The organism is Halomonas denitrificans (assembly GCF_003056305.1).
GTDB classification, from domain to species: domain Bacteria; phylum Pseudomonadota; class Gammaproteobacteria; order Pseudomonadales; family Halomonadaceae; genus Halomonas; species Halomonas denitrificans.
This window is the reverse complement of sequence record NZ_PYVX01000004.1, coordinates 169,099-342,045: the sequence shown is the minus strand read 5'-3', so window position 1 is coordinate 342,045 and position 172,947 is coordinate 169,099. Positions and strand designations below refer to the sequence as shown.

The window sequence follows — 172,947 nt, the reverse complement described above, 5'->3', positions numbered from 1 at the left end:
GAAGACCACGTCGCCCAGCGCCTCCTGGGCATGGTCGGTGATGCCGATGGTCACGCTGCCATCGCCGTTGTCCAGGACCCATTCGTGGCTTTCGGCATAGCGCAGGTTGGCGGGGATAGAGCTCATCTGTGTTTCCTATAAGAAATTTGTTTTTGACCAGGGAATCCTAGGACAACCACGGCGGGCCGCCAACCTTTTTGGCAAGGAGTTTTGGGAACAAGGTTAGTCGATAATCGAATAACTGACGAGGGACGATGCGGCCGATGAAATTTTTATCTCGATAATTCATGGGGCTAGAGAAATGGCGATGGCCGTGCGGTGCGCCGGGTTCGCGGTCAGGGAGCGAGGAACGAGGCGTGTTTCCCGCATGCGATGCTTGTTTCCTTTAAGAAACTTCGTCTAGTCTTGGGGCACGCGAGGGCGGTCGCCCGTCGATGGCGGCCGTATCGAAACCTCTCTTTTAATCGTCAACCCGAGGCGGTCCATGAGCGAGATGAAGCACACCCCCCTGTATGCCCTGCATGTCGAGCTGGGGGCCAAGATGGTGCCCTTTGCCGGCTACGAGATGCCCGTCCAGTACTCGCTGGGCGTCAAGAAGGAGCATGAGCACACGCGCGGCGCCAGCGGCCTGTTCGATGTCTCCCACATGGGGCAGGTGCTGCTGCGCGGTCCCCATCCCGCCGAGGCGCTGGAGACCCTGGTGCCCGCCGACCTTCTCGGCCTGCCGGCCGGCATGCAGCGCTATGCGCTGTTCACCTCCGAGGAGGGCGGCATCCTCGACGACCTGATGGTGGTCAACAACGGGGATCACCTCTACCTGGTGGTCAATGCCGCCTGCAAGGCGGAGGACATCGCCCACCTGCGCCAGCACCTGCCCGAGGGCTATTCGGTGGAGGAGCTCGATCGCGGCCTGCTGGCTCTGCAGGGCCCGAAGACCGCCGAGGTGATGGCCCGCCTCTGCCCCGAGGCCTGCGAGATGGTCTTCATGCAGCACGGCCACTTCGAGATCGACGGCATCCCGGTGTGGATCAGCCGCAGCGGCTACACCGGCGAGGACGGCTTCGAGATCTCGGTGCCGGCCGACCAGAGCGAGGCCCTGGCCCGCCGCCTGCTGGCGGAACCGGAGGTCGAGGCCATCGGCCTGGGGGCCCGCGACTCCCTGCGCCTGGAGGCCGGGCTCTGCCTCTACGGCCACGATATCGACACCGGCACCACGCCGGTCGAGGGCGGGCTGATCTGGGCCATCGGCAAGCCGCGCCGGAACGGCGGGGAGCGCCCGGGCGGCTTCCCCGGCGCCGACCGGATCCTCCACCAGGTCGAGGCCAAGGACCACGCCCGCAAGCGGGTCGGTCTGCTCGGCGAGGGCCGCGCGCCGGTGCGTGAGGGCACCGAGCTCTTCGACGGCGAGGGTAACGCCCTGGGCCGGGTCACCTCCGGCGGCTTCGGCCCCACGGTGGGCAAGCCGGTGGCCATGGGCTACGTGCCCGTCGCCCTGGCCGAGCCCGGCACTACCGTCTATGCCGAGGTGCGGGGCAAGCGCCTGCCCATGGTGGTGACCAAGACCCCCTTCGTCACCCCGGGCTACTACCGCGGCAAGTGAGGCCGCGGGCCACGATCCGCCCGCCGGGAGGCCCCGAGGCCAGCTCGGCGGGCATGCAGAGGCACCACCCCTAACAATCAAGAGGATGTCGTCATGTCGTTCACCCATCTGCAGGATGCCGATCGCGATCTGCTGCGGGCGATTCGCGAAGAGGAGGGGCGCCAGGAGGCGCACATCGAGCTGATCGCCTCCGAGAACTACGCCAGCCGCGCGGTCATGGAGGCCCAGGGCAGCCAGCTGACCAACAAGTACGCCGAGGGCTATCCCGGCAAGCGCTACTACGGCGGCTGCGAGTTCGTGGACAAGGTGGAGGCGCTGGCCATCCAGCGGGCCTGCGACCTGTTCGGCGCGGACTACGCCAACGTCCAGCCCCACTCCGGGGCCCAGGCCAATGCCGCGGCCTTCATGGCGCTGGTCAAGCCGGGCGACACCATCCTGGGGATGAGTCTCGACCACGGCGGCCACCTGACCCACGGCGCGGCCCCCAACTTCTCCGGCAAGCACTATCATGCCCTCCAGTACGGCCTGAACGTCGAGACCGGCGAGATCGACTACGACGAGGTCGAGCGCCTCGCTCGTGAGCACCGGCCCAAGCTGATCATCGCCGGCTTCTCCGCCTATGCCCGGGTGGTCGACTGGCGGCGCTTCCGCGCCATCGCCGACGAGGTGGGGGCCTGGCTGCTGGTCGACATGGCCCATGTGGCGGGCCTGGTGGCGGCCGGGCACTATCCGAGCCCGCTGCCCCACGCCCACGTGGTGACCACCACGACGCACAAGACCCTGCGCGGCCCCCGCGGCGGCCTGATCCTCTCTTCGCACGCGGATGAAGCGCTCCACAAGAAGCTCAACAGTGCGGTCTTCCCGGGCCAGCAGGGCGGCCCGCTGATGCACGTGATCGCCGCCAAGGCGGTGGCCTTCAAGGAGGCGATGAGCCAGGAGTTCGTCCAGTACCAGCAGCGGGTGATCGACAACGCCCGGGCCATGGCCGGGGTGTTCATGGCGCGCGGCTACGACGTGGTCTCCGGCGGCACCGACGACCACCTCTTCCTGGTCTCGCTGATCAGGCAGGGCGTGACCGGCAAGGACGCCGATGCGGCGCTGGGCCGGGCGCATATCACCGTCAACAAGAACGCCGTGCCCAACGACCCGCAGAGCCCGTTCGTCACCTCCGGCCTGCGCCTCGGCACCCCGGCGGTGACCACCCGCGGCTTCGGCGTCGAGGAGTGCGAGAGCCTGGCGGGCTGGATCTGCGACGTGCTGGATGTCCTGGCCGCCGGCGATGACACGACCGCCATCGAGCAGACCGTGCGCGACAAGGCCGCAGCGCTCTGCCGGGCCCATCCCGTGTATGCCTAGGCGTGATCTCGGTGTGAGGTGACGACAAGAGGAGGGGCGGCATCCAGGGATGCCGCCCCTCCTTCGTTTCTCCAGGGCCAAGGTCTCCTGCGGTGACTAGCCCAGGTAGGCGAGGGCTCCGGCGGCCATGGCCTCGATGCCGGTGCGCAGCGTGACCTCGTTGCCCGGGAAGTAGTAGGGCGAGTGGGGCATCTCCAGGTGGCGCATCTTCTCCGCCACGCTCTCGCCCGGCGTCTCGGCCCAGCGCTCGGCGGGGGTGGCACCGATGAACCAGTAGACGTAGGGGATATCCTCGCCGCCGAAGCCGCCCTCCGTGGCGTTGCCGAAGAAGGGAAAGTCCTCGCTGCCGTTGAGACGCGGCATGGCATAGAGATGCGTTTCACCGAAGTGCACGGCGTGGGCCTGGCGCACCCGCTCGACGGCCGTGGGATCGTTGTGCAGGGCGAGGGTCTCGTTGAGCACGCGGAATTCCGGCGGCGTCGGCGAGCGCCCCGCCTCGCACTCGGCGCGGATGATGCGCTCGATCGCGTCCACGACCTGGCGGTGCAGGGCGTTGTCGAAGCTGCGGACATTGATCTCCAGCTCGGCGGAGTGGGGGATGATGTTGGCCTGGGTGCCGGCGGCAAGCTTGCCGACGGTGACCACCACGGTCTCCTCCGGGGGCACCTCGCGGGAGACGATGGTCTGCAGGCGGGTGACCACATGGGCGGCGATCACCACCGGGTCCACCGTCTGGGCGGGCATGGAGCCGTGACCGCCGGTGCCGTGGATCGTCACCGCCAGGTTGGTGCAGGCGGCCATGGTGCTGCCGGCACGGTGGCCGATGGTGCCGGCCAGGGCCGGCATGTTGTGCTGGCCGAGGATGACATCCGGCCGGGCGAAGCGCGTGTAGAGGCCGTCATCGAGCATCGCCCTGGCCCCGCCGAAGATCTCCTCGGCGGGCTGGCAGATCAGCATCAGGGTGCCGGACCAGTGTGCCTTGAGCCCGGCCATCACCGCGGCGGCGCCCACCACGCAGCTGCTGTGCAGGTCGTGGCCGCAGGCGTGCATCAGCGGCACCGTGCCGCTCTCGGTCTCGGCCGTGCGCGTGCTGGCGAACGCCAGGCCGGTGGCCTCCTGGATCGGCAGGGCGTCCATGTCGCCGCGCAGCATCACCGTGGGACCCTCGCCGTTGTGGAACAGGGCCACCACGCCGGTGCCACCCACGCCGCGGGTCACCTCATAGCCCAGTGTCTCCAGCGCCTCGGCGAGTCGCTCGCTGGTCTCGTGCTCCTCGAAGGGCAGCTCGGGGTGCTGGTGGATCTGGCGGTACAGCGCCTGAACCCTCTCGAGGGTCGCCTCCACCTGGGCGTCGATGGCGCCCTTGAGCGCCGGCATATCGGTTTGTGTCGTCATCGGGGTCTCCCTGGCAGGTCAGTGGCTGGAGGGGGTGGCCACGGGGTGGCCGTTGCGCGAGGCGTGATCGAGACGCTGCCAGGCGGCGACCACCGCCACGTTGAGCAGCATCGCCCAGACGCCGGCGTGCCAGCCCAGCGGCGAGCTCCAGACGAACTCCATCAGCAGGAAGGCCAGGCTGCCGGCGAGCGCCCCCGCCATCACGCTGGCCCGACGCAGTTGCGGCATGAACAGCGCCCCGATCACCATCGGGAACAGCTGGATGATCACCCCGTAGGCGGTGAGCAGGATCATCACCAGGGAGCCGGGATTGAGCAGCGCGATCAGATACGCCGCCAGCGACAGCCCCAGTACGCTCCAGCGCGTCACGCCGACCGTGGTCTGCTCGCTGGCGTGCTTCATCACGGTGGGTCCCAGCACGTCGCGCACCAGCACGATGGCCGCGGTATGGGCCAGGTTGGCGCCGGTGGACATGGCCGCCGCCAGGGCGCCGGAGAGCATCAGGCCGATCACCCAGGGCGAGAAGTCGGCCACCTCCATCACCATCTTGAGCAGCACGGTGTCGGCACGCTCCAGCGGCGCGTCGGCAAAGGCCAGGATGCCGGCGAAGCCGATGAAGAGCAGGGGAACCAGCAGGTAGGCATAGAGCGGGTAGAAGACGCTGACCTTGCGCAGGGTCTTGCCGCTGTCGGCCGAGTAGAACTTCATGAACAGGTGCGGCCACATGGCGCCACCGAAGGCGCTGACCAGCACCGCGGTGCTGAAGTAGCCCCAGCCCATGCCGGTGGCCCCGGGCATGGTCAGGTATTCCGGCGCCTGCTGCTGGAGTTGGGTGAACATCTCGCCCACGCCGCCATAGAGGCGCTCGGAGATGGCGAGCCCCAGGAACCAGGCGATGGCGATCATCATCACGCCCTGCACCAGGTTGGTCCAGCCGATGCCGCTCAGGCCACTGCAGAACACGTAGGCCGCCACCACCACGAAGGCCAGCAGGCCGCCCAGCCAGAAGGGCACCATGCCGTCGGTCGCGGCCTGGAACAGCAGGCCGGCGCCGGCGATCTGGATGGTCAGGTAGGGCACCAGGGCCACCACGCCGATGAGGCCGGCCAGCATGCCGAGCGGCCGGCTGCGGTAGTGATCGGCGATCATGTCGCCCTGGGTCAGGTAGCCCCGCTCGCGGCCGAGCTTCGCCACCCGCGGACCCAGCGCCCAGATGGTGATCGGCACCAGCGAGAGATACGCCAGGATATAGAAGGCCGGCGCGCCATGCTGATAGGCCCAGCCGGGGGTGCCGAGGAAGGCGAAGGCCGAGAAGATCTCGGCGCCGAGGATGAAGAACAGGATCACCACGCCCACGTGGCGGCCACCGGCCACGTAACCCTCCAGGCTCGAGCTCGACTGGCCGCGGGCGCGCAGTCCCACCGCCAGCACCATCGCCAGGTAGACGAGCGTGATGCCGATGATGATGACGGAATCACTCATGGCGGCCCCCTCCGTGACGGACGACGAAGGCGACCCACATGCCGGCGAAGAGCACCAGCATCCACAGCACGTACCAGAAGAACAGGAAGGGCAGGCCCAGCACGGTGGGCGCGATGCGGTTGGCGATCAGGGCGCCGGGCCAGATCATGGCCAGGGTGCACAGCGCGAAGTGCAGCCCCGTCAGCAGGTGATAGCTCTTGTTCATGGGAGGGTCCAGCTCGCCGAGGCGAGTCTTGTTATGGGTTGTACCGACACTATGGGAGGCATTCAGCGATAGAAAAAATATAGGTTTGGTATCGGTGAGATGCTTTTATGGTATGGGTAGAGGCCGATGTTCCCCTGTCCCCTTGCGAGGAGAACCATGGAGTTCCGCCAGCTCAGCTACTTCATCGCCGTCGTCGAGACCGGCTCCATCTCCGCGGCCAGCCGTCAGGTGCATGTTGCCCAGCCGGCGCTGACGCGCCAGATTCGGCTGCTGGAGGAGGATCTCGAGACGCGGCTGTTCGACCGTCATGCCCGGGGCGTGCGTCTCACTGTGGCGGGTCAGGCACTGTACGAGGAGGCTCAGGCGTTGCTCGACCGACGCGCCCGGCTCCGGGCACGCCTCGTCTCGCTGGGGCAGGGAGTGACCGGCAGGGTCTGCCTGGGGGTGACGGTGACCCACCTCTGGGTGCCGGAGGTGGCGCGGCTGCTGGGGAGCTATCGTGATCGCTACCCCCGGGTGGCCTTCGAGGTCTTCCCGCTGCTCTCCGGGCCCCAGCTGGAGCGACTGCGGGAGGGCAGCCTGGATGCCGGCATCCTCTACCTGGACGGCGCCGAGCAGCCCGGCCTCGAGACCCGCCTGCTGCAGCACGACCACCTGGTGCTCGCCGTGCCGGAAGCCTCGTCCTGGTCGGCGGCGCCACCGGCAACGCTCGACGACCTGCAGGAAGCCGACTTCGTCTGGGGGTTCCGCAGTGCCTCGCCGCTCTACTACGACCGCATGCTGGCCCACTTCCAGCGCCTGGGGTTCTCGCCCCGGGTGGTCCAGTACGGGGCCGACAACATCACCATCCTGAGCATGGTGGCGGCGGGGCTGGGGGTGGCCATCGTGCCCTCGGCCTCCAGCGCGCATCCCATGCCCGGCATCCGCTTCGTCCACCTGCCGGAACTCGCGACCTGCGACATGCCGCTGTGGCTGGCCTGGCGGTCGGGCAACGACTCGCCGGCCCTCCACAACCTGCTGGAACAGGTCGAGGGGGTCTTCGGGGGAGGGGATGACCCGACGGCCGCCGACGTCACGGGGCCCTGACGGCCGGCCGCTCGACGCGACCGATGAGCCTCGGCGGCGCCCTCAGGGATAGCGCCCGCTGCGGCGATTCTCCACCAGCACCTCGAGGATGGCAGTGGCCTCCTGCATCACCGGGGAGGGGGCTTCCCCCCGGCGTCGGCTGCAGATGACGGGGGTGGTGATGCTGCGGTCGGCGAGATAGACATAGCTGATGCCGTCGCGCTGCACGCGCATGACCTGCTCCGGGACCAGGCTGATGCCGATATCCGAGGCCACCAGCCCCAGCGCCGTCTGCAGCTCGTTGGCCTCCTGCACCACGTCGACCTTCAGCCCCTGGCGGCGGAACAGTCCGAGCATCGTGTCGGCCATGCTGGGGCGTGGCTTGGCCGGAAACAGGACCAGCGGATAGCGGGCGAGCTGCTCGAGGGTCGGGGTCGTGCCTTCCAGCGGGTGGCCCGCCGGCAGGGCGGCCAGCACCGGCTCGTCGAACAGCACCTCCTGCTCCACGTCGGGGTCGTCGATCTTCAGTCGGCCGAAGCCCAGGTCGATGCGCCCCGCCTTCAGGGCCTGGATCTGCTGCACCGTGGTCAGCTCTGCCAGGCTCAGCTCGACATTATCCTTTTGTCGTAAGTCGCGCACCAGCAGCGGCAACTGGCCGTAGAACACCGACGGCACGAAGCCGATGCCGAACATGACGCGCTTGCTGCGGGCCATGCGCCGGGTGGCCTCCAGGGTGGCGTCGACCTTCTCCAGGATCTGGATGGCGTGCTGTCGGAAGAACTGGCCGGTGGTGGTCAGGCGCAGACCACGGGATCCCCTCTCGAACAGCTCGGCCCCGACTTCCTTCTCCAACTGCTTGATCTGCCTTGATAAAGGGGGCTGTGACATGTGCAGCCGCTCGGCGGCACAGGTCAGGTTCAGCTCCTCGGCGACCACGCAGAAGTACCTGAGATGGCGCAGTTCCATGATACCTCCTGGGTATGGCAGGGCACCCAAACAATATTGGTTCGGTCTTCTCGCTGCAATCAGACTGCCATCCCATCACCCGATTCCCGGACCTCGGAGCCCCCATGTCATCCGTGATCGAACGTATCGAGACGCTGCTGGTCGACCTGCCGACCATCCGCCCGCACAAGCTCTCCATGACCACCATGGCCTGCCAGACCATGGTCATCGTGCGCATGCTCCACAGCGATGGCATCGAGGGGCTCGGCGAGGCGACCACCATCGGCGGCCTGGCCTATGGCCCCGAGAGTCCCGAGAGCATCAAGACCAACATCGATACCTACCTGGCGCCGCTGCTGATCGGCCAGCCGTCGGGCAACGTCCATGGGCTGCGTGCCCGGCTCAACCGCCAGGCCCGCGGCAACACCATCGCCAAGTCGGCGCTGGAGACCGCGCTCCTCGACGCCCAGGGCAAGCGGCTCGGCCTCTCGGTGGCCGAGCTGCTGGGCGGCGCCCGCCAGACCCACCTGCCGGTGCTCTGGACCCTGGCCAGCGGCGATACCCGGAAGGACATCGACGAGGCCCTGCTGCGACTCGAGCAGCGTCGCCACGGCGACTTCAAGCTGAAGATCGGCGCCAATCCGGTGGATCAGGACGTGCGTCACGTGGCCGCCATCAAGGAGGCCCTGGGCGACCGGGCCAGCGTGCGTGTCGACGTCAACCAGGCCTGGGACGAACCCACCGCGGTCCGCGGCATCCAGGCGCTGCAGGACGCCGGCATCGAGCTGATCGAGCAGGCCATTCCCGCCCGCGAACATGCCGGCCTGACCCGCCTGGCCAACCGCTTCAATGTCCCGATGCTGGCCGACGAGGCGGTGCAGGATGCCCACGACGGCCTGGCGCTGGCCGCCGGCGGCTTCAGCGGCGCCTTCGCCCTGAAGATCGCCAAGTCCGGCGGGCTGCACGGGGTGCTGGAGCTGGCCCATGTGGCCAAGGCCGCGGGCATCGGCCTCTACGGCGGCACCCTGCTCGAGGGCACCATCGGAACGGCCGCCGCCCTGCACGCCTGGGCGACGCTGCCCGAGATGGCCTGGGGCACCGAGATGTTCGGCCCGCTGCTGCTCACCGACGACATCGTCGCCGAGCCGCTCACCTACCGCGACTTCGGCGTCGAGCTGCCGGGGGGGCCGGGCCTCGGCATCACCCTGGATGAAGACAAGCTCGCGCACTACGCGCGCAAGCATTGAGGAAGGAGAACGTCATGCTGTTTCAGGTGGAAATGACCGTCAAGCTGCCGCCGTCCATGCCGGCCGAGCAGGCCGCCGAGATCAAGGCGACCGAGAAGGCCTACGCCCAGGAGCTGCAGCGCGCCGGCAAGTGGCGCCACCTGTGGCGCGTGGCCGGCAGCTATTCGAACGTCAGCATCTTCGACGTCGAGGATAACGCCGAGCTGCAGGAATTGGTAAGCAACCTGCCCCTGTTCCCCTACATGGAGATCAGCGTCAAGCCGCTGTGTCGCCATCCGTCCTCCATCCGCGAGGACGACACCTGAGTCACGGATGAGCACGCCAACTCCCGCCTGCGGGAGTGCTCCAGATAACAATCGAGGATAACCGACCATGACCGTGAAGATTTTCGACACCCCCGAAGTCCAGGACTTCCTCAACACCATCGCCGGTTTCGACCAGGAGGGCGGCAGCGAGCGGGCCAAGCAGATCATGCACCGCCTGCTCTCCGACCAGTTCAAGCTGATCGATGACTTCGACGTCAGCGAGGAGGAGTACTGGTCCGCCGTCAACCTGCTCAACGCCCTGGGCAGCCAGACCCAGTTCGGCCTGCTCTCGCCGGGCCTGGGCTTCGACCACTTCCTGGACATGCGCCAGGACGCCAAGGATGCCGAGGCAGAGCGCACCGGCGGCACCCCGCGCACCATCGAGGGTCCGCTCTACGTGGCCGGCGCCCCGGAGGCCGAGGGCTTCGCGCGCATGGACGATGGCCGGGACCAGGACGGCGAGACGATGTGGCTGACTGGCCAGGTGCGCGACATCGACGGCAATCCCGTCGCCGGCGCCAAGGTCGAGGTGTGGCACGCCAACTCCAAGGGCGGCTACTCCTTCTTCGACAAGACCCAGAGCGAGTACAACCTGCGCCGCACCATCTACACCGACGGCGAGGGCCGCTACACCGCGCGCAGCATCATCCCGTCCGGCTACGGGGTGCCGGAGGGGGCCCCCACCGACGTGGTGCTCAAGTCCCTGGGCCGCCATGGCGAGCGTCCGGCGCACATCCACTACTTCGTCTCCGCCCCGGGGCACCAGCACCTGACCACCCAGATCAACCTGGCCGGCGATCCCTACACCTATGACGACTTCGCCTTCGCGACGCGCGAGGAGCTGGTGGTGCCGGCCCACCGCATCGAGGCGGCGGACGAGATCGCCCGGCGCGAGCTGGACGGTCCCTTCTCCGAGGTGGTGTTCGATGTCGTGCTGACGAAGACCGACGTGGCCGAGCTGCAGACCCGTCATGCGCGCCCGCGGGCCAAGGAAGACGAGCAGGACCAGGCTAGCCAGCTGGCCGGCACTGCCAAGGTCTAAGTCGATCATCGCGCCTTACCCCCTGAGAAAGGAGGCGTCGCCTCACGGCGGCGACTCCCCCGATAACAATCGAGGAGATGGATCATGACCATCCAGCTTGACCAACTCGAACAGCGCGTTCGCGGCGCCGTCGTCGACGACGCCGAGAAGGGCATCTTCCGCTGCCACCGCAGCATGTTCACCGACCCGGCCTTCTTCGATCTCGAGATGAAGCACATCTTCGAGGGCAACTGGCTGTTCCTGGCCCACGAGAGCCAGATCAGCGAGCCGGGCGACTACTTCACGGTGACCATGGGCCGTCAGCCGGTGGTCATCACCCGCGACAAGCAAGGCGAGCTGCACGGCCTGATCAACGCCTGTGCCCACCGCGGCGCGACCCTGTGTCGCCGCAAGCAGGGCAACAAGGGCACCTTCACCTGCCCCTTCCACGGCTGGACCTTCAAGAACGACGGCAAGCTGCTCAAGGCCAAGAACGAGAAGAACGGCGCCTACCCGGAGGGCTTCAAGCAGGAGGGCTCCCACGACCTCAAGCGCCTGCCGCGCTTCGAGAACTACAAGGGCTTCCTGTTCGGCAGCCTGAGCGATGACGTCCAGCCGCTCGAGGAGTACCTGGGCGAGACCACCAAGATCATCGACAACATCGTCGACCAGGCGCCGGAAGGCCTGGAGATCCTGCGCGGCACCTCGTCGTACACCTACAACGGCAACTGGAAGCTGCAGGCCGAGAACGGCGCCGACGGCTACCACGTGAGCTCGGTGCACTGGAACTACGCCTCGACCATGGAGCGTCGCAACTACGACGCCGGCGGCACCAAGGCGGTGGACGCCGACGGCTGGTCGAAGAGCCAGGGCGGCTTCTACTCCTACGAGAACGGCCACATGATGCTGTGGACCCGGCTGCTCAACCCCGAGGTGCGCCCGGTCTACCAGCAGAAGGACGAGCTCGAGGAGGCGCTGGGCGCGGCGCGGGCCGACTCCATCGTCAACCAGACGCGTAACCTCTGCCTCTATCCCAACGTCTACCTGATGGACCAGTTCTCCACGCAGATCCGCGTGCTGCGTCCGCTCTCCGTCGACAAGACCGAGGTCACCATCTACTGCTTCGCGCCCAAGGGCGAGTCGGCAGAGAACCGTCGCGTGCGCATCCGCCAGTACGAGGACTTCTTCAACGTCTCGGGCATGGGCACGCCGGACGACCTCGAGGAGTTCCGCGCCTGTCAGGACGGCTACCACGGCCAGCTGGCCGAGTGGAACGACCTCTCCCGCGGCGCCAAGCAGTGGATCGAGGGGGCCGACGAGAACGCCCAGGCGATCGACATGAAGCCGCTGCTCAGCGGTGCCTCCCCGGAAGACGAAGGGCTCTACGTGCTGCATCACCAGCACTGGGTCGAGGAGATGCTGCGCGCCATCGACAAGGAACGCAGCCAGTTCATCGCCACCGCGTCAGCCTGAGGAGAGAGACCATGAGCATCAGCTACCACGACATCCAGGCCTTCCTCTACCGCGAGGCGCGCCTGCTCGACGACCGCCAGTGGGACGAGTGGCTTCAGTGCTACCGCCAGGACGCCGAGTTCTGGATGCCGGCCTGGGACGACGACGACCAGTTGACCGGTGACCCGCACAGCGAGATCTCGCTGATCTACTACCCGAACCGCGAGGGCCTCGAGGATCGGGTCTACCGGATCAAGACCGAGCGCAGCGGGGCGAGCACCCCGGAGCCGCGCACCACCCACCAGATCAGCAACCTCGAGGTGCTGAGGGAGGAGGGCGGCTCGGTGGAGGTGCGCTTCAACTGGCACACCCTGAGCCACCGCTACAAGAAGACCGACAGCTATTTCGGCAGCGCCTTCTACACCCTGGACGTGTCGGGGGAGGCGCCGCTGATCACCAGAAAAGTCGTTCAACTCAACAACGACTACATCCACCAGGTCATCGATATCTATCACATCTGACCCGGTGCGGGAGGAGATTCGACCATGAGCTACACCATTGCCCTCAACTTCGAGGATGGCGTCACCCGCTTCATCGGCTGCAAGGAGGGAGAAACGGTCCTCGACGCCGCCTATCGCCAGAAGGTCAACCTGCCGATGGACTGCTCCGATGGCGTCTGCGGCACCTGCAAGGGCCACTGCGAGCAGGGCGAGTTCGACATGGGGGACGAGTATCTGGAGGAGGCGCTCACCGAGGAGGAGGCCGCCGAGGGTCAGGTGCTGACCTGCCAGATGGTGCCGTCCTCGGACTGCGTCGTCCAGGTGCCGGTGGCCTCCAGCCTGTGCAAGACCCAGGTCGGCAAGATCGAGGGCACCCTGGCCGTGGTCGAGTCACTCTCCGAGGATAGCATCGAGCTTGCGGTCGACCTGGACGACGAGGCCTCGCTGGCCTTCCTGCCCGGCCAGTACCTCCATATCGACGTGCCGGGCAGCGATCAGCATCGCTCCTACTCCTTCAGCTCGAAGCCGGGGGAGCGGCGGGCGACCTTCCTGATCCGCAACATCCCGGGCGGGGTGATGAGCGGCTACCTGACCGAGCGGGCCCGGGTCGGCGATCGGCTGGCCCTGACCGGGCCGATGGGCAGCTTCTACCTGCGCGAGATCACGCGTCCGGTGCTGATGCTGGCCGGCGGCACGGGCCTCGCGCCCTTCCTCTCCATGCTCGAGCTGCTGGTGCAGAAGCGGGCGGAAGGGGCGGCCAGCGATCAGCCGATCCACCTGATCTACGGCGTCAACAAGGACGACCACCTGGTCAAGGTCGATGCCCTGGAGCACTTCGCCAAGGAGCTGCCGACCTTCAGCTACGCCACCGTGGTGGTGGACGAGGCCAGCGAGCACCCGCGCAAGGGCTACGTGACCCATCACATGGACGCCGAGGTGCTCCACGACGGCGACATCGACGTCTACCTGTGCGGGCCGCCGCCGATGGTCGATGCCGTGCTCAGACACTTCGATAGCGAGGGCATCACGCCGCAGAGCTTCCACTATGAGAAGTTCACGCCGAACCAGGCCCCCAAGGAGGCGTCATGAGCACGGCACGCTTCCCCGGCTCACGCTTTCAGGATCGGGTCATGGTGATCACCGGCGCGGCCCAGGGCATCGGGCAGCGGGTCGCCGAACGCGCCGCCGCCGAGGGCGCCCGCCTGGCGCTGGTGGATCGGGCCGATCTCGTCCATGAGGTGGTGGCGGGGCTGGTCGAGCAGGGCGTCGACGCCATCGCCGTGCAGGCCGACCTGGAGACCTGGGAGGGCGCCGAGAGCGTCATGGCCCGCAGCGTCGAGCACTTCGGGCGCATCGATATCCTGATCAACAACGTGGGCGGGGCGATCAACTTCAAGCCGTTCACCGAGTTCACCCCCGAGGAGATCTCCGCCGAGATCACCCGCTCGCTGATGCCCACCCTGTGGTGCTGTCGGGCGGCGCTGCCGACCCTGAAGGCGCAAGCCAGCGGGGTGATCGTCAACGTCTCCTCGGCGGCGACCCGCGGGATCCACCGGATTCCCTACTCGGCGGCCAAGGGCGGCATCAATGCCCTGACCGCCTCGCTGGCCTTCGAGGTGGCCGAGCACGGCATCCGCGTGGTGGCCACCGCGCCCGGCGGCACCGAGGCGCCCCCGCGGCGGATCTCGCGCGGCACGCCGGCGCCGCGCAACCAGACGGAGCAGGCCTGGTTCCAGGCCCATATCGACCAGACCAAGCGGAGCGGCTACTTCGGTCGCTACGGCACCCTGGACGAGATGGCCGCGCCGATCCTGTTCATGGCGTCCGAGGAGGCCGGCTATATCACCGGCAGCGTCCTCCCCGTGGCCGGCGGCGATCAGGGCTAGCCCGCGCTCACCCGGCGGCCCGATCAGGGCCGCCTGTCGTTGCTCACCTTCCTCCCGGTACCAATCACAACAACTTCCCTGGAGCACTCCATGAAACATCTCGAGAAGGGCGTCGGGCTCTTGTCGGCGCCCCGCGCGTTTGCCCGCGACCTCAATGCCGATAATCTCAGCGCCGGCCTGGTGGCGGGGATCTTCGGCCTCAGCGCCGGCATCATCCATATCAGTGCCGGCACGGCCGCGGGCCTTCCCAAGGAGTTCACCCTGCTGTGGGTGATCAGCTACCTGATGATCAACGGCCTGTTCGGCCTGTTCGTGCCGGCCTACTATCGGCTGCCCCTGCCGATGGCCAACTCCATCCCCGGCGCCCTGCTGTTCGCCGCGATCATTCCCATCGTGGGGCTCAACGAGGCACTCGGCGCGACGCTGATGGCCGGGGCGATCGCCCTGGTCGTCGGCCTGTCCGGCTGGATGAGCCTGGTCATGCGGCTGATCCCGATGCCGATCGTCATGGGCATGGTCGCGGGGATCCTGCTCAAGTTCGGCATCAACATGGTGGCGCCGCTGGAGAGCGCCATGCTGCCCGCCGCGGTGATGATCCTGTCGTTCTTCTTCGCGGCCCGCTTCCTGCGACCGGTGCCGCCGCTGGTCGTCACCCTGGTGGTGGGCATTGCCTACATGGCGATCTCCGGCGCCGATTTCTCGAGCGTGGCGTTCTCGGTCAGGTTCCCGGAGTTCATCCTGCCGGCGTTCACCCTGGAGGCCTTCCTCGCCTACGGGCTGCCCCTGGCGCTGATCCTGGTGGGCATGGAGACGCCGGCCGGCGTGGGCCTGGTCAAGGGCATGGGCTTCAAGAGTGCCCCGGCCAATGCCATCACCGCCGTCGGCGGGATCGGCACCATGGTGTCGGCCTTCTTCAATCTGCACAGCACCTGCATCGCGGCGCCGATGACCGGTATCTGTTCCGGACCGGAAGCCGGCAGCCACGACAAGCGCTGGGTGGCCGCGGTCATCGTCGGCATCATCTTCATCGTCGCGGCCCCGTTCTACGGCTTCGTGTTCAGCCTCATCGAGGCGATGCCGAGCTACTTCATCTCCATCGTCGCCGGCCTCGCGCTGCTGCGGGTGATCGGCTCGGCGATGCACATCACCTTCTCCGGCAAGCATGAGGTCGGGGCGATGTTCTCCTTCCTGATCGCCGTGTCGGGCCTGCAGGTCCTGGGGATCGGTTCCTCCTTCTGGGCGCTGGTGCTGGGGGCCACGCTCTCGATGCTCGTCGAGTTCAGGGACTTCGATTTCGCGCGTACGAAGGCCACCGTCTAGCGGCGAGCGCTCCTTGGCTGTTTGACGATCCTCCCTTGGTCCGCGACTGCCTGGCAGCGCGGGCTTTTTTTGCTTTCGTCGGCGCCGTCGGCGGTGGGTGTCCCGTTTCACCAATGAGGCGAGCGCCATGCGGCGACAGCGGCGCCACGCCTGCTCCCGTCATCGCCGGCGCGTTTCACCCCCGAGCGCCTGTGTGAGGTGTGTGGCGGCGCCCGCCCCGGTAAGATCACGGCATCTCGCGAAGAATCAGGAGCAGCGGTGGTTTCACGGCAGGGGTTCATCCTCACCCGGCACTGGCGGGAGACGCCCGGGGGCGTGGAGGTCGCGTTCTGGCTGGCCACCGACGAGGGGCCGCTCGAGGTGCGCCTGGCGCCCCGGCCCTCGGTGGCCTTCCTGCCGGCCGAGCAGCGCGAGCGTGTCGCGGCGGTGCTTGCCGGCGAGCCGGGCGTCACCCTGCGCGAGCTTGCGCTGCGCGACTTCCAGCGCCGCCCGGTGCTGGGCCTCTACTGCCGGGAGCAGCGCCGGCTGGGGCAGCTCGAGCGCCGCCTCCGGGAGGCCGGCGTGACGCTCTACGAGGCCGATATCCGCCCGCCGGAGCGCTACCTGATGGAGCGCTTCATCACCGCGCCGGTGGCGGTCACCGGCACGCCCGACGGGGCGGGCCGCCTGGTCGCGGCGCGGCTTAAGCCCGCGCCGGACTACCGCCCCCGGCTGCGCCCGGTGTCGCTGGACATCGAGACCAGCGCCCGGGGCGAGCTCTACTCGATCGCGCTGGAGGGCTGCGGGCAGCGCCAGGTGTTCATGCTGGGCCCGCCCAACGGCGAGGCCGGCGGGCTCGACTTCCGCCTCGACTACTGCGAGAGCCGCGCGGCGCTGATCGAGGCGCTGAACGCCTGGATCGCGACCCATGACCCGGACGCCATCATCGGCTGGAACCTGGTGCAGTTCGACCTGCGCCTGCTCCACGAGCACGCCCGCCGGCTCGGCGTACCGCTGCGGCTGGGCCGCGGCGGGGCCGAGATGGAGTGGCGGGCCCACGGTCGAGAGGCCAACCACTACTTCGCCTCGGCGGCGGGTCGGCTGATCATCGACGGCATCGAGGCGCTGCGCTCGGCCACCTGGCACTTTCCCTCCTTCAGCCTGGAGCATGTGGCGCAGACGCTGCTCGGCGAGGGCAAGGCGATCGAGACGCCCTATCAGCGCCTCGACGAGATCCTGCGCCGGTTCGCCGAGGACAAGCCGGCGCTGGCGCGCTACAACCTCAAGGACTGCGAGCTGGTGACGCGGATCTTCGCGCACACCGAGCTCTTCGCCTTCCTGCTGGAGCGGGCCAGCGTCACGGGGCTGGCCGCCGATCGCAGCGGCGGCTCGGTGGCGGCCTTCACCCACCTCTACCTGCCGCGGCTGCACCGGCTGGGCCTGGTGGCGCCCAACCTCGGCGAGGGCGAGCCCGCCGAGAGTCCCGGCGGCTTCGTCATGGACTCCCGCCCAGGCCTCTACGACTCGGTGCTGGTGCTCGACTTCAAGAGCCTCTATCCCTCGATCATCCAGAGTTTTTTGATCGACCCGGCGGGGCTCGTGGAGGGGCTCGCCGAGCCCACCGACGCCGCCTCGGTGCCGGGCTACCTGGGCGCGCGCTTCTCGCGCACGCGCCACGCCCTGCCGGGCATCGTGTCGCGGGTCGGGGAGGGGCGCGAGGCCGCCAAGCGGGCCGGCAACGCGCCGCTCGCCCAGGCGCTCAAGATCATCATGAACAGCTTCTACGGCGTGCTGGGCTCGAAGGGCTGTCGCTTCTTCGATGCGCGCCTGGCCTCGTCGATCACCATGCGCGGCCACGCCATCATGCATCGCACCCGCGAGCTGATCGAGGCCGAGGGGTATACCGTTATCTACGGCGACACCGACTCCACCTTCGTCTGGCTCGGCCGCGCGCATCCGGAGGCCGAGGCGGCGGCGATCGGCCGGCGCCTGGTGGCGCGCGTCAACGCCTGGTGGCGCGAGCACCTTGCCGAGGAATATGGCCTGGAGAGCGCCCTGGAGCTGCAGTTCGAGACCCACTACCGGCGCTTCCTGATGCCCACCATCCGCGGCGCCGAGGCGGGCAGCAAGAAACGCTACGCCGGGCTCGTGCGCGACGCGGCGGGGGAGGAGCGGCTGGTCTTCAAGGGCCTGGAGACGGTGCGCAGCGACTGGACGGAGCTCGCCAAGGAGTTCCAGCAGGAACTCTACCGGCGCGTCTTCGCCGGCGAGCCGTGGCGGGAGTACGTGCGGGACTTCGTCGGCGACTTCCTGACGCGCATCCGCGCCGGCGAGGAGGACGCGCGGCTGATCTACCGCAAGCGGCTGCGCCGGCGCCTCGATGACTACCGGCGCAACGTGCCGCCCCACGTGCGCGCCGCCCGGCTCGCCGACGAGCACAACGACCGGCTGGGCCGGCCGCGCCAGTATCAGCAGGGGGGCTGGATCCGCTACGTGATGACGATGGCCGGGCCGGAGCCCCTGGAGCGGCGGCAGGCGGCGATCGACGCCGACCACTACCTGACCCGCCAGCTCCAGCCGGTGGCCGATGCCATCCTGCCCTTCGTGGGCGACGACTTCTCGGCGCTGATCGACCGCCAGCTGGGGCTGTTCTGAGCCGCCGAGCGGCACGCGGCGGCGAGCATCGGTGGGCAGGGAACTCAGCGCTCCTCAGTGGCCGGGGGCAAGGCGTGGCGGCCGAACTGCAGCTCGGCGAGGTGACGATAGAGCGGGCTTCGCTCGAGCAGCTCGGCGTGACGGCCGGCCGCCACCAGGCGCCCCTCGTCCATCACCAGCAGCCGGTCGGCGGCGACCACCGTGGCCAGCCGGTGGGCGATGACGAGGCTCGTGCGCTCGGCCATCAGCCGGTCCAGGGCCTGCTGCACCAGCCGTTCGCTCTCGGCGTCCAGGGCGCTGGTGGCCTCGTCGAGCAGCAGCACCCGGGGATCCTTGAGCAGCGCCCGGGCGATCGCCAGGCGCTGGCGCTGCCCGCCGGAGAGCTGCACGCCGCCGGGGCCGAGGGGCGTGTCGAGGCCCTGGGGCAGCGCCTCGATGAAGGCCAGGGCGTTGGCGTCCCGCGCTGCCCGGCGCAGCGCCTCGCGGTCGGCATCGCCCCGGCCGACGCGCAGGTTGTCGGCCACGCTGCCGCTGAACAGCACCGGCTCCTGGGCCACCAGGCCGAGGCATGAACGCAGTTCGCGGGGATCGAGCTTACGCAGGTCGATGCCGTCGAGCCGCAGGGTGCCCCGGTCGGGATCGTGGAAGCGCAGCAGCAGCGCGAGCAGGGTGCTCTTGCCGGCCCCGGAGGGGCCCACCAGCGCGACCCGCTCGCCGGGCGCGATGGTCAGGTCGAACGCCGCAAGCGCCGGCGTCTGCCGGCCGGGGTAGGTGAAGCTCACCCCCTCGAGGCGGATCTCGCCGCGCAGAGGGGCGGGCAGGGGCGTGGGGCGCGCCGGAGAATGGATCGCGGGGTGTGTCGCCAGCAGTTCCAGCAGCCGCTCGGCGGCGCCCGCGGCGCGCTGCACGTCGCCGGCCACCTCGGCCAGGGTCGCCACCGCGCCGGCCGCCAGGACCGCGTAGAAGACGAAGGCCGAGAGCTCGCCGGCGGTCATGTTGCCGGCCAGCACCGCCTGGCCCCCCTGCCAGAGCATCACGCCCACCGCGGCGAAGACCGCCAGCAGCGCGCCGCCGGTCAGCCAGGCGCGCTGGCGGGTGCGCGCCACGGCGGTGGCGAAGGCCTCCTCGACCCGCGCGCCGTAGGCCCGGCGATCGCTCGGCTCGTGGGTGAAGGCCTGGACGGTGCGGATGCCCGCCAGGGCCTCGCCGGCGTAGCGCCCGAGTTCGGCCACCCGGTCCTGGCTGGTGCGCGAGAGGCGCCGTACCCGTCGGCCGAACCACAGGATCGGCAGCAGCGTGGCCGGAATGCCCAGCAGCACGATGGCCGAGAGCCACGGCTGGGTCACCACCATCAGCGCCACGGCGCCGGCGAGCATCAGCAGGTTGCGCAGCGCCAGCGAGATCGAGGAGCCGAACAGGCTCTGCAGCACGCTGGTGTCCGCCGTCAGCCGCGAGGCGATCTCCCCGGCGCCGCCGCCGTCCCCGCGGCTGCTCTCGAAGAAGCCGGGCTCCAGGTCGAGCAGGTGATCGAAGACGCGCCGGCGCAGGTCGGCGGCCAGCCGCTCGCCGATCCAGGTGACCAGGTAGTAGCGCAGCGCCGAGGCGATCGCGAGCACCGCCACCACGGCCAGCATGCCGGCAAGAACCCGGTTGAGCTCGCCGGGATCCCGGGCCAGGAAGCCCTGGTCGATCACCAGCCGCAGCCCCTGGCCGAGCAGCAGCACGCTGCCCGCCGCGGCGAGCAGCGCCAGGGCGGCCAGCGCCACGCGCCCGCGGTAGGGGGCGAGCAGCGACAGCAGGCGCAGCAGCACGCGGGGATCGGGACGGTCGGTCATGGGAGTCTCGCGGGGACGCCTTCAGGCATTGCCGCGACGATAACAGCCCGCGCGGCGCACTGCATGACGCTCCGGCCACGCGGCGGGCATCACGGCGCCTGATAGGCATCGCGGGCCACTGCCGTTCATGGGTATAGTGCGGGGAAAATCCCCTCGATCCGGAGTGCGCCATGACCGAATCCCTGAAGCTCGGCTGCCCCCACTGCCACGCCGTCAATCGCGTCGCGCGATCGCGCCTCACCGACGGCCCGACCTGCGGCAAGTGCCGCGGGGCGCTGTTCACCGGCGAGCCGGTGGCGCTGAGCGACGCCAACTTCTCCGCCCTGGTCGAGCGCAGCGAGCTGCCGGTGGTGGTGGACTTCTGGGCCAGCTGGTGCGGGCCCTGCAAGGCGATGGCGCCGATCTTCGCCGAGGCCGCCCGTGAGCTCGAGCCGCGGCTGCGCTTCGCCAAGCTGAACACCGAGGAGCAGCAGGCGCTGGCGGCGCGCTTCGGCATCCGCAGCATCCCCACGCTGATCGTCTTCCAGGGCGGCGCTGAGGTCGCCCGCCAGCCGGGGCTGCTGCAGGGGCCGCAGCTGCGCCAGTGGCTGCGGCCCTACCTGGCGGCTTAGCGCGCCCGGGTCCTGCCGGCGCTTACCGCGCCTCGCGGCCCAGCCTCTCCAGGCGCGTGAACCACTTCCGGCAGTCGGCCTCGTCGAGGTTCTCCACCGAGCCGATCAGCGTCTCGCGCACCGGCGCGAAGCCGACGAAGCCGAGGATGTTGCGCTCCAGCGACTTGACGCTGTGGGCGCGGTAGACGTGGCGATAGATCGCCGCCGGCATGCCCATGGTCACCACCACCCGCGCCGAGCGGCCCGTCAGCCCCTTGCGCCCCAGCGGGTTGCCCTCCACGTACTCGAAGGCGAAGTGGGGGCGCAGCACCTGCTCGAGAAAGCCCTTCACCAGCGCCGGCATGTCACCGAGCCACAGCGGAAAGCAGAGCACCAGGTGCTCGCACCAGGCGATGGCGTCCCGCGCCGGCTCGAGGGCGGCGGGCATCGGCTCCTCGGTCCAGGCCCGCTGGCTCTGCAGCAGGGGAAAGTCGTGCTCGGCGATGGTCAGGGTGCGCACCGCGTGGCCGGACTGCTCGGCGCCCCGGCGGTAGTGGTCGGCCAGGGCGTGCAGCAGGTGCGGGGCGGCGGTGTCGGGGTGGCCCTGAAGGATCAGGATGCGGCGCATGGCGAGGCTCTCTCCGGTGGCGGGTCGACGCGGCTCAGCATAGCCCGCTTCGCGCCCTTCGCCGACGCTGGTGCCTCGGGAGAGGCGACGCCTCGGGAAGGGCGCGCCGTCAGTCCTGGCGCTTGAGCTGCTCGCGCAGCTGCTTGGGCACCTGCTTGATGATCAGCCGATCCTGCTCCTCGTCGTACTCGACGCTGGAGCCCAGCAGGTGGGAGTCGAAGCTGACCGACACGCCCCCCGAACGCCCGGCGAAGCGCCGGAACTGGTTGAGGGTGCGCTTGTCGGGCGGGATCTCCGGGGAGAGGCCGTAGTCGGCGTTGCGGATATGCTCATAGAAGGCCTTCGGCTGCTGCTCGTCGAGCACCTCGGAGAGCTCCTCCAGGGTGATCGGCTCGCCGCGGCTCGCCTGGTCGCTGGCGTAGTCGATCAGTGCATCGGTCTTCTCTCGGCTGGCCTCCTCGGGCAGGTCCTCCTGCTCCACGTAGTCGCTGAAGGCCTTGAGCAGGGTGCGGGTCTCGCCCGTGGCGTCCACCCCCTCCGTGGCGCCGAGCAGGGCGGCGAAGCCCTCGGCGAGCTTCTTGCCGCCGCGGTCCTTGGTCCAGGCGAGGTACTGCTTCGAGGGCGCCTCGCCCTGCCACTGGCGGATGTCGAGGCGCGCGGCGAGGCTCATCTGCGTCAGATTGAGCTGGCGCACCGGGACCACGGCGAGATCGTCGTCGACGCCGAACCCGCTGCGGTGGTGCAGCAGCGCCAGGAAGAGGTAGCGGGCGTCGCCGACGCGCTGATCGACCATCAAGAGATCGCCGGAGAGCGTCAGGTGGTCGCCGATCAGCTCGGCGAGGCGCTTCGCCACGTCGCGGCTGAAGGTGGCGAAGTCGCGGCCGCCGTCGAGGAAGTCGGCGAGCTCGGTGGCGAACGGCGAGCTCACCTCGCCCTCGGGCGTGGCGTCGAGGAAGTGGCCCCAGGCCTTGGGCTTGGCGTTGAAGGCGTCGTTGACGCCGGCCAGCAGGTCGTCCAGCGCCGCCGAGGGGGCGAGCTCCTCGGCGGCGGGCGTCAGCGTCGGCGTCTCGCCGGAGGCCGTGTCGATGCGATGGATGATGCTGTGCAGGATCGGCATGGGAGCTCCGCGGTGAAGGGCGAGGGTGGGGATGATACCCGCCGGCGGCGTCGCTCGATAGCCGCTCGGCGACTCGTCACCGCCGGCCACGACCCGCGCGGACTATGCTGAGGGAAAGGCCGAGGGCCCGGGGCGACGCCGCCTCGCGCCGGATTCCGGTGGCTCGAGGCGAGCCCCGACAGCGACCCCGGAGGCGGATCCGCATGCGTATCGTGGTGGCCCTTGGCGGCAGTGCCCTGTTGCGGCCGGGCGAGCCCATGACCATCGACAACCAGCGCCACAACGTGCGCCGCGCCGCGCGGGGCCTGGCCGAACTGGCCGGCCGGCACCAGCTGGTGGTGACCCACGGCAACGGCCCCCAGGTGGGGCTGCTCAGCCTCCAGGCCCAGGCCTACCAGCCGCGGGAGGCCTATCCGCTGGACGTGCTGGACGCCCAGACCGAGGGCATGATCGGCTACCTGATCGAGACGGAGCTGATGAACGAGATGCCACCCGGCGCGCGCTGCGCGACCCTGCTGACCCGGGTCGAGGTAGATGCCGACGATCCTGCCTTCCTGCTGCCGAGCAAGCCCATCGGCCCGGAGTATGGCCTCGCCGACATGCATCGCTGGAAGGCCGAGCGGGGCTGGGCCTTCGTCGTCTCCTCCCCCGGACGCTGGCGGCGGGTCGTCGCCTCGCCGCTGCCGCGGCGCATCCTGCCCATCGACGTCATCGGCCGGCTGGTGGACGCCGGGGTGGTGGTGATCTGCGTCGGGGGCGGCGGCATTCCCACCGTGCGCGGCGCCGGCGGGCGGCTGGAAGGGATCGAGGCGGTGATCGACAAGGACCACGCCTCCGGCCTGCTGGCGACCCGGCTGGATGCCGATGCCCTGCTGCTGCTGACCGACGTGGCGGCGGTGTACCAGGGCTGGGGCGGGCCCGCGCCGAGCCCGCTGCATCGCGTGACGCCCGAGGCGCTTGCCGAGCTCGCCTTCGAGCCGGGCTCCATGGGCCCCAAGGTGGCGGCCGCCTGCGAGTTCGTCACCGCCCGGGGCGGGGTCGCCGGCATCGGCGCGCTGGAGGATGCCGGACGGATCCTCGAGGGCCAGGCCGGCACCCTGATCCGGGCATGATCAGGGCTTGAGGCGGTAGCCGCTCCTGAAGATCCAGCCCACCATGGCGAGCGCCACCGAGAGGAACAGCAGGATCATCCCGAGGCTGACCAGCGGGCTCACGTCGCTGATGCCGTAGAAGCTCCAGCGAAAGCCGCTGACCAGGTAGACCACCGGGTTGGCCAGGGTCACCGCCTGCCAGAAGGGCGGCAGCATGTCGATGGAGTAGAAGGTGCCGCCGAGGAAGGTCAGCGGGGTGATCACCAGCAGCGGCACCAGCTGCAGCTTCTCGAAGCCGTCGGCCCAGATGCCGATTATGAAGCCGAGCAGGCTGAAGGTCACCGCGGTGAGCACCAGGAAGACCGCCATCATCAGCGGGTGATCGATGGAGTAGGGCACGAAGAGCCGCGCCGTGACCAGCACGATCAGCCCGAGGAGCAGCGACTTGGTGGCCGCCGCCCCGACGTAGCCCACCACCACCTCGACGTAGGACATCGGCGCCGAGAGGATCTCGTAGATCGAACCCGAGAAGCGCGGGAAGAAGATCCCGAAGGAGGCGTTGGAGACGCTCTGGGTCAGCAGCATCAGCATGATCAGGCCCGGCACGATGAAGGCGCCGTAGCTCACCCCGTCCACCTCGCTGATCCGGGTGCCGATGGCCGCGCCGAACACCACGAAGTAGAGCGAGGTGGAGATCACCGGCGAGACGATGCTCTGCAGCATGGTGCGCAGGCTGCGCGCCATCTCGGCGCAGTAGAGGGTCTTGACGGACTGAAGGTTGATGCGATTCATGATCACTGGCGCTCCTGGACCAGGCTGACGAAGATGTCCTCCAGCGAGCTCTGGCGAGTGTGCAGGTCGCGCACCCGCACGCCCACCGCCTCGAGGTCGGCGAGCAGCCCGGAGATGGTCGAGCCGTCCTCCGGACGGGCCGCGTCGTAGCTGTAGACCAGCGCGTGCCCCTCGTCGCCGAGCACCAGGCCGTGGCCGGCCAGCGACTCCGGCACCGCCGTGAGCGGCTCCTGAAGGTGCAGGGTCAGCTCCTTGCTGCCGAGCTTGTGCATCAGCGCATGGGTGTTCTCCACCAACACGATCTCCCCGCGGCGGATCACCCCGATGCGGTCGGCCATCTCCTCGGCCTCCTCGATGTAGTGGGTGGTGAGGATGATCGTCACCCCCTGATCGCGAAGGCCGCGCACCACCTCCCACATCTCGCGGCGCAGCTCCACGTCGACCCCGGCGGTGGGCTCGTCGAGGAACAGCACCTGGGGCGCGTGGGAGAGCGCCTTGGCGATCAGCACGCGGCGCTTCATGCCGCCGGAGAGCTCCAGCAGCCGGCTGTGGCGCTTCTCCCACAGGGTCAGCGAACGCAGTACCTTCTCGATGTGCGCCGGGTCCTTGGGCTTGCCGAAGAGCCCGCGGCTGAAGCTGACCGTGTCCCACACCGTGGTGAAGGCCTCGTTGGTCAGTTCCTGGGGCACCAGGCCGATCAGCGAGCGGGCGGCGCGGTAGTCGGCGACGTTGTCGTGGCCATCCACCAGCACTCGGCCCTGGCTTGCGTTGACCAGCCCGCAGATCACGCTGATCAGCGTCGTCTTGCCGGCGCCGTTGGGGCCGAGCAGGGCGAAGATCTCGCCGCGCTGGATCGTCAGGTCGACATCGACCAGCGCCTGGAAGCCGTCGGCGAAGGTCTTTGACAGCCCCTCGACGCGGATCATCGGCGTGTCACTCAAGGGTGATGTCTCCCGTGAACTCGAGATCCAGCTCGAGGCCCGCCACCTCGACCTTCACGGTCGCCGGCAGGGTCTCGTCACCCCTCAGGCGCCCGTCGGCCAGCGCCTGGCGCACGGCCCGCTCGATCTCCTGCTGGCTGTTCACGCCCACGTTCTTGAGCAGCTTTCTGATGCTGTGGTGGAAGGTGTCGTCGTTCATCGAAGGGCTCCTCTGGCGTCGGTGACCTGCCATTATCCTCTACGTCATACAGGTACTGTACAAGAAAAAGCCGCGCATGGGCTCCATGCGCGGCTCCTGACAGCGGACCCGGGGGCTCAGCTGCGGCTGGTGATCTCCAGCAGGTGGTAGCCGAACTGGGTCTTCACCGGGCCGTGGACCTTGCCCACCTCGCCCTCGAATACCACCTTGTCGAACTCCGGCACCATCTGGCCCGGGCCGAAGGTGCCGAGCTCGCCGCCCTGGCGGCCGGAGGGGCAGTTGGAGTGCTCGCGAGCGACCTCGGCGAAGTCGCGACCGCCCTCGATCTCGGCCTTGAGTTCGTTACACTTCGCTTCGCTGTCCACCAGGATATGACGTGCGCTTGCCTGAGCCATGTTGCTCTCCTCGACGATCGGCTGGGATGCCGGTTGATGATGCGGCGAGCATATCACGCCACCCCTAATGGGTGCCCCCGAGAACTGGTTCCCGTTTACCGTGGGTGACATTCGGGCAGCGGTCTCGTGGGCTGTCTGCCTTCGTCCTGAACGAGCGGGAAAGGGCGATGGGCGCTTGCCCCTCCAGTCGTTTCGCCGCCTCCATGCCGGCTGGCGTGTCAGGCCGTCGAGCGTTTCGTCACCGGGCGTAATTGCAGCAGGTACGCAAGCTCGTGCTCGAACGCCCATTCGATGTCATGGGGTCCACTCCCGAACGCGTCCTCGCACCGGGAAACCAGACCATGCAGCGCCGCCAGTTTCTCTGCATCCAGGCAGGGATGCTCGACTAGGTGCTCGGCGACGGCCTCCTTGCGGGTCAGGCCCCCGGACATCCGCTGGATACGGATGTCCTTGACGCCTGCGCGGCATTCGATCAGGCGTCCGGCACGATCCATGCGATAGCAGTCGGGGATGACAAGCCCCTGGACAACCGCTTCACCCAGCCCCCACACGGCCTCGATGACACGCTCGTCCTGTCCGGTCACCGGGTGGCAGGTGAACAGCACGCCGGCCACCTCCGCGTCGACAAGACGCTGAATGATCACGCCCATGCGGATGTCCGTATCCACTCCCACGCGGTCGCGATACGCCCGGGCAGACGCCGTCCACGCCGATTCCCGGACCGCCCGAACGGCGTCCGTCACGGCCTCGACCCCCATGACGTTGAGGACGGTGGCATGCTGTCCGGCGAAGCTCGCATCATCCGAGTCCTCGCCGATGGCCGAGGATCTGACCGCCACCGGACCGGGAAACTGCGCGCAGATACCCGCAAGCTCGACCAGCGCGCCGGGGGCACCCGAGGCGATCGCATCGACGAACGCGGTATCGAGGGCGCAACCGTCGGGCACCGGCAGTCCTGCGCGGATCGCCGCACCGAGTTGGGTTGCCTTTCCGCCGAAGTGCCGCGCATCGCGGGCCGATGACAATGGCCTCGGCGTCATGGGGCGTCGATCCGGACGTCGCCGGTGGTGCCGTCCACCGTCACCCGTGTACCGTCTGCGATCCGCTCGGTGGCGTTGCGGGTCCCCACGACCGAGGGGATGCCATATTCGCGCCCCACGATGGCGGCATGGGAGAGCAGGCCGCCGGCATTCGTGACGATGGCGCCCAGCAGGGGAAGGACGATATTGAAGGAATCCGTGGTCGCCGCCGTGATCAGTACATCACCCTGCTCGAGGCGACCGAGGTCTGCGATCGTGTCGATGACCCGGGCGCGTCCGCTGTAGGTGCCGGGGCTCGCCCCGATGCCCTTGATGACGGGACTGTCGCGCTGGTCTCGAGGCCCCGCCCCGAGGGATTGAATGGCCGTCACCAGGGCGGTCATCACGCGTATCACCTCTGGCGGCAGGCCGTCCATCGGGGGCGGCGGAGAGGCGGGATCGCCGAGTTCCGCGGGCGCATTCTCGGCCCGTTGCTCCTCGCGATACCTGGCGCGTTCCGCCAGTTCCGCGGCGCCAGGGCCACCCGCGCGGCGCAGAAGGGCCTGGATCTCCTCGTAGCTTGCCTCGATGAGATGTGCCGCTGCGTCGATCCTGCCCTCCGCGGCAAGCCTCTCGCCGGCGGCAAGCAGGGCGCGGCGCATGACGCCCCCCGCCCAGACGTCGCTGTAGAAGCCACGCTCGTCACGCAGCCGCGACATGAGACGCACCTCGTCGAGAAGCTCATCGAACTGGACGCGGTGTTCCAAGGGAATCTTGTCTCGCAGCCTGGCCACTTCCCCTTCGGTGACGGCCCCGTCCCGATGCGCAGGCTGCGCGACGGCCAGCCTGATCCGGGCGACGAGGGCGTCGGGCACTTCGATGGCCCTGGGCTCGGCGGTATCCAGGCTGTTGAGCAGTCGGTCGCCCACCACGTCAAGATAGGCTCTCGTCGCTTCGCCCAGTGAACCCGACTCGTGGCGGAGCTGCTCGAGGATCTCCGCACTCGCCTGCCCGGACTCCAGGAGCTCGCGGGCATCCGGGCGGTGGCGTATCTCCTCGGCCAGGCGATCCATCTCCGGAAAGGAGCCGGCGGATTCCGGTGCCGATCCACGCGTCAGCGCGAGAAACTCGCCCATCGGCAGGCTGGTCCAGGCGCCGACATGGGCCATGAAATCCCCCACCGGAAGAATCGCCGCCAGATTGAAACTGTGATGTTGATGAATCATGCGTTGCAGGTTGTCGCGGCAACGATCGACATAGGTCATCAGTTCGTCGTCGGACAGTGTGGCGGGGTCTACGGCCAGCAGCGCCTGATGCGTCTTGATGGAGGCGGGTTTCACGTCGCGGTCCCAGCGTTCGAGATCCTCTCTCCAGATCTTGGTCCGGAACACCTCCTCGGCGGCCGTGAAACGCGCCGGAATGTCCGCCTCGGCCGCGGGGACGGGGCTCGAGTAGGCGAAACCGTTCACGAACCGGAAGTCCAGGGTGTCGATCAGCAACCCATAGCGGCGTGCGCACTCCAGAAACCCGCTGGTGATGCCTGGTGGATGGATCTCGGCCTGAAAATGCGAGACCGGGCGCGGGAAATGCGCCGCGTCAACGGACCAGGTTCCCGGTCCGGGGGCTTCAAAGGCGGTCGGGGCGGACGGAGTGGGACGGTTCATGGTGTCATGTCCTGCCGTGAGTGCAGCTCGGGGGGAAGGTCGGGCACTAGATTGATGCTAGCAGACTTCACATCCCTGACAGGGGGGCTTTATCTCCCCCTCAGGAAGGGGCGGGCAGGCACGACGGGCACGGCCGGAGGCATCGGCGAAAGGCAGCCGAGGAAGCGACGTCAGGGGGATCCTGCCGCCGTATTCCCCGCGCCCAGCAGGCGCTGGCTCATGAGGGCGGACAGCACGATGGCCACGGTAAACAGCCAGATCATGACCTCATGGCGCGTCACGCTGACGATCGTGTCGCCTCCCAGGACCGCGCCGAGAACCAGGATGCTCAGGATTCCTCCGAGATAGCGCATCGTGGAACTGACCCCGGCGGCCATTCCCGCCTGCCCCGACTCTACGGCGCTCATCAAGGAGGCCTGGGCGGACGCGTTGCACAGGCCAAGGCCCAGCCCGAAGATCAGCAGGGCCAGCATGGCGTCCTGCGGAGACTCGAACGACGCCAGGTGCCAGAGCTGCACCATGCCCGACAGCAGCAGCGCACACCCCAGGAGCGCCGCACACCGTGCGCTGATCCGGTCGGTCAGGTGTCCACCCACCGGTGCGGCCACCACCATGCCGATCATCATCACGAACAGCAGGTAGCCGATGTCGCGCGGCGCTGCCTCGCGGAACACGGAAAAGAACTGCGGCAACTGGTATAGCAATCCGTACATCGCGAAGTTCTGCAAGGCGATCATCAGCGTTCCCGCGGCAAAGGCAGGCAGAGAAAACAGGTGCGGATCGAAGACGGGGGCTGCGGCCTTCATCTCCCAGCTGACAAAGGCGATGCCGACGAGCGTCCCCGCCAGAATCGTGGCGATAAAACCCGGGCCATCGAGTCTGCTCGCCACGATCAAAAGCGCCAGGGACAGCGCCAGCAGGCCGATGCCGACACCATCCAGCGACTGGGTCAGTGCCCTCAGGGAACGCCGTGCCGGGATGTGGCTTGCAGGCAAGGGATACCGGTGCAACAGAAGGGCCGAAAGCGCCAGGAATGGCAAATTGGCGATGAACACGGCGCGCCAGCCGAACAGGCTCACGATCTCACCCCCCAGGGCGGGTCCCCCTGCCGCGGCAATGCCCATGGTCGCGCCAAACAGGCCAAAGATACGGCCACGCCTTGCTGTGGGTACATGCAGGCGCATCAGGGCGAGGGTTGCGGGGACCACCAGCGCACCGGCAGCCGCCATCGTGCAGCGTGACACGAACAGGAGGCCGACACCCTGTGCCAGGAGCCCGACCCCCGCGCCGATGACGTAAAGCCCGATCCCCGTCCACAGGATGCGCGAATGCCCGATGAGATCGCTGATCTTTCCCGCCGGCCCCTGGCAGACCACGTTGACGACCAGATAGCCGGTGACTAGCAGACCCGTGATCAGGACGAGATCCGCCCCGATTCCGATGCCGATGGAAGGGAGCGCCACGGCGATCAGCGTCGACCCCAGCGGTGCCTGCGCTGAGGCGATCAGCAGGGCCGCCGTGCTTGCGGCGTGCATTCGGGTGTCAGCGTCGCTGGCGTTCAAGGGGGCGCCCCGTCAGTGTCGCCATGCGCATGGCGCAGGCTCTGCGCTCAACGGCGACTTTCTGGCGCCCCCCGTCGACGAGGTGTTCTCCGACATGCCGCTCGGTATGGGCCACCGGCATGCGACAGGCACAAGCCCGACGGTGGAGGTGATCAGAATACGGCATCCCTGCACGACTCTCCGGCATGTCGGGACCGCATCACGCGGACGACGGCGGTCGATGGCTGTCACAGCGGGGCCGAGCCGGGGCCGTCTCACGGCCCGGGTTCACTCGCCCGCCCCGATGCTGAGGCGGAAGGCCTGCAGGCTGTCGAGTTCGAGACGATACTCCTCGGAGAACACCGGATGGCCGATCACGCGGATGTCGAGGCTCGCCTCGGCGCTGCGGTAGGCGACCTCGGCGGTGATATGGGTGTCGGTGACCAGCGGCGCCATGGGGGCGAAGTCGATCCCTTTCACCTCCACCGCGGTGAGGCCGAGGCGGTCGAGGTGATCGCCGACGGCGCGCTTCAGGCTGACGTCGTAGTAGAAGTAGATGCCGCCGTAGGCCAGGCCGGCCAGCGCGGCGAGGGTGATAACGAAGCGAACCATGACCGTCTCCTTGGTGGTGTCGCACAGGGGGATATCGCGAAGGCGCCGCCTTCGAGAGCGCGTTTATAGCATAGGCGCGGCGCTAGCGGGGCAGCCAGGGGCCTTCGCGGATCACTGGATAACCGGCGACCGGGCGGTTGTAGAGATAGAGCCAGGCGGGGCCGAACGCGGTCGCCTGGACGAGGCGGTCGTAGTCGCCCTCGCGCGGGGTGCGCACCCGGTAGTCCTCCAGCCGGTCGAGGCCGGCCAGCAGCCGGGCATCGACCCGAAACACCTCCACCGCGATGCCCCGGGAGGGCTCGAGCTTGGCGGCGGGGTAGGGCCCCAGGTCGTAGAGCGTGGCGTCGCTGAGGCGGTCTTCACCCAGGAAGGCGGCGCCGTCGAGCCAGTGATGGTTGCGCAGGCCGCGCTTCAGGGTGCCGTAGACGGCGACCAGCGGTGTGCGGGTCACGGCCAGGGTCGGGGTGTGCATGGCCGTTGCCTCCTTGTACGTTGGATCTCGATGCGGGCATGAGGGCGCGAGCGCCGGCCATGAGCTTACCGCGCGCCGCCGGGCCGCGCCAAAGGAGGAGCCCATGCACATCACGATCCTCACCCTGACGTTCGCCCTGCCGGGCTGTCGCTCCCTCAAGGAGAAGCGGCAGCGCATGGGGGGGCTTCACGAACGCTTCGGACGCCAGCCGGCGGTCGCCGTCTGCGAGAGCGGTGATCACGATCGTCACGATGCCAGCGAGTGGACCTTCGTGGTGGTGGGGCGCACGGCGCGGGCCGTGGAGGCGCTGTGCAGCGAGATCGAGGAGAAGTGTCAGCGTACGGTCGATGGCCGGGTGATGAATGTCCGCCGAGAACCGTTGTGAGGCGTTCCCCTCCGACCTTGGGTCGATGCCGACGTTGCCGAGCTTTAGACCAAGCCGCTCCCGGGGTTTCTCGGACGCCACGCAGATTCGTCCGTGCCACGAGGTCGCCCTGTCGTGGGAGGGAACCTTGTTGTCAGCCAGAAGTCATTACGGGCTGGGACGTCGCCGAGTGGCCGGGGGTGTTTGCCGTGCCGCTCGATGGATTCGTGAACGCCGCGACAGGCGGCTTGATAGCCAAGGAGAGGTATTCCATATGAAGACCCTGCATAACACGACACATCGATGGCCCCGCGTCGCGGTTGCGGCGTTGCTGGCGCTTGGCCTCACCGCCTGTTCCGGCATGTCGACCCAGGACCGGAATACCGTCCTCGGGGCCGGCGCGGGTGCCGTGGGGGGCTCCATCCTCACCGGCGGCAGCACGACCGGTACCCTCGGCGGTGCGGCCATCGGCGGCATCATTGGCCACGAGGTCGACGGCGACGACTGAGGTCGTCGCGCGGCACGGGGCATCCTGCCCCGGCCCCTTTGCTGCAATCCGGCTCGCCCCTTCGTCCTGAGCGAAGGGGCGGTGCGTTTCGAGGCCGTGGAACCGCGAGCGAGATGGGCCGCCGGTCGGAGCGCCGGACGAATCCCCGGCTCATGGAGATGGAACCTGCACGCATGGCCGTTTACGGAGTGTCTGACATGATGCACGCCGACTGCCTGGGCATCCTGCTGCCCGACGACGGGCCGGATGACTACGAGTGGCTCACCCTGGGGAAGCGAGGCCACGAGCTGCCGCGGCTCGCCCTGGGCCGGGTGCCAAGCGATGGCCACCACGCCCCGGCGGCGCTGCTCGCCCTGGGCGCCGTGGAGCGGTTGGCCCCGCCGGGCGAGTGGCTGGTCGAGGAGGCCGGGGCACGTGCCGTGGTGTGGGCCTGCACCAGCGCCAGTTTCATCGGCGGGCTCGGCTGGGCCCGGGAGCAGCGCGCCGCCCTCGAGGCGCGGCTTGGGGTACCGGTGACCAGCACGGCGCTGGCATTTCTCGATGCCCTCGATGCCCTCGGGCACGAGCGGGTCGACCTGCTGAGCCCCTATCCGGACGACGTCACCCTGAGGCTGGTGAGTTTCCTGCGCGAGGGCGGGGTCGGCGTGATCCACGACAAGGCGCTGGACTGCCCCTATGCCGCGGACTCGCACCGCGCCGACATTTGCGAGGAGGTGCGCCGCTTCGCCGCCCGCCATCCCGACACCGCGCGGCCGCTGCTGATCCCCGATACCGCCATCGACACCCTGGCGGTGCGCGAGGCACTGGTCCGGGAGGCCGGCCGCGAGGTGCTGACCGCCAACCAGGTGACCCTCTGGGCCGGCCTAAGGCGGCTCGGGGGAGCGTGGCGGCCACCGGCGCTGCTCGGGCCGCTGGCCGAGCGCTGAGCCGGCGGGCGGATCAGAGCTCGGGCGCGTCGAAGTCGGTGGGCTCGTCGGTGTAGACGCAGACGTTGGCGTCCTCGATGTCGCCGTCCGGGTCCTCGAGGTGGGTGGCGAAGAACGCGCGGATCTCGCGGCGCTGGCAGTGCGCCTCGAAGGCCTCGCGGTTGGCCCAGATCTCGTGGAAGACGATGGGGTAGCTCTCGCCCTGGGCGAAGGGGTTGTCGATGCGACGGGTGACGGTGTAGTGCAGGCAGGCGTCCTCGCGGTGGGCGTTCGGCTCCAGGGCCTGGAGGGCGCGGAAGACGGCGTCTTCCCGGCCGGGCTTGGGCTTGAAGCTCGCGGTGCAGTAGATCTTCTGTGACATGGTGACTCCTGATGGGGGGATGGCGCGGCGACGATACCAACAAGCGCGAAGCGCCACCAGCTGCGGGACGCTGGGTCGGCGGGTCGAGCGTCTGCGCCGCGGGCTGGCAGCTCGGCGCGGCTATGCGACAATGAGGCGGCCCCGGGGGAATTCCGGGGCGCTGGCGCAGGGTCGGCTCAGGCGAGCCAGAGGCAAGATGAGGAGAGCGGCAATGACGGAGCAGTCGGCAAGCAGGGAACGGATTCCTGTCGGCATCAGCGCCTGCCTGACGGGCGAGCAGGTGCGCTACAACGGCGGGCACAAGCGCTCCCGCTACTGCCTGGAGGTGCTCCAGGAGCGCTTCGCCTTCGAGCCTTTCTGCCCCGAGCTCGCCGCCGGGCTCGGCGTGCCGCGCGAGCCCATCCGCCTGGTCGGCCTGCACGACGAGACGCCCCGGGTGCTGGGCACCCAGGACCCGAGCCTCGACGTCACCGAGCGCCTGGAGGAGGTCAGCCAGGCGTTCGTCGACGGCCACCGCCACCTGCGCGGCTTCATCCTGATGAAGGGCTCACCGAGCTGCGGGCTCGAGCGGGTCAAGGTCTACCACCCCAACGGCATGCCCAGCCACTCGGACTCGGGCGCCTTCGTGCGCGCCCTGCGTCGCCACTTCCCGGAGCTGCCACTGGAGGAGGAGGCGCGGCTCAACGATGCCGTGCTGCGCGAGAACTTCATCACCCGGGTCTACGCCTTCGACGACTGGAAGCGCCAGGTGGAGGCCGCGCCCAGCTATCACGCCCTGCTGCAGTTTCACAGCCGGCAGAAGTACCTGCTGATGGCCCACCACGTGGAGACCTATCGCGAGCTGGGCCGCTACCTGGCCGACGCCAGCAAGCGGCCGCTCGACGAGGCCATGGCCCACTACCTGCAGCGCTTCATGGCGGCGCTCGGCCGGCCGGCGACCCGCAAGGGCCACACTAACGCCCTGCTGCACGTGCTGGGCTACCTCAAGCAGGCCGTCGACGGCGAGGCCCGCCAGGACCTGCTGACGGCCATCGAGGACTACCGCCAGGGCCACGTGCACCTGGTGGTGCCGATCCGCCTGCTCACCCACTACGTGAAGCGCTACGGCTCGGACTACATCCGCGCCCAGACCTACCTCGACCCGCACCCCTTTGAGCTGGGCCTGCGCAACACCATCTGACGCACCTCGCGCGCCGCTAGAGCCGGCGCTCGTCACGGGTGGAGCGCAGCAGCAGCCGATCAAGCAGCCGGGTGCCGAGCAGCCGCCTCAGGGTGCCGAACAGGTGGGTCGGCAGGGTCACGTAGTAGCGCGCCCTGGGGCGCCGGCTCTCCAGGGCATGCACCAGCTTCTCGACCACCGCCTCGGGCCCCAGGGTGAAGCGCCCGCCGCCGTCGTCGCCGGCCAGTCGCGCCTCCACGGCGCGGTAGGTCTCGGCGTGGGCGCTTGCCGCGGTGTCGATATGCGCCTTGAAGGCGCGGTAGGCGCTCTCGCGAAAGCGGCTGGTGATCGGCCCCGGCTCGATCAGGCTGACGTGGATGCCGCTGCCGTGAAGCTCCAGGCGCAGGGTGTCGGTCAGCCCTTCGAGGGCGAACTTGGAGCAGACGTAGGCGCCGCGGTAGGGCAGGGCGGCCAGCCCCAGCACCGAGCTGTTCTGCACGATGCGCCCGCCGCCCTGGCGGCGCATCGCCGGCAGCACCCGGCAGGTGAGCTCGTGGGTGCCGAGCAGGTTGGTCTCCAGCTGGGCGCGCAGCACCGCCCGGGAGAGATCCTCCACCGCGCCGGGCTGGCCGTAGGCGGCGTTGTTGAAGAGCGCCTCGAGCCGCCCGCCGGTCGCCGCCAGCACCGTCTCGACGCAGGCGGCGATCGATTCGCTCTCATTGAGATCGAGGTAGACCGCCGTCAGGCCCGCCTCGCGCAGCCGCGCCAGGTCCGCGTCGCGACGCGCGGTGGCGAACACCCGCCAGCCGCGCTCGGCCAGGGCCAGGGCGGCGGCTCGGCCGATGCCGCTGGAGGCCCCGGTGACCAGCACGCTTCGGGTGGGAGTATCGGGGGAGGCGGACATCGATCGGGCTCCTGGCGGTCGGGGAAGAGGGTAAGGCAACCCCGCACTCTGTCGCCTGGCGCCCGACCATGCAAGCCGCGCTCGAAGCCCCTACAATGCGGGCCACTTCCGAGGTCGAGCGTCCATGTCCCCGTCTGTTGCCCCCTCCCTGTCCCATGCCGAGCGCTTCGCGCGGCTGACCGTGCTGCTCGCCGAGTCGCAGCCGCTGTGGCGTCCGCTGCCGTTCCAGCACCGGGCCTCGCCCTGGGGCGAGGCATCCTCGGCACTGGACGCGGCGCTGCTGGCGCTCACCGACGACGAGGCGGCGCGCCTTCAGGACGCGCCCTTCACCGACTCGCCCCTCGCCGAGTGGTTGCCGGTGGCAAAGCTCGAGGCGCTTTCGGCGCTGCCTGAACTCGACGGCGACGGCGACGCGCTGCCGGCGGCCTGGGCGGCCCACGTCGGCGGACGCAAGTGGTCGCAGATCGAGGCCTTCCTGCCTCGGGTAGCGGCCGCGCCCGACGAGCGGCTGGTGGAGTGGTGCGCCGGCAAGGGGCACCTGGCCCGGGCGCTCTCGCGCCGCGGCGAGACCGAGGTGACGGCGCTGGAGTGGCAGGCGGCGCTCTGCCAGGACGGGCAGCGACTGGCCGACCGCCAGGGCGCGGCGGTACGCATGGCCGAGCAGGACGTGCTGGCGCCCGAGGCGGGGCGCTGGCTTTCGTCCGAGACGCACGTGGCGGCGCTGCACGCCTGCGGCGACCTGCACGCGCGGCTGATCGAGCTCTGTGCCGCCCAGGGCAGCGCCGTGACCCTGGCGCCCTGCTGCTATCAGCGCACCGCCGCGGCGCACTATCGGCCCCTGTCGCAGCAGGGGCGGGAGCGGGCGGCGGCGCTGGGGCTCACGCTCAGTCGCGAGGAGCTCGCCATGGCGGTGCAGGAGACGGTGACCGCGCCGCGGCACGTGCGCCGTCGGCGCGAGCAGGCCGGCGCCTGGCGGCTTGGCTTCGACCTGCTGCAGCGCGAGGTGCGCGGCGTCGACGCCTACCTGCCGGTGCCGAGCCTGGCCTACGGCCGGCTGCCGGCGGACTTCGCGGGCTTCTGCCGCTGGGCGGCCGAACAGAAGGGCCTGGCCATGCCGGCGGACATCGACTGGGCGGCCTTCGAGGCCGCCGGCGAGCGGCGCCGGGGCGAGGTGGTGCGCCGCGAGCTGGTGCGCCACCTGTTCCGTCGTCCGCTGGAGGTGTGGCTGGTGCTGGATCGTGCCCTGCGCCTGGAGGAGGCGGGCTTCGCGGTGGAGCTTGGTACCTTCTGCGCCCGCGAGCTGACCCCGCGCAACCTGCTGCTGCGCGCCGCGCGGCGCTAGTCTTGCGCCGGCCTCGCGTCGCGTTCGGCGCGCCAGGCCGCGAAGAGCGCCTGGATCCGCGAGCGGGTGCGGGCGTACCAGGTCTCGTCCTTGGTCACCGCCCGCTCAGCGTTCAGCGGGTGGGTCGGGATGTGCAGGCGCATGTCCACGCCGCTCTCGGGGTGAGTGGTGACCCGCACGGCCGCGGAGCGCCGGGCCGGGCCGTAGGGGATGCGACGGGCCAGCTCGGCGAGGCGCTCGGTGGCGGTGGCGAAGCGCAGGAAGTCGCGCGCCGCCTCGGGGTGGGGCGCGCCGCGCGGGATCGCCCAGGACTCGTGCTCCTGGACCTGGCCGTCCCAGAGGATCTCGATGGGTGCACCGCGATGGACCATGGCCTCGAAGAAGCGGCCGTTGTAGCCCGAGGCCATCACCACCTCGCCCTCGGCCAGCAGGCGCGGCGGGGTATCGCCGGCCTGCCACCAGCGGATCTCGTCGAGGCTGTCCAGGCGCGCCCAGGCCAGCGCCAGGCCGCGGCGCGTGCTGAGCAGCCGATAGAGCTCCTCCCGGGGCACCCGATAGGAGAGCAGCGCCCACTCCAGGTTGACCGCCGGGGTGTCCTGCAGGGCGCGCGGGCCGGGGAAGCGTTGTTGGTCGAAGAGATCGCCGATCCGGGTGGGTCGACGGCCGGGGAAGGCGTCGGTGCGGTAGGCGATGACGGTGGCGAAGATGCTGTGGGTGACGGCGCAGCGCCCGAGGGCTCCCGGCAGGAAGTCCGCCTGGGCCGGGGTGCCGTCCGGTGCCGGTGCCAGCAGCGCGGGGGAGAGCGGCTCGAGGAGCCCCTCGTCGCAGGCGGCCATCGCCTCGCTGCGGGTCATGTCGATCAGGTCCCAGGGCACCTCGCCCGCGGCCACGGCGCGCCTGAGCCCCGCGATCCCGCCGTCGTACTGCCGCACGCTCACCTGACGGCCGGTGGCGGCGGTGTAGGGCGCGAACAGCGCCGCCTGCTGGGCGCGCTCGTAGGCCCCGCCCCAGCTCAGCACGACCAGGGCGTGGTCCTCGGCCGTGACCGGCGCGGTGACCAGAACGAGGGCCAGCCCCAGCCGGCGCGCCGCCCGGCGGGCTCGCCCTTGCGTCGGCGTTTTCTCTGACGAGTGCCTATCCGGTGCCATGCTCCTCCCGTCTCAGCTCGTCGCCGCGGGCCAGGTAGGCGCGGGCGATGCTCGATTCGAAGACCACCCCCAGGAAGGCGCCCTCGGCGTCGACCACCGGCAGGGCCTCGCCGGTGACGTCCTCGAGCGCGGCCATGGCGTCCCACAGCGTGGCGTCGGGGGCCAGCACGGGGCGTGCCAGCGGGACGACCCGCTCCACCCGCGGCGATGGCTCGGGGCCATCCGGCATCGCCTCCCGCGCCGCCTCCAGGTCGGCCAGGCTCACGCAGCCCCGGTAGCGCCCCGCCTCGTCGACCAGGTAGCCCTCGCCGTGGCGGGCCCGACACAGCGCGGTGACCGCCTCGGCCACCGGCGTCCGGGGGTGCAGGATCACGCCCTCTTGGGACAGGTGCTCTACCACCGGGGTCGCGCGCAGCATGGCGCGGCCGCGGCCGGCGGAGAGATCCAGGCCGCGCTCGGCGAGCTGGATATCGAACAGCGAGCGGCCAAAGAGCTGGGCGGCGATGGGGCTCGCGAGGGTCACGCTCGCCAGTGCCGCGGTGGTCAGCGCGTAGCTGCCGGTGAGCTCGAAGACGATGAGCAGGCTGGTCAGGGGGGCGCCGATCACCGGCGCGGTGACCGCCACCATGCCGCAGACGGCATAGAAGACGAAGGTCTCCTGGGTCGCCCCGCCGAGTGCGCCGACGAGGCCGGCGCACAGCGCCCCGAATAGGGTGCCGATGACCAGCGCCGGGCTGAACACCCCGCCGCCGAAGCCCATGCCCAGGCAGAGCCCGGTGGCGGCGATCTTGAGCACCAGGACCAGCAGCAGCTCGCCGCCGCCGAAGGCGCCGGCGATGGTGGCGAAGCGCAGCGTCTCCTGGCCCATGCCAAGGATATCGGGGACCCAGAGGGCGGCGAGGCCGAGCAGGGCGCCGGCGAGGGCCGGGCGTAGCGGCGCGGCCAGCGGCAGGCGCCGCGCCAGGCGGCCGATGCCGAGCAGGGTGCCCATGTAGGCACCGGCGACCAGAGCGCCGAGGCCGCCGATGGCGAGGAAGGCGATGAACTCCCAGGGGCGCGGCACGGCGGTGTCGGCGACGTGGAAGAACGCGCCGCGCTGGAGCAGGGTGGCGGCGATCACGTGGCCGACCAGGGCCGCCGCGGCCACCGGGGCGAAGGCGCGCAGGGCGTAGTGGCGCAGCACCACCTCGTGGGCGAAGACGATGCCGGCCAGCGGCGCGTTGAAGGCCGTGGCGATGGCGGCGGCCACCCCGCAGGCGATGGTGACGTTGTCCTCGGAGCGCCCCAGGCGCAGTAGCCGGGCGCCGAGGGAGCCCAGGGTGGCGCCGAGGTGCACCAGGGGGCCGTACTGGCCGACCGAGGCCCCGCAGCCGAGCGAGAGCAGGGCGCCGAGCGCCGAGAGGCCGCCGGCCCGCGCCGGCAGGCGGCCGCGACGGGTCTGCACGGCGGCGATCGCGTCGGCCGGGGTATGCGGGCGCCGCTCGGGAATGGCGAGGTGCACGAGGCCGACCGCCAGCCCGCCGAGGGTCGGCACGGCGATGGTGAGGACGACCAGCGGACCCGGGTGCTCGAACATCATGCGGCTGCGCGGCGAGATCAGCAGCAGGTCGTTGAGCCAGAGCACGGCGGCGACGAAGCCCTCCGCGACGAGCGCGGCGATGGCGCCGATGACGGCGCCGAGCAGCACCAGCCCCAGGAAGCGGACGACGGCCAGCGGCGCGCGGCCGGCGTGGGTGGCGGCGAAAAGCGATCTCATCACCAAGGTGTAGGCGGGGGGCTCGCCCCAGGCAAGGCGAGGAACAGGCCGGCCGCGCCCCTGGGGCAGGGGCGCGGCCGGAAGGGGCGCGGTGACGGCGGCTCAGTGGTGCCGGCTGAAGTGGCCGTGCGGGCTGTCGGTCATCAGGCGATCGAACTCGCGGCCGCTCATGTGCACCAGGGTCCGGTGGTCGCCGGCCTCGAAGTAGATATCGGGCTGGTGGCGCAGCATGTCGTCGATGTAGACCTTCAGGCCGTAGGCCTGGCCCACCGGGGTGGTGGCGCCGGGGTCGCAGTCGGTGAAGGTCTCGGCGATCTGCGGCTCCGAGGCCAGCTCGACCCGCTCGTGGAAGAGCGCCGTGAGGCGGTCGAGATCGGCGTCGCAGGTGCTCGGCAGCACGGCCAGGCGGTAGCCGTCGTCGCCCTTCAGCATGACCGCCTTGGCCATCTGGTCGCCGGCGACGTGGGCGCGTTCGGCGATGCGGCTACTGCTCACTTCGCGGGGGTGGGGGACTTCCTCGAAATCGATGTCACAGGCGCGGAGATACTCTCGGATCGTCATGGGCATGCTCATGACACTTCCTCCTTCGGCCGCTCGGGCCGGGGTCGACAGTGGTGGCCTCCCTGTGGGTGGATGGTGCGTTCCATCCCTTCAGCATAGTCCGTTGTCGACACCGCCGCTTCGACCCGCGGGCCCGCTCAGGTCGCGGGGGTAAAGCGCGCCAGCCGCTCTTGGACGACGCCGTCGCGCTTTACCCCCAGCGGCAGCAGGGTGCCCGGTGCCTGGCGGCGCAGGATGGCGCTGAGGTCGGTGGGTTGCGCAACGGCGACCCCGGCGGCGGAGACGATCACGTCGCCCGCCGCGAGGCCCGCCTGCTCGGCCACGCTCGCCTCGCCGACGCTCACCACGCGCACGCCCTCCGGGTGGGGCTCGAGCAGCACGCCGAGGCGCAGCGGGGCGGCGGGCTGGAAGGCGGACTCGTCGCCCAGCACGTAGCGCGCGTCGGCGTGCTCCGTCGGCGTGGCGCAGTCGTCGCCCGGCGTCCAGGGCAGCAGGCTTCGGTGATCGGTGAGGCCCAGGTCGTCGAGCTGGGCGGGTACCCCATCGCCGCCGGCGAGGTGCCCCTGGCCCATCAAGCCCACCACCAGGGTGTCGGGACGCGAGGCCTTCGCCAGTGCGGCGGCCATGGCACGGTCCCAGACCAGCTGGGCGGCGATGAAGCGCTCGAGAGCGGCGGGATCGTCGTTGCGCTCGACGTGCTGCTCGAAGATCGCCGTGAGGCGCTCGCGATAGGCCGGCGCGGCCGGCGCCGGCGGGGTGATGCCGAAGCGCGCCTCCGCCGGCACGGCCTCCCAGCCCTCCGCGGCCAGGCGTCCGCGCAGGGCGGGGGCGACGTTGAGGGCCACCAGCGGGATCCGCTGCATCCGCGCGAAGTGCAGGATCGGCAGGTAGAGCAAGGGATCGAAGCCCCAGGCCTGCTGCCAGTCGCTCTCTGCGAGAAAGGCCGCCTCGTCGAGCTCGCCGGCGATCCAGGCGTCCAGCGCCGGCTGGGCCTCCCGGGGCAGCATCTCCAGGCCGATCACCATCGATGGGCGATGGGCATGCAGGGCGGCCAGGGTATGGAGCTGCCAGCGGTGGTGATCAAGCCGGTCATGCTGCTCGCCGAGCAGCAGCACCCGGCGCTCGGCGAGCTCGGGCATCAGCGCCGCGGTGGAGCGCCGCGCGCCGTCGTCGGTCACCCACTGGCCGGGCGCGGGGCATGCCTGGACGTCACGGGACGCCTCGGGTGGGGCGGCGAGGGCGGCGGCACAGGGCACGGCCAGGGCGACGGCGAGCCCGGCCGGCCGGACGAGGCGAGCGAGGCGGCGGTGGCGCAGGAGTCGGATTGGCGACATCGGGGGTCTCGGATTATCGTGGCGGATCACGCCCGGCAGCGCTGCGGGCTGGTCTCACCCTACCCCGTGGTCCGGTGGCGGGAAAGAGGACGAAAACCTATACGGTTGAGGCACGACCACCGGGAAAGGAGGCCTATGAAGACGCTGCTTGCCGGGCTCCTGGCGATGCTGTTGCTGGCCGTCTCCTGTCTGGGCCTGGCCCAGGAGGAGGCGGAGAATCCGCGCTGGCTCAGCATCGAGTCGCTGAATGCCGGCCTCGGGGAGCCGCCCGACGAGGTCGAACGCCGGACGCCGCGGGACGCGGTACGCAGCTTTCTGGAACTGACCCAGGAGGAGGACTATGCGGCCGCGGCCCACCTCCTCAACCTGCTCGATCTGCCCCCCGACGAGCAGGCCGAGCGTGGCGCCGTGCTGGCCAGGCAGCTCGCCGCCGTGCTGCAGCGGGGAGAGTGGATCAACGTCTCGAGTCTCTCCTCGCGCCAGGATGCCATGGTCGTGGACACCTCGGGGAAGAGCGCCCGCGCCGGTCAGCCGCGGCGCAACCTCGAGCTTGCCAGTCTCGAGCTCGATGGGCGGAGCTACGAGGTGCGGATCGCCCGCTATCGGGTGGGGGAGCAGGACCCCGTCTGGCTGATCGCCCCGGAGACGATCTCCGCGATTCCCCGGCTGTATGAGAAATATGGCCCCTCCTGGCTGGAGGATCACATCCCCGAGCGCCTCCAGGTATCGTTCGGCGCCCTGAAGCTCTGGGAGTGGTTCGCCATCCCGATCTTCCTATGCCTCATCGGCGCGGTGGGCGGGGTCACCCATGCCTTGATGGGGCTGCTAGCCAGCCGCCTGCCGGCGGGGCTTTCCAGCGTCTTCGCGCAGATGATCCGGCTGCCCATGGCCTTCATCAGCATGTCGCTGCTGGCGCAGTGGCTGCTGGACTATGTGGTGTCCTTCTCGGGGGCGGTCACCGCCGTCTTCCGGGGGCTGCTGGTCATCATCCTGGCCTGGGGCGTGGGCCTGATCGCGGTGCGGCTCGTGGATACCCTGCTGATCCGCATGACGCGTCGGCTGGTGGGCGAGATCGACGACTCCAAGAGCCGCGACGACCGGCAGCTGCTGACCACCCTCCATGCGCTGCGTCGCGCGGTGATCCTGACCACCGTGCTTGCCGTGGCGATCTACGTGATCGCCCAGGTCAGCCTGTTCGAGACCCTCGGCGTGACGCTGCTGGCCTCGGCCAGCGTGGTCACGGTGCTGGTGGGCATCGCCGGCCAAGCCGTGCTGGGCAACATCCTGGCCTCCTTCCAGCTCTCGCTGACCAAGCCGATTCGCATCGGCGACCTGCTGATCTTCGAGGAGCAGTGGTGTCATGTGGAGGGGATCTATTACACCTTCATCCGCCTGCGGACCTGGGACGAGCGGCGACTGGTCGTGCCGGTGAAGTACTTCGTCTCGCAGCCCTACCAGAACCTCTCCTCGAAGAACGCGAAGCTCTATCGCACCATCGCGCTGACCCTGCATCTCAGCGCCGACGTCGCGACCCTGCGCGAGAAGTTCAAGGAGTTCGCGATGGCCGAGGAGTCGGTCATCGACCACCATGCGCTGGCCTGCCACGTGACGGGCCAGCACGCGGCCACCCAGGAGGTCTCCTTCTACCTGATGGGCGCCGAGCCCATGGGCGCCTGGGCGGCCGAGGCGAAGGTGCGCGAGAAGCTGCTGGCCTTCATCCGCGACCATCACCCCGAGTGGTGGCCCCGGTCGGTGGTGGTGCTCAGCGACCACGACATCGCCCTGGGCGACACCCCGGCCAAGCGGCACCTCCGGCGGCCGGCCAGGGTGGAAGCCCTCGACCCGGGCAAGGCGAATGACGCCGATTCGTCGTCTCGATAGCTCGGCACATACAGAGGGAGGAATGCCATGACACCCTGCACGAGGCCCGCGGGCCTGCTCGTCGCCGGCCTGGTCGCCGTGCTGCTGGCCGGCTGCGGCAAGCAGGACAGCGTCGCCGAGGTGCCGCTGCCGGTGCTGGCGACCCGGCCCGCGGCCCACGACGACACCCGCGTGGCGACACAGGGCGTGGTGCGCCGCTTCGAGGACCCGCTGCACTACTGGATCGAGGACGAGGACCTGCACCGGGTCGAGATCTTCCCCCACGAGCGCATCGCCCCCTACCTCGGCGAGGCCGTGCGGGTGGAGGGACGCTTTCGCTTCTCGCGGGCGGAGGGGCGGCGCTTGACGCTGGAGCGTGTCGAGCGGCTCTCCGGGGAGTGATCGGCCGCTGGGCGCGCCGGCCCTTAAACGCCTGAGCTGCCGGGCGTCAGCCGCCGACGCCGTCCAGGCTGCCCTGAAGCGTGGCGATCAGCCGGCGGGCGCCGCCCCGGTCGCGATGCTCGCCGAGCCAGATGCCCTGCCAGGTGCCCAGCGCCAGGCTGCCCTCGCGCACGGCCACGGTCAGCTGGGTGCCGAACAGGCTGGCCGCCACGTGGGCGGGCATGTCGTCATCGCCCTCGAGGGTGTGACGGAAGTAGGGCAGGTCGCCGGGCACCAGGTCGCGCAGGAAGGCGTCCATGTCGTGGCGCACGTCCGGGTCGGCGCTCTCGTTGAGGGTCAGCGAGGCCGAGGTGTGCAAGAGCTGCAGGTGCAGGAGGCCTACCCGCACCTCGGCCAGCCGCGGCAGGCCGCTGACGATCTCCTCGGTGACCCGGTGAAAGCCCCGCGCCCGAGGCGACAGGGTGATCTCGCGCTGGTCCCACATGGTCTCGATGTCTCCCGTCTTGGTTCAGGCGCCCAGCATAGGGGAGACCCTGGCGACCTGCATCCCGGGCGCCCTCGGCCACGCTCGACCACCCCGCGCCTCGAGCAGGGTGTCGTCCGTTCAGGTGACGCGCCCCAGCTCCCTGGCCACGTCCGCCATGCTCTCGTAAGTGTGCTCGCCGAACGCCTCCAGCGTTCGCAGCTCCTCCTCGCTGGCCCGCCCGCGGGCGTGGGCCTTGAGCTCGTCGCGGCTGGCCGGGAACCGCAGGCCGGCAAAGAGGCTGGCGAAGCGGGCGGCCGAGGGGGCCTGCAGGGCACGCTCGCCGCCGGTCTTGCTGGGCTGGTCGTCGGGGAGCGTCTCATGGGAGCGCAGCTCGCCGAAGGCGCGCGCCACCTCGGCGGCATCGCGATACTTCCTGGCCGGTAGCCGCGCGACGATGCGGCGCACCTCGGGGTCTTCGTCGTCGATGGCCTCGCACAGCGCGTCGCGCCGCTGGGGAAAGGTCACCCCCTTGAGCGCCTTCTCGATATCCGCGGAAGACACCGCCTGGCGGGGATGGGAGGTCTGCCGGTGCTTTTCGTAGCGAGACCGCTGCTCGAATTCGTCACCGCAGATGTCACAAATGAAGCGTGCCATCAGTGCACCTCCCCGAAGGCCCGTTGGATGTCGGCCATCGTCTCGTATCGCTGGTCGGGCAGGGCGGTCAGCGCCTCGATGATCTCCTCGGCGGCCCCGTTGGCCTCGGCCTGCCGGACCAGCTCGGCCCGACGGCACGGCAGGTCGACGCCCTTGAGCGCATGGGCGATGCCGGAGGCCGAGGCCGTCTGGCGAGCCGCCCGGCCACCGCGCCGGCCGCCCTTGCTCGGGTCGCCTTCCGGCTCGCGAGCGTCGGGTCGCAGGGAGGGTTCCGTGAGCCGGCCGGCCTGCAGCGCCTCGGTGGGCCACTCCCGCCGCTTCAGTCCCAGGGTCTCGAACAGCGCCGCCTTGCCGGTGATCGAGACCGCTTCCTCGCTCAGGTCGTCGTGGGCGCCGATGAGCAGCAGCTGAGCATTGGTGTAGTCGAGCAGGCGGGCATCGTCGACGGCGATCCAGCGCTCGTCGGCGAACTTCTCGCGCAGCGTCTCGGGATAGTCCGGCCGGTCCTCGGGGAAGCCGGGGACTTCGAGGTCCGGGTTGCGCACCGAGATCACGTAGCTCGCCTCGGCCAGGATGCCGAGCTCCGCCTGCGCCCGGCCCGGCTGCGACGGGCTGTCCAGGCGATAGGCCAGGCGCGAGTCGCCGTCGTCGGCAACGATGGCATAGCGCCCCTCGCCGACGGGGATGGCCTCCCCCTGCTCGCGCTCGCCGCGGGTCTTCGTCTCGTACTCCAGCGGCGCCAGCGCCTCGCCGACAGCCTCGGGCGGGCCCGTCATGTCGACCATCGCCCACTTCCGCGCGGTAGACGCCTGCGTGCCCTCGAGGATCTCCGGCATGCGCTTCTTGCCCACCAGCAGCAGCCGAGCGCTCTCGGCAGCGTCCGGCACCAGGATCAGGTAAAAGCGCTGGACGTCATCGAGGCCCTGGACCCGATCGACATCGATCCGGGGCCGATAGAAGAAGTAGATATCGCCTTTCTCCACGTCGTCTGCCATCTGGCACCTCCTTCACCGCATCGGGCGTCGAGGGTGGCACCTGCCGCCTTCGCCTCGTGCGGTGCAAACCATGACGTTCATGGTTGAGGGTAGCCGCCCACAGGTGGGTCTTGCCTGCCCCTCGCGCTGGGCGAGGAGAGACGACCGTGTGTCCGCAGACGAAAAAGGCCCCGAGTCATCGTCGACTCGGGGCCTTGTCATCGCGACTCGCCCGGGGAGGGCGGCCGGCTCGGTCGCCGGGGGCGAGGTGGTGCCTCAGTGCTTGGCGGCGGACACCCTGGCGGTGCGCTCGGCCACCAGGCCCTGCTCGCGGGCCATGGCGTAGGCGGCCCGCGGGCCGGTCCACAGCGAGGGCAGCAGCACCAGCGAGACCGGGATCGCGGTGATCACGATGAACTGCTGCAGGGCGCTGATCTGGCCGGACCCCATGTAGAGCAGGATGCCCGCCATGATCGCCATGGCGATGCCCCAGAAGGCGCGCACCAGGCGGTTCGGGTCGTCATGGCCGGTGCAGACCACGGCGATGGCGTAGCTCATGGAGTCGCCGGTGGTGGCGACGAAGATGCTGGTCAGCACCAGGATCGCCATCGCCATCAGGCCGCCGCCGGGCAGCGCCTGGGCCACCGTCAGGGTCGCCACGTCGAACTGGAAGTTGTTGAGCGCCTCGGTGAGGTCGATCACGCCGGTCAGCTGGTAGTGGATGCCCGAGCCGCCGAGCAGGGTGAACCACATGGCGGTGGCGATCGGCGCCATCACGGCCACGGCCAGGATCATCTGGCGGATCGAGCGGCCCCGCGAGATGCGTGCCACGAAGATCGCCATCAGCGGCCCGTAGCCGATGAACCAGGCGAAGAAGAACACCGTCCACCACTGCATCCACCAGGCGGGCGCGGTCTCGGAGGTCATGGTCGCCATGGCGAAGAACGAGGTGAGGTACTCGCCGAAGCCCTGGGTGAAGGCGTTGGTCAGGAACAGCGTCGGACCGAAGACGAAGATCACCGCGGCGATGGCCAGCGCCAGGAAGACGTTGAAGCGGCTGAGGATCTGGATGCCCTTGTGGATGCCGGTCATCGCCGAGGTGACGTAGACCACGGCCAGGGCGAGGAGGATCATCAGCTGGGTGCCGAAGCCTTCGGAGGCGCCGAACAGCTCATGCAGGCCGAAGCTCACCTGGGTGGCCAGGAAGCCGATGGGGCCCACGGTGCCTGCGACCACGGCGATCACGCAGCAGGCGTCGACCACGCTGCCGAACCAGCCCTTCATGATCCGCTCGCCGAGCACCGGGGAGAGCAGGGTGCGCGGCTGCAGCGGCTGGCCCTTGACGTAGTGGGCGTGGGCCAGGACGACGGCGGTGAGGGTGCCGAGCACGGCCCAGGCCAGGAATCCCCAGTGCATGAACGACTGGGCGAGGGCGCCGGCGATCGCTTCCGGGGTGCCGGCCTCTGTGTCGAAGGCGGGCGGGGTGACCACGAAGTGGTAGATCGGCTCACCCGCGGCGAAGAAGACGCCGCCGCCGGCCAGCAGGGTGCACATGATCATCGACAGCCACTTGAAGGTGCTGATCTGTGGCGAGTCGAGGTTGCCCACCCGGGCCTGGCCGGCGGGGGAGATGGCCACGCCGATGCCGACCAGGAAGGTCAACAGCAGCAGCAGCTGGAAATAGGTGCCCATCGTGGCGGCCGTCCAGGCAAAACCGCTGGCGATGCCGTCGGCCACGCCCTGGATGTCGTACAGCGAGAGGCCGACGAAGGCGATGATGAAGCCGATGGTCAGCAACAGCACGAGAGGATCGCCGAGCCGCGACATGAGTCCCGTCCGAGCCGTAGCGGCGGTTTGATCATTCTGGGGCATGGGGGAGATGCTCTAGTTTGGAAGGATTTTCGGCGTTTCCAAGACGCAACGCCGACTAGAGCGCCGGTATCCTACCACAGACCCACCTGCGGGCTAAAGGATGGCCTCGGGATGCCCGGCACCGCTCGTGGGATGGGAGGGGCCTCGCGGCGATCCGCCCCGCTCTCGACTAGAATCTGAGCGTCGGCGGCAGGTCCGCCACGAGACCAACAACCGAGAGCCGCGTCATGATCCGATGGATGGCGATGCTGGTGCTCGCGGCGGCGCCTGTGCAGGCCAGCGAGACAGGGCCTTCGTACGCCTGCGAGCGAGTCGCGGCGGGCAGCATCGAGGCGCTGATCTGCCAGGACCCGGCGCTGTCGAGGCTGGATCGACGGCTGGCCGACGCCCATGCGGCTGCCCGTCGTGTGGCGGCGAACGAGCACCCGCCGCGGCTGGTCGCCGAGCAGCGCGGCTGGCTGAAGGGGCGCGACGAGTGCTGGAAGCGTGTCGATCGACGAGCGTGCGTTCACGAGGCCTACGTGCGCCGCATCGCGGCGCTTCAGGCCCACTATCGCCTGGTGGCCTCGCTTGGGCCGGTGGCCTATCACTGCGACGGCAACCCCGCCAACGAGGTCGTCGTCACCTTCTTCGAGACCGAACCGTCGACCCTGATCGCCGAACGCGGGGACAGCGTCTCGCTGATGTATCGCCTATCGGAGGGCGACTACCGCGGGCGCAACGAGGCGTTCGAGACAGCGCCGTGGGGCGCTCGGATCATCTGGGGCCATGAGGCGCCAGCGATGAGGTGTCGGGAGGCCGCGATTACGCCTGTCGGCACATCCGGGAATGGAGCCGCGGCGCCGTGAGCCTGCTCGCCCACCTGCCCAATGGCCTGCTGGTCGTGGTGATCGTGCTGGTCGCCAGCGCCCTGGCCCTGGTGCCGTATCTCCTGGCGCGCCGGGTGATGCTGGCCCGCGCCGATCAGCACTCCAAGGACCTGGCCGGCTCCGTGCTGTTTCGCATCGGCGCCCTGCATAGCCTCATCCTGGCGCTGATCTTTGCCCAGGAGCTGCTCAACTTCAGTGAGGCGCGCCACGCGATGACTCGCGAGGCCACCCTGGTGGGCGACATCTACTACGATCTCGAGCGCTACGATGGAGAGGCCACCGCGTCGATCCGGGCCCATCTCGTCGGCTACACGGGCATCGTGCTGGAGCGCGAGTGGCAAGGCCTGGCCCGGGAGGGACGGCTAGACGAAGAGGCCTGGGCCGAGTGGGGCCACGTCTACGAGGCCATCCTCGACCTGGTGCCGGAGAGCCTGCGTCAGGAGGCCCTGCGCGACATCATGGTGGCGCAGGCGCGGGAGCTGTCGGAGCTGCGCATCAACCGCGAGACCGCGGCCCTGATCGGCACCAACGAGCTCTTCTTCTTCGCGGCGATCACCGGCATCGTGGTGATGTCGATCGGCTACTTCCCCTTCCCGCCGACCCCGGTGAACCTGACCCTGCTGCTGCTGTTCGGCGTCTACACGGGGCTGGTGCTCTACTTCATCGTTGCCTTCTCCAACCCCTTCAGCGCGCCGGGCTTCGTCGAGCCGCTGCGCTTCGAGCGGCTCCTTGAGGCGATGCGCGGCGCCGGCTGATCGGGGCGCCAGCGGCATGAGGCCCGAACCGGATCACCGGCTCGGGCCTCGTTCATGATGCCGGGCTTGGCTCGACAGCAGGTTAGTAGGCGCCTTCGCTGTAGGTCAGCTCGTAGCTGTGGCTGTAGATCTCGAGGATGTTCCCGAACGGGTCCTCCATGTAGATCATGCGGTAGGGTTTCTCGCCGGGGTAGTAGTAGCGCGGCTTCGCCATGCGCTTCTTGCCGCCCGCGGCGACGATGCGTTTGGCCAGCCCCTCGACGTCGGGGTCCTGCACGCAGAAATGGAAGACGCCGGTCTTCCAGTACTCGAAGTTGTTCTCCGGGTCTTCGGCGTTCTTGAACTCGAACAGCTCGACGCCGATCCGGTCGCCGGTCGAGAGGTGCGCGATGCGAAAGCGGTCCCAGCCGCTGCCGAACACGTCGGTGCACATCTCGCCGATGGCGCTGTCATCCTCGACGACCTCGGACGGCGCCATGATCAGGTACCAGCCCATCACCTCGGTGTAGAAGGCCACGGCCCGGTCCAGGTCCGGCACCGAGATGCCGATGTGGGAGAAGTTTCTCGGGTAGGCGTTGCTCATGATGTCCGCTCCGTTCATGTGGTGGATGGCGGCAGTGTACGAAGTCTGGGTGATCACTTAAAATTATCATTCATCATCTTTATGAGTCCGGTGTGTAATGATCAACCTGAACTGGCTGCAGACCTTCTGCACCCTGGTGGAGGTGGGGCACTTCACCCGCAGCGCCGAGCGGCTGCACATGACCCAGTCCGGGGTCAGCCAGCAGGTGCGCAAGCTCGAGGAGCAGCTGGGCTGCGCGCTGCTGGTGCGCCAGGGCAAGCGGTTCACGCTCACCGACGCCGGGGAGCGCCTCTATCGGGAGGGGCGCCAGCTCGTGCTGGCGCTCGGCAACCTCGAGCAGCGGGTGGCGGCGGATCCCGCCTGGGAGGGGCTCGTGCGGGTGATGTCCCCCGGCAGTGTAGGCCTCAAGCTCTATCGCCGCCTGCTGGCCCTGCAGCGCCGTCACCCCGCCCTGGTGATCGACTACCGCTTCGCCCCCAATGGCGATGTGGAGCGCGCCATGGCCGCCGGCGACGTCGATGTCGGCCTCATGACGGCGCGCTCGACCCTCGACGACGTCAGCGTCCGGCCGGTGGCCGAGGAGCCCCTGCGGCTGGTCACGCCCGCCGCGGTGACCGAGCCCGACTGGGCGACGCTGTGCGAGCTGGGCTTCATCGACCATCCCGATGGCGCCCACCACGCCGGCCTGCTGCTGGGCGCCAACTATCCCGAGTTCGAGCACGTCCAGCAGCTCGCCAAGGCGGGGTTCTCCAATCAGATCGGCCTGATTCTCGAGCCGGTGAGCCTCGGCCTCGGCTTCACCGTGCTGCCGGCCCACGCGGTCGAGGCCTTCGATCGGCCCGCCCGGGTCAGGGTCCATCCGCTGGCGCACCCGGTCAGCGAGACCCTCTATCTGGCCGCGCATCGTCGCAAGGCGATGCCGAATCGCGTGGCGACGGTGGTGGACGAGGCCCTGCAGCATCTCTAGCACGGGGGCTCGCGCGCTTGTCACCCGCGTGCGGGCATGCCAGTCTTCGCGGCGACACGATCGGGCTCGCGGGAGAGCCCTCACAGGAGAACGGTGTGAAAAGGCCAGGGAAACCGGTGGATGACGAGATGCGCCTCGAGGCGCTTCGCTCTCTCGACATTCTTGATACGCCGGCCGAGGAGCGGTTCGACCGTCTGACCCGCCTGGCCAGGCGGCTGTTCGACGTGCCGATCGCCCTGGTCAGCCTGGTCGACCAGGATCGCCAGTGGTTCAAGTCCGCGGCGGGGCTCGACGTCAGGGAGACCGATCGCGATCTCGCCTTCTGCGCCCATGCGATCCACGGCGACGACGTCTTCATCGTCTCCGACGCGCGCCATGACGAGCGCTTCGCGGACAACCCGCTGGTCGTGGGCCCGCCCCATATCGGCTTCTACGCCGGCTGTCCCATCACCGACATGGAACAGCGGAAGATGGGGACCTTCTGCATCATCGACCGCCGGCCCCGCGAGTTCTCGAAAGGCGATATCGAGGCCCTCAAGGACCTGGCGGCCATCGCCGAGCGCGAGCTCGCCATGGTCAAGCTGGCCACCCTGGACGAGCTGACCAACCTGGCCAACCGCCGCGGCTTCATGACGCTGGCCCAGAACAGCCTCGACCTCTGCAGCCGCCACGACATGCCGGCCGCGCTGGTCTTCATCGATCTCTACCGCTTCAAGGAGATCAACGACTCGCATGGGCACATGGAGGGCGATCGCGCCCTGGTCGCCTTCGCGGACACCCTGATCGACACCTGTCGCAGCGCCGACATCGTCGCCCGACTGGGCGGCGACGAGTTCGTCGCCTTCCTGCCCAACGCCAACCAGCGCGCGGCCGAGGGCTACATCGCCCGGCTCGACGAGGCGCTGGCGGAGCACAATCGCGCCGCCGATCGAGGCTACGAGATCCAGTTCTCGTCGGGCATCGTGGAGTTCCACCCCGAGCGCCACCGCGGCATCGAGGACCTGCTGCAGGCGGGCGACGCGCTGATGTACGAGAGCAAGGAGCAGGAAGAGGCCAGCCGGGCGTAGGGCCTGCTCGGCCCCCGCCCGGGGGGCGTCAGCTCCAGCGCGGGTCAGCGGTGAACGAGACGGTGAACCAGCGCCGCTCGGGCGGGATGCTGAGCCCCGCGGCGATCGCCGCGCGGATCTCGTCGAGCTCGACCATGCCGCGCCCGGCGGCGAAGTCCGGCCGGGTGACCACATGGATCTCGATGAAGTGGCCGCGCCCCACCTTGGCGACGTGGCTGTTGTAGTCCAGGAGCCCCTCGCGTCGCATCACCGGCGCCATGGCGGCGTGCACCTCGCGGTCGATGTCGCGCGGCGCGATCAGGAACACCTCCTTCATCGCCCGGCGCACGATGCCGAGCGGCACCGGCAGGAAGCCCAGGGTGAGCAGCGCCAGCAGCAGCGAATCGACGTAGGGCGTGAGGTGGGCATAGGCGGTGCGCTCGAGGAGCAGCGCGATCACGAAGGCCACCAGCAGGGCGCCGGTGATCAACGCCGCCATCAGCCAGCCGTGCATGTCGATGCGCACGAACTCCGAGCCCACCCGGCGGTTGAGCCGCCGCTGGTGCAGCGTCATCGCCGTGCAGATCACGGTGACCACCGCGGCGTAGACGATGGCCGTGCCGAAGGCCAGGTCGTGGCCGCCGGCCATCAGCCCCTGCACGGCGTTCAGGAAGGCGTAGAAGCAGAGCAGCAGCAGGATGGCGCCGTTGAGCGCCGCGACCAGCGGCTCCAGGTGCCAGTAGCCGTGCTGGAAGCGCTGGCTGACCTCCCGGGCGATCAGTCGCGTCACGGCGAGCGCCAGTGCCGACATGGCCGCGTCGATGGTCGAGAAGACGCCGTCGAAGAGGATCGAGCGCGAGCCGGCGAGCAGCCCCAGGGCCACCCCGAGGCTCGCGACGATCAGGGTCATCGCGATGGAGAGCGTGAGGGCGCGCTGTTCGAGGGCGGCGGGCATGGCATCGTCCTTGATGGGCAAAACCCCGAGTCTAGCCGAGCCCCGCCGTCCTGGGGAGCCGGCGGGACCGCCCCTGGCCACGGGCGCCGTCAACGGCAATACTGGCGCCTCATTCACCCGTCGCTCGGCTCGACACCCGAGCCCACGCCCCGACAAGGACAGCCCGCCATGGACCCCGGCCTTCGCCTCGCCCGCATCGCACCTTCCTCGCCCCATGTCGCCACCCTGGCTGGCTGGGCCCACGCCGAGTGGGGACACCTGCATCCCGGCCGCGGCCTGGCGGCCGCCGTCGAGGCCTTCCGCGACGAGTGCGGACCGGCCGGCGTGCCCTCGGTGTTCGCCGCCCTGGCCGGCGAGCGTCCGGTCGGCATGGCGAGTCTGGTGGTCGACGACATGAGCGACCGTCCCGAGCTCACGCCCTGGCTGGCCTCGGTCTACGTGCTGCCCGAGAGGCGGGGCAGGGGACTCGCCTCCACGCTGGTGCGCCGGGTGGAGGAGGAGGCCCGGGCCCACGGTATCGCGCGCTGCTTCCTCTACACCCCTGACCAGCAGGCGCTCTATCGGCGGCTTGGGTGGCGGGAGCGCGAGGCCCGCGACTACGGCGGCGAGGCGGTGACCATCATGCAGCGCGACCTCGGGGCCTCGGCCTGACCCGGGCGGTGACGCCTGCCTGCCGGTGGGCACCACGGGGGACGCGGGCGTCATGCGGTACGAGTCTGGGCATACCTCCTGGCTTTGCTGATATGAGAATCGTTACTTAGGCTGATTAAGCGCTTCGACTGAGACGGCCCCTCACACGGCCCTCGAGTCGACGCCTGAAAGCCGGTCGCCACCGGGCGCCGGCACTGCAACGAGGATGGCACCATGGAACCCTTTATCGGCCAGATTCAGCTGTTTCCCTACACCTTCGCCCCGAGAGGCTGGGCCTTCTGCGAGGGCCAGGAGCTGCAGATCGAGCAGAATACGGCGCTGTTCTCCCTGATCGGCGCTACCTATGGAGGCGACGGCAGGACGACCTTCGCGTTGCCCGACCTGAAGACCAAGAACCTGGATGGCAACCTGCACTACTGCATCGCCCTGCAGGGGATCTACCCCTCCCGGGACTGAATACGTTGAGGCGCTGACGGCCTTCCCTCGGGAGGTCTCGCAGGCCCCGAGCCGAACCGGCGGCTCGGGGCCTCCTTCGTTCCGGACTGGGCTATGGTCATATCAGGGAAGTCGCCCGCTTGGCTCCGATATCGCCGCCGTGGCAGGGCGTGTCTCTCATTGTCGGCTGGGGGTCCGAGGTACCGATGCTGCCCGTCACGGATCGTTCTCGCCAGTTAGCGTATCTCGGCCTCCTGCCGATGTTCGTCGGCTGCCTGCTCGTTCCCGGCCAAAGCCTCTCCGACGACCCGACGCTCCAGAGCCTCAGCCTGCGCGCGCGAGTGTCCGAAAAGACCCTGCTTGGCGACGACGCGCCGGAGAATTTCGAGGAGTATGACCTCTCGGCCAACCTCGCCCTGCCCTGGGAGCACTATTCCGCGTCGGGATGGGGGATGGGCACCCGCCTGATGGCGAGTGCCGGCCTCCTGCGGGGAGCCGGAGAAGAGGCGCTCGTCGTGTCGCTCATCCCCGAAGTCACGCTGGGAAGCGATGACGGGCGCTTTCTCCTGGATCTGGGCGCGGGAGCTGCCCTGTTCAGTCGGCATCGCTTCGGCTCGCAGGATTATGGCGGGCCGTTCCAGTTCGCCCTGACCGCAGGGCTCGGCATTCCGCTCTACCAGCAGCTGGGGGTCGGCTATCGGTTTCTTCACTACTCCGATGCCGCCGTGAATGGGTCTGACACGACCGGGGCGGACTTCCACATGATCGAGTTTCGCTATCGATTCGAATAGCGGGGTGGCCGCCCCACTCCCGGAAAGGGGGCGTCTCGAGCGGAACCGAGACGAGCCGCCCGTGGCGAGGCGGTCGCCAGCGGGCCGCATCGACCCTGCACCAAGGAGCAAAGAGCATGAAGACCCCCGCCGTGGCCCTGGGCCTGCTGCTGGCCCTCTCCGTCCCCGCGCAGGGGGCGGAGCCCACGATCATGACGCTGTCCCTGCCGGCGGGCCAGACCGTCGTCGTCGCCGAGGGTGCTCGCGAGGCACGCTCGCTGGGCAGCGTCAGCGTGCGCGTCTACGCGGCCGCCCCGCCCGAGGAGGCCACGACCTTCTTCCTCTCAGGGCTGATTCGCCCCCGCGACGGCGTGCTCGAGGCGCCGCGCCTGGCCGATCTCGATGGCGATCAGCGGCCCGAGATCATCGTCGTCGCGCGCTCCGTGGGCACGGGCGGCTACCTGTCGGCACGGGCCTTCGCGCTGGTCGGGGAGCGACTGGTGGAGCGGGGGGCCGTGGCCGGGCTAGCCCCGAAGGCCGATCCCGTCGCCACCCTGCGCCGTGCCCTCGCCAAGGGGGAGTGACGCCGGGCGGGGCCTCACCCGAGCGACGGATTTTCGCCCGGGGTCGAGACGAGGGGCGGCTAAAGCTGGATAATGGCGGGTTGCGCTTACGCCCCTGACTCTAACCCCGGTGTTTCGTCCATGGAAATCAAGGTCAACTATCTCGACAACCTCCGCCTGGAGGCCAAGTTCGACGACTTCACGGTCATCTCCGACCAGCCCATCCGCTACAAGGGCGACGGCTCGGCACCGGGGCCCTTCGACTACTTCCTGGCCTCCTCGGCGATGTGCGCGGCCTACTTCGTCAAGGTCTACTGCAACGCCCGGGACATCCCCACCGAGAACATCCGGCTGTCGCAGAACAACATCGTCGACCCGGAGAACCGCTACCAGCAGATCTTCAAGATCCAGGTGGAGCTGCCCGAGGACATCTCCGAGAAGGATCGCCAGGGCATCCTGCGCTCTATCGACCGCTGCACGGTCAAGAAGGTGGTGCAGACCGGCCCCGAGTTCCAGATCGAGGTGGTGGAGAACATCGACGAGGACGCCCAGGCGCTGCTGATGGGCAAGGCCACCGGCGAGGCGAACGGCGAGGGCACCTGGATCGAGGGCAAGGACCTGCCTCTGGAGCAGACCATCGCCAACCTCTCGGGCCTGCTCGCCGATCTCGGCATGAAGATCGAGATCGCCTCCTGGCGCAACATCGTGCCCCACGTCTGGTCGCTACACATCCGCGACGCCGCCTCGCCGATGTGCTTCACCAACGGCAAGGGCGCCACCAAGGAGAGTGCGCTCTGCTCTGCGTTAGGGGAGTTCATCGAGCGGCTGAGCTGCAACTTCTTCTACAACGACCAGTTCTTCGGCGAGGAGATCGCGGCCAGCCGCTTCGTCCACTATCCCAACGAGGAGTGGTTCCAGCCGGGACCCGACGACGCCTTGCCGGCCGGCATCCTCGACGAGTACACCCGGGACATCTACGACCCGGAGGGCGAGCTTCGCGGCTCGAACCTGATCGACACCAACTCCGGCCGGACCGATCGCGGCATCGTCTCGCTGCCCTTCGTGCGCCAGTCCGACGGCGAGACGGTCTACTTCCCCTCGAACCTGATCGAGAACCTCTACCTGAGCAACGGCATGAGCGCCGGCAACACGCTCGTCGAGGCCCAGGTGCAGTGCCTCTCGGAGATCTTCGAGCGCGCGGTGAAGAAGCAGATCATCGAGGAGGAGATCACCCTGCCGGACGTGCCCATGGCGGTACTGCAGCGCTACCCCGACATCCTCGAGGGCGTCGAGGCACTGGAGGCCCAGGGCTTCCCGGTGCTGGTCAAGGACGCCTCGCTCGGCGGCCAGTTCCCGGTGATGTGCGTGGCGCTGATGAACCCCAAGACCGGCGGCGTCTTCGCCTCCTTCGGCGCCCACCCGAGCTTCCACGTGGCGCTGGAGCGCAGCCTCACCGAGCTCCTGCAGGGGCGCAGCTTCGAGGGCCTGAACGACTTCCTGCCGCCGACCTTCAACTCACTGGCGGTGGCGGAGCCCAACAACTTCGTCGAGCACTTCATCGACTCCTCCGGCGTGGTCTCCTGGCGCTTCTTCAGTGCGAAGGCCGACGTCGAGTTCGTCGAGTGGGACTTCTCGGGCAGCAACGTCGAGGAGGCCGCCGGCCTGTTCGGCATCCTCGAGGAGCTGGGGCTGGAGGCCTACCAGGCCGTGCACGAGGACCTGGGGGCGCCGGTGTGCCGCATCCTGGTGCCGGGCTACTCCGAGGTCTACCCGGTCGAGGACCTGGTCTGGGACAACACCAACAAGGCGCTGCTGTTCCGCGAGGACATCCTCAACCTCCACGCCCTCGACGACGAGCAGCTGGCCGCGCTGCTGGAGCGCCTGGAGGAGAGCCAGATCGATGACCACGAGGACATCATCACCCTGATCGGCATCGAGTTCGACGAGAACACCGTCTGGGGCCAGCTGACCATCCTCGAGCTCAAGCTGCTGATCAACCTGGCGCTCGGCCAGCACGAGGAGGCACTGGAACGGGTCGAGATGTTCCAGCAGTTCAACGACAACACCGTCGAGCGCGGGCTCTTCTACCAGGCCATGCACGCGGTGCTGGAGATCACCCTCGACGACGAGCTCGAGCTCGACGACTACCTCTACAATTTCCGCCGCATGTTCGGCGAGGCGACCATGGACGCCGTGGTCGGCTCGGTGGACGGCAGCGTGCGCTTCCACGGCCTGACGCCGACCAGCATGGCGCTGGAGGGCCTCGAGAAGCACCAGCGGCTGATCGAGAGCTACAAGAAGCTGCACGCCGCCCGGGCACGCAGGCACGGTGTGGCGTGACGCCGGCGGGCGAGGGCGCCCGCCGGGGCCTTCGCTCAAGCCTGCGTCTGGCCCTTGCAGGGCTGATCGGCACCGGGCTCGCCGGCGATGCCGCCGTCACGGCGTGGTGCGCGACGCCCTGAACCTCGGCTACCCTTGCCGGTGGCATGAGGCGGAGGCCCTGCGGCTCGCCTCCCGATCATGCTGGTCGAACGATCCCGCCCTGTCGGGGCCCCGCGCGAGGTGAAAAGACCCATGACGGACTCGGCTGCTCCCCGCTTCTGGCGCGATGCGCGCCTGCCCCACCTGGAGCTTCGCCAGATCGAGGATGGTCACCGCGTCTGCTACGCGCCGCACAGCCACGAGCAGTGGTCGCTGGGGGCGATCACCGCCGGCGAGAGCACCTTCCACTACCGCGAGGCGCGCCATCACGTGCGCGAGGGGCAGCTCGTGCTGATGAACCCCGGCTGGGTGCACGCCTGCAACCCCATCGATGACAGGCCCTGGGCCTACCGCATGCTCTACGTGGAGACCGCGTGGCTGACCCGGATTCGACAGGCGGCAGGGCTGATCGACACGCCCCGCTGGCAGGACATCCCCACCGCGGTGATCGCTGCGCCCGAGTGGTACGCCGGCTATTGCCGGATGACCGACCGGCTGCTCGACCCGCACGTGCCTGTCTCGGAGAAGCAGGCGGGCGCGGAGGCGTACCTCGCGGCGCTGATGCACCACCTGGCGGGCCAGCCGGCGGCGGCCCCCGCGATCCCCTCGGCCACGCTGGTCGAGCTCGCCGCCTTCCTCGACGCGCACGCCGCCCAGGAGGTCTCCCTGGCAGAGCTCTGCGCGCGTTCCGGCTACAGCGCCGGCCACCTCATCCGCGCCTTCAAGCGCCACTTCGGCCTCACCCCCCGCGCCTATCTGATCAACCGGCGGGTACAGCTCGGTCAGCAGGCGCTGAAACAGGGTGCGCCCATCGCCGAGGCGGCGCTGCACGCCGGCTTCAGCGACCAGCCGCACTTCCAGCGCACCTTCAAGCGGCTGGTGGCCGCCACCCCGAACCAGTACCGCCGCCCGCTAGCCAAATAGCAGGTAGAGACAGCTGGCCGCGAGCAGCAGCGCCAGGCTGCGATTGACCGCCACCAGCACGCCGGGGCGCTGCACGTGGCGGCGCAGGAAGGCGCCCGCGACGACCCAGCCGGAGAGCGACAGCCAGCAGATGGGCAGGTAGAGCGCGGCGAAGAGGGTGAGCAGCCCGACATCCCCCGCGGTATAGGCGCCGATCCCCGAGGCCGAGGCGAGCCACGCCTTGGGGTTGAGCCACTGCATCAGCACCCCGGTGCGAAAGCCTGGCGCCGGCCTGGCCTCGTGATCGGGTAGGCGCCCATCGTCGCGAAACAGCCGCACGCTCAAGTAAAGCAGGAAGGCCACCCCGGCCCAGCGCAGCGCGGTCTCAAGCCCTGGCAGCGCCGTCAGCAGCGAGGTGAGGCCGAGGCCCACGGCGATGAACAGCGCGATGAACCCGAGGCTCGCGCCGGTCACGAAGACCAGCCCCCGGGCCAGGGGGTAGCGGGTGCCGCTGCTCAGGCACACCAGGTTCACCGGGCCGGGCGAGATCGAGGCGGCGAGGGCGAAGGCCGACATCGGCCACAGCAGGGACAGGCTCATGGGCATCCTCCAGGGGTGATGAGCGCCGAGTCTGCGCCGCCGGCCGCCCGGCGTATTGAAGGAAATTGCCCTGCGGGCTCGCCCCTGTCTTTGGCCCCTGTCGTTTCCTCCCTCTTTTTTGCCCTTATGTCAGCTCCCGCAGCGGGCGGGCCAACAGTTCCGAGACCACGGCCGGCATGAACTCCCGGGGCAGGGTGATGGCGTAGAAGTTCTCGAAGACGTTGGGCAGCCGCTCGAAGGAAGTGAGCCGGCCCTGGCGCAGCTCGTCCTTCACCACCACCTCCGGCAGCACGCTCAGCGCCCCGCTGTCCCGGGCCAGCAGTCGCAGCATGGCCATGTCGTCGGCCTCGGCGAGGATCTCCGGCCGGTACTGGTGCAGGCTGCAGTGGCCGTCGAAGGCGCGGCGCAGCTCGTGGTGCTCGCCGGGCAGCACCCAGCGCAGCCCCTCGTAGCCCTCGGGGAAGGGCGTGCAGGGGTTGGCGTCGGGCGGGCCGATGATGGAGAGCGGCTGGCGGGCCAGCAGCTGGCTCTGCCAGGCGGCCTGGGGCGAGCCCGAGGGCGGCAGCTGGGTGTTGGCCAGCACCAGGTCGAACTCGTGGCGGGCCAGGCCGTCGAGCAGGTCGGCCATGCCCCGGGCATAGAGGCTGAAGCGCACCTTGGGCCCCTCGCCCTGCAGCAGCGGGGCGATGAAGCCCTCGATGAAGTTGCGCGACATGCTGGAGAGGGTGCCGATGCGGATGTGCTGGTACTCGGGCTCGATGCCGTGGTTGATCAGCGACTCCAGCTCCTCCCCCTTGGTGAAGATCACCTCGGCATAGTTGAAGACCTGCCGGCCCGCCTCGGTCAGCACCAGGGTGCGGTTGCGCCGCTCGAACAGCGGCTTGCCCATCCGCTCCTCCAGCTTGCGGATCTGCGCCGAGAGCGCGCTCTGGGAGAGGTGCAGCGACTCGGCCACCCGCGTCAGCTTGCCCTCGGCCGCCACGCGCCAGAAGTAGTAGAGGTGGTGATAGTTCAGTCGGCTCATGTCGTTCTCTTTTATAGAACGGAAATTCAATTTATATATATTTTAATTAAAGCATGGCCCGCCCGATACTGCCCGCACCTGAACAAGCGGAGTCATGTCATGAAGTGGATCGAGACGCTGTCCCCCTGGCTGCTGGCCCTGGTGCCCATCCTGCTGGCGCTGGGGGCCGCGGGGAGCGCCCGCCAGCCCCGCGAGCGCGCCTGGCGCACGGCCCAGGTCACCACGCTCGGCGGCCTCGGCGTCTCGGCGCTGCTGCTGGCGCTCGGTGCGGCAGGGTGGCTGCCGGCGGGCGAGGGCGGCTGGCAGACCGCGCCGCTGCAGCTGATCATGCTGCTGCTCGCCAACTTCATCGCCTTCGTGGTGGTGCGCTACAGCGCCACCTACCTGCAGGGCGAGCCTCGCCAGACGCGCTTCGTCGCGCTCGTCCAGGCGGTGTTCGCGGCGGTCAGCGTGGCGGTGCTGAGCGATCACCTGGCGCTCTTCCTGCTCGCCTGGTTCGCCATCAGCCTGGCCATGCACCAGCTGCTGATGTTCTATCCCGACCGGCCCCGCGCCGCCCTGGCGGCCCACAAGAAGTTCCTCTTCGCCCGCGCCGCCGAGCTCTGCGCCCTGACCGCCTTCGTGCTGCTCTACCTGCACCACGACAGCGCGCGGATCAGCGTCATCGTCGGCGCCTATAGTGACATTCAGGCCTCGGATGACGTCGCCCTGTCCTTCACCGAACAGGCGGCGGCCTGCCTGCTCGCCCTGGCGGCGCTGATCAAGTGTGCCCAGCTGCCGCTGCACGGCTGGCTGATCCAGGTGGTCGAGGCGCCCACGCCGGTCTCGGCGACGCTGCACGGCGGGGTGATCAACCTTGGCGGGTATCTGCTGCTGCTCTTCTCGCCGCTGCTGCTGCAGTCGGCGCCCGCCCAGGCGCTGGTGCTCGTCGTGGCCGGTCTCGGCAGCGTGCTGTCGGCGCTGGTCATGATGACCCGCATCAGCATCAAGGTGCGCCTGGCCTGGTCGACCAGCGCGCAGATGGGGCTGATGCTGGTCGAGATCGCCCTGGGGCTGGTGGAGCTGGCGCTGCTGCACCTGCTCGCCCACTCCTGCTACAAGGCCTACGCCTTCCTCGGCTCCGGCGAGGCGGTCGAGCAGGACCTGCTGCGCCGCCGCGCCCCCGGCCGCAGCCCCTCGTGGGGTCAGTGGCTCTCGGCGGGCCTGCTCAGTACCGCGCTGGTGGTGGGGCTCGTCATGCTTACGCGCGGCGTCACCGAGGCCCCGGCCCTCGCGGCGATCAGCCCCTGGGTGCTGCTGACGCTGGCCCTCACCGTGCTGCTGGCCGAGCGCGGGGGTGAGCGCACGAGGGGCGGCCTCGTCGGCTTTCTCGGCCTGGCCGCGCTGGTGGTGCTCGCCTATGTCGGCCTCAAGTCGCTGTTCGCCGCGCTGCTGCCCGCGACCGGGCACACGGTCTCGCCCTGGGCGGACCTGTGGGTGAGCGCGCTCTTCCTGCTGCTCTTCGCGGGCTACTGGCTCAAGCGCCACGGCCTGCACTACCCCGCGTCGCAGACGCTCAACCGCTACTGCTACGCCGGCTTCTACCTCGACGAGTGGGTCACCCGTAACACCCTGAAGCTCTGGCCCCACGAGCTGCCCGGGCGCATCAAGGCCAAGCAGCTCCACACCGCCTTCCGCGGGAGTTCCCTATGACGCATCTCGACAACACCCAGGCCGCCTGGACGGCCAACGCCCCCGAGCAGGCGCACACGCCGCTGACCGAGGCCCAGCAAACGGCGCTGGACCGGGCCTGCGCGCGCATCGCTCCGAGCTGGCCGCTGGATCGCCTGATCGCGGTGAGCCCGTACTGGACCCAGCGCGGGGAGGACGCCGCCACGGTGGCGGCGCGGCTCTCGGCGCTCGGCAACGTCCACTGCCTGATGCCGCCGAGCCACTACCTGGGCGCTTGGCAGCGCGGCGAGATCACCGAACGCCACCTCGCCGCGGCGGCGGAGCGGCTCGACTACCCGGGCGGCTACAAGAACCTGCTGGTGGTCGTCGACGAGCTCGCCCGGCTGCCCCACTGGCACAACGTCAGCGACCTGATCGACGCCCGCCGCGACCGCCAGCACAAGATGGCCTGGCGCGACGAGATCACCCAGCAGATCAGCCAGTTCTGCGCCGCCTACTACCAGGAGGACGGGCCGCTCAACGCCCAGCGCCTGAACGCCCCGAGCGGCAAGCGGCTCTACCAGCACTGGCGGGAGATCACCCTCAAGGATCGCGGCATCGCCATCCTGATGGGCGAGCGGCGGCTGCGGCGCTACTTCGCGACCCTGCCGGAGACCGAGGCCGGCCTCTTCGAGGCGGCCATCGCCGAACTGGAAGTCGAGGCCGACCGGCTCGAGCACTACGCCCAGGCGCTGCTGCTCGACATCAACGGCTGGGCCGCGTGGGTCGCCTACCTGGAGTGGCAGCGGGCGCTGGGCACCCCCGAAGGCGAGGTCGAAGGCGAGCGCGAGGCGCCAGCGTCAGACATGCGCAGCCTGCTGGCGATCCGCCTGGCCTGGGAGCTGGTGCTGTGGCGCTACGTCCGCGCCGAGCAGCCCGACCAGGCCGAGCGCCTGACCCGGCTGTGGCACGCCGAGCTCGTGGAGCTGCCGGAGCGGGTCGAGCGCCACCTGCACGCCCAGCAGCCCCTCTGGGTGTGGCAGCTCGCCAGCGAGCTCGCCTATCAGGATCCGCTGCAGCGGGCCCTGGGCGAGGCGGCGCGCGCGCCGGCCCCGGCGAGCGAGGCGGTGCGGCTGCAGGCGGTGTTCTGCATCGACGTGCGCTCCGAGCCGCTGCGTCGAGCGCTGGAGCGCCAGAGCCCGGCGATCCAGACCCTGGGCTTCGCCGGCTTCTTCGGCCTGCCCCTGGAGCACCGGCAGGACGGCGCCGCGCTTTCCCAGCCGCACCTGCCGGGCCTGCTGGCGCCCCGGGTGACGCTCAAGAGCGGCACGGGCGAGGGCGAGGCCCGCTCGGCGAAGCGGCTCAACTGGCAGGCCCGCCTGCAGGAGTGGAGCCGTACGGCGAGCGCGAGCTTCACCGCCGTGGAGGCGGGCGGTCTGCTCTATGCCGGCAAGCTGCTGCGCCGCTCGCTGGCGCCGAAGGCCGGGCGCGTGCCCCTTGCCATGGACGAGTTGAGCTGGCACTGGCGCGACAGCGGCGAGGCGCTGAGCCTCGCCGACAAGGTCGCGCTCGCCCGCACCGTGCTCGGCGCCATGGGGCTCACCGAGCGCCTCGCGCCCCGGGTGCTGCTGGTGGGCCACGGCAGCCACAGCAGCAACAACCCCCACGCCGCGGGGCTCGAGTGCGGCGCCTGCGGCGGCCAGTCCGGCGAGGTCTCGGTGCGCGCCCTGGCGCGGCTGCTCAACGACCCCGCGCTGCGCGAGGCGCTGGCCGAGCAGGGCCTCGTCATTCCCGAGCAGACCCGCTTCGTGCCGGCGCTGCACCACACCATCACCGACCGCATCGAGCTGCCGGAGGGCGCGGAGGATGCCTTCGCCTTGAGCGAGGAGGAGCGCGCCTGGCTCGCCGGGGCCGGCGACCAGGCCCGGCGCGAGCGCGCCCCGCGGCTCGGCCTCGCGGCCAACGAGCCCGAGCTCGAGAAGGTGCTCGAGCGCCGCGGCGCCGACTGGTCCCAGACCCGCCCGGAGTGGGGGCTGGCCAACAACGCCAGCTTCATCGCCGCGCCGCGTCGGCTCACCGCGCCCCTCGATCTCGCCGGGCGCAGCTTCCTGCACGACTACGACTGGCGCACTGATCCCGACGCCTCGCGCCTCGAGCTGATCATGACCGCGCCGATGGTCGTCGCCCACTGGATCAACATGCAGTACAACGCCTCCGTCACCGACAACCGCAAGTTCGGCAGCGGCAACAAGGTGCTGCACAACGTGGTCGGCGGGCATATCGGGGTCTTCGAGGGCAACGGCGGCGACCTGCGCATAGGCCTGCCGATGCAGTCGCTTCACGACGGCGAGCGCTGGCGCCACGAGCCCCTGCGCCTGAGCGCCTACCTGGCGGCGCCCACGGCGGCGATCGACGCGATCATCGCCCGCCACGAGGTGCTGCAGTCCCTGGTGGGCAACGGCTGGCTGCACCTCTTTGCCCTGGACGACGAGACCGGCGAGATCCTCGCGCGCCGGGAGGGTCGCTGGGTCGCGCCCTAGCGCTCACCCCATCACGCGAGCACAATGAGTCGCCCCCGCGCCGATCCTTCGGCCGGGGGCTTTTTTCTGTGGGGCTGAGGGGCGTGCTGCCCCTCGACGCGCCGCTGCGTCATCCCCCATCAAGCGTTCAACCAGGGAGTGGCAGGGTGAAAGTCATCGACACCGAACGACTGACGATTCGGCATTTCGAGCACCGGGACGCCGACTTTATCGTCCGGCTCTTGAACGACCCTTCGTTCATTCGCCACATCGCCGACAAGGGGGTTCGCACCCGCGAGGAGGCCGTTCGCTATCTCGAACACGGCCCGATGGCGAGCTATCGGGCCCATGGCTTCGGCCTGAACCTGGTGCAGCTGAAAGGGGAGGGCACGCCGATCGGCATGTGCGGCCTGGTGAAGCGGGACGAGCTGGCGGGCCCCGATCTCGGCTATGCGTTCCTGCCCGCGTTCTGCGGTCGCGGCTACGCCTTCGAGGCCGCGGCCGCCGTGCTCGATCAGGGCATGGCAGCGCACGCGCTCGAGGCGGTGCTGGCGGTGACACTGCCGGACAACTCGCGCTCCCACCGATTGCTGAACCGGCTGGGCTTCAGTGCGACGGGGACGGTGGAGCGCTATGGGGCACGCAACACCTTCTTTGAGTATCGCCACTAGCGCCGGCGTCACCGGAACGGGGGCGCGTGGGCCCGGCTTTCCTCCTCCGGGGCGCTGTGACACCATCGCCGCTTTCGCCGTTCGGAGTCGTTGTCTCGTGATCGTCCGTGAACGCCCCGGTGCGCTCAGGCTTATTCTGGCCTGGAAGGGCTCGGTGTTGCCCCATATCTTCCCTCACATCCTGCTGGCCGGGCTCTTCGCCACGGCCGTCACCTGGGTCTCTCGCCATCACTACCTGGATGGCATCGTCGAATACACGCTACTGCCGTTCACCCTCATGGGGATCGCGCTGTCGATCCTGTTGAGCGTGCGCAACACGGCGACCTACAACCGCTGGTGGGAGGCGCGCCAGCAGTGGGGGCACATGGTCTATGAGATGCGCAGCCTGGCGCGGACCGGCGGCATCTACCTGAGCCCGGAGCGACGCCGGGCGCTGATGATGCGCGCACTGGCCCATGCCCACCTGCTGCGTGGGCAGCTTCGCGAGGAGGACGTGCGCGCGGACCTGCCGGGCGGGCTCTCCGCGGCCCTGGTCGATCAGGCGCTGGCCACCCGCAACCCGGCGGCCTTCATGCTCCAGCAGACCGGCGAGGTTGTGGCCGAGGCCCGCCGGGCCGGGGAGATCGACTCGGTGGGGGCGGCGGCGCTCGACCGGCACCTGCACGGCATGGCCGGCATCCAGGCCGCCTCGGAGCGCATCGCCCAGACGCCGCTGCCGTTCGCCTACACGCTGCTCGCGCATCGCACCGCCTACGTCTACTGCTACCTGCTGCCGTTCGGACTGGCGCCGGGCGCCGGCTGGTTCACCCCGGTGTTCACCGCCATCGTCGCCTACACCTTCTTCGGGCTCGACCGCCTCTCGGAGCAGCTGGAATTCCCCTTCGGTCGCGAGACCAACGACCTGCCGCTGGACGCCATCTGCCGGGTGCACGAGATCAGCGTGGCCGAGGCGCTGGGCGACCCGGCACCCGAGCCGCTGCGGCCGGCGGAGTTCGAGCTGCAGTAGGCGGCGCTACCCGCGGCTGCTGCGCCCCAACGACACGCCCCCGAGCCGGGACACCGGCTCGGGGGCATTTGTGTAGTGGCCTTGAGGTGGGCTATCAGCTCGAGTGCTCTGGTGGGCGAAAATTCTGTAGAAGAAACCGAGCTTTTCTTGGGTTTCTGTTGCCGTCGGTGGCCTTGGTGAAATAGCCCGCAAGATACTACTGTTGATCATGATGGCGCCTTCCAGTCAATAAGCGAACACGCGATCTAGTCAGTTTGGCCATGAACTTCCGTTGCACCCATAAATAAAAAATGCCCTCGCCGGAGGTCCGTAATGAAGCACCTTCATCGAATGTGTATCGCATTAGCCATGGCGTTAGTTATATCCTCGCAAGCTTTTGCCGCAAAGCAGGTGACCGTAGATAACTATATTCGTGCAGAGACCGACGCAACGCTCGGTAGATATGTAAATCAAGGTGCATTAGGTAAGTTTCTTCACATCAGGCAGCCCACTCCGATCGATAAGCAAGACGTTATTCGAATGAATAGAGATACTATCTATTCAGCAGGCGTCTTTGACTTGAACACGCCTGTCACTATCACTAAGCCTGATAGCGACGACAGGTTTCAGTCTATGCAGATTATTAATCAGGACCACTCGACCTTGGCAGTCAACTATCATCCTGGCGACTACACGCTCACGGAATCAAATATCGGTACCCGATATGTGCTCGTGTTATTCAGAACCTTTGTCGATGCGAGCAGCAATGAAGACATTCAAGAAGCCAATGCCCTTCAGGACCAGATCACCGTTCAGCAGGCAGACAGCGGCAGTTTCGATGTTCCAGAGTGGGATGAGGAATCACTGAGCAGAATCAGGGATGCCGTCAATGTTCTTGCCGCTACCCGCCCCAGTGCAAAGGGGATGTTTGGCGATGCGTCAAAACTCAATCCCATCTCACACCTGCTTGGCACGGCCTATGGATGGGGGGGGAACCCGGACTATGCCGCGATCTACGTCAATGTCGTTCCAGAGCTCAACGACGGGGAAACCCCGTATACGCTGACCGTCACAGAGAAGGTCCCCGTTGATGGTTTTGTCTCCGTGACCGTCTATGGAGAAGATGGCTTCATGCAAGAGAACGACCTCGACGCTTATTCGGTGAACAATGTGACGGCTGAAAAGAACGACGACGGGTCAGTTACGGTGCATTTCGGCGGTGACCCGGAGGCATCGAACTATCTCCCCATTACCCCTGGCTGGAACTATATTGTCCGAATGTATCAGCCGCAGAGCAAGATCGTCGAAGGGCTCTGGACCTTTCCGCAACCACAACCCGTTGAATGACCATGGGGGACGGGTTGGAAAGTCCACTAACTGAACGTTCAATGAGCCAGTCGAGCTGACGCGTGCCGTTTGGCTTCGACATGAAACACCGACACAAGTATGTGATTGTGAAATGACAGGCCTCTGAGCCGAAACCCGGCTCGGGGACCTTGCGTTACTGCGCTGCCGTTATGCCGCGGAGAGGGCCACACCCGCCCTGGGGTGCATCGCCCAGACGCCGCTCGCCTTCACGCTGTTGGCGCATCGCACCGCCTACCTCTACAGCTACCGGCTGCCGTTCGGGCTGGTGCCCGGCGCCCGAGCCGCTGTGGCCGGCGGAGTTCCAGCTCCAGTAGGCGGCGCCGGCCTGGAACGCTCCATCGCCCGGCAGTTCCGCGAAGGGTCGTTTGGCATCCCAGGGTGCAGGTCGGGTCCTCGCTTGGTTATCCTCCACGAGGCTCGAGAACGTCGAGCTCACTCCCTGCAACCGGATTGCTGCCATGTATCGCGCCCTCTTTCGCTATTTCGAGACCCTGGTGAACCCCTACCCGGAGGACAATCGGGGCACGCCACCCAGGGGGTTATTCGCCTTTATCCTGCACTTCTCGCGGCCGGTGCTGCCGCTGCTGGTCGTGATGTCGCTGCTGACGGCGCTGGTCTCGGCGGCGGCGGTGTTCTTCTTCCACACCATGGGCGAACTGGTGGACTGGCTGTCCGGCGCCGAGCGTGAGGGCTTCTTCGCCGAGCATGGCTGGCGCCTGGCCGGTATGGCGGCGCTGGTGGTGATTGGCCTGCCGCTGCTGACCCTGCTGCAGGCGCTGGTGACCCAGCAAGGCATCTTCGGCAACTACCCGATGATCGGTCGCTGGCTGGCGCATCGCCATATGCTCGGCCAGAGCCTGGCCTTCTATCAGGACGAGTTCGCCGGGCGGGTTTCCCAGAAGGTGATGCAGACGGCCCTGGCGATCCGCGAGACGGTGATGAAGCTGATGGACCTGATGGTCTATGTGCTCGTCTACTTCACCGGCGCCATGCTGCTGATGGGCCGCGCCCAGCCCTGGCTGATGCTGCCGCTGGTGCTCTGGCTCGCCGGCTATATCGCCATCATGTGGATCTTCGTGCCGCGCCTGCGGGCGGTCTCCATGGCGCAGGCCGATGCCCGAGCGGTGATGACCGGGCGCATCGTCGATAGCTACAGCAATATCCAGACCATCAAGCTGTTCGCCGATACCCGTCGCGAGCAGGAATACGCCCGCGATGCCATGGAGGGGTTCATGGGGACCGTCTATCGGCAGATGCGCCTGGCCACCGGCCTGACCGTGAGCCTGACGGTGCTCAACTCCTTGTTGCTGGCCGGGGTGGCCGCCATGGCCATCGGCGCCTGGTACCTGGAAGCGGTGTCGCTGGGGATCATCGCCGTGGCGATCGCCCTGGTGATGCGCATTCGCTTCATGTCCGACTGGATTCTCTGGGAGGTGGCCGGGCTGTTCGAGAACATCGGTACCGTGCAGGATGGCCTCAATACCATCGCCCAGGAGCCGGCGGTGCAGGACGCGCCCGATGCCAGCACGCTGACGGTACCGCGTGGCGAGATACGCTTCGAGGCGCTGCACTTCGGCTACGAGCGGCCCGACGGCCAGGGCCGGCGGGTCTTCGACGGCCTCGACCTGACCATTGCCCCCGGTGAGAAGGTGGGGCTGATCGGTCGCTCCGGGGCCGGCAAGTCGACCCTGGCCAACCTGCTGCTGCGCTTCTTCGACCTGGAGGGCGGACGCATCCTGATCGATGGCCAGGACATCGCCGGGGTGACCCAGGAATCGCTGCGCCGGCATATCGGCATGGTCACTCAGGACACCTCGTTGCTGCACCGCTCGGTGCGCGACAACATCCGCTACGGCAGCCCCGAGGCCAGCGAAGCGCAGATCCAGGAGGCGGTGCGTCGCGCCCATGCCGATACCTTCATCGATGACCTGGTGGATCTCCAGGGCCGCCGCGGCCTGGATGCCCAGGTGGGGGAGCGCGGGGTCAAGCTCTCCGGCGGCCAGCGTCAGCGCATCGCCATCGCCCGGGTGCTGCTCAAGAATGCGCCCATCCTGGTGCTGGATGAAGCCACCTCGGCGCTGGACTCCGAGGTGGAGGCGGCGATTCAGGAGCAGCTCTATACGCTGATGGAGGGCAAGACGGTGATCGCCATCGCCCACCGGCTCTCGACCATTGCCATGCTCGACCGCCTGGTGGTGATCGATGAGGGACAGATCGTCGAGAGCGGCACCCACGGGGAACTGCTGGCCAAGGACGGCCTCTACGCTGCCCTGTGGCGGCGCCAGTCCGGCGGCTTTATCGGCGAGGATATCGATGATGAGGCCAAGCCGGTGCAGGCCGAACCGGCCTCCGGGCGCGAGGGGCACGACTGAGGGGGCGAAGTCAGACCAGGGCGGCGTCGGCGCGAGGTTCATCCCGCCGCCTTGCAACGAGCGCCCGCTCGTCCAGCTGCCCGGTATCGATCCTATTTTTTGGAGACGTCATGCCTGTTATTGACCATCAGGGTGTCGCGATCGCCTACGAGGAGGCCGGCGCGGGGCTGCCCATCGTGCTCGTCCACAGTTTTCTTGGCTCGGGCGAGATATGGCGCGCCCAGGTGCCGGTGCTGGCCAAACAGCATCGCGTCATCAACGTCGATCTGCGCGGCCACGGCCGCTCCGGTCATCTCACCGAGCCATTCACGCTCTACGATGCCGTCGACGACGTCATCGCCGTTCTGGATGCCCTGGGCATCGAGCGGGCGGTGTGGTGCGGTCTTTCCATGGGCGGCATGGTGGCGCTGCGCGCGGCGATCCGGCATCCGCAGAGGATCGCCGGCCTGATCCTGATGGATACGGATGCCGGCGCGGAAATCGCCTGGCACCGGGTGAAGTATCGCGCCATGGGAATCGCGGTGAGCGTCTTCGGGTTCCGCCCGCTGCTTCCATACGTGACCCGCCTGATGTTCGGCGCCACCACGCGGCGCGACAACCCCGCGCTGGTCACCGAAACCCGGGCGATGATCGCCCGAAGCGACGTGCCCTCGGCGCTCAAGTGCCTGGCGGCGCTGATGCGACGGGATTCGGTGGTGGAGCGCCTTCACGAGATCGGCGTGCCGGCACTGGTGGTGGTGGGCGAGGAGGACCGCATGCTGCCGCCGTCGCTCTCCCGTCGGATTCAGGAGGGATTGCCGGATGCCCGCCTCACCACGATTCCAGACTCCGGGCACATGACACCTCTCGAGCAGCCGGAGAGGGTCAACGCGGCCGTGCTGGCGTTTCTGAGGTCATTGGCGTACCCCCGCCACCGGGAATAGCTGCTGCCATGTGCTGTATGCGGCTTATTCCGCCAAGCCCGAGCCATCCAATCCACCAGGCGCTGCCGGAGCGAAGCGGCCTCTGCGCCGCACTGTGGCCTCGCCAGTTTGGTGGCTTCATTGGGGGGAGGGGACTGTCGCGACCGATGGCTACTGGTTGTCCGAGGCGAGTCAGCGCGACGCCGGGTCGTGTCGTTCGCGGCTGTCGGCCGGCGCCCGCTCGCGGTCATGCATGCCGTATTCGCGGAGCACTCCGGCCACGCGCGGGCGGTGGAAGCGCCCCTTGCGACCAAACTCGACTTTGCAACCCCGCACAGGCTCACATAGGCTCTGCTAATGTATCTCGCAGGGAGCCAGGAAGGCATAAAGCGTCACCCAAGGACTACCGCATGGATGGCTGCAGGTCGTGAACATGCCTAGGTAGGGGCGGTAGCGTACCTCTAGCCGAGTGTCGCTGTTATCCGAGTGGACTCCGGATGCCGGCAGCAATAATTGGGGGCTGACCCCGATTACCCTTCGCTCCCTTTCAGCTGTCGGTTATTGAGGCGTTATGCAATGTAGAGGATGATCATGAGACCATTTTTTGATCCAAAAGAACGTGGCTGGAAGCAGCTCCAGGCTATCGAGAATCAGACTTATGTTTGTGGTTACTGTGATCACCGAGTTTCTTCTGATCGGGGATATAAACTAGGTGTCCATCCAGACGCAAGCGGTAGCCAAGTCGGCGGCATTTATATATGTCCAAATTGCCAAGGACCTACTTTCGTTTCCGAGCGTAGTGGCCGCTTTCCTACTCCATCTCTTGGCAATTCGGTTCGTAATGTTCCTGATGGACTGGATTCGCTGTATGAAGAAGCTAGAAAATGCACTAGCCAAAGCTGTTTCACTGGTGCTGTACTGCTTTGTAGGAAAATGCTCATGAATATAGCTGTAGAGCAGGGCGCAAGCGAAGGTTTGCGATTTATCGAATATGTCAATTATCTTTCAGATAAAGGCTATACTCCGCCAAACGGTAAGCACTGGGTTGATCACATTCGTAAAAAAGGCAATGAGGCAACACACGAAATCGCGGTAATGCAGAAAAACGATGCATTGGAATTGCTTGCTTTCACAGAAATGCTTCTCAGGTTTATCTACGAGTTTCCAAGTATGGTACCAAATCCTGATGTTGCGATATAAATGCATAGCAAGCAGCTTCACCGGAAAAATACACGCTACGCTCCCATTTTTCCGGTGAGCTGAACATTAGGTTTCAAAACTATGAAAGATCCGTGGGAATACAGGACTAAACCAAGCATAGAGCACATAATCTCTTTGTTTGAAAATGAAGTGCTGGGAGCGTTCTTGGCCGGTCATCTGGTTCTTGAGTCAGTGTTGGTGTTAATGCTCGAAACGACCCCTAATGATTCCGATAAAGGTGGGTATTTTGATTGGAGCTTTTACAGAAAAATTAATGCTGCTGAATCGAGAGGCCTAATCCATAACGGAATGGCGTGTTTTCTCCATGAGGTAAATGGAATAAGAAACCGGTTGGCACACAAATTAGATACACCAATTTCATTTGATGAAGCCTTTTTTCTTGCTCAGAAGGCAGCCGCCGGCGGTGTAGATTTTTCTGATGACACGATTCATTCTGATCGTGTGAAGTCAGAAGAATGGTATGGGATTCATGGAATAGTCCAAGAAGTTTTCCAAAATGCCTCTCAGGATTTGCTCTTCTCGCTAGAAGATGATGATCATATAAAAAGCTTTGTTTCTGCCAATTAAACTCAACAAATCAATCAGCTGCGCGCCTGCGGCGCCGGACAGCTTGCACTGCTCTTCGCTCCCTTTCAGCTTCCGGTTATTGCGGCGTTAAACTGCTAAAAAACAAAGCCCCGAGTCAGTTTCCTGACTCGGGGCTTTTCGTTTCTGCTCTACCGTTACTTCGCGGACAGCGCCACGCTTGCCTTGGAACGGTTGGGTCGGCCGATGGCCTGGGTGATCCAGCTGCCGGTGGCGGCCAGGTCGTCGAGGTCGATGCCGCTCTCGATGCCGAGGCCGTCGAGCAGGTAGACCACGTCTTCGCTTGCCACGTTGCCGGAGGCGCCCTTGGCGTAGGGGCAGCCGCCAAGGCCGGCCACGGAGCTGTCGATCACCGCCACGCCTTCCTCGAGCACGGCGTAGAGGTTGGCGAGCGCCTGGCCGTAGGTGTCGTGGAAGTGGGCGGCGAGCTTGTCCATGGGCACGTCTCGCGCCACCGCCTCGAGCATGCGCTTGGCCTTGAGCGGGGTGCCCACGCCGATGGTGTCGCCGAGCGAGACCTCGTAGCAGCCCATCTCATAGAGCGCCTTGGAGACCTCGGCCACCTTGGCCGGGGCGATCTCGCCCTCGTAGGGGCAGCCCAGCACGCAGGAGACATAGCCGCGCACGCGCACCTTGGCCTCGCGGGCGCGCTCCAGCACCGGGGCGAAGCGTTCGAGCGATTCCGCCACCGAGCAGTTGATGTTCTTCTGCGAGAAGGCCTCGGAGGCGGCACCGAACACCGCGACCTCATCCACGCCGCACTCTAGCGCGGCCTCGAGCCCCTTGAGGTTGGGGGTGAGGGCCGAGTAGGAGATGCCTTGGCGGCGCGTTAGGCCCTGCATCACCTCGCGGTGGTCGGCCATCTGTGGCACCCACTTGGGCGAGACGAAGCTCGCCGCCTCGATGTGGGTGAGGCCCGCGGCGCCGAGCCGGTCGATCAGCGCGAGCTTGGTCTCGGTGCCGATCGGCTCGGGCTCGTTCTGCAGGCCGTCCCGGGGGCCGACCTCGACCAGGCGCACGGTTTGGGGAAATGCCATTTCTTCACTCCTGTCGTGTTGGCGACTTTTCCGGCGACAGGCCCCGAAGTGTCGGACCATCGCGGAGGCGCTGTGGACCCATCCTTGGGCGCTACCTCTGCCATCCCTGGCAGAGGACCTCCGCTTCGACCTGTCCCCGGCGTCGCCTGCCTGAGCGCGTTGTCTTACTCGTCGGCGGCGAAGTCGAGCAGCACGTCGCCCTGGCCCACGGTGTCGCCGGCGGCGAAGTGGAAGCTCGCCACGTGGCCGTCGGCGGGGGCGGCCATGGTGTGCTCCATCTTCATCGCCTCCATCACCATCAGCGGCATGCCCTGCTCGACGCGGGCGCCGGGCTCGACCAGCAGCGCCACCACGGTGCCGTGCATGGGCGCGGTGAGGGTCGATTCGGCCTCCTGGCGGCCGTGGTCGATGGCGTCGATGCGCCGCCAGAAGAGCCGGGTCTCGCCGCGCGGGTCGACGATCACCACCACGTTGCCGTCGCGGCGCGCCTGCAGGCGGCGGCGGTGGCCGTCCAGGGTGATGGCCACGGCGTCGCCCTCGAGCGGGTCGAGGCGCGCGGTGAGGGTCTCGCTGCCGATGGTCAGGTGCCAGGCGGCGTCCTCGCGCTCGCGGGTGCCCTCGACCACCACCACGGCCTCGGAGTCGTCGTCATCCTGGGCATGGGCGGGGTCGCAGAGGGCGATGCGGATGGTGTGCGGCGCATTGAGGCGGAAGCCGTCGTGGCGGTCCCAGGGCGAGTCGCTCTCGCACTCGCGGGCCAGCTGGTGCAGGCCCACCAGGGCGGCCCCGGCGTACTCCTCGGTGGTGTAGCGGCGCGGCGCGAAGAGGGTCTCCTCGTGCTTCTCGATGAAGCGGGTATCGAGCTCGCAGGCCTGGAAGGCGGGGTGGGTGGCCAGGCGCTGCAGGAAGGCGCGGTTGGTGACCACGCCCTGCACGTCCAGCGCCGCGAGTGCGCGGTTGAGGGTGGCGAGCGCCTGGGCGCGGTCGTTGCCATGCACGATCAGCTTGGCGAGCATCGGGTCGTAGTGCATGGAGACGGCATCGCCGGTCGCCACGCCGCTGTCCAGGCGCACGCGAGCCGGGTCGAGCTCGGCGCCCTCGAGGTCCATGGCGAAGCGGGTGAGGGTGCCGGTGGCGGGCAGGAAGTCCTGTTCCGGGTCCTCGGCGTAGAGGCGCGCCTCGAAGCTGTGGCCGGTGATGGTCAATTCATTCTGCGCGAGAGGGAGTGCCTCGCCCATGGCTACGCGCAGCTGCCACTCGACCAGGTCCTGGCCGGTGATCATCTCGGTGACCGGGTGCTCCACCTGCAGGCGGGTGTTCATCTCCATGAAGTAGAACGAGCCGTCGGCATCGAGCAGGAACTCGACGGTGCCGGCGCCCACGTAGCCGATCTCCTTGGCGGCGCGCACCGCGGCCTCGCCCATCTCGCGGCGCAGGCCCTCGCTCATGCCCGGGGCCGGGGCCTCCTCGAGCACCTTCTGGTGGCGGCGCTGCACGGAGCAGTCGCGCTCGAAGAGATAGACGCCCGCGCCGTGGCTGTCGCAGAACACCTGCACCTCGACGTGGCGGGGCTGGGTCAGGTACTTCTCGATCAGCATGCGCTGATCGCCGAAGGCGGCCTGGGACTCGCGGCGACAGCCGTCGAGTGCGGCCTGGAAGCCCTCGCCGGACTCCACCACGCGCATGCCCTTGCCGCCGCCGCCGGCGCTCGCCTTGAGCAGCACCGGGTAGCCGATCTTGTCGGCCTCGGCCCGGAGCAGGGCGTCGTCCTGGTCGTCGCCGTGGTAGCCCGGCACCAGCGGCACGCCGGCGTTGGCCATGCGCGCCTTGGCGGCGGACTTGTCGCCCATGGCGGCGATGGCCGAGGCGGGCGGGCCGACGAAGACGATGCCGGCCGCATCCAGCGCCTCGACGAAGGCGCCGTTCTCGGAGAGGAAGCCGTAGCCGGGGTGGATGGCCCCGGCGCCGCTGCGCTTGGCGGCCTCGACCACGGCCTCGACCTTGAGGTAGCTCTCGCGGGCCGCGGCGGGGCCGAGGCGGATCGCCTCGTCGGCCTCGCGCACGTGGCGGGCATTGGCGTCGGCATCGGAGTAGACGGCGACGGTGCGCAGGCCCATGGCACGCGCCGTGCGCATCACCCGGCAGGCGATCTCGCCGCGGTTGGCGACCAGCAGGGTGTCGAAGGGGGTCGAACGGCTCATGAGCGGCGCTCCGTGGCGGTCGTGTCGGAATTCTGGGAGGCGTCGGCGGTCCAGGCGGGGCGGCGTTTCTCGAAGAAGCTGGCGAGCCCCTCCTGGCCCTCGGCGCTGACGCGAAGCTCACTGATCACGCGGCAGGTGTGCTCGCGGGTGGCCTTGCTGTCGGGCTCGCGGGCGACCTCGGCGAGCAGCGCCTTGGTGGCGCGCTGGGCCTGTGGCGAGCCCGCGAGCAGCGTCTCGAGCATGGCGTCGACGGCAGCGTCGAGGTCCTCGGGGGCGACCACCCGGTGCACCAGATCGAGGCCCTGGGCGGTGGCGGCGTCCATCACCTCGGCGGTCAATGCGTAGCGGCGCGCCTGGCGCTCGCCCAGCGCACGCTGCACGTAGGGGCTGATCACCGCCGGCGAGAGGCCGATCTTGACCTCGGAGAGGCAGAACTTGGCCTTCTCGGAGGCGACCACCACGTCGCAGCAGGCGGCGAGGCCCACCGCACCGCCGAAGGCCGCGCCCTGCACCCGGCACAGGGTGGGGCAGGGCAGGGTGTCCAGGCGGTGCATCAGGGTGGCGAGCTTGCGCGAGTCGGCGAGGTTGCCGTCGAAGTCGTACTCGACCATGCGCTTCATCCAGCCCAGGTCCGCCCCGGCGGAGAAGCTCTTGCCCTCGGAGCCCAGCACCACCACGCGCACCTCGCCGTGGCGGGCGGCGTCATGCAGGCGCTCGAGGTGAGCATTGAGCTCGGCGATGAGGTGGTCGTCGAAGGCGTTGTGGACGTCCGGGCGGTCCAGCGTCAGCCGGGCCACGCCGCGGTCGTCGATCGTCAGTCGGGAGTATGTCGGCGTCATCTCGACCTCACATCCGGAACACGCCGAAGCGCGTCTCTTCCACTTCGGCATTCATGGCGGCGGCGAGCGACAGGCCGAGGACCTCGCGGGTCTGCAGCGGGTCGATCACGCCGTCGTCCCACAGCCGCGCGCTGGCGTAGTTGGGGTGGCCCTGGCGCTCGTACTGCTCTCGGGTGGGCGCCTTGAAGGCCTCTTCCTCCTCCTGGGTCCACTCGCGGCCCTCGCGCTCGATCTGCTCGCGCTTGACCTGGGAGAGCACGCCGGCGGCCTGCTCGCCGCCCATCACCGAGATGCGGGCGTTGGGCCACATGAACAGCAGGTTGGGCTCGAAGGCGCGGCCGCACATGCCGTAGTTGCCGGCGCCGAAGCTGCCGCCGATCAGCACGGTGAACTTGGGCACCCGGGCGCAGGCCACGGCGGTGACGAGCTTGGCGCCGTGCTTGGCGATGCCCTCGTGCTCGTACTTGGAGCCGACCATGAAGCCGGTGATGTTCTGCAGGAACACCAGCGGGATCTTGCGCTGGGCGCACAGCTCGATGAAGTGCGCGCCCTTCACGGCGCTCTCGGAGAAGAGCACGCCGTTGTTGGCGACGATGCCCACCGGGTGGCCGTGGATGTGGGCGAAGCCGGTGACCAAGGTGTCGCCGTAGGTGCGCTTGAACTCGTCGAAGTCGGAGTCGTCGACGATGCGCCCGATCACCTCGCGCACGTCGTATGGCTTCTTGAGGTCGGTGCCGACGATGCCGTAGAGCTCGGTGGGATCGAGGCGCGGCGGCTTGGAGGGCTGCATCTTCAACTCGCCGCGCTTCTGCCAGTTGAGCCGCGACACGCAGGCGCGGGCCAGCTGCAGGGCGTGGGCGTCGTTCTCGGCGTAGTGGTCGGCCACGCCGCTCACCTTGGCGTGCACGTCGGCGCCGCCCAGGTCCTCGGCGCTGATGCTCTCGCCGGTGGCGGCCTTCACCAGGGGCGGGCCGCCGAGGAAGATGGTGCCCTGCTCGCGGACGATGATCGACTCGTCGGCCATGGCCGGCACGTAGGCGCCACCGGCGGTGCAGGAGCCCATCACCACGGCGATCTGCGGGATGCCCTCGGCGGAGAGGGTGGCCTGGTTGTAGAAGATGCGCCCGAAGTGGTCGCGATCCGGGAAGACCTCGTCCTGGCGGGGCAGGAAGGCGCCGCCGGAGTCGACTAGGTAGATGCACGGCAGGCGATGCTTGCGGGCGATCTCCTGGGCGCGCAGGTGCTTCTTCACGGTGAGCGGGAAGTAGGTGCCGCCCTTGACCGTGGCGTCGTTGGCGACGATCACGCACTCCACTCCGGAGACGCGGCCGATGCCGGTGACCACGCCGGCGGCGGGCACCGGGCTGTCGTAGACCTCATGGGCGGCCAGCGCCGAGAACTCGAGGAAGGGCGAGCCCTCGTCGATCAGGTGGTCGATGCGGTCGCGCACGAACAGCTTGCCGCGGGACTCGTGGCGGGCGCGGGCCTTCTCGCCGCCGCCGCGGTGGATGGCGGCGGTCAGCTCGCGCAACTGGCCGACCTCGCGGCGCATGGCGACGTCGTTGGCCTGGAAGACGTCGCTGCGCGGATTGATCTGGGTCTGGAGGATGCTCATGGAACGCCGCCCTTACTTGGATTCGTTGAACAGCTCGCGGCCGATCAGCATGCGCCGGATCTCGCTGGTGCCGGCGCCGATCTCGTAGAGCTTGGCGTCACGCAGAAGGCGTCCGGTGGGGTACTCGTTGATGTAGCCGTTGCCGCCGAGCAGCTGGATGGCGTCCAGCGCCACCTGGGTGGCCTTCTCGGCGCAGTAGAGGATCACGCCGGCGGCGTCCTTGCGCGAGGTGCGGCCGCGGTCACAGCCCGCCGCCACGGCGTAGAGGTAGGCGCGGCAGGCGTTCAGGGTGGTGTACATGTCGGCGATCTTGCCCTGCACCAGCTGGAACTCGCCGATCGACTGGTTGAACTGCTTCCGCTCGTGGACGTAGGGCACCACGATGTCCATGGCCGCCTGCATGATGCCGATGGGGCCGGCGGCGAGCACGGTGCGCTCATAGTCCAGGCCGCTCATCAGCACCTTCACGCCCTTGCCCACCTCGCCGAGCACGTTGGCTTCCGGCACCTCGCAGTCCTCGAACACCAGCTCGCAGGTGTTGGAGCCGCGCATGCCGAGCTTGTCGAGCTTCTGGGCGGTGGAGAAGCCGGTCATGCCCTTCTCGATGATGAAGGCGGTGATGCCCTTGGAACCGGCCTCGGGGTCGGTCTTGGCGTAGACCACCAGCACGTCGGCATCGGGACCGTTGGTGATCCACATCTTGTTGCCGTTGAGGATGTACTTGTCACCCTCCTTGCGGGCGCGCAGCTTCATGGAGACCACGTCGGAGCCGGCGCCCGGCTCGGACATGGCCAGCGCCCCGACGTGCTCGCCGCTGATCAGCTTGGGCAGGTACTTGGCCTTCTGCTCCGCGCTGGCGTTGATCTTGAGCTGGTTCACGCAGAGGTTGGAGTGGGCGCCGTAGGAGAGGCCCACCGAGGCGCTGGCCCGGGAGATCTCCTCCATGGCGATGCAGTGGGCGAGGTAGCCCATGCCGCTGCCGCCGTCCTCGTCCGGCACGGTGATGCCGAGCAGGCCCATGTCGCCGAACTTCTGCCAGAGGTCGTTGGGGAACTCGTTCTTTTCGTCGATCTCGGCGGCGCGCGGGGCGATCTCGTCGCGGGCGAAGGCGTTGACGTGATCGCGCAGCATGTTCAGCTCGTCGTCGAGGCCGAAGTCGAGGGGTTGGTAGGGCGTGTGCATGGCAGGGCTCCGGTCGTGTCGGGTGGCGCGCCTGGCGCTCAGCGCGGGCGCGACGGTCAAACGGGTGCCAACGAAGTGGCGGATGGCACAAGACTAGGTGAGGTTGACGTTAACGTAAAGTGCAGCTGATGAACGCTACGACGAATGTCGAAAGGCGGGGCGGGATGTCGGGGGAAGGGCGGCGCCCCTGGAGAGAGGATAGCCCCGCGCGGCGCTCGCCGCGTGGGCGTCCAGGGAGACTACCAAGTAGGAATCGACGGGTGACGGCGCTCGTCACGTGCCGGGGGGGATGCCTGCCCTCGGGTGGCGGAGGAGCTGACGTCTCAAGGCGAGGCGGAGATCGGCCCCGGGCGTCCGGGGCCGATTCGGGGGATCACTTCGCGGCGTTGGGGAAGAAGAGCTGCTGGCCCTTCACCTCGAAGTCGGCGATGGCGGCCTGGCCTTGCTCGGAGAGCAGCCAGTCGTGCCACTGCTCGGCGAGGTCATGCTTCAGGTGCGGGTGGCGCTCCGGGTCGATCAGCAGGCTGCCGTACTGGTTGAACAGCGCCTCGTCGCCGGCAAACAGCAGCGCGAGGTTCTGGCGGTTGTCGAAGGCGACCCAGGTGGCGCGGTCGCTCATCGCGTAGGCGTCCATGCCGGCGGCGGTGTTCAGCGTCGGGCCCATGCCGCTGCCGAGCTCGCGGTACCACTCGCCGCCGGGCTCGACGCCGGCGGCCTCCCACAGGCGCAGCTCGGCGCGGTTCGTGCCGCTGTCGTCGCCGCGGGAGGCGAAGGGCGCCTCGGCCTCGGCGATGTCGGACAGCGCCTCTTCGATGCTCTGGGCGTCACTGATGCCGGCCGGGTCGTCGCTCGGGCCGACGATCACGAAGTCGTTGTACATGACGTCGGCGCGCTCGGTGGCGTAGCCCTCGGCGACGAAACGCTCTTCGCCTTCGGTGTCATGGACCAGCAGGCTGTCGGCATCGCCGCGGCGGGCGATCTCGAAGGCCTGGCCGGTGCCCACGGCGACCACGCGGACCTCGATGTCGCTCGCCTCGCGGAACCGGGGAAGGATGGCGTCGAAGAGCCCGGAGTTCTGGGTGGAGGTGGTCGAGGCGAGGGTGATGAACCGCGCCTCGTCCTGGGCGCTGGCGTCAAGCGAGGCGCCCATCAGGCCGAGGGCGACGAGGGTGAGGCCGGGGCGAGTGAGGCGGAGTTTGCGTTCCATGCTGAGGTTCCTTCTTGTGGCGGTGTGGGTTGCTGCGTGTTGCGCGGGGCGAGCCGTCACCAGATCAGCTCGCCCCGGATGAAGGCCCGCGCTTCGGCGGAGGCGGGTGCTGCGAAGAAGGTCTCGGCCGGGCCGTGCTCGACGAGCCGCCCGTCCACCATCAAGACAATGTCGTCGGCCAGGCGGCGGGCCTGGTTCAGGTCGTGGCTGGTCATGACGATCCGGGTGCCTCGACGGTGGAAGTCGTTGACCGCGTCCTCCACCGCCTTGATGGCGGCGGGGTCCAGCGCCGAGGTGGGCTCGTCGAGAAACAGCACCTCGGGCGCCACCAGCCAGGCCCGGGCCAGGGCCAGGCGCTGCTGCTCGCCGCCGGAGAGCACCCGGGCCGGACGCGCCTCCAGGGCGGCCAGGCCGAAGCGCGACAGCGCCTCGCGGGCCAGCAGCTTGCGCCGGCGGCGGGGCGTGCCGGCGACCGCCAGGGCATAGGTGAGGTTGGCCAGGGCCGAGCGGCGCAGCAGCACCGGGCGCTGGAAGACCATGGCCTGGCGCGGCGGGCGCCCCTCCCAGCGTACCCGGCCCTCGGTGGGGGCGAGCAGGCCGTGGGCGAGGCGCATCAGCAGGCTCTTGCCGGCGCCGTTGGGGCCCATCACCAGGGTGCGCCGGCAGCCGGTGAGGCGCAGGTCGACGGGATGCAGCAGCGGCTGGCCGCGGTGGCGAAAGCCGACGCCCTCGAGGGAAAGCGCGGGAATGGCCGTGACGTCCAGGCGGGTCCACTCGTTCATCCCACCCGCCTCCGCGCCGTCTCGCCGACCAGGTGGGCGGCGGCGTTGACCAGCGCCACCAGGGCGAGCAGCACGATGCCGAGCCCCAGCGCCAGGGGCAGGTCGCCCTTGCTGGTCTCCAGCACGATGGCGGTGGTCATCACCCGGGTTACGCCGTCGATGTTGCCGCCGACGATCATCACCGCGCCGACCTCGGCGCTGGCGCGGCCGAAGCCGGCGAGCAGCACGGTGGCCAGGCCGAAGCGGGCGTCCCACAGCAGGGTGGGGATGCGCCGGGCCCGGGAGACGCCCATCGAGGTGAGCTGCTCACGGTAGTCGCCGTGGAGCTCCTCGACCTGCTGGCGGGTCAGGGCGGCGATGATCGGCAGCACCAGGATCACCTGGGCGATCACCATGGCGCCGGGGGTGAACAGCAGGCCGAGCTCGCCCAGCGGGCCGGCGCGGGAGAGCAGCAGGTAGACCGCGAGCCCCGCGACCACCGGCGGCAGCCCCATCAGGGCGTTGAGCGCCACGATCAGCACCCCGCGGCCGGGGAAGCGCCACAGCGCGATCGCCGCGCCCAGCGGCAGGGCGATCAGCGCGGCGATCAGCACGGCGGTGAACGAGACCTTGAGCGACAGCGTGACGATCCCGATCAGGTCGGGATCGAGCCCCAGGATCAGGGCGAGGGCGGTCTGGAAGGCGTTGGCGTCGTCGGGCATCGGGCTCTCCTGCACTCTCCTGGCATCTTGTGCGTTAAACGCCGCCAATGCACCCGGTACGGGAATTCATGCAGTAAGATGCAGGAAAACGACTAGCCCAGCCTGTACCTGGACAAGGGGAACCCATGACACTCGGCCCGCACCACGCCTATCTGACCACTGCCGAGGTGGCCGACTACCTGCGCCTCAAGGAGCGCAAGGTCTACGACCTGGTGCGCCAGGGCGGTATCCCCTGCATGCGGGTGACCGGCAAGCTGCTCTTCCCGCGCCAGGCCATCGACCTGTGGCTGATGAGCCACCTGGAGGGTGATCGGGCGAGCAGCCGCCCCGTGCCCCTGGTGCTCGCCGGCAGCCAGGACCCGCTGCTGGAGTGGGCGGTGCGCGAGAGCGGCGCGGGCCTGGCGCTGCTCTGCCACGGCAGCGGCGATGGCGTGCGCCGTCTGCTCTCGGGCGAGGCGATGGTGGCGGGGCTGCACCTGCTGGACGAGCACCGCGGCGACTACAACCGACCCGAGGCGCTGGGGCTCGCCGGCATGCGCGACCTGGTGACGGTGCGCTGGGCGACGCGTCGCCAGGGGCTCTTGCTGGCGCCGGACAACCCGCTGGGCATCGCGGGCCTCGGCGACCTGGCGGACCAGCGGGTGCGGGTCGCCCATCGCCAGCCGGATGCCGGCGCCCATCGGCTGCTGACCTGGCTGCTGGGGCGGGCGGGCATCGAGCCGGGCGCGCTGTGCTTCGCCGACCATCCGTCGCTCTCCGAGGACGACCTGGCGCTGGCAATCCGCCAGGGCGAGGCGGATGCGGGGCTGGGGGTGGAGGCCGCGGCCCGCCGCCAGGGCCTCGCCTTCGTTCCGCTCCACGAGGAGGCGTTCGACCTGGCCCTGCGCCGGCGCAGCTACTTCGAGGCGCCGATCCAGCGCCTGCTCGCCTTCGCCCGGGAACCCCGCTTCGCCGAGCGGGCCGCCGCCCTCGGCGGCTACGACATCACGGCACTCGGGCGGGTGGTGCACAACGCCTGAGCAGGCGGGCAGGCGCCGCCCTCACCATCCCAGCCAGCGGCGCAGCCGCTGCCCCGTCGTCGGCGCGCGGTGCTCGGAGGCCGGGCTCGCCTTCCCCGAGAGCCGCGCCGCGGCCTCCTTCAGCGGCGCGATGATGGCCTCCAGATGGTGCTGGCAGAGCGGACGGTTGAGGGCGCCGGGACACTGGGCCATCAGCAGGCCGCAGTGGTAGAAGGCGGTGTCCAGGCAGGGGGAGACGTCCTTCATGGGGCCGGCCTGCCGACGGCAGCGCTGGAGCTCGCCAAGCAGCAGGCTCATGGTCTGCGCGTCCAGCCAGCAGGGCGTGTCGTCCTGCCGGGTGGAGCAGGTCACCGAGTGCTGGATCGCCTGGAAGGAGACCTGCAGGAAGACGCAGGCGTAGTAGAGCTGGGAGCGTTCCGCGGTCATAGCGCACCATGAGGCTCAAATGAGAGTGAATATCATTCTGGCCATTGGGGCGGAGAAGTCAACCAGAGGCGGCCTACAGGAGGCGAGCTAGCGGTTGGGCGGGTTGCGGGTGCCCGGCATGCCCCCGAGGCGGCGGCGCAGGGCGGCCTTGCCCATCATGTGGGCGCTGACCGGGGCGGTGGCGAACAGGAAGATCGTCACCAGCGCCTCCTGCACCGAGACGCCGTCCTGCTGGTGGCTGAAGTAGAGCAGCGAGCCGATCAGGGTGCAGCCAACGCCCAGGGTGCTGGCCTTGGTGGGGCCGTGCAGCCGGGTGTAGAAGTCCGGCAGCTTGGCCAGTCCCCAGGAGCCGATCAGCGCCACCAGGGCCCCGATCAGCAGGAAGGCAGCGATGACGAGCTGCAGCATCACCGGCATGTCGAGGGCGCTCATTCGATCACGTCCCCCCGCACCAGGTACTTGCTCATGGCCACGGTGCCGATGAAGCCCATCAGCGCGATCAGCAGCGCCAGCTCGAAGAGCACGCCGAGTCCCATGCGCAGGTCGGCCAGCACGATCAGCGCGATGCTGTTGATCATCAGGGTGTCCAGCGCCAGGATCCGGTCGACGATGTCCGGGCCGATGGCCAGCCGGTAGAGGTTCAAAAGGGCGGCGACGGCGAAGAGCGTCATGGCGATGGGGATGACGATGGCGATCATCGGAAGATCTCCTCCAGGGGCTGCTCGTAGCGCGTGCGAATGGTGGCGATGGCCTCGGCCTCGTCCTCGAGATGCAGGGCGTGGATCAGCAGGGTGTTGGCCTCGGCGTCGTGGTGGAGCGAGACGGTGCCCGGGGTCAGCGAGATGGTGCTCGCCAGCAGGGTGATGGCGAAGTCGTCGTCCAGCGCCAGTGGGTAGGTGAAAAAGCCCGGCCGCAGCTGCCGGGTGGGACGCAGGATGCGCAGCGCCACCACCAGGTTGGAGCGCAGGATGTCGACCAGCAGCACCCCCAGGTAGCGCAGCAGCGGCAGCGGGCGGCGGATCTTCGCCTCCTCGGGCCAGAAGGCGTGGGTCACGATGGGGATCGCCACCCCCAGGGCCAGCCCCAGCAGGGCATGGGCGACGCTTAGGTCGTTGACCATCAGCAGCCAGAGCAGGGCCAGGAACAGCGAGAAGAGCGGGTGCGGCAGCCAGAACTGCCGGGAGCGGACGTTCGGCGTCATGGCGAGACCTCCGGGGCGAGGGCCAGCGTCTCCGGCAGCATGGCGGCGATGTAGGCCTCGGGCGTCAGCAGCTGCTCGGCGGTCAGCGCCAGATACCCCATCACCGGCTCGCCCAGCGCCGCGAGCACGCCGTTGAGGGCGACCAGGGCACAGACGACGGCCAGGCAGCCGCGATCCAGCGGGCGCGGCGCCGTGGCGGGCCCGGGGCGCCAGAACCAGCGGCTGCCGGTGCGGCTGACGGCGATCAGGGTCAACAGCGCCGCGGCCAGCAGCAGGGCCCACAGCCAGAGCCCGCGCGGCTCGTCGGCGCTCGCCTGGAGGATCCACACCTTGCTGACGAAGCCACCGAACGGCGGCAGGCCTACCGCGGCGATGGCGGCGAGGAAGAACAGGCCGCCGAGCAGGGCGCGATGGCCCATGGGCGCCTCCACCGAGAAGCGGTCGTAGCCCTCCTCGCGCTGCTGGCCCAGCAGGTCGGCGAGCAGGAAGAAGGCGGCTGCCATGCCGGTGCTGTGGATCAGGTAGAAGAGCGCGGCGCCCAGCGTCGCCGGGGTGACGAGGCTCAGGGTGGCGAGCAGGGTGCCCACCGAGATGATCACCAGGTAGGCGGTCAGGGTGCGCAGGCTGTCCGAACCGAGCACCCCGACGCCGCCCAGCGCCAGGGTCAGCAGGGCCAGCGGCCAGAGCCACTGCCAGGCGGCGGCGTTGACCGGCGCCTCGCCGAGCCCGAAGACCAGCAGGAAGACCCGCAGGATGGCGTAGATGCCGACCTTGGTCATGATGGCGAAGAGCGCGGCGACCGGGGCGCTCGAGGCCGAGTAGGCGCGGGGCAGCCAGAAGAGCAGCGGCAGGATGGCGGCCTTGATGCCGAACACCACCAGCAGCACCATGCTGGCCGCCGCCAGCAGCGGCGCGTCGCCCGGCGGGGCGGCGGCCACCTCGAGCGCCAGGTCGGCCATGTTGAGGGTGCCGGTGAGCCCGTAGAGGGTGCCCAGGGCGATCAGGAACAGCGCCGAGCCCACCAGGTTGATGATCACGTAGTGCAGCCCGGCGCGGCTTCGGGCCCGCCCGCCGCCGTGGAGCAGCAGCGCGTAGGAGGCGATCAGCAGGATCTCGAAGAACACGAAGAGGTTGAACAGGTCGCCGGTGAGGAAGGCGCCGTTGAGGCCGGCCAGCTGGAACTGGAAGAGGGCGTGGAAGTGCGCCCCTCGGCGGTCGATGCCGCGGCTGGCGTAGAGCAGGCAGGCGAGCCCCAGCAGGGCGGTCAGCGCCAGCATCAGGGCGCTGAGGCGGTCGAGGATCAGAACGATGCCGAAGGGCGCCGGCCAGTCGCCGGCATGGTAGAGCCGATACTCCCCGCCGCCCGCCGCGACCAGGGCCCAGGCGCCCAGCCCCACCAGGCCCAGGGTGCTGGCGAGGCCGACCAGGCGCTGCACGCCGAACGGCAGCCGATAGAGCAGCAGCAGGCTCGCCCCGGTGATCAGCGGCAGCAGGATCGGCAGGATCAGCGCGTGGTTCATAGGCGATCCTCGTCGGGGTTCTCGCCGTCGACGTGGTCGTTGCGCAGCTCCACCGCGGCCTTGAGGGCCAGCACCACCACGAAGGCGGTCATGGCGAAGCCGATGACGATGGCGGTCAGCACCAGGGCTTGGGGCAGCGGGTCCGCCGAACGGTCGGTGAGGCCGACGATGGCCGGCGCCCCGGCAACCAGCCGCCCCGAGGCGAACAGGTAGAGGTTCACGGCGTGGGAGAGCAGGGTCAGGCCCAGGATCACCGTGAAGGTCCGCGCCCGCAGCAGCAGGTAGACCCCGCAGGTGGTCAGCACGCCCAGCGTCATCGCGTAGAGCAGTTCCATCAGCCGATCTCCTTGCCGGGGCCGGCCACCGTCATCAGCTTGCCGAGGTTGGCCAGCACCAGCAGCGTCGCCCCGACCACGGTGGCATAGACGCCGAGGTCGAAGAGCATGGCGGTGGCCAGCTCGAACTCGCCGACCAGCGGCAGGTGAAAGTGCCCGTGGGCCGAGGTGAGGAATGGATGGTCGAACAGCCAGCTGCCGAGCCCCGTGGCCACGGCGATCAGCAGGCCGGCCCCGATCAGCGGCCGGAAGGCGGTCAGCATGCGCGCCTGGGCCCAGACCAGCCCACCCGCCATGTACTGCAGCGTGAAGGCCACGGCGGTGATCAGCCCGGCGATGAAGCCGCCGCCGGGCAGGTTGTGGCCGCGCAGGAAGATGTAGGCCGAGACCAGCAGGGCGATCGGCAGCACCAGCCGGGCCACGGTGCTAAGCATGATCGGGTGCGGCTCGGCCACCCAGTGCCCGGGCTGGGTGTCCACGACCCGTTCCTTGAGGTGCAGGTCGCGGGTGAAGGCGAAGACCGCCACCGCCGCGATGCCGAGCACGGTGATCTCGCCCAGGGTATCGAAGCCGCGGAAGTCCACCAGGATCACGTTGACCACGTTGGTGCCGCCCCCGCCGGGCACGCTGTTGGCGAGGAAGAAGTCGGAGATGGTGTGCTGCGGGCGGGTCAGGATGGCGAAGCTGAAGGCCGCCACCCCGCCGCCCACCAGGCCGGCGATGGCGAGGTCCCGGCCCATCCTTGCGCGCGTCGACTCCCGGGGCGACTGCTGGGGCAGGAAGGAGAGCGCCAGCATCATGATCACCACCGCCATCACCTCCACCATCAGCTGGGTCAGGGCCAGGTCCGGCGCCGAGAAGCGCGCGAAGGCGACGGTCACGAAGAGCCCGGTCACCCCGAGCAGCAGCAGGGCCGGCAGCCGGTAGTGGTGGAAGACCACCACGCCGATGGCCGCCAGGCAGAGCAGGGCGGCGGCGAGCACGGTCAGCGGGTCGAGCGGCCCCAGCGGCACCCCGCCGCTCCAGCGCGCCACGGCGAGCAGCTCCACGCCGACCAGCACCACCACGGTGACCATGATGAAGGTCAGGTAGCGCTGCAGCGAGCCGTTCTCGAGCTGGAAGACGCGGCGCTGGGAGCGTTCGGTGGCGCGGCGCATGACCCAGTCGAAGATCTCCTTGGCATCCACCTCGGGCAGGCGGGCGTGGAGGCAAAACAGCGGACCGCGGATCGCGTAGAAGAGGGCGCCCCCGGCCAGGGCGACGAGGCTCATCAGCCCCGTCCGGGAGCCGCCGAGCGCCCCGAAGTCGAAGGCGGCAAGCTCGGCCTGGCGCGCGGCCTCGAAGGCCGGGTGGACGAGCGTCGCGTAGAGCCCCTGGGGCGCGAGGCCGACCACCAGCGTGGCCAGGACCGGCAGCGCGATGGGTACGAGGGCCGCCCGGCGGGGCTCGCGGGGCGGCCAGACCGGCAGGTCGATGGGCTTCCCGTTGAAGTAGACGTTATGGAAGATGCGAATCGAGTAGGCCACCGAGAAGAGCCCGGCCAGGGTGACCCAGACGGGGATCACCAGCGCTGCCCACTCCGGCGTGACCACCCTCAGGCTCTCGCCGAACAGCATCTTCTTGCTCACGTAGCCGCTCATCAGCGGCAGGCCGGCCATGGCGGCGGCGGGAATCGCCGAGAGCACCATCAGCGACGGCATGAAGCGCCACATGCCGTTGATGCGGCGCATGTCGCGGGTGCCGGTGGCGCGATCCACGTAGCCCGCCATCATGAACAGCGGCGCCTTGAACAGCGCATGGCAGACCAGGTGGAAGAGCGCCGCCGCCAAGGCCATGGGGGTGCCCAGGCCCAGCAGCAGCATGATCAGCCCCAGGTGGGAGACCGTGGAGTAGGCCAAGAGCCCCTTCATGTCGTGCATGAACATGGCCACGAAGGCGCCCACCATCAGCGTCACCATGCCGGTCAGGGTGACCAGGTGGAACCACAGCTCGGTGTCGGCCAGGGCCGGGTGCAGCCGGGCGAGCAGGAACAGCCCCGCCTTGACCATGGTCGCGCTGTGCAGGTAGGCGGAGACCGGAGTCGGCGCCGTCATGGCGTGGGGCAGCCAGAGGTGGAAGGGGAACTGCGCCGACTTGGTGAAGGCGCCGAGCAGGATCAGGTTGAGCATCAGCCCATAGTGCTCGTGGCCGCGGATCCGCTCGCCGGCCTCTAGCACCACCGAGAGCTCGTAGCTGCCGGCGGCCTGGCCCAGCAGCACGATGCCGGCGAGCAGCGCCAGGCCGCCGCCGCCGGTGATCACCAGCGACATCCGCGCGCCCAGCCGTGCCGCCTGGCGGTCGCTGTGAAAGCCGATCAGCAGGAAGGACACCAGGCTGGTCAGCTCCCAGAACACCAGCATGAACAGCAGGTTCTCGGCCAGCACGATGCCGAGCATCACCGCCATGAACGCAAGCACCAGGGTGAAGAAGCGGGCGGCCGAGGCGCTGCCCTCGAAGTAGTAGCGCGCGAAGAGCAGGATCGCGGCGCCGATGCCGGTGATCAGCAGGGCGAACAGCAGGCCCAGGGCATCGAGGCGCAGCGCCAGGTTCAGCCCCAGCGAGGGCAGCCAGGCCAGCTCGGCAATGAGCGTCTCGCCGCCCGTGACCCGCGGCAGCAGGCTCAGCAGCAGCGCAAGGCTCGAGAGGGCGGGCAGGGCGGCCAGGCCGGCGAGCCGTCGGCAGGAGGCGCGACGGCAAAGCGCCGGCAGCAGGGCGCCGAGCAGCGGCAGCAGGAGGATCAGGGCCAGTATCATGCGGGCGTGTCCGGCTATCGGCCGGCGGCGTGCTCGGGGGCGTGAGGCTGCGTCTCTCCGCGGCCTGGCGCGGGCTTATTGAGGAGGGCGGCTCGAGGTTCGGCGATCGTCCCTGTCATGGTGCAGGCTCCCTGAAGCGCGCGGGTCCGGCGCTGTCGCGACCGGCCTCTTCACTATAGCGGGCGGGCCTGTCACTGCCCGTGTCGGGCGTCAACGCTTGGCGCCTCGCGAGGCAGGAGGGCCGCATCACCACAATGCATGTCTCTTTCTGGCGACATCGGCGTCGCGACTGCGCCACATGGGGGAGATGGTTCTCGTCCGTTAGAATGGCGATTCTTCATTCTCCATCCATCGAGAGAGCCTATGACCCGTCGAGTCCTCCTGCTGTCCCTCCTGCTGATCGCCATGACCGCGATGGCGGGCTGTAGCTACACGCCGGCGCGGATCACCTCCGAGCCGTTGATCGAGTTCGGCGACCACCACGACGGCCACGACCACGATCGCTATCGTCACGGCGGCGGCTTCTGCCCGCCCGGCCAGGCGAAGAAAGGGCGCTGCTGATCCGGCAGGCCCGTTCGTGACCAGACGGGAGTGAGCGTCATGAACCGTTCCAGAACGGCGGGGTGTGTGGTGCTGCTGGCCGGCGCCCTGCTCCTGGCGGGGTGCAGCTATACGCCACCCCGCATTCTCTCCGAGCCGCTGATCGAGATCGATGGCGATCATCGCGGCCACCCCCATCGTCATGAGCGCCACGCTCACCGCGATGACTATCGGCACTATTCGCGGCACGACGCCTGGCACGACGACCACCATGATCGCGACCGCTACCACGATGGCCGGCGCTACCGTGACCACCATCGACGCTCGCGTTTCTGCCCGCCCGGCCTGGCGATGCAGGGGCGCTGCTGAGCGGGCGCTATCCGTTCCTACCCAGTTCTCCCCCTCATTTCATCAGATCTCACAGGGCCTCTAGGGGTGGGGCTGCGAGGCGTGATATCGCCGAGTGGTCGACATCCCGCTTCAGCGGGTGTCACGGCGCCCTCTGCGGCGGAAGGGGCGAGGGCGAACCCAGATCCAGCTGAGGATAACGAGGCTGGCAAATAACGTATAGGCGACGGTGAAGACCCAGGCGGGGGCCTGATAGTACAGCAGCTCGTGCAGCCAGTAGGCGATGAAGGAGCCGGTATACACGATATCTCCTGCCTTCTCCCGCAGCGCCATCTCCCAAGCGGTAAGAGGGCAGAGCGCGCCCAGCCAGGCCTGCAGCACCACGATGCCGATCGCCACCAGATGCGCAAGGCGGAACCCGGGATGACGCACCCAGTGCCAGGCGCGCCCCTTGCCGACCAGCGTCAGCGCCAGTCCCAGCACCACGAACAGCACGAAGGCCGCGTGAACCACCAGGATGGCGTCCGCCGCCAGGGAATAGAGCAGGCGAGGTTCCATGGTGTCACGCCTCTCACGGGGTCGTTACGCTTAGAGAGCTAGCAGCCAGGCCTGGCGCAGGGCCTCCTCGAGTATCGAAAGCCGGCCCGGCACCAGGGCGTCTTCCACGGCGGTGAGAAACAGCGCTGGCCGCGGTCGATGGGAAGGCCCCGGTATTACAGGCTGTCCTGCTGGTGAGGGGGCGTGATCCCGAGGCGTTTCATGCGCCGGTAGATGGTCGGTCGTGACAGGCCGAGCTCGCGGGCCACGGCGCTGATGTTCCACTGCTTGCGTCGCAGGGCCTCGTGGAGTGGATCCATGGCGCGTGACACCGCTGATCGATCGGAGATGCGCCCATCGGGCGTCTCGGTGGGGCGTGCCGCCGGATGCGCTAAGTGTCCGCTGATGCATTCCTCCGGCAGATCGCCGACCACGACCTCATTTCCCTCGCAGGTGGCCAGGGCATAACGCAGGGCGTTGTGCAGCTCGCGAATGTTGCCCGGCCAAGGGTAGGCGAGCAGGGCGCTCATGGCATCACCGCGCAACCTTATTCGTGAGTCGCCGCGCTCGGTCTTCAGGTCCTCGAAGAGCCGTCGGATCAGGTAGCCCTGGTCTGCTCGGTCACGTAGCGGTGGCAGACGCAGGCTGGCGCCGTTCAGCCGATAGAAGAGGTCCTCTCGGAAGCGGCCGGCGTCGATCAGGGTGCGCAGATCGCGGTGGGTAGCCGCCACGACGCGCAGATCGACCTTGATCGGCTGGCTGGCGCCGATGGGCAGCACCTCCTGCTCGGCCAGCACGCGCAGCAGCCGGGTCTGCAGCTGTAACGGCATGTCGCCGATCTCGTCGAGGAACAGGGTGCCGCCGCTGGCCTGGGCAATCAGCCCCTTCATGCCCTTGCTGTTGGCGCCGGTGAAACTGCCGGGCTCGTAGCCGAACAGCTCGCTCTCGATCAGCGACTCGGGCATGGCGGCGCAGTTGATCGCCACGAAAGGCTGGTTGCGGCGCCGGCTGGAGTCGTGCAGCGCCCTGGCCATGCGTTCCTTGCCGGTACCGGTCTCGCCGATCACCAGCAGGTTGATCGGCTCGTTGCGCAGCCTGGCGGCGCGGGTCAGTGTGTCGCGCATCGCCGGGTCATCGTCGGCCAGGGCCTCCAGAGGGGCCAGGCTGCTGTCGCCTGGGCGCGGTTGGCCGCTGGGGGCGCGGCGGCGCTGAGGTTCAAGCAGGGTGGCGAAGTGCAGCTCGTGATGGCGGTGGGTGCGGAAGGCCCGCACGCGGTCGTCGCCATAGCGGTGAAGGTCGAGCACGTCGTCGATCTCGGCGTCGATAAGGTCCTGAATGTGCCAGGCCTTGAACGGCCTCGCCTCACCCGCGCCGGCCAGTGGCAACTCGTGATGGCGCAGAAGCTTGCGGCCGGCGGTGTTGGCGGCCAGCAGGGTGCCGTCCTCCTCGATGGCGATCAGGTAGCGCCGGTTGATCTGGACGAACTCCCGAGAGCGGTCCAGGCAGACGATGTGGTAGCCGCTGTAGCGCTGCAGGAAGTAGGCGTCCTCGATCATCCGCGCATAGTGCTTGACCACTTGCAGGGCGAAGGTCTGGGAGGTCTTGGATTCCGGAGAACGATAGGCGGAGATGTCCAGCACCGCCAACAGCTGGCCGTCGGGGTCGAAGATTGGTGCTGCCGTGCAGGTCAGGCGGATATGGTGGGCACTGAAGTGATCGCTGTGGTGACAGGTCAGCGGCACCTTCTCCTGGATGCAGGTGCCTACCGCGCAGGTGCCGGCGTGCTCCTCGCTCCAATCGGCACCCAGATAGAGACCGGTGCGCTGGTGCTCGAACTGGGCGCTTCTCGCGCCAAGGAACTGCACGGCGATGCCTCTGGCATCGGTGAGCAGCACCACATAATCCAGCGGCATCACCTGGCGATAGAGTTGCTCCACCCCGGCCCGGGCCACCTGGATCAGGGCGTCGGCCTGGTCCTGGTGCTCGCGCAGGGTGCGGTCGGGGACATAGCGCGGAGGGCTGGGTGCTGCCGGATCGAGGCCGTAGCGGTCGATGCAGCGACGCCAGGAACGCTCGATGACTGCGTTCTCGTCGGCGCCTGGATGCTCGCGTGCCTGCAGGATGGTCTGCACGTGTTGTCGTTGTGCCTGGGCGGTGCTCATGGTCATGGCCTGTGGCCGGCAAGCCGGCGTGTCAGGGTATTGTCGTTGTCCTGTCATTCAAGGTACGCCCCGGAGAAGCCAACGGTGATTCGACCTTGGTCTCCCCCATTACACCTGTAACACCTCCTGTAAACGGGATTGTCACGCCGAGTGTAATAGTCGCCGTTCACCACGGCCTGGGAGACGTTTGTCTCCGTGCTTTTCTGCTAGTTTTCTCTTTTATAAACAATAACTTGATATTTTCCGGCTCGTTTTGGCATGGAATCTGCGAGGGGAGAGGTGTGCGGCCCAATGGCCGCTCTGGCTGACCACCGGCGCGACGATCGCGCCGCACAATAAACAGGAGCCACGCCATGACCTCTTCTCCCAAGGCGATGCCGCTGAGCCGGCGTCGCTTCCTCAGCCTCACCGGCCAAGGCGCGTTGCTTGCCGGCGCGGCGCTCGGCGCCGGCGGCCTCTGGCCACGCTGGGCCCTGGCCGAACCCGACCTCGCCGCCGGCCTGCTGCGCATGGGCCGTGACATCTATCCCCACGATGCCATTCCCGACACCTACTACCTCACCCCCCTCGAGCCGCTGCTGGAGAATCACCGGGCATTGATCGCCGACGGCCTGGCCGAGCTCAACCGGCGGGCGCGTGACGCCCATGGGAAGGACTACGGCGACATCGGCGAGGAAGCCGACCGGGCGACGCTGCTGCGCGAGATCGAGGACAGCGACTTCTTTCAGACGGTGCGGGGCACCCTGGTGGTGGGGCTCTACGACAACCCCGCGCTCTGGGAGACGCACTTCGGTTACGAGGGGTCGTCGTGGCAGCAGGGGGGATACCTCCATCGCGGCTTCGATGACCTGAAGATCGACTGGCTGTGACGCCCGATATCCCGGTGTGACCCGATAACAACAACCGATTCGAGAGGAAACACGCCATGGCAACACGTTTCGACTATGACGATGACAGCGTGGTGGTGATCATCGGCTCAGGGGCCGGCGGCGGCACCTTGGCCCATGCCCTGGCCAAGAAGGGCATCGACAGCGTGGTGCTGGAGGCCGGCAAGCGCTACCAGATGAACGACATCGAGAATGACGAATGGGAGATGTTCAAGAAGATCTCCTGGCTCGACGAGCGCATCACCGCCGGCCCCCGCCAGCTCACCGAGACCTTCCCCGGCCTGCCGGCCTGGATCGTCAAGGGGGTGGGCGGCAGCACCATCCACTGGGCCGGCGTCTCGCTGCGCTTCCAGCCCCATGAATTCAAGCTGCACAGCGAGATCGGCGATCTCGAGGGTGCCAACCTGCTGGACTGGCCGATCTCCTACGAGGACCTCGAGCCCTACTACGTGAAGGCCGAGCGCCACATGGGGGTCACTGGGGACTCCACCGGCATGCCCTATCACCAGTGGAACAACAACTTCAAGGTGCTGGCCGCCGGCGCCGAGCGTATCGGCTATACCCAGCTGCGCGCAGGCCCCATGGCCATCAACACCGAGGAATACGACGAACGCGGCCGCTGCATGCAAGCCGGTTTCTGCATGCAAGGCTGCCGCTTCGGTGCCAAGTGGTCGACCATGTACACCGACATTCCCCGCGCTGAGGCCAGCGGGCACTGCGAGGTGCGGCCGCGCTCCATGGCCCTGAAGATCGAGCACGACAACCAAGGCAGAGCCTCGGCGGTGGTCTATGCCGATGGCAACGGCAACCAGCATCGCCAGCGGGCCAGGGCGGTGTGCGTCGCCGGCAACTCCATCGAGTCGCCGCGACTATTGCTTAACTCCCACTCCTCGATGTTCCCGGATGGTCTGGCCAACTCCTCCGGCCAGGTGGGGCGCAACTACATGACCCACGCCACCAGCTGCATCTTCGGCGTGATGCCCAAGCCCGTGCACATGCATCGTGGCACCACCTTCGCCGGCATCATCTCCGACGAGGCTCGCCTCGATCAGTCCCGGGGCTTCGTCGGCGGCTACACCCTGGAGGTGATGTCGCTGGGCGTGCCCTTCTTCGCCAAGTTCATGGACCCCACCAATGCCGGCTGGGGACGGGATATCACCTCCGCACTGGACAAGTACGACCATCTCTCCGGGGTATGGATCTGCGGTGAGGATCTGCCGATGGAGGGCAACGGGATCACCCTGCACGACACCAAGAAGGATCAGTACGGCCTGCCGGTCCCCGTCGTCTACAAGGGCGATCATCCCAACGACGCGAAGCTGCGCAGCCATGGCGAGCAGCAGGCGCGACGCTGCTACGAGGCCGCCGGCGCCGAGCGCATCTTCAAGGTGCCGGACTTCCCCACCAGCCATAACGTCGGTACCAACCGCATGAGTGCCCGGCCCGAGGACGGGGTCGTCAACCAGTGGGGCCAGACCCACGACATCGACAACCTCTTCATCTCCGACGGCAGCCAGTTCACCTCGAGTGGGGCCGAGAACCCGACCCTGACCATCGTCGCCTTGGCGCTGCGTCAGGCCGATCACATCGCCGAGCGCATGCAGCGCCAAGAACTCTGAGCGGAGGATTTCCCATGCAACCGACCAACGACCAGCGGCTCTGGATGTACCGTCAGATGGTGACCAGCCGTTATCTCGAGGAATGCATCGAGACGATCTACATGGAAGGCAAGACGCCGGTCTTCAACATGGCCAAGGGGCCGATTCCTGGCGAGATGCACCTCTCCAACGGCCAGGAACCCTGTGCGGTGGGGGTCTGCGCCCACCTCGACGCCGAGGACGTCGTCATCGCCACCCACCGGCCGCACCATATCGCCGTGGCCAAGGGCGTCGACCTCAATGCCATGGTCGCCGAAATCTTCGGCAAGGCCGGCGGTCTCTCCGGTGGCCGTGGTGGCCACATGCACATCTTCGATGCCGACGTGAACTTTTCCTGCTCGGGAATCATCGGCGAGAGCCTGGGGCCGGCGGCCGGCGCCGCCCTGTCCCGGAAGCTGCAGGGCAAGCCCGGCGTGGCGGTGGCCTTTCTGGGCGAGGGGGCAGCCAACCAGGGCGCTTTCCACGAGGCCCTGAACCTGGCGGCGGTCTGGCAGCTGCCCGTGGTGTTTGTGATCGAGGACAACGCCTGGGGCATCTCGGTGGCCAAGCAGGCCTCCACCGCGGTGCCGCGCAACGACCTGCGCGCCAGCGGCTACAACATGCCCGGGATGCATGTCGCCGATAACGACGTCGAAGGCGTGTTCGCCGCTGCCGGCGAGGCCATTGCCCGGGCCCGTGACGGCCAAGGACCGACCCTGATCGAGATCGAGACCTCACGGCTGGCCGGTCACTTCATGGGGGACAGTGAGGACTATCGGCCCAAAGGGGAGAAGGCCGGGCTTCAGAGTCATGATCCCATCCCACGGTACCGCAGGATGCTTCTGGAAGACGGTGTGCTTGACGAGGCCGCCGACAGCCGCCTGGTCGACGAAGCGCACGAACGTGTCGAGGCGGCCATCCGCTTCGCTCGGGAGAGCGATTTTCTTCCCGCCGAGGCGGCCCTCGAGACCGTCTTTGTCTGATTGCCACGATGAATCGAAAACGACAATCAGGAGAAAAGTCATGAATATGATGCAAGCGGCAGTCTGGTACCGCGCCAAGGACCTCCGCGTCGAAATGGTCGAGGTTCCGACCCTCCAGGAGCCGCACCAGGTCAAGGTGAAGATCGCGGCCTGCGGCATTTGCGGCAGCGACCTTCACGAGTACAGCGCCGGCCCCATCTTTATCCCGGTCGATGCCCCGCATCCTCTTAGCCAGCAGCAGGCCCCCATCATCATGGGCCACGAGTTCGCCGGTGAGGTCGTGGAAGTGGGCAAGTGTGTCACCCGAGTCAAGCCGGGAGACCGAGTCGCCATCGAGCCCATCCTTTCGCCCAATCGAGATGGCCAATATCTCATGGAGCGCTACAACCTGACGCCGTTGCTGGGTTTCCATGGGCTCTCGGGCGGCGGCGGCGGATTCTCAGAATATACGGTCGTCGGCGAGCACATGGTTCACCCCCTGCCGGATGACCTCTCCTATGAACAGGGGGCACTGATCGAGCCGGCTGCCGTCGGCCTGCATGCAGTGCGTCAGAGCGCGCTGAAAGCCGGTGACAGTGCCGTGGTATTCGGTGCGGGCCCAATCGGTTTGATGATCATCGAGGCGCTCAAGGCCGCCGGGGCTGCCAGGATCGTGGCCGTGGAGCCCTCGGACTCGCGCCGGCGTAAGGCGAGCGAGCTGGGTGCCCAGGTAGTGGACCCCCGAGAGCAGGACGCGGTAGAGCGGGTGCATGCCTTGACGCAGGGTGGCGCCGACTTCGCCTTCGAGGTGACCGGCATTTCCGCCGTGCTGGACCAGGCAATCAACGCCACCCATGCCGGCGGCGAGACAGTGATCGTCAGCATCTGGGAAACCGAGGCGGCCTTCCAACCCAACGACCTGGTGATCAAGGAGCGCACCCTGAAGGGCATCATCGCCTACCGGCATATCTATCCCGCCGTGATGGCCCTGATGCAGCAGGGCTATTTTCGCGCCGATGACCTGATCACCGCACGTATTGTGCTGGACGAGGTGGTCGAGCAGGGGTTCGAGGCCCTGCTCAATGACAAGTCGCACATCAAGATCATCGTACGTCCCGGCCAGCGGCCGGGCGAAGGAGTCATGTCATGAATACTGCCACCGGCTCTCGCAAGCTGACCATCGCCCGGGCCATGGCCGAGGCCACGGCCCAGGAAATGCGCCAGGACCCATCGGTCTTCGTAATGGGCGAGGACGTGGGCCCACTCGGCGGTGTTTTCGGTAACACTCGGGGCCTGCATGAGGAGTTTGGATCCGAGCGTGTGCGCGATACCCCGATCTCCGAGACCGCCTTCATCGGCGCTGCCGTGGGCGCCGCCTCCGATGGCATGCGCCCCATCGTCGAGCTGATGTTCGTCGACTTCTTCGGCGTGTGCATGGACGCCATCTACAACATGATGGCCAAGAACACCTACTTCTCCGGCGGCAAGGTCAAGGTGCCGATGGTGCTGATGACCTCCACCGGCGGTGGCTATTCCGATGGTGGCCAGCACTCCCAGTGCCTCTACGGCACCTTCGCCCACTTGCCGGGCATGAAGGTGGTGGTGCCGAGCAACGCCTATGACGCCAAGGGTCTGATGACCGCGGCGATCCGTGACGACAACCCGGTGGTCTTCATGTACCACAAGTCGCTGCAGGGCATGGGCTGGCTGGGCACCGAGAAGGGCGCCACCGTGGCGACGCCTGAGGAGCCCTACACCGTCGAGATCGGCAAGGCCTCTGTGGTCAGGCAAGGCAGCGACCTGACCCTGGTCAGCCTCGGCGCCGGCGTCCACCATTGCCTGCGCGCCGCCAGGGCTCTCGAGACGGAGGGCTTCGACGCCGAGGTCGTCGACCTGAGAAGCCTTGTGCCGCTGGACCGCGAGACGGTGCGCGCCTCGGTGGCCAAGACCGGGCGTCTCATCGTGGTCGATGAGGACTACCACAGCTTCGGCGTCAGCGGCGAGATCATCGCCAGCGTGGTCGAACACGACCATCGCCTCAAGGCCGCCCCGGCCCGGGTTGCCTACCCGGATATCCCGATCCCCTTCGCGCCGACGATGGAGCAGTGGGCCCTGCCCAATGCCGACAAGATCGTCGCCGCCTTCCATCAAATGCTGCGAAACCACTGATCGAGGAGAGACCCATGAACACTGCGATTACCGTACCCGAGGACCTCTGGGAAGGCGACGGTGAAGGCGTGATCACCGCCTGGCTGGTCGACGATGGCAGCGAGGTCGCCCAGGGTGACCTGGTGGCCGAGGTCATGGTCGAGAAGGCCCAGTACGAGATCGAGGCCCCGGCCTCTGGAGTGCTGACCATCGCCAAGCAGGAAGACGAGGTGATCGCCAAGGGCACCTCTATCGCCAGCCTGGAAGCCTGAGGAGATTCACCATGCCACTCGACACCCACAAGACCGCCGCCCCCGAGGGGGCGGTTCACTTGCCCGCGGGCGGCAGTCGTGCCCCCCGCGAGATTCCGCTGCGCGGCATGCGCGGCATGATCGCCACCAAGATGCGCGAGAGCCTGCAGGCGTCGGCCCAGCTGACCCACCATGCCAGCGCCGAACTTGGTGCCCTTCAGGCCCTGCGTCGCCATTGCCGGGGCGCCGGACTGCCGCCGCCCTCAGTACAGGACCTGCTGCTGCGCCTGGTGGTGCAGACGCTTGCCGAGTTCCCGGCGCTGAACGCGACCCTTGAGGACAACCGCATCACCGAGCACCCCGGGGTGCACCTGGGAATCGCCGTGCCGCTGCCTGACGACCTGCTGGTGGCCCCGGCGTTGTTCGATGCCCAATCGGTCGAACTGGGGGCACTGCCCGGTGCACGACGCGACCTGGTGGAGCAGGCCCGCGCCGGGAAACTATCGGTCCGTGAGCTGACCGGGGCCACCTTCACGATCTCCAACTTGGGGCGCTCCCGGGTGCACCATTTCACGCCGATCCTCAACCTGCCCCAGGTGGCGATTCTTGGCATCGGTGGCATCGAGGCGCGGGTGGTGCCCGACGCCGAGGGCGGCGTTCGGTCGGCCGAAGTGATCGGCCTGTCACTGACCTTCGATCATCGCGCGGTCAATGGCGCCCCGGCGGCTGCCTTTCTCGATAGTCTGATCGAGCGCATCGAGAGCCTCGCGCCCGATGCCTTTGATCATGAACTGTGCTGCTGACCCGGGGGAAACATGGCCGTTCCGCTAGAGCTCTCCAGCATGACGCTGCAACGCCCCACGGTGGAGGAGGGCCTCATCGCAGAGGAGGCCCTCCTCGATATGGTCTGCCATGGGGAGATATCACTTGGCTGGTTGGCCTGGTCGCCCCGAGACCGGGGCCTAGTGATGCCACGACGTCACGAGCGCCTGGCGCGCTTCCCCGAGGCTCGGGCACAGCTGGCCTCGATGGGTTGGCCGGTGCTGTTCCGGAACACCGGTGGCACTCCGGTGCCCCAGAGTCCTGCGGTGGTCAACCTGGCGCTGGTGATACGTTGCCGGGTAGGCAGCTCGGCGGCGCACCTCGAGTGGGGCTATCATCGCCTGGGCGATCCCTGGTGCGATTGGCTCGGTGTTCTGGGCGTGGCAGACGCTGATCTCGGCCCGGCGCCCGGTGCCTACTGCGATGGGCGCTACAACGTGCGCATCGGCGGACGCAAGCTTGTCGGCACCGCCCAGCGCTGGCGGCGAGTGCGGGGCTGTGGCGACATGGCGCTGCTGGTCCATGGTGCCATGCAGGTCGACGACACTCCCGAGGCCTTGGTAGCGGTGGTCAACGCCTTCCAGGCGGCCATCGACGACCCCCAGCGCTTCCGAGCAGCGAGCCATGTCGCCCTGCGCGACGTCCTCCCTGATCTGGCGCTCGAGGCCGCCATGCCGCGGCTCTTGGAAGGCCTGGTGGCGGGGCACGCCTTGCCCAAGGCTGCTCATGGATGCGGTTGAATGGTCCGCTTCGGCGAGGCCATCGCATGCGTTCCTTATAGCCAGCTGCCGATGCAGGCCGCGGCAACGACTTCAGTCCCCGTCACCGCCAGATATCAGGAAGAACGTGCGACATACCCGCGCCTCGACGTGTGACCTCATGCGGCTACAGGCGACTTTGTAGACCACAGCGATCGTCAGGAATGAGGCGGCTATGTGAGGCCCCATGCCAGGGTGGTGAGGCTGAATCTCCAGCCGTCCATGGAGATGCTATCTGCCGAGAGATCACTCCCGGCGAAGGCATCGGCTGGATGTCGAAACGTCCCGAGCAGCGTGACTCGCCGACCAGAAGTGGAAGCGGCACCGACTGGTGCCGCCAGGTGAGCAGTGGTGTCCGTCAGTGTCGCGGATCCCAGAGTCGACCGGGATTCTCTTCTTCGTAACTCATGCTGCCAAAGGGCACGCTGACCAGCTCAAGCTGCATGCCCCAAGGGGCCATGAAATAGACCCAGGTCAGGCCTTCCATCGGGCCTTCGGCAAAGGTGTGGGGTTCACCGAGCACCTTGACGCCCTGCTCCTTCAAATAGCCCACGGCCTGATCCATATCGTCGACATAGAAGGCGATATGGTGTCCGCCAATGTCACTGTTGCGAGGCTGCTCGGTGCGCTGGTCCGGCGCAGTGTACTCGAAGATCTCGAGGTTTGTTCCATCGCCGCAGCGCACCAGGTGGGCGGCGGGGATGGTGGCCTCGGGGTGAACGTTCAGGTTTACCTCCATCCAGTCGTCTTCGAAGGGGCCGAATGGCCCAATGGTGAAAAAGGCCTCGCAGCCGATCACCTCGACGAAAAAGTCCACGGCGGCCTGGCGGTCAGGGACAGTGAAGCCGAAGTGTTGGGGACCTTGCATGCCGGGCAGTTCGGCGACGGCTGCCTGGGTGGTGGCCGTCAGCAGCAGAGCTGCGAGGGTCCGCTTGGCGAGTGGTGCCATGGTGAGTCTCCTTTGTTGGTGGTGTTGGCGATGATCCGGATCACCACCCTGGAGATAGCAAGCCCCGTGCCAGCCGCCATCGGTCGCAGAAAGTGTGTTCAACGATCTGTTTTTGAAGGAGGAATTGACATGTGTGCCGGGGAAGGCCGTCTGGCTCGATGTCGCTGCAGTTGTCACGTGACAGGTGTCATGTGACAGGTGTTGCAGAGTGTCACGTAAACAGCCGAATGGCGTCTGTTGTAGTCGACATCGTTGTCGCCGCCGTGACACTTGGGGGGGATGGGCATCGGTTGGTTAGAATGTCGGCGGATCCACCTCTATCGGGAGCCCCTATGACTTTTCGCATGATCCTGTTCTCGACGCTGCTGATCCGGTCGACCCGCTCGTGCCAGACGGGGGCGTCATGAAGGCTCCTGGGATGGCGTTGTATATGGTACTGCTGGCCTTGTTCCTCGCCGTGACGGGCTGCAGCTATACGCCGGCGCAACTCCGCACCGAGCCGTTGATCGTGATCGACGGCGCTCATGGTGGCGACGCTCGGGGCCACCGCGCCCAGGACGATCAGGGCGAGAACGACAACGCGCAGTGAGCAGGCGGGATGGCCCGACGCTGTCTGCGCATTGCGCGTTGAGGGCGGCCGGCCGTGACGGGATCGCCACGGCCCGCTCGCTTTCGCGCCGGGCCTAGGCCTGGCGCAGCGCCTCCTCGAGTATCGACAGCCGGCCCGGCACCAGGGCATCCTCCACGGCGGTGATGCGCAGCACGTGACCGAGGCCCGGATGGGCGGGGCGGGCGATCAGCCGTCCCGCCTCGAGCAGCTCCCGGTTGACCCGCTCGGCGAGCTCGGCGCTGGGCATCTGCACGCCGATGAAGTTGGTGGCGCTGGGCAGGATCTGGGCCCCGAGATCGCTGAGCCGCTCGGCGAGGCGGGCCCGACGCTCGCGGACGGCGGCGATGTGCGCGCGGGTCTCCTCGGGGTGGTCGAGCACCACCTCGGCGGCGGCCAGGGTCAGGGTCGAGACCGCGTAGTGGATGCGCACCTTCATCATCATCGCCAGGGTCTCGGGCTCGGCGATGGCATAGCCGATGCGCAGCCCCGCCAGGCCGTGCGCCTTGGAGAGGGTGCGCAGCCGGATCACGCCGGGCAGCACCTCGCGGGAAAAGGGGCTGTCGGCGTCCTCGCGGAAGTCGTGATAGGCCTCGTCGAGCAGCAGCCAGCAGTCGTCGGGCAGCGCCTCGCGCAGTCGGCGCACGGCCGCGTCGTCGTGGAGATGGCCGCTGGGGTTGTCGGGGTTGGCCAGATAGACCAGCCGCGCCCGGTGCTCCCGGGCGGCGCTTACCAGGGCCTCGAGGTCCGGAGCCAGGCGCCCGGGCGATTCGTCGTAGGCGACCTCGACCAGTCGGCAGCCCTGGCCCCTCGCGAAGTAGCCGAAGGTGGGGTAGGTGCCGGCGGTGGCGATGACCGTGGTGCCGGGTTCGGCCACGGTGCGCAGGGCGAGGGCGATCAGGCTGTCGGCGCCGGCATCGACCAGCAGCGCCTCCACCGGCAGCTCCTGCTGCGCGGCGAGGCGCTGGCGCACGCCCAGCGCCTCCGAGTCGCCGTAGCAGTAGACGTGCTCGACCATGGCGTCGCCAAAGTGGGCGCGCAGGGCCCGGTGGGGCATGTCCAGCCCCTCGTTGGAGCCCAGGCGGTGGGGGATCTCCCGGCCGAGGCGCCGCTCCAGCACGCGGATGCCGGGGAAGGGGTTGGTCGGGCCGTCGCCGGTCAGGTGGTCGGGGAAACGGGGCATCGGGAACTCCCAGTCGGTGGTGGTGGAGGGGAGCCGCCGGACCTTGCCGGTGCCGAGGGGAGAGGGACTCGGCAGGCACAGGAGCAAGTCCTCGGCGGCGGCGATGGATCTGGCGACACCATAGCATCTGTATCGTGCCGGGCGACTCCCGCCCCGGCGGGGATCGGGCGTAGCTTGCGTTCCACGCTCCGCCTCGGCATGTTGAAGTCGTCGATGGTGACCGCGAGCCGACGATTCCCATGACCTTTCTCGATCTGCGTACCGCCACCTTGGGCCAGGAGCACGTGGCGCACGACCATGGCCATCACCAGCTGATCCTGGCCACCCAGGGCGCCACGGAGCTCTCCATCGAGGGGCAGGGGGGGCGCATCACCGGCAGCCGAGGCTGTTTGATCCCCAGCGGCCGCCATCACGACTACCGGGGAGACGGCCGCAACCGCACCTTCGTGCTCGATATCCCCGCGGACAGCCTCTCCGCGCTGCGCGATGGCGACGCGATCGAGCGGCTCTTCGATCACCCCCGTTTCTTCGGCGTGCCGCCGCGTCTCAATCGCCTGGCCGCGAGCCTGATGCGTCAGCTCGAGCTCTGCCCGGCCCTGCACAGCGAGATCGCCGCGCTGCTGCTGCGCGCCCTCTACCTGCATCTCGAGGCCGAACCCCTGTCGGCCCACCTCGAGGGCCTCGCCGCGCCGGGGATCAGCGAGCGTCTCGACCTGGCGCGGCTGGACGCCTGGATCGACCGTCACCTCGCCGACGAGATCCGCGTCGAGCGGCTGGCCGCGCTCTGCGCCCTGAGCGCCGGGCATTTCCATGCCTGCTTCCGGGAGCTGACCGGCATGACGCCTCTCGCCTACGTGCAGCGGCGACGGCTCGACCATGCCCGCACCCTGGTCATGCACAGCGACCTGAGTCTCGGCCATATCGCCTCCCTGGTGGGCTTTCGCGACCAGGGGAGTTTCTCCCGCGCCTACCGCCGTCGCTTCGCCGTCTCGCCCTCCGAGGGGCGCCGCGGCCGCTGAGCATTCCCGAGTCCCGGGCAAGCAGAGCGCAGTCCCGGGCAAGCATCCCCGCCGATGGCCTCCTAGTCTGGGGCCAGAGCCCTGGCCGGGCTTGCACCGCCGAGGTGTCCCCGGCGCCGTGACAAGGGGCCGACCGCGACAACGACAATGACAACACGATGCGAGGATGACCCATGATGCGTAAGGCACTCCCCCGAGTGGCCGCGCTGGCCTCACTGCCGCTGGCCATCGCCAGCACCCAGGCGCAGGCGCAGTCCTACGAGATGGCGATCGCCACCCTGATTCCCGAGAACCTCACCAACAACAGCATCTATCCCGGCCTGGTCCACTTCAAGGAACTGGTCGAGTCGCGCACCGACGGCGACGTCGCGGTGACGATCTTCGGCGGCGGCCAGATGGGTTCCGAGGTGGAGACCGGCTCCCAGGTCCAGGCGGGTGGACGTGCCCTGCAGTCGAGCATCCTGACCTCCGGCGCCATGTCCTCGTTCTACCCTGACTACCAGGTCGTTACCGCCCCCTTCCTGTTCGACGACTGGCGCCAGGCCTGGGCCTTCTTCGACGGCGAGTGGTTCGCCGACTTCATGTCCGGCACCGTCGAGGCCGCCGACATGCGCTACCTTGGCACCTTCGACGACGGCGGGGGCTTCGTGGCCTTCACCAACAACGAGCGGCTGATCAAGACCGTCGAGGACCTCGAGGGGCTGAACATCCGCACCGAGGAGAATCCGGCCCACGTGGCGACGATGAAGGCGCTGGGCGCCTCGGCCACGCCGCTGCCCTGGGGCGAGCTGATCACCGCGCTGGAGACGGGGCTCGCCGACGGCCAGTTCAACGCCCCGGTGATCAACACCACCTACGGGCTCGACGAGGTGACCGACTACACCACCCTGACCGGGCACGTGTACAACAGCGCCTCCTGGGTGGTCAGCGAGACCTGGTTTCAGGAGCTGCCGGAGGAGTACCAGCGGGTCATCACCAACGCCGCGCGGGAGGCGGTGACGCTGAGCCACGGGGCGTCGGCGATGCTGGCGACGGCCAGCTGGCAGAAGTCCTGCGAGCTGTTCGAGGAGTGCTACCTCATGCCGACCGACGAGCGCCAGCGCATGGCGGACATCGCCCGGCCGGCCTGGAAGAGCTGGATCGTCGATGACTTCGGTGCCGACCCGGAGCTGGTCGAGGCCATGCTCGACGAGGTGGCGTCGCTGCGCGAGTCGCTGCCGGAAGAGGCCTACCAGCGCTACGGTCAGTGATCCTTCCGCCCTCCGAGGTCGGGGCAGCCCTGGTCGGGCTGCCCTGGCCGTGTGACTGGCGTCGCCCCCGACGGGGCTCCGTTTCCCGAGCCGGATATTGCCCATGAGCCTACTCCACCAGGCCCGTCGACTCAGCGATGTCGTGAATCAACTCGTGATCGTGTTCTGCGTGAGTTGCATCCTCGGCATGCTGGCGATCTCGTTCACGGGCTTTCTCTACACGCTCTTCACCGGCGATGCCCTGAGCTGGACCTACTCCCTGGCGCGACTCTTCCTGCCCTGGATCGGCCTGCTCTCGTCCACCATCGCGCTGCACGCCGGTGAGCACGTGGCCATGACGCTGCTGGTGAAGCTGCTGCCCGACGCCCTCGTCAAGGTGGCCGCCGTGCTGACCCTTTCGGTGATGGCGATCTTCGCCCTGCTGATGATCTGGTACGGCTGGGGCTTCTTCCAGAATGCCACCCAGGTCTACATGGTCTCCGACAACATCCAGATCTCGCGCCAATGGACGGCCGCGGCCGTGCCGCTCTCCGGGGCCATCTTCCTGCTGCACCTGGTGCAGGGCTTCGGCCTGCTGGAGCACTTCATCGACGAATCGACGGTCATCGAGGAGGTGATCGGGGGCCACGAAGAGGAGCGCCGCTCATGACGCCTGCCATCCTTGCCTTCATCGTCGTGCTGCTGATCGGCGCCCCGGTGGCCGTGGTCATGGCCATCTCCGGCGTGGCCGGCGTCTACTCCCTGGGCGGGGAGCGGCTGGTGGGCATCATCGCCGATCGCATGTTCTCCGGCGTGTCGGGCTACATGCTGATCGCGGTGCCATATTTCATCTTCACCGCCGAGCTCATGAACCAGGGCGGCCTGACCCAGAAGCTGATCGCCTTCAACAATGCCCTGTTCGGCCGCGTCCGCGGGGCGCTCTCCCACGTCAACGTCACGGTCTCCCTGTTCTTCGCCGGCCTCACCGGGGCGGCGATCACCGATACCGTGGCCATCGGCAAGATCATGATCCCGGAGATGAAGAAGCAGGGCTACGATGCCGAGTATGCGGCGGCCATCACCGCCTGCTCCTCGATCATCGGGCCGATCATCCCCCCCAGCGTGGTGATGGTGGTCTATGCCACCCTGCTGCGGGACATCTCGGTGATCGACCTGTTCGCCGGCGGCATCCTGCCCGGCGTGCTGATGACCCTGGCGCTGCTTGTGACCAGCATCGTGCTGGCCTGGCTGCGCGGCTACCCCAAGCAGGGCGCCACGCCGATCCGCGTGGCGATCCTCGCCTTCCTGTCGGCCCTGCCGGCGATGCTGGTGCCGTTGATCATCCTCGGCGGCATCCTCTCGGGGATGACCACCATCACCGAGGCCTCGGGCTTCGCCGCCGTCTACGCTATCTTCATCGGCATGGTGTTCTACCGCAATCTCACCCTGCACAAGATCTGGCAGGCCCTGGTCACCACCGTGAAGTTTTCCGGCGTGGTGTTCTTCCTGCTGGCCACCTCGGCGGTGCTGGGCTGGTTCGTGACCCGCTCGGGCATCGCCCGGGAGGCGGCGGAGCTGATCACGACCCTCAGCGACGTGCCCTTCGTCCAGATCATGCTGGTGTGCCTGCTGCTGATCGTGATCGGCACCGTGATGGACGTGCTGCCGGCGCTGGTGGTGATCGGTCCGGTGGTGGTGCCGGCGATGGTGTCGCTGGGCTTCGATCCCCTGCACTTCGCGATCGTGATGATCGTCACCCTGAACATCGCCAACGTGACGCCCCCGGTGGGGATGACCCTGATGACCGCGGCCCGGATCGCCCAGGTGCCCTATGAACGGGCGATCGTCGCCTCGCTGCCGTTCTACTGCGCCTTCATTGCCGTGGTGGTGATGCTCGCGGCCTTCCCGGCGCTTTCCACCTGGATCCCGTCGCTCCTGGACTGAGGACTGCCATCGATGAAGCTCTTCTACCACCCCGACCAGCAACGCCACGCGCCGCCGACCTTCCTGCTGCGCGGCCGGGCGGTGGACTCGCCGGAGGGGCCGGTGCGCGCCGAGCTCCTGACCCGGGGCCTGGCGTCCATGGGGCTGGCGATGACACCGCCCACCCTGGTCGACGGCCCGCGGCTGCGCGAGCGCCTGGCGGCCATCCATGCCCCGCGCTATCTCGACTTCCTCGAGACCATCCATGCCCGCTGGCAGGCGCTGCCCGACGCCGCCGAGATCGTGGCGCCCAATGTCCACCCCTGCGGCGGCGGGCACCACTATCCCCGCCACCCGGTGGGGCTGGTGGGCTGGCACATGCACGACATGGCCTGCCCGATGACCGCCGACAGCTTCGCCGGCATCCTGGCCAGCGCCGCCAGCGCCGAGGCTGCCGCCGATGCGGTGATCGCCGGGGAGGACGCGGCCTATGCGCTGTGTCGTCCGCCCGGCCATCATGCCGGCCCGGAGCGTGCCGGCGGCTTCTGCTTCCTCAACAACGCGGCGCTGGCCGCCACGGTGCTGCGCGAGCGGCACGAGCGGGTGGCGATCCTCGACGTCGACCTGCACCACGGCAACGGCACCCAGGACATCTTCTACGCTCGCGGCGACGTCTGGACCGGCTCGCTGCACGCCGACCCCGCCGACTTCTACCCCTTCTTCTGGGGCGGCGCCGACGAGACCGGCGAGGGTGAAGGGGAGGGTGCCAACGTCAACCTGCCGCTGCCCCTGGGCAGCGACGGCGCGGCCTTCCTGGCCGCCCTGGATCGCCTGATCGCGCGGCTCGACGCCTTCCGGCCCGAGTCCGTGGTGGTCGCGCTGGGGCTCGATGCCCACAAGGACGACCCGCTGGCCGGCCTGGTGCTCGAGACCGAGGACTTCTTCGCCGTGGGGCGGCGCATCGCCGCCCTCGGCCTGCCCACCGTGCTGGTGCAGGAGGGGGGCTACCCCACCGAGCACCTGGGCGACAACCTGGCCGCCTTCCTTGGCGGCTTCACCGCAGCCTGACTGCCATCACGACGAGAGGCCACGCCATGACCGTCACCCATCACGACAGCAACGCCCGCATGAGCCAGATCACCGTGCACAACGGCACCGTCTACCTGGCCGGCCAGGTGCCGAGCGACCCGAGCGCCGACATGCGCGGCCAGACCGAACAGGTGCTGGCGCGCATCGACGACCTGCTGGCCCGCGCGGGGACCTCCAAGGAGCAGCTGATCGCCGCCCAGATCTGGGTGACCAGCATGGCCGAGTTCGACCAGATGAACGCTGCCTGGGACAGCTGGGTGGTGCCGGGTCGCCCGCCGGTGCGGGCCGCCGTCGAGGCCAAGCTCGCCAAGCCTGAGTGGAAGGTCGAGATCATGGTCACCGCGGCGCTTCCGGAGGGCTGAGATGCGCATCATCACCGACAGGGAAGTGGCGGCGTCGCTCGACTGGACGGCGCTGGTCGAGCGGCTGGCCACGACCTTCCGCGAGGGCGTGGAGTCGCCGCCGCGCCACCACCATGCCATGCACCGGCCGGACGGCGAGGCCACCATGCTGCTGATGCCGGCCTGGGAGCGGGCCGGCTACATCGGCATGAAGATGGTCAACGTCTTTCCGCAGAATGCCGAGCACGGCCTGCCGGCCATCTCCGGCGTCTACCTGCTCAGCGAGGGCGATCACGGGCGTCCCCTGGCCTGTCTCGACGGCGGCGAGCTGACCCGACGACGGACCGCCGCCGCCTCGGCGCTGGCCGCCCGGGAACTGGCCCGAGACGATGCCGCGACCCTGCTGGTGGTGGGCACCGGCCGGCTGGCGCCGATGGTGATCGAGGCCCACGCCGCGGTGCGTCCCATCGCGAGGGTGCGGATCTGGGGGCGCCATCCCGACAAGGCCGAGCGGCTGGCGGCCGAGTATGCGGACCGCTTCGACACGGCCGCCGTCACCGACCTCGAGGCGGCGACCCGGGAGGCGGACATCGTCAGCTGCGTGACCCTCTCCACCGAACCGCTGATCCGCGGCGACTGGCTCTCGCCCGGCACGCACCTCGACCTGATCGGCGCCTTCCGGCCGAGCATGCGTGAGACCGATGCCGAGTGCCTGGCGCGCAGCGAGGTGTTCGTCGACACCTACCCCGGCGCCCGGGGCGAGGCGGGCGACATCCTGCAGGCGATCGACGAGGGGCGCTTCGCCTTCGAGGAGATCCGCGGCGAGCTCGTCGAGCTGCTGCGCGGCGAGCGCCCGGGGCGCACCTCGCCGGAGGCCATCACCCTGTTCAAGTCGGTGGGCGCCTCGCTCGAGGACCTGGCCGCGGCCATCGAGGTGTGGGAACGGCTGGAGGGCGAGGCATGACCGCGGGTGACGCGACGAGCAGAACGCCGGCCGCAGGAACCTCTGCCGCAGGAACCTCTGCCGCAGGAACCTCTGCCGCAGGAACGCCTGGCGTCGGTTTCTTCTGGCACGAGCGCTGCTTCTGGCACGACCCGGGCGCCATCGGCGTCTTCTCGGCGCCGGGCGAGTTCCTGCAGCCCCAGCCCGCCTCGGAGAGCGCGGAGAGCAAGCGGCGCCTGAAGAACCTGCTGGAGGTCTCGGGGCTGATCGATGAGCTTAGCGTGCGCAAGCCGGCACCGGCGGGCCGCGAGGACCTCGCGCGCTTCCATACGCCGCGCTACCTCGAGGCCCTCGAGGCCGGCGACCGCGGCCTCGGCGGCAACGGCGGCGACTGCGCGCCCTATACGCCGGGCAGCCTCGCCGCCGCGCGCCAGTCGGCGGGGCTCGCCATCGCCGCGGTCGAGGCCGTGGCCACCGGGGAGCTCGCGCGCGCCTACGCGCTCTGCCGGCCCCCCGGTCACCACGCCGAGGCCGATCAGGGCCGCGGCTTCTGCCTGCTGGGCAACATTCCGGTCGCGGTGATGCGCGCCCGCGCCCTGGGGCAGGTGGGGCGGGTGGCGATCCTCGACTGGGACGTGCACCACGGCAACGGCCAGCAGGCCGCCTTCTACGATGACCCCGAGGTGTTCACGGTCTCGATCCACCAGGCGGGCAACTACCCGCTGGACACCGGCACCTTCGAGGAGCAAGGGGAGGGAGCCGGCGAGGGCGCCTGCCTCAACCTGCCGCTGCCGCCCGGTTGCGGCCTCGGCGCCTACGCCCACGCCATGCGCGAGCTGGTGTTGCCGGCCCTCGAGGCCTTCCGGCCCGAGCTGATCGTGGTGGCCTGCGGCTATGATGCCTGCGCCAAGGACCCGCTGGGCAAGATGCTGCTCAACAGCGCGGCCTTCGGCGACATGACCCGCCAGCTGATGGCGCTCGCCGAGCGGGTCTGCGACGGCCGGCTGGTGATGGTCCACGAGGGCGGCTACTCGGAGGGCTACGTGCCGCTCTGCGGCCACGCGGTGCTCGAGGCGCTGGCCGAGAGCGAGACCGTCGTGCCCGATCCCCAGAACGCGGAGATCGCCGCCTGGGCCTATCAGGCGCTGCAGCCCCACCAGCGCGAGCTGATCGACGGCTGGCAAGCGGCCTGGCGCGCCGCCGGCCGGCTCTGACGGCCGTTCTCGATACCCCGTTGACGACAAGGAAGGCTCCCATGACACCGCTTTGCGATCGCGACGGCTGGCTCTGGCACGACGGCGAATGGCTGCCGTGGCGCGACGCCCGCACCCACCTGCTGACCCACAGCCTGCACTACGGCATGGGCTGCTTCGAGGGCGTGCGCGCCTATCACGGCCCCGGCGGCACGCACCTCTTCCGGGTGGCGGAACATACCCGCCGCCTGGCCGACAGCGCCCACGCCCTGGACATGCCGCTGCCCGTGGGCGAGGCCGAGCTGATCGAGGCCCAGCGCCAGTGCCTGACGCGCAACGGCCTGACCAACGCCTACCTCAAGCCGACGGTCTTCTTCGGCGCCGAGGGGCTGGGGCTGCGCGCCAGGGGGCTCTCGACCCACGTGATGATCCCCGCCTGGGACCTCGGCGACTACGTCTCGCCCGAGGCCGCGGCGATCGGCCTGCGCGCCCTGACCTCCTCCTGGGCGCGCCACCACGTCAACATCAGCCTGTGCCGCGCCAAGACCAACGGCCACTACGTCAACGCCATGCTGGCGCTGAACACCGCCATCAAGGCGGGCTTCGACGAGACGATCATGCTCGACCCGGAGGGCTACGTGGCCGAGGCCTCGGCGGCCAACGTCTTCCTGCTGCGCGACGGCGTGCTGCACACCCCCGAGGTCACCTCCTGCCTGCAGGGCATCACCCGGGACAGCGTGATCCGTCTGGCCCGCGAGGTGCTGGGGATCGAGGTGCGCGAGCGGCGCATCACCCGCGACGAGCTCTATATCGCCGACGAGGCCTTCGTCACCGGGACCGCCGCCGAGCTGCTGCCCCTGCGCGAACTCGACGGGCGCCACATCGGCGCCCGGGCCGGGGCGCCGCCGCCGGACCGGCCCATCCCCGAGGACTCGCTGACCGCCCGGCTGCAGCGGCTCTACCATCGGGTCACCCGGGGCGAGCTCGGCGAGGACCTCCAGGGCTTCGCCGGCTGGCTGACCGCCGTCTGAGCGCCTTGTCCCCTGGCAGCGCGGTCGTGGTAGCCTCGCGCCATCATGCCGGCGAGGACGACGATGATCATGGCACTGCTGGAGGGCCTGCTGGGGCTGGGGATCGTGCTCGCCACGCTGTGGGGAGCGCTGGCCCTGGGCCATCGCCTGCCGCTGCCGCGCCCCTGGCGATGGGGCGGGGTGGGGCTATGGCTGGCGGCGGGGGCGGGCTGGCTGTGGCTCGCCTGGTGGGGGGCGTCGCTCGCGGCGCTCGTCGGCATGGGCGTGCAGATGGCCGCGCTGCTGGCCTGGTGGCGGCGGCTCGTGCCGCAGACGGAACGCGACTGGGCCGAGGACGTGGCCCACCTCGCCACCGGCCGGGTCGTGGGGGAGCGGCTGACCCTCGACCATGTGCGCCACTTCGACTGGCAGACGCGGGACACCGGCCGGGGCGGCTGGGAGCGGCGCGTCTATGACCTCCAACACCTGAGCAGCGTGGACCTGATCGTCTCCAGCTGGGGGCGGCCGGGCATCGCCCACGTGCTGGTCTCCTTCGGCTTTGCCGGGGATGACGGCCAGGTCGATGACTTCGTCGCCTTCTCGGTGGAGGTGCGCCGGGCGCGCGACGAGCGCTTCTCGGAGATCGGCGGCTTCTTCAAGCAGTACGAGCTGGCGATCATCGCCGCCGACGAACGCGACGCGGTGCGGCTGCGCAGCAACGTGCGCGGTGAGCGGGTGACCCTCTACCACAGCACCCTCTCGGCCGGGACGCGGCGCCGGCTGTTGCTGGCACTGGTGGCCGCGGCCAACGACCTCGCCCGCGAGCCGCGCTTCTACCACACCGTCACCGCCAACTGCACGACCCTAGTGTTCGCCATGATGCGCCGGATCATCGAGGGGTTGCCGGTGGATCATCGCCTGCTGCTCAGCGGCCTGCTGCCGGGGTACGTCCATGAGCAGGGCGGGCTGGTCGAGGGCTACCGCCTCAGTGAGCTGCGCCGCTTGGGCGACATCACCGAGCGTGCCCGGCAGGCCCATGACGCCGCCGATTTCTCGCGGCGGATCCGCCGGGGCGTGCCGGGATGGTGTGAGTAATCTGAACGTTGAAGCATGACAAAACCGCTTGGTGGAGTTTGACGGATCTGATGACCTGAACTTAGCTTCAGGGCGTGATTAGCTGATTCGGCGCCCCGCCTCGCCGATGACCGTCAGCGGCCATGTGCACCCCAGGAGGCGCCCAATCTCCAGGTCCACGATGCCCTCGTGGAAGGAGGACCGGGGTGACCAGTCGCACCGCCAGCTCCCCGCCGCGCCATCAGGTGATCGTCACCTCGCCCGGTGACGTGACGCCCGCCGCCCTTCGCGCCGTCGCCGAGGGACTCGCGCGCCCCGTCGCCGAGGTGGCGGACGCCATCTTCCGCGCCCCGACCGTCCTCGTCGACGACCTCGATGCCGATACCGCCACGGCCCTCGACCGGCTGCTGGCCTCGCTCGGCCTGGAGTCCCGCGTCTCCCCCCACGGCGAGGCCCTGGCGGATGACGCCTCCCTCGACGTGGCCGTCCAGGTCCTGGACGTCACCCATATCGCTACGGTGACCGAGTCGCTCGCCGCCTTCCTCGGCGTCTCGACCCAGCGCGCCTTCGGGCTGCTGGCCACACCCCCCGGCGTGGTGCTCGGCGGCGTCGGGGCGGCGGCGGTGGAGAGCCTCGCCCGGCGGCTCGGCGAGGGCGCCCGGGTCACCCGGGCCCAGAGCGACGCCGGGCCCTTCGATCTGCATCTCGCCCCGGGCGCCAGCGTGCCGGCCTGGCTGCAGTCGCGGCTCCGCGATAAGCGGCTGACGGTCCAGCCGGGCTGGTGTCCGCTGGACCTCTCCTATGCCGAGGCCCGCTCGCTCTGGTCCGCCCTAGGCCGGGAGGGCGGCATCCGGCTGGTGAATCGTGCCCTGATGCGCTGGGACCTGGTGCTGACCGCCGAGGCGCCCCCGACCCGCGAGGCGCTGGCCTGGCTGGAGGCGCGCTTCACCATTCCGCCCGAGGTGGCGCCCCGTGTCCTCGCCCATCCCCCCCTGGCCCTGGCCGAGGCCTGTGACGCGGCCGAGGCCCGGCGATGCCTCGAGGAGGCCCGCGCCCTGGGGCTTTCGGTGGAGCGCGAGCCGAGCGGCTTCGGGCGGGCCGGCATCGAGCTGATGGCCGTAACGGACACGGCAAGGCTGAGGGCAGTGCTGGCCCGCTTCGACCTGAGCGAGCCGGTCCGGCTCCCCTCGCGCATCGTCGATGACCTGTCGGACCTCGAGGCCCGGGTACTGGCCCACGAGCTCGCCGCGGTCGGCGCCCGGACCCGCTTCGTCGAGGCGGCGCCCACCTCCGGAGACCACACATGACGGCAACGAATCTCGATCACGGCTCGGTGCACATGCGCCACCTGGCCATCGCGGAGAAAGGCAAGCTGGCCGCCCTGGCCGGCGATCACGGCCGCGCCCTCGAGCTCTATCGAACGGCGCTGCGCCTGGCCGGTGAGATGGCGGCCCCGACGCCCTTCGCGCGCCACTATACCGACTGCATCCTCGAGAGCCTCGAGCGCGAGGGCCGGCATGCCGATGCCCTGGCGCTCACCGTGGCCGCCTGCGAGGAGCTGGAGCGGCGCGAGGCGGTGTCGCCGCTGCAGCGGCGCGACCACGCGACCCTGACGCTGCGCCGCGCGATCCTGCTGCTCTTCCTCGGCCGGGAGGCCGAGGCCGACCGGCAGCTGGAGCGGGCGGTGGCCATCGCCCATCCCGACCGGCTGGCCCTGGCCGCCGAGCTCCAGGCCTGGCGGCGGCGGGCGCTGACCATCACCGCCCAGACACTGGCCGAGGCGCTCTCCCGCCACGGCTACTACACCGTTCGCCGCGCCAGGGTGCGGCCCGATCTGGCGCGCAGGGCCGCCCTGCCGCCCGACCTCTCCCGACAGGAGGTGACATGACATGGCCAACTACGACGGCTTGACGCCCGGCCAGGTGCTGGCGGACGCCAGTGTGGCCGAATTCATCAAGGAACTCGGGCTGGGCATCGCCAAGGCGCAGAAGGAGCTGGACGACAACTCGGTGCGCCAGATGCAGGCCTTCACCGAGATCCAGGACGGGCTCGGCGAGCGCTCGCTGCTGGAGCTGGGCCTGATGCCCGCCTTCTACCACTATCAGCACGCCGACGTCTCGGTCTCCCTGCAGCTGCGCCTCGAGGTGGGCAAGCGCGACGAGTTCGGCTTCTCGGCCAGCGCCCGCCTGGGGGACACCCGCCAGCGGAGTTCCTCCTCGTCGTCGTCCGAGTCGCAGAGCGAGAGCGGCACGAGCGTCGAGACCCGCCAGGCCCGGCTCGAGTACCGCGCCGATGCCACCGGCACGCTGTCGGTGAACGGGACACAGGTGGTGCCCGCCGGCCAGGCGCCACGGGTCCGACTCGGCAGCCTGCGCGACCAGCTGGTCGGCGGGCAGGGGGTCGAGGCGCTGGTCTATTCACCGCCGGACACGGTGCTCAGTATCTCCAGCGATGCCCCCGGCCACCAGGTCGTGACGACGTCCCGCTCGGTGGCCTTCACCTTCACCGCCGCGGCCAATGGCCTGATCGCCATCCGCGATAACGTCGCCACCGACTATGTCCTCAATAGCGGCACGACGGTCTCGACCAGCGCCCAGGGCGACCTGGCCGCCTACGCCGAGCACGTCAAGAGCCGGGTCGACGCGGCCGGCGGCTTCACCACCTCCCTGCATCCCCCGCATCGGCCGGACGAGCCGAGGTTCGGGGTCTATTTCGACACCGGCGAGGCGGAGTTTCGCAACGAGGACGACCGACGCTCCCTGACCGAGCTGGCCCGCGCCTTCGCCGCGACGGGCACGCGGGTCCGACTGGAGGGGATGACCGACCGCCAGGGCTCGGCGCAGAAGAACCTGGCGCTGGGTGAGGCGAGGGGACGCTTCGTGCGCGACTTCCTGATCGCCAACGGCGTGCCCGAGGGGCAGATCGAGCTGGTGGAGAGCCAGGGCGAGCAGCGGGCGGCGCGCGCCAACGACGACGACGGCACGCCGAACCAGCAGTGGCGGGCCACCTCCATCGCCACGCCCGAGCGCGACTATTACTGGCTGTCGCTGCGTAGCGAAGGCAGTGCGCTGCTGGATGGTATCGCGCCCGACCTGCAGGGCGGCGGCACCGGCAACGGCTTCGTCTTCCTCTGGCAGCCGGCCTCGCCCGACCTGTCGGCCTTCTCGGTCACCGTCGAGGGCGAGGCGTTTCCCCTCGACGGCACGGCGGTGGCGGGGCATGCGGCGAATGCCGCCGAGGCCTACGCCCATCACCTGGCGGCCGCCCTCAACGCCACCGCCACCCTGCGCGCCAACCAGCTCGGCCACGTCGTCGAGGTGATGCGTGCCAGCGATACCTATGAGGTCGAGCTGTTCAGCGCCACCAGCGAGCAGATCGAGCTGACCGGCAGCGAGGGGCTCACTGTGACCCGGCAGTTCTCCCGCTCGCGGTCGCGCGAGGTCGAGAGCCGCGAGGGCACGAGCACCGCCGTGGCCGTCGGCGTCAGCGTGGACAAGCGGGAGTCGCGGCAGTTCAACATGGCGGTGACCGGCAATAGCCAGATCTCCGCCCGGCTGGCCTCCGTGCCGCCGCCCGAGCTCTTCGTCGAGGCGATTCAGGCCCTGCAGCGGGAGCGTCGCTCATGAGTGCCGGCACCCAGACGACCCGCGCCCTGGTCACGGCGCCGCTGCCGCAGATCGTCGAGCGGCTCGGCATGGCGATCGCCGAGGGGCAGTTCGCCCTCGACCGCAACGCCGTGGAGATGGCCAAGGTGATGGGCGAGACCGAGGTCGAGGTCGGCGGCGAGACCTACAGCCTGCTGGCGCTGGGCTTCACGCCGAGCTTCTACGCCTACACCGAGGCGACCGTGGAGGCGCGGCTCAGCTTCACGGTGAGCGAGTCCACCGACACCTCCGTCGGCGCCTCCGTCACCGGCGGCGTCAACACCGGGGTCTACATGGCGGCCGCCACCGTGTCGGTCAGCTACGCCAGGAAGTACGCCATGGAGGCGTCCGGCATGTCATCCATCGCGGCTCGGCTGGTGTCGCTGCCCCCGCCCGAGCAGTTCATGGCGCTCCTGCGCCAGCAGCGCAACGCCGACAGCGAGTGAGCCGGCCAGGCCGGCCAACCGGAGGAGAACGACCATGAGCATTGGACAGGACCTTCTCGATGTCCCCATGGGGGACATGATCCGCGACATGGCCTTCGCCATCGCGGACAGCCAGTACCAGCTCGACCAGAGCTCGATGCGTACCGCCGAGATGATGGGTGGCCTGCAGTCGGTGATCGACAGCCGGGGCAACCAGACCTTCGACGACAGCCGGGTGTTCTTCGGCTACGAGTACATGACCGTCGAGCAGGCGCTCTACTACGCCATCTTCGACGACTCCCTCACCGGGGCGCTGGACGAGGACTCCATACGACTGAAAGAGGTGGTACTGGAGATCATTCGTGAGATGGTGCAGACGGAGACCGGCAGCGAGAGCAGCGCCACTTCCGCCATTCAGCCCCTGAGGGCGATCACCGGGAGCTCTTCGCGTAACGATGTCACCTCGGCACTCAACACCGAGGTCGGTGGGGAAACGCTGGCCGAAAAGGTGATTCGGGTGCCCACCCGGATGTCGATGATGGAGCTGGGCTTCACGCCGACCTTCTACCAGTTCGTCGACACCATCATCGAGGTGAAGATCGCCATCCGCATGACCCGCGAGCGGGCCTACGAACGCACCACTTCCAACGCCACCAGCGACCGCCAGCGCAGCGCCGGCCGCAGCACCCGGGTCGGGTTGACCTGGCCGCCGGGGGTGCGGAAGTCGAAGAGCTATCGCAGCAATACCTCCGTGCAGACCACCCAGGTGGACGCCACCTACTCCCAGAAGTACAGCTACAGCGCCGAGGGGGCGAGCCTCTTGCGGACCAAGATGGTGCCCGTGCCCCCGCCCGCCGTGCTGACCGAGCGCATCCGCGGCTACATGGAGGTCGAGGAGGAGGCCCGGCGGCGGCGCATGGAGGCCCTCTATCCGGACGCCGATGACGGCGAAGGAGGTCCGTGATGGCCGTTGGACAGGATCTGCTCAACGTCCCCTTCCCGGAGATGGTCAAGTCGATGGGGGTGGGGATCGCCGAGGCGCAGTACGAGCTCGACCTCACGTCGCTGAAGATCGCGCGGCTGATGGCCGGCTATGCGCCGGAAGAGGAGGAGGAGGGCACGGCCTCCAGCGCGCGTCCCAACCTGGTGCGAATCGGAGACGACAGTCCGGACGGCTACTCGCTGCTGGAGCTCGGGTTCACGCCGACCTTCTACCAGTTCGTGGACACGCTCATCGAGGTCAAGATGTCGATCTCCATGGCTACCGAGAGCGAGCGCAAGCGCAGCAGCACCACGGTCAACGCCTCGGTGAGCGGGAAGGTGGGCTTCCTGTCGGCGAGCGCCAAGATGAAGGTCTCCACCGTCTCGGCCAGCTTCTCGAGCAAGTACCAGTACTCCGCCGAGGGGAGCTCGCTGATGCGCACCAAGCTGGTGACCGTGCCGGCACCGGCGATCCTCGAGGAGCGCATCCGCGCCATGCTGTCCACCGAGCCGCAACCGGAGTAGCCTCATGCCGCGAAACAGCTGGGCGTCCCTGCAGGACGAGACGGCGTCGGACTCACCCTTTGCCGGCGAGGCGTCACGGCCCGCGTCTGCCCCTCTGCCCGAGTCGCTGCTGGCGCTGCAGCGCGAGCGCGCCGAGCTCGAGGCGAAGATGCGCCGGCTCGCCTCCGGCGGTGCCGAGCCGGCCGGGGAGGGCGATGCCCGCTATCCCGTCACCCCCCTCTCGCAGCGCCGCCGGGCCGACGCGGCCTGGGCGTCGCGGCGCGACGCCCTGAGTGCTCGCCCCCCGGCGCGCGAGCTCACGCCGGCCGAGCCAGGCGTGCCCGAGCGCGCCGCCGATGATCCCACGCTGCCTCTGCGCACCGGCCAGCGTCTGCTGGGCGATCCCCCGCCACGCAGCGGCATGCGCGAGCTCTGGCGGTCGTGGTCCGACCTCGAGGCGCTCGACGCCGGGGCGCGTCGCGTCACGGCGGGGCTCGAGGCGTGGGAGCGTCGCGGTCGCGAGGCGCTGGAGGCGCCGCCGGTGAACCCGTCCACGCCCACCCGAGCCTACGAGGCGCGGCGTGAACGGCTGCTCTCGGTGGTGGACGGAGGCTCTGGCGATCTGGACGGGCGGGCCGAGCAGGCCCGGGAACGCGCGCTCGAACGCCGGCGAGAGCAGCGGCGCGAGCAGCAGGCCGACGATCAGCGCCTCGCCCGGGCGAGGCGGCAACGACAAGCCCAGGAGGAGGAGTCATGAGCCAGGGAGGAGAGATCGCGGCCGATGCGGTGCGCGACATGCTGGTGGGGCTCGCGGACGCCCTTCAGGACGCCCAGGAGACGCTGACGGAGGCGGCGCGCACCGGCGAGGCCGGGCAGGGCTACGAGATCCCCTATCTCGATTTCGCCTTCGAGGTGGAGTTCAGCGAGGAGACCGAGGCGAACCAGCCGATCCGGCTCAGGCTGCTCCCCAAGGCGCGCCGCGACCACCGGGAGACCGAGCGGGAGACGCGCATCACCTCGTCGATCTCCGGTCGGCTGGCCACGGTGCCGGCCCACGGCGGGCGGCCCGAGACGCTGCTGGATCTGGCGGTGTCCGCCGAGGAGGGACGCCCCAGGCGAGAGCGGCTCGACATCCAGGTCTCGAGCATGGCCGGCGAGCGCCTGGGCGGCGTGCCCGTCTCCCTGCAGGTGGATGTCGAGATGACCGAGCGTCTGCTCGGCTATCGGCCCTCGGCCGAGCAGCGCCTGTCGCTGTTGCCGTCGCAGCGGCTGACCACCCGTGAGGACGGCAGCGCCCAGCTGGTCGTCGAGCTCGCCTCGCTGCGTGGCAAGCAGGTCGTCGTGCAGGTGGAGTCGCGCGGGGCGATCGGCCGGGTGCTGCTGCCGGGAGATCGCTCATGACCCTCAAGCTTCGCGTGACCGCCAGCCTGCTGGATGCCGCCCGCAAGCCCGCCGCCCACCAGGTGGTGGAGCTCCAGGTCTATCGGCTCGGCCGGGGATGGCAGGGGCTCAACCGGTCCACGACCAACGACGAGGGCCGGCTGGCCATCGCCAGCGGGCTACAGGGAGAGGGCCAGCTGGCGCCGGTGCTGCGGCTGGTCAAGGCGAATACCGACCCGGCCGAGGTCCTCGCCCAGCAGGGCAGCTACCACATGGCGCGCACGGTGCTGAACGTCTCGTTCGGCGAGGTGGTGATGCTGCCGGGCGCCGGCGTCTCGGCGCCCACCGTCTCGCGCCGCCGTCCCGAACGGCTCTCCGGAATGAACGTCAACATGGCGGACCTGGTGCTGGAGAGGCCGATTCACACCCTGTCGCCCGAGAGCCTACGGCCGGGGAGCGGCGCGACGATCGACGCGGTCAGGCCGGAGAGCGGCGGCGTGACCCCGGCCGGCCTGGAGTCCCGCAAGACCGCGGTGGTCATGGAGATGCTCAGCGCCGAGACCGCCAAGCGGGAGCAGCTGCAGGTCCAGGTCGACCTGCGCCAGGCGCGCATCCAGGAACTCGACCAGGCGCTGCAGCAGAGCGAAGCGCAGAGTGAACGGCTGGGGCATCAGCTCGAGCAGCTGCGCAAGACGGTGGCGACCTCGCCGCCCATGGAGCGGCTGACCTCGACCATCTCCGGCGCCCTGGACCTGGCCCGGGCCGAGCAGGGCATGGAGCTCGCCTCCGCCGAGCTGCGCATCCGCGGCCTGGTGGTGGAGGGCGGCAAGCGGTTCCATCCCCTCGACAGCGCCGAGGCCAGGGAGGTGCTGGCGGACAACGTCTCCGAGCTGGTGCTGCGGCTCCATCCGCCACGCACGGCCGCTGCGTCGGCCGCTGCCGAGGTGCCCGACCTGATCGGCCAGACCCTCGAGTCGGCCCGGCGCCAGGCCCTGGCCGCCGGGATGCGGCTGGACGTGATCGAGCGACACAGCCGGCGTCACCCCTCCGGCGCCATCGTCGAGCAGCGCCCGGCCCCCGGGGCGGCGCTTGCAGAGGCCAACGGGCGACTCGGGGTCGTGGTCGCCGTGGGACCCGAGACCGAGGAGACCGGCCATGAGTGACATCAAGCGCTTGATCCACGACACGGCGGCCGCGCCCCTCGGCCAGATCATCGCCTCGGTGGGCGAGGGGGTGGCACAGGCCCAGCGCGCCCTGGACGAGCAGGCACTGGCCCAGCTGGAGGCGCTCTATCGCGACAACGACGAGGCCATGGCGCTGCTGCGTCGCAGCGGCTGGCAGCCGACCTTCTATACCCTGCCCGAGACCGAGGGGGAGGTGAAGGTGGCGCTCTCGCTCTCCGGGGCACAGGGCGGTTCAGGCAAGGCGGCTCGGCCGACCGGCGTCCCTTCTGGGCGGTCGCTCACGCCGCGCCTCGCCCTCTACGCGGCCCCCGTGGATGCGGGATACCAGAATCGCTTCGGCTACCAGGCGACGGTCGGGGCATCGCTGCGCTTTCGCATTGTCCCGGTGCCGCCGCCCGCGGGCGTCGAGGAGCTGCCGATCGTGGCGGTGCCGCAGCTGATCGGGATGGCCAGTGCGGCGGCCCAGGAGCTGCTCGCCGAGTTCCGCCTCGAGGCGACCGTTGCGCCCTCCGGTGCCCCGTCGGGGATAGTGGCCGCACAGGACCCGGCGCCGGGGGAGGTGCTGCGGCGGGGGGACGTCGTCACCCTCACCCTGGAGGCGCCGCCCGATCCCTGAAAAAAAACGCCACGACGCGGGCGTCGTGGCGGTATCGCTCCCTCCTGGGCATCGTCCCGATGCCGCTCTCCCTTTGGGGCCTCCTGCCCCTGGCGTCCCTGTCACCGAAGTCGGCAGTCTCCCTTGCCGGGCCCCTCCGTTATCGCCGATGGCCGTGACAGCGCTGTGAGGATTCGATGACCAGACGATGACATTCCCGAGGTGGGCAGCCGGCAGGGCCGGTCGCCATCTGGTAAAATCCCGCGCCGTCTCGTCTGAATCCAACTCCATTTTCGGGAATCTCTCATGAATGCGGTAATAGTTGCGGTGCTTGTGATGGTGGGGCTATCACTGGCGCGGGTCTCGGTGGTCTTCGCCCTGGTGGTCGGGGCGCTGGCCGGCGGGCTGGTCGGGGGGCTCTCCGTCACGGAGACGCTGGCGGCGTTCAACGACGGGGTCGGCGGCGGCGCCAAGGTGGCCCTGGCCTATGCGACCCTGGGCGCCTTCGCGGTGGCGATCTCGCGCTCGGGGCTGCCGGACCTGCTGGCCCGCCGGCTGATCGCGCTGCTCGGCCAGGAGGCCTCGGCCAGCCGCCAGGCCACGGTGAAGTACCTGCTGGTCGGCTCGGTGCTGCTGGTGGCGATCTCCTCGCAGAACCTGATCCCGGTGCACATCGCCTTCATCCCGATCCTGATCCCGCCGCTGCTCAAGGTGATGAACCAGCTGCGCCTGGATCGTCGCGCGGTGGCCTGTGCGCTGACCTTCGGCCTGACCGCGCCCTACATGCTGCTGCCGGTGGGCTTCGGGGCGATCTTTCTCAACGACATCCTGCTGGCCAACATCAACCAGGCCGGCGAGGCGCTGGGCCTCGAGATCACCCGCGGCATGGTGCCCGTGGCCATGGGCGTGCCGGTGGGCGGCATGGCGCTGGGTCTGCTCGTGGCGCTGTTCGTGAGCTACCGCAAGCCGCGCGACTACGAGGCGGCGGAGGTCGCCACCACCAACGTGCCGCACCACCACCCCGAGGCCCAGGAGCCCCATGCGCTGGGCGTGGCGATGTCGATCGTCGCCATCGTCGCGGCGCTGGGCATCCAGCTCTACACCGGCTCGATGGTGCTGGGCGGCCTCGTCGGCTTCGCGCTGCTCTCGCTGGGCGGCATCTTCAAGTGGCGGGAGGCCGATGACCTCTTCACCAGCGGCATGCGCATGATGGCGCTGATCGGCTTCATCATGATCTCGGCCTCCGGCTTCGCCGCGGTGATGACCGCCACCGGTGAGGTCGAGACCCTGGTGACCGCCAGCGCCGAGATGATCGGCGACAACCGCGGCCTGGCCGCGCTGCTGATGCTGCTGGTGGGCCTGTTCATCACCCTGGGGATCGGCTCCTCCTTCTCGACCATCCCGATCATCGCCGCGATCTTCGTGCCGCTGGCGGTCCAGTTCGGCTTCTCGCCGCTGGCCACCGTGGCGCTGGTGGGCACCGCTGCGGCGCTGGGCGATGCCGGCTCGCCGGCCTCGGACTCGACCCTCGGGCCGACCTCGGGGCTCAACGTCGACCGCCAGCACGACCATATCTGGGATAGCGTGGTGCCGACCTTCCTGCACTACAACATTCCGCTGATCGCCTTCGGCTGGCTGGCGGCGATGACCCTGTGATCGCACCCTGAGCCTGGATGGTGCTTATGACGACGGCGGCCCGCGGGCCGCCGTCGTCGTGTCTGCCGATCACTCGTTGGCGCGTCAGTCGTCGCCGGGTTCCCGGTCGGGGAGTCGTTCATCGGGGAGATGCTGCTCCAGAGAGGCGAGCAGGCCGCGCAGTAGCGAGAGCTCCTTGCGGGACGGCTCGGCGCGGGCAAACAGCGCCTGGAGCTGCGCCTCGGTGCGCGCGTGGGGCTGGGTGATGAAGCCGCTGCGCTGCATGACCCGTGTCAGGTGGTCGTGGAAGTGGCCCAGCTGCTCCCGGGACGGCCGGCGCTCCTTGGCCGGCCGCGCCAGGCGAAAGTCGCTCTGAGGCTGCCGTCGCCAGGCGGTGAACACCTCGTGGGCGAGCACCTGCACGGCCTGGGCGAGGTTGAGGATGCCGTAGTCCGGGTTGGCCGGGATGCTCACCTGGTGGCTGCAGCAGCGGATCTCGTCGTTGGTCAGCCCGAAGCGCTCGCGGCCGAAGACCAGCGCCACCGGGTCGTCGGCGGCCTGCGCGACGACGTCGCGGGCCATCTCGGCCGGCTCGTCGAAATGCGGCAGCGGCAGGCTGCGCAGCCGGGCGCTGGCGCCCACCACCTGCACGCAGTCGCTCACCGCCTCGGTGAGCGAGTCCACCACGCGGGCCTGGTCGATGAGGTCCTCGGCCCCGGCGGCCAGCTGCGAGGCCTCCGGGTCGGGGAAGCGGCGCGGATTGACCAGCACCAGGTCGCTGAGACCCATGGTCTTCATGGCGCGGGCCGCGGCCCCGATATTGCCGGGATGGTAGGTCTGGACGAGGACGATACGGATATTGGGCAGCATGGCGAGCCGGTCTGGATGAAGTCGGAAGGAGGGGCGAAACGGGGGAGTGTACCCAGCTGGGCGGGTGCGAGTAAGGTCTTCGGCAGAGTCAGGCCTCCACAAATGAAAGCCCCCCGCCGGTCTCCCGGCGGGGGGCTCGATCAGGCGAGGCCTGGGGTGGGGCGATTACATCATGCCGCCCATGCCACCCATGCCGCCCATGCCGCCCATGTCGGCGCCACCGGCGTCCTTCTCGTCCGGATCGTCGGCGATCATGCACTCGGTGGTGATCATGAGGCCGGCGACGGAGCCAGCGGACTGCAGCGCGGAGCGGGTGACCTTGGCCGGGTCCAGCACGCCCATCTCGAACAGGTCGCCGAACTCGCCGGTCTGGGCATTGTAGCCGAAGTTGCCCTCACCGTCCTTGACGCGGTTCAGGATGACGGAGGCCTCCTGGCCGGCGTTGGTGACGATCTGGCGCAGCGGGGCTTCCATGGCGCGCACGGCGATGGCGATGCCGTGGGTCTGGTCCTCGTTATCGCCCTTGAGGCCGGCGACCTTGGTCAGCACGCGTACCAGGGCGGTACCGCCCCCGGGCACCACGCCTTCCTCGACGGCGGCGCGGGTGGAGTGCAGGGCGTCCTCGACGCGGGCCTTCTTCTCCTTCATCTCGACTTCGGTGGCCGCACCGACGCGGATGACGGCGACACCGCCGGCCAGCTTGGCGACGCGCTCCTGGAGCTTCTCGCGATCGTAGTCGGAGGAGGTCTCCTCGATCTGGGCGCGGATCTGGCTGACGCGGGCCTCGATGTCGTTATCGTTGCCGGCGCCATCGATAAGGGTGGTGTTCTCCTTGGACATGGTCACGCGCTTGGCGGTGCCCAGGTGGTCCAGGGTGGCCTGCTCGAGGTCCAGACCCACTTCCTCGGAGATCACGGTGCCACCGGTGAGGATGGCGATGTCCTGCAGCATGGCCTTGCGACGGTCACCGAAGCCCGGCGCCTTGGCGGCCGCGACCTTGACGATACCGCGCATGGTGTTGACCACCAGGGTGGCCAGCGCCTCGCCTTCGATGTCCTCGGCGATGATCACCAGCGGCTTGCCGGCCTTGGCCACGGCCTCGAGGGTCGGCAGCAGCTCGCGGATGTTGGAGATCTTCTTGTCCACCAGCAGGATGTACGGATCTTCCAGCTCGACCGCCATGGTGTCCTGGTTGGTCACGAAGTACGGCGACAGGTAGCCGCGGTCGAACTGCATGCCTTCCACGACGTCCAGCTCGTCCTCGAAGCCACGACCTTCGTCGACGGTGATGACGCCTTCCTTGCCGACCTTCTCCATCGCCTCGGCGATGATCTCACCGATACGCTTGTCGCCGTTGGCGGAGATGGTGCCGACCTGGGCGATGGCGTTGGAGTCGGTGCAGGGCACGGACAGGGCCTCAACTTCCTTGACCGCAGCGATGACGGCCTGGTCGATGCCGCGCTTGAGGTCCATCGGGTTCATGCCGGCGATCACGCCCTTCAGGCCCTCGGTCACGATGGACTGAGCCAGCACGGTGGCGGTGGTGGTGCCGTCACCGGCGACGTCGGAGGTCTTGGACGCGACTTCCTTGACCATCTGCGCGCCCATGTTCTCGAACTTGTCCTTGAGCTCGATCTCCTTGGCCACGGAGACGCCGTCCTTGGTCACGGTCGGCGCGCCGAAGGACTTCTCGATCACCACGTTGCGGCCCTTCGGCCCCAGGGTGACCTTGACCGCATTGGCCAGGGTGTCGACGCCTTTCGCCATGCGAGTGCGGGCATCACTGGAGAACTTGACTTGTTTCGCTGCCATTTTCGTATGCTTCCTGTGAGTTCTTGAACGTCAGTATCGAGCGATTGCTAGCGGGTCGCGGCTCAGCCTTCGACGACGGCCAGGATGTCGGACTCGCTCATGATCAGCACTTCTTCGCCGTCGATCTTCTGCTTCTCGACGCCGAAGCCATCCTTGAAGATCACGGTGTCGCCGACCTTGACGTCGAGCGGGCGCACGTCGCCGCTGTCCAGAATCCGGCCGTTACCGACGGCGAGGACCTCGCCACGAGTCGGCTTTTCCTGGGCGCTGCCCGGGAGCACGATGCCGCCTGCAGTCTTCTGCTCTTCTTCAACGCGACGGATGACGACGCGATCGTGCAAGGGACGGATGTTCATTGCTCACGTTCTCCTGATGGTTTGCTGTGCCGGCAATCATTGTCCGGCGGTTTTCATCATCAACCCGCAGCCGGGCTGCGGGGTGGAGGCGGTTATCGCCTTCCTTGTCGATGGCCCGAGGAAGATCCGCGGACCGAATCCCGATGCTGTCGGATAGGTGGGGCTCTGCCGGGCGCTTTCAAGGGCTGCCGTGAAAATTTTTTGCCCCGATCAGCGCCGCTCGTCCCGGGAGATGAACTCCCCCTCCAGCGGACGGTCGCCGCCGGCCTCGCCTGAATCGCCATGGTGCTCGGTCGGGCCGTCCCCGTGCGGGCTCGCCTGCTGCCAGTCGGCATCGCGGCCCTGGCGCGGCCGGTAGGTCTCGGCGCGAACGTGCAGCCCCTGCATGCGCACGCCCAGCCAGGTGAGCGACCGGGCCAGCAGGCGCCGGGCATTGGGGATCAGGCACATGAAGCCCAGGGCGTCGGAGAGGAAGCCCGGCGCCATCAGCAGGGCGCCGCCGAAGATCAGCGCCGCCCCGGTCAGAAGCTCCCCCGAGGGGATCTCCCCCTGGTGCATGCGCTCCTGGGCGCGGGCGAAGGTGGCCACGCCCTCGCGGCGGATCAGGTGCAGGCCGATGAAGCCGGTCGCCAGGACGAGCCCCAGGGTGGTGAGAAGGCCGATCTGGCTGCCCACCGAGAAGAGGATGACGAAGTCGAGCAGGGCGAAGAGGGTAAAGACGAGAAGAAAGGGCATGATGGCTCCGCGAATGGCAGTTGCGCTGGTGATGGGGGCAGCAGGCCATATTTCAAGACGGCCGGGAAGGAGGAGAGCGGCGTGGAATATCGTTCCAGGTTTCGCTAGAGTGGCGCAGATCGCAAGGTCATAAGGTTATACGTGTCGGCTCGGCGCACCGTCAGGACCGGCCCGTGCCTGCGACCTCGCGAGTCCCCCGTCTCCTGGAGAAGCGCACATGACACTCGACACTTCCGTTATCGCCATCACCGGTGGCGCTCGCGGCCTGGGCCTGGCCATGGCACGCCGACTGGGCCGCCAGGGGGCACGCCTGGCCCTGATGGATCGCGACCCCGACGCCTTGGACGAGGCGGTCTCCTGCCTGCACGCCGAGGGGATCGAATCGCGGGGCTTCATCGTCGATGTCGCCGACGAGGCCTCGGTGCAGCAGGCCTTCGGCGATATCCGCGCGTCGCTGGGGCCGATCCACGGCCTCGTGAACAATGCCGGCATCGTCAGGGACGGGCTGCTGGTCAAGGCGAAGGACGGCAAGGTGGAGAAGACGCTGCCCCTCGAGCAGTGGCAGCAGGTGATCGACGTCAACCTCACCGGCGTCTTCCTGTGCGGCCGTGAGGCGGCCACCCAGATGATCGAGGCGGGACACCAGGGCGTGATCGTCAATATCTCGAGCATCTCCCGGGCCGGTAACATGGGGCAGAGCAACTACGCCGCGGCCAAGGCCGGCGTGGTGGCGTTGACCACCACCTGGGCGGGGGAGCTCGCCCGTTACGGCATTCGCGTGGGCGCCGTGGCGCCGGGCTTCATCGAGACCGACATGACCGCCTCGATGCGCGAGGACATGCTCGAGAAGCTGACCTCGGGGGTGCCGCTGCGGCGGCTCGGCCAGCCCGAGGACATCGCCGAGAGCGTGGCCTTCATCATGACCAACGCCTACTTCACCGGGCGGGTGATCGAGTGCGACGGCGGGCTGCGGCTCTAGGGCGCATCCCTCCTGCCTCCTGCGTGGCGGGGCCTTGACGACGACGCGACGCCGACCGCTTGCCGGCCGGCGTCGCGGGGGAGGGCGGTTCCGGCCCTCTTCCCGATGGCGTCGATCAGAACGTGACCTGGTCGGCCAGTCCCTCCACCGTGACCTCGCCGATGCCGCTGACCCGGGTCAGATCCTCGGCGCTTTCGTAGGGGCCGTTGGCCTCGCGGTCCTCGACGATGGCGGCGGCCTTGCTCGGGCCGATGCCGGGGAGTTCGGCCAGCAGCTCCGCATTGGCGGTATTGATATCGATCGGTGACATCTCCTGGGCCAGGGCCTGGCTGGCAACGAGCGGGGCGAGGCCCAGCAGCATCGTCAGCAGCAGGCACGACAGGCGGGTCTTGAAGGCGTGGGTCATGGTGGCTCTCCTTGAGTCCGAGGGGGCGAGCCGGCGCCCTGGTGCACCGACCCGCCTCCTTCAAGCTAGCGCGCCCGTCGCTGGAACCTCGTCAGCGATTGCGGCGGCGTGGCGTCAGCCATCATGGAGGCGCGGCCGGCGTCTTTGCCCCTGCGGCGTAGGCCATCACTGATATACTGGGGCGATTCCCACACCCAGCCAGGAGCCCGACCGTGTCCACCGCTTCTCCCCTGATCATCGCCCTCGACTATGCCTCCCTGGACGCCGCGCTGTGCATGGCCGACCGCCTCGATCCCTCCCGCTGCCGGGTCAAGGTGGGCAAGGAGCTGTTCACCCGTAGCGGCCCGGACATCCTCGAGGCGCTGCACGGGCGCGGGTTCGAGGTGTTCCTGGATCTCAAGTTCCACGACATTCCCAACACCGTGGCCGGGGCGGTCCAGGCGGCGGCCGAGCAGGGCGTCTGGATGGTCAACGTGCATGCCGGCGGGGGGCGGCGGATGATGGAGGCCGCTCGGGAGCGGCTGGATCGCCATGGCCTCGCGACCCACCTGATCGCGGTGACGGTGCTGACCAGCATGGAGGCCGAGGACCTGGCCGAGGTGGGGGTCTCGGTCTCGCCCGCCGACCAGGTCGAGCGCCTGGCCGTGCTGGCCCGCGACAGCGGCATGGATGGCGTGGTCTGTTCGGCCCGGGAGGCGAGCCGCCTGACCACGCTGTGCGGAGATGACTTCCTCAAGGTGACGCCCGGCATCCGGCCGAGCTTCGCCGTGGCGGGCGACCAGCGTCGCGTCATGGCCCCGGCCGAGGCCATGGCCGCCGGCAGTACCCATCTGGTGGTGGGCCGGCCCGTGACCCAGGCGGAGGATCCCATGGCCGCGCTGGCGGCGATCGAGGCGGAGCTGGCCGCCGGCTGAGACCGACCTAGCCCTCGTCGGGCGCGTCGATCGGCTGCATGGTGCCCCAGTTGCGACAGCGGGGGCACTGCCAGTGCAGGGTCTCGGTGGCGAAACCGCAGCGCCGGCAGCGATGTCGAGGGCGGGCGCGCACCAGTGTCAGGGTGTGGCGCTCGAGCAGGTCGATACGTTCGTCCGCCTCCCGGCCGTGGCGCCGGGAGAGCGACAGCAGCTGGTGAATCGCCTCCAGGCTCGGCCGCCGCTCGAGCTGCTCGCGGATCAGGTCGAGGGCGTCCTGCTCCCGCCCCTGATGGTGGAGCGTCTCGGCCAGCAGGCTGATCACGGCCGTGGAGGGCGCCTGCTCTAGGAGCTCGCGCAGGCAGCGGATCAGTCCCTCCTCGTCGTCCAGCAGCCGATAGGCGTGGGCGAGGGGCTCGAGCATGAGTGGCGTGTAGGTCGCGTCCTGCTCGGGTATCCGCTTCAGTAGCTTGATGGCCTGCTTGTAGTGGCCCGTGTCGTGGGCCATGGCGGCCAGCAGCAGGTTGGCGCGCACGCAGCGCGCGTCGGTGGCCAGGGCCTGGCGCAGGTGGCGCCGAGCCAGCACGGGACTTGCCGAGTGGCGCTCCTCCTCGGCCAGCTCGCAGAGCCAGTGGGCCGCGGCGCGGCGGATGTCGTCGTGCTGGCGCACCATCTTGGGCAGTGCCACGTCCAGTGCTGCCTGCCACTCCCGCTCGCGCTCGAGCAGGTCGATCAGCAGCCGCCGGGCCGAGCCGCGCAGCTCGTCGTCGTGGGCGTCGCGGACCAGTCCCTCCAGCAGGCGCTCGGCGCGATCGAGCAGGCCGAGGGCCAGGAAGTCGCGGGAGAGTTCGAGCTGCACCCGCTCGCTCTGGTCGGCGGTCAGCGTCGGCCGGGCCAGCAGGTTCTGATGGATCTTCAGCGCCCGGTCGGCCTCGCTGCGATTGCGAAAGAGGTTGCCCAGGGCGAGGTGGGTCTCGACGGTGTCACTGTTGACCTCCAGCGCCCCGATGAAGGTCTCGATGGCCTGGTCCTGCTGATCGTTGAGCAGGTAGTTGAGGCCGACGAAGTAGTCGCGCGCCAGGGCCGGCGGCGCGGGGCTGGTGCCGCGATGCCGACGCTCCCGTCGGCCCAGCCACCAGCCGGTGGCGATCGCCACCACCAGCAGGGCCAGCAGGAGAACATCGGGCATCTAGGGGAGTTCCTTCATCTCCTGGACGCGCAGGCGGTCGAGCTCCTTGCGCTGCTGCTGGTTGTGGCGCTGGGCGCGAGTCAGCAGGGTGCGCAGGCGCAGGTAGACGCCGCTCATGGCGAGCATGCCGAGCAGCACGCCCACGGTCAGCGAGGCCAGCAGCCAGACGGAGAGCGAGACGGCGGGCAGCTCGATCCAGATCAGGTTCAGGGGCAGGGTCTGCTGGTTGTTGACGGCGAAGAGGATGCCGATCAGCAGCACCGCCAGCAGGATGATGGCCAGGATCAGGCCTTTGAGCCAACGCATGTGCAATGTTCCCGTGTCGGTTGAAGGAGGGACGGCGATCGTCGGACGCCGTTCAGTAGCCGAGTGCGCGGCTGGCATCCACCTGTTCGCGCAGCTCCTTGCCGGGCTTGAAGTGTGGCACGAACTTGCCGTCGAGTGCGACCGGTTCCCCCGTCTTGGGGTTTCGGCCCACCCGGGGCTCGCGGTAGTGCAGCGAGAAGCTGCCGAAGCCGCGGATCTCCACCCGTCCTCCCTCGGCCAGGGTGTCGGTTATGTCATCGAGGATCAGGCGTACCGCTGCCTCGACCTCCTTCACCGACAGCTCCGGCTGTCGCATGGCGATCTGCTCGATCAGTTCGGACTTGGTCATCGACTCGTCTCCGTGCGGTCCTGCCTGGGTCGGCGTGATCCCGGCGTTGTTGTTTTTCCAAAGCATACTGGGCAAATCTCGAGAAAACAACGCACTACGACCTTTTGTCGAACCCTGGGACGCCGTGGTCGGAGGCGGGCTGCCGCCGGGCTGGGGGCTCGGGTATACTGCCCCCACATCCAACCGACAGAACGAGGCCGACCTTGAACGACGATTCGTCTCCGGAAGCCGCCCTGCGCAAACGTCTCTACTGGCACTCGCGTCGCGGCATGTGGGAGCTGGACCTGCTGCTGATTCCCTTCCTCGAGCAGCGCTACGGCGATCTGGACGAGGCGGACCAGGCGGCGTTCAGGGCCCTGATCGACGAGGAGGATCAGGACCTGTTCCTCTGGCTGATGCGCCGCGAATGGCCGGAGGATCCGACGCGACGCCGCATCGTCAAGCTGATCGTCGAGCATGCCGAGAGCACCGACAACGATCACTATCGCAACCTCTAGGATCGCGCTGGCGGCCCAGGGGGCGCTGGCCGTCTCGGTCGCGGGGCTGGTCATCGCCGTGGCCGCCCCCTGGGCAGGCGCCCTGGCGGTGCTCCTGCTGGCCGGGGCGATAGCCTTTACGGTGCGGGGCCGCCGGACGGGTCAGCTGCGGCTCACGCCGACGGCGAGCGGGGAGACCGCCTTCGCCTGGCGCGATCACGGCGGCGAGGCGTGGCGGCCGGTCGGCCTGCGCTGCGACTACCTCGGGCCCTGGCTGATCGGGCTGCGGATCGACGGGCGCCGCCTGTGGCTGTGGCCGGACAGCAGCGACGGCGACGCCCTTCGCCGGCTGCGCCGAGCGCTCTTGCCGCTGCCCTGAGCGGGGCGCGAGGCGGCTTTCCTCTTTAGTTCTTTCCTCTTAACTGCCCGCGGCGGGTGAGCTCAGTGCGGGTCGAGGTCCGCCAGGCGGATGCGCGAGGGGTGCGGGTCGGCGTCGGCGTGGACCGCACAGCCGGGGTTGAAGTGCAGGCCGCGGGACTCGCGCCGCGCCCGCGCCGAGGCCACGGTGAGGCGCGCCAGGCGCAGGGCATGCCAGAGGTTCGACAGCGCCACCGACGGGGCGGCCTCCTGTACGCGCAGGGCCAGGTCACGGTGCAGCTGGGAAAGCTCCCGGGCGGCCTCGTCGAGGCCCTGGTCGGTGCGCACGATCGCCACCCGGGCGCTCATCAGCTGGCGCATCGCCTCGCGGATCACGGCGAGGGTCCCCGGGGCCTCGATGCGTTCGCCGAAGCGCGCCGGCAGCAGGTCGGCGGTCGAGCCGGCCTCGGCTTCACGCAGGCGCCGGGCACAGCTGCGCGCATACACCAGGCACTCGAGCAGCGAATTGCTGGCCATGCGGTTGGCGCCGTGCAGGCCGGTGCAGGCGACCTCGCCGATGGCGTAGAGGCGCGGCACCGTGGTGGCGCCCTCGAGGTCGGTGATCACGCCGCCGCAGCTGTAGTGGGCGGCCGGGACCACCGGGATCGGCTGGCGGGCGATGTCCAGCCCGCGCCCCGCGCAGTGGGCGTGGATGGTCGGGAAGTGCTGGCGGATGGCTGCCTCGCCGAGGTGGCGGATATCCAGGAAGACGTGATCGGTGTTCGTGCGCTGCATCTCGGCATCGATGGCGCGGGCGACCACGTCCCGGGGCGCCAGCTCGGCGCGGGGGTCGATCCCCGGCATGAAGCGCTCGCCGTCGGCATTGAGCAGCTGGCCGCCCTCGCCGCGCACCGCCTCGCTGATCAGGAAGGCCGGGCCGTCGGGGTCGAAGAGGCAGGTCGGGTGGAACTGCTGGAACTCCAGGTTCATCAGCTCGGCGCCGAGCTCGGCGGCCATCATCATCCCCTCGCCGCTGGCCGGCTGGGGGCTGGTGGTGTGGCGGTAGAGGCCGCTGGCGCCGCCGGTGGCGAGCACGGTATCGGCGGCGAGCAAGTCGTGCACCCGGCCGTCGGCGTCGAGGCAGCGGGCGCCCCGGCAGTGGCCCTCGGCGTCACCGATCAGGCCGATCGCGGTGAGATCGCCGCGCAGCGTGATGCGGGGGTGGGCATCCACGTGCCGGCGCAGGGTCTCGACCACGGCGCGGCCGGTGGCGTCATCGGCATGGATGATGCGCCGGGCGCCGTGGCCCCCCTCGCGGGTCAGGTGGTAGGGGTAGCCGGCGTCGGGGCTGGCGTCCGGCGTGAAGGGCACGCCCAGCGACAGCAGCCACTCGATGGCGGCCGGGCCCTGCTCGACGGTGAAGCGGACCGCGGCCTCGTCGCACAGGCCATCGCCGGCCACCAGGGTGTCGGCGACGTGGGCCTCGATGTCGTCCTGGGGCGAGAGCACGGCGGCGATGCCTCCCTGGGCCCAGTGGCTGGCGCCCTGGTCGTCGCTGGCCGGTCGCAGCAGCGTGACCCGGCGATGGTCCGCCGCCTCGAGGGCCAGCACCAGTCCGGCGACGCCGCCGCCGATGACCAGTACGTCATGCTTGCCGTCCGTCATCTGCCTTTCCTTCTCGCGTGGTGGTCCACGGCGGCCGAGCGGGCGTCGGTGAGGCCGTGATGGGGAGCGCGGCGACGCAGGCGCCGGCTGGGCAGGCGATCCAGGTCGCCCAGGTGCCGGGTCAGGTCGTCGGTGAGCCGTGCCAGCTCTCGATTGAGCCACAGGTAGCCGCCGGGACTGAAGAGCCGCCTGCCGTCGCTGGCCCGGGCGTTGGCGGCCAGCTCGGCATGCCGCTCGAGGGCGAAGGGGGTGATGGTGACATCGACCGGCCGGCCGGTACGCACCTGGAAGGCCAGGGTGCCGATGCCGCGGGCCAGGGTGTGCTGCTGTTCGCGCAGCCCCACCATGGCCTCGATCTGTTCGTGACCGTCGCGGCTGTTCCAGTGGGTCTCCAGCAGCAGCTCGATGGTGGAGAGCATGCGCCGCTGCAGCGAGATGATGTCGTCGAGCTCGCGGCGGGTCAGGCGGCGCTCGCGGTGGATGGCATCCACCAGGCCGCGCTGCTTGACCAGCAGGCTGCTGGTGGCCTTGAGCAGCTCGCGGGCGTCGAGGTCGTGGGCGGCCGTGGCGGTGGTGTGGGCATGGTAGAGGCGGGCCATGCGGTCGAGGTTGTCGGCGAGCATGAAGCGCAGCATGTCGGTGGCCTTCTGGGGCAGCACCAGTACGGTGACGGCGATGCCCACGAGGGTGCCGAGCAGGACGTCGAAGGCGCGCCACAGCGCGATGTCGAGCTCCGCCTGGCCGCCGCCGATCACCAGCAGCAGGCTGATGGCGAACATCAGGCCGCTGTAGCCGTGCCGATTGCCAAAGGTCAGCCAGGTGGCGACGGCGATGCCGGCGAGGGCGCCGAGGGGCACCAGGTAGGGCCAGGGCAGCGGGAGCATGATCAGCAGCAGGCCGACACTGGCACCGAGCACGGTGCCGAGCAGCCGCTGTCGCCCCTTGTCGAGCACGCCGCCGATATGCGGGAGGTTGCCCATCACCATGATGGTGCTGACCAGGGCCCAGCCGCTGTGCTGGATGGCGAACGCTTCGATGAGGGTGAAGGTGACGCAGAGGGCCAGCACGATGCGCAAGACATAGAGTTTGCGTCGATGCTGATAGTTGAAGTAGGGGTCGCGCAGGCGCGGCAGGATCATGAGATGGCGTCCCGTTGACGGGTCACGCCCGACGCTTGCCGGAGGGTGCTAGTGAGCTGGTGCCCGGAGCCGGGCTCGAACCGGCACGGTGTTTCCACCGAGGGATTTTAAGTCCCTTGCGTCTACCAATTTCGCCATCCGGGCGGCTCGGTCACGAGCGGGCAACCAGGGAATAGTGGAGGCTGGAGTCGGAATCGAACCGGCGTACACGGAGTTGCAGTCCGCTGCATAACCACTCTGCCATCCAGCCTCATGAGTCGTGCCATTCGTGGGGAATGGAGCGGGAAACGAGATTCGAACTCGCGACCCTCGCCTTGGCAAGGCGATGCTCTACCACTGAGCTATTCCCGCCTGACTCGAGTGCGTATTATACGGATAAGTCGGTGACTGTCAAACGCTTTTCAATCGTTCCTGCTCTATCGCCTCAGCGCATGGAGCTGCTGAGGTGCGGCCAGGCCGCGCGCAGGTAGAGGATCATCGACCACAGGGTGAGCAGGGCGGCCACGTGCAGGGTGACCACGCCGAGCATGGCGATGGGCGTGCCGGGAGCGAACGCCAGCAGCACCAGCAGGGCGGTCATCTGCAGGGTGGTCTTGACCTTGCCGATCCAGGAGACGGCCACCTGGCCGCGCTTGCCCATCTCGGCCATCCACTCGCGCAGCGCGGAGATGACGATCTCGCGGCCGATGATCACCAGCGCCGGCAGGGTCAGCCAGATGGCGTCGTAGCGCTCGATCAGCAGCGCCAGGGCCACCGCGACCATCAGCTTGTCGGCCACCGGGTCGAGGAAGGCGCCGAAGGGCGTGGACTGGTCCCAGCGCCGGGCCAGGTAGCCGTCGAGCCAGTCGGTCACGGCGGCCAGGGCGAACAGCGCGGCGGCCAGCGGCATGCTCCAGGAGAAGGGCAGGTAGAACAGCACCACCAGCAGCGGGATGAAGACGATTCTGGCCAGGGTGAGCAGGTTGGGTATGTTCATCGGGAGATGCGGTCCTTGCCTTGGGGTGCCGGGAAAGTCCCTCATTCTATCCGCCCGCGCCCGGGTCATCCATGCAGGGCGCGATGAATCGTCTCGGCCAGGGTCGCGCTGATGCCGGGAACCCGGGCCAGCTCCTCGCGATTGGCCTGCTTGACGCCGTGCAGGCCGCCGAAGAAGCGCAGCAGCTCGCGGCGCCGGCGCGGGCCGACCCCGGGGATGTCCTGCAGGGTCGAGGTGCGCCGGGTCTTGTCGCGCCGCGCCCGGTGGCCGGCGATGGCGAAGCGGTGGGACTCGTCGCGGATGTGCTGGATCAGGTGCAGGGCGGGCGAGGCGCCATCGAGGTCCAGGCTGCGATCGACGGTCTCGACGAACAGCGTCTCCAGGCCCGCCTTGCGGGTGGTGCCCTTGGCCACGCCGAGCAGGGTGACGCCGGTGACGCCGAGCTCAGCGAAGACCTCGCGGGCCATGTTGAGCTGGCCCTTGCCGCCATCGACGATCAGGATGTCCGGCCGCTCGCCCTGGCCGTCGGCCAGGCGCCGGAAGCGCCGCGTCAGCGCCTGGCGCATGGCGGCGTAGTCGTCGCCGGCGGCCACGCCCTCGATGTTGAAGCGCCGGTAGTCGGACTTGCGCGGCCCGCCCTCGTCGAACACCACGCAGGAGGCCACGGTGGCCTCCCCGTGGCTGTGGCTGATGTCGAAGCATTCCAGCCGCCGCGGGACATGCTCGAGTTGCAGGGCCTCGCGCAGGGCCTCGAAGCGCTTCGCCAGCTGGTTCTGGCTGGCCAGCTGGCTGGCGAGCTGCTGCTCGGCGTTGGTGCGGGCCAGCTCCCGCCACTGGGCGCGATGGCCGCGCACCTGGTCGGTCACCCGGATGCGCTTGCCGGCGCGCTCGCCGAGCGCGCGGGCGATCAGCTCGGCCTCCGGGACCGGGTGGCTGGTGATCACCTCGGCGGGGATCTCCCGCGCCTGGCCCAGGTAGAACTGGCTGAGGAAGTCGCTGAGCAGCGCCTCGGGTCCCAGGTCGAGCCCGTTGGCCGGGGCGTGGTGGCGCGCCCCCAGCAGGCGGCCCTGGCGCACCGTGAGCACCGAGATGCACAGCGCACCGGGGCGGCTCGCCAGCGCGAAGACGTCGGCGTCGCCCTGGCCGGTGTCGACGAACTGGCGCTGCTGCAGCTGGCGCAGATCCTGGACCTGGTCGCGCAGCCGGGCGGCCTCCTCGAAGTCCAGCCGGGCGCTGGCGGCCTCCATGGCCTCGGTCAGCTCCCGGGTCACCGCCTCGCTCTTGCCCTCCAGGCACATCACCGCATGCTCCAGGTCGCGGCGGTAGTCCGCCTCGCTGATGAAGTCGACGCAGGGCGCGCTGCAGCGCTGGATCTGGTACTGCAGGCAGGGGCGGGTGCGATGGGCGAAGACGCTGTCCTCGCAGTTGCGGATGCGAAAGATCTTCTGCATCAGCGACAGGCTCTCGCGCACGGCGCCGCTGCTGGGGTAGGGGCCGAGGTAGCGGCCGTCGTCCCGTCGCACCCGGGCGCGCTTGTACTCCAGCGCGGGGAAGGGGTGGCGGTCGGTAACGAAGACGAAGGGGTAGGACTTGTCGTCGCGCAGCAGGATGTTGTAGGGCGGGCGCAGCTCCTTGATCAGCGTCTGCTCGAGGATCAGCGCCTCGGTCTCGCTGTTGGTCACCGTGACCTGGATGTCGGCGATGCGGCCCACCAGCGCCTGGGTCTTGGCGTTGTGCGCGCCGCGGAAGTAGCTCGCCAGGCGCGCCCGCAGCCGCCGGGCCTTGCCCACGTAGAGGGTCTCGCCCTGCTCGTCGAGCATGCGATAGACCCCGGGGGACTGGCTGACGTTGGCGAGGAAGTCGCGGGAATCGAAGCTCATGATCGCGGCGTGCCGGTAGAGGAAAATCAGACCTGATTCTACCAGAGTCGACCGCGTATCCAGGACTCAGTCGGCGTCGCTGAAGCCGTCGACCAGGCCATGGCGCAGGCCGAGGTGGGTCAGCTCGACGTCGGAGGCGACGCCGAGCTTCTCGAAGATCCGGTAGCGATAGGTGTTGATGGTCTTGGGGCTGAGGAACATGCGCTCGGCGATATCGGTCACGCGCTGGCAGTTGACCACCATCATGGCCACCTGGAGTTCGCGCTGGGAGAGCTGGTCGAAGGGGTTGTCCGGCGCGTCGATGCGCGACAGCACCAGCCGCTGGGCGATCTCCGGGCTGACATAGCGCTTGCCGTCGAACACGCAGTGGATGGCCTCGACCATCTCGTCCTGCTGGCAGCCCTTGCTGATGAAGCCGTGGGCGCCGGCCTCCAGCAGTCGCTGGGCGAAGGCCTCCTCGATGAAGGCCGTCAGCACCAGGATGCGGATATCGCTGGCGAAGCGCTGGATCTTGCGGGTCGCCTCCAGGCCGCCGATGCCGGGCATGCGGATGTCCATCAGCACGACGTCCGGCTCGAGCGTGCGCGCCTGGGTGATCGCCTCCTCGCCATTGGCCGCTTCGCCGACCACGCGGATTCCGCGCTCGGCATTCAACAGGTGGACGATGCTGGTCCGTACCAGGTGGTGGTCATCGGCGACGAGAACCCTGATCACGCGGACGCTCCTGAAACGTGGTGGATGAGAGTCGGCGCGAGGCGAGTGCGCGAGCAGTGCGTTCGCATACCGGCCGGACGGCGCCAAGAATGTCACATTATGTGTCTAAGTGAAATTGGCACAAGGGCGAAGGGTCGAAATCACGATCAAGGCTTGACGGGGCAGAAGGAACACCGTAATATTCGCCTCGTTCTCGCAAGGCGGGAACGACGTGGGGCCTTAGCTCAGCTGGGAGAGCGCAACACTGGCAGTGTTGAGGTCAGCGGTTCGATCCCGCTAGGCTCCACCAACAAGACATCCCGAATCAGCCGCTTAGCGTACACCGCTAGGCGGCTTTTTCGTGCGCGGGTGAAACGCCGACCGCCCGGCGCGACACCGCCGCTGTCGCCTCGCCGAGCCGCATCGCGCCCGGCGGCGGCCCCCTCCCGCGTCCGACCTCCCGGGTCGCCTCGGCCGTCATCGTGCCTGCCTTCCTCGCCGATAGGCGCTACAGTAGGGGCGCTATGGACCGGCCGTGGAGAGATCGCCGTGGAGTTTCGCTTTCAGCGTCGCATTCGTCTGGCCCCCGGGGTGCGCCTGCCCACCACGCGCCTGCGTCCCGGGCTCTCCCTGGGGCCGCCCGGTATCAGCCTGCTGGTCGAGCGGGGGGACGCGGACGCGCCGCTGCCCGTGGACCTGGAGATCACCGCCAGCGGCGAGATTCGCTACCGGCATGCCGACGGCACGCGCATGACCGCGGCCGAGGCCCGGGAGGTACGGCGCCGCGCCGAGACGGCGCTGCGCGAGGCCCTCGGCGCGCACTGCGAGGAACTCAATGCGCAGCTTGACCGACTCGGTCGCCTGCACGAGCAGACCCCGGCCCCGAGCGCCACCGGCTATCAGCCACGCAGCTACCCCGAACCGCCCCCGGCGCCGGAAGCCGAGCCGAGTCTCGCCTGGTGGCAGAGCCTCTGGGCGCCGGCCCGGCGTCGGCACGAACGCGAGAGCGCCCGGCGCCAGGCCCAGCACGCCCAGGCCTATCGCGCCTGGGAGTGGCGCAAGGCCGAGTTTGACGCCCGGGAGTTCCAGCGCCAGCAGCGCGAGGAGGAGGCGAGCTGGGACGACCCCGAGGCCATGCAGCAGACGCTGGTCGAGCGTCTCGAGGAGCTCGACTGGCCGCGCGAGACGCTGCTCGACTTCGAGCTGGTCGATGATTGCCGCACCCTCGCCGTGGACATCGACCTGCCGGGCCCGGAGGAGATGCCCGATCGCCGCTGGCGCATGCCGGCCAAGCGCATCAAGCTCTCGCCGCACCGACTCACGGTCACGGGGCAGCGCCGGCTCTACCGGGACTACCTGCATGGCGTGGCCGTGCGGGTGCTCGGGGCCGCCTTCACGCGCCTGCCGCGCCTCGAGCTGGCGATCGTCTCCGGCTATCGGTGCCTTGCCGACCCGGCCACCGAGGGCGCCGAGCGGTGCTACCTGTTCAGCGTCAAGGTGACCCGCGCGCAGTGGCAGGCGCTCGCCTTCGAGGAGCTGGCAGGCCTCGATCCGGGCGAGATCCTGGCGGGCTTTGCCCTGCGCCGCGAGATGACGCGCGGCGGCGAGCTCTCAAGCATCACCCCCTTCGCACCCGACTGGCGCTGGCGCTAGGTCGCCCTCGCGGAGACGCCCGGGCCTTTCGCCCCGGACGATCCCTGCTAGCTTGACGTCAGGGACGTCACGACAGGGGGAGACGGTGATGGACGACGCCTTCGAGCTTGGCGACGCGCTGGGGCCCGAGAAGGTGCTTTACCTGCGGGACCCGAGCGTCGGGCTCCGGGCGATCCTGGTGATCGACAACCTGGCGGCCGGGCCGGCCATCGGCGGCACGCGCATGGCGCCCGACGTGAGCCTCGCGGAGTGCGCACGGCTGGCGCGTGCCATGACGCTCAAGAATGCTGCGGCCGCGCTGCCGCACGGCGGGGCCAAGGCGGTGATCGTCGCCGACCCGGGCATGGCGCTCGGCGACAAGGAGCGGCTGGTGCGGGCCTACGCCCACGCCCTGAAGGACGTGCGGGACTACATCCCGGGGCCGGACATGGGCACCGACGAGACCGCCATGGCCTGGGTGCACGACCGGATCGGCCGTGCCGTGGGGCTGCCCCGGGAGATCGGCGGCATACCCCTGGACGAGATCGGGGCCACCGGCTTCGGGCTGGCCGTCGCCCTGGAGGCCGCCGAGCCCTTCGGGGCACTCCCGATCGCCGGCGCCCGGGTCGCCCTGCAGGGCTTCGGGGCGGTGGGCATGCACGGCGCGCGTCACCTGGCCGAGCGGGGAGGGCGGATCGTGGCGGTCTCGGACTCCGCCGGCTGCCTGCTTCGTCCCGAGGGCCTGGATGTGACGGCGCTGATCGACTGGAAGCGCCAGGGACGCTCGGTGGCGGACTTTCCGGGCGGGGAGGCGAGGCCGCGTGACGCCATCATCGAGGTCGACTGCGACATCTGGATTCCCGCGGCGCGGCCCGACGTCATCCACGAGGGCAACGTCGAGCGCCTGCGGGCCCGCGTCGTGGTGGAGGGGGCCAACATCCCGCTGACCGAGGGCGCCGAGCGGCGGCTGGCCGAACGCGGCGTGCTGGTGCTGCCGGACTTCATCGTCAATGCCGGCGGGGTGATCTGCGCGGCGGTCGAGTACCGGGGCGGACGCGAGGGCGAGGCCCTGGCGGCCATCGACGAGAAGCTCCGGGCCAACGTCGCGGCGGTGCTGGGGCGTGCCGAGCAGGATGGGGTGCGGCCCCGCGAGGCCGCCGAGGCGCTGGCCAGGGAGCGGGTGCTGGCCGCCATGCGCTATCGGCGGACCTTTTGAGGGCGCCGCCTGCCGGACCGGCAGGCGGCGGGGCACGCGGCGCTCAGTCGGCCGCGTTTCGGCCCGCGGTCAGCATATGGTGCAGGCCTGCGCACTCCACCAGCGGGTCCGTGCAGTTCACCACGATATCGGAGTGCGCGAGGACATAGCTCTTGCCGGTGATGGCGTTCTCCACCACCGTCAGCGGGCCCTCCTGGCGGGTGCCGGTGAATTCGCCGATGAAGCCGGTCTCGCGCAGCGAGATGGTCTCCAGGCGATCGCCCGGCTTGAGGCGCCCCTCGTGATGCATCAGCGCCAGGCGCGCCGAGGTGCCGGTGCCGGTGGTGCTGCGACAGATCACGCCGGGGTGCACGTAGGTGGTCGAGCGGGAGCGGTAGTAGCCGTCGGCGACCTGCTCGACCGGCCCCATGAAGTGCAGGAAGGGCAGGGGGCCCACGTCGCCCAGGGTGTAGTGGGAGAAGCCGCGTTCGGCCTGGAGCGCCTCGACGATCCGGTGGGCGCAGTCGGCCAGCGCCCGCTCCTCCTCGCGCGTAAGCGAGAAGCCGAGCTCGGCGGCGTCCACCAGGGCATAGAAGCCGCCACTGTAGGCCACGCTGTAGGTCACCTCGCCGAGCCCGGGCACGTGGAGGCTGGCGCGATGGGTGTCGATGTAGCTCGGCAGCCCCGCGCAGGTGATCGCCTCCACCACCCCGTTCTCGACCAGCGCCTCGATCTGCACCAGACCCGCCGGCGACTCGAGGGCGAACTGCTGACGCCCCTCCCGCTTGGGCACGAGGCCAGCCTCCAGCACCGCCGTGGCGGTGCAGATGGTATTGGAGCCGGAATAGATCGGATAGCCCATCACCTCCATGATGATGTAGCCCGCCACGGCCCTGGGGTCGCTCGGGGGGACGATGAGGTCCACCGACATCTCCGGGATGCCGTAGGGCTCTTCCAGCAGCAGCCGTCGCAGGCCGTCGGCGTCGTCGCGCAGATAGTGCATCTGGTCGCGCACGGTGGCGCCCGGCAACGGGTCGATGCCGCCGAGCACGATGCGGCTCACGTCGCCGCCGGCATGAGTGTCCATCAGCCGGATCTTCAATGCTGCCTTGCTCATGACGTTCCCTCGAGCGCGAAGGGCGCGCCGTGCTCGTCCCATTCGCCATCGGGGACGATCACGATCTTGCCCAGGTAGTTGCTGCCACGGTTGACGAAGTAGCGCTCCGCCTCGTGCAGCTCAGAAAGCTTGAAGGCCGCGTGCAGCACCGGCTTGAGCCGGCCGTCGCGGATCCAGGCCATCAGCTGCTCGGCCTCCTCGCGGGTGCCGTGGGAGACGCCGAAGATCTGCACCTGATAGAGGTAGATGCGCGTCCACATCAGCTCGCTTAAGTTGCCGCCGCTGGCGCCGGCGATGGCCAGGCGCGGGTAGGTCGAGCGCCTGGCCATGTCGACGATCATGGTGTCGATGAAGCGGTCGGTCATCTCGCCGCCCACCAGGTCCATCACCGCATCGATGGGGGCGCCGTCGGTGGCCTCGAGCACGCGATCGACGAAGCTTGGCAGGTCGCCGCGGTCGATCACCGCCTCGGCACCGAGCGAGCGCAGGGCGTCGGCCTTGTCGAGGCGGCTCACCGCGTAGGGGATGGCGCCGACGATCCGACACAGCTGGATCAGCGCCGTGCCCACGCCGCCGCTGGCGCCGGTGACCAGCACCCGCTCGCCGGCGGCGACCCGGGCCGAGGTCATCATGTGGTAGGCGGTCTGGTAGGAGCACATCCCCATGGACGCCAGCTCGGCATCGGCGAGTTCGGGATTGGGGAGGTGGTGGAACTGGTCCGCCGGCACGGCGATGTACTCGGCGAAGCCGCCGTCGGCGCCGTGGCCGTAGTAGTCCGGCACTAGGTTGAGGTCGCGGCGCGCGTCGGGGTAGAGGTTGAAGTCGAGCAGGCCTCGCTCGCCGAGGCGCGAGGCCGGGACGCCCTCGCCCGCGGCGACCACGCGCCCGGCGACGTCGGCGCCCTGGATGCGCGGGAAGGTCAGGGTGGGCGAGCCGCCCATGGCGAAGGAGGTCACCTCGCCCTTCTCCTTGGTGGGGTAGAGGCCCTCGCGTGCCTTGCGGTCGGTGTTGTTCTTGGCCGTCGCCGTGACCTTGACCAGCACCTCGCCGGGTCCCGGCTGCGGGGTCGGCACATCGTCGCGGTAGACCAGCATGTCGACATCACCATGCCCGGTCAGCAGCATGGCTGCCATGGTCTCGGGAACGCGTTCGCGGCTCACGGGGAGTCTCCTCTCGTCGGTGTCGAGTCGCCCCGACGATAGCAGACTTCCCCGACCCGGCGTCATCCCTTTCGGTGCCGTGCGGGTCGGGAATCGCGAGGGGTCACACGCCGCTGTGCCAGAACGGCTGGCCGAGGGTAGGCGTGCTGGGGCTCGCGGTCTGGCGCTGCTGCATCAGCCCGGCACGGTACGCCTTGCGCCCGGCGACGATCGCCTCGGCGAAGGCCTCGGCCATCAGCGGCGGCCGATGGGCCTTGGCCACGGCGGTGTTGAGCAGCACACCGTCGAAGCCCATCTCCATGGCCTCGGCGGCCTGGGAGGGGGCGCCGAGGCCGGCGTCGATGATCAGCGGTACGTCGAGGCGCTGGCGCAGGGTCTCGAGGGCATAGCGGTTCATCAGGCCGCGGCCAGTGCCGATGGGCGCGCCCCAGGGCATCAGCGCCTGGCAGCCCGCCTCGCGCAGGCGCTGGCAGAGCACCAGGTCGTCGGTGCAGTAGGGCAGCACCTTGAAGCCGTCGTCGATCAGCGTCCGGCAGGCCTCCAGGAGGCCGAAGGGGTCCGGCTGGAGGTTGTAGTCGTCGCCGATCACCTCGACCTTGATCCAGGGCGTGTCGAACATCTCCCGGGACATCTGGGCCAGGGTGATGGCCTCTCGGGCCGAGCGGCAGCCGGCGGTGTTGGGCAGCAGCCGGCAGCCGCTGTCGCGCAGGATCTGCCAGAAGGCATCGCCGTCGCCCTCGGCGGGGTTCTGGCGGCGCAGTCCCAGGGTCACCATGTCGCAGCCGGCGGCCTTGATGGAGGCCTCCATCACCGCCGGCGACGAGTAGAGGGCCGTGCCCAGCAGGAAGCGGCTGGAGAAGCTCTCGCCGTAGAGGGTCAGGGTATCGTCGTGCAGTGCGCTCATCAGCCGCCTCCCACCGGGGCCACGATGTCGATGCGGTCGCGGTCCTCGAGGACCCGCTCGGCGTAGGCGGAGCGGGGCACGAACTCGCCGTTGATCGCCACGGCGACGCGTCGCTCGGCGTAGTGCCAGGCCTCGAGGGCATCCGCCAGCGCCGTGTCGGCCGGCAGGCGGGCGGTCTGGTCGTTGAGGCTCAGGGTGATCTCGGTCATGCAGCACTCTCCTGGGGCGGATGTCCGGTGAGGGTCTCGGCGAAGGGCTGCTCGCCCCGGCCGCGGATGCCGGCCAGCAGGTGGCAGGCCACCGCCGGGGCCAGCAGGTAGCCGTGGCGGAACAGGCCGTTGGCGGTGATCAGGCCGTCGCGCTCGGTGACATGGGGCAGGTTGTCCCGGAAGGCGGGGCGCAGGTTGACCCCCTGCTCCAGGATGCGCGCCTCGGCGAAGGCCGGCGACAGGGTGTAGAGGGCGCTGCCGAGTTCCAGCGAGGACTGCAGCGAGACGGGGGAGCGGTCCTCGCTCTCGATCTGGGTGGCCCCGATGACGAAGCGCTGGTCGGGCTTGGGCACCACGTAGAGCTGGTAGCGGGGATGCATCAGGCGCACCGGGCGCGAGAGGTGGATCTCCGCGGTTTGCACGTGCAGGGTCTCGCCGCGCACGCCGCGCAGGCTGGGGTGGTGCTGGCGGGCGCCGGTGCCGCGGCAGTCGACGACCAGATCGAAGGCGCGTCGGCCGTCGCGGGTCTCGATCTCGCCGGGGAAGGTGTCCACCGGGCAGTGGGCGTGACAGCTCCCGCCCAGGCGGCGGATCTCGGCCAGCAGGCGCGCGAGCAGCTCGCGGTTGTCCAGGTGCGCCTCGTCCGGCAGGTAGAGGCCCTGGCGAAAGCTCGCCGCCAGGTCGGGCTCCAGGCGATGGATCTCGGCGTCGTCGAGCGTCTGGCAGGGCGGCTCGTCGTCGAGGACGTGGGCGAGGTCGCGGCGGAACTGGGTGAGCTCGCCCATGTCCTGGGCGTGGGCCACCATCAGGCTGCCCTGATGATGCCACAGGCCGCTGGCATCGAGGGCGTCGAGCCAGCGCGGCCACTGGGCCAGGGCGAAGCGGCCCATCTCGAAGACGCTGCGCTCGGAGACCGCGGTCTCGCACAGCGGGGCGACCATGCCGGCCGCCGTCCAGGCGGCGGCCTCGGGGTGCTCCAGGTCGCCGGCGTCATATAGGGTGACGGCATGGCCGTCGCGCAGGAGCTGCCAGGCGACCAGGCGACCCAGCAGGCCGGCGCCGGCCACGGCGATGGTGCGTTCGGTGGGGTGTGTCATGGCGTTGTTCATCCAGCAGAAGACGTGGAGGAACAGGCTGGATGACGACAGGGGGCTGCTAGGCGAGACGACAGCTTGTTCCCTCCGCAGGCATCAACCTGATCAGGTTCAACGGGTTCGGCCGTACCGATCTCAGCCCCCGTGCACGTCTCCATGAGCGTACCGGGGCTCCCCGACAAGTCGTCACAACGTAACCAAAAATGCCCGGGCGCGCAATCGAGGGCGCGTCCGGGCATCGTCTTCGTTCAGGCTCTGCGCCTCGGGCCCTCGAGCGGGGCCGGCGCCGGGCTCAGGCGCAGTCGGCGGCCCCTTCGCCGAACATGTCGAACAGGAGCTCGCGGCCGAGGCCGGTGAGCACCAGGCGCTGCTGGTCGTTCCAGGTGGCGGCCTGGCTGTTCTCGAGGATCTTCTGGCAGGGGGCCCAGTCGCTGGTGGCCGATCCCAGGGCCTTGAGGGCCTGGCGATCGAGCCCGCGATGGCTGACGGTCACCGTCTCGAGCACATGGCCGTGACGATAGAGCATGGTCGCCATGTGGGAGAGGCACTGGCGCAGGCTGCGCTGCATGCCGCTGTGGCTGGGAGTTGAATGGTTCATGCTGCCGCATCTCCTGGGCGGGATTGCTGCGGCGCATTATACATGCGACGAAGGTCGATGTCATACCAAGGTATAAGGCGACTCCCGTCGCGTCCCCGTCAGCCCTCCACGTGACCCAGCAGCAGGAACTCGAGCAGCGCCTTCTGGGCGTGCAGGCGGTTGCCCGCCTCCTGCCAGACCACGGCGCGGGGGTCGTCGAGCAGGGTCTCGCTGATTTCCTCGCCGCGATGGGCGGGCAGGCAGTGCAGGAAGAGCGCGTCCTCCCGGGCGCCATCGAGCAGCGCCTCGGTGACCTGCAGGCCGGCGAAGTCCGCCTCGCGCTTGGCCTGCTCCTCCTCCTGGCCCATGGAGGCCCAGACGTCGGTGGTGACCAGGTCGGCCTGGGCGACGGCCTCCCTGGGGTCGCGCACGATGCTGACCCGCTCGCCGGCGGCCTCGAGGATGTCCTGGCGCGGCTCGTAGCCCTCGGGGCAGCAGATGCGCAGCCGGAAGTCGAACTGGCGGGCGGCGTTGATCCAGGAGTGGCACATGTTGTTGCCGTCGCCGATCCACACCGCGGTGCGATCCTTGACGCTGCCGCGCAGCTCGGTCCAGGTCATCACGTCGGCGAGCAGCTGGCAGGGGTGGTAGTCGTCGGTCAGGGCGTTGATCACCGGCACGGCGCTGGCCGCGGCGAACTCCTCCAGGCCCTGGTGGGCGAAGGTGCGGATCATCACCGCGTCGACCATCTCCGAGAGCACCCGGGCGGTGTCGCCGATCGGTTCGCCGCGGCCGAGCTGGGTGTCACGAGACGACAGGAAGAGCGCATGGCCGCCGAACTGCGCCATGGCGGTCTCGAAGGAGACCCGGGTGCGCGTCGAGGACTTCTCGAAGATCATCGCCAGGGTGCGGTTGGCGAACGGGGTGTAGGTGGGCCCGTGGGTCTTCAGGCCGTTCTTGATCGAGATGGCGCGCTGAATCAGGTAGCGCAGCTCCTCGGGACTGAGATCGAGCAGGGTGAGGAAATGGCGGGTGGCCATGAGGTCGCTCCACGGGAAAAAACGACCATCCTAGCCAGCCCACGGGGGATGCGCAACGCGCCCGGCATCAGTAGAATGGCTTGTATCCACAAGGCCGACCCGCGCGGTCGGGTATTGCCCGAATACCCCCGGCCGCCGAGTCCCGTCAACGAGTAAGGGAGACGTCATGAGCACCACCGTCGAGAACATCCAGCGCCAGATCGGCGAGAACCCCATCCTTATCTACATGAAGGGCACCCCCCAGCTGCCTCAGTGTGGGTTCTCCGCCCAGACCGTCCAGGCCCTGATGGCCTGCGGCGAGCGTTTCGCCTTCGTCAACGTGCTGGACAACCCGGACATCCGCGCCGAGCTGCCCAAGATCGCCAACTGGCCGACCTTCCCGCAGCTGTGGGTCGAGGGCGAGCTGGTCGGCGGCTGCGACATCGTCGCCGAGATGCACCAGTCCGGCGAGCTGGAGACGCTGATCAAGGCCGCCGCCGCGCGGGCCGAGTCCGGCGAGGGCGACGCCCAGGCCTGAGGGTCGGCGACGCCTCGAGGCCATGAAAAAACCCCGCCGGTGCGCCGGCGGGGTTTTTCGTGGGCAAGCCTTCGAAAGCGGCGGACGTCAGGCCTCTTCCAGGCCCTGCTCGCGCTGGGCCAGGTCCCAGCCCCCCAGGTCCTTGTAGCGGTTGACCATGGCGCAGAACAGCTCGGCGGTGCGCTCGGTGTCGTAGCGGGCCGAGTGGGCGGCGCTGTTGTCGAACTCGATGCCGGCGGCGCGGCAGGCCCGGGCCAGCACGGTCTGGCCGTAGACCAGGCCGGCGAGCGAGGCGGTATCGAAGCTCGAGAAGGGGTGGAAGGGGTTGCGCTTGATGCCGCAGCGCGCCACGGCGGCGTTCAGGAAGCCGTGGTCGAAGGCCGCGTTGTGGCCGACCAGCACGGCGCGGGTGCAGCCGTGGGACTTGATGGCCTTGCGCACCGGGCGGAAGATCTCGCCCAGCGCCTCGGCCTCGCTGACCGCGACCTGCTGGCGCAGCGGGTCGTCGAGGCGGATGCCGGTGAAGTCCAGCGCCGACTGTTCCACGTTGGCCCCGGCGAAGGGCGTGACATGGTAGGCATAGGTGGCGTCGGGCAGCAGGTTGCCGTCCGGGTCCATGGTCAGGGTTACCGCGGCGATCTCGAGGATCGCATCGCCTTGCGCGTTGAAGCCGCCGGTTTCCAGGTCCACCACCACGGGCAGGAAGCTGCGGAACCGCTGCGCCATGAGTTCGCGGGCCATCGCCTCGCTCATGCACCTCTCCTTGTCTGGGGCATCGTATCTCTAGACCGCGGCAGTCTACCAGCTTGGCCGCAGCGCGTCCCGTCGCTGGTGTTCGCTGGCGGCTCGTCGCGCTATAATCCCGGTCTTTCATGATCGTTTGCCTAAAGGAGCCTCAGCATGTCCGATGTCAAGAAGGTCGTGCTCGCCTATTCCGGCGGCCTGGACACGTCCGTCATCGTCAAGTGGTTGCAGGAAACCTATGACTGTGAGGTCGTGACCTTCACCGCGGACATCGGCCAGGGCGAGGAAGTCGAGCCCGCGCGCGCCAAGGCCCAGGCCCTGGGCGTCAAGGAGATCTACATCGAGGATCTGCGCGAGGAGTTCGTGCGCGACTACGTCTACCCGATGTTCCGCGCCAACACCATCTACGAGGGCGAGTACCTGCTCGGCACCTCCATCGCGCGTCCGCTGATCGCCCGTCGCCTGATCGAGATCGCCAACCAGACCGGCGCCGACGCCATCTCCCACGGCGCCACCGGCAAGGGCAACGACCAGGTGCGCTTCGAGCTCGGCGCCTACGCGCTGAAGCCGGGCGTCAAGGTGATCGCCCCGTGGCGCGAGTGGGACCTCAACTCCCGCGAGAAGCTGATGGCCTACTGCGATCAGCACGACATCCCGGTGGACTTCTCCTCCAAGAAGAAGAAGTCGCCGTACTCCATGGACGCCAACCTGCTGCACATCTCCTACGAGGGCGGCATCCTCGAGGATCCCTGGGCCGAGGCCGAGGAGGACATGTGGCGCTGGAGCGTCTCGCCGGAGGCCGCCCCGGACCAGCCCACCTACGTCGAGCTGACCTTCGAGCACGGCGACATCGTGGCCATCGACGGCGTGCCGATGAAGCCCCATGAGGTGCTCGAGAAGCTCAACAAGATGGGCGGCGACAACGGCATCGGCCGTCTCGACATCGTCGAGAACCGCTACGTCGGCATGAAGTCCCGCGGCTGCTACGAGACCCCGGGGGGCACCATCATGCTGCGCGCCCACCGCGCCATCGAGTCGCTGACCCTCGACCGCGAGGAGGCGCACCTCAAGGACGAGCTGATGCCCAAGTACGCCGAGGTGATCTACAACGGCTACTGGTGGAGCCCGGAGCGCCGCATGCTGCAGGCCGCCATCGACGAGACCCAGAAGAACGTCTCGGGCGTCGTGCGCATGAAGCTCTACAAGGGCAGCGCCATCGTCGCCGGCCGCAAGTCCGACGCTTCGCTCTTCGACGAGTCCATCGCCACCTTCGAGGACGATGCCGGCGCCTACGACCAGAAGGATGCCGAGGGCTTCATCAAGCTCAACGCCCTGCGCCTGCGCATCGCCGCCGGCAAGGGTCGCCGCCAGGATTGAGCCATCCCGACGCCGGCCGCGAGCCGGCGTCTTCCTGTCAGGAGGTTCCATGCTGAAGAAGCTGCTGTCCGGCCTGTTCGGAGGCCAAGAGGGCGAGCCGAAGGGCGCGCCCGCCGCCGAGCCGGTCGAATACAAGGGCTACCTGATCGTCTCCGAGCCCGCCGACCAGGGCGGGCAGTATCGCGTCAGCGGCTGGATCCGCAAGCCGGTGCCCGCGAGCGAGGAGCAGGCCGGCGAGATGCTCGAGCACCGCTTCGAGCGCTCCGACATGGTGCCCGGGCGCGAGGCCTGTGACGCCCTGATGGTCCGCAAGGCCGAGCGCTTCATCGACGAGGTCGGCGACGAGATGTTCTCGCCGCGCTGACAGGCGCCCGCCGTTCCCGTGCCGACGACGCCCCGCCCGGGGGCGTCGCTCGTTCCGGTCCCCGCCCTGTCAGCTCGCCTCCCAACGCCCTCTGCCGCCCCGCGGCGTCGCCGATCGGCGCCTGCCACACGTCATCTCGCGCTCGTCGTCTCCCGGCGCCTTGGTCTTTCGCCCAAGTGTGCCGGACGGGTGCGGCCGTTAGACTCGTACCACTGACGATGCGTGACATGACACGGAGCGTTCATGCGCCTGCTGCACCGTTCCTCGTCCTGGCGAGCCCTCTTCGCCGACGATACCGTGCCCAACCCCGCCACCTGGCCCGCCGTGCTGGAGCCGCTGCGCGCCGCCCTCGAGCGCCTCGGCCCGCATCCCGACCTCGCCGTGGCCCACGCCTGGCAGGCCGAGTTCGCGACCGCGCTCGAGCGCCTCGATCTGCCCGCCGGGCGGATCGGCCAGCTGCTCAGCGACCACAACGACTGGCTCTACCGGCGTGCCATCGAGCTCTCGCTCGCCGAGATGCGGGCCCAGGGCTGGGGGGCGCCGCCGGTGGCCTTCTGCGTGCTGGTGCTGGGCTCGGGGGCCCGCGATGAGAGCCTGCTGGCGCCGGATCAGGACAACGCCATGATCATCGCCGACTACCCGGACGCGCGGCACACCGAGATCGACGGCTACTTCCAGTCGCTGGGCGAGCGCTTCACCGCGCGCCTCGATGCGGCCGGCATCCCGCTCTGCCAGGGTCACGTCATGGCGCGCTTCCCGATGTGGCGCAAGCGGCTCTCGGAGTGGCGGTCGCAGCTCGCGATCTGGACGGCGGAGCGGCGCGTCAAGCGCGTGCAGCAGGCCAACATCCTGCTCGACTTTCGTCCGCTCTACGGCGAGCCGGCGCTGGCCGAGGGGCTGGCCGGGCAGGTGGCCGAGCATCTGCCCGGCGCACACCTCTTCCTCGACGAGATGGCAAGCCTGCTCGATGAGCTGCCCGTGGCCCTGGACCGCCTCGGCCGGCTGCGCGGCAGCGTGGAAGACGCCCCTCACGCGCGCGCCCTCGACCTCAAGCGCCAGGGGCTGCTGCCGATGGTCAGCGCGGTGCGCCTGCTCGCGCTTCGCCACGCCGTGCGCCCGCCGGATACCCGCTCGCGGCTGGCCGCGCTGGTGATGCGCGAGGCGATCACCGCGGCGCAGGCCGAGGCGCTGAGCGCAGCACTGGAGCGGCTGCAGGGGCTGCTCCTGGCGAGCCAGCGGCAGGCGCTGGCCGAGGGGCGCGTGCCGGATGGCTGGGTGGACGCCGGTCGGCTGGGCGAGGATCAGCGCCTGCTGCTGCGTCACGATCTGCGGGAGATCCGCGCGCTGGTGCGCCGCGTCCGTCGGGGAGGCTGACGCGCCGCCATCGCCGGCGCGTGTCGTCGGTTCAGGGCGTCGCCGGCGTGTCGCCCGAGTCCCGGTCCTGTGACGGGGCGCCGTCGGGGACATCGGTTGAGGCCGGCGCCTCGGCCGGCGCTTCGGGTAGCTCCATCACCAGGCAGGCGCCGTCCAGGCGCGTGGCCGCCTCGATCCACAGCCGCCCGCCGAGGTGGGCGACGATGCCGCGACTGATCGGCAGGCCCAGCCCGCTGCCACGCGGCCGCCCCCGGGACTCTCCGCTCTCCCGGTGCTGGATCTGGTGGAACTTCTCGAAGACCCGCTCGCGCTCGTCGGGGGCGATGCCGGGGCCGTTGTCCTCGACGGCGAGGCGGTAGTGGGTCTTGTGGCGTGCCAGGCGCAGCAGCACGCGGGGATCGTCATCGGCGGCGAACTTGCCGGCGTTGTCGAGCAGGTTGATGATCACCTGCTCGAGGCGGTCGGCATCGCCGATTACCCAGGCGGCCTCGGGCTCGATCGCCACCTCGAGGGTGACCCCGCGCTCCTCCTGGAGCCGCTGCACCGCCTCGACGCTCTGGCGGGTCAGCGCCACCAGGTCGAGGCGGGTCGGCGACAGGGTTAGGCGGCCGCTCTCGAGCCGTGCCAGGTCGAGGATCTCCTCGATCAGCCGCGACAGGCGCTGGCTCTCGCGCACCACCACGTCGAGGAAGTGCTCGCGCTTCTCGTCGGGCAGCGCCCGGTTGTCGCGCAGGATCTCGGCGAAGGCGCGGATCGAGGTGAGCGGCGTGCGCAGCTCGTGACTGACCATGGCCACGAACTCGTCCTTGAGGCGGTCGAGCTCGCGCAGCCGCGCGTTGGCCGCGCGCAGGTCCTCGCTGGCGCGGGCCAGCTCGCGGGACTGCTGCTCGAGGCGGCGGTTCATCTCGAGGGTCTCGGAGGTGGTGTCGAGGATGCGCAGGATCGCTTCCAGATCCGGCGCCTCGCCGCGCGCCACCGAGTCGATCAGCACCCGGGCCGAGGCGCTGCCCAGCGACCCGGCCAGGGCCTGCTCGGCCCGCAGCGTCAGCGCCGCGGGGGCGGGCTGGTCGTCATCGACCTCGTCGGCCTCGCCGGGATGAGCGGCGAAGACCCGCCGGCTGGCGGCCTCGCCCAGGTAGCGGTCGAGCAGGGCGCGTAGCTCGCCGCGGGTGGTCTGCCCCTGCCACAGCGAGGCCGGCACCAGGCCCTGGGGCATGGTCTCGGTGAACAGCGCCGCCTGGGTCTGCTCCAGGGCCGAGGGGCGGGTGAAGAGCGATACGCCCACCAGCAGGCCGACGTTCGCGGCGAGGCTCCAGAGCAGCGAGTGGGTGTAGATGTCCCAGCCCTCGAGGCCGAACAGCGCATAGGGGCGTAGCCAGGCGATGCCCCAGGGGCCGGTGGCGAGAAAGCCCGGGTCCAGCCAGCCGGACTGGGCGAAGCCCGGGATCAGCAGGGTCCAGGCCCAGACCACAAAGCCTGCGCCCATGCCCAGCGCCGCGCCGCGCCGCCGAGCGCCGCGCCAGTAGAGGCCGATCAGCAGCGCCGGGGCGAACTGGCTCGCCGCGGCGAAGGAGACCAGGCCGATGGTCACCAGGCTGTAGGTCTCGCCGATCAGCGCATGATAGAGGTAGCCGAGCAGCAGGATGCCCAGGATGCTGACCCGGCGGATGCCCAGCAGCCAGCCGGCCAGCTCCCCCCGGGTGCTCAGATGCAGGCGCCTGGAGCGCAGCAGCAGCGGCATCACCAGCTGGTTGCTGACCATGGTCGACAGGGCGATGGTCTCGACGATCATCATGCCGGTGGCGGCCGAGAGACCGCCGATGAAGACCAGCAGCGGCAGTGCCTCGAGCCCGGCGGAGAGCGGCAGGGTCAGCACGAAGCTGTCGGGGTCACCGCCGCCCAGCAGCAGCCCGGCCAGGGCGATGGGGATCACCAGCAGGTTGATCACCAGCAGATAGAGGGGGAAGAGCCAGCTGGCGCGCTTGATATGGCGCTCGTCGACGTTCTCGACCACCAGCACCTGGAACTGGCGCGGCAGGGTGAGGAAGGCGAGAAAGGCCAGTACCAGCATGCCCACCCAGCCGAGCGCCCCGCCCGGCACCGATTCCAGGCCCAGCAGCCGAGTGAGCTCGGGGCGTTCGCCCGCCTGGGCGAAGAGGTCGGCGGGCCCGTTGAAGAGCACGAAGACGGTGAAGATCCCCACCGCGAGGAAGGCCGCGAGCTTGACCAGCGACTCGAAGGCGATGGCGGCGACCATGCCCTCGTGGCGCTCGCTGGCGTCCAGGTGGCGGGTGCCGAAGAGGATGATGAAGACCGCCAGTACCAGGGCGACCCAGAACGACCGGTCGCTCCAGAAGCGCTCGTCGGCCAGCGGCAGATCGGCGGCCTGGGGGTAGTTGACCAGCACGGCATGGCTGACGGTGATCGCCTTGAGCTGCAGGGCGATGTAGGGGGTGATGCCGATCAGGGCGATCAGCGCGACCAGCGCCCCGAGGCTCGAACTCTTGCCGTAGCGGGCGCTGATGAAGTCGGCGATGGAGGTGAGGCGCTGGGCGCGGGCAATGCGCACCATCTTGCCGATCACGAAGGGGGCCATCAGCATCGCCAGGGTCGGACCCAGGTAGATCAGCAGGAAGCTCGGGCCGAACTCCGCGGCACGCCCGACGCTGCCGTAGAAGGTCCAGGCGGTGCAGTAGACGGCGATGGAGAGCGCGTAGACGGTGGGGGAGCCGATCAGCGAGCGGCCCTGGGCGGCGCGGCGATCGCCCCAGGCGGCGATGACGAAGAGCAGCGCCAGGTAGCCGAAGGCGAGCACCACCACCATGGGGCCGCCGGTCATCGCCCGTCACTCCGCATCCCGTCCCTCCTCATCGCGACGTTCCATCAGCCAGGCCATCAGGCCGATCACCGCACCCCAGGCGAGAAAGACGTAGGGCACCAGCCGGCTCACGCCGCCCGCCGAGGAGGCGGCGATCAGCACCAGCGGCGGCGAGAAGAGCAGCGCCGCCAGCACGATCAGGGCGATCAGGCGCTCCTTGCGGCGAGGCGTGTTCACGAGGCGTAGGCGTCCTCCCTGTCGAGGGCACTGGCCTGGAGGGCCAGCACCTGCTCCAGGGTCTCGATGCCCCTGGCCTCCAGGCGCGGCAGCAGCGCGAGCCACAGCTCCGCCGTGACCCGCGCATCGCCCAGGGCGGTGTGTCGGGTGCCGGGCGGGAAGCTCAGGTCGTAGCGGTCGGCCAGGCTGTCCAGGTCGTGACCGTCGAGGCTCTCGTCCAGCGCGCGGGACAGCAGCAGGGTGTCGAGCACCGGCATGTCGAAGCTGACGCCGCCCCCGGGCGGCTGGATGGCCAGCAGGTCGAAGGCGGCGTTGTGGGCGAGGATCACCGCCTCGCCGATGTAGTCGCGAAAGCGCGGCAGGGCCACGGAGAGCGGCGGGGCGCCGGCAACGTCGTCGTCGGTGATGCCGTGGATGGCGGTGCTGGCCGGGGGGATGGGGCGCTCGGGATCGACGCGCAGGTCGAAGACGTCGTCGGCCAGCAGCCGGGCGTTGACGATGCGACAGGCCCCGATGCTCACCACGGTGTCGCCGCGGCGCAGCTCCAGGCCGGTGGTCTCGGTGTCGAAGGCGACCACGTCGAGGGTGCGCAGGGGGCGTGCCGCCAGCTCGGCGTCCGGCGGGGGCATCTCGGCGATGCCGAAGTCGTGGAACTCCGGGCGCGGCGGGGTGCGCGGGCGCGGCGGGGCGACCCGGTCGGCCGCCGGCAGTGGCAGGCGCAGCCGGGCATGCAGGCCGTCATCGTCGGCCAGGCTCCAGGCGTCGCTGCCGTGCTGGCGCAGCACGTCGGCGACGCGGGGCGAGAAGGGCAGGGCGTCCAGGTGCTCGCCGTGCCACGCCTCGAGCTGGGACTCGCCGAGCACCCCGCCGCGCCAGACCAGGTCCAGGTAGACCCGCCGGTTGCCCAGGCACACCTCGCCCTCGAGCGCCTCGCGGCCCGCGTGGCTGGCCAGCCGCGGCAGCAGCGAATCGAGCAGCGCCAGCAGCGCCGGGGCATCGGCCTTGAGCCAGGCGGGCATGCCGATGGGCGTGATCGTGACGCCGTTTCTGCCGTGGCGGGCCGCGAGCGACGCCCAGAGGTCGTTGGACCACAGGTCGACCAGCCGCTCGCCCTGGCGGTGCATCTCCTCCATTACCCGGCCCATCTGCTCGAGCTGGTGCGCCAGCGCCCGGCCCTCCTCGTCGATCACCGCCTCCAGCCGCTGGCCCAGCACGCCGGTCGGTGTGGCCGTGCGCACGCCGATCAGGGCGTCGGCGGCGCTGCACAGGCTCGCGCTGTGGCGGCGCAGGGGCGGCAGCATCTCGGCGAGCTCGGCGCGGGCCCCCATCTCGCTGGACCAGGCCGCGGTGGTGTCGGTGAGGGTCAGCAGGGTCTCCCGGTGGCTGTGGGGCACGCGGCGCAGCACCGCGTGCAGCCAGCGCTCGCCGCAGGGCACCAGGAGCTCCCGGGGGGCGCCGTCGTCGGGCAGCTCGCCCAGGGCATCCTCGAGGCTCGCGATCGGCAGCAGGGCGTCGAGCCGCTTGCCGAGCCCGAGGCCCGGGTGGTCCTCGAAGAGCGCCTCGGCGGCCTGATTGAAGAGCAGCAGCCGGCGGTGGTGATCGCAGAGCAGCAGCGGCGTGTCGAGGACCTGGAGCAGGGTCTCGAGCTCCTGGCGCACGCGGGTCGCGCTGAGCGCCCCCTCGGCGTGGGCGGTGGCCAGGCGCTCGCGGTCGGCGCGCCAGGCCTCGCGCACGCGCATCAGGTCGGGGCCGAGGCCCTTGAGCCAACCCTCGGGGGGATAGTCCTGGCGGGCGTCGGGCTTGGCCACCAGGCGGGCCAGTTGTACCTGAAGGTGGCGCAGCGGCGTGAACAGCTGGCGCTCGAGCAGCAGGCCGACCAGGAAGATGGTGCCGCCGCCGGAGAGGCAGCCGAGCCACAGCCAGACCCGCGCCATGCCGGTGAGCCCGGCAAGGCCGTCGAGCCACAGGGCGAAGAGGATGCCGCCGAAGATGCTGACGCCGCTGAGCAGCAGCCACAGGCCGATCAGCCGCTGGCGGCGGGGCAGGCTCTTGCTGCGCCGACCCATCAGGAGGCCTCGGCGAGCAGCGTCTTGACCTTCTCGACCAGCGCCTGGGTCGAGAAGGGCTTGGTGACGTAGTCGTCGGCGCCCAGGGCGAGGCCCTTCTCGCGCTCCACCTCGCGGCCGTGGGCGGTGAGCATGACGATCGGCAGCCGGGCATGGGCGGGGTCGGCGCGCAGGCGCTCGAGGACGTCGAAGCCGCTGATGCCCGGCAGGCTGATGTCGAGCAGCAGCAGGTCGGGCGCCGACTCGGCGATGCGCGACAGGGCGCTCTCGCCATCCTCGGCGGTGTCCACCTCGAAGCCGGCCTGCTGCATCAGGAACTCCAGGGACAGGACGATGTTGGGCTCGTCGTCCACCACCAGCACCTTGGCCATGGGGGGCCCTCCTTGTATGTATGAAGATGCCGCCGCCTGGCGCGTGCGGTCCGGCATGCCTGCGTTCATGCAGCGTTACCGATCAGTTTAGTGGCCGCCCGAGGGTGGGCAAAGACGACCTTGGCAGGAGATGGGGCGCCGCGGCGTGCTAGGGTGGCGGGGATCACCCGGACCCCGGGGCAGCGACCAAGGAGAGAGGCATGATCAAGGTGCACCATCTGGAGAACTCCCGCTCGCAGCGCGTCGTGTGGCTGCTCGAGGAGCTGTCCGCCGACTACGAGATCGTCACCTACGCGCGCGACGCGCGCACCAAGCTGGCGCCCGCCGCGCTGCGCGAGGTGCATCCGCTGGGCAAGTCGCCGGTGATCACCGACGAGGCGCGGGACGGTCGGGTGGTGGCGGAGTCGGGGGCGATCCTCGAGTACCTGGTCGAGCGCTTCGAGGCCGAGCCCGCCCTGGTGCCGCCGGCGGGCAGTGAGGCGCGCGAGCGCTACCGCTTCTGGCTCCACCACGCGGAGGGCTCGGCGATGCCGCCGCTGGTGATGCGCCTGGTCTTCTCGAGCCTCGGCCGGCCGCCGGTGCCGGCGCTGGCCAGGCCCATCGGCCGGCTCTTCGCCCGTGGTGTGGAGCAGCAGTTCCTCGCCCCGGAGATTCGCCGCCTGAGCGACTACTGGGAGGCCGAGCTCGCGCGGGGGCCCTGGTTCGCCGGGGAGGCCTTCAGCGCGGCGGACATCCAGATGAGCTTCCCGCTGCTGGCGCTGGAGGCCGGCGGTGGCCTGGACGAGCACCCGCGGCTGCGCGCCTTCCTGGCCGCCTGTCGCGAGCGCCCCGCCTATCGGCGCACGGTCGAGGTGGTGGGAGAGTTCGCCCTGCCGTGAGCGCTGTTATGAGCGTTTCCTAGGAGCTTCTGACCATTCATTCTATTCGTTGATATTGCGGCCCCAGGGCATGCCCGGATAATGATCGCATTAATCTCCGAGTAAAGAGGTCGGGAATATGATCAAGTCCGTGTTCATGGGGCTGGGCCTGGTGCTGGCGGCGTCCCGCGCGGTCGCCGCCGATGTCGCGCCGCTGGTCGAGGCCGACTGGCTCGCCGAGCGGCTGGGTAGCGAGGACCTCGTGGTGCTCGACGTGCGCTCGGGCATCGACGACGGTGGCGATCGCGACAGCTTCGAGGCGGCGCACATCCCCGGCAGCGTCTACAGCAGCTACACCGAGGCCGGCTGGCGGGAGACCCGCAACGAGGTGTCCGGCCTGCTGCCGTCGGTGGAGAGCCTCGAGTCGCTGATCGGTGGGCTCGGCATCGACAACGACGACACCGTGGTCATCGTGCCTGCCGGCACCGGCCCCACCGATTTCGGCAGCGCCGCCCGGGTCTACTGGACCTTCAAGGTGCTCGGCCACGACGAGGTGGCGATCCTCGACGGCGGCTTCGCCGGCTGGCAAGCCCAGGAGCACGAGATCGCCAGCGGCGCGACCCCGCCCCCGGACGCCGCCGACTTCCAGGGCCGGCTGGACACCACGCTGATCGCCACCACCGAGGAGGTGCAGGCCGCCCGCGAGAGCCAGGCGCAGCTGGTGGATGCTCGGCCGGCGGACTACTTCCGTGGCGAGACCCAGTCGCCCGCGGCCACGGCGCCCGGGACCATTCCCGGCGCCCGCAACCTGCCCTTCCACCGCCTGCTCACCCAGCGTCAGCAGGCCTGGTACCTGGACGACGAGGTGCTCGGCGCGCGTATCAACGCCGCCGAACTGGATCGCGGGCTGCCCACCGTGGCCTTCTGCAACACCGGGCACTGGGCGGCCATCGACTGGTTCGTGCTCAGCGAGGTGGCGGGCTTCGACCAGGTCCGCCTCTACGACGGCTCGATGGCCGAGTGGACCCGGGGCGAGGAGCTCCCCCTGGCGCTGTCCGAGTAGGGCCCCGACGCGCCGCCGTCATCATCGACGGAGGCGCCCGACGAACCCCGCCGCGGCCTGGCCGCGGCGGGGTTCGTCTTGAGGGGTGTCGCGCGAGTGGCGCTCAGTCCCGAGGCCGGTCGACCTTCGGCCCCAGCGGCCCCAGCCACAGCCAGACCTGCAGGATCACCAGTACCGGCAGCAGCCAGGCCGGCGCGCCGGTCACCGCGTTGAGCAGCAGATGCAGGAAGAAGGCCGTGATGCCGGCGGTGAGGCCCACCAGCGGGAAGCGCAGGGGCCGCTCACGCCCCGGGAGGCGGAACAGGCGGAAGGTCGTGCCGACCAGGGCGCCGAAGGCGGCGGAGAGGCTCAGGGGAATCAGCAGGTCCAGCATGTCGCGTCTCTTGTTGAGGGAAGTGAGCCGAGGCAATGAGCGGCGGCGCGTGGGCCGAGGTCAGGGAGGGCGTCGCTCACTCGCCGCGGCGCAGCAGCCGCTCGCGCAGGGCGAGCTCCGCGCGCCCCAGCCACTCGTGCAGGGCGCGGGTGCTCTGGTGGAGGTGGTAGACCCGGGGCATCCAGGCGGCGAGGCCGGCGGGCGGAGGGCTCGCGAACTCGGTCGGAGCCGGCGTCACGGCCAGGCCCGAGCGCTCGAAGGCGGCCTGGGCGCGGGGCAGGTGCCAGGCCTGGGAGACCAACGCGATGCGCTGGATGCCGCTGGCGCCCAGCATCTCGGCGCTGAGGCGGGCATTCTGGGCGGTGTCGCGGCTACCCCCCTCCATCCAGCGCACCGGCACCTCGAACACCTCCCGCAGCGCCGCGGCCATCAGGCTCGCCTCGGCGCTGTGCTCGTCATGTCTCCGGCCGCCGCTGACCAGGATCGGCAGCCCGGTCTGGCGGTGCAGGTGGGCGCCGTAGGCGAGCCGCCGCCAGCTGGCATTGGCCGGGGCGTCGCCCCAGCCGAATTCCGGCGCGTCATAGTCGCGACCGCCGCCGAGAATGACGATGGCCTGGGCCTCGCGCAGCGCGCCAGGGCCGGCCAGCGCCGGCGGCTCGAGGCCCTGGCGCAGGGCGTGGCTGGCGACCGGGGTGGCCAGCACCAGCAGCCCGCCCAGGCCCAGCACCACCAGCCCGCCTCCGAGCAGCCGCCAGTGCGACCACAGGGCGAGCCCCAGCAGGGTCAGCAGCACGTTGATCAGCGGAGGGAACAGCAGGGTCTCGAGTATCGCCATGGTGAGGGGCTTCTTGTTGTTGTGGTGGTGTCGCGGTAAGGGGCTCGCGCGGGGCGCCCTAGAGATCGATCTTTTCCTTGAACTCACAGAGGTCCTCGATGACGCAGCTGCCGCAGCGCGGCTTGCGGGCCAGGCAGGTGTAGCGGCCATGCAGGATCAGCCAGTGGTGGGCATCCTGGCGGAACTCCCGGGGCACGTGGCGCAGCAGCTTCTGCTCGACCTCGTCCACGTTCTTGCCCTTGGCGATCCCCGTGCGGTTGGAGACGCGGAAGATATGGGTGTCCACGGCGATGGTGGGTTCGCCGAAGGCGGTGTTCAGGACCACGTTGGCGGTCTTGCGCCCCACGCCCGGCAGTGCCTCCAGGGCCTTGCGGGTGCGCGGCACCTCCCCCGCGTGCCGATCGACCAGGATCCGACAGGTCTTCATCAGGTTCTCGGCCTTGGTGTTGTAGAGGCCGATGGTCTTGATGTGCTCCTTGAGGCCGTCGAGGCCCAGCTCGAGGATCGCCTGGGGGGTGTTGGCCACCGGGAAGAGCCGGGCCGTGGCCTTGTTGACCCCCACGTCGGTGGCCTGGGCCGAGAGCAGTACCGCGGCGAGCAGCTCGAAGGGGGTGGACCAGTGAAGCTCGGTGGTCGGCTCGGGATTGTGGTCACGCAGCCGCGCGAAGATGTCAAAGCGTTTCTGGGCGTTCATGATCGGCTCGTCAGGAAGCGGCGGAATTCAGGGCGGCTCGGGCCTCGTCGAGGAGCCGCTGGGCGGCATCGAGCTGCTGCTGCGCCGCCTCACGGGCGGCGGCGTCGCCATGGCGCTCTGCATGGGTCTGCTGCTGGCGGGCCCGGCGCAGCGCCTGCTCCGCCGCCTTGACGGCCATCTGCCGCTGACGCTGGGGCGAGGGGCCGGCCGCGGGCATACCGGCCCCGGGCGTGTCTCCCGCGCGCTGGCGCTGCTGGATCAATCGCTTCTGGCGCTCCAGGCGCTTCTCGCGAGCCTCCCGCGCCAGGCGCCGCTCGCGGGCACGGTGACGCCGCCGGCCCAGTTCGGCACGGCGCGCCAGGTAGGCCTCGCGTTCCGCGTCGCTCTCGGCGGCCTCCCAGGCGGGGTGGGGCAGCAGGTCGATGCAGTCCACCGGGCAGGGCGCCACGCAGAGCTCGCAGCCGGTGCACTCGTCGGCGATGACCGTGTGCATGCGCTTCGCGGCGCCGAGGATGGCGTCCACCGGACAGGCCTGGATGCACTTGGTGCAGCCGATGCACTCGTCCTCGCGGATCCAGGCCACCAGCGGCGACTGGGCCGGCTCGGCCAGCGGCAGCGGCGGACGGCCGGTCAGCTCGGCCAGCCGGGCCACCGTCGCCTCGCCCCCGGGCGGGCAGCGGTTGATCGCCTCGCCGTCGACGATCGCCTCGGCGTAGGGGCGACAGCCCGGCTGGCCGCACTTGCCGCACTGGGTCTGGGGCAGCAGGGCGTCGACCGCCTCGATCAGCTCGGCGCGGGAGGCGTCAGTGGTTGTCGTCACCACGGTCGCTCAGCTGACCCGCTGGCCCGGCTCGGCGCCGGAGTCGGGGCTCAGCAGGGTGATGCCTTCGTCGTTGCCGGCGGCGAGCACCATGCCCTCGGAGACGCCGAAGCGCATCTTGCGCGGCGCCAGGTTGGCCACCATCACGGTCAGGCGACCCTCCAGGGCCTCGGGCGCATAGGCGGCGCGGATGCCGGCGAACACGGTGCGGCTCTCGCCACCCAGGTCCAGGGTCAGCTTGAGCAGCTTGTCGGCTTTCTCGACGTACTCGGCCTTGGCGATGCGGGCGATGCGCAGGTCGACCTTGGCGAAGTCGTCGAAGGCGATCTCGTCGGCGATGGGCGTCTCGGCCAGCGGGCCCTTGGCGGTCTCCTTCAGCTTCTGCTCTTCCACCAGATCCTCCTTCGATGCGGCCATCATGGCATCGATCTTCTCCCGCTCGACGCGGGTCATCAGCGGCTTGAACTTGGCGATCTCGTGATCCACCAGCAGGGTGTGGCGGCTGTGCCAGTCGAGGCTCTCGAGCTTCAGGAAGTCGCGGGCCTGGTCGGCCATGGCCGGCACCACCGGGGCGAGGTAGACCATCAGCTGGCGGAACAGGTTGATGCCCACCGAGCAGATGTCGAGCACCTCCTGCTCGCGGCCCTCCTGCTTGGCCAGCACCCAGGGCTCGGCCTCGGCGATGTAGGTATTGGCCTCGTCGGCCAGCTCCATGATGCGGCGCATGGCGCGGCCGAACTCGCGCGCCTCGAACTCCGCGGCGATCTCGTCACCGGCGGCGATGAAGCGGGCGACCATGTCGGGCTCGCTGCAGTGGGCGGAAAGCTGCCCGCCGCCGAGCTTCTTGACGAAGCCGGCGCAGCGGCTGGCGATGTTGACCACCTTGCCGACCAGGTCGCTGTTGACCCGCGCGGCGAAGTCCTCGAGGTTGAGGTCCAGGTCGTCGACCCGCGAGGTGAGCTTGGCGGCGAAGTAGTAGCGCAGGTACTCGGGGTTCAGGTGGTCGGCGTAGGTGGCCGCCTTGATGAAGGTGCCCCGGGACTTGGACATCTTGGCGCCGTTCACCGTCACGAAGCCGTGGCAGTTGACGGCCGTGGGGGTGCGGAAGTCGGCGCCGTGCAGCATGGCCGGCCAGAACAGCGCGTGGAAGTAGACGATGTCCTTGCCGATGAAGTGGTAGACCTCGGCGTCGGAGTCCTGGCGCCAGTAGGCGTCGAAATCGAGCCCCTCTCGCTCGCAGAGGTTCTGGAAGCTCGCCAGGTAGCCGATCGGCGCGTCGAGCCAGACGTAGAAGTACTTGCCCGGCGCATCGGGGATCTCGAAGCCGAAGTAGGGGGCGTCGCGTGAGATGTCCCACTCATTGAAGCCAGATTCGAACCACTCCATCAGCTTGTTGCGGATCTGCGGCTGGACGTGCTCGTCATCGATCCACGCCTTCAGGAAGTCGGCGAAGTCCGGCAGCTTGAAGAAGTAGTGGGTGGAGGTGCGCACCTCGGGGGTGGCGCCGGAGATCGCCGAGACCGGATCGATCAGCTCGGCCGGGGTGTAGGTGGCCCCGCACGCCTCGCAGTTGTCGCCGTACTGATCCTCGGCGTTGCACTTCGGGCAGGTGCCCTTGATGAAGCGGTCGGCCAAAAACAGCCCCTTCGCCGGGTCGTACATCTGCTCGATGTCGCGGGTGGCGATGTGCCCCTTGTCGCGCAGCCGGGTGTAGATCAGCTCGCTGAAATGGCGGTTCTCCGCCGAGTGGGTCGAGTGGTAGTTGTCGAAGGCCACCCCGAAACGCGAGAAGTCGGCCTGGTGGTCGAGGGAGACGCGCTCGATCAGCGCCTCCGAGGTGATGCCCTCCTGCTCTGCGCGCAGCATGATCGCGGTGCCGTGGGCGTCGTCGGCGCAGACGTAGTGGCACTCATGGCCGCGGCTCTTCTGGAAGCGCACCCAGATGTCGGTCTGGATGTACTCCAGCAGGTGGCCCAGGTGGATGTCGCCGTTGGCGTAGGGCAGGGCGCTGGTGACCAGGATCTTGCGCGGAGCGGTATTCGACATGATGGCTCAGAGGTTCCCGTAAGCGTGATGCATGGCGGCCGACTCGACGCCGGGGCGAAGTCGAGGCCGCCATGCGAAATATCCGTGAAATCAGGGCTGGGATTGTAGCATCTTCATCCTCCGCTGCACCCGCTCCGCGCTCGGCCAGCGGGGAACGCTGACGTCCGCCGCGTCGCGTGCTGGCAACGGAGCTTGGGGCTCCTCGTCGCCGGCGGACGACGTTTGGCAAGCCCCGGCGACTCGGGTAGTCCCTCTCCGTCGGCGGGGCCCCATTGGATGGCGTGGCCTGCCGACTGACTCATCAGCCTGACGTCACCTTCGCGGGACCCCAATGTTCTTCACGGAGGTATCTCCCATGGCATTTCGCCGTATCCTGCCCGTCATGGGCATTGTCGCGCTGCTTACCGGCTGTGCCAGCGGGGCCATCGCCCCAAACTATACCAGTGAGAATCCCGACATCATGCGCATCGGCAACGAGCGTCCCGCCGATCCCCAGGTGACCACCGAGAGCCTCGGCTCCTACTGCGTCAAGGTCACCGAGACCTGGAGTGAACAGGGAGAGACGCCAGATGGCCAGACGCTCTGGGCCCTGAGCACCCAGCGCACGGTGGTGCCCTGCAACTGAGCCAGGTCTGCTCATCGTGTCATGTCGGCTTGGGCCCGGTGCATGCGTGCACCGGGCCTTTTCGTGTGCAACGCCCGACCGATGGGACCCATCTTGCCGTGCCGGCCTCCTGGCAGCATGGTCGCCTTGCGCGGCCCTGTGCGCCGGGCCGACGGATAGACAGGACTAGAATGGGGAGAGGGCCCGTGCCATCGTGCGGTGCCGGCTCGGCCGGGACGCTCCCCGCGACGGAGGCGACGACACGGTCGATTACCGGTGGCGGCCGTCACACGGCGTCCGCCCCACGGGCAAGGGAAGGCGATATGCGAATCGAGCCGCGGCATGGGAAGCAGGCGCTGCTGGCGCTGGTGCTGCTCGCGGGGCTGGTGGCGCTGGGGCTCTGGATCCACCAGGCGGGCTGGATCGACCCCGTGCGCCTGGAGCGACTCGGCCTGGAACTTGGTCCCTGGGGCCCGCCGATGCTGGCCGGCGTGATGGCGCTCACCGTGGTGGTCGGCCCCATCCCGACCATGGTGGTCAGCGTGGCGGCGGGGATGATCTACGCGCCCCCGTTGGCATTCCTGGTCAGCATGGCCGGGGCCCTGATCGGCGCCGGCCTGAGCTTCTGGATCGCCCGGCTGGTGGGCCGGCCGGTCATCGAGCGGTTCCTGTACGGGCATGTCGCCCTGTTTCCCGAGTGCCCGCAGCGCATGCTCTTCGGCATGGTGCTCGTGGCACGGCTGATCCCCGTGGTCTCCTTCGCGCTGATCAGCTACGCCGCGGGACTCACGGCGCTCACAACGGGGCGTTTCCTGGTCGCGACGGCGCTCGGCATGGCGCCGATGACGCTGCTCTACGTGCTGGCCGGCAAGGGCATCGCCATCGACAGCGGCTGGGCGATGGCGGTGGGGGGCGTCCTGCTCTGCCTGCTGATCGCGCTGCCGAAGATGGTCGACGCCGGCTGGATCCCGCTGCCGGCGCGCTGGCGAGACTTCGTCGACCATCTTCGCCATCCCCGCTAGTCGCCTTGCAGAGGCCGCGCGTCATGCGCGGGCGATATGGCCTGTGCCTAGAGAATCGGAGTGTGGCGGCTCAGCCCGTCGCCGCCTGGCGATAGACCCCGAAGTGATCCAGGCCGCGATCGGCCAGGTGCAGCGCCTGCATGCGGCTCATCACGCCCTGGTCGCAGTAGAGCAGGTACTCGCGGTCGGCGGGCAGGTGCTGCGCCTGGTCCTGGAGCTCGTAGAAGGGGATCTCCAGGCAGGGCACGTCGGGAAGCGAAAGCGGGGCTTCCTCGCACTCGTCGGGGCGCCGGATGTCGATCACGCTGACCGCCGGCCGCTCGGCGAGATCCTCCGGCCCGTCGACGACCGTCACCTCGCCGGGCTCCCGGGGCTTCTCCCCCAGGCGGCTGGCCCGGGTCACGGTGGCGGCCTCGACGGCGGCCTCCAGCACCGAGAAGTCGAAGGCGGCCTCGGCGGCCAGCACCTGGTCGGTGGGCGCGCGGGTGTGGGGGCGCCGCGAGATCACCCCGCAGTACTCCGGCATCTGCTCGGCGAAGCGGGCGGTATCGATGCGCCGCGCCGTGTCGATGATCTCCTGCTTGTCCTCGGTGACCAGCGGTCGCAGGATCGGCCGCTCGCTGGCGGCATCGATCAGCGCCAGGTTGTTGAGCGTCTGGCTCGAGACCTGTGCGATGGCGTCGCCGGTGACCAGCATCGGGATGTTCGCCCGGGCCGCGATGCGGCTGGCCACGCGCACCATCATGCGCTTGAGGATCACTCCCATCAGGCCGTCCGGGATGCTGCGCAGGATCTCGGCAACCACGCCCTCGAAGGGCACCGAGGTGAAGTCGACGTTGTGCGAGGCGCTGTAGCGTCGCCAGAGGTGATGGGTCACCTCCTTGACGCCCGCCTCATGGGCCGGCCCGCCGAGGTTGAAGAAGAGGTAGTGCGTCTTGATGCCGCGACGCAGCATGCGCCAGGCGGCCACGGGCGAGTCGAAGCCTCCCGAGACCAGCGCCAGGGCCTCGCCCTGCACGCCGAGGGGATAGCCGCCGAGGCCGGGACGACGCGAGCGAATCAGCTGCAGCCGCTTTCCGGTCAGCTCCACCGACACCACCACCTCGGGATGCTTCAGGTCGACCCGCGCCGAGGGCTCGGCCGCCAGCAGGGCGCCGCCGAGGTGGCGCTCCAGGTCCATGGAGGTGAAGGCGTGCTCGCCGCGGCGCTTGGCGCGGACGCGAAAGCGTCGCCCGGCGATCGCCGGCGTCCAGTGGGGCACGATCCACTCGGCGGCCTCCTCGAGGGAGGCGCAGGCGACCTCCTGGGTCGCCAGCACCTCGTGGATGCCGGGGATGCGAGTCAGGCTCTCTTCCACCTCGCGCTCCCGTTCGGGGGGCAGCGTTTCCGGGAAGCCGACGCGCAGGGCGTCCCAGCCTGCCTTGACGCGCACGCCGGCCTCCAGCTGGCGCAGGGTATTGCGCACGTTGCTGGCCAGGCAGCGGGTCATGTGCTGGCGAACGGAGCGGGACTTGATGGTGATTTCGGGGTGGAGCTTGAGCAGATAGGTCATTCGAAGGGGGTAGCTGTGACGATGTGGCCGGCATTCTACCAATGACGCGGCGCGCCCGCACGGCGCCGTCTCGAGATGGGGGAGGGGGCCTAGCGCTCGCGCCCGGCGCGGGGCCGGACGCGAAGGCAGCGTCAGGCGACGGGCATCAGTAGAGTGCCTGCTCCTCCCGGGCGACTTCCTTGAGGAGTTCGAGGAAGAGGCGGTCGGCTTCCGAGTGCTCGGTCGGATCCTCGGGGATGTGCACGCTGGTAGTCTCGGAGATCTCGTTGGCGATCCGTGCCATCACGTCGCCGTCGCCCGGCTCGGTGAGCTGGCGCCGGGTGATCTCCAGTGACTGCTCGAGAATCTTCGGATCCTGCAGCAGTTTCTTGATGAAGCCCCGCAGCTCGTTGATCACGCGGGTCTTCTGGATTTCCGATGAGGCCATGACGTTCTCCTTGATGTAACCACGCCGTTTCGGGGACGGGCAGACGATACCACGTTTGTCCTCGCGCGTGACGCGTGAGCGCCCGCGCGGGCGCCCGCCACCCTGCCGCCCGACCATGGTATGAGGCCGCCACGCTCAGTCGAAAGATGGACAAATCTCGCGGCTCGGTTACTATTGATTACAAAGGAACACATGATGCAAAGGCATGAAGCGTTTGATGTCGTTTCTGCCCCATTCTCCTGACTCACGGTCGCATGACGCGATGGTCGATTTCCTCAATGGCGGGAGGGTGGGTGCGATCCACGACTGACGAGAGGCTTCAGTTGATCCGACGAGTGGCCGGCAGGCGCCGCGACGACAGGAACTGCATCTCATCATCGCCAGGCCGGCCGCTCCGCTTCATGGACAGGCCGCCGCTTCCAAAGGGAATGACCATGAAACTCGCCGCCGCCCCCGTGCAACTCAATCACGCCCGCCGACTCGTCGGCTCCGTTCTCGTGGGGGCGTCCCTGGCGCTTGCCCCGATCGCCGCGGCCGTCGCCCAGTCGCTCCCCCAGGGCCTGGCGTCGCCGGGTAGCAGCGACCTGCGCCAGGTCGTCCAGCAGGCGCTCTCGACCAACCCCGAAGTCATGGCGGCGTTCAACGGCTTCCAGGCCGCCGGCAATGACATCGGCGTCGCGCGGGGCAACTACCTGCCCAGCGTCGACCTGGCGGCGGGCGTCGGCCTGGAGGATCGCCAGCTCGATGAGCGGGGCAGCTACGACACCAGCTATGCCGAGCTGACCATCACCCAGATGCTCTGGGACGGGCTGGCCACGGCCAGCGAGGTCGAGCGCCTCGACCGGGCCGAGCTGGTGCGCTACTACGAGCTGCTGGGGGCGAGCGAGGAGGTGGCGCTGGAGGCGACGCGCGCCTACCTGGACGTGCAGCGCCGCCGCGAGCTGGTGCGCCTGGCCCAGGACAACTACCGTGAGCACCTGCGGGTCTATACCCAGATCGAGGAGCGGGCGATGTCGGGGGCGGGGCGCCGCGTCGATCTCGAGCAGATCAGCGGTCGCCTGGCGCTGGCCGAGTCCAACCTGCTGACCGAGGCCTCCAACCTGCACGACGTGACGGCACGCTTCCAGCGCATCGTTGGCGACCTGCCGGCCGAGTCCCTGGCGCCGGTGCCGGAGATGGACGAGCGCCTGCCGGCGGATGTTAGCCAGGCCCTCGACCTGGCCTTCCAGGGCAATCCCGAGTTCCATGCCGCCATCGAGAACATCGAGGCCACCCGCGCCGAGCAGCGCGGGACCCGCGCGGCCTTCCAGCCGCGCCTCGACTTGCGCGGCCGTACCGGTACCTACGAGAACAACGACGGCAGCTACGACACCATCGCCGATGGCGAGCATCGGGATCGCCACAGTATCGAGCTGGTAGCCAGCATGAACCTCTATCGCGGCGGCAGCGACCGGGCCTCCTTCCTGGCCGCCAGCGAGCGGGTCGAGCAGGCCGTGAACCTGCGCGAGAAGGCCTGCGTCGACGTGCGCCAGACCACCCAGATCGCCTACAACGATACCCAGCGCCTGCGCGAGCAGCTGCAGTACCTCAACGAGCATCGCCAGTCCATCGACCGCGTCCGCGGGGCCTATCAGCAGCAGTTCGATATCGGCCAGCGCACCCTGCTCGACGTGCTGGACAGCGAGAACGAGTACTTCGAGGCGAGCCGCGCCTACGCCAACGCCCGCTACGACGTGGCACTGGCCGATGCTCGCACCCTGGCCGCCATGGGCCAGCTGATGCAGGCGCTTCAGGTGCGTCGCGACGACATGCCGACGCTCGCCGAGCTGGGCAGCGACGGCGTCGAGATCGATCCCGAGGTGATCTGTCCCGCCCAGGGCCCCCGCGGCTTCACCCTGGCCGACTTCACCGGCGGTATCGAGGCGCCGCCCCGTGCGCCGGACGTGACCCTCTCCGCCGATGCCCTGTTCGAGATCAACAGCGCGGAGCTGAGCGGCGATGCCAGAGCCGAGCTCGATGCGCTGGCCACCGAGATTCGCGGCATGAACAACCTCGCCCGGGTCTTCATCGCCGGCCATGCCGATATCACCGGCAGTGACGCCATCAACGATCCGCTCTCCCAGGCGCGTGCCGACAGCGTGGCGCGCTACCTGGTCAGCCAGGGGGTCGAGCAGCGACTGATCGAGACTCGCGGCTTCGGCTCCCGCCAGCCGGTGGCCAGCAACGCCACCGTGGACGGGCGCCGCCAGAACCGTCGCGTCGAGGTGACCCTGGAGCGCGTCGGCGAGAACCTGGATCTCGGTGGCATCGCCATGACCAGCGGCGCGGTGCGCGGCTGACCGGACGACAGACGGGCAGGCGCGGCCTGCCGACATGCTTCGCCCCACCGTGATCGCGGTGGGGCGCTTTGACGGTTGAGGTGGCTGTGTCGCAGAAGGAAGAGCTGGATCCGGGCCCGGGGCCCTCTCGGTCGGCGGTGCATGACGAACTGCTCGAATGCCTGCAGACCATCGCCCAGGTGCATGATCGGGCGGCCACGGCCGAGTCGCTGATCGCCGGCTTGCCCCTCGAGCAGGGGCGGCTGACGCCCGGCGTCTTCGCGCGTGCCGCAGCCCGCGCCGGGCTCACCGCGCGGATCACCGAGAGCCGCCTGGTGCAGCTCAACCCCGCCCTGTTTCCCGCCGTGCTGCTGCTCGAGCCGGGACGCGCCTGTGTGCTGCTGGCCCTGGACCTGGAGGCGCGGCGGGCGCGGGTGATCTTTCCCGAGCTGGGCGATGCCGAGACCGAGGTGAGCCTCGATGGCCTGCAGGCGAGTTACAGCGGTCAGGCGATCTACGTGCGCCCGCGCTTTCGCTTCGACGCCCGCGGGCCCGAGGTCAACCCGCAGCGCTCGCACCACTGGTTCTGGGGCGTGATCCGCGAGAATCGCAAACTGTATCGCGACGTCATCGCGGGGTCGGTGGTGATCAACCTCTTCGCGGTGGCGATGCCGCTGTTCGTGCTCAACGTCTACGACCGGGTGGTGCCGAACCACGCCACCGAGACGCTCTGGGTGCTGGCGGCGGGCATCTTCCTCGTGCTCTGCTTCGACCTGGCCCTGCGCCTGATGCGCAACGCCTTCGTCGATCTCGCGGCGAGTCGCGCCGACGTCAAGCTGTCGTCGTCGATCATGGCTCGGGTACTGGGGCTGCGCATGGAGGCCCGGCCGGCCTCCACCGGCTCCTTCGCGGCCACCCTGCAGTCCTTCGAGTCGGTGCGGGCCTTCATCGGCTCGGCGACCGTGGTAGCACTGGTCGACCTGCCCTTCGTGCTGCTGTTCGTGGGCATCATTGCGCTGATCGGCCCGCCGCTGGTGCTCCCGCTGCTGGCCGGCATCGTCTTCGTGCTGCTCTATGCCCTGGCCGCCCAGGGCAAGCTCCACGAGCTCTCCGAGACCACCTGGCGGGTGGGGGCCCAGCGCAACGCCACCCTGGTCGAGTCCCTCTCCAGCCTGGAGACGGTCAAGACGCTGCGCGCCGAGAGCCGCCTGCAGGGCAGCTGGGAGAAGGCCACGGCCTTCCTGTCGCGCACCTCTGCTCAGCTGCGCCTGGTCAGCTCCTCGGTCTCCAGTGTGGCGCTCTGGGCCCAGCACAGCGTGGCGGTGTGCGTGATCCTGATCGGGGTCTACCAGATCATCGAGGGCAACCTGACCCAGGGCGGGCTGATCGCGGCCTACCTGCTGTCGTCCCGGGCCATGGCGCCGATCAGCCAGGCCGCGGCGCTGCTGGCGCAGTACCACCAGGCCTCCACGGCGCTGCAGTCCCTCGATGCGGTGATGGAACGCCCGGTGGAGCGCCCCGACGGCAAGGCCTTCATCGACCGCCCGGTGGTGCGCGGCGAGATCCGCTTCGACAAGGTCTCGCTGCGCTATCCCGAGGCGGAGCGCGACGCCCTGCGCGACGTCTCGCTGACCATCGAGCCGGGCGAGCGGGTGGCGCTGCTGGGGCGGGTGGGCTGCGGCAAGACCTCGCTCAACAAGCTGCTGCTGGGGCTCTATCAGCCCACGGCGGGGGCGGTGACGGTCGACGACGTGGACATTCGCCAGTTCGATCCCCTGCAGCTGCGTCGCCATATCGGCTACGTGCCCCAGGACGTCAGCCTGTTCTTCGGCTCGCTGCGCGACAACATCCTCGCCGGGGGCGGCAGCGATGGCGTGGATGACGAGGCGCTGCTGCGCGCCATCAAGTTGAGCGGCCTCGACGGCCTGGTCAACGGGCATCCCCAGGGCGTCGACCTGCCGGTGGGGGAGCGCGGCCAGATGCTCTCCGGCGGCCAGCGCCAGGCGGTGGCCATCGCCCGGGCACTGGTCCATGACCCGCGCATCCTGCTGCTCGACGAGCCGACCAGCGCCATGGACCATGCCAGCGAGGAGGCCTTCAAGGCCAACCTCAAGGCCTACGGCCAGGGCAAGACCCTGGTGATCGTCACCCACCGGACCTCGCTGCTGTCGCTGGTCGACCGCATCCTGGTCATCGATGCCGGCAAGGTGGTTGCCGACGGGCCGCGGGACAAGGTGGTGGAGGCCCTTCGCAAGGGCCAGATCGGGAGGGCGAGCTGATGGCGGACTCCCGCAAGAGCGCCGAGCAGCAGGGCTTCGAGGCCATCGGGCGCTTCTCCGAGACGGGCGGGCGGCCGTTCCGGCCCTTCATCGACCGGCTCTTCGCCCGCCGCGTCAGTGCGGCGCACCTCAATCGCGACTGGGCGAGCGACGCCGACTGGGCGCGGCTCCAGCAGGACCCGATCCGGGCCCGGGCCTTCCTCTACGTGGTGGTGCTCGCTGTGGCGGCGCTGCTGGTCTGGGCCTGGCTGGCGCCCATCGACGAGGTGACCCGCGGCACGGGCCGGGTGATCCCCTCCAGCCAGCTGCAGCGGGTGCAGTCCTTCGACGGCGGCGTGGTGCAGGAGATCCTGGTCCGCGAGGGCGAGCGCGTCGAGGCGGGCGAGCTGCTGATGCGCATCGACCCGACGCGCTTTCTCTCCAGCTTTCGCGAGAACCGCGCCACGGCGCAGTCGCTCCAGGCACGCGCGGAGCGGCTGCGGGCACTGGCCACCGGGTCGCCGTTCTCGCCGTCGGAGTCGCTCACCGAACAGGCCCCGGCGATCGTGGCCCAGGAGCGCGCGCTCTACG

General features: G+C 69.2%; 172 protein-coding genes, 4 tRNA genes and 1 riboswitch (1 of these 177 only partly in view). Of the genes, 91 read left to right on the top strand and 85 right to left on the bottom strand.

The window, feature by feature from the left end:
* Positions 1-126 (bottom strand): glycine cleavage system protein H (locus tag C9F13_RS13305; RefSeq protein ID WP_394797531.1); only part of this gene is annotated, 126 nt, incomplete at its 3' end.
* A 358-nt stretch (positions 127-484) separates the two neighbouring features.
* On the opposite strand from C9F13_RS13305, the gene gcvT reads away from it, so the two are divergent.
* The gene (gene gcvT, locus C9F13_RS13300; protein WP_108446743.1) at positions 485-1,600 is read left to right on the top strand and encodes a glycine cleavage system aminomethyltransferase GcvT; all 1,116 of its coding nucleotides are present in this window, start codon (positions 485-487) and stop codon (positions 1,598-1,600) included.
* A 93-nt stretch (positions 1,601-1,693) separates the two neighbouring features.
* Positions 1,694-2,956, top strand: a complete 1,263-nt coding sequence (glyA, locus tag C9F13_RS13295; RefSeq protein ID WP_108446742.1) for a serine hydroxymethyltransferase — start codon at positions 1,694-1,696, stop codon at positions 2,954-2,956.
* Positions 2,957-3,052: 96 nt separating this feature from the next.
* Here glyA and C9F13_RS13290 read toward each other — a convergent pair whose 3' ends face one another.
* From C9F13_RS13290 to C9F13_RS13280, 3 genes are read right to left on the bottom strand one after another with little or no spacing between them, the layout of a single operon-like run.
* A complete protein-coding gene (locus tag C9F13_RS13290) occupies positions 3,053-4,351 on the bottom strand; it encodes an amidohydrolase (RefSeq protein WP_108446741.1) in 1,299 nt (432 codons plus the stop codon).
* 18 nt (positions 4,352-4,369) lie between these two features.
* The gene (locus C9F13_RS13285) at positions 4,370-5,833 is read right to left on the bottom strand and encodes a sodium:solute symporter family protein (RefSeq protein WP_108446740.1); all 1,464 of its coding nucleotides are present in this window, start codon (positions 5,831-5,833) and stop codon (positions 4,370-4,372) included.
* Positions 5,826-6,038 carry a hypothetical protein gene (locus C9F13_RS13280; RefSeq protein WP_108446739.1) on the bottom strand — a complete coding sequence of 71 codons (213 nt, stop codon included), beginning with the start codon at positions 6,036-6,038 and terminating at the stop codon, positions 5,826-5,828. The genes C9F13_RS13285 and C9F13_RS13280 overlap by 8 nt, the downstream gene beginning before the upstream one ends.
* Before the next feature lie 156 nt (positions 6,039-6,194).
* Between C9F13_RS13280 and C9F13_RS13275 the strand changes: the two genes are divergently transcribed.
* On the top strand, positions 6,195-7,124 hold the full coding sequence (locus C9F13_RS13275) for a LysR family transcriptional regulator (protein ID WP_108446738.1): 930 nt from the start codon (positions 6,195-6,197) through the stop codon (positions 7,122-7,124).
* A 42-nt stretch (positions 7,125-7,166) separates the two neighbouring features.
* Here C9F13_RS13275 and C9F13_RS13270 read toward each other — a convergent pair whose 3' ends face one another.
* On the bottom strand, positions 7,167-8,069 hold the full coding sequence (locus C9F13_RS13270; RefSeq protein ID WP_108446737.1) for a LysR family transcriptional regulator: 903 nt from the start codon (positions 8,067-8,069) through the stop codon (positions 7,167-7,169).
* Between the two features lie 104 nt (positions 8,070-8,173).
* Between C9F13_RS13270 and C9F13_RS13265 the strand changes: the two genes are divergently transcribed.
* From C9F13_RS13265 to C9F13_RS13225, 9 genes are all read left to right on the top strand, one after another.
* Positions 8,174-9,295 carry a muconate cycloisomerase family protein gene (locus C9F13_RS13265; RefSeq protein WP_108446736.1) on the top strand — a complete coding sequence of 374 codons (1,122 nt, stop codon included), beginning with the start codon at positions 8,174-8,176 and terminating at the stop codon, positions 9,293-9,295.
* Between the two features lie 14 nt (positions 9,296-9,309).
* A complete protein-coding gene (gene catC, locus C9F13_RS13260) occupies positions 9,310-9,600 on the top strand; it encodes a muconolactone Delta-isomerase (RefSeq protein WP_108446735.1) in 291 nt (96 codons plus the stop codon).
* 67 nt (positions 9,601-9,667) lie between these two features.
* Positions 9,668-10,642 (top strand): catechol 1,2-dioxygenase, encoded by a 975-nt coding sequence (gene catA / locus C9F13_RS13255; protein WP_108446734.1) that lies wholly within the window; start codon positions 9,668-9,670, stop codon positions 10,640-10,642.
* Positions 10,643-10,726: 84 nt separating this feature from the next.
* The gene (locus C9F13_RS13250; RefSeq protein WP_108446733.1) at positions 10,727-12,094 is read left to right on the top strand and encodes a Rieske 2Fe-2S domain-containing protein; all 1,368 of its coding nucleotides are present in this window, start codon (positions 10,727-10,729) and stop codon (positions 12,092-12,094) included.
* 11 nt (positions 12,095-12,105) lie between these two features.
* Positions 12,106-12,594: a benzoate 1,2-dioxygenase small subunit gene (benB, locus tag C9F13_RS13245; RefSeq protein WP_108446732.1), complete on the top strand. Its 489-nt coding sequence runs from the start codon at positions 12,106-12,108 to the stop codon at positions 12,592-12,594.
* Positions 12,595-12,618: 24 nt separating this feature from the next.
* A complete protein-coding gene (gene benC / locus C9F13_RS13240) occupies positions 12,619-13,662 on the top strand; it encodes a benzoate 1,2-dioxygenase electron transfer component BenC (protein ID WP_108446731.1) in 1,044 nt (347 codons plus the stop codon).
* Positions 13,659-14,459, top strand: a complete 801-nt coding sequence (gene benD / locus C9F13_RS13235; protein WP_108446730.1) for a benzoate diol dehydrogenase BenD — start codon at positions 13,659-13,661, stop codon at positions 14,457-14,459. The genes benC and benD overlap by 4 nt, the downstream gene beginning before the upstream one ends.
* A 90-nt stretch (positions 14,460-14,549) precedes the next feature.
* Positions 14,550-15,779 carry a benzoate/H(+) symporter BenE family transporter gene (locus tag C9F13_RS13230; RefSeq protein ID WP_108446729.1) on the top strand — a complete coding sequence of 410 codons (1,230 nt, stop codon included), beginning with the start codon at positions 14,550-14,552 and terminating at the stop codon, positions 15,777-15,779.
* Positions 15,780-16,037: 258 nt separating this feature from the next.
* On the top strand, positions 16,038-18,413 hold the full coding sequence (locus tag C9F13_RS13225; protein WP_108446728.1) for a DNA polymerase II: 2,376 nt from the start codon (positions 16,038-16,040) through the stop codon (positions 18,411-18,413).
* Positions 18,414-18,457: 44 nt separating this feature from the next.
* On the opposite strand, the gene C9F13_RS13220 is transcribed toward C9F13_RS13225, so the two are convergent.
* The gene (locus C9F13_RS13220) at positions 18,458-20,248 is read right to left on the bottom strand and encodes an ABC transporter transmembrane domain-containing protein (RefSeq protein ID WP_108446727.1); all 1,791 of its coding nucleotides are present in this window, start codon (positions 20,246-20,248) and stop codon (positions 18,458-18,460) included.
* A 170-nt stretch (positions 20,249-20,418) separates the two neighbouring features.
* Between C9F13_RS13220 and trxC the strand changes: the two genes are divergently transcribed.
* Complete coding sequence (gene trxC / locus C9F13_RS13215; RefSeq protein WP_108446726.1) at positions 20,419-20,859, top strand: thioredoxin TrxC; 441 nt, start codon at positions 20,419-20,421, stop codon at positions 20,857-20,859.
* A 22-nt stretch (positions 20,860-20,881) separates the two neighbouring features.
* Here trxC and C9F13_RS13210 read toward each other — a convergent pair whose 3' ends face one another.
* On the bottom strand, positions 20,882-21,466 hold the full coding sequence (locus tag C9F13_RS13210) for an NAD(P)H-dependent oxidoreductase (protein ID WP_108446725.1): 585 nt from the start codon (positions 21,464-21,466) through the stop codon (positions 20,882-20,884).
* A gap of 109 nt (positions 21,467-21,575) precedes the next feature.
* Positions 21,576-22,583 carry a nucleoid-associated protein YejK gene (gene yejK, locus C9F13_RS13205; RefSeq protein ID WP_108446724.1) on the bottom strand — a complete coding sequence of 336 codons (1,008 nt, stop codon included), beginning with the start codon at positions 22,581-22,583 and terminating at the stop codon, positions 21,576-21,578.
* Between the two features lie 203 nt (positions 22,584-22,786).
* Here yejK and C9F13_RS13200 point away from each other — a divergent pair, with 203 nt between their 5' ends.
* A complete protein-coding gene (locus C9F13_RS13200) occupies positions 22,787-23,695 on the top strand; it encodes a carbamate kinase (protein ID WP_108446723.1) in 909 nt (302 codons plus the stop codon).
* Here C9F13_RS13200 and C9F13_RS13195 read toward each other — a convergent pair whose 3' ends face one another.
* The 9 genes from C9F13_RS13195 to C9F13_RS13155 form a co-directional block, all read right to left on the bottom strand.
* A complete protein-coding gene (locus tag C9F13_RS13195; RefSeq protein ID WP_425432888.1) occupies positions 23,696-24,466 on the bottom strand; it encodes an ABC transporter permease in 771 nt (256 codons plus the stop codon).
* A 2-nt stretch (positions 24,467-24,468) separates the two neighbouring features.
* Positions 24,469-25,392 carry an ABC transporter ATP-binding protein gene (locus tag C9F13_RS13190; protein WP_108446722.1) on the bottom strand — a complete coding sequence of 308 codons (924 nt, stop codon included), beginning with the start codon at positions 25,390-25,392 and terminating at the stop codon, positions 24,469-24,471.
* Positions 25,393-25,399: 7 nt separating this feature from the next.
* A complete protein-coding gene (locus tag C9F13_RS13185; RefSeq protein ID WP_108446721.1) occupies positions 25,400-25,606 on the bottom strand; it encodes a DUF6494 family protein in 207 nt (68 codons plus the stop codon).
* A 116-nt stretch (positions 25,607-25,722) separates the two neighbouring features.
* Entirely contained in the window at positions 25,723-26,001 is a 279-nt protein-coding gene (locus C9F13_RS13180; RefSeq protein WP_108446720.1) for a peptidylprolyl isomerase, read from the bottom strand.
* A 218-nt stretch (positions 26,002-26,219) separates the two neighbouring features.
* The gene (locus C9F13_RS13175) at positions 26,220-27,041 is read right to left on the bottom strand and encodes a PEP/pyruvate-binding domain-containing protein (protein WP_108446719.1); all 822 of its coding nucleotides are present in this window, start codon (positions 27,039-27,041) and stop codon (positions 26,220-26,222) included.
* Entirely contained in the window at positions 27,038-28,684 is a 1,647-nt protein-coding gene (locus C9F13_RS13170) for a PEP-utilizing enzyme (protein ID WP_108446718.1), read from the bottom strand. The genes C9F13_RS13175 and C9F13_RS13170 overlap by 4 nt, the downstream gene beginning before the upstream one ends.
* A 170-nt stretch (positions 28,685-28,854) precedes the next feature.
* On the bottom strand, positions 28,855-30,246 hold the full coding sequence (locus tag C9F13_RS13165; protein ID WP_157955203.1) for an MFS transporter: 1,392 nt from the start codon (positions 30,244-30,246) through the stop codon (positions 28,855-28,857).
* Positions 30,247-30,513: 267 nt separating this feature from the next.
* Complete coding sequence (locus C9F13_RS13160) at positions 30,514-30,837, bottom strand: hypothetical protein (protein ID WP_108446716.1); 324 nt, start codon at positions 30,835-30,837, stop codon at positions 30,514-30,516.
* 82 nt (positions 30,838-30,919) lie between these two features.
* Positions 30,920-31,309 carry a gamma-glutamylcyclotransferase family protein gene (locus tag C9F13_RS13155; protein WP_108446715.1) on the bottom strand — a complete coding sequence of 130 codons (390 nt, stop codon included), beginning with the start codon at positions 31,307-31,309 and terminating at the stop codon, positions 30,920-30,922.
* A 103-nt stretch (positions 31,310-31,412) separates the two neighbouring features.
* On the opposite strand from C9F13_RS13155, the gene C9F13_RS13150 reads away from it, so the two are divergent.
* The 3 genes from C9F13_RS13150 (at position 31,413) to C9F13_RS13140 (ending at position 33,107) form a co-directional block, all read left to right on the top strand.
* Entirely contained in the window at positions 31,413-31,694 is a 282-nt protein-coding gene (locus C9F13_RS13150; RefSeq protein ID WP_108446714.1) for a DUF503 domain-containing protein, read from the top strand.
* 253 nt (positions 31,695-31,947) lie between these two features.
* On the top strand, positions 31,948-32,181 hold the full coding sequence (locus C9F13_RS13145; RefSeq protein WP_108446713.1) for a glycine zipper 2TM domain-containing protein: 234 nt from the start codon (positions 31,948-31,950) through the stop codon (positions 32,179-32,181).
* A gap of 197 nt (positions 32,182-32,378) precedes the next feature.
* Complete coding sequence (locus C9F13_RS13140; protein WP_108446712.1) at positions 32,379-33,107, top strand: maleate cis-trans isomerase family protein; 729 nt, start codon at positions 32,379-32,381, stop codon at positions 33,105-33,107.
* Positions 33,108-33,120: 13 nt separating this feature from the next.
* On the opposite strand, the gene C9F13_RS13135 is transcribed toward C9F13_RS13140, so the two are convergent.
* On the bottom strand, positions 33,121-33,468 hold the full coding sequence (locus tag C9F13_RS13135; RefSeq protein WP_108446711.1) for a putative quinol monooxygenase: 348 nt from the start codon (positions 33,466-33,468) through the stop codon (positions 33,121-33,123).
* A 211-nt stretch (positions 33,469-33,679) separates the two neighbouring features.
* Here C9F13_RS13135 and C9F13_RS13130 point away from each other — a divergent pair, with 211 nt between their 5' ends.
* Complete coding sequence (locus C9F13_RS13130; RefSeq protein WP_108446710.1) at positions 33,680-34,648, top strand: YbgA family protein; 969 nt, start codon at positions 33,680-33,682, stop codon at positions 34,646-34,648.
* Positions 34,649-34,664: 16 nt separating this feature from the next.
* On the opposite strand, the gene C9F13_RS13125 is transcribed toward C9F13_RS13130, so the two are convergent.
* Entirely contained in the window at positions 34,665-35,531 is an 867-nt protein-coding gene (locus tag C9F13_RS13125; protein ID WP_108446709.1) for an SDR family oxidoreductase, read from the bottom strand.
* A gap of 124 nt (positions 35,532-35,655) precedes the next feature.
* Here C9F13_RS13125 and C9F13_RS13120 point away from each other — a divergent pair, with 124 nt between their 5' ends.
* On the top strand, positions 35,656-36,873 hold the full coding sequence (locus C9F13_RS13120; protein ID WP_108446708.1) for a methyltransferase: 1,218 nt from the start codon (positions 35,656-35,658) through the stop codon (positions 36,871-36,873).
* On the opposite strand, the gene C9F13_RS13115 is transcribed toward C9F13_RS13120, so the two are convergent.
* The 4 genes from C9F13_RS13115 to C9F13_RS13100 form a co-directional block, all read right to left on the bottom strand.
* Positions 36,870-38,021: an extracellular solute-binding protein gene (locus C9F13_RS13115; RefSeq protein ID WP_108446707.1), complete on the bottom strand. Its 1,152-nt coding sequence runs from the start codon at positions 38,019-38,021 to the stop codon at positions 36,870-36,872. The two genes, C9F13_RS13120 and C9F13_RS13115, sit on opposite strands and share 4 nt — an antisense overlap.
* The gene (locus C9F13_RS13110) at positions 38,008-39,777 is read right to left on the bottom strand and encodes a chloride channel protein (RefSeq protein WP_108446706.1); all 1,770 of its coding nucleotides are present in this window, start codon (positions 39,775-39,777) and stop codon (positions 38,008-38,010) included. The genes C9F13_RS13115 and C9F13_RS13110 overlap by 14 nt, the downstream gene beginning before the upstream one ends.
* 102 nt (positions 39,778-39,879) lie before the next feature.
* Positions 39,880-40,350, bottom strand: coding sequence for an aminoacyl-tRNA deacylase (locus C9F13_RS13105; protein ID WP_108446705.1), 471 nt, complete (start codon positions 40,348-40,350; stop codon positions 39,880-39,882).
* Positions 40,351-40,475: 125 nt separating this feature from the next.
* On the bottom strand, positions 40,476-41,672 hold the full coding sequence (locus tag C9F13_RS13100; protein ID WP_108446704.1) for a ChaN family lipoprotein: 1,197 nt from the start codon (positions 41,670-41,672) through the stop codon (positions 40,476-40,478).
* A 135-nt stretch (positions 41,673-41,807) separates the two neighbouring features.
* Here C9F13_RS13100 and C9F13_RS13095 point away from each other — a divergent pair, with 135 nt between their 5' ends.
* Together C9F13_RS13095 and C9F13_RS13090 are read left to right on the top strand one after the other, a co-directional pair.
* The gene (locus C9F13_RS13095) at positions 41,808-43,553 is read left to right on the top strand and encodes a mechanosensitive ion channel family protein (protein ID WP_108446703.1); all 1,746 of its coding nucleotides are present in this window, start codon (positions 41,808-41,810) and stop codon (positions 43,551-43,553) included.
* A 27-nt stretch (positions 43,554-43,580) separates the two neighbouring features.
* A complete protein-coding gene (locus tag C9F13_RS13090) occupies positions 43,581-43,934 on the top strand; it encodes a hypothetical protein (RefSeq protein WP_108446702.1) in 354 nt (117 codons plus the stop codon).
* A 46-nt stretch (positions 43,935-43,980) separates the two neighbouring features.
* On the opposite strand, the gene C9F13_RS13085 is transcribed toward C9F13_RS13090, so the two are convergent.
* The 4 genes from C9F13_RS13085 to C9F13_RS13070 all read right to left on the bottom strand — a co-directional run bounded on the left by C9F13_RS13085 (position 43,981) and on the right by C9F13_RS13070 (position 47,855).
* On the bottom strand, positions 43,981-44,418 hold the full coding sequence (locus C9F13_RS13085) for a secondary thiamine-phosphate synthase enzyme YjbQ (RefSeq protein ID WP_108446701.1): 438 nt from the start codon (positions 44,416-44,418) through the stop codon (positions 43,981-43,983).
* Positions 44,419-44,538: 120 nt separating this feature from the next.
* A complete protein-coding gene (locus C9F13_RS13080; protein WP_108446700.1) occupies positions 44,539-45,054 on the bottom strand; it encodes a DUF2795 domain-containing protein in 516 nt (171 codons plus the stop codon).
* Positions 45,054-46,049: a DUF2795 domain-containing protein gene (locus C9F13_RS13075; protein WP_211310969.1), complete on the bottom strand. Its 996-nt coding sequence runs from the start codon at positions 46,047-46,049 to the stop codon at positions 45,054-45,056. Before C9F13_RS13075 ends, C9F13_RS13080 begins: the two co-directional genes overlap by 1 nt.
* Before the next feature lie 255 nt (positions 46,050-46,304).
* A complete protein-coding gene (locus C9F13_RS13070) occupies positions 46,305-47,855 on the bottom strand; it encodes a BCCT family transporter (RefSeq protein WP_108446699.1) in 1,551 nt (516 codons plus the stop codon).
* 284 nt (positions 47,856-48,139) lie between these two features.
* Between C9F13_RS13070 and C9F13_RS13065 the strand changes: the two genes are divergently transcribed.
* Together C9F13_RS13065 and C9F13_RS13060 are read left to right on the top strand one after the other, a co-directional pair.
* Positions 48,140-48,748, top strand: coding sequence for a lysozyme inhibitor LprI family protein (locus C9F13_RS13065; protein WP_211310967.1), 609 nt, complete (start codon positions 48,140-48,142; stop codon positions 48,746-48,748).
* Complete coding sequence (locus C9F13_RS13060) at positions 48,745-49,524, top strand: bestrophin-like domain (protein ID WP_108446697.1); 780 nt, start codon at positions 48,745-48,747, stop codon at positions 49,522-49,524. Before C9F13_RS13065 ends, C9F13_RS13060 begins: the two co-directional genes overlap by 4 nt.
* Before the next feature lie 82 nt (positions 49,525-49,606).
* On the opposite strand, the gene C9F13_RS13055 is transcribed toward C9F13_RS13060, so the two are convergent.
* The gene (locus C9F13_RS13055) at positions 49,607-50,107 is read right to left on the bottom strand and encodes a lactoylglutathione lyase family protein (RefSeq protein ID WP_108446765.1); all 501 of its coding nucleotides are present in this window, start codon (positions 50,105-50,107) and stop codon (positions 49,607-49,609) included.
* A gap of 97 nt (positions 50,108-50,204) precedes the next feature.
* Here C9F13_RS13055 and C9F13_RS13050 point away from each other — a divergent pair, with 97 nt between their 5' ends.
* On the top strand, positions 50,205-51,074 hold the full coding sequence (locus C9F13_RS13050; protein WP_108446696.1) for a LysR family transcriptional regulator: 870 nt from the start codon (positions 50,205-50,207) through the stop codon (positions 51,072-51,074).
* Positions 51,075-51,190: 116 nt separating this feature from the next.
* Positions 51,191-52,141 (top strand): GGDEF domain-containing protein, encoded by a 951-nt coding sequence (locus C9F13_RS13045; RefSeq protein WP_245888781.1) that lies wholly within the window; start codon positions 51,191-51,193, stop codon positions 52,139-52,141.
* Positions 52,142-52,169: 28 nt separating this feature from the next.
* On the opposite strand, the gene C9F13_RS13040 is transcribed toward C9F13_RS13045, so the two are convergent.
* Complete coding sequence (locus C9F13_RS13040) at positions 52,170-53,075, bottom strand: cation diffusion facilitator family transporter (RefSeq protein WP_108446694.1); 906 nt, start codon at positions 53,073-53,075, stop codon at positions 52,170-52,172.
* Between the two features lie 168 nt (positions 53,076-53,243).
* On the opposite strand from C9F13_RS13040, the gene C9F13_RS13035 reads away from it, so the two are divergent.
* The 6 genes from C9F13_RS13035 to C9F13_RS13010 all read left to right on the top strand — a co-directional run bounded on the left by C9F13_RS13035 (position 53,244) and on the right by C9F13_RS13010 (position 58,899).
* Positions 53,244-53,726 (top strand): GNAT family N-acetyltransferase, encoded by a 483-nt coding sequence (locus C9F13_RS13035; protein ID WP_108446693.1) that lies wholly within the window; start codon positions 53,244-53,246, stop codon positions 53,724-53,726.
* 213 nt (positions 53,727-53,939) lie between these two features.
* Positions 53,940-54,182, top strand: coding sequence for a phage tail protein (locus C9F13_RS13030; protein WP_108446692.1), 243 nt, complete (start codon positions 53,940-53,942; stop codon positions 54,180-54,182).
* 185 nt (positions 54,183-54,367) lie between these two features.
* A complete protein-coding gene (locus C9F13_RS13025; protein WP_108446691.1) occupies positions 54,368-54,952 on the top strand; it encodes an acyloxyacyl hydrolase in 585 nt (194 codons plus the stop codon).
* A 116-nt stretch (positions 54,953-55,068) separates the two neighbouring features.
* Positions 55,069-55,515 (top strand): PliI family lysozyme inhibitor of I-type lysozyme, encoded by a 447-nt coding sequence (locus C9F13_RS13020; protein WP_108446690.1) that lies wholly within the window; start codon positions 55,069-55,071, stop codon positions 55,513-55,515.
* A 120-nt stretch (positions 55,516-55,635) separates the two neighbouring features.
* Complete coding sequence (locus tag C9F13_RS13015; protein WP_108446689.1) at positions 55,636-57,834, top strand: OsmC domain/YcaO domain-containing protein; 2,199 nt, start codon at positions 55,636-55,638, stop codon at positions 57,832-57,834.
* A gap of 234 nt (positions 57,835-58,068) precedes the next feature.
* Positions 58,069-58,899 (top strand): AraC family transcriptional regulator, encoded by an 831-nt coding sequence (locus C9F13_RS13010; protein WP_108446688.1) that lies wholly within the window; start codon positions 58,069-58,071, stop codon positions 58,897-58,899.
* Here the strand turns inward: C9F13_RS13010 and C9F13_RS13005 are convergent.
* Entirely contained in the window at positions 58,888-59,478 is a 591-nt protein-coding gene (locus C9F13_RS13005; protein WP_211310966.1) for a LysE family translocator, read from the bottom strand. The genes C9F13_RS13010 and C9F13_RS13005 overlap by 12 nt on opposite strands.
* A 124-nt stretch (positions 59,479-59,602) precedes the next feature.
* Positions 59,603-60,502, bottom strand: coding sequence for a LysR family transcriptional regulator (locus tag C9F13_RS13000; protein ID WP_108446687.1), 900 nt, complete (start codon positions 60,500-60,502; stop codon positions 59,603-59,605).
* Between the two features lie 99 nt (positions 60,503-60,601).
* Between C9F13_RS13000 and C9F13_RS12995 the strand changes: the two genes are divergently transcribed.
* From C9F13_RS12995 to C9F13_RS17590, 9 genes are all read left to right on the top strand, one after another.
* Positions 60,602-62,194: an NADH-quinone oxidoreductase subunit L gene (locus C9F13_RS12995; protein WP_108446686.1), complete on the top strand. Its 1,593-nt coding sequence runs from the start codon at positions 60,602-60,604 to the stop codon at positions 62,192-62,194.
* Positions 62,191-64,692, top strand: coding sequence for a YbcC family protein (locus C9F13_RS12990; protein WP_108446685.1), 2,502 nt, complete (start codon positions 62,191-62,193; stop codon positions 64,690-64,692). Before C9F13_RS12995 ends, C9F13_RS12990 begins: the two co-directional genes overlap by 4 nt.
* Positions 64,693-64,838: 146 nt before the next feature.
* The gene (locus C9F13_RS12985) at positions 64,839-65,342 is read left to right on the top strand and encodes a GNAT family N-acetyltransferase (RefSeq protein WP_108446684.1); all 504 of its coding nucleotides are present in this window, start codon (positions 64,839-64,841) and stop codon (positions 65,340-65,342) included.
* A gap of 97 nt (positions 65,343-65,439) precedes the next feature.
* Positions 65,440-66,348, top strand: coding sequence for a bestrophin family protein (locus tag C9F13_RS12980; protein ID WP_108446683.1), 909 nt, complete (start codon positions 65,440-65,442; stop codon positions 66,346-66,348).
* 312 nt (positions 66,349-66,660) lie between these two features.
* Positions 66,661-67,674: a DUF1214 domain-containing protein gene (locus tag C9F13_RS12975; protein WP_108446682.1), complete on the top strand. Its 1,014-nt coding sequence runs from the start codon at positions 66,661-66,663 to the stop codon at positions 67,672-67,674.
* Positions 67,675-68,153: 479 nt separating this feature from the next.
* Positions 68,154-70,067, top strand: coding sequence for an ABC transporter ATP-binding protein (locus tag C9F13_RS12970; protein ID WP_108446681.1), 1,914 nt, complete (start codon positions 68,154-68,156; stop codon positions 70,065-70,067).
* Positions 70,068-70,177: 110 nt separating this feature from the next.
* Positions 70,178-70,990: an alpha/beta fold hydrolase gene (locus C9F13_RS12965; RefSeq protein WP_108446680.1), complete on the top strand. Its 813-nt coding sequence runs from the start codon at positions 70,178-70,180 to the stop codon at positions 70,988-70,990.
* 570 nt (positions 70,991-71,560) lie between these two features.
* Positions 71,561-72,169, top strand: coding sequence for a DUF4145 domain-containing protein (locus tag C9F13_RS12960; RefSeq protein ID WP_157955202.1), 609 nt, complete (start codon positions 71,561-71,563; stop codon positions 72,167-72,169).
* 81 nt (positions 72,170-72,250) lie between these two features.
* The gene (locus C9F13_RS17590; protein WP_170121152.1) at positions 72,251-72,757 is read left to right on the top strand and encodes a hypothetical protein; all 507 of its coding nucleotides are present in this window, start codon (positions 72,251-72,253) and stop codon (positions 72,755-72,757) included.
* 155 nt (positions 72,758-72,912) lie between these two features.
* Here C9F13_RS17590 and C9F13_RS12950 read toward each other — a convergent pair whose 3' ends face one another.
* The 8 genes from C9F13_RS12950 to C9F13_RS12915 form a co-directional block, all read right to left on the bottom strand.
* Positions 72,913-73,812, bottom strand: coding sequence for a hydroxymethylglutaryl-CoA lyase (locus tag C9F13_RS12950; protein WP_108446677.1), 900 nt, complete (start codon positions 73,810-73,812; stop codon positions 72,913-72,915).
* A 164-nt stretch (positions 73,813-73,976) separates the two neighbouring features.
* The gene (locus tag C9F13_RS12945) at positions 73,977-76,013 is read right to left on the bottom strand and encodes an acetyl/propionyl/methylcrotonyl-CoA carboxylase subunit alpha (RefSeq protein ID WP_108446676.1); all 2,037 of its coding nucleotides are present in this window, start codon (positions 76,011-76,013) and stop codon (positions 73,977-73,979) included.
* Positions 76,010-76,852 carry an enoyl-CoA hydratase/isomerase family protein gene (locus C9F13_RS12940; RefSeq protein WP_108446675.1) on the bottom strand — a complete coding sequence of 281 codons (843 nt, stop codon included), beginning with the start codon at positions 76,850-76,852 and terminating at the stop codon, positions 76,010-76,012. The genes C9F13_RS12945 and C9F13_RS12940 overlap by 4 nt, the downstream gene beginning before the upstream one ends.
* A 7-nt stretch (positions 76,853-76,859) precedes the next feature.
* A complete protein-coding gene (locus C9F13_RS12935; protein WP_108446674.1) occupies positions 76,860-78,467 on the bottom strand; it encodes a carboxyl transferase domain-containing protein in 1,608 nt (535 codons plus the stop codon).
* Positions 78,468-78,479: 12 nt separating this feature from the next.
* On the bottom strand, positions 78,480-79,649 hold the full coding sequence (locus tag C9F13_RS12930) for an isovaleryl-CoA dehydrogenase (RefSeq protein WP_108446673.1): 1,170 nt from the start codon (positions 79,647-79,649) through the stop codon (positions 78,480-78,482).
* Between the two features lie 373 nt (positions 79,650-80,022).
* A complete protein-coding gene (locus tag C9F13_RS12925) occupies positions 80,023-80,856 on the bottom strand; it encodes an ABC transporter substrate-binding protein (RefSeq protein ID WP_211310965.1) in 834 nt (277 codons plus the stop codon).
* Positions 80,857-80,912: 56 nt separating this feature from the next.
* Positions 80,913-81,638 (bottom strand): ATP-binding cassette domain-containing protein, encoded by a 726-nt coding sequence (locus C9F13_RS12920; protein ID WP_108446672.1) that lies wholly within the window; start codon positions 81,636-81,638, stop codon positions 80,913-80,915.
* The gene (locus tag C9F13_RS12915) at positions 81,635-82,339 is read right to left on the bottom strand and encodes an ABC transporter permease (RefSeq protein WP_108446671.1); all 705 of its coding nucleotides are present in this window, start codon (positions 82,337-82,339) and stop codon (positions 81,635-81,637) included. Before C9F13_RS12915 ends, C9F13_RS12920 begins: the two co-directional genes overlap by 4 nt.
* 125 nt (positions 82,340-82,464) lie before the next feature.
* Between C9F13_RS12915 and C9F13_RS12910 the strand changes: the two genes are divergently transcribed.
* A complete protein-coding gene (locus C9F13_RS12910; RefSeq protein ID WP_108446670.1) occupies positions 82,465-83,358 on the top strand; it encodes a helix-turn-helix transcriptional regulator in 894 nt (297 codons plus the stop codon).
* 21 nt (positions 83,359-83,379) lie between these two features.
* On the opposite strand, the gene C9F13_RS12905 is transcribed toward C9F13_RS12910, so the two are convergent.
* The 7 genes from C9F13_RS12905 to C9F13_RS12875 form a co-directional block, all read right to left on the bottom strand.
* Positions 83,380-83,784: a hypothetical protein gene (locus C9F13_RS12905; protein WP_108446669.1), complete on the bottom strand. Its 405-nt coding sequence runs from the start codon at positions 83,782-83,784 to the stop codon at positions 83,380-83,382.
* 87 nt (positions 83,785-83,871) lie between these two features.
* Positions 83,872-84,216 (bottom strand): Na+/H+ antiporter subunit G, encoded by a 345-nt coding sequence (locus C9F13_RS12900; protein ID WP_245888780.1) that lies wholly within the window; start codon positions 84,214-84,216, stop codon positions 83,872-83,874.
* Positions 84,213-84,482, bottom strand: a complete 270-nt coding sequence (locus C9F13_RS12895; protein WP_108446668.1) for a K+/H+ antiporter subunit F — start codon at positions 84,480-84,482, stop codon at positions 84,213-84,215. The genes C9F13_RS12900 and C9F13_RS12895 overlap by 4 nt, the downstream gene beginning before the upstream one ends.
* Positions 84,479-84,985 carry a Na+/H+ antiporter subunit E gene (locus tag C9F13_RS12890; RefSeq protein WP_108446667.1) on the bottom strand — a complete coding sequence of 169 codons (507 nt, stop codon included), beginning with the start codon at positions 84,983-84,985 and terminating at the stop codon, positions 84,479-84,481. The genes C9F13_RS12895 and C9F13_RS12890 overlap by 4 nt, the downstream gene beginning before the upstream one ends.
* Positions 84,982-86,505 (bottom strand): monovalent cation/H+ antiporter subunit D, encoded by a 1,524-nt coding sequence (locus C9F13_RS12885; protein WP_108446666.1) that lies wholly within the window; start codon positions 86,503-86,505, stop codon positions 84,982-84,984. Before C9F13_RS12885 ends, C9F13_RS12890 begins: the two co-directional genes overlap by 4 nt.
* A complete protein-coding gene (locus C9F13_RS12880; RefSeq protein ID WP_108446665.1) occupies positions 86,502-86,840 on the bottom strand; it encodes a Na+/H+ antiporter subunit C in 339 nt (112 codons plus the stop codon). Before C9F13_RS12880 ends, C9F13_RS12885 begins: the two co-directional genes overlap by 4 nt.
* On the bottom strand, positions 86,840-89,632 hold the full coding sequence (locus tag C9F13_RS12875) for a monovalent cation/H+ antiporter subunit A (RefSeq protein WP_108446664.1): 2,793 nt from the start codon (positions 89,630-89,632) through the stop codon (positions 86,840-86,842). Before C9F13_RS12875 ends, C9F13_RS12880 begins: the two co-directional genes overlap by 1 nt.
* 363 nt (positions 89,633-89,995) lie before the next feature.
* Between C9F13_RS12875 and C9F13_RS12870 the strand changes: the two genes are divergently transcribed.
* Positions 89,996-90,193, top strand: coding sequence for a hypothetical protein (locus C9F13_RS12870; protein WP_108446663.1), 198 nt, complete (start codon positions 89,996-89,998; stop codon positions 90,191-90,193).
* 39 nt (positions 90,194-90,232) lie between these two features.
* Entirely contained in the window at positions 90,233-90,541 is a 309-nt protein-coding gene (locus C9F13_RS12865) for a hypothetical protein (RefSeq protein WP_108446662.1), read from the top strand.
* A gap of 111 nt (positions 90,542-90,652) precedes the next feature.
* Here the strand turns inward: C9F13_RS12865 and C9F13_RS12860 are convergent, their stop codons facing one another.
* Together C9F13_RS12860 and C9F13_RS12855 are read right to left on the bottom strand one after the other, a co-directional pair.
* The gene (locus C9F13_RS12860; RefSeq protein ID WP_108446661.1) at positions 90,653-91,078 is read right to left on the bottom strand and encodes a DUF2784 domain-containing protein; all 426 of its coding nucleotides are present in this window, start codon (positions 91,076-91,078) and stop codon (positions 90,653-90,655) included.
* A 155-nt stretch (positions 91,079-91,233) separates the two neighbouring features.
* Positions 91,234-93,219, bottom strand: a complete 1,986-nt coding sequence (locus C9F13_RS12855; protein WP_108446761.1) for a sigma-54-dependent Fis family transcriptional regulator — start codon at positions 93,217-93,219, stop codon at positions 91,234-91,236.
* 353 nt (positions 93,220-93,572) lie between these two features.
* On the opposite strand from C9F13_RS12855, the gene C9F13_RS12850 reads away from it, so the two are divergent.
* The 8 genes from C9F13_RS12850 to C9F13_RS12815 all read left to right on the top strand — a co-directional run bounded on the left by C9F13_RS12850 (position 93,573) and on the right by C9F13_RS12815 (position 100,666).
* Positions 93,573-94,088: a gluconate 2-dehydrogenase subunit 3 family protein gene (locus C9F13_RS12850; RefSeq protein WP_108446660.1), complete on the top strand. Its 516-nt coding sequence runs from the start codon at positions 93,573-93,575 to the stop codon at positions 94,086-94,088.
* A 56-nt stretch (positions 94,089-94,144) separates the two neighbouring features.
* Entirely contained in the window at positions 94,145-95,725 is a 1,581-nt protein-coding gene (locus C9F13_RS12845; RefSeq protein WP_108446659.1) for a GMC family oxidoreductase, read from the top strand.
* Between the two features lie 14 nt (positions 95,726-95,739).
* Positions 95,740-96,726 (top strand): thiamine pyrophosphate-dependent dehydrogenase E1 component subunit alpha, encoded by a 987-nt coding sequence (locus C9F13_RS12840; protein ID WP_108446658.1) that lies wholly within the window; start codon positions 95,740-95,742, stop codon positions 96,724-96,726.
* A gap of 40 nt (positions 96,727-96,766) precedes the next feature.
* The gene (locus C9F13_RS12835) at positions 96,767-97,855 is read left to right on the top strand and encodes a 2,3-butanediol dehydrogenase (RefSeq protein WP_281261074.1); all 1,089 of its coding nucleotides are present in this window, start codon (positions 96,767-96,769) and stop codon (positions 97,853-97,855) included.
* Complete coding sequence (locus tag C9F13_RS12830) at positions 97,852-98,874, top strand: alpha-ketoacid dehydrogenase subunit beta (protein ID WP_108446657.1); 1,023 nt, start codon at positions 97,852-97,854, stop codon at positions 98,872-98,874. The genes C9F13_RS12835 and C9F13_RS12830 overlap by 4 nt, the downstream gene beginning before the upstream one ends.
* Before the next feature lie 14 nt (positions 98,875-98,888).
* Entirely contained in the window at positions 98,889-99,125 is a 237-nt protein-coding gene (locus tag C9F13_RS12825; protein ID WP_108446656.1) for a biotin/lipoyl-containing protein, read from the top strand.
* A gap of 11 nt (positions 99,126-99,136) precedes the next feature.
* Entirely contained in the window at positions 99,137-99,907 is a 771-nt protein-coding gene (locus C9F13_RS12820; RefSeq protein ID WP_108446655.1) for a 2-oxo acid dehydrogenase subunit E2, read from the top strand.
* A gap of 165 nt (positions 99,908-100,072) precedes the next feature.
* Positions 100,073-100,666 carry a lipoate--protein ligase family protein gene (locus C9F13_RS12815; RefSeq protein ID WP_245888779.1) on the top strand — a complete coding sequence of 198 codons (594 nt, stop codon included), beginning with the start codon at positions 100,073-100,075 and terminating at the stop codon, positions 100,664-100,666.
* Between the two features lie 376 nt (positions 100,667-101,042).
* Here the strand turns inward: C9F13_RS12815 and C9F13_RS12810 are convergent, their stop codons facing one another.
* Positions 101,043-101,633 (bottom strand): VOC family protein, encoded by a 591-nt coding sequence (locus C9F13_RS12810; RefSeq protein WP_108446653.1) that lies wholly within the window; start codon positions 101,631-101,633, stop codon positions 101,043-101,045.
* Between the two features lie 430 nt (positions 101,634-102,063).
* On the opposite strand from C9F13_RS12810, the gene C9F13_RS17520 reads away from it, so the two are divergent.
* Positions 102,064-102,222 carry a hypothetical protein gene (locus C9F13_RS17520; RefSeq protein WP_157955201.1) on the top strand — a complete coding sequence of 53 codons (159 nt, stop codon included), beginning with the start codon at positions 102,064-102,066 and terminating at the stop codon, positions 102,220-102,222.
* 94 nt (positions 102,223-102,316) lie between these two features.
* On the opposite strand, the gene C9F13_RS12805 is transcribed toward C9F13_RS17520, so the two are convergent.
* Positions 102,317-103,423 carry a pyridoxal phosphate-dependent aminotransferase gene (locus tag C9F13_RS12805; protein ID WP_108446759.1) on the bottom strand — a complete coding sequence of 369 codons (1,107 nt, stop codon included), beginning with the start codon at positions 103,421-103,423 and terminating at the stop codon, positions 102,317-102,319.
* A gap of 239 nt (positions 103,424-103,662) precedes the next feature.
* On the opposite strand from C9F13_RS12805, the gene C9F13_RS12800 reads away from it, so the two are divergent.
* The 21 genes from C9F13_RS12800 (at position 103,663) to C9F13_RS12700 (ending at position 123,613) form a co-directional block, all read left to right on the top strand.
* Positions 103,663-104,442, top strand: a complete 780-nt coding sequence (locus C9F13_RS12800) for an AraC family transcriptional regulator (RefSeq protein ID WP_108446652.1) — start codon at positions 103,663-103,665, stop codon at positions 104,440-104,442.
* A gap of 173 nt (positions 104,443-104,615) precedes the next feature.
* Positions 104,616-105,692, top strand: a complete 1,077-nt coding sequence (locus tag C9F13_RS12795) for a TRAP transporter substrate-binding protein (RefSeq protein WP_108446651.1) — start codon at positions 104,616-104,618, stop codon at positions 105,690-105,692.
* A 103-nt stretch (positions 105,693-105,795) separates the two neighbouring features.
* On the top strand, positions 105,796-106,341 hold the full coding sequence (locus C9F13_RS12790) for a TRAP transporter small permease (protein WP_108446650.1): 546 nt from the start codon (positions 105,796-105,798) through the stop codon (positions 106,339-106,341).
* Positions 106,338-107,615 carry a TRAP transporter large permease gene (locus tag C9F13_RS12785; RefSeq protein WP_108446649.1) on the top strand — a complete coding sequence of 426 codons (1,278 nt, stop codon included), beginning with the start codon at positions 106,338-106,340 and terminating at the stop codon, positions 107,613-107,615. Before C9F13_RS12790 ends, C9F13_RS12785 begins: the two co-directional genes overlap by 4 nt.
* A 12-nt stretch (positions 107,616-107,627) precedes the next feature.
* Complete coding sequence (locus C9F13_RS12780; RefSeq protein WP_108446648.1) at positions 107,628-108,662, top strand: histone deacetylase family protein; 1,035 nt, start codon at positions 107,628-107,630, stop codon at positions 108,660-108,662.
* Positions 108,663-108,688: 26 nt separating this feature from the next.
* On the top strand, positions 108,689-109,045 hold the full coding sequence (locus tag C9F13_RS12775; protein WP_108446647.1) for a RidA family protein: 357 nt from the start codon (positions 108,689-108,691) through the stop codon (positions 109,043-109,045).
* Position 109,046: 1 nt separating this feature from the next.
* A complete protein-coding gene (gene lhpI, locus C9F13_RS12770) occupies positions 109,047-109,988 on the top strand; it encodes a bifunctional Delta(1)-pyrroline-2-carboxylate/Delta(1)-piperideine-2-carboxylate reductase (protein WP_108446646.1) in 942 nt (313 codons plus the stop codon).
* Positions 109,985-111,181, top strand: a complete 1,197-nt coding sequence (locus C9F13_RS12765) for a class II histone deacetylase (RefSeq protein ID WP_108446645.1) — start codon at positions 109,985-109,987, stop codon at positions 111,179-111,181. Before lhpI ends, C9F13_RS12765 begins: the two co-directional genes overlap by 4 nt.
* 41 nt (positions 111,182-111,222) lie before the next feature.
* A complete protein-coding gene (locus C9F13_RS12760) occupies positions 111,223-112,191 on the top strand; it encodes a branched-chain amino acid transaminase (protein WP_108446644.1) in 969 nt (322 codons plus the stop codon).
* Positions 112,192-112,260: 69 nt separating this feature from the next.
* Positions 112,261-113,265 (top strand): Lnb N-terminal periplasmic domain-containing protein, encoded by a 1,005-nt coding sequence (locus C9F13_RS12755; protein ID WP_245888778.1) that lies wholly within the window; start codon positions 112,261-112,263, stop codon positions 113,263-113,265.
* 185 nt (positions 113,266-113,450) lie between these two features.
* Positions 113,451-114,551, top strand: a complete 1,101-nt coding sequence (locus C9F13_RS12750; protein ID WP_108446642.1) for a hypothetical protein — start codon at positions 113,451-113,453, stop codon at positions 114,549-114,551.
* Positions 114,548-115,132: a hypothetical protein gene (locus C9F13_RS12745; protein ID WP_108446641.1), complete on the top strand. Its 585-nt coding sequence runs from the start codon at positions 114,548-114,550 to the stop codon at positions 115,130-115,132. The genes C9F13_RS12750 and C9F13_RS12745 overlap by 4 nt, the downstream gene beginning before the upstream one ends.
* A 1-nt stretch (position 115,133) precedes the next feature.
* Complete coding sequence (locus tag C9F13_RS12740; RefSeq protein ID WP_108446640.1) at positions 115,134-116,870, top strand: OmpA family protein; 1,737 nt, start codon at positions 115,134-115,136, stop codon at positions 116,868-116,870.
* Positions 116,867-117,334, top strand: coding sequence for a hypothetical protein (locus tag C9F13_RS12735; RefSeq protein WP_108446639.1), 468 nt, complete (start codon positions 116,867-116,869; stop codon positions 117,332-117,334). Before C9F13_RS12740 ends, C9F13_RS12735 begins: the two co-directional genes overlap by 4 nt.
* 34 nt (positions 117,335-117,368) lie before the next feature.
* Positions 117,369-118,277, top strand: coding sequence for a hypothetical protein (locus C9F13_RS12730; protein ID WP_157955200.1), 909 nt, complete (start codon positions 117,369-117,371; stop codon positions 118,275-118,277).
* Positions 118,277-118,819: a hypothetical protein gene (locus C9F13_RS12725; protein WP_108446637.1), complete on the top strand. Its 543-nt coding sequence runs from the start codon at positions 118,277-118,279 to the stop codon at positions 118,817-118,819. The genes C9F13_RS12730 and C9F13_RS12725 overlap by 1 nt, the downstream gene beginning before the upstream one ends.
* 4 nt (positions 118,820-118,823) lie before the next feature.
* Positions 118,824-119,555, top strand: a complete 732-nt coding sequence (locus C9F13_RS12720; protein ID WP_108446636.1) for a hypothetical protein — start codon at positions 118,824-118,826, stop codon at positions 119,553-119,555.
* A complete protein-coding gene (locus C9F13_RS12715) occupies positions 119,552-120,199 on the top strand; it encodes a hypothetical protein (RefSeq protein WP_108446635.1) in 648 nt (215 codons plus the stop codon). The genes C9F13_RS12720 and C9F13_RS12715 overlap by 4 nt, the downstream gene beginning before the upstream one ends.
* Positions 120,196-121,341, top strand: coding sequence for a PASTA domain-containing protein (locus C9F13_RS17515; protein ID WP_157955199.1), 1,146 nt, complete (start codon positions 120,196-120,198; stop codon positions 121,339-121,341). The genes C9F13_RS12715 and C9F13_RS17515 overlap by 4 nt, the downstream gene beginning before the upstream one ends.
* The gene (locus C9F13_RS12705) at positions 121,334-121,978 is read left to right on the top strand and encodes a PASTA domain-containing protein (protein WP_108446633.1); all 645 of its coding nucleotides are present in this window, start codon (positions 121,334-121,336) and stop codon (positions 121,976-121,978) included. Before C9F13_RS17515 ends, C9F13_RS12705 begins: the two co-directional genes overlap by 8 nt.
* Before the next feature lie 285 nt (positions 121,979-122,263).
* Positions 122,264-123,613, top strand: a complete 1,350-nt coding sequence (locus C9F13_RS12700) for a Na+/H+ antiporter family protein (protein WP_108446632.1) — start codon at positions 122,264-122,266, stop codon at positions 123,611-123,613.
* Between the two features lie 84 nt (positions 123,614-123,697).
* Here the strand turns inward: C9F13_RS12700 and C9F13_RS12695 are convergent, their stop codons facing one another.
* From C9F13_RS12695 to C9F13_RS12680, 4 genes are all read right to left on the bottom strand, one after another.
* Positions 123,698-124,462, bottom strand: a complete 765-nt coding sequence (locus C9F13_RS12695; protein WP_108446631.1) for an RNA methyltransferase — start codon at positions 124,460-124,462, stop codon at positions 123,698-123,700.
* 165 nt (positions 124,463-124,627) lie between these two features.
* On the bottom strand, positions 124,628-126,274 hold the full coding sequence (gene groL, locus C9F13_RS12690; RefSeq protein WP_108446630.1) for a chaperonin GroEL: 1,647 nt from the start codon (positions 126,272-126,274) through the stop codon (positions 124,628-124,630).
* 62 nt (positions 126,275-126,336) lie between these two features.
* Complete coding sequence (locus C9F13_RS12685; RefSeq protein ID WP_035595572.1) at positions 126,337-126,630, bottom strand: co-chaperone GroES; 294 nt, start codon at positions 126,628-126,630, stop codon at positions 126,337-126,339.
* Positions 126,631-126,840: 210 nt separating this feature from the next.
* Complete coding sequence (locus tag C9F13_RS12680) at positions 126,841-127,365, bottom strand: FxsA family protein (RefSeq protein WP_108446629.1); 525 nt, start codon at positions 127,363-127,365, stop codon at positions 126,841-126,843.
* Between the two features lie 217 nt (positions 127,366-127,582).
* Here C9F13_RS12680 and C9F13_RS12675 point away from each other — a divergent pair, with 217 nt between their 5' ends.
* Positions 127,583-128,344 (top strand): SDR family oxidoreductase, encoded by a 762-nt coding sequence (locus C9F13_RS12675; protein ID WP_108446628.1) that lies wholly within the window; start codon positions 127,583-127,585, stop codon positions 128,342-128,344.
* A 115-nt stretch (positions 128,345-128,459) separates the two neighbouring features.
* Here C9F13_RS12675 and C9F13_RS12670 read toward each other — a convergent pair whose 3' ends face one another.
* The gene (locus C9F13_RS12670) at positions 128,460-128,750 is read right to left on the bottom strand and encodes a ComEA family DNA-binding protein (protein WP_108446627.1); all 291 of its coding nucleotides are present in this window, start codon (positions 128,748-128,750) and stop codon (positions 128,460-128,462) included.
* A gap of 212 nt (positions 128,751-128,962) precedes the next feature.
* Here C9F13_RS12670 and pyrF point away from each other — a divergent pair, with 212 nt between their 5' ends.
* A complete protein-coding gene (pyrF, locus tag C9F13_RS12665) occupies positions 128,963-129,664 on the top strand; it encodes an orotidine-5'-phosphate decarboxylase (RefSeq protein ID WP_108446626.1) in 702 nt (233 codons plus the stop codon).
* 7 nt (positions 129,665-129,671) lie between these two features.
* Here pyrF and lapB read toward each other — a convergent pair whose 3' ends face one another.
* From lapB to C9F13_RS12650, 3 genes are read right to left on the bottom strand one after another with little or no spacing between them, the layout of a single operon-like run.
* Complete coding sequence (gene lapB / locus C9F13_RS12660; RefSeq protein ID WP_108446625.1) at positions 129,672-130,850, bottom strand: lipopolysaccharide assembly protein LapB; 1,179 nt, start codon at positions 130,848-130,850, stop codon at positions 129,672-129,674.
* Positions 130,851-131,156 carry a lipopolysaccharide assembly protein LapA domain-containing protein gene (locus C9F13_RS12655; RefSeq protein WP_108446624.1) on the bottom strand — a complete coding sequence of 102 codons (306 nt, stop codon included), beginning with the start codon at positions 131,154-131,156 and terminating at the stop codon, positions 130,851-130,853.
* A 52-nt stretch (positions 131,157-131,208) separates the two neighbouring features.
* The gene (locus tag C9F13_RS12650) at positions 131,209-131,571 is read right to left on the bottom strand and encodes an integration host factor subunit beta (protein WP_275668753.1); all 363 of its coding nucleotides are present in this window, start codon (positions 131,569-131,571) and stop codon (positions 131,209-131,211) included.
* Positions 131,572-131,708: 137 nt separating this feature from the next.
* On the opposite strand from C9F13_RS12650, the gene C9F13_RS12645 reads away from it, so the two are divergent.
* Together C9F13_RS12645 and C9F13_RS12640 are read left to right on the top strand one after the other, a co-directional pair.
* A complete protein-coding gene (locus C9F13_RS12645) occupies positions 131,709-132,002 on the top strand; it encodes an FAD assembly factor SdhE (RefSeq protein ID WP_108446623.1) in 294 nt (97 codons plus the stop codon).
* Positions 131,962-132,360, top strand: a complete 399-nt coding sequence (locus C9F13_RS12640; protein WP_157955198.1) for a hypothetical protein — start codon at positions 131,962-131,964, stop codon at positions 132,358-132,360. Before C9F13_RS12645 ends, C9F13_RS12640 begins: the two co-directional genes overlap by 41 nt.
* Positions 132,361-132,422: 62 nt before the next feature.
* On the opposite strand, the gene nadB is transcribed toward C9F13_RS12640, so the two are convergent.
* The 8 genes from nadB to uvrY form a co-directional block, all read right to left on the bottom strand.
* The gene (gene nadB / locus C9F13_RS12635) at positions 132,423-134,003 is read right to left on the bottom strand and encodes an L-aspartate oxidase (RefSeq protein WP_108446621.1); all 1,581 of its coding nucleotides are present in this window, start codon (positions 134,001-134,003) and stop codon (positions 132,423-132,425) included.
* Positions 134,000-135,142: an FUSC family protein gene (locus tag C9F13_RS12630; protein WP_108446620.1), complete on the bottom strand. Its 1,143-nt coding sequence runs from the start codon at positions 135,140-135,142 to the stop codon at positions 134,000-134,002. The genes nadB and C9F13_RS12630 overlap by 4 nt, the downstream gene beginning before the upstream one ends.
* Positions 135,143-135,199: 57 nt before the next feature.
* A tRNA-Leu gene (locus tag C9F13_RS12625) sits at positions 135,200-135,286 on the bottom strand.
* 32 nt (positions 135,287-135,318) lie between these two features.
* Positions 135,319-135,392: transfer RNA gene (locus C9F13_RS12620), tRNA-Cys, on the bottom strand.
* 26 nt (positions 135,393-135,418) lie between these two features.
* A tRNA-Gly gene (locus C9F13_RS12615) sits at positions 135,419-135,493 on the bottom strand.
* 73 nt (positions 135,494-135,566) lie between these two features.
* Positions 135,567-136,118: a CDP-diacylglycerol--glycerol-3-phosphate 3-phosphatidyltransferase gene (pgsA, locus tag C9F13_RS12610; protein ID WP_108446619.1), complete on the bottom strand. Its 552-nt coding sequence runs from the start codon at positions 136,116-136,118 to the stop codon at positions 135,567-135,569.
* 65 nt (positions 136,119-136,183) lie between these two features.
* Positions 136,184-137,998, bottom strand: a complete 1,815-nt coding sequence (gene uvrC / locus C9F13_RS12605) for an excinuclease ABC subunit UvrC (protein ID WP_108446618.1) — start codon at positions 137,996-137,998, stop codon at positions 136,184-136,186.
* A gap of 66 nt (positions 137,999-138,064) precedes the next feature.
* Positions 138,065-138,712 carry a UvrY/SirA/GacA family response regulator transcription factor gene (gene uvrY / locus C9F13_RS12600; protein ID WP_108446617.1) on the bottom strand — a complete coding sequence of 216 codons (648 nt, stop codon included), beginning with the start codon at positions 138,710-138,712 and terminating at the stop codon, positions 138,065-138,067.
* A gap of 213 nt (positions 138,713-138,925) precedes the next feature.
* On the opposite strand from uvrY, the gene C9F13_RS12595 reads away from it, so the two are divergent.
* The 3 genes from C9F13_RS12595 (at position 138,926) to C9F13_RS12585 (ending at position 141,539) form a co-directional block, all read left to right on the top strand.
* A tRNA-Ala gene (locus C9F13_RS12595) sits at positions 138,926-139,001 on the top strand.
* A 239-nt stretch (positions 139,002-139,240) separates the two neighbouring features.
* Positions 139,241-140,344, top strand: coding sequence for a DUF4236 domain-containing protein (locus C9F13_RS12590; RefSeq protein ID WP_108446616.1), 1,104 nt, complete (start codon positions 139,241-139,243; stop codon positions 140,342-140,344).
* Positions 140,345-140,432: 88 nt separating this feature from the next.
* Positions 140,433-141,539 (top strand): Glu/Leu/Phe/Val family dehydrogenase, encoded by a 1,107-nt coding sequence (locus tag C9F13_RS12585; protein ID WP_108446615.1) that lies wholly within the window; start codon positions 140,433-140,435, stop codon positions 141,537-141,539.
* Between the two features lie 43 nt (positions 141,540-141,582).
* Here the strand turns inward: C9F13_RS12585 and C9F13_RS12580 are convergent, their stop codons facing one another.
* The 7 genes from C9F13_RS12580 to argF form a co-directional block, all read right to left on the bottom strand.
* Complete coding sequence (locus C9F13_RS12580; RefSeq protein ID WP_108446614.1) at positions 141,583-142,635, bottom strand: proline racemase family protein; 1,053 nt, start codon at positions 142,633-142,635, stop codon at positions 141,583-141,585.
* Complete coding sequence (locus tag C9F13_RS12575; RefSeq protein WP_108446758.1) at positions 142,632-143,768, bottom strand: zinc-binding dehydrogenase; 1,137 nt, start codon at positions 143,766-143,768, stop codon at positions 142,632-142,634. Before C9F13_RS12575 ends, C9F13_RS12580 begins: the two co-directional genes overlap by 4 nt.
* Positions 143,769-143,898: 130 nt before the next feature.
* Positions 143,899-144,699, bottom strand: coding sequence for a thiazole synthase (locus C9F13_RS12570; RefSeq protein ID WP_108446613.1), 801 nt, complete (start codon positions 144,697-144,699; stop codon positions 143,899-143,901).
* Positions 144,699-144,908, bottom strand: a complete 210-nt coding sequence (gene thiS / locus C9F13_RS12565; RefSeq protein ID WP_108446612.1) for a sulfur carrier protein ThiS — start codon at positions 144,906-144,908, stop codon at positions 144,699-144,701. The genes C9F13_RS12570 and thiS overlap by 1 nt, the downstream gene beginning before the upstream one ends.
* Positions 144,905-146,005: a glycine oxidase ThiO gene (thiO, locus tag C9F13_RS12560; protein WP_108446611.1), complete on the bottom strand. Its 1,101-nt coding sequence runs from the start codon at positions 146,003-146,005 to the stop codon at positions 144,905-144,907. The genes thiS and thiO overlap by 4 nt, the downstream gene beginning before the upstream one ends.
* 62 nt (positions 146,006-146,067) lie before the next feature.
* A riboswitch (TPP riboswitch) is annotated at positions 146,068-146,190 on the bottom strand.
* A 104-nt stretch (positions 146,191-146,294) separates the two neighbouring features.
* Positions 146,295-146,600 (bottom strand): hypothetical protein, encoded by a 306-nt coding sequence (locus C9F13_RS12555; RefSeq protein ID WP_108446610.1) that lies wholly within the window; start codon positions 146,598-146,600, stop codon positions 146,295-146,297.
* A 98-nt stretch (positions 146,601-146,698) separates the two neighbouring features.
* On the bottom strand, positions 146,699-147,619 hold the full coding sequence (argF, locus tag C9F13_RS12550; protein ID WP_108446609.1) for an ornithine carbamoyltransferase: 921 nt from the start codon (positions 147,617-147,619) through the stop codon (positions 146,699-146,701).
* 166 nt (positions 147,620-147,785) lie between these two features.
* On the opposite strand from argF, the gene grxD reads away from it, so the two are divergent.
* The gene (gene grxD, locus C9F13_RS12545; RefSeq protein WP_108446608.1) at positions 147,786-148,136 is read left to right on the top strand and encodes a Grx4 family monothiol glutaredoxin; all 351 of its coding nucleotides are present in this window, start codon (positions 147,786-147,788) and stop codon (positions 148,134-148,136) included.
* Between the two features lie 87 nt (positions 148,137-148,223).
* On the opposite strand, the gene rnt is transcribed toward grxD, so the two are convergent.
* Positions 148,224-148,889, bottom strand: a complete 666-nt coding sequence (gene rnt / locus C9F13_RS12540; protein WP_108446607.1) for a ribonuclease T — start codon at positions 148,887-148,889, stop codon at positions 148,224-148,226.
* 147 nt (positions 148,890-149,036) lie between these two features.
* Here rnt and C9F13_RS12535 point away from each other — a divergent pair, with 147 nt between their 5' ends.
* The 3 genes from C9F13_RS12535 to C9F13_RS12525 all read left to right on the top strand — a co-directional run bounded on the left by C9F13_RS12535 (position 149,037) and on the right by C9F13_RS12525 (position 151,995).
* Complete coding sequence (locus C9F13_RS12535; RefSeq protein WP_108446606.1) at positions 149,037-150,257, top strand: argininosuccinate synthase; 1,221 nt, start codon at positions 149,037-149,039, stop codon at positions 150,255-150,257.
* 49 nt (positions 150,258-150,306) lie between these two features.
* Complete coding sequence (locus tag C9F13_RS12530; RefSeq protein WP_108446605.1) at positions 150,307-150,621, top strand: HlyU family transcriptional regulator; 315 nt, start codon at positions 150,307-150,309, stop codon at positions 150,619-150,621.
* Positions 150,622-150,864: 243 nt separating this feature from the next.
* Positions 150,865-151,995, top strand: a complete 1,131-nt coding sequence (locus C9F13_RS12525; RefSeq protein ID WP_108446604.1) for a DUF294 nucleotidyltransferase-like domain-containing protein — start codon at positions 150,865-150,867, stop codon at positions 151,993-151,995.
* A gap of 31 nt (positions 151,996-152,026) precedes the next feature.
* On the opposite strand, the gene C9F13_RS12520 is transcribed toward C9F13_RS12525, so the two are convergent.
* Genes C9F13_RS12520 through C9F13_RS12505 form a run of 4 tightly spaced genes read right to left on the bottom strand, consistent with a single transcriptional unit; the run spans position 152,027 to position 157,487 of the window.
* A complete protein-coding gene (locus C9F13_RS12520) occupies positions 152,027-154,834 on the bottom strand; it encodes an ATP-binding protein (RefSeq protein ID WP_108446603.1) in 2,808 nt (935 codons plus the stop codon).
* Positions 154,835-154,840: 6 nt separating this feature from the next.
* Complete coding sequence (locus tag C9F13_RS12515) at positions 154,841-155,050, bottom strand: hypothetical protein (RefSeq protein ID WP_108446602.1); 210 nt, start codon at positions 155,048-155,050, stop codon at positions 154,841-154,843.
* Positions 155,047-157,116, bottom strand: coding sequence for a 3'-5' exonuclease (locus C9F13_RS12510; protein WP_108446601.1), 2,070 nt, complete (start codon positions 157,114-157,116; stop codon positions 155,047-155,049). Before C9F13_RS12510 ends, C9F13_RS12515 begins: the two co-directional genes overlap by 4 nt.
* Positions 157,116-157,487, bottom strand: a complete 372-nt coding sequence (locus C9F13_RS12505) for a response regulator transcription factor (protein WP_108446600.1) — start codon at positions 157,485-157,487, stop codon at positions 157,116-157,118. Before C9F13_RS12505 ends, C9F13_RS12510 begins: the two co-directional genes overlap by 1 nt.
* A 200-nt stretch (positions 157,488-157,687) precedes the next feature.
* Between C9F13_RS12505 and C9F13_RS12500 the strand changes: the two genes are divergently transcribed.
* Together C9F13_RS12500 and C9F13_RS12495 are read left to right on the top strand one after the other, a co-directional pair.
* Positions 157,688-158,365, top strand: coding sequence for a glutathione S-transferase family protein (locus C9F13_RS12500; RefSeq protein ID WP_108446599.1), 678 nt, complete (start codon positions 157,688-157,690; stop codon positions 158,363-158,365).
* Between the two features lie 118 nt (positions 158,366-158,483).
* Entirely contained in the window at positions 158,484-159,407 is a 924-nt protein-coding gene (locus tag C9F13_RS12495) for a sulfurtransferase (RefSeq protein ID WP_211310964.1), read from the top strand.
* Between the two features lie 103 nt (positions 159,408-159,510).
* On the opposite strand, the gene C9F13_RS12490 is transcribed toward C9F13_RS12495, so the two are convergent.
* The 5 genes from C9F13_RS12490 to metG all read right to left on the bottom strand — a co-directional run bounded on the left by C9F13_RS12490 (position 159,511) and on the right by metG (position 164,175).
* Complete coding sequence (locus tag C9F13_RS12490) at positions 159,511-159,780, bottom strand: hypothetical protein (RefSeq protein WP_108446598.1); 270 nt, start codon at positions 159,778-159,780, stop codon at positions 159,511-159,513.
* A gap of 76 nt (positions 159,781-159,856) precedes the next feature.
* Positions 159,857-160,615 carry a YdcF family protein gene (locus C9F13_RS12485; protein ID WP_108446597.1) on the bottom strand — a complete coding sequence of 253 codons (759 nt, stop codon included), beginning with the start codon at positions 160,613-160,615 and terminating at the stop codon, positions 159,857-159,859.
* A gap of 58 nt (positions 160,616-160,673) precedes the next feature.
* On the bottom strand, positions 160,674-161,309 hold the full coding sequence (gene nth / locus C9F13_RS12480) for an endonuclease III (protein ID WP_108446596.1): 636 nt from the start codon (positions 161,307-161,309) through the stop codon (positions 160,674-160,676).
* 10 nt (positions 161,310-161,319) lie between these two features.
* Positions 161,320-162,129, bottom strand: a complete 810-nt coding sequence (gene rsxB / locus C9F13_RS12475; RefSeq protein WP_108446756.1) for an electron transport complex subunit RsxB — start codon at positions 162,127-162,129, stop codon at positions 161,320-161,322.
* A 9-nt stretch (positions 162,130-162,138) separates the two neighbouring features.
* Positions 162,139-164,175: a methionine--tRNA ligase gene (gene metG, locus C9F13_RS12470; RefSeq protein ID WP_108446595.1), complete on the bottom strand. Its 2,037-nt coding sequence runs from the start codon at positions 164,173-164,175 to the stop codon at positions 162,139-162,141.
* A 355-nt stretch (positions 164,176-164,530) separates the two neighbouring features.
* Between metG and C9F13_RS12465 the strand changes: the two genes are divergently transcribed.
* Both C9F13_RS12465 and C9F13_RS12460 read left to right on the top strand, forming a co-directional pair.
* Positions 164,531-164,800, top strand: a complete 270-nt coding sequence (locus C9F13_RS12465) for a hypothetical protein (RefSeq protein WP_108446594.1) — start codon at positions 164,531-164,533, stop codon at positions 164,798-164,800.
* Positions 164,801-165,102: 302 nt separating this feature from the next.
* The gene (locus C9F13_RS12460; protein ID WP_108446593.1) at positions 165,103-165,801 is read left to right on the top strand and encodes a TVP38/TMEM64 family protein; all 699 of its coding nucleotides are present in this window, start codon (positions 165,103-165,105) and stop codon (positions 165,799-165,801) included.
* Positions 165,802-165,871: 70 nt separating this feature from the next.
* Here C9F13_RS12460 and thiI read toward each other — a convergent pair whose 3' ends face one another.
* Entirely contained in the window at positions 165,872-167,353 is a 1,482-nt protein-coding gene (gene thiI, locus C9F13_RS12455; protein ID WP_108446592.1) for a tRNA uracil 4-sulfurtransferase ThiI, read from the bottom strand.
* A gap of 145 nt (positions 167,354-167,498) precedes the next feature.
* Positions 167,499-167,780, bottom strand: coding sequence for a hypothetical protein (locus tag C9F13_RS12450; RefSeq protein WP_108446591.1), 282 nt, complete (start codon positions 167,778-167,780; stop codon positions 167,499-167,501).
* A 434-nt stretch (positions 167,781-168,214) separates the two neighbouring features.
* On the opposite strand from C9F13_RS12450, the gene C9F13_RS12445 reads away from it, so the two are divergent.
* The 3 genes from C9F13_RS12445 to C9F13_RS12435 form a co-directional block, all read left to right on the top strand.
* Positions 168,215-170,119 (top strand): TolC family outer membrane protein, encoded by a 1,905-nt coding sequence (locus C9F13_RS12445; protein ID WP_108446590.1) that lies wholly within the window; start codon positions 168,215-168,217, stop codon positions 170,117-170,119.
* An 86-nt stretch (positions 170,120-170,205) separates the two neighbouring features.
* Complete coding sequence (locus tag C9F13_RS12440; RefSeq protein ID WP_108446589.1) at positions 170,206-172,377, top strand: type I secretion system permease/ATPase; 2,172 nt, start codon at positions 170,206-170,208, stop codon at positions 172,375-172,377.
* On the top strand, positions 172,377-172,947 hold the 5' end (the start) of the coding sequence (locus tag C9F13_RS12435) for an HlyD family type I secretion periplasmic adaptor subunit (protein ID WP_108446588.1). 857 nt of this gene lie beyond the right edge of the window; 571 of the gene's 1,428 nt are visible here — the first part of the coding sequence; it begins with the start codon at positions 172,377-172,379; the stop codon falls past the right edge of the window. The genes C9F13_RS12440 and C9F13_RS12435 overlap by 1 nt, the downstream gene beginning before the upstream one ends.

What these genes read in the sequence shown, in the direction of transcription:
- C9F13_RS12855 (WP_108446761.1), bottom strand. Translation starts at nt 93,219, where the DNA reads ATGAGCACCGCCCAGGCACAACGACAACACGTGCAGACCATCCTGCAG.
- C9F13_RS12820 (WP_108446655.1), top strand. Translation starts at nt 99,137, where the DNA reads ATGCCACTCGACACCCACAAGACCGCCGCCCCCGAGGGGGCGGTTCAC.
- C9F13_RS12865 (WP_108446662.1), top strand. Translation starts at nt 90,233, where the DNA reads ATGAACCGTTCCAGAACGGCGGGGTGTGTGGTGCTGCTGGCCGGCGCC.
- C9F13_RS13100 (WP_108446704.1), bottom strand. Translation starts at nt 41,672, where the DNA reads ATGTCGCCAATCCGACTCCTGCGCCACCGCCGCCTCGCTCGCCTCGTC.
- C9F13_RS13020 (WP_108446690.1), top strand. Translation starts at nt 55,069, where the DNA reads ATGAAGACCCCCGCCGTGGCCCTGGGCCTGCTGCTGGCCCTCTCCGTC.
- C9F13_RS12830 (WP_108446657.1), top strand. Translation starts at nt 97,852, where the DNA reads ATGAATACTGCCACCGGCTCTCGCAAGCTGACCATCGCCCGGGCCATG.
- C9F13_RS12840 (WP_108446658.1), top strand. Translation starts at nt 95,740, where the DNA reads ATGCAACCGACCAACGACCAGCGGCTCTGGATGTACCGTCAGATGGTG.
- C9F13_RS13190 (WP_108446722.1), bottom strand. Translation starts at nt 25,392, where the DNA reads ATGATCCGCGTCGAGGGGCTGTCAAAGACCTTCGCCGACGGCTTCCAG.
- C9F13_RS12920 (WP_108446672.1), bottom strand. Translation starts at nt 81,638, where the DNA reads ATGAACGAGTGGACCCGCCTGGACGTCACGGCCATTCCCGCGCTTTCC.
- metG (WP_108446595.1), bottom strand. Translation starts at nt 164,175, where the DNA reads ATGTCGAATACCGCTCCGCGCAAGATCCTGGTCACCAGCGCCCTGCCC.
- grxD (WP_108446608.1), top strand. Translation starts at nt 147,786, where the DNA reads ATGAGCACCACCGTCGAGAACATCCAGCGCCAGATCGGCGAGAACCCC.
- C9F13_RS12910 (WP_108446670.1), top strand. Translation starts at nt 82,465, where the DNA reads ATGACACTCGGCCCGCACCACGCCTATCTGACCACTGCCGAGGTGGCC.
- C9F13_RS12570 (WP_108446613.1), bottom strand. Translation starts at nt 144,699, where the DNA reads ATGAGCGCACTGCACGACGATACCCTGACCCTCTACGGCGAGAGCTTC.
- C9F13_RS12995 (WP_108446686.1), top strand. Translation starts at nt 60,602, where the DNA reads ATGAAGTGGATCGAGACGCTGTCCCCCTGGCTGCTGGCCCTGGTGCCC.
- C9F13_RS12555 (WP_108446610.1), bottom strand. Translation starts at nt 146,600, where the DNA reads ATGAACCATTCAACTCCCAGCCACAGCGGCATGCAGCGCAGCCTGCGC.
- C9F13_RS12975 (WP_108446682.1), top strand. Translation starts at nt 66,661, where the DNA reads ATGAAGCACCTTCATCGAATGTGTATCGCATTAGCCATGGCGTTAGTT.
- C9F13_RS12505 (WP_108446600.1), bottom strand. Translation starts at nt 157,487, where the DNA reads ATGGCCAAGGTGCTGGTGGTGGACGACGAGCCCAACATCGTCCTGTCC.
- lhpI (WP_108446646.1), top strand. Translation starts at nt 109,047, where the DNA reads ATGCGCATCATCACCGACAGGGAAGTGGCGGCGTCGCTCGACTGGACG.
- C9F13_RS12945 (WP_108446676.1), bottom strand. Translation starts at nt 76,013, where the DNA reads ATGAGCCGTTCGACCCCCTTCGACACCCTGCTGGTCGCCAACCGCGGC.
- C9F13_RS12880 (WP_108446665.1), bottom strand. Translation starts at nt 86,840, where the DNA reads ATGGAACTGCTCTACGCGATGACGCTGGGCGTGCTGACCACCTGCGGG.
- C9F13_RS12785 (WP_108446649.1), top strand. Translation starts at nt 106,338, where the DNA reads ATGACGCCTGCCATCCTTGCCTTCATCGTCGTGCTGCTGATCGGCGCC.
- C9F13_RS13085 (WP_108446701.1), bottom strand. Translation starts at nt 44,418, where the DNA reads ATGTGGGACCAGCGCGAGATCACCCTGTCGCCTCGGGCGCGGGGCTTT.
- C9F13_RS12640 (WP_157955198.1), top strand. Translation starts at nt 131,962, where the DNA reads ATGCCGAGAGCACCGACAACGATCACTATCGCAACCTCTAGGATCGCG.
- catA (WP_108446734.1), top strand. Translation starts at nt 9,668, where the DNA reads ATGACCGTGAAGATTTTCGACACCCCCGAAGTCCAGGACTTCCTCAAC.
- C9F13_RS12800 (WP_108446652.1), top strand. Translation starts at nt 103,663, where the DNA reads ATGACCTTTCTCGATCTGCGTACCGCCACCTTGGGCCAGGAGCACGTG.
- C9F13_RS12915 (WP_108446671.1), bottom strand. Translation starts at nt 82,339, where the DNA reads ATGCCCGACGACGCCAACGCCTTCCAGACCGCCCTCGCCCTGATCCTG.
- C9F13_RS13015 (WP_108446689.1), top strand. Translation starts at nt 55,636, where the DNA reads ATGGAAATCAAGGTCAACTATCTCGACAACCTCCGCCTGGAGGCCAAG.
- C9F13_RS12990 (WP_108446685.1), top strand. Translation starts at nt 62,191, where the DNA reads ATGACGCATCTCGACAACACCCAGGCCGCCTGGACGGCCAACGCCCCC.
- C9F13_RS13185 (WP_108446721.1), bottom strand. Translation starts at nt 25,606, where the DNA reads ATGAACGACGACACCTTCCACCACAGCATCAGAAAGCTGCTCAAGAAC.
- C9F13_RS12760 (WP_108446644.1), top strand. Translation starts at nt 111,223, where the DNA reads ATGACACCGCTTTGCGATCGCGACGGCTGGCTCTGGCACGACGGCGAA.
- C9F13_RS13275 (WP_108446738.1), top strand. Translation starts at nt 6,195, where the DNA reads ATGGAGTTCCGCCAGCTCAGCTACTTCATCGCCGTCGTCGAGACCGGC.
- C9F13_RS12510 (WP_108446601.1), bottom strand. Translation starts at nt 157,116, where the DNA reads ATGGGTCGGCGCAGCAAGAGCCTGCCCCGCCGCCAGCGGCTGATCGGC.
- C9F13_RS13280 (WP_108446739.1), bottom strand. Translation starts at nt 6,038, where the DNA reads ATGAACAAGAGCTATCACCTGCTGACGGGGCTGCACTTCGCGCTGTGC.
- C9F13_RS12930 (WP_108446673.1), bottom strand. Translation starts at nt 79,649, where the DNA reads ATGCACACGCCCTACCAACCCCTCGACTTCGGCCTCGACGACGAGCTG.
- C9F13_RS13155 (WP_108446715.1), bottom strand. Translation starts at nt 31,309, where the DNA reads ATGCACACCCCGACCCTGGCCGTGACCCGCACACCGCTGGTCGCCGTC.
- argF (WP_108446609.1), bottom strand. Translation starts at nt 147,619, where the DNA reads ATGGCCACCCGCCATTTCCTCACCCTGCTCGATCTCAGTCCCGAGGAG.
- C9F13_RS13120 (WP_108446708.1), top strand. Translation starts at nt 35,656, where the DNA reads ATGTCCCCGTCTGTTGCCCCCTCCCTGTCCCATGCCGAGCGCTTCGCG.
- glyA (WP_108446742.1), top strand. Translation starts at nt 1,694, where the DNA reads ATGTCGTTCACCCATCTGCAGGATGCCGATCGCGATCTGCTGCGGGCG.
- C9F13_RS13130 (WP_108446710.1), top strand. Translation starts at nt 33,680, where the DNA reads ATGACGGAGCAGTCGGCAAGCAGGGAACGGATTCCTGTCGGCATCAGC.
- C9F13_RS13075 (WP_211310969.1), bottom strand. Translation starts at nt 46,049, where the DNA reads ATGGCAGACGACGTGGAGAAAGGCGATATCTACTTCTTCTATCGGCCC.
- C9F13_RS13095 (WP_108446703.1), top strand. Translation starts at nt 41,808, where the DNA reads ATGAAGACGCTGCTTGCCGGGCTCCTGGCGATGCTGTTGCTGGCCGTC.
- C9F13_RS12950 (WP_108446677.1), bottom strand. Translation starts at nt 73,812, where the DNA reads ATGGCATTTCCCCAAACCGTGCGCCTGGTCGAGGTCGGCCCCCGGGAC.
- C9F13_RS12585 (WP_108446615.1), top strand. Translation starts at nt 140,433, where the DNA reads ATGGACGACGCCTTCGAGCTTGGCGACGCGCTGGGGCCCGAGAAGGTG.
- C9F13_RS13125 (WP_108446709.1), bottom strand. Translation starts at nt 35,531, where the DNA reads ATGTCCGCCTCCCCCGATACTCCCACCCGAAGCGTGCTGGTCACCGGG.
- C9F13_RS12935 (WP_108446674.1), bottom strand. Translation starts at nt 78,467, where the DNA reads ATGAGCATCCTCCAGACCCAGATCAATCCGCGCAGCGACGTCTTCCAG.
- C9F13_RS12755 (WP_245888778.1), top strand. Translation starts at nt 112,261, where the DNA reads ATGGCACTGCTGGAGGGCCTGCTGGGGCTGGGGATCGTGCTCGCCACG.
- C9F13_RS12825 (WP_108446656.1), top strand. Translation starts at nt 98,889, where the DNA reads ATGAACACTGCGATTACCGTACCCGAGGACCTCTGGGAAGGCGACGGT.
- C9F13_RS13140 (WP_108446712.1), top strand. Translation starts at nt 32,379, where the DNA reads ATGATGCACGCCGACTGCCTGGGCATCCTGCTGCCCGACGACGGGCCG.
- catC (WP_108446735.1), top strand. Translation starts at nt 9,310, where the DNA reads ATGCTGTTTCAGGTGGAAATGACCGTCAAGCTGCCGCCGTCCATGCCG.
- C9F13_RS13110 (WP_108446706.1), bottom strand. Translation starts at nt 39,777, where the DNA reads ATGAGATCGCTTTTCGCCGCCACCCACGCCGGCCGCGCGCCGCTGGCC.
- C9F13_RS13200 (WP_108446723.1), top strand. Translation starts at nt 22,787, where the DNA reads ATGCGTATCGTGGTGGCCCTTGGCGGCAGTGCCCTGTTGCGGCCGGGC.
- C9F13_RS12650 (WP_275668753.1), bottom strand. Translation starts at nt 131,571, where the DNA reads ATGCTTTGGAAAAACAACAACGCCGGGATCACGCCGACCCAGGCAGGA.
- C9F13_RS13145 (WP_108446713.1), top strand. Translation starts at nt 31,948, where the DNA reads ATGAAGACCCTGCATAACACGACACATCGATGGCCCCGCGTCGCGGTT.
- C9F13_RS12960 (WP_157955202.1), top strand. Translation starts at nt 71,561, where the DNA reads ATGAGACCATTTTTTGATCCAAAAGAACGTGGCTGGAAGCAGCTCCAG.
- C9F13_RS12450 (WP_108446591.1), bottom strand. Translation starts at nt 167,780, where the DNA reads ATGGCCTCATCGGAAATCCAGAAGACCCGCGTGATCAACGAGCTGCGG.
- C9F13_RS12685 (WP_035595572.1), bottom strand. Translation starts at nt 126,630, where the DNA reads ATGAACATCCGTCCCTTGCACGATCGCGTCGTCATCCGTCGCGTTGAA.
- C9F13_RS12735 (WP_108446639.1), top strand. Translation starts at nt 116,867, where the DNA reads ATGAGTGCCGGCACCCAGACGACCCGCGCCCTGGTCACGGCGCCGCTG.
- lapB (WP_108446625.1), bottom strand. Translation starts at nt 130,850, where the DNA reads ATGCCCGATGTTCTCCTGCTGGCCCTGCTGGTGGTGGCGATCGCCACC.
- benB (WP_108446732.1), top strand. Translation starts at nt 12,106, where the DNA reads ATGAGCATCAGCTACCACGACATCCAGGCCTTCCTCTACCGCGAGGCG.
- benD (WP_108446730.1), top strand. Translation starts at nt 13,659, where the DNA reads ATGAGCACGGCACGCTTCCCCGGCTCACGCTTTCAGGATCGGGTCATG.
- C9F13_RS12780 (WP_108446648.1), top strand. Translation starts at nt 107,628, where the DNA reads ATGAAGCTCTTCTACCACCCCGACCAGCAACGCCACGCGCCGCCGACC.
- benC (WP_108446731.1), top strand. Translation starts at nt 12,619, where the DNA reads ATGAGCTACACCATTGCCCTCAACTTCGAGGATGGCGTCACCCGCTTC.
- C9F13_RS12815 (WP_245888779.1), top strand. Translation starts at nt 100,073, where the DNA reads ATGCCACGACGTCACGAGCGCCTGGCGCGCTTCCCCGAGGCTCGGGCA.
- C9F13_RS12775 (WP_108446647.1), top strand. Translation starts at nt 108,689, where the DNA reads ATGACCGTCACCCATCACGACAGCAACGCCCGCATGAGCCAGATCACC.
- C9F13_RS12940 (WP_108446675.1), bottom strand. Translation starts at nt 76,852, where the DNA reads ATGACGCCGACATACTCCCGACTGACGATCGACGACCGCGGCGTGGCC.
- C9F13_RS13080 (WP_108446700.1), bottom strand. Translation starts at nt 45,054, where the DNA reads ATGGCACGCTTCATTTGTGACATCTGCGGTGACGAATTCGAGCAGCGG.
- thiI (WP_108446592.1), bottom strand. Translation starts at nt 167,353, where the DNA reads ATGACCTATCTGCTCAAGCTCCACCCCGAAATCACCATCAAGTCCCGC.
- C9F13_RS12895 (WP_108446668.1), bottom strand. Translation starts at nt 84,482, where the DNA reads ATGATCGCCATCGTCATCCCCATCGCCATGACGCTCTTCGCCGTCGCC.
- C9F13_RS13055 (WP_108446765.1), bottom strand. Translation starts at nt 50,107, where the DNA reads ATGAGCAACGCCTACCCGAGAAACTTCTCCCACATCGGCATCTCGGTG.
- C9F13_RS12670 (WP_108446627.1), bottom strand. Translation starts at nt 128,750, where the DNA reads ATGACCCACGCCTTCAAGACCCGCCTGTCGTGCCTGCTGCTGACGATG.
- C9F13_RS12525 (WP_108446604.1), top strand. Translation starts at nt 150,865, where the DNA reads ATGCGCCTGCTGCACCGTTCCTCGTCCTGGCGAGCCCTCTTCGCCGAC.
- C9F13_RS12890 (WP_108446667.1), bottom strand. Translation starts at nt 84,985, where the DNA reads ATGACGCCGAACGTCCGCTCCCGGCAGTTCTGGCTGCCGCACCCGCTC.
- C9F13_RS12520 (WP_108446603.1), bottom strand. Translation starts at nt 154,834, where the DNA reads ATGACCGGCGGCCCCATGGTGGTGGTGCTCGCCTTCGGCTACCTGGCG.
- C9F13_RS12850 (WP_108446660.1), top strand. Translation starts at nt 93,573, where the DNA reads ATGACCTCTTCTCCCAAGGCGATGCCGCTGAGCCGGCGTCGCTTCCTC.
- C9F13_RS12680 (WP_108446629.1), bottom strand. Translation starts at nt 127,365, where the DNA reads ATGCCCTTTCTTCTCGTCTTTACCCTCTTCGCCCTGCTCGACTTCGTC.
- C9F13_RS13160 (WP_108446716.1), bottom strand. Translation starts at nt 30,837, where the DNA reads ATGGTTCGCTTCGTTATCACCCTCGCCGCGCTGGCCGGCCTGGCCTAC.
- C9F13_RS13035 (WP_108446693.1), top strand. Translation starts at nt 53,244, where the DNA reads ATGGACCCCGGCCTTCGCCTCGCCCGCATCGCACCTTCCTCGCCCCAT.
- C9F13_RS12860 (WP_108446661.1), bottom strand. Translation starts at nt 91,078, where the DNA reads ATGGAACCTCGCCTGCTCTATTCCCTGGCGGCGGACGCCATCCTGGTG.
- C9F13_RS12745 (WP_108446641.1), top strand. Translation starts at nt 114,548, where the DNA reads ATGACGGCAACGAATCTCGATCACGGCTCGGTGCACATGCGCCACCTG.
- C9F13_RS12715 (WP_108446635.1), top strand. Translation starts at nt 119,552, where the DNA reads ATGAGCCAGGGAGGAGAGATCGCGGCCGATGCGGTGCGCGACATGCTG.
- C9F13_RS12730 (WP_157955200.1), top strand. Translation starts at nt 117,369, where the DNA reads ATGAGCATTGGACAGGACCTTCTCGATGTCCCCATGGGGGACATGATC.
- C9F13_RS12675 (WP_108446628.1), top strand. Translation starts at nt 127,583, where the DNA reads ATGACACTCGACACTTCCGTTATCGCCATCACCGGTGGCGCTCGCGGC.
- C9F13_RS12580 (WP_108446614.1), bottom strand. Translation starts at nt 142,635, where the DNA reads ATGAGCAAGGCAGCATTGAAGATCCGGCTGATGGACACTCATGCCGGC.
- C9F13_RS17515 (WP_157955199.1), top strand. Translation starts at nt 120,196, where the DNA reads ATGACCCTCAAGCTTCGCGTGACCGCCAGCCTGCTGGATGCCGCCCGC.
- groL (WP_108446630.1), bottom strand. Translation starts at nt 126,274, where the DNA reads ATGGCAGCGAAACAAGTCAAGTTCTCCAGTGATGCCCGCACTCGCATG.
- C9F13_RS13285 (WP_108446740.1), bottom strand. Translation starts at nt 5,833, where the DNA reads ATGAGTGATTCCGTCATCATCATCGGCATCACGCTCGTCTACCTGGCG.
- C9F13_RS13290 (WP_108446741.1), bottom strand. Translation starts at nt 4,351, where the DNA reads ATGACGACACAAACCGATATGCCGGCGCTCAAGGGCGCCATCGACGCC.
- C9F13_RS12925 (WP_211310965.1), bottom strand. Translation starts at nt 80,856, where the DNA reads ATGGAACGCAAACTCCGCCTCACTCGCCCCGGCCTCACCCTCGTCGCC.
- C9F13_RS12705 (WP_108446633.1), top strand. Translation starts at nt 121,334, where the DNA reads ATGAGTGACATCAAGCGCTTGATCCACGACACGGCGGCCGCGCCCCTC.
- C9F13_RS12875 (WP_108446664.1), bottom strand. Translation starts at nt 89,632, where the DNA reads ATGATACTGGCCCTGATCCTCCTGCTGCCGCTGCTCGGCGCCCTGCTG.
- C9F13_RS12740 (WP_108446640.1), top strand. Translation starts at nt 115,134, where the DNA reads ATGGCCAACTACGACGGCTTGACGCCCGGCCAGGTGCTGGCGGACGCC.
- C9F13_RS13025 (WP_108446691.1), top strand. Translation starts at nt 54,368, where the DNA reads ATGCTGCCCGTCACGGATCGTTCTCGCCAGTTAGCGTATCTCGGCCTC.
- C9F13_RS12905 (WP_108446669.1), bottom strand. Translation starts at nt 83,784, where the DNA reads ATGACCGCGGAACGCTCCCAGCTCTACTACGCCTGCGTCTTCCTGCAG.
- C9F13_RS13030 (WP_108446692.1), top strand. Translation starts at nt 53,940, where the DNA reads ATGGAACCCTTTATCGGCCAGATTCAGCTGTTTCCCTACACCTTCGCC.
- C9F13_RS12970 (WP_108446681.1), top strand. Translation starts at nt 68,154, where the DNA reads ATGTATCGCGCCCTCTTTCGCTATTTCGAGACCCTGGTGAACCCCTAC.
- C9F13_RS13135 (WP_108446711.1), bottom strand. Translation starts at nt 33,468, where the DNA reads ATGTCACAGAAGATCTACTGCACCGCGAGCTTCAAGCCCAAGCCCGGC.
- C9F13_RS12460 (WP_108446593.1), top strand. Translation starts at nt 165,103, where the DNA reads ATGCGAATCGAGCCGCGGCATGGGAAGCAGGCGCTGCTGGCGCTGGTG.
- C9F13_RS13170 (WP_108446718.1), bottom strand. Translation starts at nt 28,684, where the DNA reads ATGAACCGTCCCACTCCGTCCGCCCCGACCGCCTTTGAAGCCCCCGGA.
- thiO (WP_108446611.1), bottom strand. Translation starts at nt 146,005, where the DNA reads ATGACACACCCCACCGAACGCACCATCGCCGTGGCCGGCGCCGGCCTG.
- thiS (WP_108446612.1), bottom strand. Translation starts at nt 144,908, where the DNA reads ATGACCGAGATCACCCTGAGCCTCAACGACCAGACCGCCCGCCTGCCG.
- C9F13_RS13210 (WP_108446725.1), bottom strand. Translation starts at nt 21,466, where the DNA reads ATGCGCCGCATCCTGATCCTTCAGGGCCACCCCGACACCGCCGCCCCG.
- C9F13_RS12695 (WP_108446631.1), bottom strand. Translation starts at nt 124,462, where the DNA reads ATGCTGCCCAATATCCGTATCGTCCTCGTCCAGACCTACCATCCCGGC.
- pgsA (WP_108446619.1), bottom strand. Translation starts at nt 136,118, where the DNA reads ATGAACATACCCAACCTGCTCACCCTGGCCAGAATCGTCTTCATCCCG.
- C9F13_RS13090 (WP_108446702.1), top strand. Translation starts at nt 43,581, where the DNA reads ATGACACCCTGCACGAGGCCCGCGGGCCTGCTCGTCGCCGGCCTGGTC.
- nth (WP_108446596.1), bottom strand. Translation starts at nt 161,309, where the DNA reads ATGAACGCCCAGAAACGCTTTGACATCTTCGCGCGGCTGCGTGACCAC.
- C9F13_RS12900 (WP_245888780.1), bottom strand. Translation starts at nt 84,216, where the DNA reads ATGAGCGCCCTCGACATGCCGGTGATGCTGCAGCTCGTCATCGCTGCC.
- C9F13_RS12795 (WP_108446651.1), top strand. Translation starts at nt 104,616, where the DNA reads ATGATGCGTAAGGCACTCCCCCGAGTGGCCGCGCTGGCCTCACTGCCG.
- C9F13_RS12810 (WP_108446653.1), bottom strand. Translation starts at nt 101,633, where the DNA reads ATGGCACCACTCGCCAAGCGGACCCTCGCAGCTCTGCTGCTGACGGCC.
- C9F13_RS13230 (WP_108446729.1), top strand. Translation starts at nt 14,550, where the DNA reads ATGAAACATCTCGAGAAGGGCGTCGGGCTCTTGTCGGCGCCCCGCGCG.
- C9F13_RS13040 (WP_108446694.1), bottom strand. Translation starts at nt 53,075, where the DNA reads ATGCCCGCCGCCCTCGAACAGCGCGCCCTCACGCTCTCCATCGCGATG.
- C9F13_RS12530 (WP_108446605.1), top strand. Translation starts at nt 150,307, where the DNA reads ATGCTGAAGAAGCTGCTGTCCGGCCTGTTCGGAGGCCAAGAGGGCGAG.
- C9F13_RS13105 (WP_108446705.1), bottom strand. Translation starts at nt 40,350, where the DNA reads ATGAGCATGCCCATGACGATCCGAGAGTATCTCCGCGCCTGTGACATC.
- C9F13_RS17590 (WP_170121152.1), top strand. Translation starts at nt 72,251, where the DNA reads ATGAAAGATCCGTGGGAATACAGGACTAAACCAAGCATAGAGCACATA.
- C9F13_RS13270 (WP_108446737.1), bottom strand. Translation starts at nt 8,069, where the DNA reads ATGGAACTGCGCCATCTCAGGTACTTCTGCGTGGTCGCCGAGGAGCTG.
- C9F13_RS13195 (WP_425432888.1), bottom strand. Translation starts at nt 24,466, where the DNA reads ATGAATCGCATCAACCTTCAGTCCGTCAAGACCCTCTACTGCGCCGAG.
- C9F13_RS12490 (WP_108446598.1), bottom strand. Translation starts at nt 159,780, where the DNA reads ATGCTGGACCTGCTGATTCCCCTGAGCCTCTCCGCCGCCTTCGGCGCC.
- uvrC (WP_108446618.1), bottom strand. Translation starts at nt 137,998, where the DNA reads ATGAGCTTCGATTCCCGCGACTTCCTCGCCAACGTCAGCCAGTCCCCC.
- C9F13_RS12835 (WP_281261074.1), top strand. Translation starts at nt 96,767, where the DNA reads ATGAATATGATGCAAGCGGCAGTCTGGTACCGCGCCAAGGACCTCCGC.
- gcvT (WP_108446743.1), top strand. Translation starts at nt 485, where the DNA reads ATGAGCGAGATGAAGCACACCCCCCTGTATGCCCTGCATGTCGAGCTG.
- C9F13_RS13175 (WP_108446719.1), bottom strand. Translation starts at nt 27,041, where the DNA reads ATGACGCCGAGGCCATTGTCATCGGCCCGCGATGCGCGGCACTTCGGC.
- C9F13_RS12445 (WP_108446590.1), top strand. Translation starts at nt 168,215, where the DNA reads ATGAAACTCGCCGCCGCCCCCGTGCAACTCAATCACGCCCGCCGACTC.
- C9F13_RS13265 (WP_108446736.1), top strand. Translation starts at nt 8,174, where the DNA reads ATGTCATCCGTGATCGAACGTATCGAGACGCTGCTGGTCGACCTGCCG.
- C9F13_RS12465 (WP_108446594.1), top strand. Translation starts at nt 164,531, where the DNA reads ATGGCATTTCGCCGTATCCTGCCCGTCATGGGCATTGTCGCGCTGCTT.
- C9F13_RS13150 (WP_108446714.1), top strand. Translation starts at nt 31,413, where the DNA reads ATGCACATCACGATCCTCACCCTGACGTTCGCCCTGCCGGGCTGTCGC.
- C9F13_RS17520 (WP_157955201.1), top strand. Translation starts at nt 102,064, where the DNA reads ATGGTACTGCTGGCCTTGTTCCTCGCCGTGACGGGCTGCAGCTATACG.
- C9F13_RS12765 (WP_108446645.1), top strand. Translation starts at nt 109,985, where the DNA reads ATGACCGCGGGTGACGCGACGAGCAGAACGCCGGCCGCAGGAACCTCT.
- C9F13_RS12790 (WP_108446650.1), top strand. Translation starts at nt 105,796, where the DNA reads ATGAGCCTACTCCACCAGGCCCGTCGACTCAGCGATGTCGTGAATCAA.
- C9F13_RS12805 (WP_108446759.1), bottom strand. Translation starts at nt 103,423, where the DNA reads ATGCCCCGTTTCCCCGACCACCTGACCGGCGACGGCCCGACCAACCCC.
- C9F13_RS13005 (WP_211310966.1), bottom strand. Translation starts at nt 59,478, where the DNA reads ATGAGCCTGTCCCTGCTGTGGCCGATGTCGGCCTTCGCCCTCGCCGCC.
- nadB (WP_108446621.1), bottom strand. Translation starts at nt 134,003, where the DNA reads ATGACGGACGGCAAGCATGACGTACTGGTCATCGGCGGCGGCGTCGCC.
- trxC (WP_108446726.1), top strand. Translation starts at nt 20,419, where the DNA reads ATGACCGAATCCCTGAAGCTCGGCTGCCCCCACTGCCACGCCGTCAAT.
- C9F13_RS12630 (WP_108446620.1), bottom strand. Translation starts at nt 135,142, where the DNA reads ATGATCCTGCCGCGCCTGCGCGACCCCTACTTCAACTATCAGCATCGA.
- C9F13_RS12965 (WP_108446680.1), top strand. Translation starts at nt 70,178, where the DNA reads ATGCCTGTTATTGACCATCAGGGTGTCGCGATCGCCTACGAGGAGGCC.
- C9F13_RS12500 (WP_108446599.1), top strand. Translation starts at nt 157,688, where the DNA reads ATGATCAAGGTGCACCATCTGGAGAACTCCCGCTCGCAGCGCGTCGTG.
- C9F13_RS12700 (WP_108446632.1), top strand. Translation starts at nt 122,264, where the DNA reads ATGAATGCGGTAATAGTTGCGGTGCTTGTGATGGTGGGGCTATCACTG.
- C9F13_RS12725 (WP_108446637.1), top strand. Translation starts at nt 118,277, where the DNA reads ATGGCCGTTGGACAGGATCTGCTCAACGTCCCCTTCCCGGAGATGGTC.
- C9F13_RS12885 (WP_108446666.1), bottom strand. Translation starts at nt 86,505, where the DNA reads ATGAACCACGCGCTGATCCTGCCGATCCTGCTGCCGCTGATCACCGGG.
- C9F13_RS13065 (WP_211310967.1), top strand. Translation starts at nt 48,140, where the DNA reads ATGGCGATGCTGGTGCTCGCGGCGGCGCCTGTGCAGGCCAGCGAGACA.
- C9F13_RS13050 (WP_108446696.1), top strand. Translation starts at nt 50,205, where the DNA reads ATGATCAACCTGAACTGGCTGCAGACCTTCTGCACCCTGGTGGAGGTG.
- C9F13_RS12720 (WP_108446636.1), top strand. Translation starts at nt 118,824, where the DNA reads ATGCCGCGAAACAGCTGGGCGTCCCTGCAGGACGAGACGGCGTCGGAC.
- C9F13_RS13000 (WP_108446687.1), bottom strand. Translation starts at nt 60,502, where the DNA reads ATGAGCCGACTGAACTATCACCACCTCTACTACTTCTGGCGCGTGGCG.
- C9F13_RS13220 (WP_108446727.1), bottom strand. Translation starts at nt 20,248, where the DNA reads ATGACCGACCGTCCCGATCCCCGCGTGCTGCTGCGCCTGCTGTCGCTG.
- C9F13_RS13250 (WP_108446733.1), top strand. Translation starts at nt 10,727, where the DNA reads ATGACCATCCAGCTTGACCAACTCGAACAGCGCGTTCGCGGCGCCGTC.
- C9F13_RS12575 (WP_108446758.1), bottom strand. Translation starts at nt 143,768, where the DNA reads ATGGCAGCCATGCTGCTGACCGGGCATGGTGATGTCGACATGCTGGTC.
- rnt (WP_108446607.1), bottom strand. Translation starts at nt 148,889, where the DNA reads ATGAGCGAGGCGATGGCCCGCGAACTCATGGCGCAGCGGTTCCGCAGC.
- C9F13_RS13180 (WP_108446720.1), bottom strand. Translation starts at nt 26,001, where the DNA reads ATGGCTCAGGCAAGCGCACGTCATATCCTGGTGGACAGCGAAGCGAAG.
- C9F13_RS12535 (WP_108446606.1), top strand. Translation starts at nt 149,037, where the DNA reads ATGTCCGATGTCAAGAAGGTCGTGCTCGCCTATTCCGGCGGCCTGGAC.
- yejK (WP_108446724.1), bottom strand. Translation starts at nt 22,583, where the DNA reads ATGCCGATCCTGCACAGCATCATCCATCGCATCGACACGGCCTCCGGC.
- C9F13_RS12495 (WP_211310964.1), top strand. Translation starts at nt 158,484, where the DNA reads ATGATCAAGTCCGTGTTCATGGGGCTGGGCCTGGTGCTGGCGGCGTCC.
- C9F13_RS12870 (WP_108446663.1), top strand. Translation starts at nt 89,996, where the DNA reads ATGACCCGTCGAGTCCTCCTGCTGTCCCTCCTGCTGATCGCCATGACC.
- C9F13_RS12485 (WP_108446597.1), bottom strand. Translation starts at nt 160,615, where the DNA reads ATGGCGATACTCGAGACCCTGCTGTTCCCTCCGCTGATCAACGTGCTG.
- C9F13_RS13115 (WP_108446707.1), bottom strand. Translation starts at nt 38,021, where the DNA reads ATGGCACCGGATAGGCACTCGTCAGAGAAAACGCCGACGCAAGGGCGA.
- C9F13_RS13010 (WP_108446688.1), top strand. Translation starts at nt 58,069, where the DNA reads ATGACGGACTCGGCTGCTCCCCGCTTCTGGCGCGATGCGCGCCTGCCC.
- C9F13_RS12845 (WP_108446659.1), top strand. Translation starts at nt 94,145, where the DNA reads ATGGCAACACGTTTCGACTATGACGATGACAGCGTGGTGGTGATCATC.
- C9F13_RS12655 (WP_108446624.1), bottom strand. Translation starts at nt 131,156, where the DNA reads ATGCGTTGGCTCAAAGGCCTGATCCTGGCCATCATCCTGCTGGCGGTG.
- C9F13_RS13070 (WP_108446699.1), bottom strand. Translation starts at nt 47,855, where the DNA reads ATGTCGCGGCTCGGCGATCCTCTCGTGCTGTTGCTGACCATCGGCTTC.